Source organism: Pseudoalteromonas sp. Hal040 (assembly GCF_037162425.1).
GTDB lineage: Bacteria > Pseudomonadota > Gammaproteobacteria > Enterobacterales > Alteromonadaceae > Pseudoalteromonas > Pseudoalteromonas gelatinilytica.
The window spans coordinates 3,613,530-3,788,806 of sequence record NZ_JARLUU010000001.1 but is presented as its reverse complement, the minus strand read 5'-3'; the positions used below and the strand labels follow the sequence as shown (position 1 = coordinate 3,788,806).

Here is a 175,277-nt window from a genome sequence, read left to right as displayed (position 1 = left end):
GATCCGAATTGAGATCAACTGTTTTTTTAAGTTTTTATGAAAAAAATGACTGTTCGCACAAAATACGAACGAAACGCGCAAAAACAGCACTAAAAAAGGCCCCAAAGGGCCTTTTAACGTTATTTTACTATAAGCTTCCAACCTACTTTTGCTTGTAGCTTGGACTCTAGTTGTAGTTCACTGGCCATTAATGGGTGATATTTTAACCAATCGCCATCAAATGTCAGTGTGAGGGTGTTTTCATTAACACTAAGATCTATCGCTGGCAGTACATCATCTTGGCGACGCATTGATAAGATCACGGCGATCCGCACAACTCTTGTTAAACATTCTGCGAGTACTTGATGACAACCTAAGTGAGCAAAGCTGTTTTTAACAAGATCAGCACGATGCTCATTAGCAACAGCTGTGATCAGTTTATGCTCAGATTGTGAGAATCCTGGCATATCTGTGTTTTCTATAATGTAAGCTGTGTGCTTATGATAAAGCTTATACTCTATCAGTAAGCCAATCTCGTGCAGTTTTGCAACCGTTCTTAATAATGCGATTGCGTTATCATCTATTGACTGCCATTGCCCCATGACGCTTTTTGCCAATTGCTCTGCTAGTTGCGCAACACGGCACGCTTGTTTTTGATCAACATGATAGCGATTCATTAAGCCATCAACAGTTCGTTTTCGAATGTCGTGGTTATGAAGCTCTGGCACCATGCTGTATAAAACACCTTCGCGTAATGCGCCGCGAGCAAGACCCATTTGTTTTATATCTAACGATTCAAACAATGCGATCAAAATAGCGAGGCCAGAAACAAACACTAGACGGCGCTCTTCGCTCAAGCCTGCAAGCTCAAGATCAGCAATAGTGTCAAATTGTACTGATTGTTCTTTAATGGCGAGGAGTTTATCGAGCGTTAAAAGCTCATCTTGGTTTTGTGCAACCATGATCTCTTGAATAGCTTGCACAGTACCCGATGCACCGCTCGCTATTTGCCAGCCCGTTGCTTGGTATTCATCAACAATTTCAGCAACCACATCACTAGCCGCTTTAATTGCTGCAGCAAAATTTTCGTTACTGAGTTTTTGATCTTTAAAGTAGCGTTCTAGGAAGGTAACACACCCCATATGCAGGCTTTTATAGTGCAGTGCATCAAAACCTTGGCCGATCACGACTTCAGTACTCGCGCCGCCAATATCGATCACCAGTTGTTTGCCGCTACAAGCTGAGGTATGCGCCACACCTTTATAGATTGTCTTTGCTTCTAACTCACCGCTGATGACATTGATTTTATGACCAAGGATCTGTTCAGCTTTTTGCTTGAATACATCAGCGTTAGTAGCAAGACGTAAAGTTGCGGTCGCAACAATTGTGATGTTTTTCTTTGGTATGTCTTGTAGACGTTCAGCGAACAAGGCTAGACATTCCCAGCCTCGTTGCATGGCTTCTGTACTTAGGACGTTGTTTTCATCAAGTCCTGCAGCAAGCCTTACTTTACGTTTGACTCGACCGATCGTTTGCAGACCGCCAGCAATCGATTTAGCGATCAGCATATGAAAGCTATTTGATCCTAAGTCGATTACTGCATACACATTTTTTTGCGGTTGAAGTTGCCCCACCGTTCAAAAACCTCTAGTTACTACTAAGTCTTCAACAACGGTCGCTTATTACGACCGTGATTTCTGGTAACTATTATTTGGTCGACGTCCGTTGTTATTACGACTACGTGGGCCTGTAGAATAGTTCCGCTTTTTCTGAATAGTAGGCTTAGTTAAATCATCAAGCAATGCACTTTTATCATAATGTGATAATGGAATGCTGTGTTCTATATATTGCTCAATTTCGTGGAGATTATAGGCATACTGTTCACAGGCAAAGCTAATAGCGTGTCCTGATGCACCAGCACGTCCTGTACGGCCAATACGGTGTACATAGTCTTCACAATCATCTGGCAAATCAAAATTAAATACATGACTTACTTCTGGAATATGCAAACCACGGGCAGCAACGTCGGTTGCTACTAAAAAGTCTAAATCGCCTTTGGTAAATTGAGCCAAAATTGATTGACGTTTTTTCTGATTTACATCACCGGTTAATAACCCAACTCGATGACCATCCGCTTTCATCCATGCATAGACATTCTCACAACTGTGTTTCGTATTTGCAAACACAATTGCTTTCTCTGGCCATTCTTCTTCAATTAAAGTTAACAGTAACTTAATTTTGTCATCTTGTGATGGATGGAACAGCTCTTCCTGAATACGCTTACCTGTTTTTACATCAGGCTCGACTTGTACATGCTCAGGGTTAGTCATATGTTCAAACGCTAATTCCTGCACGCGATAAGACAAGGTTGCAGAAAACAATAGGTTTAAGCGCTCAGACGTTTCTGGCATGCGTCTAAACATATAACGAATATCTTTTATGAAGCCTAAATCGAACATACGATCTGCTTCATCAAGCACCACAACTTCAATTTCATTCAGGGTGTAACAGCCCTGTTTATAAAGATCGATAAGGCGTCCGGTGGTCCCAATTAAAATATCCACGCCTTTTTCTAGTTGTGCACGTTGTTTTTCGTAATCTTCGCCACCATATACTAAACCTAAGTTAAGATTACAGTGTGGCGCTAAAATTTTTGCATCTTTGTGTATCTGAATCGCCAGCTCCCTTGTTGGGGCCATGATCAGGGCTCTTGGATGTTTACTAGGTGCTTTGCTAGATTGTAATAACCGATGGCACGTGGCAGTTAAAAACGCCAACGTTTTGCCCGTACCCGTTTGTGCTTGGCCCGCAATATCGCGGCCTTCACAAATAAAAGGTAGGCATTTCGCTTGAATGGGTGTGCAATATTCAAACCCATTTTCGGTTAAACCGGCAACCACTTCCGGTGCGATAGCAAAGTCTGAAAACTTTTTATCGGTCAAATGTGTCTTAGTCATAGCGTTTAAGCATAACGTTTAAACTTGCAATAAGAAACAAGAGTGTTTAAATACGCATTAAATATTTCGCCTAACTAATCGGAGATCGCAATGAGCGAGAAAATTATTCAATTAACTGACGATAGCTTTGAAGCTGACGTACTACAATCAGACAAACCTGTACTTGTTGATTTTTGGGCTGAATGGTGCGGACCTTGTAAAATGATCGCCCCTATTCTTGACGAAGTAGCTGGCGAGTTTGATGGCCGTGTTACAGTTGCAAAACTTAACATCGACCAAAACGCGGGCACACCACCTAAGTTTGGTATCCGTGGTATCCCTACATTACTTCTTTTCAAAGATGGCCAAGTTGCAGCAACTAAAGTTGGCGCTCTTTCTAAGACTCAATTAGTAGAGTTTTTAGAAAACAACATCTAATGAAAATATAAAAAAAGGGCTTTTTGCCCTTTTTTTAGCTTTATTTTGTTTAAAGACTGGACGCCTTGCTAGTGACCTGCTAGTTTATAAAGCCAACTAATCCTTAGTTATACCAACAAACCTCACTCATGTATCTAACGATGATTTTGAGTATGACAATTGTAATAAAGAACCCACCAATATGCATTTACGCGAATTAAAAGACAAGTCTATCAAAGAGCTTGTAAACTTAGCTGAGTCCATGGGGCTCGAAAACGTAGCCCGTTTAAGAAAACAAGACATTATTTTCGCCATTTTGAAAGCGCACGCTAAAAGCGGTGAAAACATCTATGGCGGCGGTGTTTTAGAAATCTTACAAGATGGTTTTGGTTTCTTAAGATCATCAGAAGCATCTTACTTAGCCGGTCCAGATGATATTTATGTATCACCGAGTCAAATCCGTCGATTCAGCATGCGTACTGGTGACTCTATTTCAGGTCTTATTCGTCCACCTAAAGACGGTGAACGTTACTTCGCATTATTAAAAGTAAATGAAGTAAACTTCGACAAACCTGAAAACTCTCGCACAAAAATTCTTTTTGAAAACCTTACCCCACTTCACGCAAACGAACGTTTACGTATGGAACGTGGTAACGGTAGTACTGAAGACATCACAGCACGTGTACTTGATTTAGCCTCACCAATTGGTAAAGGCCAACGTGCGCTAATCGTTGCTCCGCCAAAAGCGGGTAAAACGATGCTACTGCAAAACATTGCACAATCAATTAGCTACAACCAGCCTGATTGTGAGCTTATGGTTCTTCTAATCGACGAGCGTCCAGAAGAAGTAACAGAGATGCAGCGTCTTGTTAAAGGTGAAGTAATTGCTTCAACATTTGATGAGCCAGCGAGTCGTCACGTTCAAGTTGCTGAAATGGTAATTGAAAAAGCGAAGCGCCTTGTTGAACACAAAAAAGATGTGGTTATCTTACTTGATTCAATCACGCGTCTTGCTCGTGCTTACAATACCGTTATCCCTTCATCAGGTAAGGTACTAACTGGTGGTGTTGATGCGAACGCTTTACACAAACCAAAACGTTTCTTTGGTGCGGCGCGTAACGTAGAAGAAGGCGGTAGCTTAACAATTATCGCAACAGCCCTAATCGATACGGGTTCGAAAATGGACGAAGTTATCTACGAAGAGTTCAAAGGTACAGGTAACATGGAATTACACTTAAATCGTAAGATTGCTGAAAAGCGTGTATTCCCTGCGATTGACTTTAACCGCTCAGGTACGCGTCGCGAAGAGTTACTCACTAAACCTGATGAACTTCAGAAGATGTGGATCTTACGTAAGATCGTTCATGAGATGTCAGAAATTGACGCGATGGAATTCTTAATTGATAAGCTTTCGATGAGCAAAACCAATGATGAATTCTTTGACTCAATGAAACGACAGTAACGATTACTGAGTTTTTAAAAAATGCCTGTTTAATACAGGCATTTTTTTTGCGTAAAACTAAGGACATAACACCTTAAAAGTTATACTTTTACAGAATAAGTTTATTGGTAATAAATAGAAATTTGTTCTATACATTATAGGATTAAAAGGTAAGGACCCCCTCAATGACTCGCATTAAAGTAGCTGTAGCTCTATTCTTAGTAAGCTTACTTAGTTGTATTGCTAGTTTTACTGTATTTGATACTTCTACTCCTGCTATGGCTGTGCTTACACTTGTTGTAATCATTCCATGGCTAGCTTTGATTGCTTTTGTCTATACAACAGATAAAAAGCAACAAGATCATTTAAGCTACTTTGTTAAGCAGATTACTTCTGAGCAAGGCATCGATTTCACTTTCCGTTTTGACGAAAATGATCGTCAATTACCGCAAGCTTGTCATGCCCTCAATGCAAGCCTGACGATGATTGAGCACATGCTTGGCGAAATATACTCGTCATCTGCCCGCTTGTTACCTATGGCTGATGCACTGCGTGACACTTATGCATCAATGACTCAGAAAGCCACGATACAAGATGCCCACGGTATTGATTTAGCAGATACTATTACCCGCACCATTGAAGTATCTAAAGAGCTAGATAGAAGCCTAGAACAAATTTTTAATTCAGTATCTGATGCCACTAAATCAGTACAACAAACCCGCTTAGACACAGATAAAAGCCAAGCAAGTCTTATCAAGCTTGCCGATAATATTAACCTCACCAGTGAGCAGATTATTTTACTTAAGCAAGACAGTGATGCGATTGGCTCCGTTATTGACGTTATCAATAGTATTGCCGAGCAGACTAACTTACTTGCGCTAAATGCTGCAATTGAAGCAGCTCGAGCGGGTGAACAAGGTCGCGGCTTTGCGGTAGTCGCTGATGAAGTAAGAAATCTGGCTGCCCGCACCAGTAAATCAACACAAGAAGTACGTGAGATGGTAGCTAAAATCCAGCACAGTACTGAACAAGCATATCAATTAATGCAAACGGCACTAAAGGAAACCGAGCGTACGGTTGAGCTGTCTGAGGCTTCAACCAAAGAAACCAATAAAATTGAACAAGCAATGCTTGAAATTAATGCGTTTTCTGAGAGAGTTCATGAGCAGGTGGCGATGCAAAGCCAAATGTCGGATGAAGCCCAAGCAAGTATTGATGCGATGGTGGAGCTCAACTCTGATGCACTTTCAAGTTCACAAATTCAGGCTGTATCGAGTAAAGACTTGGTTCGCCTTGCCCACACCTTAGACGATAAGCTGTCGATGTTTCATATCACGCCACCAGAAACCGATCACGAACAGCGAATTGATCGCTCTCGTTTCGATACAAACCAAGAAATTGAAAAAATTCAAGACGGTGATATTGAACTGTTTTGATCAACCGAAGCATTATGTAGTTGCTCAAGTAGTTGAGCAACTAAACCTGTTAAATCGGTAAGTTTGTCTTGCTTTAACGCCGACTCAAGCGCCATAGCACTCATTGCAACATCATCCAGCTCAAACATTTTAGCTGCACCACCTATACGGTGAGCATCCTGCTGTAAGTTAAACAATTCATGAGCTGCAAAGTGCTGTTGTATCAATGCGCTTTCATGCTCAAAGCTATTGATAAAGCTTGCCACTAAGTCACTCATATCATGCTGGGATTTAGTTGTGGTGCAGTCTTTTTTGCAATGCTTCGCAAGTTGCGTGTAAAACACTTTTTTATCAATTGGTTTGGCAAGGTAACCTGTAAAACCAGCTTCAAGGTAACTGTCGATTTCATGGCTAATTGCATTAGCCGTTAATGCATACACAGGCTGGGTAAAGCCACATTCTTGTAATAGCTTGAGCGCCTGTAAGCCATCCAATACTGGCATTTGAATATCCAGCAGCACCACATCAGGGAATTCCTTGAGGCACTGCTCAACAGCTTGCTCACCATTTTCAACCGCAATCACCTCAAGGCCCATCGACTCTAAATAACGAGAAATTAAACGGCGGTTATCTGGGTGATCTTCAGCAAGTAACACTTTACCTGATAAACCTTTTGTCACTGGCTGCACATACTTTGTAAGCTCAACTGTTTCAGAGCTTGGCGTATGCTCTTTACACGGCAAGTAAAACGAAAATATGCTGCCTTTATTCAGTTCACTTTCAACACTAATATAGCCACCCATCATCATCGCAAGCTGCTGTGATAGGCTTAAGCCAAGCCCGGTCCCACCAAAGCGACGGCTGATGCTATTGTCGCCTTGCCTAAAACATTCAAATATTTGCTTAAGCTGCTCGGCGTTCATACCAATGCCCGTATCAGCGACACGAAACCAGACCCCTTGCTCTACTTGAGAGACTTTTAACTCTACTTCACCTTGATTGGTAAATTTAATTGCATTAGCACACAGGTTGATAAGTATTTGTTTAATACGGGTAAAGTCGAGCTGACTGTAAAACTGCTCACCCAACTCATTGTGAAAAGCAAAGTTCAGCCCTTTATCTTTAGCCTGACCACTGAGCATGGAGTGGACGTCAGTAAGTAATCGAACTAAATCACCTTCTTTTAGGCTTAACTCAAGCTTGTTAGCCTCAATTTTACTTATATCGAGTACATCGTTAATCAGTTCTTTTAAGTGATCACTTTGCTTTTGAATAACCGCAAGCTCATCGTTTAACTGCTCTGGTTTATAAAAACCATTCATTAAATTATCTGTTTGCCCCAAAATTGCAGTTAAAGGTGTACGGATTTCATGGCTGATATTTGCTAAAAACTGACTTTTAATTTCGTTAGCACTACGTAATTGCTCCGCCGTCTCTTCAAGCTCTTTGGTTCGTTTCGCGACCATTAACGAAAGTTGCTCTTTGGCACCTTTTTCTATACTACGACGATAAATAGTAATCCCCGTTACCACTATCATCACAAACAGAATAAACAACATAATGCCCAACTGGCGCTGTTTAGACATTTCGAGCTCTTGCACATGTTGTAGCTGCTTTAGCTCAACAATTTCTTGATTAAGCTGACTTGCTTGGATTTGACTTTGCAGCTCACCCATCGACTTTAATAATTTTAAGCTTTGCTCGCTTTTGAATGAACGTACAAACTGATCAAAACTAGCAACGGCCCCTGCATAATCTCCTTTACCAGATTTAATTAGGGCCATCATCCCTGCGCCGTCTTGTACTCTCAAATCATCTTTATATTGTTTAGCCATAAAGACCGATGTAGTCAGAGTTGCTTCAGCTTCAGCGAGCTTTCCTTGTAATAACTCGATTTTTGCTTGCGATAATAAACCGGCAAGCTCTAACGTTTTATTATCAATTTGTTTTGCAAATTCAACGGCTTTCTCTGCATGGCTTAAGGCAAGTTCTAAATCACCGGTACGCAGATAAACATTGGCTATGTTTGCGTGGCGCGACGAAAGAAAATAAGCGTTATTTGTCTCTTGGTAGTATCGCAAAGCTCGCTGATAGTAATGCAAAGACAGCTGGTATTGACCAAGCTCAGAGTACGCAACGCCAATATTGCCATAGGATTGAGCAACGCCATCTTCATCCCCTAATTTTTGGAAAATCTCTAGCGTTTCTCTATACATATCAAGCGCAATGTCATAGCTCGACAAACGAATATAAATACCCGCTATGTTGTGTAAGATATCTGCTTTATCTTGTTCACTGCCATGCTCTTCGTATATGTCTTTCGCTTCTTTGTAATACTTAAGCGCTTGATCCATATTGAACATATCAAAATAAGCAAGGCCAATATTACTAAGTAAGTTCGCTTCGGCAATTGGCTCTGGTAGCTTTTTCGCAACGCTTAATGCCTTACTGTAAGCAAGCACAGCTTGTTGCATCAAACCTTGATAATAGTAAGTAACCCCTTGCATTTTTAAACTACGAAAATACCGTTTTGGGGTTGCAGCAAAGCTTGTCGATTGCTCTGCCAATTGGTAGTTCTTTACAGCCGCCGAAAAATTGCCTTTATCAAGCGCAAAATCCGCAAGTTGCAGGTATATATCAAGGCTTTTTTCTTGGTTAGTTGTATCTTGCTTAAGCAGTTTTTTGGCAAGCTGTTGCTTTTCTTGCCACTGCTCGGATTCACTAAATTGTTTGAATAATGAAGAAATAGCAAAACTGGGCTGCGAAAAGAGTACACTGCAGCCTATCAGGATGGCTGTAAGCAAGTTAATACGCAGTGATGTGAACATATGACGAAATCCCTTAATATCAACTTAGCCTGAAGATGCTGTTAGTAAGCTTGGCTAAAAGTATTCCCTAGTATCTAAAAAACAATAGCGTAGTTTCAAAAAAGCAGCTGTGATAGCGTATACCACTGTAGATTACACTAAAGATAGGCTGACGAACAATGGTTAACCCACTGATTGATGAGATTTTTTACCTTCTTTTGGAACAACCAACGTGGAAGGTTCATACGCTTGCCAGCGCTCTCAGTGAATCAGGAAAAATTGAACCATTAGACGCTGACCCACAAAAAGATCTGTTTAAACGCAACTTTTTAGTTATGAATGGCCTTTATCAGCTGCAAACACAACTCGCACCAGAGCAACAACTACAAATTGCGTCACTTCACATTGAACTTGTTAGTAAGCAAACAGGTAACGCACTAGAAAGTCATGATCCGCTAAGGGATTACTATTTAGATTGGCAGAACTTTGATACAAGCAGCGAAGAAATTGATGCGTTATTAACTGATTTTTGGCAGCGTTTTTCGTCATTTAGCCCAAAAAAGTCACTCACTCATTATCTCAGCAGCAGCTATTACATTTACAACAGGCGTGGCAGCTACCTAGTGATTTTTCGGAAAAACAGTTACAAAGGCGTTGGCGACAACTGGCGTTAAAACACCACCCAGACCGTCAAGGCTGTGCAATTGAGTTTAAGAAAATACAACTCGAATATGAGCAACTTAAAGCAAGCTGCTCATAACTCAACAATTTACCTGCTCAAACGTCGTGCGCGAATCTTACGCTTTTTAATATTACCTTCAGTTAATTTGCGTAACGCAGGTTTTGCAGCAGCTCGCTCCACAGCAATAAAGGCCACATTATCAAGTACATTAATTTTACCTACCTGATGACCAGCAATTCCCTCTTTGCCTGTTAATGCACCTAAAATATCACCGGCACGAATTTTTTGCTTCTTGCCAGCATCAATCATAATGGTTGCCATGGTTGGTTTATAAGCGGGCTTTTCTAGCAAGCTAAATGGCGGAATTGGTTCAGGGTCAAAGTCACGCTCGTAGTGGTCGCCAATTTGTGCCACTTTAAATTGCTCAGCTTCACCATAAATAGAACATGCAATGCCCTTTTTACCTGCTCGACCAGTACGGCCAACACGGTGTACATGGGTTTGTGGATCATGCGCTAGGTGGTAGTTCACGACCATATCCATATCGTTGATATCTAAGCCACGCGCGGCAACATCCGTTGCAACTAGAATACAGGCGCTTTTATTAGCAAAGCGAATTAAAGTACGCTCACGTTCACGTTGATCTAAATCACCGTGTAAGGCAACCGCACTAAACCCTTCAGCATAAAGGTCATCACAAATCTGCTGTGTTTCAACCTTGGTGTTACAAAAAACCACACAGCTTTCTGGTTGGAACTTCAACAACAACAGCTTCAATGTATTAAAGCGCTGTTTATTATTATCTAGCTTGTAAAAGTATTGCTTGATTGTGCTTTTTGTTTGCTCTTCTTCTACCTTAATCATTTCTGGGTTGCTAAGCACTCGCTCAGCTATCGCAGCAATTGATTTTGGATAAGTCGCACTAAACAATAATGTTTGGCGTTGGTTAGGAATGCACTCAACAATAGCATCAAGGGTATCTTGGAAGCCCATATCTAGCATTTGATCAGCTTCATCTAACACTAGGGTCTCGACATCATCTAAACGCAATGTGCCTTTGCGAATATGGTCATCAACACGACCAGGAGTACCAACGATGATATGCGCACCATGCTCTAATGAGCCAATTTGTGGACCAATAGAGACACCACCACATAAGGTTAAAACTTTAATGTTATGAATACCACGGGCAAGCTTACGAACTTCTTCAGCAACTTGCTCTGCTAACTCTCGGGTTGGACATAAAATGAGAGACTGAATACGAAAGCGTTTCACATTTAACTTAGCCAGCACACCTAAACTAAATGCAGCCGTTTTACCCGACCCCGTTTTGGCTTGGGCAATAATATCTTTGCCTTGCAAGATCACTGGCAAACTTTGCGCTTGCACAGGCGTCATTTGCGTATAACCTAAAGTTGATAAGTTATCGGTTAACTCTTGCGGCAAAGCCAAAGATGAAAAAGCAGTAGCAGTCACAGTAATATTCCAAACTTGATAATTGAGGGACATCCTCGAAGATGTTGTGGATCATAGCAGAGAATGTGCTGTTTCTCTAAACGAAAACACTGTTCGACTCGTTTAATTCATATTTGGTTACAGTTTGACGCTTTCTAACTTTCTGCATTTGTTCTAGTTTATTGGTAGCAATATTCAGGAAGAAACGATGCTTCTATTTAATACCGCACCCGCTGATGTTTTTTATAAAAAACAAAAAACGTGTCCACATTGTCATAGTGAACATTATTCTTTAAGCAATCACAGTAGAGTGTTGCGCTTTAGTATTTTGCCCATCATGCCACTCTCTATTAATTATCAAAGGCAATGCGATGACTGTGGCTATGTTACTCCTGCACCTTGGTATTCCCTGCCAGCTCTAGAATTAGCCTCATTTATAAAATACTTTATTGGTCTATTCATCATCGTTTACCTACTCACAAAGGCATTACTTGGTGCGAATGAACAAACTGAGAACGAGCAAACTTACCTAAGCGAGCCTAAGTTATTTGATACCTATTTTGTGTATTCAGATAAATTCACTGGCAAGCCAAAACGTATTAACAATTTGAAAGTGGCACAACTCGTTGAGTTTGACGATAAGAGCATGACATTTAGAATTGCTAACTACACATACAAATACAACAAAGACATCGAGATTGCGATGCGCACCAGTCTGTTAGTTCAAGATGATTACTTTTCTAGTAAAACTCTAACCTTCAGTAAACAACAAATTAAACAGCTGTATGATGAAGGCAGCATATATAAAATCATGCGACCTGAGCTTTATAGCTTATTCGGTGGTTTTGTGATGCACCCACCAAGACCCAAACCCTTATACGCAGGTGTGAAGCTAGATAAACACAATCAACAAGGCATTACTTACTTCAAAGATGGCTTATACAAAGAAGCACTGAATAGCTTTACGCTGTCAGCTGAAGGTGGCTATTCATGGGGACAATTAAACTTAGGTCAGATGTATCGTGACGGCCAAGGCACAGAAATCAATAACGAAAAAGCAGCTTATTGGCTTAACAAAGCCACCTTACAAGGGAATCCGAAAGCGAAAATTGAACTTGCAGAGCTATGTTTAAGTTACGATTGTAGTAAATTAGACACTCAATAACCAATTATCCATAAACATCACTCAGAAGAAACCAAGCTAATAATATGACTCTCGCTATTTACTTTGTTTTTGTTATGTTATAACATTTTTATGTGACGCAGTATTTATATTATTTTGTTGGTTTTATAAATGCGTGTTAGCAAAAGCAGAGTCACTCTCCCTACTCTGTTTTAAATTACAACTGGGCTGCATTGCTTAATAAACGAATCGTCTTTTGAGTTTGTATAACTTGAAGGAAGACCTTGCACACTAGCACGCTTACGTTCCCGTGCTAAATCCTTGCCGGCGAGGTATCTCGCCGGCATTTTTCATATTTAAAGCTTTAAATGGTCTTCTAAGAAAGCCAGTACTTTTTTATAGTAAAGAGTACGGTGCTCTTCTTTATAAAAACCGTGGCCTTCATCATCTAGAATAGTAATTTCATATGGGTGTTTAGCTTTTTTCAATGCTGCTTCTAGTGATTCTGCTTGCTCAATTGGTGCACGTTCGTCTTCACCACCATGTACAATAAGCACAGGTGCTTTTAGCTTATCTACATTATAAGCAGGCGAGAATGCTTTTAACTCAGCCTCATCAGTCCCAATCACTGTTTTTAGGTAATTAACCCCATAGCTTCGGGCTTGCGTGTCACCTTCTTCATACATAAGAGGTAAGTCGTAAACCCCCATCAAGCCTATTGCACACTTGAACATATCTGGCTCTATAATCGCGCTTTGTAGTGCAGAGTAACCACCGAAGCTGGTTCCCATAATACAAATATTATCTTTATCAACTGTGCCGTCATTAATTAACAGTTTTACACCATCAATAATATCGTGCTGAATATTTTGTCCCCACTGGCGATAGCCTGCCTCTTGGAAATTCATACCAAACCCTTCAGAGCCACGAAAGTTAACCTTAAGTACTGCTATACCTTTATTAGCTAACATTTGTACTTCTGGATCGTAGCCCCAGTTATCACGTGCAATTGGGCCACCATGCGGCATAACAACGAGTGGTAAGTTTTTCTCAGCTTTGCCATTTGGCACAGTTAAATAAGCAAGAATTGTTAATCCATCGCGGCTTTTAAAACGCAGTGGTGTGGTTTGCGCCATATCATCTTGGTTTATCCAACCACGCGCTGAAAATAGCACTCTTAACTTATTCTTCTTTGCGTCATACAGATAATATTGCCCAGGGTTTATATCACTTGATGCAAAAATAATATTTTTTGAATCGTCTTCGGTACTGCTGACTAGCTGTACTTGACTACCAGGCAATGCACCTAGCATATCTTTAAGACGCTGAGACTTTACTGAGCTACTATCTACAAAAGAGTAGCTAGGGTAGTCAGCCTCCGTTTCTATTGCAAATAACTCTTTAGTAACTTCATCAACCCAAATATGTGATGGTGACACATGCTTATCTTGGAATATTTTCGTTACTTCTTTGGTTTTTAGGTTAATTTTAATCAGGCTTTCTGCTTCGCCATCCTTTGATGCGGTGGCATATACAGACTCACCTGATTTATCAAACGCCTTCAATGAAATATCGGTGTAATCAATACCTTCTAAATCAAGCTCTTTCCAAAAACCGCCCTCTGGCTCTCGAACATGAAGTGTCGCATTGAGGTAATCGTCACTTGATACAGCGATACGAACGTTACCATCATGGTCTGTTAAAAAACGTCCCATTGGTGCAGGTGATCGCGTAATTAAAGTGCGAAGGCCGCGATATACATCGACTTCATATACAACGGTAGTTGGTTCATTGGTTGCTGTCCATGGGTAAGTGACAACCAAAACTTTTTTATCATCATGAAGTAAGGGATCTAAAAGATATGAAGTCCCCTCTACAGGTGTTTGTTTTTTTAACCGAGTACCTGTTTGCTGTTCACCATGATAACCAATTACGTATGCGCCACGGCTACCATCAGCGTTCACAGCAAATAACTCCCCATAATAAATAGGGGTATCTTGCCAGCCTTTTAAATACTCTTTTTCAAGAATAACACGTTCGTTGTTAACCCAGTGGTATTCGCCAACCTGTGCATTACCCGGAAAAGCAACCGCATGGGTTACGGCAAACTTGGTTGTATCAACAATAATGAGTGAATTTTTACCTTCGTGCTTTTTAATAGCAGCAACGTAATTGCCATCAGGAGAGATGGTTACACGACTAAAGTCATTGCCTTTACTAAAATCTTCTACCGATAATTTTGCAGATTTAGCGAAACTGGTAAATGACAGCGTAAATAACGCTAGCCCCAGCATAAAAGTGAGGTATCGAGACATGATTAACTCCATTTAACGATTTAATTGTTATTTTTAGCTGAGCAATAATAAAACAAAGACCCTATTTAAGCTACAATAAATTAACAAACCTGAGTTAACAAATGCTATCTATCGACGAATTTTATGCCAAAATTCAACTACTAACACAACGATAATCCCAGCGACAACGCCTAATAAACCATCAAATATAATTGGCGTAGCCAGCTCACCGGTTTTACCAAGTAAACCCGTTACAAACTCGGTGCTTCCCTGCTGGGCGTGATGTAAAACAGAGATACCGTGTACCAATATGCCACCGCCAACTAAGAACATAGCAACCGTTCCTGCAAAGGCTAAAAAGCGCATTAACTTAGGCGCTGCAGCAAGTAAAAACTTACCTACGAGCTCTTTTATTTTACCGCCACTTTGCTGCGCTTTTTGCAGTAAATACAAACCAGCATCATCAAGTTTAACAATCCCAGCAACTAACCCATACACGCCAATGGTCATAATAATTGCGATTACACTAAGCACTAAAGCTTGATTAACCAGCGTTGCACCAGCAACCGTGCCTAGCGTTATCACGATGATTTCTGCTGAGAGGATAAAGTCCGTACGGATTGCCCCTTTTACTTTTTGCTTTTCGTATTCTTGTAAGTCTTGTTGTTCAACCACACTTTCATCTTCTTGTTCAGCATGACCAAACAGTTTTTCGATAATTTTCTCTGCACCTTCAAAGCACAAAAATAGGCCGCCAACCATTAGCAGCGGAGTGATTAACCAAGGCAACCAAACACTAATCAATAATGCTGCGGGCACTAAGATGGCTTTATTTATAAACGAGCCTTTTGCTACAGCCCAAACCACAGGCAACTCTCTATCGGCAGTTACCCCTGTAACTTGCTGAGCATTAAGAGCGAGGTCATCACCTAATACCCCTGCTGTTTTTTTTGTTGCGACTTTACTCATCGTCGCAATGTCGTCTAAAAGTGTCGTAATATCATCAAGTAAGGTTAGTAAATTCGTGCCTGCCATGGTGGTTCCTTGCCCATTAAATACACTATCAACATAACTTATCCTGCCATTTTCACCAACGGTTAATTTTTCTTTGTTAGGCTTATAGCTCATTCAAAAATAGAGGTATTTCTATGATTAAACCACTTCTCTCGGGGCTCGCTTTAGTTACCTTGTGCGCGTGTGCTGAGCAAAGTGCACCGAGCAATTATCTGTGCGATGAGACCTTTAGCGCCAGTATCGTTGAATACAATGACGATGAAGCAAGACTGACATTTAAGGACGCTGAGTTTTTACTCAATCGCCAAGTAAGCGGCTCTGGGGTTAAATACAGTGCCGATAATGTACTGTTTTGGTCAAAAGGCGATGAAGCCATGCTGATTTTAAAGGGTAAAAAGTACCAATGTAGCTTAACTCAGTAACAGCAAAAGCTTTCGTGGCTAAATTAGCTTAATCAGTGGTTTTGAGTATAATAGCGACAGTTTATTCAGCGTTTAAGCGGCTATAATGAAATACAAAGATCTTCGCGAATTTATCGAGTTATTAGAACAAAAAGGTGAATTAAAACGGATCAAACAAGAAATTGATCCTTACCTTGAAATGACCGAAATTGCCGACCGCACGTTACGTGCCGAAGGCCCTGCTCTGTTATTCGAAAACCCTAAAGGCCACACTATTCCGGTTCTTGCCAACCTTTTTGGTACGCCTAAGCGTGTTGCAATGGGCATGGGTCAAGATGATGTTAGTGAACTGCGCGAAGTGGGTAAGTTATTAGCTTTTCTAAAAGAACCTGAGCCACCTAAAGGCATAAAAGAGGCACTAGGGCAAATCCCAGTATTCAAACAAGTATTGAATATGCCTGCTAAAGAAGTAAAAAAAGCGCCTTGCCAACAAGTGATACTTGAAGGCGATGATGTTGATTTAACTAAGCTACCTATCCAACATTGCTGGCCGGGTGATGCTGCGCCCTTGATCACATGGGGTCTAACAGTTACCAAAGGGCCTTATAAAAAGCGCCAAAACTTAGGTATCTACCGTCAGCAGCTACTGGGTAAAAACAAAATTATTATGCGTTGGCTATCGCACCGTGGTGGCGCACTAGATTTTCGAGAATGGTGTAAAGAGCACCCAGGCGAACCCTACCCTGTATCGGTGGCATTAGGTGCCGATCCTGCGACAATCTTAGGCGCTGTAACACCAGTACCAGACACCCTAAGTGAATATGCATTTGCTGGTTTACTACGTGGCAGTAAAACTGAAGTCGTAAAATCGATTTCAAATGACCTACAAGTGCCTGCTACTGCTGAGTTCGTGCTTGAAGGTTATATTATGCCGGGTGAAACTGCACCAGAAGGCCCTTATGGCGATCACACCGGTTACTACAACGAAGTAGACGAGTTTCCGGTGATGACGGTGACTCACATCACACATCGTGAAAATCCAATTTATCACAGCACTTACACTGGCCGTCCACCTGATGAGCCAGCAGTACTCGGGGTTGCTTTAAACGAAGTATTCGTGCCAATTCTGCAAAAGCAATTTCCTGAAATTGTAGATTTTTATCTACCACCTGAAGGCTGTTCATACCGTATGGCTGTAGTCACGATGAAAAAACAATACCCAGGTCATGCCAAACGCGTGATGATGGGGGTGTGGTCTTTCTTGCGTCAATTCATGTATACCAAGTTCGTGATTGTTTGTGATGATGATGTAAACGCACGCGATTGGAACGACGTAATCTGGGCCATTACCACGCGTATGGACCCTGCTCGCGATACGACGATGATCGAAAACACGCCAATTGATTATTTAGATTTTGCATCGCCAGTCTCTGGTCTTGGCTCAAAAATGGGCATGGATGCGACTAATAAGTGGCCTGGTGAAACGGATCGTGAATGGGGTGAACCCATTGTCATGGACCCAAAAATCAAAGAACGTGTTGATGAATTATGGGACAGCTTAGATATTCTCTAGGCTGTGACTATGTTAAACTGCTCAAAATTTAACGGTTATGAGTGCGATTCATAACCGAATTTGCTTCTGTGCTTATAAAGGTAAACTATGCAAACATTACTCGCTGACGTTGTTGCGATCAGCCCGCTTACAGACCACGTACATAAGGTCATTTTGAAACCACAGCAACCTGTGTCATTCGAGGCAGGCCAATATATGCAACTTGTATTAGGCGAAAAAGATAAGCGCGCCTTTTCTATTGCAAGCCGCCCATCACAAACTGAGCAAATTGAACTACACATTGGTGCCGCGGGTGCTGATTCGTATGCAATGCAAGCGCTTGATCATTTACGTCAAGCACATACAGAGCAACAGCACGTTAATGTTGAAGTAGGTTTAGGCGTATCACAGCTGCGAGTTGAGGGTGAGCGCCCAATTATTCTACTCGCTGGCGGTACTGGCTTCTCTTACGCTAAATCAATGGCTGATCACCTTGCTGAAATTGGCTGTGAGCGTCCTGTATTATTTTACTGGGGTGTACGTGAGCAAGCTGCACTTTATGCTCATGATGAAATGCAAGCATGGGCAAACAGCAACCCACATTTCCAATATATTCCTGTGGTTGAAAATGCACCACAAAGCTGGACTGGCAAAACCGGTTACGTCCACAAAGCCGTTATGGAAGATATCGTGTCTTTAGAACCATACGATATTTACATGGCAGGCCGCTTCGACATGATTGGCGTGGTTCGCGATGATTTTATTAATCATGGTGCGGTACGTGAGAACATGTACGCCGATGCATTTGCATTCATTAAATAACTAACTCATACAGGTTATTTTTAAGGCATCCAATTGGATGCCTTTTTTATTTGTTTTACCTATCGCCTTAATCCATCTAAACGATTTCACAAACTGCATTTCCTTGACCATACTCTGATTAGAATAACGATGGGGAGAGACCCAAATGCTAAATACAAAAGTACAAGATTTTATGCAACGTAAGTTGCCACACATTACGCCTGAAACTGAAATGACCACCGCAATTAGCGAGCTACAAAAGTTTAAATTATTGGGCGCACCGGTATTTGATGATAACAAAAGCCTAGTCGGCTTTATTTCTGAACAAGAGCTGCTGCAGCCGCTTATGCAAAACAGTTATTTCTGCGATGGCGTGGTAAAGGTAAAACAACTCATGCGCACCGATGTTGTTACCGTGAGTAGCGATCAAAATATCATTGAGTTGGCTGATGCCATGAAAACGGGTAAGCCAAAGAATTACCCAGTTATCGAGGGTGGTAAGGTTGTTGGCATGATCAGCCGAGGTGACGTGCTCAAGGCATTGTATGAAAACTATGTCTCATGCCAAGAGCACCAAGTGTAAGTTAGCTGCTTAACGATTAGCAGCTAACTGTTTTAAAGCCGCTTTATCTGCATCGCTTAGATATGCAATTTCAAGCGCATTAGCTTGCGCTTTTTCCATATCGGCTTGGCTTAAACCTGCCGCAGGTGCTGCTACTTGATATTCATAACCTATTTCAATACCTTCAACGGCTGGATCATCAGTATTAATTGATGCCAAAATACCATGGTCTAAAAAGGTTTTTAACGGATGTTTTGCAAGCTCAGCAACAGTGCTGGTTTGAATGTTACTGGTTAAGCAAGACTCAATACCAATGCGCTTATCACGTAAGTAATCCATTAGCGCAGCATCTTCAATCGCTTTTACACCATGACCAATACGTGTTGCACCAAGCTCGTTGATTGCTTGCCAAATGCTTTCGCTGCCTCGCGCTTCACCGGCATGAATAGTGGCAGCTAAGTACGCATCGTGAACTTGTTTAAAGTGATCAACAAATAACTCACCCGGGAAACCAACTTCATCGCCAGCTAAATCAACTGCAACTAAATCATTTTTAAAAGCTAGTAGCGCATCAAGCTCTTGCTGACAGATTGTAGTGCCATATGTACGCGACATAATGCCGATTAAGTTAGCTTTGATTGGCGCGTTTTGACACGCACTTTTAACACCATCAACCACCGCTTCGACAACACCTTGCGGATGTAGGCCTTGGCTTTGCGCCATATAATATGGGCTAAAACGAAGCTCAACGTAATCGAGGTTTTGGGCAATCGCATCTTCAACATTTTCGATAGCAATACGACGACAAGCATCGTAATCACCCAGTACTTTTACACCCCAATCTAGCTTTTGTAAAAACGCCACTAAATTTGGCTCAGGGTCGATAACCTGTACGTGCGGAATAAGCGCTTCAATGTTATCAGCAGGTAATTCAAGATTAAACTGACGACCAAGGTCTAAGATCGTTTGTGGGCGAACATTACCATCTAGATGACGGTGAATATCAAGCAAAGGGAGTTTGTTATTGATCATAATTAGCACTCAGGTTCAGTAAATTTGCGCGGATCATACGTACCCACGGCGATATTTCAAGTTTAGATGATTTTATTTACTTTTTTGAGGTCAAATGTCTGCTTTAATGGCTGCTATCATTATGCAAAAAATGCCACAAGGTTTTAAAAAGTTTATCAGCATCAATTGGTTTAGTTAAATAACCATTCATACCACTGGCTAAGCCTTTCTTAAGGTCATCATCATGGGCATTTGCCGATAAGCCAATGATCGGTAAATCGGTTATCAGTAATTCATTGCGAATAACCTTGGTCGCTTGTAAGCCATCCATATTCGGCATTTGAATATCCATGAGCACAAGGTCATAGCTTTTTTCACTGATCATCTTAATAGCCTCATGGCCATCTTTCGCGATATCAGGTTGGCAGCCTTTAGTTTTTAAAATCGAACTCGCCACATGTTGATTCAATGGATTATCTTCAACCAATAGAATTGCATCATCGGCAAATGACACAGCAGTCACATCGATATCTGCTAGCTCATCGTCACTATGAACGACCTCTTCAAGAGGTGATTCAAATGGCAGCGAAATTGTAAATGTTGAGCCTTGCCCTTCAGTGCTACTGAGGCTTATCTCGCCTCCCATCATAACAATGAGTTTTTGACAAATACTCAAGCCTAAACCTGTACCACCAAAGCGACGAGAGGTTGAGCTATCGGCTTGTGAGAATGGTTTAAACAGGCGCTGCTGTGCCTCTTTACTGATGCCGATACCCGTATCAATAACACTAAAGTAAGTAAATTCGCCCTGCTGCCAAATACGTAATGTAATCGTGCCTTCTTGAGTGAACTTCACCGCATTATTTAACAGATTCAACAATATTTGCTTTAAACGAATTGGGTCGGTGTGGAGCAGTAAGTGTTCAGAAGCATCAAACTCAATTCTAAATTCTAACGAGCGAGAGTTAAGCTCAAACTGCAATAAGTTAGTCAGCTCACTAACCAACGCATTCACATCCATGGGTTCTTGATGAAGCTCCAATCGCCCAGCTTCTATTTTAGAAAAATCTAAAACATCATTTATCACCCGTAATAGTACATTCAGTGCACCATCGGCTTGCTCAATATAGCCACGCGCTTTTTGCCAGTCAGGCTCTTGCATTGCTAAATAATGCAAACCCTTAATGCCATTAATAGGTGTGCGTATTTCATGGCTCATATTCGCCAAGAACTCACTTTTAATTTGGCTGGCTTTATCGGCTTTTAATTTTTCTTCGCGAAGGCTTTGCGTTTGCTTTGCCACTTGCTGACGAATTTGAATATTAGTACCAGTTACTGAAATCAAAAAGGTGATCAATAACCAAACAAACAGCATACCGACTATTTGCGCCAACCAATAAGGCAACCATGATGATTGTGCTACTGACTCCCATAATTTCACCTGCCATACACGCTCACCAATAATAAAGTTAAAGCTCGCAATGGCCGTTGTGCCAACACGTTGGGGGTTATAAATTTCGACTGGGTTACTGCCGTCGGTAACATCATAGAAGCTGGCATCAATCTCTGTGTTCTGATTAAAGTTAAGTGTTTGTGCTAACACTTCTAAATTGACCACTGCAACAACATAACCTCTAAACCCAACTTGGTGATTAATGTCTGAATAGACAGGGTTGAAGAATAAAACGCCCTTTTCGTTGCCATCACCTTGCATCAGGGTAATAGGCTCACTGACGGTGACATTTTTAATTAACCGAGAGTCTGTTAATGCTTGTTTGCGTAACTCGTTTGAGGCCAAATCAAAACCCTGCGCGGTTTCGTTCCCTGCTAATGGGTGAATATATTGCACCGGAAAATAAACCGTTCGCTGACTCACTGGCTGCCACTGCCCTGCGGCATTTTTTTCTTTCACGTAATAGTCAGCGCCGAGTTCATCACGCAGTAAGTTTTGATAATTATTTAGTTGTGAGTGAATCACTTTAGGTGCCCACTCAAAGGCAAGAATTTCTTCGCTGTATTGTAGTTGCCTTGCTGTGAAACGTTTAAACTCGTCAAAATCAACCACGTCACTACTAGCAAAAAAAGTGGCTAATAGGGCTAAGTGCGACTTAATTTCATCAACCTGATGCTCAAGATTAGTATGAATCGCACTGACTTTGGCTTGCTGGCGCTGTAAGTCTTTGTCTTTTTTTACACTGGCTGCACCATAAAAGCTGACACAAATAACCACATAAATTAATAGCGACGGCACAATGATTTGCAGCCGTTGGCGAGTATGATGGTAACTAAATGCCGCTAAAATTAATGGAGTGAAAATTAGCACCCCAATGCTGTCGCCAATCCACCATGCAATAAAATTATTAAGCGCTGCATAACTTGGAATAACATTATTAATGACCAGTAGCCCAGTGCCAATTGACGCCGCAATCAAGCTACACAAAGGGCCGCCAATCATTAAACCAAGCATACTTTGCTTTAATGACGATAATTCAATCGGGCGTTTAACTACATGAATAATAATGTAATAGGCAAGCCAAGCTTGGAATGTTGAGGCACTTGTCACGCCAATGGCCTGCAACATCATTTGCCAATGAAAAATATCAATGGCGTTTTCAAGATGAATAAGATTTACGAAGAAAGCCCCTAGCAAAACTCCTGGTAGGGCACGATTTCGAAGTAGCAAGATACTGGCAAGCGCAATACCTGAAGGCGGCCATGCAGCAACCGCATAGCCATCAATCGCCAGCAAAGAATTACTTAAGTACCCTGTAAGAAAGTAAGCAAGTGCAATGCTTATTGTCAGTGTAAATAAGTTCTTCAAGCCATCGCTCCTTTGCTGGCTGGAGTAAAATTATTGATAAAGTACCAATGCTTTATCTGGCTGGGCACTCTTACTATAACTGAGCACAGCTTGCTGCAAATAAGCATGGCGGTTATCTGCATTAAGCGCTTTATCAAACACTCGTGCGGCTAAGTCGTATTCACCATGAGCATTCGCTAAACATGCTAGAGCAAGTAATAAGTCTGTATTTTCGGTGTCTTTTTTCAATACATCTTGTAAGCTTGCTTGCAGCTTGAGTGCATCACCAGCGCTACTAGTACGTAAAATACGCGCTAAGTCTTGATGCTGCAGCGGTTTTTTGATCATTTTAATTAAGCTTAGCTCAATTTTGTTTAACTCACCTGCCTTCGCCATTGCTGCCAAATAGCTTACTTCAGCATGTGGTTTCAAATTTTTGGCTAATTGCTCATAACGCTCAGTTAAATCCGCGTTTGATTGAGCAGCAAAGTAACGGTCAAACAGTTGTTGCCATTCTTGCTCTGAAAGTGCTTTTTTACGTAATAAACGCGGCATAAAGTCATTAAGTGCCGCCCATTTTTGCTCTTGCACTAAAACATGGGCATACATTTTAAGCTCTAAACGAGTGGCTTTTTTGCGTTCAGCTAACGCTTTTAGATCAGCAAAAATAGTGCTGGTTTCGCCACTAGCAATCCATAAATTAGCCACTTTTAGCTGCTTATCTTGGCTTATTTTATCAAGATAGCTAATCGCTTTTTCATTTTCATTATTCGCCAGTGCCGCTTTAGCAAGCAGCGCATAGCGTATATCAGTCCACTTTTCTGCAACACTGTTGTTATCAAGTGCAAGCTCAAGCTCTGCATAATCGTTGTTGATTAAGCTCCATACGCCTTGCTCAATAGCTGCTTGTTTACGCTCTTCACTGCGAGCAAAAAAGCGATGACGAGTGTGGCTATACAAAGACCATAAATAACGACTCAATTTATAAAGCACGTATATTGCAGTTAGTGCTAACAGTAAGAGTGCAGTAACGCCCCAAATAGTGCCTTCAATGGTTGTTTTATTAAAGGCAATTAGCACATAACCCTTTTGATCAATAAAAAAGGGGCAAATCCCAAGCAGACGGCTATCGCAATAATAATTAATAAAAAGCGGATCATTGTGCCCACTCCTTCACCTGCTCAGTACTTTGCAGTGACACTTTTGGGCTAAAATCGAGTTGCTCTTTAGAAAGCTCAGCAAGACTTTTTAAGGCCGCTTTTGTTTGTGCATCATCTTGCTTAAAGTAATCTTTTACCAAGCTATGTGCAGCATCAACAGCACTAAAATACACACTACTTTGTTTACTTAATACAGCATCTTGCGCTTGAGCTAAGTATAAACTTAGGCGTTGCTTTACTAAGTGACGCTCTTGTTCACTTAAAAATGGTGCGATAACCATATCTTCACGTGTGCGCACTTCTACGAAGAAGTCTTTAAACTGCTGCCATGACTTTGCAAGGTTTTGACGCCACTCGCTAACATTTTCACTTAGTTGATTTGGGTCTTCTTTGACGACTTCTTCAGGTAGAGAAATAGCATTAAATACCAATTCATCAACTTTTTGATTAATGCCATGCAGTTTTAAATAAATTGCTTCAACAGCTACAGGTTCTATAGCATGCAAAGTTTGCAAATCTTGGTGAATTGCTTGGCGAATAGCTCCAGTGCCAGGGTGCTCTGCAAGCAAGCTATCTAAGCGAGATAACACAGCAGCAGCACCTTGATAATCGTGCTCAGCCCACAATTTGAATTCAGCCATTCGCTGCAGGCTTGTGACTTCTTGCGGATTAAGCGTGAAAGTTTGCTGCTCGGCACGTTTTAAAGCCGCTTGTAATTGCTGCTGCGTTTGCTCAGCACTTTCATTTAGCGCCTCAGTGACTTTTTGTTCACTGTTATAAAGTGAATGTTGTAATGTTTGCTGTGCGCTTTTTAATGCATCAATTTGCTGCTGTAAACGTTGATTTTCATCTGTCAGCTCAGTCAATGCCACAGCCGATAGCTGTTCGCTATTTAATTTTTGATAGAACTCATAGCCAACAGCAGAAGCCACTAAAAGTGAAATAAGTAACGCTAAGCTACCTGTTTTGCTGATGCCTTTTTTAGCTTGTACGGGCGCTTTCGCCCCAGTGTTTGCCGTTTGCGCTTTTTTCTCTGGCTGTGCAGTCACTGACTTTGCGGGTTGTTTTGATTCTGCTTCACTCATTTTGCTACCTTGCTGATTAATGCAGGTAAACATAGCGCCATCGCTCGCCCCTGCAGCAATATGTATCTGTGTTCTTGCGACATTTTGTTGCTTTAAATAGTCAGCGATACGCTCACTGGCAACGAAAAATTTCCGCTCTTTCAACCATGCACGCTGAGGTTCATTTAAGCCATTAAAAATGGCATCCACCGCTGCATTACTGGTAATGACTATACCTTCTACATCAATTGTTTGCCAGTGGTCCATCCACTTACCCGGTTCGCTCTCAATTGCGCTCCGCTTGTAAACAACCAACTGATTTAACAAAGCACCACGTTGTTTTAAAGTTTTTGCTATGGTCGTGCGCCCGCCTTCACCTTTCACTAAAACAATGTTACTTAGTTCAACATCTTGCAGCGTTTTTAATTCAAGCAAACCTTCTGAATCATGCTGTTTGGGTACTGCAGCACGACGCCCAAAAGCTTCATAAACCGCATCAGCAGTTTGCTGACCGACCGCATAAAGTTGCGCTGCTTTGTTGATTGTTGGTGTGAGTTTTAACAAGGCGTGCACGGCATCTTGCGAGATAAAAATGATTTTATCGGCATTTTCTAGCGGTGCGAGTTCACTACTATTAACAGTGAGATAATCTAAGGTCAGGACTGGGCACAGGGTTGTTTGATAACCCGCCTGCTGAAGCTCAAGAGCAAGCTCAGTGCCTTTTCCTTCTGGACGAGTTATCAAAATATGCATATTAAGCGTCTCTGTATACTTCAGCTAAAATTTTATCAGCACCTTGCGCGAGTAGCTTTTCAGCAAGTGTAATACCTAACTGCTCAGCGTCAGCTACTGGACCTGTCACTTCATCACGTAGCATTTGGCTGCCATCAATAGCGCCCACTAAACCACGTAAATGCACCTGTTCACCCTCAACCAATGCAAATGCACCAATTGGTACTTGGCAACCACCTTCTAAACGGCGGTTCATAGCACGCTCGGCATTAACACGAATACGAGTTTCAGTATGCTCTAGTGGCGCTAATAATGCTTTTGTTACTTCGTCATCAATACGGCACTCAATCCCCACTGCGCCTTGGCCATTTGCAGGTAGAGACACTTCTGGCTCGATAAAGGCAGTGATACGCTCTGGCATTTCTAAACGAATGAGACCCGCTGCAGCTAGGATGATTGCATCATATTGACCATCATCAAGCTTTGCTAAACGCGTATTAACATTACCGCGTAAATCACGAATGTCTAAATCTGGGCGCGCTTCGCGAATTTGGCATTGGCGGCGTAAGCTTGATGTACCAACAATCGCACCTTGTGGCAACTCATCTAAGCTTTTGTAGTTGTTTGATACAAACGCATCGCGTGGGTCTTCACGCTCACAAATTGTATGTAATGCTAAACCTTCAGGAAATTCAACAGGCACATCTTTCATAGAATGCACCGCAATATCTGCACGACCATCAAGCATTGCTTGCTCAAGCTCTTTTACGAATAAGCCTTTACCACCAATCTTGGCCAATGGTGTATCAAGGATAATATCGCCTTGTGTCGACATAGGAACCAACTCTACCGTTACGTCGTCGTGGAAGTGCTCTAATTGAGCTTTTACAAATTCAGCCTGCCATAAAGCAAGTGCACTTTTACGGGTAGCGATACGAACTAGTTTTGTTGTCTGTGTCATGAAAAATCCAATTAATTATCAGGCTGATACTAAATATTATTCAGCTAAAATTCTAAATTCTTTTTGGGCCAGTAAATTGCCATCTGCGTCAATAACTTCAACACGCCAATCACCCAGTTGCTCTGGCATGATGTTTTTCGTTGAATAAGTACGAAAACGTGGACTACTGACGGCCAATTCAATCGAAGCAAGCTGTTGGCCTTGGTAATACCATTGGTGACGAACAGTTTGCCCTTGCAAATTTCTAAGCTCACTAAAAAAGCTCAGGCTATTGCTTATTTGCGCTAATTTTACATCGTTTTTTAAAACGTTTACTGGTTCTCGATCAACAACATCGGTTGTTAATACCGCGCGGCTTACTTTATCCGTGTCTATTTTAGCGCCAATTGCCACACTGGCAATATGTGCTGACTGCGAAAACTGCTGCTGAGCATCAGGAGCTGCAGCAATCTCTACTTGCTGTTCAGTTTGTGGGGCTTCTTCATCATCAAGGATGACAGCTGATGTTTCAGGTTGTTGCTCATCAACAACCTGTTCACTGTCGATCTCAGCCTCTCCTATCATAACCTCAGGTTCTACAATGTTTGAGCTCACAACCTCTGCTTTAGTCGTTTCTGTGTTATCGGCCAGCGGTGTTTGCTCATTCATTGACGGCGCGACGATTTCTTTTGGCTCTTCTTGCACAGCGTCATTCAAAGGCGCTTGTAGCTCAGCATTTACAAACTCTGCTTGCGGTTCATCTTGCGGTGATTGCTCTGCATTTACAGCGCCAATAAAGCTATACACTAATATAGCCAGCGCAATTAAGATAACACTGCTAACCATAAAGATGCGTCGCCAATGCCATTGATAGCTCACTGCCGTCGGCGCTGAATTAACCGGTTCAACGGTATTCATATTTGCTGTAATTACAAGTTTCTTTGTCATGTTGGCCTCTAAAACCAAAAATTAACTCAAGCGAGCAATTAACCACTCTCGAATAGCCATTAACTCTTCACCACAAACTTGGTGCGCCATCGGATAGTCTTGCCAGCTTACTTCCATGTTATTTGCGCTAAGCACGTCAAATGCTTGTCTGCCTGCGCTATGCGGTACCACATCGTCAAATCGACCATGTGCCATAAAAATATTTAACCCTTGCTGCTTGGCTTCATCGGCTAATTTTGCAGGCACACACATGTAGGTTGAAAGTGCCATTACACCCGCTAATTTATAATCTAGACGTGGCGCTAAGTGTAGCGATACCACACCCCCTTGCGAAAAACCGGCAAGAATAATTTTGTTTGACGCGATACCTTTTGCAATTTCTTGGTCAATAATTGCAGCCACTTTTGCAGCAGATTCACGCACTCCATGCTCGTCAGCACGCTTATCTAAATCCATTGATTTAATGTCGTACCAAGAGCGCATTGCCATACCACCATTTAAGGTGACCGGTTGCACTGGCGCATGTGGAAACACAAAACGCACGCCAAGCTCTTGTGGTAAAGCAAGTTGCGGTGCAACGGGCGCAAAGCCATCACCTGAATCACCTAAACCATGTAGCCAGATAACCGTTGCTTTGTGTTCACCTTGTGCTGGATATTCAACAAACTCTAAACTCATAGTTCAGAACGCCATTCAATTGTTTGACCTGCTTGACGGGTTGCCGCATCACACATAAATTGCCAAAACTCTGCACCTGAGCGGTTATCAATCCACTTATCGTCGCGTAGTTCAAAATGGTGACCGTTAAATTTAGTCGCTACCCAAACTTGGTGTAATGGTGCTTGCTTGTTGATCACTATTTTACTGCGATCAGGAAAGATGATTTCTAAAATACCTGACGCTGATTCGTAGTCTAAATCGGCATCACATTCATCGATTTGCTCTTCAATAGTTAGCATTAATGCATCGGCTAGTGTGTGGTATTCATGATCAGTCATTTTAGTGTCCTTTAACTGGCTTTAAGCCTAGATCTGGGGGCAGATTGTGTACATCAAGTGTAACAGGAATAAATTCATCCGCGAATAGCTGCATTTTTTAAATATTCTGTTACTCTGCGATTATAAAGCCAGCAACCGTATTAATCTAATGAAAGAGACTCATAGCCAAAAATTAAAAACCATTTTACCTCTAAGCGCCCTTCTACTAACCCTAGCAGGTTGCGGACAAAGTGGTGCTCTTTATCTGCCAGATGATACTAAGCCGCCTGCAAAGTCTCAGCCGCAAGCTGATCCATCCGAACAACCAGAGCAAAAACAGGACCAATAGATGGACTTTTTTAACTACAATAATAATCAGCTGTTCGCTGAAGACATCGCTGTCAAAGAGCTTGCCGAACAATATGGTACGCCTTGTTATATCTATTCACGCAAAACCTTTGAACGTCATTATCTAGCTTTTGCAGACGCTGCTAAGTCACATAAAAGCTTGGTGTGCTATGCCGTAAAAGCCAACTCAAATATTGCCGTGCTGAATATTTTAGCGCGACTTGGGTCAGGTTTTGATATCGTTTCAAAAGGTGAGCTTGCGCGCGTTATTCAAGCAGGCGGAGACGCAAATAAGGTTGTATTTTCTGGCGTTGCAAAAACCGCTGATGAAATTGCCTATGCACTTGAATTGGGGATCAAGTGTTTTAACGTTGAGTCAGTGGCTGAGCTTGAGCGAATTTCAAAAGTGGCAACGGATCTTAACTTGGTGGCACCGATTTCGATTCGCGTAAACCCAGATATAGATGCAAAAACGCACCCTTATATCTCAACCGGTTTGAAAGAGAATAAATTTGGTATTGATATTCAAACTGCAGTGACGGTGTATCAACATGCCGCATCTCTGCCCGGTTTAAACATTACTGGTGTAGATTGCCACATTGGTTCGCAGCTAACAGAAATTAAACCTTTCTTAGCAGCCCTTGAAAAAGTACTAACTCTTATCGAAGAGTTAAAAGCGGTTGGCATCAAGCTAACTCACCTAGATATCGGTGGTGGTCTTGGCGTGCCTTATAATGGCGAAACGCCTCCTCACCCAAGCGAGTATGTTGATAAAATTACCGCTCGATTAGCAGACTACCAAGATTTAGAACTTATTTTTGAACCTGGTCGTGCGATTGCAGCCAACGCAGGTATTTTAGTTACTAAAGTTGAGTTTATTAAACAAAACCAAGAAAAGTTCTTTGCTATTGTTGATGCGGGTATGAACGATATGTTGCGCCCATCGCTGTATCAAGCTTGGCAAAATATTGTGCCAGTTGAACCTCGCACAGATGATACGCCTACTCACAACTACGATATTGTCGGCCCAGTTTGTGAAACCGGCGACTTTTTAGGTAAAGACCGTGAGCTTGCACTTCAAGCCGGTGACTTATTAGCACAGCGCAGCCGCTGGCGCGTATGGTTTTACCATGAGCTCAAACTACAACTCACGCCCGCGTGTTGCAGAGATCATGGTTGATGGCCAACAAAGCCATTTAATTCGCCTACGCGAAACCTTAGAAAGCCTTTGGCAAGGTGAGAAAATTTTACCATAAACGTTTTTATAACCGCCCTGCTCTGTGGCATGATTAGCTCAGAGCAAACCCGAATTAGAGCGTTATGTTAGTTAATTTTTCAAAAATGCACGGCCTAGGTAATGACTTTGTCGTTATTGATAACATTACTCAAAATGTTTTTTTATCACGTGATCAAATAAAGAAGCTGGCAGATCGCCATTTCGGCATTGGCTTCGATCAACTGCTTATGGTTGAAGCCCCTTACTCTCCTGATCTCGATTTTCATTATCGTATTTTCAATGCCGATGGTAACGAAGTTGAACAATGCGGCAACGGTGCGCGCTGTTTCGCCCGCTTTGTGCGTATGAAAGGCCTGACCAATAAGCACAAAATCTCGGTTTCAACAAAATCTGGTAACCTCACGCTTTATATAGAGAAAGATGGTCAAGTAACGGTAAATATGGGCCACCCCAATTTTGAACCGAACAAAATCCCATTAAAAGCCAGCAAGCGTGAGCTGACCTATATTCTTCGCACGGAAGAACATACGGTATTTAGTGGCGCAGTATCGATGGGTAACCCGCATTGCGTGTTAGAAGTTGATGACATTCATACCGCAGAAGTCGCTACCTTAGGCCCACTGCTTGAAAATCATGAACGCTTTCCACAACGCGCAAATGTTGGTTTTATGCAGGTAATTTCGCAAGATCATATTAAACTAAGAGTGTGGGAACGTGGCGTAAGTGAAACCTTAGCCTGTGGTACAGGTGCCTGTGCTGCGGTCGTGGTTGGTCAAATTCAGAGTAAACTTGCGACTACCGTACAAGTTGACTTGCCCGGCGGCAGTTTACAAGTACGTTGGCAAGGCGAAGGCCACCCTGTACGAATGACAGGCCCTGCTGAGCATGTTTTTGATGGACAAGTGGCACTATGAGCAAACTAACAGAACAACAAATTGCTGAATATTTAAAAGCACACCCTGATTTTTTTATTAAAAACCCTGATGTGCTCGCTGAAGTTGAACTACAACAGCAAACGGCGGGAGCAACGTCTTTGGTGCATATTCAACAGCGCCAATTACGTGAACACAATACGTTATTAAAAAATAAGATTGAGCAGCTCGTTGAACAAGCAAAAGAAAACGAGTTAATTTACCGCTTATTTAGCGACTGTCATCGTCAGTTATGGACTAACTACGACTTTACGACACTGGCTAGCAACTTGCGCAATATTATCTGCACGAACCCATCAATTAACGAATGCCACTTAGTTAAGTACGATAAAAAGTTTGATGAATTAATTGCTCATCGCCTGCAAAACGACGGCATTTACTTGGGTCGAGTAAGCCAACAAGAAAGAGACTTACTGTTTTCAGACACGACTCAATCGACTGCTTTATATCTAATTGGTAACACGAAACACCCTGTGGCAATTTTGGCGTTTGGTAGTGATGACGTAAATCACTTCGAACCGGCAAAAGACAGCTTTTTTGTCCTTGAGTTTGTGCGCTCATTGCAACTGCGCTTGTTGGAACTTGCATGAGCGATGTGACGACGCCAGACATTGATGAATTAAGTGATGCTTGGCGAACACCCATCCAACTATTTGCAGACTACTTACGCTACGAAAAACAATACTCAGCGCACACAGTAAACCAATACACTAGCCAGCTAGGCTTCGCAGCTTTGTACTTTAGTAAACTATGTGAAGACTGGTTTGCTGTTCAAGGTGAGCATATTCGCCGTTACAGCATGCAAATGCGAAGCAAACAATTGAGTGGTCGCACAATCAGTTTAAAACTAAGCTGTATTCGCAGTTTATATAAATTCTTAAAAGCCAAAAATATAGCCAGTCAGGCACATTATCACAATCCGGCAGAGGCCATTAAAGGGCCAAAATTTTCCAAGCCTTTACCCAAAAATTTAGATGTAGATCAAATGGCTAAGCTACTAGAATTGCCAGATGATGAGCCTTTAGCTATTCGTGACAAAGCTATGATGGAATTAATGTACTCATCGGGTCTGCGCATTAGCGAGTTAGTTGGTGCTAACATACAAGATATAAACCCGACTGAAGGCGAAATTTTAGTCCGTGGTAAAGGTAACAAAGAACGTTTATTACCTGTAGGCAGCAAAGCGCTCAGTGCATTAAAAGCATGGCTGAAAATTCGCCCTCAATTTGCACACCCAGATGAAATAGCTGTGTTTGTTAGCAGCCAAAAAAAGCGAATTTCCGTACGCCAAGTTCGCTTACGGATGCAAGAATGGGGCATTAAGCAAGGGATCAGCTCGCAAGTGCATCCGCATAAATTACGCCACTCGTTTGCATCACATATCTTAGAATCATCAGGGGATCTGCGTGCCGTACAAGAACTCTTAGGACACAGTAGTTTGTCTGCAACGCAAGTTTATACGCATTTAGATTTTCAGCATTTAGCTAAAGTGTACGATAACACCCATCCACGCGCTAAAAAGCGCTCAACATCAGAGTAAACCCTTACCATTATGATCCGATTTAACCGTGCCCTATCGCCAGTTTCTGTTTTAAGTTTTGATTTAGACGACACACTTTACAACAACCATCCGATCATAAAGTCAGCCTTGCAAGCACAAGCTGATTACTTAGAAGCATTAGACCAATGGCCAGCCGATAGCATGAGCTACTGGTTAACATGCCGCGATAATGCTTTAAAACATGATGCAACTTTAATTGATGACGTTACACGCTGGCGACAAGCAGCATTACACTATGCCATGACCGATCTGGGTTTTTCAGCAGAGCAAGCTCAGTTGCATGCCGAAAATGCTTATCAGGCATTCGCTGATGCTCGCAGTCAAATAAACGTGACTAATGAAGTACTTGAATTACTTACTAATCTCAGTAAACACTACCGCCTCATCGCCATCACCAATGGTAATGTCGAAGTAGAAAAGTTTAACCTTAATGGTGTATTTGAGTTAGTTTTACAAGCTGGCCCACATGGAAAAGCGAAGCCGCATAGCGCCTTATTTGATAGCGCAGCCAAACACTTGAAGGTGCCTCACAAGGAAATTTTGCACATTGGCGATAGCCTAGATACTGATGTGCAAGGCGCCAATAATGCCGGCTGCCAAAGTGTTTGGCTAAATAACCAAGCAACTCAATATCGTTATCAAGGATTAGCTGATATTGAAATAAACAATATCATGGCGCTCAATCATTTAGTTAAAAAGTAACGACTTTCAAAGATTTATTTTATGCTGAGTAAATAGGCAACGAAGATTTAAAACAGGTGGGCGAAACGGATGAATGCTTTACTTAAATTAATATTACTGTGTTCTCTTTGTTTAAATGGTTACTTTATTTGGCAACTGTTTAACCCCGCGAAGCCAAAACAAATTGAGACTGTAGCAACCACTCCCATAGTCAAGAAAAGCGCGGTTTTACCAGCCCACTTTCAACAAGCTGTTGCGCTATTTAGCAACCAATTATTCGACAAAGCGGTGGCCGAGTACACCCAATTGCTTGTTAATGAACCTCGCTATGCAAGGCAACTTAAACAAATTTGGCAACAACAACTTGAGACATGGCTTTCCCATCAAAAATTCACCTTAAGTGAGCAATTTTTAACGGCCTTTTTAAATAGTCACCCTTACGATGTCACCATGCTTGAACTTGAGGCAAAGCGTTTAATCGCACAAGGTGATACTCAACAGGGAATTATTAATTTACTGGCACTTAGCAACCAGTTAGACAGCAATGATAAGCAACAGCTTAACAAACAAATAGACGAGCTAAGCACATCCTATATTGATGAACTTATTGCGGCGCAACAATGGCAGGCATTGCTTAATAGCAGTCAACAGTGGCTTGATTACGCGCCAGGTTACGCGCATTACTTATATAATCATGCATTAGCTAACTATCATTTAGAAGATTATGTCGCGAGCCAAATAACCCTAGATCAACTGCCTGAAGATCATGAATATAAACAGCAAGCTGAGCTGTTACATCTGTTGATTCAACAAGCCCTCGCAGGAGTTGAAGTTATAAAATTAACCGCTCGAGGTTCACACTATTTAGTGAACAGTATTATCAACGATGATATCGAAACCGAGTTGATGATCGACACGGGCGCGAGCTTTACAGTCATAAATCAAACGCAATTAAACTCGCTGAATAGTCCTGCCAATTACCTTGGCACACTAGAAGTAAACACAGCTAATGGCGTTGTTGAAGCGCGGCGTTATCAACTCGAGTCGTTTCAAGTCGGACAACAACGTATTCGTAATTTTGAAGTGCTGGTAATAGAAAATCATGTTGGCTATGGTTTGCTTGGTATGAACTTTTTAGAGAATTTTAAGTTTAATATCAATCAGCAAGTGAATGAGTTAGAGTTGATAAAGAACAATTTTTAAGGACAAGCAATGACTCTGAACGATTTCCTGGCAACATTAGCAAACTCACCACAACAAATTGAATTTACCGACACCATGGCGGTCATAGACAACAATTATGACTTTATCCCAAGCGCTTTTAATAATCATGGGCTGTTAAGTGCAGCTAATGAAAATAATGGTTCGTGTAAAGTTTTTGCCTTTGCAAAGCTTAATCAACTAAGTAAACAAAACACCCTAGATTGCTTTGGCGCGTTTTATCGAGATGATGTATTGCGCAATCCTGAAGGGCAAGACCACATGAACATCCGCACTTTCATGCTTGCCCCTGAGGCAACGCCTTTCTTAGGTGTTACTTTTACCGAGCAAGACGTGCTTAAAGCGAAGTGAGTAAAAGCTGATAGTTAAATGCTTTTTTCCATAAAATAACGGCAGCCGTCGAGTGGGTAATTACTCATTTCGTATTTAACTTGGTAGCCGTTGTTTTCGTAAAAGGGTTTAGCTTGGAAATCGAGCGTATCAAGTTGTGCGGTGTTTGCACCAAGCGCTTTAGCTTTACTCTCTAATTCAGCGAGTAATCGTGTCGCAAGCCCTTTACCACGCGTCTTATCATCACACCAAAGCCAACTAATAAGCAGCCAATTACCAAATACTTGGCCATGAATACCAGCTACAACACTGTTATGTTTATTAACGAACTTAAAGCCTAAAGGAATACGCTCGGCATTAAAATGCGCGGCGTTGAAAGCAACAATATGTTCTCTGAGCTGGTTGTTTAAATCAGCTGAGTCATCACTTTTTAATTGATACATAGCATACCTATAAAATGTTATGACTCAGTATACGCTTATATCGTTAATCAGTATAAGTGGTTCTTACCATAAGGTACTTCGAGCATATTACTCGCCAGCTTTTCGGGCTGACCGCACATCTCATCATAAGCACTGGTGTGGCGTAAAACCATATCGCCATAACTTAGGTGATCAAGACGTTTTTGAATGTGCAACGGGCTAATATCACGAATAAACTCACCTTGCTCATCAGTGACATAATATTCAACGTTATTGATGACCACAGACACCTGATACAGTGCCATTTCCAACGAGTGAAGTATAACCTTTTGCAGTGGCTGATGATCTGCAAGCTCTGATAACTTGATAGGCATGTGCGTTCCTCTTTGATGGTGGAACTATTTATACGTGATTTTGGTATACTGTGATCAAATTAATTGTACAAAAAGCATCCATGACTGAAAAAGTGCGACTCGCCAAATTTATTGCCCATGCAGGTATCTGCTCTCGAAAGCAAGCATCGCGCTTGATTGACCAAGGTGAGGTAACAGTAAATGGCCGTGCTGCAAATCACATAGATCATGTTGATGTGCACGATGATGTAATTGTACTTGGCGAAAAAATTTCAGCTAAAGCGCCACTCACCTACTTTGCGTATAACAAACCCGTTGGTATAGATTGCAAATTAAATGCTGACGACCCAACCAGTCTTATTCATAGTCTACCTAAAACCACTCGCGTTTACCCAATTGGCCGGCTCGACAAGGACTCCCGAGGTTTATTGATTTTGACCAATGACGGTGAGTTTTGTAATCAACTGATCCACCCTGATTACCACCAACCCAAACGCTATTTAGTTACGGTAGATAAGCCCCTTGATGGCGACTTCTGTGAAAAAATGGCAAACGGTGTGCCTGTCGATAAACAAATAACCCTTCCTTGTGAGGTGACTCAAGTCAACGAAACGCAGTTTTGCATCGTCTTAAAGCAAGGTTTAAACCGGCAAATACGAAAAATGGCTCATTTTTGTGGCTACAAAGTCATCGACCTGTACCGCACAGATATCGCAAAGCTATCACTCACCACGCTGAATTTGCCCGAAGGACAGGTAGTCAGTATCAAAAAAAGTGACATTCTCTAACAAAAAAGTTTGCATTAATTGATTACACGTGTAATCTTAAATTATAGATTACATCTGTAGGCATAAAAATGATTGAACTTTCTAAAGCTGAATTCGAAGTATTAGATGCGGTATGGCTTGGCTACCCAGCCACGGCTAGTGAAGTAATTGCGCGTTTAAGTGACGATAAAGAATGGCACGAAAAAACCATTAAAACGCTACTAAGCCGTTTAGTTAAAAAAGGCGCACTAAGCTTCGAGAAACAAGGTCGCCAATATAACTACACCCCTTGCATTGCTCGTGAAGAATACACATTAAAAGAAAGCCAAAGCTTTATTGAACGCTTTTTTAATGGCCGAATTGCGCCGCTGGTGAGTGGCTTTGCTAAATCAGAGCAACTCTCACAACATGATATTGATGAGCTGAAAAAGGTCATCGATGATTGGGAAAAACAGCAAAAATAAGGCGTTGTTATGTTAGATGCATTTTTTAATTGGTTGTTAGATCAACAACTTTTGATCTCATCTGCAATTATGTTTTTATTGCTGCTAGAGCGAAAGCTGCTAAGCCAGCTGTCGGCACGCTTGGTTTATACACTGTGGGCGCTATTACCGATTAGTTTATTATTAGCGAACCTACCAGAACACTTAAAGCCAATTCAAAACGACTTTATCAGTACGCTGACTATCACGCCAAACACAGCAATAATGCCGCAGTTTACGCTCACTTGGTTTGCTATTTATGGCTTTATTAGTGCTGCACTGCTGATCACTGCCGTATATTTTCATTACCGCTTTTTAGCAAAACTGCAATTAGCGCCAATTACGGTTGATCATCACAACAACCAAAGTATGTGCCTATACCAAAGCAACCAGGTGAGCTCACCTATGGTTGTAGGGGTTATAAACACCAAGCTAGTGCTGCCAACAAACTACCAAAACCACTACGACAGCCATGCTTTAGCGCTTATTTTAGAGCATGAATCAGTGCACATTAAACGCAAAGATAACCTAATTAATGCCATCGCTTTAAGTGCCACTATTTTGCTGTGGTTTAACCCTGTCGCTTGGCTTGGTTATGCAAGTCTGCGCCGTATTCAAGAGCTTTCATGTGATGAGCAAGTACTCAAAAATAAATCAACTGAACAACGAATTTTATACAGTAAGGCATTAGTGCACTGTGCAAGCTTTAGCAGAACAGGCTTAATGGCTTATTCACAATACGGAGATAAAAACACCATGTTACAACGTCTAAATCAAATAAAGCAGATCGACAACAGCTCATTTATTGCAAAAACAGCGTTAGTTATTTTTACAACAGGCATGCTTAGCAGTTTTGCCATTGCAAAACAGCCGATGTCCGTTGAAAAGACAAAAGTCTATCAAGCGGTAATGCGCGTAGAGCCGATATACCCAATTCAAGCTGCGGAGCAAGGTATTAGCGGTTCAGTCGTTTTGAAATACGATATCTTACCAAGTGGCGCCACCAGCAATGTTAGTGTGGTAAGTGCAGAGCCTGAGAATGTTTTCAATCGAGAAGCGAAAAGAGCCTTAAAACAATGGCAATATGCGCCGTCTGAATCTGGCTTTAAAAACGCCTTAGTGCAACTCGATTTTGCCTTAGACGAAAACTATCAAGCAAAGGATTTAATAGAGAAAATTAAAGTTAGCTCTAAGTAAAAGTAACCACTTAAGACCCTAAAGCAAGCGCCTTATTTAAGCCGCTTGCTTTGTGGTTTTTAACTCATTGGCTTGTGACTAGAGGCAAACAGCAATCATCGCCACAGCACAAACATAACCAACAAGCCAGACTAATGAGCGCAGAATATCTTGGTTTATGTAGTAGAAAATACAATACAACACGCGGGCGATAACATGCATAATCGCTAAGGTTTCTGTCACCTGATAGACATTATTGCTACCTATTACAACTGCCAGCGCGACTGCAAAAATAATCAATGATTCAAAGCTATTTTGATGTGCAGCCAATGCACGAGCACCAAAGCCAGTAAGTTTTGCTTGTTGTTCACGCGGGTGCTTATTGTCATAGCCTGATAACTTATTTTGTGCGAAAGCCACGGGAGCTTTAGCTAAATAAGGTATGAGCACTGCGATGAGTGCGCAGATAATCAATGTGGTCATGATATTTCCTTACCTTTTAACTGTAATAACCTACCCTAGCGTAAACAAAAAAAAGCCGCTACTTAAAACAGCAGCGGCCAGCAATAGCATCATTGTCACTATAGCCTAATGACAGCATAAAAGCCCTGCGGCATATTGTCACAGCTGAGTTTTTCTCAAGTTGGTCGATAAGCTAATGCTCTCATACTTTGGTTTTGTTACTCTAATTGCCTCTCCTCATTAATTTATTTTCAATATGACTTGGATTTTCTTAACTATTTTTGCGGCATTTATGCAGTCGTGGCGCAACGCTCTGCAAAGTAAACTCAGTGCAACAGTGAGTGTTGCCGGGGTAACACTTGCTCGCTTTATCGTTGCCAGCCCAATTGCTGCCCTGTATTTATTTGCACTTTATCAGTATCAAGACGCCGCACTTCCTGATTTTAACCTAGCTTTTATTGGCTACATTGTTGGTGCCAGTATCGTCCAAATCGTTGCCACTGGTTTGATGGTAAAACTGTTTAAAATGAATAATTTTGCTGTCGGCGCAGGGCTTGCCAAAAGTGAAGCGCTAATGGCGGCCATTTTAGGTGTTATGTTCTTTGGCTCAGCTCTGTCATTACTAGGTTGGGTTGGCGTATTTATTGGTGCAATTGCGGTATTGCTATTAAGTGGCATCGCGAATGTTAAACACTTTAATTTGGGCACCGCACTGCTTGGGCTTGCCTGTGGTACTTCATTTGCTCTTTCATCGTCATGGATCCGTGAGGCAAGTTTAAATTCAGGACTGACTTTTCCACACTCGGCAGCTTGGGTGTTAGTGCTGATAATTAGCTTACAAACACTGATGCTGTGCGTGTATATTGCATTAAAAGAGCGCGATACATTTAAGAAAATGTGGCATCACAAAGGCACCACGACCGCTGTTAGTGTTTGTAGCTGTTTAGGTTCTATTGGTTGGTTTAGCGCCATGAGCTTGCAGCATGTTGCTTATGTAAAAACATTGGGGCAGATAGAAGTATTCTTTACCATTTTGGTATCAATTCTTTGGTTAAAACAACCGCTAAAACGCCAAGACACGGCGGGGCTTGTGTTAATTGCACTGGCAGCCATTCTGGTAATGCTACCCAATTAGGTGCGTTTCTAGTCATTAAAAAGCGGCTATTGCCGCTTATTAATGACTAATTTTTAGGGTTATCACTCCGCTAATTATCAGCAGTACTCCGGCAATGCGGCCAAATGTGGCGGCATCACCATAAAATAAAATACCGACCAAGAAAGTGCCCGCTGCACCGATTCCTGTCCATACAGCATAGGATGTCCCCATCGGAATATTCTTCTGCGCCAACCACAACATAAAGCCACTAGCGACCATAAAGGCGACGGCTATTGCAATGCCTAACCAGCGGCTGTCTGCCTGTTGAGACATCTTAAGGCCAACAGGCCAGCCAATTTCTAACAGACCTGCGACAATTAAATACAACCACGCCATTAGTGATCTCGCTTTTTCAAGATCACGTCATACAAATCTTCACGGCGGTCTTTTAAGTTTCTTACCGTACCTTCACTGTGAAGAATTTTCAGTTTATCCATATCTAAATCACTGAATAACAGCATTTCGGTATTTGGTGTTGCTTCATTCAAGGTCGCATCATGCGGGAATGAGAAATCAGATGGGGTAAGCACTGCCGATTGTGAGTACTGTACATCTAAACTTTCTACCTCTGGTAGGTTACCAACCGAGCCTGCAATCACAACATAACATTCATTTTCGATTGCACGTGCTTGCGCACAATGACGAACACGTAAGTAACTGTTTTTAGTATCCGTCCAAAATGGCACGAACAAAATATCCAGCCCTTGCTTAGCGAGAATACGCGACAGCTCAGGGAACTCAACATCGTAACAAATTTGAATACCAACACGACCCGCATCCGTTTCAAATACCGCAATTTTGTCACCACCTTGGATCACCCAGTCATTTTGCTCATGGGGCGTAATATGAATTTTGCGCTGCTCATCAATTTTACCGCTACGGTGGCACAAATAGCTGACATTATAAATCTTGTCATCTTCTGCGAGCGGCATTGAACCGGTGATAATATTGGCATTATATTCAACCGCCATGCGCGACATCGCATCACGGAATGTTTCTGTGTATTCGGCCAGATAGCGAATGGCTTCCGTTTGATTACTTTGCTCAGTGAGACCCATTAACGGGGCATTGAAAAACTCCGGAAACAGAATAAAGTCACTTTTATAGTCAGACACCGTATCAACAAAGTATTCCACTTGCTTGAGCAGCTCCTCAACAGACTCAACACAGCGCATTTGCCACTGTACGGCACCGACACGGACAATTGATTTGGTCGACTCAAGTACTGTATCAGTCGGCTCAAACATAATGTTATTCCACTCAAGTAAAGTGGCATAACCAACTGACTCCTGATCTTCAGGAAGATATTTCTTAAGTAAACGTTTAACTTGGAAGTCATTAGATAGCTGAAAGCTTAAAATCGGATCGTACAGTTCTTTGTGGTCAACTTTTTCGATGTACTCCATCGGAGACATCTCTGCACTGTGATTGTAATATCGCGGAATTCGCCCACCCGCTAAAATAGCGCGTAAGTTATACTGACGGCACAGCTCTTTTCGTGCATCGTATAAACGTCTGCCAAGTCGCATCCCTCGATGAGTCGATGAAATAACCACATCCAAACCATAAAGTGCATCACCCTCAGGGTCACTAAATACTCGGTCGTGACCATCAACAATGTCTTCGTAGGTATGAGGGTTAGAAAAGCGCGCGTAATCTACCTGCACACTCAAGGCGATGCCCACCAAGACACCATCATCGACGATGCCTATTTGCCCTTCCGGAAACTGGTCTATCAGCCTAAAAATAGTGTGGCTAGGCCAAGCCCCACCAAGCCCTGGATAGGCTTGATCCATCAGAGTTTTGATTTGTGGATACTGTTCTTTAGTGAGATTACAGATCGCTAAATGCGTTTTTTCCGCCGGCATAGATACTCCTTTTTTAGGCACGAGAGAATAATCACAGCAAACATTGAGTCAGTATGTTTCTTGATTTGCTTTAACTAGAGTGGCATCAATTGCAAACTCTGCCAAGCCCTAAGCTTAGCAAACTCGATGTGAACAAACGCTTAGCCTCATTCATAAACAGAACCTACCTAAGTTTACAAAGCAAAAGCGAGCAATTATAAACCTGCATTGTTCAGCTTTTAATCTATAATTATGCTACTTCCATGTGTATTAGAGGTTGGATTGATCAAACATTTATTAAAACAATCAAAGCAATCTGGCTTAGAAGAAATTGAACACGTTAAATTTCTGATTATTTCCAAAATCGCATACTTTGCGCTAATTGTTCATGCTTTGCTGATCCCCGCATTTGCCCACATAGGGGCGAACATGCTTGCGTTAGTTAATATTTTGAGCGTGTTTGCTTGGGCCAGCGGTATCTTTTTAATTAAGCAAGGGCTGACTTCGCTAGCACTCAGGGTATTTTGTCTAGAAGTAATTATTCATGCAGTGATTGTCTGCGCCACCCTAGGCTTAGGTGCAGGCTTTCAGTTTTACTTGTGGACAGTGTCTTGTATTTTAATGATCGATTATCAATTAACCTTTAAACGCGCTGCTTTTTATAGCCTAATGATGATTGCGACATTCGCCCTGCTGTATGTATTTTTTGCAGATGTTCAGTACAGTTTTGCTTACCCTGAACTCCTCCCACACGTGAATGTGATCAACATCATTATTGCTGGCTTACCTATGGTCTATGGCATGGGTCTAATTAGAGAAATTACCTTGTCACAACGGGTTGAGTTAACCGACATGGCCGCTCGCGACCCACTCACTAAACTCTACAACCGCCGTTTTGCAAAAAAGCTGATTACTGCTGCACATCAAAAAAGCATCGAGCTTGAGAGCAGCCTTTGCATTGTTATGGCTGACATCGATAAGTTTAAAAATATTAATGACAATTACGGCCACGAAAAAGGTGATACGGTGCTCATTAATGTCGCAAGGCTCATTCGCCAATTTATTGATGATGACGATATTGCGGTACGTTGGGGGGTGAAGAGTTTTTAATTTTATTAACCAATACAGATGCAAAACAAGCTTTTGCAAAAATTGAAGCGCTACGTTTAAAAATCGCCGAATTAGAGGCACATCACGAGTTTCCTGATCTCAATGTCACCATGAGTTTTGGGCTTATTGAATGGCAACCTCTCGCTTCAATAGAAAAAATGCTACAGCACGCCGATGAGGCGCTGTATAAAAGTAAGCATGCAGGGCGCAACCAAACAACCGTTGCTAAAGGCCAACACCCTGCTTTTAAAGATGCTGATGCGGTTAATTAACCGCATCGATAGTGATACTGTGGGCAATCTCTTGCGGCAATAATGGTGTTAAACCATTACTGACATAATCATTAAAGCCTGCGCGGTAAAATTCTGACAATGGGTGCCCCGACTGTCCTCCCGGAATTGCCATAATTGCTTTATCTAAGTGCCCTGGTTGAACAATAAAGCGCCGCGAAGCGCCAAAGCTACGTCCTTGCACCGAAGGCATAAAGGTATCACCAAACCCTGGCGCTGTTGGCATATTCAGTAAGCTTTTCAATGCGGGTATTTGCTTGGCAAATGGGTGCTCAATCACTAATTCGTTAACCTTACCCCACTCCCAGCTGTGCGGGTTGTTACCGTATTGCTCGGTTAGTTTAGTGATAACGCGATCAAAAGCTCCTATCATTTGCTGTTGCCAGTTTGCATACTCAGGGTTTAACCATGCTTGAGGCTGCGCTTCGATTAGTTGCCAAACCGCAGGCTCTAAGTCTCGTTTTACTGGTTTTAAGCTACTGTCGATGGCTTTTAGCTTATTCTCTAATGGGCTAAATAAGCCGTTGATCACTTCACTGCGGTAGCGTTTTACTAAGGTGTAGCCAATTGAGTCGCTACAAGCACACGCCTGCCAATTATTTAGCTCTTTTAAATACAGGGCATATTTATCGCCTGCAGTGCGAAGCTGTTTGACCAGCAGTTTATGCCAAGCCGTTAAGAAACGCGCTTCGTTATCATGCTGTAAGTCATAAAAATCGTGTTCGTTAAACTGTTGCTTTTCAAATAAGCGATCGCGAATTTGTGCCGAGCGAGCCCCCATTGCATAACCACCATTACCAAAGCGCTGATCATCCTCTGCTGAAACGACACGTGAGTTGCCTGTCCATAAACGGCCACTTTCTGGGTTTTTGACAAAAGGACGTTGCGTTTCGTTATCATGCCATGCTGCAGGATACGCTTGCTCTGAAACAGCTAATTGATGCGGAACTTTACGGGCAGGCACGGCTCCCATATTCTTCCAAGCTGCGTTACCTTTATCATCAACAACCATCAGATTTTGTACAGGAATACCCACCTCATCCGCAAGCGCTAGTGCATCATCAACCGTGTTTGCCTGCTCAAGCTTAAGTAACTCCATATCAACCGCATACTCATGATGAGCAACCCAACTTAGCGCATAAGGTTTGCCGTTAATTTCTTTAACTGGGCCATACTCACTCATGGTTAAAGCGTAATTTTCGCTGTTGCCGTCATTGAGTAAGATAGGTTCATCTATCTGCCAGGTTTTCTCTTTACTCTCAAGGGCTATCCAATCGGCTGTATCTAAATAACCATTGGTGAATCCCCACGCTATCTTATTATTAGTACCAACAACAATGGCAGGAGCGCCTGGTAAAGACACGCCAGTGATTTGCTGCATTTCTCCATTGAGTGGGTAATTGAGCTGAGCACGGTACCAAATGATAGGCACTGCAAACGATAAGTGCATATCGTCAGACAACATCGCTGCACCAGTTTCAGTTAACTGCCCAGTAACCGCCCAGTTATTACTGCCAAGCTCTTTACGGTCTGCAATTTCAGTCATAGCCCATTGAGGGTCTTTGAGATTAGGAATACCGCCGTCATAAGGCGCTAATTGGCTGTTGTCGAGTGCCGCTTGATAAAGACTAGGCTGAGTAATAAAGTCGACCATCTCCTTGCCATATAAATCTTCGATTTCGATCAGTGTTTTGTCGCGCTCAAAGGTGGCCATTTGTAAATCTAAATACATACTAAAAATGATTAGTAAGCTGTCTTCACTTTGCCAAGGTTTTGCTTCAGCGCCTGTGAGTAAATATTCAAAGCTATCGAAGCCCACTTGTGCATGGCCTTCATTAACCCCATTTGCGTACGCTTTTAGTAGTGCTTTATCTTTTGCTGGTAACTGCGCGACAGCAATCTGACTACGTTTACGTAATTGATGAAAGCGCATTTTTTTATCAAGCCCAACAGCGGCTTTACCAAATAGCTCGCTGAGTTCGCCAGCAGCATTGCGGCGCAGTAAATCCATCTGAAAAAATCGGTCCTGACCATGCGCAAAGCCTAATGCATAGGCCGCATCTAAACGGTTTTCGGCATGAATAACAGCCTGCCCCAACGTGTCTCGCTCGATCTTGACGGACTGCGAAATAGCGCCACTTTTACCACGCCCATCAAGTGCCGGTAAACTTAAGTTTAATACGCCATAAACAAGCCCCGTTGCGAGTAACACCACCACGAACAAACCTATGAGTAACCATTTGATTATCTTAAACATGCCAATTATCCTTGCGCTAAAGTAACACTATATTAACCTGAGTTTTGTGAAAGAATAGTGTTGCGATACAAATAATTAAAATTAATACTCTAGCTAGCTGTTCATTGTTAATTGCCACAGAAATTGTCTATAGTAGGTAGAAAGTATAAAACCCGATATTTCTCATGCCGCTAGCCACCGAAACAGATAATAAAAAGCTGCAAAAACTGAAGCTAGCCTTCTGGGTTTCACTCGCCTGTGTGGTAGTAATTGGCCTTGTCATCGATCAAATTAATTACAGCCGTGAGAAAGATGCTTTTCGGGCGCAGGAGCTTGCAAAAATCAGCGCCTATCGTGCAGAGCTCGAAGCCACCTTAGTATCTAACATTCAACTTGTTAGGGGCCTTGCCGTTGCCGTTGCTGCCGAACCCAATTTAGACCAAGCTCGCTATGAGCAAATAGCCGCGCCCTTATTCGCAACCTCTTCAGAACTTAGAAACATCGGTGCAGCGCCTGATATGATTATCCAGATGACTTATCCTTTCGCTGGCAACGAAAAATCCATCGGGCTAAACTTTTTAGAAAATCCAGCACAGCGTGATGATGCGATTAGAGCTCGAGATGAAAATCGTATTGTTATGGCAGGTCCTTTGGAGCTTGTACAAGGAGGCCAAGCGCTGATAGCAAGAATGCCGGTGTTCATTCCTCCTGAGCACACTTTTTGGGGACTCCTCTCGGTCGTACTCGATGTAAATAAAATCTATAGCAATTCGGGTTTGATTGCGCTTAGCCAGCATTATGATGTTGCACTGCAAGGCCGTGGTGGTCGCGGTTTACAAGGCGATTTTTTCTATGGCTCAGAAGATATACTTAACACAAAACCTCTGAGCTTTACGATAAACCTGCCCGGTGGTGAGTGGCGCATGTATGCCTCGCCAAAATCTGGCTGGCAGCCACCAAGCTCAGCTGTTTGGCCCCTAAGATTCGCCATTATTTTGTTCTGCATTTTGTTTGCTTGTGCTTCACTATTCTTTTTGCGCATGGTTGAAAGGCAGTACAAAAGCGAACGCATGTTAGAAACCATGAGTAGCCTTGCCAAAGTGGGTGCATGGTCATTTAACCTTGAAACAAAAACCGTGTATTGGTCAGATATGACCAAGCAAATATTTAAGTTTCCACTGAATGTTCAACCTGAGTGGCCTGCTAACTTTACCCATTTCAAAGCTGGCGAAAGCCGCGATAAAATTCGCCGTTTGAACGAGCGCGCAATCAAGTATGGTGAGAGTTTTGAAACACAAGTTGAGATCATCACTGCAGAAGGTGATGAAATTTGGGTGCTGCTACATGGTGAAGCCGAACACAAAAATGGTCGTTGTATTAAACTTTTTGGCTCACTGCAAAATATTGATACCCGTAAACGAGTTGAGCTCGAAAATAACAAAATCGCCTTACATAACGAGATTTTAGCGTCTCTCACCGTCAATGATGCGGTACTGACAGGTAATCTTAACCTCTCCAAGCATGTTATTGTGCAAGCCATTTGTCATGCATTTAATATAGATCGCGCCAGTATCTGGCTATTCAGTGACGATCGACAATCGCTCAACACCTTTGCCATTCACGATCAGAGCCAACCCGAATTTAATGAAGCCATATCGTTACAACAAATTGAATTTCAAAACTATTTTGATGCCATTAATAATCACGCAGTAATTAATGCCAGCGATGCCCAGCAACACCCTCTGACAAGTGACCTTCGTAGCAATTACCTAGATTGGTTTAATATACGCTCAATGTTAACGGTGATTATTCCCACAGGGAGTAAAAGCATGGGGGTGGTGTGCGCTGAAAAATGCTTTACACGTAGGCATTGGAGTAAAAATGAAGAAAGCTTTTTAATTGCCGTTGCCGCACTCATTGGTAGTTTGCATGCCAGCCAACGTCGTATAGAGACCGAACAACAACTCGTTCAAGCAAAAGACGCTGCAGAACAAGCCGTAAAAGCCAAAAGTGAATTTTTAGCGAGTATGAGTCATGAGATCCGCACCCCGATGAATGGTGTGATCGGCATGCTCAATATCATTAAACAAAGCAAGCTAGATAGCCAACAAAACCACCATCTTGAACTTGCGCAATCATCAGCAGAGTCTTTACTGCATATCATTAATGATATTTTAGATTTCTCTAAAATTGAGGCTGGTAAACTCGATATTGAAAATGTCAGCTTCAACGTGTCTAAATTACTAGGCGACACAATCGAATCGTTTGCTATTAAGGCTGAACAGAACAATACCAAATTACTGCTTGATACAACGAATCTTCATCACGGGTTTATTATCAGTGACCCTAATCGGATTAGGCAAATCATCAATAACCTAGTGAGCAATGCGGTTAAATTCACAAAAGATGGTGAGATAATTGTTATCGCCAAGCTCGAAACTAGCAATGAAGAATTGTTCTTGAACTGCTCTGTTATTGATTCGGGAGTGGGAATTAAGCCTGAAAAGCAAGCCACTTTATTTGACTCATTCACGCAAGCAGATGCCTCTACCACGCGTCAATACGGCGGTACAGGGCTTGGCCTTGCAATTGTAAAACAGCTTTGTCAGTTGATGGCAGGAGATGTCAGTGTCGTTAGCTCATACGGAGAAGGCAGCACCTTCAATTTCTCAGTAAAGGTTAAACGTGATCACACGAAACATGCGCCAGAGCCAAGTCATATTATTGATAAAAAACATATCTTAATTGCTGATAGCTGTAAGCTCAGTAGCAATATCGCCAAAAAGCAATTGCAGTTGTGGGGAGCTGCGGTAGAAACTTACAGCGATATGCCAAGCTTATTAAATCGCGCAGCCATGCCTGATAATAAGGGTTGCGATGCAATTCTAATAGATTATAAGTTTTATAACAGTGCTACTAAAGAATTGCAGAAAGAGTTCTTAAACTACTTCAATGCCACCAGCTGCAAGCGCATTTTAATGGCGCCTATGAGCCTGACAGAAAAACAAACAAGACAAACCTTAAAAGTTGAGAGTATTATCTTTAAACCATTAACGCAGTCTGATTTATTTAATTCTCTTGCGAACGACAAATACATTGAACAGCAGCAGGTTAATAAAGAAGCCTTAATAACCAAGGTTGTGACCAGTAGCGATAATACTGAGTCGCAAGTATTGCTCGTTGAAGATAACAAAGTAAATCAGATGGTGGCGGGTTCGTTGCTAAAACAAGCCGGCCTTAGTTTTGATATTGCCGAAAATGGCCTTGAAGCGATTGCAAAACTTTCGAGCCGGGAGCAAAGCCCTTATCAATTAGTGTTAATGGATTGCCAAATGCCAGAAATGGATGGCTACCAAGCAACGCGAGCCATTCGGGCAGGTGAAGCAGGCGCAGCTCATCAGGGGGTTAATATCGTTGCTCTAACAGCAAACGCGATGCAGGGTGACAAGGAGCGTTGTTTAAACGCAGGTATGAACGACTATGTCACCAAACCCCTTAAATTTGACTCGCTCAATAAAAAGTTAGCAGTGTGGCTAAGCACTGAAGAATAAAAAGAGAGTAAAACCATGCAATTATCATCAATTCAACAACGTGTTATTGGCTGTTTACTCGAAAAGCAAAGTACAACACCCGAACATTATCCATTATCTTTAAACTCATTGACTAATGCATGTAATCAAAAATCTAACCGTGAGCCAGTATTGTCTCTCACTGAAGCGCAAGTCCAAGATACACTCGATGAGCTTATTGCATCACGCTTAGTGACGGTTGATGAAGGGCTATCTGGGCGTGTAAATAAATACGCTCACCGCTTTTGTAATACCGAATTTGGCAGTTTGCAATTTACTGAGCAGCAACGCGCCATTATTTGTTTGTTACTGTTACGTGGCCCGCAAACACCAGGCGAACTGAGAACTCGCAGCAACCGCCTCGCTGAGTTCAGTAACGTCAATGAAGTCGAAGCCGCATTAAATGCACTTATAGAGCAAGAACATGTTGCGCGCTTAGCACGAGAGCCTGGCAAGCGAGAGAGCCGCTACATGCACTTGTTTGTTGACCCAGACAGCATTACTGAATACATGGCAAGTAACGAGCCGATGCAGGATAACAGTAGTGAAGTGCAACAATTACGAAGCGAAATCGAAGATCTTAAGCAGCAAATTAACGCAATAAAAGCGCATTTAGGTCTTTAATAAAAAACGCGCCCGTAACATAATGTATACCCAAGCCATCTCAAGATGCAGAATTCAGCGTTTCACAGGTGCTTAATATCAAGGCGTTACTTTGCAAGAATGGCAGTCCCTTTTAAGAAGTAACAACGATGAGAGTAAGTACCTGTGAAGCGCCCAAAGGGTTGGTTTAAAAGCGATTTATACTGCGTTATTGATCTTAACAATAGAACCACTATTACTTGCAATCAATGCCTTGCCTAAATCGCTTTTAATTCCAACTGAAACTCACATCTTGAGGTGGTTTGGGTATATACCCCTTTATAAAGGGGTTCCCTCAAAACGCTGACAACCACAACGAAAAATAGGAGCTCTACCATGCGTGCCGACATTCTGGCGGAAATGAAAGTCCAACCAACTATTGATGTAAAAGCGGAAATCACCCGTCGTGTTAACTTTCTTAAAAGCCGACTTATTGCTGCGCACTCTCGCTCACTTGTATTAGGGATCAGTGGCGGTGTTGACTCTTCAACCTGTGGCCGTTTATGCCAATTAGCGGTAGATGAATTAAACCAAGAACATAACACCAACGAATATCAATTTATTGCTGTGCGCTTACCTTACGGCGTACAAGCAGACGAAGACGAAGCACAACTAGCCGTTGATTTTATTCAACCAAGTAAACGTATGACGGTTAACATCAAAGCGGCTGTCGATGGCATGCATGAACAAGCAATGGCCGCGGTTGTTGGTAGTGGTGCCGAATTGCCAGAACAAGCTAAAATCGACTTTATCAAAGGTAATGTAAAAGCACGCCAGCGCATGGTTGCACAGTATGAAATTGCCGGCTTCTGCCAAGGTTTAGTTGTTGGTACTGATCACAGCGCAGAGAACATTACTGGTTTTTACACAAAATTTGGTGACGGAGCGTGTGATTTAGCCCCCTATTTGGTTTATCAAAACGTCAAGTTCGTGCACTTGCTGAGCACTTAGGTGCGCCAGCAGTACTTGTGCATAAAGCCCCGACTGCCGATTTAGAATGTGATCGCCCAGGCCTGACTGACGAAGAAGCGCTTGGTCTCACTTACGATCAAATTGATGATTTCTTAGAAGGTAAAGACGTCAGTAGTGAAGTTGAAGAAAAGCTGACTGGCATTTACTTACGTACTCAGCATAAGCGCCAAGCGATCCCAACTGTTTACGATGCGCTTTAAACAACACTCAGCAATTCATAAATCGTAAACGACACCTCGAGGGCAATGAGTAGCAATAAAAAGCTAATGAGTTGCCCACTTTTCACTTTTGCACACACATAAGCACCAAGCGGTGCGCCAAGCACCACAACAGGAATTGCAGCTAATAAGTAGGCTTGAATTTGTGAGTTAACTGTCTCGAGGTAAAAATAATTCACGATACTTGCGACGACAGAGGTCACGGCCATAATGATCACCGTGGTTGCCGTTGCACGTTGAATATTCGCGTTATATGCAATAACTAACAGCGCAAAAATAGCAATATCGGCGCCCGACCCTACCAACCCTGATGCAACACCACCCAGCATAGCAATCAACGCGACCCGCGTTTTATTCACAGTAATCTTTGTTTGGCTACAAATATGCTGAGCTCGGCGATAAATACGCCACGCTAAGGTCAACGCAAAACATAATAATAGTGCGCTAAAGACCCCTTTCACCGCTAACCTTGGTAAATGATCAGCAATGAACAATAAACTAAATACAGCGCCTAAAATAGCCATTGGCGTCGCGATTAACACCACTTGTTTGTAGTAAGGGATACGGCTAAAAATAATTGTTAAGGCTGCTGCTGTCATACCAAAGCTTTGGATAGCAAGAGAGAACACTTTCGCTGTCGCAGGTTCAATTGCTAATAGTTTGGTCATTACCGGAAACGCTACCGCACCGCCTCCAAGAGCCGTGCCACCAGCGACAAATGAGCCAACGGCCATCGTTGCAGCAATACTCAATTGCGCCACAAAATTACTCACCGCATTAGCAGGCCCTTGCGAAAGCAATAAAGTACTGTAAACAGCGATAATAAATAGCCATGGCACAGTTCGTAGCCAGCTAAATGATTTTATGACAGCAAACATAGTGAAAAAGAAAAGCATCAAGTAAGGCTATTATGCCTGAGACAGAAAACCGAGCAACTGATCTATGTTTGACAGTATCGCGTAGAAAGTTTGGCAACATGATTGCAGTAAAGATGAAATAGTTCTGTAATTTGGTTTATAGTTGTTACAGTTAAATACATTACATTTCAAATCAAAAATCTAAGGTTTTATATTAGTTTATGTCATCGCCCATTTTAATTACTGGCGCAGGCCAACGTATTGGACTCGCTCTGGCCGAGCACTTTTTAGCGCAAGGGCAAGAAATCATAGTCACTTACCGTACCCGCCATGAAGCAATTGATGTGCTTGCAGGTAAAGGCGCTATTTGCATCCATGCTGATTTTAATAGTGACCAAGCTATCGGGCATTTTATCGAAGAATTAAAAACCCATACCAACCAGCTAAAGGCAATTATCCATAATGCGTCTAGCTGGGATTGCGAAGCAAATAACCACGATTACGCAGACCTGTTTGATAACATGATGCGTATTCACGCCAAAGCGCCCTATTTAATTAATTTAGCCGCTTCTGATTTGCTACTGCATTATCAGCAAAACAGTGGCCAAGCCGCAGATATTATTCACCTGACCGATTATGTGGTTGAAAAAGGTAGCCCTAAGCACCTTGCTTATGCGGCAAGTAAAGCGGCGCTTGATAATTTAACCAAGTCGTTTGCCGCTAAATTTGCACCCGCTATTAAAGTGAATGCTATCGCTCCCTCGCTTATTATTTTTAACGAGCACGATAGCGACGAGTACAAAGCAAAAACATTAAAGAAATCGCTAATGGGCATTGAGCCCGGCTGCGCCGAAATTATTAACAGCGTAGAACTATTACTAAGCAGTCACTACATCACAGGTCGCTCTATGCCTGTTGATGGTGGCAGACATTTAAAATAACGAATTACTGAGAAAGCTATGCACGATGATTTAAAAAACAGTTACCAACAAATAATTACCGCGGTAGGTGAAGATCCTGCTCGTGAAGGATTACTCGACACGCCAAAACGCGCAGCAAAAGCGATGGAATATCTAACTAAGGGTTATCGTCAAACGTTAGACGAGATCACCAATAATGCGGTATTCACTTCAGATGCCGATGACATGGTATTGATCCAAGACATTGAGCTTTACTCTATGTGTGAACATCACTTACTGCCGTTCGTTGGCCGCTGCCATATTGCTTATATTCCTGATGGCAAAGTGCTTGGTTTATCAAAGTTTGCGCGAATTGTTGACATGTTCGCACGTCGTTTTCAAATTCAAGAACAATTAACCCATCAAATTGCTAAAGCAGTTGAAGAAGTAACTGGTGCGAAAGGTGTTGGTGTAATCGTTGAAGCAAAACACATGTGTATGATGATGCGCGGCGTTGAAAAGCAAAACTCAAGCATGCGTACATCAGTTATGCTAGGTAACTTCAGAGCCGATCCAAAAACCCGTAACGAGTTTTTACAACTAGTTAGAGGGTAATGATGGCCAACGCAATTATTAATGTCACTAACCTCAGGCTACGAACCTTTATAGGTTTTAACCCTGAGGAACGTGAGAAAAAGCAAGATGTAGTGATTAATTTAGAGATTCATTACCCTGCTGATCAAGCGTGTGAAACTGACGCAGTCGATAAAGCGCTAAACTACAAGACCATTACTAAAGAAGTGATCAGCCTTGTCGAAGAAGGCCACTTTTTGCTGTTAGAAAAATTGGTTGCTGAAATTTTAGCAATTTGCCACCAGCATCAAAGTGTTCACTATGCCAAAGTGCGCGTCGATAAACCTCATGCGGCGCGCTTTGCTGATTCAGTATCACTGACCCTTGATTGGCAAAAAAGCTAGAATAAGGGCGTGTTCACCTTTGTGGATTAAAATTTGTTCACTCTAGGGGCGATTTAATCGCGGCGCGAGATTTGTAACCTAGTGGGCTAAGTAAAAATCGAGCAACAAAGAGTTAATCGCCCCTAGGAAGAACCCGAAGGGCAGCGCGTGTTTGGCATTGATGCTGCGTTATCACCTATTTATGTGGAACAACCACACTACATAGGCTCTGCCTTGCCTAAATACCAAACACACTGCTGCAAAATTAATCATAAAAAGTAAACACGCCCTAGTCCTACCGCAAAGGCAAGCACAGCTAAATAACGTGCGCCTTTGCCTAGGGTCACGAGTAACAAAAAGATTGAAAACTTAACCCTAAAAATTCCGCCAACAACCGTTAAAGGGTCGCCGACAATAGGCAGCCAAGCAAACAACAAACTGTAAATACCGTACTTATTAAATTGCTGTTCGGCTTTGTCTATCGAGTTTTGTGAGACAGGAAACCATTTACGGTCTTTAAATCGCATAACCTGCGTGCCCAGCCAATAATTCACACAACTCCCAAGTACATTGCCCACGGTTGCACTTAGCCATAACAACCAAAGTAGATAGTCACCACTGGCTATCATTGCAGTCATCACTAATTCTGAAGAGCTAGGTAATAAGGTTGCGGAAATAAACGCGCTGAGAAATAACGATAAGTAGGCCATAAACATCACATAAAAAAGCTCAGCAAATGGCTGAGCTTTTAGTATATGGCAATCAGCTTACTTTATAAATTCTATCGCCATTGGATAATTAACCTCTTTACCATCGTTGGCTTTAATCGCCGATACGACCACCATAATCAATGAGAATAGCGCAACCAATAGCAACAGAATGACACCAACGACAACAAACATCAGCATAAAGCAGACAATGTAGGCGATCATCATGGTTAATTGAAAGTTTAATGACTTGCGTCCATGCTCAGCTACAAGTGGCATTTCTTCTTTTTTTACAAGCCAAACAATCAAAGGGCCAATCACCGAACCGAACGGGAAAAGCAAGCCTGCTAAGGCACTTAAGTGACAAAACATTGCCCATGTGCGCTGCTCTTTATCTGCCACAATTATTTCAACTTTTTGATTATCATCCATTTTAAATTCCTTGTTATGGGTCTGTTTGTCTCTCTACTATAAACTGTAATGACCTTTTACCCTAGCTAAATTGGTTAAATTTAACACTCCAAACCAACACTAAAGACTGTAATCAACGCTGTGATAAAAATGTGATAACTTTGTGAGAGTTTCTGGATATTGCTATTCGATACTAGTTTTGAATCATCAAAAACAGGAATCTCATATGAAAGCTTTACCTTTAACTTTGTTCGCTGCATGCGCAGTAACCAGCCTTGCAAGCCAAGCTGCTGAGCTTGATATAAAACTAACTAACCTCACGCAAGGTTTACACTTTACCCCTATCCTCATTACAGCTCATAACAGTGATAGCAAACTTTTCAGCGTTGCTATGCCTGCTTCTACAGCCCTACAAACTATGGCTGAAGGTGGTAATCTCGAGCCATTAATGAGTGAAGCCACAGCCGCAAACAGCGACATGGTTGCCAATCCAGCTGAAGGTTTACTGGCACCAGCAAGCTCAACGATGACGAGCTTATCCACCAAGGATGGCAATAACTACTTATCTCTTACAGCCATGCTACTGCCTACCAATGATGGCTTTGTAGGTTTAGATAGTTGGATGATCCCAACAGAGGCTGGTACCTACACCGTTTATCTCAATGCCTATGATGCGGGCACCGAAGCCAATAATGAGCTTATTGTTGAGGGCTCAGGCATGCCGGGCACACCAGGTATTCCTGCTGCACCGGGCGGTAATGCGGGTATGAATGGCAGCGGCGTCACCAGTAGCGAAACGAATATGATGGTGCATATTCATCCGGGTAACTTAGGCGACGACGATTTAGAAGCGGGTATGAGCGATCTCGATAACACCGTACACAGATGGTTAAACCCAGTTGCGATGCTCACAGTTACGGTTAAATAGGAGGTTATTATGCGCTTTTCAAAAAGCTTAATTATCCTCGCATTGAGCGCCGGCCTTGCGGCCTGTGGGGATTCAGATAATAACGAGGTGGAAGTAACAGATCCTGTAATGCCCGTTATGAACTATGAATTTACTGTAAAAGTTACGAATTTAACCAATGCCCAACCATTGTCACCGATTGCTGCCATTGCTCACTCTGAGGGTATGCTTTGGCAAATAGGTGAACCTGCTTCAGCTGCGCTCGAATTAATGGCTGAAGGAGGAGATAACAGTGAATTATTAGCAACTGATTTTACTATGGCTTCAAGCTCAGCTGAAAGTCCACTCCCTCCAGGTGAGCAAGTCACTTTAATGCTAAGTACTGAGCAGCTTGATTCATTAAAAATCAGCTTAGCGACCATGTTGGTGAATACAAATGACGCGTTTACCGGTCTTAATGCTATAGACGTGTCTTCGTTAGCGGTTAATGAGTCACTGTCTCGCACTAGTTTTGCCTATGATGCAGGCACCGAAGCCAACTCTGAAGCACAAGGCACGATCCCAGGCCCTGCCGACTCAGGCGAAGGCTACAACGAAATGCGTGACGATATTAACCGTGTTGCAATGCACCCAGGTGTGGTTAGTCAAGATGATGGCCTGACAAACTCAGTGCTCACCAGCCAGCATAAGTTTGATAACCCGGTTGCTCGGATCACGATAACGCGGACGCAATAATAATCGCACTCCTTACACAGAAGGTCATAAGGATGTGCCTCTGTGATTTGGAGTGAGCCATGCGCCAAGAAAAATTATTAATCGTCGAAGATGATAGAGCAATCCGCCAACTTATCAGCACACAATTGCACTGCCTAAACTTACATATTGATGAAGCCTCGAGCGCTGAAGCTGCAATAAAGAAGCTTGCCAGCTCAAGTTATGGCTTAGTACTGCTTGATATTAACCTGCCACAAATGGATGGCTTGAGCTTATGCCGCAAAATTAAAGAGCACTACCCAAGTATTGCCGTTATTTTACTAACCGCACTCAGTAGCGATATGGACAGAGTGATTGGTTTGGAAATGGGCGCTGATGATTACATTTGCAAACCTTTCTTCGCTAGAGAATTACAAGCACGAATAAAAACACAATTACGGCATAGGTCACAACTTATAGCAGCTCAATCACACCATGAAGATAGCGCTCAAGCGGCAATTCAACTTGGAGAATTACACATTGAATTTGCCAGCCACCAAGCATTTTTAGCTGACCAAGCAATTAACTTAACCGCCACCGAATTCGATTTACTGGTCTATTTTGCTAAACATCCAAACCATGTTTTTAGCCGCCAGCAGTTACTAGACCAAGTATGGGGCTATCAACACAGCGGCTACGAGCATACGGTTAATTCCCATATAAACCGTTTACGCAGTAAGTTTGAGCAACATCACCCAGCAAACTTTATCGAAACAGTTTGGGGTGTAGGCTATAAACTAAACCCCGGTCAGTTGAGTGCAAGCTAATGAAATCAATGACGCTATATCAAAAACTCGCTTGGTCATTGGTGCTTATTTTTAGCCTGTTGTGCGCACTGGTTTTAAATTGGAGTAAGCAATTAGAACAAAGCTCTGTTCATCATGCTCAGCAAAACTTGCACCTTCAATTAGCCGAGCATTTAGTGCACGACAACCCACTGATCAAACAAGGTGTGTATGACTATAAGGCACTAGAAAACTTATTTCACACGCTGATGATACTTGGTCCGGCTTTTGAGTTTTATTTTGTAGACCCAGAAGGTCATTTACTGACTTATTCAGCTAAACCAGGGCAAGTCGTGAGGCAGCAAATAAACTTAAGCCCAATACAGCAGCTACTCGACAACCCCACTGCCACGCCAATTTATGGTGATGATCCACGTAGTAACGATGGCGTAAAAATATTTTCGACCGCGCCAGTGTATAATCAGCAACAGCTGCAAGGCTATTTATACGTGATTATTGGCGGGCAAGCTTACGATACAACCCTTAACAACATTAAAGCCAATGATAATCTTTGGCTTGCCGCTATGTGGTTTGTAGCCGCCTTAATTGCACTCTTTATTGCGATGCTGCTGTTGTTTCGGTTTTTCACCTTACCGCTCAAAAAACTCAATAAAGAGCTTAATAAAATAGAAGCGGCTAACTACAGCCTAACCAAAATGTCATTGGACTCTAGCTATACAGCTGATGATGAAATTGGCAATTTAAGTAAAGGCGTCAATGCCATGCTGGCGCGTATTGATGAGCAGTTTCAGTCATTACAACAAGCCGATAAGCAACGCCGTGAGTTACTCACTCATTTATCACATGATTTACGTACGCCGCTCTCTTCACTGCACGGCTTTCTGGAGGTGATCAATAAACCGGATAGCCACTTAAACGAGCCCGAGCAACGTCATTATCTCAACCTTGCAATGGATAACTGCCAGCAACTAAAACAGCTGATTGAACAAATTTTTGAGCTGGCTAATTTAGAGTGTGGCCAAGTGAAAATACAATCCGAGACCTTTAATTTGGGCGAGTTGATTTATGATTGTGTGGCAAAGCTTGCTCTAACAGCGCAATCCGCAGGAATTTCACTCAAAGTTATTCCCGAAATTTGCGATTTTACCGTGACAGCAGACATTGCGAAATTAGAGCGGGTGCTTACAAACTTAATCGAAAATGCAATTCGGCACACACCAAATGGCGGTGAAATTGCCGTTAAGGTTAGCCAGCAAAGTGATCAGTTATACGTGGCAGTGTCTGATACCGGGGTTGGTATTCATGAGGATGAACTCAATGCGATTTTCGAACCTCACTATCAGGCGCGTAATAGTATAAAACGAGGCTCAACAGGCTTGGGACTTGCTATTTGCAAGCAACTGCTCACCCTAATGGATAGTGAAATAAACGTAAAAAGTACCTTAGGAAAAGGCAGTGAATTTCGCTTTAATTTAGCGATGCAGGCACCCGCTTAATCACGGATGCCTGCGTTGTTATTATTTTTCGATACCAGCTAAATCGAGCATAAAGGCGTAATATAAAGCGGTATCTTGCAAGCTTTTGAAGCGCCCAGAAGCACCGCCGTGCCCTGCTTCCATGTCGGTTTTGAACAGCAACAGGTTATCATCGGTTTTATATTCACGTAGCTTAGCAACCCATTTTGCAGGCTCAAAATACTGAACTTGAGAGTCGTGTAAACCGGTGGTGACTAACATATTTGGGTAAGCCTGCTTCTTAACTTGGTCATACGGCGAATATGACAGCATGTAATCGTAATAGACTTTATCGTTCGGGTTGCCCCATTCGTCATACTCATTCGTTGTCAGTGGTAAGCTGGCATCTAGCATGGTCGTGACTACATCAACAAAAGGCACTGCTGCAATCACCCCTTTATAAAGTTCGGGCGCTTGATTCACAACAGCCCCCATTAATAAGCCACCTGCACTGCCACCCATTGCAAAAATATTATCCTTATCACCATACTTTTGAGCTGCTAATGATTTAGTCACATCAACAAAGTCATTAAAGGTGTTTTGTTTTTTCAGCAACTTACCGTCTTCGTACCAAGGACGACCCAGCATTTGTGAGCCACGGATATGCGCAATCGCAAACACAAAACCACGATCTAGTAAGCTTAATCGAGAGCTAGAAAAGCTCGGATCCATGGTCGCACCATACGAACCATAACCATATTGCATAAGCGGATTCGAGCCGTCTTTTTTGAACTTGTCTTTACGATAAACAAGGCTCACAGGAACATCAACACCATCTCGGGTGGTCACGAAAACTCGCTCAGAAGCATAGTTGTCAGGATTAAAATCACCTAACACTTTACGTTGCTTAAGCAGTGTTTTTTCACCACTTTCAAGGTTGATATCGTAGCTGCTGCCTGGCGTCGTCATACTTGAATAGTAAACACGAAAGCTAGAGTTATCTAACTCACTATTGCCATAGCTAAAGACCATATAAGTTGGGTCATTAAACGCAACGACTTGCTCTTGTTGGTTACGAAGGTCACGAATAGTGATACGGGTTTGCCCCATTTCTCGCTCTTCATATACCAAATGATTGTTAAATAACTCAATGCCTTCAAGCTTTACGTTATCACGACCAGCAATTAGCGTTTGCCAATTTGCTTTATCATGAGCCTTATCACGGTGCACTTTCATAAGTTGAAAGTTAACTGCATTTAAATTAGTAACGATGTAATACCAATCGCCTAACTTTTTGATGTCATATTCAAGCCCTGCTTCGCGTTCAATAAAACGTTTTGGCATTGCTTTGACATCATTAGCATCAATAACCGAGACGCCCGATGCACTGGTGCTACCATGACTAATATAGATCTCTTGTTGGTCTTTACTCTTGTAAATACCGGTGTAATAACTAGTGTTTTTCTCTTCGTAAACGAGTTCATCGTCAGCTTGCGGGGTGCCTAGCGTATGGCGATATACTTGGTAGCCTAACAGCGTCTGTAAGTCTTTTTTGATGTAGTAAAAGGTTTTGTTGTCATTCGCCCACACGACATCACCTTCAGTGCCTTCAAGGCTCTCTGTGAGCATTTTACCTGTGGTCAAATCTTTTACTTTAACTGTGTAAATACGGCGACTCACGGTATCTTCGCCATAAGCAAGCAAATTGCCATTTGGGCTCACAGCTAAACCGGTTACGGCAAAATAGTCATGATTTTTAGCAAGCTCATTCACATTTAAGATAACCTGCTTATCTTCTCCTAGGCTATCTTTACTGCGCACATAAACCGGGTATTCGTCATCACCGCGCGTTTGTGAGAAGTAGTAATATTCCCCTTTTTTTGTCGGTACGGTATCGTCATCCTTCTCAATACGCCCTTTAAGCTCTTCGAATAGGGTGTTTTGTAGCGTTTGAGTATGTGCCAGTTTACTTTCAACATACGCATTTTCAGCATTCAAATGAGCAATAACAGCGGCATCTTTGCGTTCATCATCACGCATCCAATAGTAGTTATCGATACGTGTGTCACCATGAATGGTCATTTCATGGGGTATTTTTTTGGCGACGGGTGCAGCAATCTGAACTTGCTCTGTAATAACAGCTTGTTCTTTATTATCTGGGACTTTATTACACGCTGATAAAACAGCTAAAGAGAGTGCCGCTAGGCAAAGTGAATGGCCAACTTTCATGGGATTCCTGTGTTCGTTTTTATTATTCCGTCTCCAATATAAGTAAAAAAACTGCAATATATAAGTAGCCTTTGTGAAGCAATGTAAAAAGGGAGCCGAAGCTCCCTTTTATCACTTACTTATCAAGTAATTACTTTTGCTTACGACGACGCATAAATGCGAACGGTGCAGCAAGTAATGTTAACCATGCTAGTGAACCTGAAGAAGATTTCTTCTTCGGCTCTTCAACTACAACTGGTTGCTCAGACGCTTCATCAGCTAGGTTGTTAACTGTAACAGTTACCATCGCAGACTCTGAAACATTACCTGATCTGTCAGTTGCAACAACTTCAAGCTCAATTGATGTTAAACCAGCGTCATAATCAAGTACGTCTTGATTCATAACTACAACATCACCTGAAGACGTTACTGACACAGCCGTTGAAGTTGAGCTAATTACGATAAACTCAGTTACAGGGCTTGCTAAGTCAGCACCGTAAGTTGCTTCTAAGGTACCAATTACCGTACCGTTTTCTGCATTTTCATTTACTGAGAACTCAGCATCAGCAACAACTGGTGGAGTGTTTGAATCAGATTCAGGTGTTGCAGCATATGCTTTAGAACCTGAGTCTGAAAGGATCATGAAATCTTCACCTGCATTGTATAATGTCGCTGAAGCACCTGGTTCAATTGAACTAACCACTTCACCAGCGTCATCAACAATCATTGCATATACATCGCTTGATGCATCAGTGAATGTGTAAGTACCCATTGCAACATCACCTTCACCTGATGCAATTGGCGTCCATGTTTCTTCTTCTGTACGGAAACGAATGCTTGCACTCGCTTTACCCATATCTTCAGCAGTTAGACCAAATGCTTCAATACAGCTTTGCATTGTCAAGTGGTTATTACCGATGATTTGATAAACATTGTCTAAGAAACCAGACGCGCTACCGTAACCGTGTGTAAAGGTAATTGCTGTGCCTGGCTCAACATCGTAGAACCATTCTAACTTACCATTTTGTACCGTTACATCGTATTCGCCATCTTGGTCCATATCGAAGTCAGCCATGAAGCCACCCACATAAGAGTGTGTAATACCTTCATTTAGAACAAGCGTCGTTAATGTCACAAAACCGCTTTCACAGATTTCAGTTGATACAGCAAACGTTTCGATTGACGCACCCACTAAGTCAAAGCGTTGGTCTTCATCAACATCATCAGTCATTACTGTTGGCGCGAACACTGGCTCAAGTGCTACAGCACCTGTGTTTGTCACTTTATGTGCAACACCATTATCTGTTACCACAGGCATGAAGCTCATTGCTGCATTTGCTTTTGGTAATACGTGATAAACAAGGTGGAAAGCTTCATCACTACCTTCAGAGAAGATTAACGCACCATCAAGTTCTAGGTTAGTTAAATCTACTGATGCGTCTTGTGAACCGATGTTTTCATCCGTTAATGTCCACTCTGGTAACGTTGCAGGATCAATTGTCGCAGTTACGTCGAATGACATTGTTTGACCTGCAGGCACTGTGATTGACTCTGGGTAATCAAGAGCGAATGAACCACGCTCAACATCATCTGCATAACGTTGTTCAAGAGAAAGTGTGTACACTTTATCTTCGTTAGAGAAGTTCTTAACTTGAACTGTTTTAGTTAGCTCAACGGTTTCTGATGCATTCACTAAACCAAACGAAAGTGCTGCTTGTTTAGTATCTGCAGCCCACGCTGCAACTGGTAAGTTAGCCGCTTTGTTTACATCAACAAGACCCGCACCGATGTAACTAATTGGTGCAAGCTCAGCATCAGGGTTGATTGCTAATGGCTCCATAGTCACATTTAGGTTTGCAGTGTTCATTAACGTCGCTTTGATTTCAAACGCGTTACGCTCTGGTAGCGCTTCTTTTAATAAGCTCACCGCACCTGCTGTGATAGGACCAGAGAATGATGTACCCGTTGCGCCTGTAAGACCATCACCAAGACCCGGATGAGCAGTCATGATGTTAACACCTGGTGCAGTAATTTCTGGTTTTAACAGACCGCCCATTGAAGGACCACGCGATGTAAAGTCTGCAATCGCACCAGACATAACAAGACGCTCAACCGTTAAATTAAATGTACCGCCCGCTTTAAGCGCTGTACCTGCTGCAAATGTTACGCCTACTGAAGGAATAGTAACAAGTGGCTCAGAACCACCCATTGGTGCTGGCGTACCATCATCAGTGTTGTTTGCGATAATAACAAATACTGCGCCTTTTTCTTGTGCGTAATATACTTTCGCACTGAAGTTACACGCACCACGGTCAAGAATTACGCCTTTACCTGTGAAATCAACATCATCAGCAAACGCTTCACATGCTGTTTGGTTTGCGTCAGGGTAAACTAGCTCAAGGTTGTCACTGGTGTAACTGAATGCGGTTTGTGGACCGAAGCTGGCTGGTTGTACAATCGCTTCTTCACCATTAACTGTACCACTACCAACTGATTCTTCACCTGTAGGGTGAGTCATTGCACCTACTGAAAGAGCGTTTTCAGTTGTACTTGGACCACCAACGATGAACGGGTATGCACCGTCATTACCAGCAGAGATAACAACGTTTGTGCCAAGCTTAACCGCTTGGTTGATGAATAAGCCTACAGCATCGTTGGCAATATCACCGTAATCACCACCTAGTGACATATTTACAACGTCAACACGGTCGCTCATATCACCGTCACCATTCGGATCCATTGCGCTTTCAAGTGCTAATAATTGCGCAAGACCTGGACAGCCACTATTACACACAGAGTAAACGAATAAATCTACGTTTGGCGCGATACCGTTAACAGAGTGAGAAACGTGTGTACCGTGGTTAGTTGTCACATCGATAGGGTCAGCATCATCATTAATAAAGTCGTAGCCGCCTAATACCTTACCTTGTGGCCAATCTACAGAAGCAGGGTCAGCAATCGCTGCAGCATAGGCTTCGTCTGTACCCGCACCGCCAAAAGCAGTGTGAGTGTAGTCAATACCTGTATCAAGTACAGCAACACGAACACCTTCACCTGTTGCTAAACCATTAGAAACTAAAGGCGTTGCTTCAATATAGTCAGCGCTGTCAGCAACATGCAACTCATAATCGTATACTGGGTAAATACCCTCAACTTGAGAATTCGATAGTAACTTAGCAACATCTTGCTTGTTACCATTCACTACGATTGAGCTTACTAATGTTGATGTTTTAGCAACAACTTGTACTGGTAAATCCATGCTATTAATAGCTTGTTCTACGCTTGCTTGCGCTACTTTTGCTTGCGCTTGAATTGATGCTACATCTGCACCCATTGTTTTCGCATTAATTGTTGCTGGAGCATTTAATTTTACTAGCCAGCTTGTCGCTTCACGATGAGCTTTCTGTTCTTTTTTAGTGACGGCGCTCGATTTAATTAATTTTTTACCGGCAAGATTATATTTAGAAAAGTCATTAGCTTGTGCACTAGCGCACATTGCACTGGTTACAGCCAAAGCAACTGCAGTTCTTTTTATTAGATTATTAGACATGGGTTCCCCTGGGATATGTTATGTTATCGTCTAAATAGTGATTGAAACTACGTTTCAGTCCCAATATAAAACGGAAACCCAAACAAGAACAACATTTCCGTTACATTAGCGTTACATTCAGTGCGTAACCGAACAACAAAACAGCTGTAAGCATATGTTTTTTTGAGGTTTAAACATGCAAGCTAGAGTTGTAAACATTTGTAAATGAACATCATGTATTGAGTTTTAATAAATAGAGTACGGTTAAATGAATTCAGAAGTAATCAACATTCTTACTATGGCAAAAGTGATTCAAACTGCTGTTGCACCGGTCTTTTTAATTACCGGTATTGCAGCAACGTTAGGGGTACTTTCAAACCGCTTAGCGCGTATTACCGATCGAGCGAGACAGTTAGAACGTAAGCTTAAAGTCAGTACCGATGAAGACTTCAATAAGTCGCTGACAACAGAGTTAAGAGCACTGTTAAAACGCTCACGCTGCATTCATATTGCATTTAGTCTGAGTGTACTCAGTGCTTTATTGGTGTGCGCCGTGGTCATGTGCTTATTCTTATCACACATTCAATCAATTAATTTAAGCGTGACGATTGCTAGCTGTTTTGTGGCTGCTATGGCACTGTTGATTTGTGGTTTTTTATCTTTATTAGGCGAGGTTTTCTTAGCAACAAGAAGCATGCGCCGCGGTATGATTTTCGCTGACATAGATATTAATGATTAAACTTAAGTTAAGATTAACCGCAATACACTTGAATATTATATTGGGCTAAGATACAACTCAGTTAGTTTACTTTTATGACATCTTAAGGGGCAAAAGGAATGAAATTAAAACAATTAGTGCTAGGTGCAATGCTTTCAACAATGGCACTGGGCGCATCAGCAAATTCTGTATTTGAAGAACCAAGCGATGCAATCGAGTATCGTCAGGCAGCATTTTCAATGATCCGCGTACAAATTGGTGACATGGGCGATATGCTAAAAGGAAAAGTACCTTTTGATGCAGAACGTTTTCAAAAGCGTGCAAACAATGCAGCGGCATTATCAAAAATGCCTTGGGAAGCTTTTGTAGCGGGTTCTGATAAAGGTGATACATCTGCACTTGCAGCTGTTTGGAGCGACAACGAAACCTTCATGAAAAAAGCAGTCGCTTTCCAACAATATGCTGATGAGCTAGCAGTAGCTGCACAAAGTGGCGACCAAAAAGTAATTGGTAAAGCATTTGGCGCATGGGCTAAAGGTTGTAAAGATTGCCATAAGTCTTTCAAAGACTAGCCTCGAAATCATTTAAACTAAAAAGGCGCTTATTAGCGCCTTTTTTCATGTTTTGAAGTTGCTACCCAAGCAAATAGCTGAGCGGCTCTGCGCCCCACGTCGTAAATAACACCACTAAGCATACTGCAAAAATAATAAAAGCGAGTACAGGTGATTTAGTGACAGGCTCAGTGACCGATACCTGATCGCTACTGCCCGTTAGCATTGGTTTCACTAAGTTCTTACCCTTGATACGGTAAATCACAATCGCCAGAATATGTAACACTATGGCATACAACAAAATATCAAAGTTTAGATGGTGCAACCAACCAGCAAGCTCTACGGTGTCTGTTGATACATGCGCCACCAGCGGGCCATCCGTTAAAATATCGTCACTAGTCATTAAGCCCGAGGTTAACTGCACAATAAGCAAAGCAAAGAAAGCGATCACCATATAACTACCCGCCGCACCATGACCCGCCTTATGCTCACTGCTTTTAAACGATTTTATTGCCGCAACAGGCGAATGAATAAGTGCAGAGAGTTTTGCCGTTTTGCTACCAATAAGGCCCCAAACAAGGCGTGTAATAATAAGCGCCAAGGTAAAGTAGCCTGCAGTAAAGTGCAGCTCCAACATACCTTCTTCAGCACTAAAATAGAGTGTTGCGATGGCCGCAACTAATAACCAATGGAAGCTTCTTATAAAGCCATCCCATACTTTAACTTTAGACATTGTAACTTTCCCTTTAAAAGACGCTTATAACTTGCAGATATGAAATTTCAGCAACGGGTTCGGCTATACATTATTGCAAACTTCAGTTATTTTGACACACCTCTATTTCAGCTGTTTTGATCTGAGCCATAACAACAAACATGAGCGATAAGATACATAAATCAACAATAAGAGCCTTGCTAAAAGGATTTTTCGACATGCTTCCCTTATGCCTTGCGGTGTTACCTTGGGGGATTTTATGTGGTTCGTTAGCTGTTCAAAATGGCTTCAGTGCTTTAGAAACACAAGCTATGTCGTTGTTGGTATTTGCAGGCTCAGCACAACTCGTTGCGATTGAATTAATGGCTGGCAATACCCCGCTTTTAACTATCTTATTTACCACTCTCATTATTAGCTCTCGGCACTTTTTATATGGTTTAGCTATTCGCCACAAAGTCATTGATCAACCCTTTCGTTGGCGCCTGCCTGTGAGTTTTGTATTGACGGATGAATTATTTGCTTTTTCGCATCATCGCAAAGCCTATCGCACAAAAGTGCGCCTTATTTATGCACTCAGTGCCGGGTTTAGTTTTTACATTGCGTGGAATATCTGGACCCTGCTTGGTATTGTCGCAGGTAGCTTGCTCCCCGATTTAACACACCTAGGGCTTGATTTCGCCATCGCAGCCACGTTTATTGCTTTAGTTATTCCGGGTGTAAAGAACCTTGCAACACTGGCTACTGTGATCACCGCTGGCGTTGTTGCAACGATATTAAAAAATCAGGGCTTTCAACTTTGGCTTGTCACTGCGGCTCTTATCGCTATGACAGTGGGTTACCTAATTAGTCGCTGGCAGGCAAAAGAGGAGCATACACAATGATGACCACCATTTTATTAATGGCGTGTATCACCTTCTTCACACGTTACTTATTTTTGCACCGTGCATTACCGTTTAAAGTCGGCCCAAAAATGCAGCAATTTTTAAGTTTTAGTGCCCCAGCAGTACTCACCGCAATTTGGGTGCCCATTGTGTTTATTAATGACGAAGGGATAAATCTAGATTGGCAAAATCCCTACCTAAGTGCTGCTATCGTATCTGTTATCGTGGCTTATAAGACGCACAACATATACTACACAACACTGGCAGGGATGGGATTATTTATAATCTTAAGCTAAACGCTCGCTAGTAAAATCGCGCGGCTTTTTTCAAGTGTAACTTGCTCACGCTCACCAAGCGCCGTCATACCATGGCGCTCAAGCTGCGCAACAAGTTTATCTGCAACACTTTCATCTAGCTTATAATCGCTTAAACGAGTTGGCATTTTAACACTATGGAAAAATGCTTCTGTTGCAGCAATGGCGTTATCAATCGCCGCATCTTCATCGCTGATATCAAGGCCTAACACTCGCTCTGCGTATTGTAATAGCTTGCCACGCTTCGTGTCTTTTTGCTCTGCCATCATACGCGGTAAAACAATCGCTAATGTTTGTGCGTGGTCCAAGCCATACACCGCCGTCATTTCGTGGCCAATCATGTGGGTTGCCCAGTCTTGCGGTACACCTGCACCAATCAAACCATTTAATGCCATAGTTGCTGACCACATAATATTCGCACGCACTTGATAGTTATCAGGCTCAGAGAATGCTTTTGGCCCTTCTTCGATAAGGGTCATTAAAATCCCCTCAGCAAAGCGGTCTTGTAATTTGGCACCCACATCATATGTTAAGTATTGCTCCATCGTGTGCACAAACGCATCCACAATACCATTCGTTACCTGACGCTCAGGTAATGAGAATGTCACTGCAGGATCAAGAACTGCAAAACGAGGACGCACAAACTCACTGGCAAACGGCAGTTTGTCTTGAGTTTCTAAGTTTGATACAACACTGAACGTGTTTGATTCTGAGCCAGTTGCAGGTAATGTCAGTACAACGCCAAGTGCTACTGCAGATTTAACTTCAGCGCCTTTTGCTAAAATATCCCATGGTTCGCCAGTAAATTCTGCCGCGACGGCAATAAATTTACTACCATCCACCACTGAACCACCGCCTACAGCTAAGATATAGTCAATTTGCTGCTCTTTAACCAGCTCTACCGCTTTCATACATGTTTGGTAACTTGGGTTTGGCTCAATACCCGCAAATTCAAACCAAGTATGCTCACTTAATGCGGCTTTAACTTGATCATAAACACCATTTTTCTTGATGCTGCCGCCACCATAAGTAACAAGTACCTTGGCATTTTTTGGGATCTCATTTTGAATTTCTTTAATTTTTTGCTCACCAAAATGAATTTTGGTTGGATTCTCAAAGCTAAAATTTAACATGCTTACTCCCTTATATTTGTGAGTATTAATCAGTGACTCGACTATTGTAGTTGTTTTTATATAGGGATAAAGCCAGTAGATAGATAATCACTTTTGCAGACATGCAACAATAAACAGCCTAAACTGCTATTAATTTACTGAGGCATTCTAGGGTACAAGATAATGTGGCAAGGCTTAGAGGAATTTTTATATGTTGTTGAGCACGGCAGCTTTACTCATGCAGCAAAGGCTATGGAAGTATCAACTTCACATATTAGTCGACAAATACAACAACTTGAAAACCGTTTAGGCTCGGTGTTATTTCAACGTACCACTCGCAAAATAAGTCTTACCGATGCAGGCCGTGAATACGCAGTAAAATTAAAAGCAATTCGCCAAGAGTTAATCGATGCAAACAATCAATTACAAGGTGAACAACGTCAACCCAAAGGGCTAATTCGCATCACAGGAGCAGGCGAGTTTGTGGCAAACCAAGTTGCACCGAAAGTGGCTGAGTTCGTAAGGCGTTATCCTGAGGTAGAAGTCGATCTCGACTTTAATAGCCGCAACGTCAATTTAGTTGAAGAAGGCTTTGACTTAGCTATCCGCTTTGGCAGGATGCAAGACTCGAACTTAATTGCCCGCCCGTTATGTAAGCGTGCTATGACACTTGTTGCTAGCCCAGAATATTTAGCCAACCACACTCCCCTCAAAACACCTTACGATCTGGCTGAACATAATTGCTTAATCACCATGCGAAAACGTTGGCGATTTAATATTGACGAAGAAATCAAAGAAGTTCGTATTGATGGTAATTGGCGCAGTAACCACCCTCAGGCAATTTTAAATGCTGCTGTAGCTGGAGTTGGCATCGCCCACTTAGCGTTAGATATTGTGGAGCCTTACTTAAAAAATGGCCAATTGGTTAATATTCTGGATGAGTTTCAGGTTGGTGATAATGCATCTTGGTTAGTCTACCCAAGAAAAGATCTATTACCGTTTCGTGTACGTTTACTAATAGAACACTTAACCAATGCATTTGCTGATTAAAATTTACCCTTTTAGAAAAATGCCAAGCACGTTAGAATCACTGCAACAATAATAAAAAGTTATCACTATGAGCGAATTTCACCAACTCTCTGCTACCAGCCTACAGGGCCAAACCGTTGACTTTTCTGATTTTGAAAACAAGGTCGTACTTGTTGTAAACACTGCAAGTAAATGTGGCTTCACTCCACAATATGAAGGCTTACAAGCACTGCATGAAAAATATCATGAGCAAGGCTTAGTAATAATTGGCTTTCCTTGTAACCAATTTGGTAAACAAGAGCCTGGGGATGCGAAGGAAATTAAAGAAGGCTGCCTTATTAACTATGGCGTTAGCTTTTTAATGATGAGCAAAGTCGATGTGAATGGCGAACATGCTCACCCTGTCTTTAGATACCTAAAATCAGAGTTGCCGGGCTTTATTACCCGCAAAATAAAATGGAACTTCACCAAGTTTTTAATTGGTAAAGACGGCAAAGCCATTAAGCGATATGCGCCACTAACAAAACCTGAGCAGCTCGAGTCAGACATTGTTACTGCACTTAGCAAGTAACAATGTCTTAAAGCAATAAAGAGGCAAATTGCCTCTTTATCTAAATTTATGCTTAGTCGTTCAAGTACTCGTCAAAGTCGTCATCGCCTAAGTTTCTACGCAAGCGTTTTTGTTCAAGATAGTCTTCCAACTTCTTCTTAACGCGTTGCTTTTTCTTGTCGTGTTGATTACGCCCGACCATTTCGTACTCGTCTTCAACAAAATCGTCATCTAGCGCGTCATAACTAAATGTCTTACCCACAACCCACTCCATAAAGTGTTTGAGACCAATTCAGGAGATTAAAATTTGCTCGATGAATTGGCAAAGATTAAAAAGCTCAGTAGTAATTTAGTATCTAAAAAACCACCAAAATAAAGCCATACACCCATGCTAAATAGGCCATATGTCAATATTGTGAATAAATAGCGCTAAATTCGATTTCTGAAAAGTGAGAGTTTTTTATCGTTTCGATAAAACACATTTATGCACGTGTATTTTTTAGTTAATTTGACTAAAAAGTGGTTAAAAATTTATTTTCATCACTTTAGTAAAAACAGCCAAAACAACACAACAATTTGAAATATATGAAATTATTAACTTTGGCATCTTAATTGATTATGTATTTGTGTCATTTCAAACAGGAAAGAAAAAAATGAAAAAGTTATTGTTAGTAAGTTCTTTATTTATCGCTACCAGCGCAATGGCTCATAACGATAATGATACAAATATTTCATTCAGCGGTGAGCAATGTGATGTTGAATTTAAAAATGATGTACGCATCACACCTAGCGAGTTAGAAGTATACACAGCCGATAATCGCACGATGAAAATCATCGATCAGCACACTTTGTATATCGATGGTCAAAGCGTATCGCTTGATGCTTCACAACAGCAAGCAATTGCAGATTACTCAGACAGCTTACGCAGCCAACTTCCTGAAGTAGCAAATATTGCGCTTGATGGCGTAAAAATCGCAGGCGTAGCAATTGAAGAGGTGTCAAAAGCCTTCAATATTGACGGCCTAAACGACATTTCAGAATTAATGGACGATATCAGCGTAGAAGTGCAAAACGCTTTCTATCAGCAAGGTGCGTTCACCATGGGTCAGCAAAATTTCGAAAAATTTGGCCAAAACTTTGAAGACCAATTTGATGAGCAAATCGAATCAGCAGTCGAGTCAGCCATGATGCAATCGATGGGCAGTATTTTAGTGGCGCTAGGTTCTGAGCTTTTAGGCTCAGGTGGCGACATGGATGAATTTGAACAACGTATGGAAAACATGGGCGCACAAATCGAAGCGCGTGTAGAAACACAGGCAGCTCAACTGGAAGAGCGCGCAGATGCATTATGCGGCAGTTTTGCAGATATCGCTCATAAAGAACAAGAGTTAGTAGCGCTAGTACCACAACTAAAAGAGTACCAACTATTTACTTTCAAACAGAACGCAGAGTAATTGACTAATTAACATCCCTGAACCAAAAACTTGGTCCTTTCGCGCAGAGCTTGCTCTGCGCTTTTTTATTTTTTAGCCAGCACAGTCAGTTGCGATAACGTTTTAATCGCCTGTTCTAAGTTCTCAGACCAAGGCAAGCCATAACTTAAACGAAAACAGCTACGGTACTTTTTACCCGCTGAGAATATCAACCCTGGTGTAATGCTGATCCCAGCCTCCAGTGCCAAATGGAATAACTTTACCGCATCATATTGGCTACCAAGGTCAACCCAGATAACACAGCCCCCTTGTGGGTTACTAATACGCGCACAATTTGGCATATATTGCTGCAGGCACCAAATCATGCGCTCTTTGTTGGTACTTAAGCGCTGTCTAAGCAAACGAATGTTACGGTCGTACTCACCGCTGGCTATAAACTCATACAAGGTCCACTGGTTTATAAGTGGCGCAGAGCAACTAAGCGCGCGTTTATGTCGCCTTGCTTGTTCAGCAAACTTACCGGCAATGATCCAACCAATGCGGTAACTAGGTGCGGCTGTTTTTGAAAACGACGCGCAGGTGATCACTAAGCCCTTTTTTGAATAAGCTTGTGCAGGAGTGGCACGCTTAGCTGTAAAATGTAAGTCGCCATAAACATCATCCTCAATAAGCACCACGTCGCGCTGCTCTAAAAGTGCTACTAATTGCTCACGCTTGGCATCAGGCATAAAACTGCCAACTGGGTTATTTAATGAGGTTGAAAACACACAGGCTTTTATATCATGCTCATCGAGTGCTTGAGCCAAATCATCTAGCCATATTCCTTCATCAGGACACAGCGGTATTTCCAATGCCTTTAAACCTAAGCTTTCAATTAACTCGATAATGCCAAAATAACAAGGCGACTCGATAGCAATAACATCACCGGGTTTAGCAACACACTTAAGGGCAATCGCCAGTGCTTCTTGAGCACCATTGGTGATCACTAATTCGTCGCTATCAACCCCAATACCAAAGTCCAGATAGCGATGAATGAGTTGTTTTTTAAGTGGTGCAAAGCCATCCATCGGCCCGTAATTAATGGCCGATGCACCCGCTAATGTCATTACTCGGCGCATTGTTCGTGCCAGCGCTTTATCTGTCGGAGCTGCGGCTACAGGGTTGGCGATACCAAATGGCACCACATTAGCTTTATGGATAGCGCTATAGACTTGCTCAATCAAGCCTTGCTTATTGACTGTGGTCGGCTCTCGACTGAGCCTAACTCGCTTTGGACGAGACTGATTTAGCTGTGAAGACTTTAAAAAGTAACCTGACTTTTCTCTGGCTTCGATCAGCCCTTGCCCTTCAAGTAATTGATACGCTTGCTTTACCGTTGGAATACTAATATTGAGCTTGTCTGCCATTTTTCTGAGCGAAGGTAATTTTTCACCCGGTAATAACGAGCCTTGCATGCAAAGATCTCTAACTAGCTGAATAACTTGTTGATATAAGAACTCACTGTTACTACGACTGATAACTTGTGACATAGCCCACCAAACTGTATAGGTTGCATTTCTAGTTTTCTGTATATGTTAAGTATACAGAAGCGGACTAAAATGAACATACTTTCAATTTTTAGGTACTAACTATGAAAAGCGCCGCTCTTTACCTTGCTACAGTATTGATCTGGGGATCGACTTGGCTAGCTATTGAGTTTCAACTGGGTGATGTCGCTGTTGAGGTCTCTTTATTTTATCGCTTTGCCATCGCAGCCATTTTAATGTGGGCCTTTGTGCTGGTAAAAAAGCTCCCTATGCAATATTCACTGCGTGATCACGGATTTTTTGCATTATTGGCTTTATTTAACTTTGGTTTAAATTATTTAGTGCTGTATTGGGCGCAGAACTATCTCACCTCAGCAATGGCCTCAATTGCCTTTTCGATGTTGCTATTAATGAACATTATTAACACCCGTTTGTTCTTCGCAAAGCCAATTGCGAAACGAATTTACTTTGGCGCACTACTTGGCGTAATGGGTATTGCTAGCTTGTTTTGGCCACAAATTCAGCAATTCGACTTGAGTAATGGTGCGTTGGTCGGGTTACTACTTGCGCTGTCTGGGACCTTTGTGGCTTCATTGGGAAATATGGTCAGTGTTCGAAACTCTCAGCGTAATATTGGCGTACTTCAGGGCAATGCCTGGGGCATGTTATACAGCGCTTTAGGGCTAGCTGCTTATGTTTTAGTAAGCGATGTTGAGCTGACATTGAATGCCCCAACCAGCTATTGGGTATCGCTCTTCTATTTAGCAGTATTTGGTACCGTAATCGCATTTGCTTGTTACTTCGCGCTACTTAAAAATATCGGCCCTGAGCGAGCAAGCTATGTAATCGTATTGTTCCCGCTGGTTGCAGTGGTCTTAAGCACCTTATTTGAAGGATTCGAATGGCAAGCGAATACCTTTATGGGATTTAGCTTGGTGTTATTCGGAAATGCTATCGTGCTAACTCCAACTCGACAAATTAAAGCATTTTTTGCTGCACGTAACCTACAGCAAAAAAGCTCCATCCCCAGTTAGAAGTGACTATGTCGCCTCTAACACCAAGCGCTGGCAAATTTTGCCGGCGCTTTTTTATGGCGCATGAAAACGAAGTGCTTGTTTGTGAATCTTAACTTTAGCCGGAGTAAAACCAACGAGCTCACCATCGGCTTCTATAGCTAGTCCTTTCGTGGTGATCTCGGCAGTCGTTAAACGGGTATATTCCAGCGCGTGCAAACTATGATGCTTTACGAGCAGTAAATACAAAAAGCTGAGCAGGTTTTTCAATAAACCGCCAGCTGGCATGCAGTAGCAATCAAGCAGACCATCATTTAACTTTGCCCGAGGGGCAATCTTTAAGCCACCACCAAAGTAATGATGATTAGCAAAAATCGTCGCTAAATTACTGTAGTTGAGTGCTTTACCATTAAACTCACCCTGAAGTGATCGTGCCCGAAATGAAAATAGCTGTTTGATGCCCTGCCAAGTGTAGCCAAACGAGCTAAAACTTCCGGCTTTATTTAGTTTAGTCACTACTTCAGCGTCAAAACCTATTCCCGCCACATTAATAAAATAGCGTTGATTGATTTGTCCAACATCGATTAATTCTGTACGGCGATTAAAAACAGCGTCATACCAAGCCTGTTGTTTACACGCAAAGCCACGAGCGAAATCATTTCCTGTGCCTGCTGGAATTAACGCGATAGAACAGCGACTCGTCATTAATGCATTAACAGCTAAATGCAGCGTCCCATCACCACCAATCACCACAACTTGAGTCTGGTTTTTAGCCAAAAGTGCAATATCAGCGCAATCATTCTCAAACTTGCCTGTGGTTAAATACAATTCAGGCTCAATCTGTCTTTTTTTACATTCTTTTAGTAGCCAATCAACACTGTTTTTATGATTTTTTTTGTCACTTGGCTTTATTATTATCAACATCAACGGTTACTTCTTTTCTTGCATGGCAAAAACACCACGCTCGTTCAAATTATATTAATCTGAATAATTAATCACTTTCTCACTCTAAAAACGCATAAATAAAAATAGAAAAAGCTAAAAACCTTTATTTACTTACACTTCAACGCAAACACAATTGCATAAGCATGCAGAGCAATGTGTATTTAAAAACTTAACCCCATGTTAATAAAAGGTTTTCGGATTAGAAAAAGTTATCCGACAGACTCAATTTTTATCGTTTTATTTTTGTCCAGTTTGGTTGCAAAATACTCACGTTTTCAACCAAACACAACCCGGAGCAAAGTAATGAACCCAATTAATACATTAAACCAAAACGCTGCAGCTCATGTTGCCGTAAAACCAACAAACCGCAAAGCAAAAATGTTGGCAAAACTAAATCGCTACGGCAAAAAGTTAGCTCTTGGCGGCGCAGTACAACACAAGTAATCCCCAACCATGGTTACTTTACCGGTGCAGTAAACACCCAACCACTAACGAAGATCCTTCTTTAGCTCCTCCGTTTACTGCCCCAACCCCCTTCTTTTAAGTTAAAAACAGCAAATAATTAAACCTTTTCACAAAAAACACCCTCTTTACGCTCAAAAAACAAGCAAACAAACTTTTTCCTATTTACACAGCCGATTCAGCTAAGTATTATTCTCGCATCACGATGTGGAGAGATGGCAGAGTGGTCGAATGCACCGGTCTTGAAAACCGGCAGGGGTTTGTAGCCCCTCTAGGGTTCAAATCCCTATCTCTCCACCACTTATTTTTATTTGTTGATTTATTTCAGCAAATTACAATCAGAATTATGCGCTGGAGAGGTGGCCGAGTGGCCGAAGGCGCTCCCCTGCTAAGGGAGTATAGGGTTTGTAGCTCTATCGAGGGTTCGAATCCCTCCTTCTCCACCATTTTATTATTAAAAACCGCTTTTAAGCGGTTTTTTTATGCCCAAAAACTTGCACACCTCATTATATTTCATGCATGCTAAGTATCTATTTGCTACACAAAGTGATGCTATGTTTCGTTTTGCATTTTTTACTCTTGCCCTATTTGCCAGCGCCAACAGTCAAGCCACTATTTATAAATGCATGATTGACGGGGTTGCCACCTTTACGGAGAAGCCTTGTGGAAAAGATGCAGTAATCGTGAAAATTGCACCGCCACCAGCAAGTAGCCAAACACCAACTACAGAGCAGCCGCAAAAACCACAAAAGCCTGCCGACTTAAGTGTTGAGGATTATTTAAAAATTCAAAAAGCCGATCGTGAAATAGACCGCCTTCAGTTAGAAATCAAAGAACTACAAAAACAACAAAGTGAACGCATCGATAAACTCAATAATATGACGCAAGATGCCGCAAACAGATTAGGTGCGCCTTCTATTGAAGATGCTATCAGAAAACAAAGTGAGCGTATTAACGCTTACTATAAAAGCCAAATTGCCATCCTTGAAAAACAAGGAGCACAGTTAGAAGAAGGCAAGAAACAACTAACTGAGCAAAACAGCCAGTCCAATTAGTCTAGCTTACCAAAACTGGTCAGACATGATATAACAGGTTTGCTGATTAAGTTTAGGGATCAATCGTTTTGCAAATTCACACGCTCGAAGGTTATATCCAAAATATCTATTTGGTTGAGTATCCAGATAAATTGATGCTGCTTGATGGGTGTTGCCGTGCTGATGTGAATACTGTATTTGACTATATTACCGAGCAACTCGAGCGCCCCATCACAGACTTAAAACTGATTGTAGTCACCCATATGCACCCCGATCATGCCGGTGGAGCGCATGCATTAAGAAAGTTAAGCGGTGGCAAAATAGCGACGTCGAACGCCCCTGGGCAATGGTATAGAGGCATTGATGGTTTTTTAATGCATTTAACCGATATCGCTTTAGCTTGGTGGGTCGCAGGTAGGTTAAATAAAAAACGCCACAACCTTTGGTACAGCCGCCATCTAGATGCAGATTATTACCTCGCAACTGATGCAACCCTACCCGGCTTTGACGATTGGCAAGCACTGCATAGCCCAGGTCATACAGACCGAGATATTAGTCTGTATCATATTCCTAGCGAGCGAGTTTACATTGCTGATTTACTAGTAAAAGTAAAAGGGCAGCTTGTGCCACCCTTTCCTGTTTTTTACCCAAAGCTGTATTTAAACTCTTTGTTGATGCTAAAAGCGCTGCAACCAAAACGAATTATGTTTGCCCACAGTAACGAAGTTAGTATTGATGACATCGACTTTGAGCAAATTTTAGCGCTGGTCCCCGAAAAACCAATGACGCACTGGCGTTCTGTCAAAGCAAAGGCTCGACAAGCACTTAACCTAATACCAACTCGCAATAACACTTAATTAAGCGTTTTGTTATAAAGCGCTTTTCACAGTCTTGATAAATTTATCAATATCCTGCTGATCATTATAAATATGAGCTGAAACTCTTAAACCTAAGTGACGTTCATCAACCGCAATATTCGCAGCCTCAAGCGCAGCTTTAACAGCCGCTTGTTGCTCGCCAAAATGCATAATGGCCGTTCCAGAACATTTGTCAGCCTGTATTGGTGAGCGCATATAATCAGCTAATTGATCATGAAACTGAGCGAGCATTGCTAAGTTATGAGCGCGTACTTTCTCAATACCAAGATCAGCAAAGTAATTAATACTATGCGAAGCCAAAATATAAGGTGCAACTGAAGGGGTACCGCCCCAAAAGCGCAATGCGGTTTGATGATAAGCAAAGTGCTTAATATCAAACTCAAACGGATTTTGATGAGAAAACCAACCAACATCTTGTGGCTGACAAAGTGAAAGCTGTTTGCTGTTAACCCATAAATAAGCAGCACCAGGCCCACCACATAACCATTTTACACTCGAGCCCAGCATAAAATCGGCATCAAGCTTAGTTAAGTCGACCTCTAAAATACCCGCAGACTGCGCAACATCAAGTAGGCTCAATGTGTTGTGTTGCTTTGCTATATTGATAATTTCGTGGATAGGCGCTTGCTGACCCGTATTTGAATAAACATGACTTATAAAGACTAAATCAATATCATTATTTGCTAAATATGACAGCCAAACCTGCGCATCGGTTAAGTCTTCATGCTTATCAATAAACACGATTTCAGCACTTTCAGGTAGGGCTTTTTGCATTGCAAAACCCATGCTTGGAAAATCACTTTCTGCCATCAACACTTTGCAATTTTCTTGTTGAAGTCGCGGGTGCGACATCAACAGCTTGGTTAAACCACTCGATAAGTTAACTTGTGGGCAAAATAACTCACTTTGCGAGTTAAATAATTTAGCGAGACTACTCGTAAACGCCTCTACACCTTGCAACCACTGTTGCCATGGTTCTTTATTTTCATTTTGCCAAGCGGCAAAAAACTGCTGATGAAAATGCTGCTCAGCAGATTTTAAGGGGCGCCCAACAGAGTGGTTAAGCAAATAGCTGCCTTGTGGAATTACAAAATCGTCTTTACTCATTACTTAATCCACTGTTTTAACTTAGTTAAATCATCAAACCGAGTTCGAATATCGTCCCTTTTTGCTGCCGCACGGCGATCACGTAATTGCTCTAGTGAGTTAAGTAACACATGCAAAGGCGGCCCACTGGCTGTGACTTTATCCATATGCTGTTGCTGCATTTGCTGTGAAGGCTGCGCTATGTATTTACTGACCAATTGATTATGGTGGCCTATGGCAGTATCACCATGCAGTTTACACACTTGAATGAACAGCTTTAAGTTAGTTTGTAACCATTCGCTATCGCGCTCAGCTTCTGATGCTAAAAAGTCATCCATAATGCTTGTCATACGCATGCTTTCACGCAGGATCTGCTGATCTTCAGGCATCATATACAAGAATTTATCCACCAGCATTTGCGAGTAACTAGGTTCATTAGCAAAACAAAGACCAAGCAATAAATCGATAACATTAATGCCCGCAAAATCACCAGCATTCGCGCCACGATATACCTCTTTACCTACTCGATACGGCTTGTAATACGGGCGTACACAATAGAAAAAGCGGTCTGTATCGAGCTTGTTGTATAACTTATTATTCGACTCAATCACATCAAGCAATGCTTGTTTTGCCACTGCGAGTAAATCTGCTGCGATAGGGTGCGATATCCCTAACGGCTGAATTTTTAGTAAAGCATCCGCCGCACGCTTATACGCTAAAATACCCTTGGTATTGTAATCGACAAAGATTTTCTCATCTTCAAGATCTGTAAAGCGCTTATATAAACCATCAACCGCTTTATTGTGCGTGGTTAAATGCGCTGTTGCAAAACGCGGGGTTACACCAATAGATGCACCAATGTGCATTGCCAACGCAGAAGCTTCAACAAGCGGTGAGCTTGTTTCACGAGAAGGCTCAGTGATCTCATGTCGACGGCATGCCGCCATATACAAGCCAACATTACCTAATAAGTCAAAGGCGTTATCAAAGCCTTCATCGGTATTGCCTTCTGCCAGTAAAGCACGAATATGCTCATTACCCTCTTGCTCTAATTGACGCTTAAGGTGCTCACCGACACCCTCTACATTCGCTTTATCGTCTTGTTGCCAATATAGTTTTTCTAATTCGCTGTTGATCTCAACAAAACGGGTGCGAAGCCAGCTATCAAATGCCTTGGTGTTCTCAGTCACAGGCTCACTCCAAAATAATTATATTGCGGTAATGTTAACAGAGTTCAATGAGTGCTAATCGCCAAAATATAGACTAGAATCCATCTAGATTAGTGAAAATCACTCAAATAAAAATGAAATTAGATAAAAAAGACCAACAATTACTTAATGCTTTACAGGATAATGCGAGAACTTCTGTCTCGGAGCTGGCACACTCGGTTAGCCTGTCCGATACCCCTTGCCTACGCCGCATTAAAAAGCTCGAATCAGCAAATGTGATCAGCGGTTACCATGCTGCCATCAATCCTAAAGCCGTTGATTTAAATGTGTCTGTGTATGCCTTTGTTCGCTTAAACCAAAACTCTGTTGCCGCTGCTGAGCAATTTGAACAGCAGGTTGAGAAGCTTGACCATGTACTTGAGTGCTCTGTTATTTCAGGCAGTTATGATTACCTGCTAAAGATCGTTTCCGCTGATTTAGAAAGCTATGAAAGCTTTGTGAAACATAAATTAGGTAGCATTGATTGTATTGCAAACATCGAATCGACAGTAGTCTTAAAACAAGCGTTCACTAAGCGTCATTTACCGCTCGCTTGACGCAGCTTGCTTGCAAATAAAACATAACTCGATAAGCTAAAAACAGGCTTTAAAAGGATGCTTAAATATGAAATTCATCAACTTAGTTGCTATCTCTTGGGCCATCAGTGGGCTATTTAGCAGCTCATTAATGGCGCAGCAACAAACCTGCCTTACTCAGCTTGAAGACCAAAAACTGATGATGAAAAGCAAGCGCGAAGGACTGTTTAGAGAGCCATTACCACGCACACATAGCACCTTTAGCTATAATATCGAGCAAGCATTTAGTGACTATTTAACCGCAGCTTACCTGCAAATTAGTAGCGAAAATCCGCGTGCTAGTTTGCCATGCCCTGTTTACACCGACACCTATCAGCAGCTTGTTGCACAAGGCGCTCGACCAGCTAACGCGACTGTTGCCGATTTAATAAGCCCATTTGAACTTAAACAGGCCAATAGCCGTAAAGCCGTGCTCTTGATCCACGGTTTAACCGACTCCCCCTTTACCTATCACGACCTTGCACAAGTGTATTATCAACAAGGGTATACGGTACGCACAATTTTACTACCTGGGCATGGTACCGCTCCTGCAGCACTTAGAGACATAGATGCCGATGATTGGCAAAAGGCTAGCGTGTATGCCATTGAGCGCACATTAAAAGACTTTGATCAGGTGATATTAGGGGGCTATTCAACCGGTGCTGCACTGGTTATTGATTACTTAACTCAAGGCCCTGTCGATAGTAAAGTTACTGCTGCTATGTTGTTTTCACCTGCAAGCGAACCACACAATAAAAACGGTTGGCTAGCGAAATGGGTCGATGCGATTCCATTTGTGAATTGGATTGATAAAGACGCGGACCTTGATTTTGCCAAGTATGAGTCGTTTCCATTTAGTGCAGCCTCAGCTAGTCACGAAGCAATGAGCCGTATTAGCCTTGATGAACTACGTCATCGTCAACTCCCTAACGTAGCGATATTTAGCACCTTTAGTGATGTTGACACCACAATAGATAACCAAGCGACCTTTAAGATTTTAACTAAGCTGCACGACCCAAAAGCACGTAAGAATAACCAACTTGATCGGCTTGTATACTATGGTGACGACAAAAACATCCCAGCCAGCTTTCCAGCTGATTATCAAATAATTCGTGATGACTGCGACACCGATGACTGTAAAAAAATCAAAGGAATGTCACATATTGGTATTGTTAATAAACCCAGCAACCCTTACTACGGTCGCACAGCATTGTATCGCAATTGCGGCAGCTACTTAGATGACGACACGCTTTATACAGCCTGCAAATACCAAAAAGACGTTGTGATGGGTGAGCGCACAGCCGAAAATTTACAAACGCACAAACCCTTTGCACGACTCACGTTTAACCCTTATTTCGATAAGCTTGCTATGCATATCAACGGTTTCATCAAAGATATTGAATCGGCTGCACAATGAGTGAGTTTAGCCACCGCTGGTTTAATCAAATAAGCGAGATTGATGCCACTCTTTGGCAGTCATTTTTTGATGATACGCCCTTTACTGATCATGCTTTTTTAGCGGCTTTAGAACAAACTGGCTGTGCGACTGAAGTGTCGGGTTGGCAACCTATGCACCTAGCAATTTACCAGCAAGAACAGGTCATAGCCTTACTACCCGGGTATCTAAAACACCACTCTTATGGTGAATATGTATTTGACTGGGCTTGGGCTGAAGCCTATCAACAACATGGCCTAGAGTATTACCCCAAATGGCTGTGTGGCGTACCATTCACACCTATTGCTGGGCAAAGAATTTGTATAAATCACGATAAGCCCGCTGAAGTCTATGCGTATATTCAGCACGTACTCACAGCAACAGCAGTGCAATTAGACTGGTCAGGTTGGCATATAAATTTTTGCCACCAGCAACAAGCGACTGCATTAACTAGCGACACCGTAATGCAGCGTCATGGCGTGCAGTTTCAGTGGTTTAATGAAGGCTATAAATGCTTCGAGGATTTTTTAGCTTCACTCACCGCAAGAAAGCGCAAGTCACTCAAAAAAGAACGCGCTAAAATAACTGAACAGCAGATAGCCGTAGAATGGATCGAAGGTGCTGACATCAGCAAACAGCACATGCAGCAATTTAGTCATTTTTACCGCCAAACCTATTTGAAGCGCTCAGGCCACAATGGTTATTTGAATACCGCCTTTTTCGAGTTATTACAGCAAAGCATGGCCGACAAACTGGTGCTAATGTTCGCTAAATATCAAGGAGAGGTGATTGCCGCCACACTCAGTTTTAAAGATCAGAACTGTTTATATGGTCGGTACTGGGGAACGAACTATGAGCTCGATAGTTTGCACTTTGAGCTTTGCTATTACCAAGGCATAGAATACTGCATTGCCAACAAACTAAAACAGTTCCATTCTGGCGCGCAAGGTGAGCATAAAATAAGTCGCGGCTTTAAGCCCGTAAATACCTATTCACTGCATCATATTCAGCACACTGATTTTGCAGCTGCCATTAGTGATTTTATTACTAGAGAACGCCAACATATGGCGCTCTATAAAGCCCAATGCGAAAGCTTACTGCCTTTTAAACAGCAATAATTGGTTATTCGCTGGCATTTGCACATCTTCAACAAAGGTTAAGCCAGCTTGTTCTGCAAGTTGGCAAATCGCTTCAAAATCACGGATTGCACTACGTGCATCTTGCTGTTTTAAAAATGCATCGAATTGTGCATTACTGGCACTGGTATACTTACCTTGATACTTAAATGGTCCATAAATACACAATTTACCTTTAGGCGCTAAATGCTTTGCTACACCTTGGAAAAAGCGCTCCACCAGTGGCCAGCTAATAATGTGCATTGTATTCGCAGTGAAAATGGCATTCACAGTTTCAACCGGCCAAGGATCATTAAGGTCGAGCGTGAGTGGCGCATGCAAGTTAGTTAATGCAGCTTCTTGATGCCATTGTAAAATCCCCGGGTGATTAACCTCGCGATCACTACAATGCCACTGCAAATGTGCTAAATGCGTTGCAAAATGCACACTATGTTGCCCAGTACCAGAGCCGACTTCTAATACATCCGTCACATCAGAAAAGAACGCTTCTAATACGTTTAAAATAGGTAATTTGTTGTTTTCACAGGCTTGAGAGAAGGGTTTATCCATACAAATTAGTGCACCATGTTTGGTAATTAGTGCACAACAGTAAAGCAAAAATAAATAATAAAGTCGCGGTGAATTTATTAGTTAAAAATATAAAACTATTATTTTCAACAAGTTAAATTTATTAATCAATATTGGTACAGCTTATGCTATTTCTTAAGTGAATTAATCAATAGGAGCAATATTATGTATATCTCACCCTACACCGCTGTAGATGCAGCAGTTGCAGCCAGCGAACGTGCTGAAAGCGAAAAAGCCGCCTTAACAAGTTGTGACGACAGAGCAACCGTGATCGATCTTCTTTCTCAATGTAATAAAGAAAATGTACAGGCGCCGAAAAAACATGAAACAGACCAGATTTTTATTCTCGGCTACAATTAATCACACACAGTTAATCCATTCAGTCTTAGCTTCATTATATAAGACTTGCACTAAAACCGATTAGCTGTAATGATAACAATTATCATTACAGCTAATCGGTTTTTCTATGCACTCTCACAATGCTATGCTCCATTATCAGCGGCAAATGAAATGTGTTTGCCAAAGACCTGGGTTACATGCCCCTGCGCTTGTTGCTAACTATGTTGAAGCGGGTTTAAACATTGCACGCTATTACGAAAAGCATCACAACTTTATTTTGCAAGAGCTGTATCTAAGACGCACCTTTCATGAACTACTTGAAAAGATGTGTGATTCATTAGTGCATAATGCAATTCGTAAACAATGTTTGGCTCAGCTTTATAAACCGCAACTTGCGCTAAAGCGTTACTACAAAACTCATAACTGTATTGAAAAGTATTTCAGTTTGGAGCGAGAAGCGTGTCTTCTCAGCCAAGAATTTAACCCGATTTAGGAGTGTTTATGAGCCAATTTAGAACCGAATCAGATAGCATGGGTGAACTACAAGTCCCTGCCAATGCGTTGTATCAAGCTCAAACGCAACGCGCTATCAATAACTTCAAAATTAGTGGCTTAGCCATGCCTAAGCAATTTATCACCGCCCTCGCCTACATTAAGCAAGCTGCCGCTCAAAGTAATGCTGCTTTAGGCCATTTGAGCCAAGGTAAAGCCAAAGCCATTGAGCAAGCATGCCAAGAGGTCATCGACGGTAAACATTTTTCAGAGTTTCCGGTTGATGTATTTCAAACAGGCTCTGGCACTAGCTCAAATATGAATGCCAATGAAGTCATTGCAACGCTGGCGAGCCAATTTGCAGGCGAAACCATTCACCCCAACGATGATGTGAACATGGGACAAAGCTCAAATGATGTGATCCCCACTGCGATTGCTGTAAGTAGCGCTATTAACATCATTTATGAACTGTTTCCTAAACTCGATAAACTCAGTCAAAGCCTACAAAATAAACAGGCCGAAGTGGGCCATATTGTTAAAACCGGTCGCACTCATTTAATGGATGCAATGCCTGTTAGCTTTGCACAAACACTGGCCGCATGGCAGTTACAAGTTGATCATGCAATGGCAGGCATTCGCCAAGCTCTTGAACGAGTTTGTGAACTCGCACAAGGTGGCACAGCAGTTGGTACTGGTATTAATGCCGACCCTGCGTTTGCTGGTGAGTTTTGCCAACACTTGAGTGAGAATGTAGGTATTCGCTTTAGCCCGAGTAAAAACTTCTTTTATAACATCGGTTCACAAGATGCCATTGTTGGGCTGTCAGGCCAGCTAAAGGTACTTGCTGTAGCACAAATGAAAATAGCCAATGACTTGCGCTGGATGAACTCTGGCCCACTTGCTGGTCTTGGTGAAATTGAACTTGAAGCTCTACAGCCAGGTTCATCAATTATGCCGGGTAAAGTAAACCCAGTGATCCCTGAAGCGGCCGCTATGGTCAGCGCACAAGTAATTGGCAATGACGCTACCATTACAGTGGCTGGTCAAGCGGGTAACTTTGAGCTCAATGTAATGCTGCCTGTAATTGCCTTAAACATTTTGCAAAGTATCGAACTGCTGGCGAATAGCAGTGAAGCACTAGCAGATAAAGCGATTGCCAGCTTTAAAGTAAACCAAAGCAATGTTGATAAAGCCCTCGCTAAAAACCCAATTCTGGTTACTGCGCTTAATCCGGTGATCGGCTATAGCAAAGCCGCAAAAATTGCCAAATTAGCTTATCAAGAAGGTCGCCCTATTATTGATGTTGCTGCTGAGCATACGGATATTTCGCGCGAAGAACTGAGCGAGTTACTGAACCCTGCCAAACTAACCCAAGGTGGTTTGTAATACCTACTTATTGCAGATAGATTTAAAACTTTTATCTTATTGTAGCTCTGTGAATACAGAGCTACTTACTGAAAGCTAACGTTTTTATTGCTCCACTTTGAGCAATGTGTATGATAGTGAGTACTTATTCAACGATTTTTAGGTATGTTATGCGCTATCCACTATTGGCAATTTTATTTCCTGTGTTATTAACTGCGTGCTCGGACGCTGCAACTAATGAGCAAGCCGAATCAACGGCAACCAGCAATAAACTTGTCGAGGCACCAAAAGTCGTTGAAATAAAAAACGCTGAGGAAGTGACCAAAGCAGCCCCAGATAAAGCCACTATTAGCTCTGCCCATGAGCAACTTAAACAATTAATCGATGATCCAAGCTGTGACAACAGCAGCCAATGTAAAGTATTACCTGTTGGTAGTCGTGCTTGTGGCGGCCCAAGTAGCTTCATTGTTTATTCAACCAAAACAGCCGACACGGCTGAGGTTGAAAAACTTGCAAAAGATATCACCGCCCTTGAAAAGCAATTTAACGCAGCAAACGACATGATGAGTATTTGTCAGCATCTAACCGCACCAGGTGCGCAGTGTTCTGAGAATACTTGTGTTAGAATCGAAGGCTCAGCGGCAAGTGTATACTAAGGAATAAGCAATAATGGTTCGTTCATCGATTTTCAAGAAACTGTTCATCACCACAACTGTATTAGCAAGCATTGCTTTAAACGGTTGCGAAACAACAACGTCGGGTAGTTCTGCGCGCGTTGATTTAGGTGATTTAAATGATCAGCTGAACGATATCGTTAGCAATAATAGCTGTACTGCGAGCTTTCAATGTAAAGTGTTAGAAGTTGGTGAGCGAGCATGTGGTGGCCCAAGTCGCTATGTGGTCTATTCAACGTTAAACAACGCACAAGAACAAGCTGAGCAACTTGCAGAGCGAATTACAGCCGCTGAAAAGTCATCTGAGCAAGCATTAACCGTTAACGATTGTTCGCCTGTCCTGCCGGTACAATCGCTGTGTATTTCGCAGCAGTGCCAAGCAATCGAGATTAAGTAAACAATGCAATAAGGCCGGATACTATCACCACGCTGATGATACAAATCCCGGCCTTATAAATGTACTTTACCTGCATTGTATTATGCACCCAGTAAGCGTAAATGTAGCGAACAAAGTAACTTGCTGCAGTGCCAAATAATGCAAAAATAACTAAATACGCAAGTAAAATAATATCCAAAGTCATGTCACTTCTTTAAAACATCTAGTCTCAGTGTAAGGGCTTAAAGAAGTAAAGGCAAAACCTTAGCTTTTTTTACTGTGCGCAATGAGTAGTTCTGCCACACGCTGTTTCACAGCACGTTTATCATCAGCAGCAACACCAAACCGCTCAGCCAATAAGGCAATTTCTTCATCATTTAAGTTAAACGATAAACGCTGTCTGGTTTTTTTCGACTTAACGTCGAGCTCCAAAATCTTACGGATCATATCTGATGGTGTAAGCTCTTGGTCAATGGCTTGCTTCTTAATTGATTTTTGCACTTCAGAGCTTAAATCAAACGCCATTTGCGTGGCTCTAACGGCTTGTTCCTGACGCTGCCATTTAGCTTTTGCATCACTCACTTGGCATCCCCAGGAAATAAGTCAACAATATCGCTAATTGGCCTGGTTAACGTCAGTGATACCTCTGTTTCACCGCCTTCCCAAATTTCAATATTTAAACTATGCGATTCATCGTCAGAACTTAAACAGATCATTTCACACGGTTCACCGCCTTCATCTTCATATCGAGGTAAAGGCTTATTACGGTAGTCCTTATTATGGAAATAACACACATAAGGTGCTTCTGATTGCTTGTAGCTCGATGCTAAAAAGTGACTAAAACGTTCTGGGCTATTTTGTACATTAATTGCCGTTAATTCGTCTTCATCAAAAATACGAGCGAACTCATCGAGAGTAAAAATTTCATCAACATCATCGCGTTGAATTTTGATCGCAAAGTTTGCCCATTGTTCACCGTCATCTGACTCAACTTGCAAAAACACCACTTGGCCAGATTCGCTTTCGAGTACCATCTCATACTCTGCACTACGCTGATACTGATACGTTTGCACATCAATAACACGCAGTGTCTGTCCTTTTAACCAGCTTGGGTAAGCGAACGAATCAATCACTGTTAGCATATCACCAACAAGTAATTGGCTTGGATCAGTAAGCTGACGCTCTGGGGCTTTTTTAGATTTGAAAAAGTTAAACATTGGCTGACTCCTTGTTGAAGCAAAAAAGGTAACCCAGTGCGTGGGTTACCTTTTGTTTTTCCGCTAACAGATTAGCTATTTTGCTTTGCTTTAATACGCGCCAAAATATCCGCGCTTTTCGGGCTAGTATCACCAATACCCGCTTCAGCCATTTTCGCTTTTAAATCATCGCCGTTAGTGTCAGCTTCTAATTGCTTAGCCGCACCTAACTGGTCTTGGCGGTCTTGCTGGCGTTGTTTAATACGCTCTAGAGACTCACGTGCTGATGTCATTGATGAGCTATTCGTATTTAGCGTGCTGTTTACAGCCATTGTTGCTTGCTGCACACTTTCTGTCGTTTTAACCATTGTTAATTGACGTTGGTTTTCTTTAATCGACTTTTCAGCTTCTTTAACTTGCTGCTTTAGTTGCACAATGTGGTTACTAAAACCAGCTAACACTTCTTCGTTCTCTGCTTTTTCAGCTTCAAAATCACCGATTTTTTCTGCAATTTCTAATGCGAGTGCTTCGTTGCCTTTTTCAAGTGCTTGGCCTGCATATGCTTCATGTTCAGCAATTGATGCATCTAGTGCGCTAATTTTACGCTTCGTTTGCATCTCTTTTGCCATTACTTCAGTCAGGCTTTTCTTAGCACGTTGTAGGGCATTTTGTGCATCAGCAATTTCTTGTTCAAAGATACGGATACCGTTTGCATCAACAATTGCTTGTCCTGCTTCACGAGCGCCACCACGTACAGCTGTAAATAGTTTCTTTAAAATACTCATAATCTTAACTCCAGAAATTGCTAATTAATCGTTTAAATAAATGGTCACGGCTTCAAGTGCATCAATCGCATTGTCTGCCAGTGTTACCAACTCATGGGTAATATCATCAAACGATGAATTAACCGATAACGCGCCAAAAATAGCGTATTTATCATCAATTTTTGCAAATGCACTTAATGGAATTGGCACATTTAAACGTAGTAACGTTTCGTTTAACTCATTACGCATATCTGCTTGTACTTCGTTTTCAGCAAACAGGTAGCTAATACACAGTAGTTGCTCTTCTGTTTGGGTAACAAAGATAGGTAACTCATCATTCCCATCGACGATAACTTGTAACACATCTTGCTCACCTTCGTTGGCAATCAAGAAAGACTCAAAGCTCACACCTTCTGTTTCAAAAGAAGCCAGTTTGATTGATAGTTCATTTAATTCCATGTCTCACCTTTTTACGTTTTGACATATTATGTCTGAGTTAAGATTTGCATAGCCGACATATTATGTCAACTATAAAATATCAATTTTTGTACAATTCGGTTTCAACTTGCCATGCTTGGCGGTAATAATCATATAAGGTTCCTGAACCTAATCTATTGACTTCAATCGTGTTTACTTGTTCAAAAAAATGATTCGGAAATACAAAAGAAGCCAACAAATATTCTTTGCTTACCCAACGAGATGGCACGGGTAATTCGTGAGTTTCGCGAATTCGCTGACTTGCTGATTTGCCAGCGGTGGTCGCGATAGTCCAACCCCATTGACCAAACGAAGGAATATTTTGTTGGTATTGCTCAACATAACCAAAACCAGCAGCTTTCATTGTTTTAGCAATACTCAAAAATGCTTTCTTCGCATGATAAGGAGATGTTGATTGCACGGCCACAGCCCCGTCAGGCGCCAATAACTGACGTACATGATTGTAAAAATAGTCACTGTACATCTTATTGAGATCAGGGTGATTAGGGTCTGGTAGGTCTATCAAAATAGTGTCAAAGCGCTCGCCTTTTGCCAGCATTGCTTCGACCTCTAAAAAGGCATCTGCAATGCGAATATCAGCACGAGGATCGCTCATAGAGTGTTTATTTAGCGCTGTTAAACGTGTTCTGATTTTCTCTGGCGCATCATAGTCGCCGACATCATTACCAAATAAGTTTAACAGCTGACCATCTAAGTCAACCAGAGTGACATGCTCTACTGGCCACTTCAAAACATCACGCAGTGCAAGCCCATCACCACCCCCGATGATCAACACGCGGTCATGACGATTTGAAGCCAACATAGCAGGATAGACAAGCATTGAATGATAAATTTGCTCATCCACACTTGAGAACTGTAAACGACCATTGAGGTAAAGATCAGTAATTGCATTGGGCTGATTGCGACTCAAACGCTCAGTTAACACCAAATGCTGATACTTAGTTGCTTGCGAGTAGATGACTTTATCTTTGTATAAAACATTGCTTAGGTTTTTCATCCAGCTGGTGCCAAGCACGAGCACAAACGCAAAAAACACCAACAACAGTACATGGCAAACTAACAGTAACTTAGCGAAGCGAACGTGTTGATGATAGCGCCATAAAAATACGAGACCGGCAATAATATTAAACAACGCCGTCCAAGCTGCTGCTTGCATAATTGGCATCGCAAGCATAATGCTCACCCAAATCGCAGCACCGACACCGGCACCGATATAATCAGCCCCGTAAATGGTGCCCGCATTGTTCTCTAAAAAGCGCCCATAGACTTGCTGGCGAATACGCGCAATTAGCGGGATCTCCATACCAATTAATAGCCCAAGTAATAGACCAAACACATAAGGTAAAAAACGAGACCATTCTTGCAGCCTTTCAAACACGTAACCATTAAGTACGGTATCTGCAGGCAGGTTAAAAATTTCTGAGAAGATATGCGGCAATGAATAACTGACAGCGATTACACTCGCTATCGCTAAAATACAGCCCATGCCGACCAAAGCAATTATGCTCTCTAGCCACGCGAAAGCAGTAAATGCATCTTTAAACCAACGTGCTAAAAATGCACCGATACCCATAGCGACAATCATGGTGCCGATCATGGCATAAATGGCACTCTCGACCGAGCCTAAGACACGGCCAGCATAATGAGATAGCAGGTACTCATAAATAAGGCCGCACCCAGCGAGTACGGCCATAACAGTTATTAATAGGAAATCATGCCCAAGTAGATGGGCTCTACTTGGGGCGCTTGTTGTAGTAGACACTTAATTAGGCACCTAACAAGGTTGCCATAGTCGAACCAATCGCAAATGAGATTGCTGCAGAGATAGCTGCCACACCCACGTTCTTCTGGCGGTTCACTTCATCTGAAATATCACAACCAGATAGGATGATTTTGATAGTCACTAAGTGTAGTAAAATGAAAGCAACTAAACTCACTGCTGCACTTAATGCCCAGTAACCTAAACTAGCTACAATGTTGTCAGCCGCATATGGAGCAATACCTGATGCAGCCGTTAATGCCAATGCACTACCCACTAAAAAGCCAGCATAACGAATACCTACTGCTAAATTACCGTCAATAACCGCTTGCTGTAAGCAATCGCCACTGCGATTAGTACGTTTGAATAACTGCACGCGATATTGACTGATCAGAAGCATCGCAATGCTGCCAATGGCAAAAGCTGCGATCACAATTGGAATACCATGCCAACCCTCAGTGGCCACCCAGAATAAAGCTGAGCGAATGACAATCGCCACACTCACCACATGGCCAAAATCAATCAGTGCAGCAGTAGCATTGCCTTTTACGATTTCGTCGTGCAGGCTTACTTTACGAAGCGCTACCTTGTCTTGGAAGAAGTGACCTAGCTTGATAAGCACAATCGCCATCACACCATAACCTAGCATTTGTAATGCTTCTTGTTGTAAAGTCGGTGCAAATGCGCCGCTGCTCACGCCACTTAGAACAATAGCCAGTGCCACAAGTCCTGCCGCAAAGCTAATACCAAACGCAAAATTGTCGCGCTCAGTTATTTCATCATTAGCGTGTAAGTTAGATACCCAACCCTTAATAAATTTTAGGCTGACAAATAAAGCGATAATGATTGCAAAGTCGATTGCTAAAGCTTGCAACGACCAAGTTGTTATTCCATTAAATTCATACATGTGTTGTAACTCCGGTGGTTATTCTTTTCACTACTTACCGCGGCTAATGCCACGTGATGTTCTGCTCGAGCTGTTGCGTAATGACCCAGAGCTTTTACTGTAACTACTGCTAGAAGCATAGCTACTGCGTGTGCGTGGCGGCGTATAGCTGCTACGGCTTAATCCAGATGCACCACTGCGCTTAGTGGCATACGGACTAGTGAATTGTTTACCTTGGCGTTGATAAGACTGTCGAGTACGCGTCTCTACCGTTTGTTGTGCTTTAATCTGTTTTGGGCTCGAATAACGATAACGGCCATAGTCATTGTAATAACTATACTTTCTATGACGGCTCCAGCGACCATACTCAACTCGGTCGAATACATCGCCCAACATGCGATACATCCCATACCAAACCCAAAAGCTGGTACCGCTGCTATTCGTTTGCCATTGCCCATAGTTAGGGTTACCAACTAACTGGTTACCAACACTTTCACCTTCAGCAGCTTCACTAATTGCGCCAACACGTGCTAATGACCCCTGCGACATATCAGCAAGCATATTGATAGGATCTGTCAGCGCATCTTGAAATAAAGACGGTTTGGCAGCATCACGAATGAGATCAAGTTGATGAAGGGTATCTTCATAAGGTGGTATCAGATAAGTAGACTTAACCTCAGCTAAGCGCTGTGTAAGACCTGAATAAATAGCCCCTTCACGAGTCGCATCAAGACTAATTACTCGCGCGATCTCAGAAAGTTGCGGTTGCTGCTCAGCAAGCACCTTGCCGTATTGTTTAAGTATCGTCGCATTACGCAAAGAGCCATTATCAAGCGCTGTACCGAGTTGATTTAATTCAACTTCAGCTTTTTCTATGGATTGTTGTATTGTTTGTTTCAGCTGCTCTTCTTTCGACTCACAGCCCATAAGCAAGCTTACCAAACAAAACAGGCTAATAAGTTTCCAAGCTTTTATTTGAGACATTCATGTCACCTGATTGTGGTTTAAAAACGCAAATAGTTTTACATAGCTCAGGTACTAAACCAAGATTAAAATTGCAACAAAGGGTAAATTGGGTCGTGAATTGCTAGTTAGCGAGGGGAAAGTTTAAAGGTCTGGCGTAGGTTGGGTAGAGCAAAGCGAAACCCAACACAGAGCTATCAGCTTTCATCCGTCAGCTATCAGCTTTGCAGTGGGGTTGTTTGGTTCTGCGTCTCCCTCTGGCTCTGGCTCTAGGTAAAGTGTACTTGTAGGTATGGTTTTAGTCGTGAATGTGTTTGTTATGGTCTGAATTCAGCACTGAAGTGCCTCCTACGGGGGTTTGTTGCTGAGGGTGACTCAGTTACCTAGCAACCCGGTAGATCAACTAACATCTATTATCTGACGTCTGATGTCTCTTGTCTATTCGGCACTGAAGTGCCTACTATGAGGTTTGTTGCTGAGGGTGACTCTGTACTAAACAACCCCACTGTTCAACTTTACCCTTGCTAACTAGCAACTCGCTAACTCGTTGGGTTTCGCCGCGCTCTACCCAACCTACCTGGATGAAAGCTGATAGCTTAAACGCAAAAAAGCCCGACTCTTTCGAATCGGGCTTTCTTTAATTTGGAGCCTGGCGATGTCCTACTTTCACATGGCAAATGCCACACTATCATCGGCGCTGTTTCGTTTCACTACTGAGTTCGGCATGGGGTCAGGTGGGTCCAAAACGCTATTGTCACCAAGCAAATTTGGTTTAATTCGCTCTTTTGAGCAAATTAATAAATTCGGAATTCTGATATTAAGTAAATGTCTACTTTAGTGTCTTAACTTCTGTCTGTTACGCTGTCATAAAACGCGTTTGGCGTTGTATGGTTAAGCCTCACGGGTAATTAGTACAGGTTAGCTTAATGGCTCACACCACTTCCACATCCTGCCTATCAACGTTGTAGTCTTCAACGGCCCTTCAGAGACTTTAAAAGTCTAGTGAGAACTCATCTCGAGGCCTGCTTCGCGCTTAGATGCTTTCAGCGCTTATCAGTTCCGAACGTAGCTACCGGGCAATGCCATTGGCATGACAACCCGAACACCAGCGGTTCGTTCACTCCGGTCCTCTCGTACTAGGAGCAACCCCTCTCAATTCTCAAACGCCCACGGCAGATAGGGACCGAACTGTCTCACGACGTTCTAAACCCAGCTCGCGTACCACTTTAAATGGCGAACAGCCATACCCTTGGGACCGACTTCAGCCCCAGGATGTGATGAGCCGACATCGAGGTGCCAAACACCGCCGTCGATATGAACTCTTGGGCGGTATCAGCCTGTTATCCCCGGAGTACCTTTTATCCGTTGAGCGATGGCCCTTCCATTCAGAACCACCGGATCACTATGACCTACTTTCGTACCTGCTCGACGTGTCTGTCTCGCAGTTAAGCTGGCTTCTACCATTACACTAACCGTACGATGTCCGACCGTACTTAGCCAACCTTCGTGCTCCTCCGTTACTCTTTGGGAGGAGACCGCCCCAGTCAAACTACCCACCAGGCACTGTCCGTAACCCCGATAAGGGGCCAACGTTAGAACATCAAAACTACAAGGGTGGTATTTCAAGGACGGCTCCACAAAAACTAGCGTTTCTGCTTCAAAGCCTCCCACCTATCCTACACATGTAGGTTCAATGTTCAGTGCCAAGCTGTAGTAAAGGTTCACGGGGTCTTTCCGTCTAGCCGCGGGTACACAGCATCTTCACTGCGATTTCAATTTCACTGAGTCTCGGGTGGAGACAGCGTGGCCATGGTTACACCATTCGTGCAGGTCGGAACTTACCCGACAAGGAATTTCGCTACCTTAGGACCGTTATAGTTACGGCCGCCGTTTACCGGGGCTTCGATCAAGAGCTTCGTCCGAAAACTAACCCCATCAATTAACCTTCCGGCACCGGGCAGGTGTCACACCGTATACGTCATCTTGCGATTTTGCACAGTGCTGTGTTTTTAATAAACAGTCCCAGCCACCTGGTCACTGCGGCTCCCGTCCGCTTAGAGAGCAAGTCTCATCACAGATAGGAGCGTACCTTCTCCCGAAGTTACGGTACGATTTTGCCTAGTTCCTTCACCCGAGTTCTCTCAAGCGCCTTAGTATTCTCTACCTGACCACCTGTGTCGGTTTGGGGTACGATTCGGTATAATCTGAAGCTTAGAGGCTTTTCCTGGAAGTATGGCATCAACAACTTCACCACCTTAGTGGCTCGTCTCGTGTCTCAGTCTTAAGAGTCCGGATTTTCCTAAACTCTCAACCTACTCACTTTCACATGGACAACCAACGCCATGCTTGTTTAGCCTGCTCCGTCCCCCCATCGCAATTATACCAAGTACGGGAATATTAACCCGTTTCCCATCGACTACGCCTTTCGGCCTCGCCTTAGGGGTCGACTTACCCTACCCTGATTAACATGGGATAGGAACCCTTGGTCTTCCGGCGTGCGGGTTTTTCACCCGCATTATCGTTACTCATGTCAGCATTCGCACTTCTGATACCTCCAGCATACCTCCCGGTACACCTTCAACGGCTTACAGAACGCTCCCCTACCACTCAAAATAAATTTTGAATCCGCAGCTTCGGTGCATAGTTTAGCCCCGTTACATCTTCCGCGCAGACCGACTCGACCAGTGAGCTATTACGCTTTCTTTAAAGGATGGCTGCTTCTAAGCCAACCTCCTGGCTGTCTGGGCCTTTCCACATCGTTTCCCACTTAACTATGACTTTGGGACCTTAGCTGGCGGTCTGGGTTGTTTCCCTCTTCACGACGGACGTTAGCACCCGCCGTGTGTCTCCCGGATAGTACTTTACGGTATTCGGAGTTTGCAAAGGGTTGGTAAGTCGGGATGACCCCCTAGCCTTAACAGTGCTCTACCCCCGTAAGTATTCGTCCGAGGCTCTACCTAAATAGATTTCGGGGAGAACCAGCTATCTCCCGGTTTGATTAGCCTTTCACTCCTAGCCACAGGTCATCCCCTAACTTTTCAACGTTAGTGGGTTCGGTCCTCCAGTTGATGTTACTCAACCTTCAACCTGCCCATGGCTAGATCACCGGGTTTCGGGTCTATACCTTGCAACTCAACGCCCAGTTAAGACTCGGTTTCCCTACGGCTACCCTATTCGGTTAACCTCGCTACAAAATATAAGTCGCTGACCCATTATACAAAAGGTACGCAGTCACCCTCGAAGGGCTCCTACTGCTTGTACGTACACGGTTTCAGGTTCTATTTCACTCCCCTCACAGGGGTTCTTTTCGCCTTTCCCTCACGGTACTGGTTCACTATCGGTCAGTTGGGAGTATTTAGCCTTAGATGATGGTCCACCTATATTCAGTCAAAGTTTCACGTGCTCCGACCTACTCGATTTCACTTAAGATGCATTTTCGTGTACGGGACTATCACCCTGTATCGTCAAACTTTCCAGAATGTTCCACTAACACATAATAAGCTTAAGGGCTGGTCCGGTTTCGCTCGCCGCTACTTCCGGAATCTCGGTTGATTTCTGTTCCTACGGGTACTTAGATGTTTCAGTTCTCCGCGTTCGCCTCGTTAACCTATGTATTCAGTTAACGATACCTGCAAGCAGGTGGGTTTCCCCATTCGGAAATCCTAGTCTCAAGCGCTTTTTACTAGCTTGACTAGGCTTATCGCAAGTTAATACGTCCTTCATCGCCTCCAACTGCCAAGGCATCCACCGTGTACGCTTAGTCACTTAACCATACAACCCAAACGGGTCTTTGTTAGTGACAGCTGTTAACTTCGCCAGAAGTTAATTCATCAAATAATGATGAGAATACTAAAGTAGATACCGATTAATCATTGCTGATTAACTGGCATATTTTTACTTTTGAAAACTCTTTATAAATAACAATGTTATCTATAAGAATTTTAATATCAGCTTTCCAAATTTTTAAAGAGCAAGAGAATAAACTTCTCAAAATTAAACACACTCTATTCTCAAGCAGTTTATTACCTGATTAAGAATGTTTATTTTTAAGGAGTAAAAGTGGTGGAGCTAAGCAGGATCGAACTGCTGACCTCCTGCGTGCAAGGCAGGCGCTCTCCCAGCTGAGCTATAGCCCCACATATGCTGGTACTTACTGTTTAGTTGCCACTTCAAAGAAGTGGTGGGTCTGAGTAGATTTGAACTACCGACCTCACCCTTATCAGGGGTGCGCTCTAACCAACTGAGCTACAGACCCGAACAATAAGTGTTGTTCTCTTTACAATTAACAATCATCTGTGTGGACACTACGAACAAATAAGTTCTAAATCGTATAAGGAGGTGATCCAGCCCCAGGTTCCCCTAGGGCTACCTTGTTACGACTTCACCCCAGTCATGAATCACTCCGTGGTGAACGTCCTCCCGAAGGTTAGACTATCCACTTCTGGAGCAACCCACTCCCATGGTGTGACGGGCGGTGTGTACAAGGCCCGGGAACGTATTCACCGCGTCATTCTGATACGCGATTACTAGCGATTCCGACTTCATGGAGTCGAGTTGCAGACTCCAATCCGGACTACGACGCACTTTAAGTGATTCGCTTACCCTCGCAGGTTCGCAGCACTCTGTATGCGCCATTGTAGCACGTGTGTAGCCCTACACGTAAGGGCCATGATGACTTGACGTCGTCCCCACCTTCCTCCGGTTTATCACCGGCAGTCTCCTTAGAGTTCCCGACCGAATCGCTGGCAACTAAGGATAGGGGTTGCGCTCGTTGCGGGACTTAACCCAACATCTCACAACACGAGCTGACGACAGCCATGCAGCACCTGTATCAGAGTTCCCGAAGGCACCAAACCATCTCTGGTAAGTTCTCTGTATGTCAAGTGTAGGTAAGGTTCTTCGCGTTGCATCGAATTAAACCACATGCTCCACCGCTTGTGCGGGCCCCCGTCAATTCATTTGAGTTTTAACCTTGCGGCCGTACTCCCCAGGCGGTCTACTTAATGCGTTAGCTTTGAAAAACAGTTCCGAGGAACCGAGCTTCTAGTAGACATCGTTTACGGCGTGGACTACCAGGGTATCTAATCCTGTTTGCTCCCCACGCTTTCGTACATGAGCGTCAGTGTTGACCCAGGTGGCTGCCTTCGCCATCGGTATTCCTTCAGATCTCTACGCATTTCACCGCTACACCTGAAATTCTACCACCCTCTATCACACTCTAGTTTGCCAGTTCGAAATGCAGTTCCCAGGTTGAGCCCGGGGCTTTCACATCTCGCTTAACAAACCGCCTGCGTACGCTTTACGCCCAGTAATTCCGATTAACGCTCGCACCCTCCGTATTACCGCGGCTGCTGGCACGGAGTTAGCCGGTGCTTCTTCTGTAAGTAACGTCACAGCTAAGCGCTATTAACACTTAACCTTTCCTCCTTACTGAAAGTGCTTTACAACCCGAAGGCCTTCTTCACACACGCGGCATGGCTGCATCAGGCTTGCGCCCATTGTGCAATATTCCCCACTGCTGCCTCCCGTAGGAGTCTGGGCCGTGTCTCAGTCCCAGTGTGGCTGATCATCCTCTCAAACCAGCTAGGGATCGTCGCCTTGGTGAGCCATTACCTCACCAACTAGCTAATCCCACTTGGGCTAATCTTATGGCGTGAGGCCCGAAGGTCCCCCACTTTGGTCCGTAGACATCATGCGGTATTAGCAGTCGTTTCCAACTGTTGTCCCCCACCATAAGGCATATTCCCAAGCATTACTCACCCGTCCGCCGCTCGTCAGCAAAGTAGCAAGCTACTCTCTGTTACCGCTCGACTTGCATGTGTTAGGCCTGCCGCCAGCGTTCAATCTGAGCCATGATCAAACTCTTCAATTAAAAGTTTTTTGAAACCGAAGTTTCGTGCTCAATGAATTCTGTATAAATTGACTATATAGTCACTCATAAGAAATTGAGACTCTAAATTTGTTTGCGTCACTTAGTAAACTAAGCTTCGCTGTTAGAACTCAACCTGTACGAGTGCCCACACAGATGATTGCTTTATATTGTTAAAGAACATTGCGACGTTGTCGCTAGGGATGCGTATAATACATCCTTAATTTTTCGAGTCAACACTTAATTTCAAACTTTCTTTCGATTATTTGAAACCGAAGTTTCACTTAACTCTCTGCTACGTTGTTCAGCGCCTTTCGTTGCTGCCCGCCGTGTCAGTGGGGTCGCATTATAGGGAGATGGAATTTTTACGCAAGCACTTTTTTCAATAAAATTTAAAAAAACCTACTGTTCGCTCAGCTTTTGAACTAAACACCCTAAAACTGGGTGTTTTGCAGTCAATTTAGGCCTGTTTTGGTGTATTTATTTGCTTCGCTGTTACACTAGACTGAGCGCATTTTAAAATTAAAAGGTGAATTTATGACTATCCGTTCTTATAAAGGGATCACTCCGACATACGATAATAGTGTTTATATTGATGAGTCATCGGTTTTAGTGGGTGATATTACGCTTGGTAAAGATTCAAGTGTATGGCCTCTTGTTGCTGCGCGAGGTGATGTTAACTTTATACGTATTGGTGAACGTACGAACATTCAAGACGGCAGTGTTTTACATTTAACCCGTGCCTCTAAGTCAAACCCAGATGGCTACCCTCTTATTATTGGTGATGATGTCACTGTTGGTCATAAAGTTATGCTACACGGCTGCCAACTTGGTAATCGTATACTTGTTGGTATGGGCGCAATTGTGATGGACAACGCAATTGTTGAAGATGATGTGATCATTGGTGGTGGTTCACTAGTACCACCTAACAAGCGTTTAGAGTCAGGTTACCTCTATATAGGTAGCCCTGTAAAACAGGCTCGCCCTTTAACAGAGCAAGAGCGCGCCTTTTTAAAAATCTCTGCTGATAATTATGTTCAGCTTAAAGATGAATACTTAGCTGAGGACTAAAACACCTCGGTTAATTCGATTTGTCCTGCCGAGTTATATTGCTCATCTTCGATCAGTTGCTCGGCGAGCTCTTCGTAATCGAAACGATAAGATTCAAAGTAATTTACTGCACTGCTTTGATCTGCAAAATCATACTTGCTGGTATTAATAACACACTCCACCATCAAGCCACTTACTTGTGCGAAGAATACCAACTGCATTTCTTCAGCCTTAAATTCGAGTCTGTCTATAAATTGGATAGCTTGATTCACGCAATTTCTCCTGCTTTAAGCGCGGTAACAACGGGAATAATTTCTGGCATTTTATTGCGCCATACAAAATAAGCTTGTGCCGCTTGGCCAACTAGCATGCCACAACCATCGAGTGTTAAACATGTTGGGTTAATCGACTTAACCCAACTGATAAATGCGGTATCGTCATTGGCGTAAAACATATCGTAAGCGCACTGACATTTAACAACGTGGTCTTCTGCTATACCAGGTAAGTCTCCCGTTACGCTACTTGAGGTTGAATTAATCACCACATCATAGCTGTTTTCTGGAATATCATTCAAAGCAAAGCCCTGCACATCTATTTCACCATTAAAATGACTCGCTAGCGCCTTTGCTTTTTCTACAGTACGGTTGGCTATTATTAAGCTTTCGATTTGCTCATTCAATAATGGCTGAATGACGCCTCGCGCCGCACCACCAGCGCCAATAAGAAGTACTCGCTGCCCTTTTAAGGTGACATTATTGGCTAAAAGATCTTTAACAAGCCCTACACCATCGGTGTTATCACCCAGTAGGCTACCATCTTCGAGTTGCTTAATCGTGTTTACTGCTCCGGCAATTTTCGCTTGCTCTGTGAGTTCATCGACCATGGCAAACGCTTGTTCTTTGAATGGCAAAGTGACATTAGCCCCTTTACCACCCGCGACGAAAAACTCAGCGACAGTTTTTTCAAATGCATCTGTTGGTGCTAAAATGGCGCTGTATTGTATTTGCTCGTTTAATGATGCAGCAAATTGTGCGTGTATTGCGGGTGATTTCGAATGTTTTATTGGATTTCCAAAAACCGCGTATTTGTCCATAGTGAAGCAACCTCTTCGCCCTGTAGAGCTTTATTAATATTATGATTAAACGACTTTTTTCTAAATCGAAACCAACGCCTGAAACACCTACCCCAGAAAAAACACCTTACGAAATTATTGGCGGTGAAGCAGGAGCTCGAGCAATTGCAAATCGATTTTACGACATAATGGCCACAGATGAATACGCCAAACCATTATATGATATGCATCCGCAGCCTTTAGACAGAATTCGCCAAGTATTCTTTGAGTTTTTATCTGGCTGGCTGGGTGGGCCTGACCTCTTCGTCGAAAAATATGGTCACCCAATGCTAAGAAAGCGTCACATGCCTTTCCCTATTGATCAAGACTTACGTGACCAATGGATGCATTGTATGAATAAAACGCTTGATATCGAGATTGATAACCCACTACTGCGCGAGGGGTTAAGACAATCGTTATCGCAACTAGCCAGCCATATGATCAATCAAAACTAACGAAGCTTTGCGCTATATCAATGTACGCTTTTTCTAAATAAAGATAATAAATTTTCCTTAATTTAGAAAAAGCGTCGTCGAATGAAGTCTATCCAATTTAAAATTTATGCCTTGTTAGCACTAACAGGGGTATTGGTATTATTTGCCAGTATATTTAGTAGTGCCCAACAACAACATGAATTAGCACGAGATACCGTTGAAAGTAACATAAAACTGCTTGCCGATAATTACTTCGATTCTATTAATACCATGATGCTGACAGGCACCATGGCTAATCGCGAAATTCTAAGTACTAAATTAAGAAGCCATCCTAATATTGAAGATGCCCATATCATTCGTAGTCCAATCGTTAATAAAATTTATGGGCCAGGAAATGCCAACCAAGTTGCGACTAACAATGCTGAGCGAAAAGCACTAACAGGCACTGAAGCACTATTTATTGATAATCAAAATAGTACGATGACTTATCTAAAACCTATGTTTGCTCGCAGTGACTATAAAGGAACAAACTGCTTAGGCTGCCATCAAGCACAAGAAGGCGATGTGTTAGGTGTAGTAAAAATTAATTATTCATTGGCTGATATTGAGCAAGAAGTATCGCAAAACACCTTAATGAACACGCTACTATTAGCGGCTATTTTCATTTCGGCTTTCTCACTACTAGCAGTGATGTTTAGAAAAATTTTCATAAAACGCTTAAAAGTCATTAGCCATACCATGCACTTGGCAACCACCAATAAAGATTTAAGCCTCACGATAGACGACAATAATAATGACGAGCTTAGCTCTCTTGCCACCAGCTTTAACCACATGATAGGCGCGTTTAAAGATAATATTGCCCAAGTCTCCCATTCTTCTAAGGTATTGATCCACTCAGCCGAAAGCATTTATGCCTCAGCGGATGCTACCGAGCAAGCGATCTTAAAGCAAAAGCAAGGGACAGATTCGGTCGCTGCCGCCATCAATGAACTAGAAAGCTCATCAAGCGAAGTAAAGAACACCACCCATTTTGCGTCTGAGAAGTCTGAGCACAGTAATCAACTTGCACAACAAAGCTTACATGTTGCTGAGCACACTGAGCAAAGTATTAATCAACTTGCGGCAGATGTTAGAGCAGCTGCTGAGCAAGTAAGTCAACTGCAAACCCAAACGTTAGACGTTGGTAAAGTACTCGAGGTGATCAGTAGCATTGCCGAGCAAACTAACTTACTTGCACTTAATGCTGCCATTGAGGCGGCTCGTGCTGGTGAAGCTGGCCGAGGCTTTGCTGTGGTAGCCGATGAAGTACGTACTTTAGCGACCCGCACCCATGACTCAACCGACGAAATTCGCCGCACTATCGACAAACTACAAAGTGAAGCGGCACAAACCGTAAATACCATGAATAACTCTTGCGAAGAAGCAGACGAAAGAGCAGTGCAAGTTAAGCAAGTTGCTAAAGCTCTTCGTGATATTTCTTCACAAATGAGCGAAATAAACCAACTTAACGTGCAAATTGCTGATGCCACTGAACAGCAAAACCTTGCGGCAGAAGAAATTAACCAAAGCGTTATAGCAATTAGTGACAATGCCGAGCACTCATTAGTCGATGCCCATGAAAACCAAAAAGTCAGTGAAGAGCTGTTGTCGTTAGCTCGTTCACTGGATGAGCAAGTAAGACGCTTCAAATTAAGCTAAATTGCGCACTTTTCGTGCAACTGCTAGAGTTGTTATATACATTTCATAGTAAATAAGGATGTTTAAATGAAATTTATAACAACTCTTTTAGTCTGCATTGGAATTATTGCGGCGTTACTATTTACCTATCAGCACAGCGTGAATGATACTGCTGATCAACTAAGCACGATTGATCAATATATTTATCAGGATGATATTCAACAGATTGCTCAATCTCTTATCAGTCAAGATAAAACCTCACAGAGCGATAAACATGAACAAAGCATTGTTGATGGTTTTGATAAGCTTATTCAGCACCCTGAATATTTTGAGGTGAAACTTGATTTCTATGCCTGTGATATTAGTCAATGCTTAACACAGGTTAGTGCCCCCATTGATACACCATCTGATAAGTTAGAGATATTAAAAGCAGAAGTGCTATTTAGTGTCTTAGCAGAGCTGCCTAACAGTGACAGTGTCGCCACCCTCGTTGAGGGTGACAACACAATGTTGATTAGAGTGGTTTCAATACTTGATTAAAGCTGCCACTGGCGTGCAACTAACTCTGATTCTTTGCTATTTAACCAATCTTGTGGGCGTAAATAGTACTGATACAGCTTAGCTTCTGGGCTATCTGCAGCAGGTACATAGTTATACTCCCAACGTGCTAATGGTGGCATCGACATCAAAATTGACTCAGTACGTCCGCCGGTTTGTAAGCCAAATAATGTGCCACGGTCCCAAACAAGATTAAACTCAACATAACGACCACGACGATACAGTTGGAAATCGCGTTGCTGTTCAGTTGTTGGCGTGTCTTTACGGCGCTCAATAATAGGAAGGTAAGCATCTAAATAGCCATTTCCTACCGCCTGCATAAAGGCAAAGCTTTGTTCAAAGCCGAGCTCATTTAAATCATCAAAGAATAAGCCACCAACACCTCGTGTTTCGTCGCGGTGTTTTAAATAAAAGTATTCATCACACCAGTTTTTATATTTGTCGTATACCGCTGCACCGAATGGCTGACACAGATCGCTAGCCACCTGATGCCAATGTTGTACGTCTTCAAAAACAGGGTAATAAGGTGTTAAATCAAAACCACCGCCAAACCACCAAATTGGCTCTTCACCTTCTTTTTCGGCAATGAAGAAACGCACATTGGCGTGACTCGTTGGAATATGTGGATTATTCGGATGGATCACTAATGACACACCACATGCATGAAAACTACGACCGGCGAGCTCTGGACGATGCGCTGTTGCAGATGCTGGCATTGAAGCACCAAATACATGCGAGTAGTTTACCCCACCCTGTTCGATGACATTACCACCTTGGATAACACGAGTACGGCCACCGCCGCCTTCTGCACGTTGCCAATTATCTTCAACAAATTTTGCTTTGCCATCGGCACTTTCAAGACCCTTACAAATTGTATCTTGTAAGGCCATTAAATAGGTTTTAACTTGTTCGAGTAACTCGCTTTGCATGTTTATCCTCTAAATACTTTGCCGGTCGCTGCGTCTTTGATCACACTTGGTTGGCTATTACCACCTAACGGCTCATCAACATAAAAATCTACCGTGTCAGCAAATTCGCTTTTCGCTTGTGCAATAGTCATTACCGTTTCTTGACCAGTTAAGTTTGCACTTGTTGAAACCAACGGTTTACCAAATTGCTGACACAGGGCTTTTACTGTTGGATGATCAGTAACACGTACCGCAATAGTATCAAACTGACCCGTTAACCACTTTGGCGTTTCTTTTGCTGCTGGCATCACCCAAGTGATAGCACCTGGCCATTGTGAGAAGATATCAGCACGTTTATCCATGGGGATTTTGGCATCATCTACATACTTTAATAACTGGCCATAATTGTCAGCAATTAAAATTAAGCCTTTTTCTAAAGGACGTTGTTTGATGGCTAAAAGCTTTTCAACCGCAGCTTGATTATCAGGATCGCAACCAAGACCAAAAACAGCTTCGGTTGGGTAAACAATCACACCGCCTTGCTGCAAAGCGTCAATTGCATTGGCTGGTTGTGCAACAGGATCAGACAAAGAAACTCTCCTAAATAAACAAATTAAAAGTGCATTAAGATTCGACTAACTTATGCATACACGACTTCTGCGGGCATTGTAACACAACACCTGAGGCAGTTTTCTTTTCGGTCATAATTGGCCACTGACAGGCAGGACACTCGGTCGCCACAGGTTTATGATTAAGCGTATATTTACAGCGCGGATAGCCATCACAAGAATAAAAGGTTTTGCCAAACTTATTACTACGCGCAACCAGCTGGCCTTTTTTGCATTTCGGGCAAGCAGGTAATTGGGGGGCATCGTCAGGTTCTTCATCATGTGCAATATAGTGGCACTCGGGATAGCCAGTACACCCAATAAACATGCCGTAGCGGCCATTTTTAATTACCAATGGCTTGCCACACTCTGGGCAGGCACTGTCTTCGAGCACCTTTATTTGTTGGCTATCATGATGAGCTAATGGGCGTATGTAATCACACTTAGGGTAACTGGCACAGCCTAAAAACGGCCCTGACTTTGAGTTGCGCATAACCAATTCAGAACCGCATTTAGGGCAAACCTCATACTCTTTTTCGAGTGCATGTTTATCTGCAGAAAAAAGAGAATGGTCGATTTTACTCATAAGATTCCTGTGGGGTTGGCTAATTTTCGCCTAATATACCCAAACTCAACAAAGATACAAGCAAAGTCGAATTAATGTAATACATCGGCTGGCTCGTCAAATATTAAGTCTTCCATTTGTGCATAAGCTTGCTCTGACCCTGGTACATTAAATAACACCATAAGCACCACCCACTTTAGATCTTCCAAAGAAATAAATGGTTTATCAAGAGCGCAAAGTCTATCTATCACCATTTCGCGGGTTACAGTGTTAATCACACCAATTTGCTCGATAAACATTAAAAAGCCGCGACACTCAACACTTAACATTTGGCATTCACTATCAGTGTAAATACGCATGGCATGTTGTGGTTGGGCATTAAGGTACGGGTAGATATCGCTTTGTTGTAAGTCAGCAAGTTGCTCTAGCCAATCAAGGGCTTTGTAGATTTCAGGTTTATTGAAGCCAGCACGAACTAACTCATCGGTAAGTTCGTTCTCTTCAGTAAAGATTTCAGCTTCACTATGGATATAGTTTTCAAAAAGATACATGAGGATGTCAAACATGTTTATGTCCTCCAAGTCTTATATAACCATCTAGTACTCGTTCGATTTTATCTGCGAGCTCTAGGTCGAGTAACCGAGCTTGTACTTCGTCTACAGGTAATTGGCTGCGCTGTGTAATTTGGTCAACACTTGTTACCTCATACCCTATACTTTTGAACACTGGGCAGTCGGGTTCATCTGCTATAGGCTGTTCTATACTATATAGACTGTTTTCACAGAAAAAGCTCACTTCATCAAGAATATCACTAATATTTTCTGTCAATTTAGCGCCTTGCTTAATTAAAAAATGACTTGCCTCTGAAAGTGGGCTTTTTATCGAACCCGGCACAGCAAACACGTCTTTATTTTGCTCAAGTGCATAGCGTACGGTAACCAAAGAACCGCTTTTAATTTGCGCTTCGACAATCAACACACCTAATGACAATCCAGAGATAATACGATTTCGGCGCGGAAAATTAGCAGCATTAGCAGCGGTGCCAGGCAAGAACTCTGAAACCAATAAACCCCGCTCTGCAACCTGTTTAATGAGCAAACTATGGCGTTTGGGATAGGCAATATCGATACCCGTACCTAGTACAGCAATGGTATTGCCTGAACCAGCTAGTGCGCCTTTATGGGCTGCGCCATCTATGCCCATAGCCATACCCGATGTCACTGTCATGCCAACAGCAGATAATTGGTGGGCAAACTCAGCAGCAATTTCAAGCCCTGTCGGTGTGGCATTACGGCTACCAACAATTGCTATTTGCGGTGACCGTAATAGTTCTGTGTTACCTAAACAAAACAATAAAATAGGTGCGCTGGCTATTTGCTTAAGTAAGGGCGGATAGTTGCTATCAAAATAACTTATAACTTTGATTTTGAGCGTTGCTATTAATGCTTGGTAGTGGGCGACTAATTGCCAGTCGGTGTTAACTAAGTTATCGGCTTGGCTTTGTGATAAGCCCAGCTGCTGAAGCTCTATACTAGATAGCTTAAATAGCTTATCCAATGGCTGTTTTTGACTTAATGCAATAAGGCTCTTTATCCCAAGCCCTTTACATAAATAAAAGGCAAGCCAATGGGATAGCTTGCCTGAAACCTGTGTCATGCTCCCTCCTTAGAGCGCCCAAATTGTGAGTTAGTTTATAACTGCATAATCTCCAACTCGGATCGGGTGCTGATTCTTCACAATCAATGCATAGCTAACGTTGTCATATACCTTAAACACCATTAACTCACCGACTTTTTCCTTTGGCATGTGCCATACATTACTGTCTTCATCGCTTTCAATTCCTAACACATCATTTGCATCAGTCATAAACTTCTCAAGACTGTTAGAATCTTCGCGATAACGAGGACCATTGCGGCCGTCATACACTTCAGGTGATTGACGCTGAATATCGAGTACAAAACCCGGTTTCACTTGGTCTGAACCTAAGTTTAGTACAACAATATCCATGGTACTAAATTCACGCATTTCATTAGCTGACGCGATAATAGTGCCATCTAAAGTCGTTTCAGGGCGTTTCATAGTGAAGTAGGCTGGCAACATTTGCCCTTCCATCGCAGGCATTAAAAAGTCATGCGGCTTAATTTCTTGTTTTACCAACTCAACTTTCACTGAAGCAGGCACGCCATTTGCCACATCACCGCTTCTAAATGAACGAACAATCGCCACTAATTCAGCTTTATTCGCCAGTACTTCATTGGTATTTGGATCGACAAGGTCGTTTCCTTTACGGTATACGCCATAAGCCTCGTTAAGTGTTAAATCACCTTTAACATAAAGGGTATGACCCATAGTATTCATTTTGGTATTAACACTGGCACCGAGAATATACGGTTTTTCTGCAATAATATCGGCGCTAATCGCTTGTTCATAACTCAAATATGGACGTAACAATTCTAAAGGCAATGTCGGCACTGCCTGCTTACCTTTTGGTGTAATTCGCCCTTCAGGAGAGAGTTTTTTATAACGCGCATTTTTAACTAAACGAGGATTTCCGTCTTTATCGTAAATTAAAGTGAGCGCATCACCCGGGTATATTAAATGCGGATTCGCAATTTGTGGGTTCATCTGCCACAAATCAGGCCATTGCCAAGGTTCGTCAAGATATACGCCCGAGATATCCCAAAGCGTGTCGCCTTTTTTGACAACGTATTGTTTTGGTGCATCTTTTTTTATTGTTAAAACATCAGCAGCTACCGGAAAAGCACTGCTAATGGCTAACAAAGCCGCAACTAGTGGGTATCTCATTTGGCTTCCTTGAGTTGTTTTTAGATTATTATCGACCAAAACCTGTTAAAGGTGAACACGAATGGCTAAAATAAGAGCATACAATACCCTAAATGAATCACAAGTGTAAAAGGTAACTATGGCTAGGTTAGAAGTTTTAAGATTTCCGGATGAGCGTTTACGTACAATCGCGAAAGAAGTACCAGAAGTAAACGATGACGTTCGTCAAATCGTCAAAGACATGCTTGAAACCATGTATGACGAAAACGGTATCGGCTTAGCAGCGACGCAAGTAGATATCCACCAGCGAATTGTGGTGATCGACGTATCTGAAGAGCGCGACCAACCGTTAGTATTAATCAACCCAGAAATCACCAAAAAAGATGGCTCAACGGTGAGTGAAGAAGGCTGTTTATCTGTTCCTTATTCATATGCAAAAGTTGACCGCGCAGAAACTGTCACGGTTAAAGCGCTTAATGAAAATGGTGAAGAATTCAGCCTAGACGCTGACGAGCTATTAGCGATTTGTATTCAGCATGAGCTTGATCACCTTAAAGGCACCCTATTTATTGATTATCTATCGCCTTTAAAGCGCCAACGTATCCGTAAAAAGCTTGAGAAAGAAGCAAAGCTGGCTGCTAAATAATTAGTTAATCAATAGGAATATCTGTGACACAACCATTACGCATTATTTTTGCTGGTACGCCGGACTTCGCGCGCGCCATTTACAAGCACTGATTGACTCAGAGCACGACGTTGTTGGTGTATATAGCCAACCAGACCGCCCAGCGGGCCGAGGTAAAAAGCTAAAAGCCAGTGAAGTTAAAGAGCTTGCACTTGCTCATGACTTACCTGTTTATCAACCGCAATCACTAAAATCAGATGACGCACTTGCAGAGCTTACCAGCCTGAACGCCGATATTATGATTGTGGTGGCGTACGGCTTACTGTTACCAAAAGCAATTTTAGATGCACCGCGCTTAGGCTGCTTAAACGTGCATGGCTCAATTTTACCGCGCTGGCGTGGTGCTGCACCGATCCAACGTGCTATTTGGGCTGGTGACAATGAGACCGGTGTAACAATAATGCAAATGGATGAAGGTTTAGATACCGGCGATATGCTGCATATCAGCCGTTGCCCGATTGATAGCACAGAAACCAGTAGCTCTTTATACGATAAGCTAGCTGCACTGGGTCCTGATGCACTGATCAATACTATCAATCGTCTTGCTGCAGGTGAAATCACACCAGAAAAGCAAGATGATGCACTGGCAAATTACGCCAAGAAGTTATCAAAAGACGAAGCCAATATTGATTGGTCAATGGATGCTGCGCAAATTGAGCGTAATATCCGTGCCTTTAATCCATGGCCTGTTTGCTTTACTGAAATGGCAGGGCAAACAGTAAAAATTTGGCAAGCAGAGGTTGTATCGCAAACTGCACAAGCCGGTAAAATCATTGCTGCTGATAAGCAAGGTATTACCGTTGGCTGTGGGCAAGATGCACTTAAAATCACCCTTCTTCAACCACAAGGTAAAAAACCAATGGCTGTGAGTGACTTTTTAAATGGTCGCAGTGATTGGGTTGAACCTGGCTCAGTATTAGGTCAAAGCAATGAGTAATGTAAGAGCACTTGCTGCTGAAACCCTTTACAACGTGGTCGATAAAGGCGCGTCGTTGAATCAAGAGCTGCCTTTTGCAAGCCAAGGATTATCGCCGAAAGATAAAGCCTTACTACAACAAATTTGCTACGGTGTGCTGCGTTATTTACCTAGCCTAGAAAATTATTGCCAGCAACTTTTAGATCAACCACTAAAAGGTAAGCGCCGTATTTTCCAGTTTTTGTTGTATGTGGGTATTTACCAACTTCAACATATGCGTGTACCGCCTCATGCAGCAATCAGCGAAACAGTTAATGCGCTTCAGCAAATGCGTGCACTGGGTTTAAAAGGCCTGATTAACGCGATTTTACGTAGTTTCCAACGTGAACAAGCAGAGCTTGAAGAAAAAGCGCAGCAAATTCCTGTTTGCAAATTTAACCACCCTGGTTGGTTTATCAAACAAGTTACCGCTGCTTACCCTGATAACTGGCAAGAAATTCTTGAAGCGAATCAGTTGCAAGCACCTATGTGGTTACGTGTAAACCAATCGCAATACAGCACCCAAGAATACAGCGAAATGCTTAAAGCAAATGATATTGAGCATACCCTTAATGCTGATTTTCCTGATGGTATTAAACTAGCTAAACCGTGTGATGTGTACGCATTACCAGAATTTGATACTGGTGCCTGCTCTGTTCAAGATGCCGCGGCACAATTAGCAGCACGCTTTTTAGATCCACAAAATGATGATGTCATTTTAGATGCGTGTGCAGCGCCAGGTGGTAAAACGTGCCATATCCTAGAGCTTGCCGATGCCGATGTATTAGCACTTGATAGCGACAGCGAACGCCTAGAACGTGTTAAACAAAACTTAGTGCGTATTGGTTTAGCTGCCGATTTACAATGTGCCGATGCTTCACAACCGCATATCTGGTGGGATGAGCAGCAATTCGACCGTATTTTGCTTGATGTGCCTTGTTCAGCAACTGGCGTGATCCGTCGTCACCCTGATATTAAATGGTTACGTCGTGCATCTGATATTGAAGATCTGGCTAATTTACAAGGCGATATCTTAAATAGCATCTGGCCTCTACTTAAGCCTGGTGGTACGTTAGTTTATGCGACCTGCTCTGTATTACCGCAAGAGAACCAACAACAAGTTGCTAAGTTCCTTGCCAATAATCCAAGTGCTGAACACATACCATTGCATGAAAACGACACCCCTACGTTACCTGGCCTGCAATTATTGCCTGGTGAAAGTGACGGTTTCTATTATGCAAAGCTAGTTAAAAAACACTAATAAGAACAAGCTATGAAAATAATCATACTCGGTGCCGGACAAGTTGGTGGCACACTGGCAGAAAACCTCGTTGGTGAGCAAAATGAGATCACCGTTGTCGATATCGACGGTAACCGTTTGCGAGAGCTACAAGATAAGTACGACTTACAAGGTGTTACTGGTCACAGTGCGCACCCAGATGTATTGCGTCGCGCAGGCGCAGAAGACGCCGATATGATTATTGCCGTAACCAGTTCAGATGAAGTGAACATGGTTGCTTGCCAAGTTGCTTATAGTATTTTTAACACGCCAACCAAAATTGCCCGTATTCGCTCAGAGCAATACTTAAAGTACCGTGAAAAGCTATTTCATAACGACGACTTACCTGTTGACCACTACATAGCTCCAGAAGCGCTGGTAACTAAGTATATTCGTCGCTTAATCGACTATCCGGGTGCTTTACAGGTATTACAATTTGCCGATGGCATGTTATCGCTGGTTGCGGTGAAAGCCTATTACGGTGGTTTGCTGGTGGGTTATGCGCTTTCAGCCTTGAAAGAGCACATCCCGAATGTCGAAACCCGGGTAGCGGCTATTTATCGTCAAGGTAAAGCGATTAAACCGCTTGGCACAACCGTTATCGAAGCAGACGATGAAGTGTTCTTTATCGCTGCAACAAAGCATATTCGAGCAGTCATGAATGAGCTGCAAAAGCTCGAACGTTCATACAAAAAGATCATGATTGCGGGTGGTGGTAATATCGGTGCGGGTCTTGCGCGTTCACTTGAGAAAAACCACAGCGTTAAGCTGCTTGAGCGCAATAAAGATCGAGCAGCACAGCTCTCTGAAATGCTTGATAACACGGTTGTGTTTTGTGGCGATGCCTCAGATCAAGAGCTGTTATCTGAAGAACATATTGAACAAGTGGATGTATTCATCGCAGTGACTAACGACGATGAAGCAAACATTATGTCTGCGATGCTGGCAAAGCGTATGGGCGCACAAAAAACCATGGTGCTTATTCAGCGTGGCGCTTATGTTGACCTAGTACAAGGCGGTGAAATTGATATTGCTATTTCACCTCAGCAAGCCACTATCTCGGCGCTGCTAACACACGTACGTCGTGGTGACATTGTTAACGTTTATTCATTACGTAAGGGCGCAGCAGAAGCCATTGAGGCTGTCGCTCACGGTGATGAGCATACTTCTAAAGTTGTTGGCCGGGCTATTGCTGATATTAAGCTACCAGCTGGAACAACCATTGGTGCAATTGTGCGTAACGATGATGTACTGATTGCCCATGACGATACCGTTATTCAGTCGGGTGACCATGTCATCATGTTCTTGATTGATAAAAAGCACATTACGGTTGTTGAAAAGCTGTTCCAAGTAAGTGCTATCTTCTTGTAAAAGAAAGCTTATAAACGAAAAAAGCAGCCATGACAGCTGCTTTACGACTCTTGAAGTGAAAGTACCTAACTTTTCTAAAAGATTCTATTGAATTTGAGCGAATTCTTCTTTTGAAAGTTCGCCATTACCATCGCTATCTAGCTCTGGAAATAACTTTTCAAGCTGCATATTTGCAGACGCTTCTTCTTTACTGATCACACCATCACCGTCGGTATCGAACGTTGCAAAGCTTACGCCTTGTGCAAAGGCTGCTGATGATGTTGCTAGTGCTAAAATTGCGATTGTTGTGCTTAACTGTTTCATAATTACTACCTCAAAATTTGAAAAGAGTGAAATCCGTTTCTGAGATCCCTGTTTAGTGGAAATTGGTATAACTACGTATTAATTCAGTTATTCGGCTTCAGAAAACTCTGCTTCCGTAAGAACGCCGTCACCATTCACGTCTAATGTTTTAAATTGCGACATAATTTTTGCGTCAACGGCAGCTTCACTTTTGCTAACCACGCCGTTACCGTCTACGTCTAAGGTGTCAAAATCAGTTGCTGCAAAAGCTGCTGAAGAAGATGCAAGTGCGATTAAAGCTAATGTTTTATTTACTGTTTTCATAATCATATTCCTTCAATTTTAAGAGTGTTAGCTGATCACACTTCCAGTGTTGTCCTTTATCATGGATTCCCTTATCCATTTAGGCTGTCTTTGGCAGCTCAGAACTAATCAGCTAAATAAACTGGTTTTGCTTAATCACATTAAGCTTTTGAAAATTCTTGTTTCGATAACTCACCGTTACCGTCAGTGTCTAATTCACTGAATTTGCTCATTAGCTCTGCATCTACCGATGCTTCGCTTTGGCTGATAACACCATTGCCATCAACATCTAAGGTATCGAAATCACTCATCGCAAATGCTGCTGATGAAGATACTAGGGCCATAAGTGCTAGTGTTTTATTTACTGTGTTCATAATGTCATTCCTTCAAAGTGTATTGTCTTGAGTTAGAAGTCCTTTTCAGTGTGTCCTTACAATGAAATTAAGCTTTTGAGTACTCTTGTTTAGACAGCTCACCGTTGCCGTCTGTATCAAGCTCTTTAAATTGGCTCATTAACGTTTCGCTTACTGATGCTTCGCTTTTGCTGATAGCGCCATCGCCATTAACATCCAGTGTGTCAAAGTCAGCGGCAAACGCTGCAGATGAAGTTGCAAGAGCTACAAGTGCTAAAGTTTTGTGTAACGTTTTCATAATCACTATTCCTTCAATATTGTCTCAACTGTGATAAAGGATATGTTCCTGAATCAGTTTTCTCTGTGTTCGTTAAGACTATTTCAACTTCGGTGCCAAAGTTAAAAAGAACAACAAAATCATATGGTTGAGTTGAGGAATCGATGTTTTCAGGAAAATAGCGCGATTTATTTGTTGCTGTTTTGCGACAAGCTCAATGGTTTGTTTTACGCTTCTTTTAAAATCAATAACTTATGAAGTATAAAATGGAGACAATAGTGATTAATTCGGATTAAAAAACAGAGAAATAAGGGATTTGAAAATAAACTCTATCTGAACAACAAAACTTAAAGAAAAAAATCGAAATTAATTTAATAAATAAAACATTGATTTAATTATTTATTTTAATTTATTTATAAATTAATTTTGATATTTATAGGGTTAAATCGGGGGAAATAGCCATTTTGTTGCAAAATGGCGAATTGGTATTAGTTATCCAACACAGAAAGGTCAATTAAGTGTTCTTTCATAAACGCTTTCATTTCATCTTCACTGGTATCAAGCTGCACGCCGAGCATAAAACCACCCGCTCTTTTGCGCACGCTACATACTGTGCCATTAAACTCACGTTTACTAAGTGTGATTTGGCAGCTTTGCCCTTTAAAAGCGCTTAAGTCCTCCTTGCTATTAAGATCAAGCTGCACGCCGGTGACTGAAATATCTTTAATAAGCCCTGCCAATTTTTGCTCTGCAATGATTAAGTTTGCAGGGAATAACGTAGGAATACGCGCTTCACTACGTAAGCTATAAAGCTGTACTTGCTGAGGAAAGTCGAGAAAAATTAAACGGTGAGGATGCGATGCCAAGGCGTTTATTTGCTGGCGAAAAGCAATCACTTGCCCACCACCGGTTTCAAGTACAGCGCGTATCACAACCATCACCCCATCTTTGATGAAGTCACTGGCATTGGCTAAACGCTTTGCTGATGGGTAATTGATTATGATGTACTGATCATTCATCAAACCAATAAACTCTGTTTTTACGCGTTTACTGTCGGTTGGCGTGGTAATTTCAACATCCACCAAGCTTCCTGCAGGGATACAGGTGAGCTTTTCAAGATTACGTTGTTTTTGAGTTTTTGGCACAGTAATGCCTCCACTTCTAGATAATCACCTTGCTATGGTTAGCCTCGCCAGAAGGTTGGCGTAAACAACACTAATAAGGTGAATATTTCTAAACGACCAAATACCATCGCAATAGTAAGTAGCCATTTTGCCGTATCAGAAATCGCCCCGTAATGAGCAGCGACTTCACCTAAACCTGGACCTAAATTATTTAAACATGCTGCCGTTGCCGAGAATGCACTTATGTTATCCATACCGGTGCCCATCAGCGCCAACATGATAATGACAAACACCAAAGCATACGCCGAGAAGAAGCCCCAAACGGCTTCTACAACTTTATCTGGGAGTGCTTTTCGGCCTAATTTAATTGAGTAAATAGCCCTCGGGTGCACAAGACGATTAAGCTCACGAATACCTTGCAAGTAAAGTAAGAACACCCGTACAACCTTCATACCACCACCGGTAGAGCCGGCACAGCCGCCAATAAAGCTTGAAAAAATAAGTAAAATAGGTAGGAATAGTGGCCATGCTGAGAAGTTGTCAGTCGCAAAGCCCGCAGTGGTGCTCATTGATACCGCTTGGAACATAGCTTGGTCGAGAGTCTCATCACCATCGGCATAAATATTATTCGAAGACAGTACAGTAAAACAAACAATGACCAATGCTAATTGAATCAATAAAAACACTTTAAATTCAGGGTCTCGTAAATAAACACGAAGACTGCGCGACGATACCGCAGCATAGTGAAGCGAAAAGTTAATAGCAGCAATTAATAAGAACACGACACAGATAAAGTTAATTAATGGGCTATCAAACTGCCCCATTGATGCGTCGTAAGTAGAAAAGCCACCAATCGCAATTGTTGAGAATGAATGACAGATTGCATCAAACCAATCCATCCCTGCAGCCCAGTACGCAAGCGTACAAGCTATCGTCAGTGATACATAGATATACCAAAGGTGCTTTGCGGTATCGGCAATACGCGGCGTCATTTTAGAGTCTTTAACCGGACCAGGCGTTTCTGCACGGTATAGCTGCATACCACCGACCCCTAGCATGGGCAGTACCGCGACCGCGAGTACGATGATCCCCATACCGCCTAACCATTGCAATTGCTGGCGATAAAAAAGCACTGATTTAGGTAGATATTCTATGCCCGTAAGTACGGTAGCCCCTGTCGTTGTCAGCCCTGAAAAGGCCTCAAATACGGAGTCAGCTAAGGAAAGATTAGGCTCTTGTAAGAACACTAAAGGCACCGCGACGAAGGTGCCTAGTACCAGCCAGAACAAGACCACAATCAAGAAGCCTTCTCGGGCTTTAAGGTCACCATGCTCATGGCGGTTTGGATAATAAGCCGCTAAACCAATCACAACACTAAAGATAAAAGCGAGAACGAATGGCACACCACCACCGTCTTTGTAGATCAAAGACACCAGCGCCGGAGGCACCATAGTGATACTAAATAACGCCACCAGCTGGCCGAGAATTTTTATTATGGTACGAAATTGCATCTAGGCGTATCGCTTTCTTATTAATTGTTTAGCTAATACAGTTTATTGTCTTACAGGCTTAATTGTAAGTAAACGGAATGTATTATTTTTACATTTCAAACTTTTCTGACTTTTAGGCTCACTGCACCGTGAGTCAATTCATGAACATCATGAATAGCTTGCTCGGCTTGTCGACTATCGATTTCAATTTTCCAGGTAATATTCTCTGCAAACTGTTTATCGATATTAAGCACTTGATACTGGCTTTTTAATAATTGTTCGATTGCACCCTGTGCGCTGTAATCACTTTGACCTACCAGTTCAACACTCGGTACCTTGGTAATGGTTTTAAGCTCACGCATGGCATTATTTAAACTACCGCCGTAAGCGCGCACAAGCCCACCAGTGCCGAGTTTAATACCGCCAAAATAACGAGTTACCACCGCAGTTATTTCACCAATACCAGAGCCTGTTAATACATTAAGCATGGGTTTACCTGCTGTGCCATTGGGTTCACCATCATCAGAAAAACCATACACATGACTACCACCAGGGTTTCCTGCAACATGAGCCCAGCAATTATGACGAGCATCACTGTATTTTTCTTGGATTTCTTTGATAAAGGCTTTCGCCGAGGGTAGATCTGGCGTGTGGGCAATATGCACAATAAACGTGCTTTTTTTAATTTCTTCTTGGTAAAAAACCGGTTCAGCCGGATATTGGTATTCAGACATAATTGCTTATCTAAAAAAATGGGGCCTATTGGCCCCGATATTCACTAACCTTCACCATTAATCTAAGTGTAGATCACGGGTCATGTTTTCTAGGCTATCTTCATGAACGATGATGTTATCTTCAATACGGATACCGCCGAATGGCTTAAGCGCTTCAACCTTTTCCCAGTTAATGAACTGTTTGTTGTCTGTTTGCGCAAGGTCGCCTAATAACGAGTCGATGAAGTATAAACCAGGTTCAATAGTAAATACTTGGTTCTTTTCGATTAAACGCGTACAGCGAAGGAACGGATGGCCTTCAGGTGGCGCCTGATGAGTACCTTTATCATCAGCCATAAAACCACCCATATCATGAACTTGTAAACCTAAGTGATGGCCAAGACCATGCGGGAAGAAGGTTGAACTAATACCACGTTCAACAATCTCAGCGGCTGGTAATTTCACAATATTAAAGTCGCTAAGCACTTGCGCTACACGTTGGTGGCAATCTAAATGTAATTCACCATATAACAAGCCTGGCTTTAATGCATTTCCTAAGGCAATTTGATGCTCAGTCATTACTTTGATTAGATCGCTAAATTCGCCCGACTTTTTGAAGTCATAAGTACGTGTAATATCAGCAGCATAGCCGTTAAAATTTGCACCAGCATCAATCAAGAAAGAGCGATGTGTTTGCGGCGCTTTTGGCTCAAAATGGGTGTAGTGTAAAATTGCACAGTTTTCATTAAGCGCAACGATATTACCGTAAGGCATCTCGTTTTCACTTTGGCGGGTAGCCATAAGATAAGCTTGTTGAATATCAAACTCTGAACCACCAGCAAAAAATGTGTCACGTGCTGCTTTGTGGCCCTCTACCGCGATACGGTTTGCTTGGCGTAAACATTCAAGCTCATACTGTGTTTTATAAGCACGGTGAAAATGCAAGTAGTTCATGACAGGTTCTGGGTTCATAATGCTAAAGCCCAGCGCTTGCGCTACTTCTAAATACTCACCAATGTAGGCGTAATTTGCTTTGTCATAAGGAAGCAATTTTTCGACCTGATCTGGCTGTACTAATAATTCAATATCAAAATACTCAGCCCAAAAATCACGCGGTTCATCAGGCACTTTATGCCAAAAATCCACTGGACGATAAAAAATAAGCTTAGGTTTAGAAACACCATCAACCACAATCCAACAATGAGGGTTGTCGATCACTGGTAACCACGCTTTAAATTGCGGATTCACTTTAAACGGATAATACATGTCATCTAAAAACTGACGCTTAGCCTGACCTGAGTGAATTACTAACCCTTCTAAACCTTCGCGCTCTGTAATTGTGCGAGTACGTTGTTGCAAGGTTGCAATATGTTCGGCGTATAACACCGCTAATTTATCCATAGTAAACCCATCTTTAGTAAATTTAACTTGTTAGCAGTCTATCATAGTCCTGTACCATCCCCCAACTGAGGGGATAGTACATGCAGTGAAGCTTAACCACCCATCGACATATCTAACACGGGTGCTAATACATTGCCGTCGCGACCGAGTCGAGTATGGTACACCTGTCTGTAAGCAAACACGTTTTTAACGTAGTTACGTGTTTCTGTGAAAGGAATTAATTCGATCCACAGCTCGGCAGGCATTGGCTGTTCAGGTAACCAGCGTTTAATACGATGATAACCTGCATTATATGAGGCTGTAGCCAGGATCTCATTGCCATGATTTTTCTTTTTCAAATACTGTAGATACTCGGTACCAAGTCGAATATTAGTACGTGGCTGATACAGCTGCTTACGTGTTACCGTACTCTTATTCATATATTTGGCTGTGCTTGGTAGTAGCTGCATTAAACCATGCGCATTAGCATGAGAGCGAGCATCAGGTGCAAAAGAACTTTCTCTACGCGAAATAGCGATGCTCCATGCAACATCAATATGGCTGCGACTACTATACGTGGCAAACACATCTTTAAACGCAAATGGGAAGCGTAAGTCGACATAATCCCACTCTTTTATCTGCGCTAAGGTGTAGATAGTGCTGTCGTACCAATCAAGATCAGCCGCTAAAATTGAGGCTGCGAGCTTTTCCTCTTTAGTTGAGGTGTCTGTTAGGTAATTCCATTCACGGCGCGCTGAGGTAAAACGCTCAAGTTCATATAAAGCACGAGCACGTTTAAAGCCTGGAGCATTGGCTACTTCTAACTTTAATTGATTGCTAATGCTGATATCTTTATTGTTTAAACTAACCGGAATACCTAATCGTGCTGAAGCTAAAAAGCCATAATAATCACGCTCTTTTGCCACTGTTTGCCAAATATCACGCGCGCGCTCTATTTCACCGCGCTGGTTTAAGCTATACGCTAACCAATATTGCTGACCAAGGCTGAGGTTTTCTTTACCAGTAAAAAACGCCACAATGCCTGACCAATCTTGTCTTTCAAGCATATTTGCTAACTGCCACTGCATTAGCTTGCTCGTTTGACGGTCTTTAGGCACTTTATTCAGCCAAAAACGCGCTTGTTGATGACCATTAGATGCAAGCGACAACGCAAAACTATAATAAACATCTGCTTTTTGCTCGTCTGTGTAATTAAACATGGTTTCGAGCTTTTCCCATGCACGTAATGCAAGGTCATTATCTCGCCACACTAAACGCTTCACACCGTAAAGGGCAATTTGCCCCTCTTTAGCCGACTTTTTCTTATAACGATAAAGCCCGGCTGCTGCACTTGGGTCTTTGCGAACTGTTAAATATAAGTCAGCTAAATATTGCTCGCTTTGAGGCAATAACGTTTTTAAATAAGGGATTAAGCTCGATGTGCCGCCCTCTGCCGCTAAGCTAATACGTTGCCAAATACGATCTTGCGTTTGGTAACCCTTCTTCTTCCAGAGTGAAAACAACTTATCGCACTCTTTAGGTTGTGATTTTCCTACCACCCACAAATCACTAACTTGGTTCATGATGGCTTTTTCAGGTGCCCCTAAATCTAATTGAAAACTTAAATAAGGACAGGTCAATTCGTTGTTGCTCGTTTCGCGATAGTTACGAATATAAGCCGCTTTCTTATTGTACTTTTTCAAGTATTCAAGCCAGGCTTTACGCACCGGCCACTCAAGCGGTGTATTTTGATAAATATTGAGAAAGTTTTCGATCTCTGTTTGGTGATTTAAGCTGGGATTGCGTTGCCAAAATGCCTTTTCGACATAAGGCTTTAACGGGTGATCGAGCCCGTTAATTGCATTTTTCATGTCTTGATAATCACCGTAACGCGCCTTTTTTTCAGCTTTTAAAAAAGCGTCATGTTTATCGTTGGCTTCAGCTGCAAAAAAAGGAAAAATTAATGCGGCAGCTGTCCAACCAAAGAGTTGTTTTTTCATGATGACCTTTAACAAAAATTAAAGAATTAATAACAAAAAACTTCTCCTACACCTTAGCACCAAACCAGCTATATTTTAACCAATCGCGATAAAGCGCAGTAAATTTTTCGTTGCATTTTCATTTTAAAGCAAGCACACTGATTGAAATGCAAACTCATCGTACCAGTCTTAGTTAATTAACTAGGGAGAATAATAATGTTATATAAAAGCGATTCATTTGAAGTTGCTTTCATCAAGGACAACATCGCCGAGTTTAAGTTCTGTGCCGACGGTTCAGTAAACAAACTTTCGCAGCAAACCTTGCAAGATTGCGCTTTAGCATTAAAAGAATTGGCAACAAACTCAGATATCAAAGGCATGGTGTTCACCAGCGATAAAGATCATTTCATTATCGGCGCCGACATTTTCGAATTTTTACCTACATTCACTAAACCTCAAGAAGAACTTGTTGCATGGATCAAAAATGCAACTGACGTTTTTGACGCTATTGAAGATTTACCTTTCCCAACGTTAAGTGCTGTAAACGGCATGGCGCTTGGCGGTGGATGTGAGTGGGCACTTGCTACCGATTACCGTGTTGGTAGTACTGATGCTAAAATTGGCCTACCTGAAGTTAAATTAGGCATTATGCCTGGTTTTGGTGGCACAGTTCGCCTTCCGCGCCTAATTGGCGCTGATAATGCGATGACGTGGATCACCACAGGCAAAGAAAACCGTGCAGCGGATGCCCTTAAAGTAGGTGCATTTGACGCGGTAGTTAGTGCTGACAAACTTTTAGAGTCAAGTATATTAACACTTGAACAAGCAATTGCTGGCAAGCTAGATTGGCAAGCAAAACGACAAGTAAAATTACAGCCACTGAAAATGAACCGTGTTGAGCAAGGCATGAGCTTTGCGATGGCGGAAGGTATGGTAATGGGTCAGACAAAAGGTCATTACCCAGCACCCGTTATGGCAGTAAGAACAATTAAAGCAGCTGCAAATTGTGAACGCGCTGAAGCAATGGCGATTGAAAACGCTAACTTTGCTAAATTAGCAGCAACAAGCGAAGCAGCAGCACAAACAGGTATTTTCTTAGCTGACCAATACATTAAAGGTAAAGCGAAGAAGCAAGCTAAGCACAGTGAACTTGAAATTAAACAAGCCGCTGTATTAGGTGCAGGTATTATGGGCGGCGGTATTGCATATCAGTCTGCTTATAAAGGCACACCTATTATCATGAAAGACATCAACCAAGATGCACTTGATTTAGGTATGGGCGAAGCATCTAAGCTACTTGGTAAAAAAGTACAACGTGGCCATATGGCGATGGAAAAGATGGTTGCTACATTAGGCAAGATCAAACCGACGCTTAACGATGCAGACTTACAAAGCGCTGATATTGTTGTTGAAGCCGTGGTTGAAAACCCTAAAGTGAAGCAAGCCGTTCTTGCAGGTCTTGAAAAAGACTTACCAGCGGGCACTATCCTAACTTCAAATACCTCAACAATTCGTATTGATGAGTTAGCATCTGCACTTGAAAAACCAGAAAACTTCTGTGGTATGCACTTCTTTAATCCAGTGCCAAAAATGCCATTAGTAGAAATCATTCGCGGTGAAAGAACATCAGAAGCAACAATTAATGCGGTTGTTGATTACGCTTTAAAACTTGGTAAATCACCAATCGTTGTAAACGACTGCCCAGGTTTCTTTGTAAACCGCGTATTATTCCCTTACTTTGCAGGCTTCAGCAAACTTGTTGTTGAAGGTGCTGACTTCGCGAAAGTTGATAAAGTAATGGAAAATGTATTTGGTTGGCCTATGGGCCCTGCCTACCTTCTTGATGTTGTAGGTATCGATACGGCTTACCACTGTACTGGCGTAATGGCAGATGGTTTCCCTGAGCGTATGGCTCGTCAAGATAAAGACCCTGTTACTGTATTTGCAAACGAAAAACGTTTTGGTCAGAAAAATGGTTCTGGTTTCTACCAATATGCACCAGACCGCCGTGGTCGCCTTAAAAAGGCACAAGATGCAACAGCAACTGAGTTACTAAGTGCCATCACTGATGCACCTAAAGATTTTGATAAACAAGAAATCATTGACCGTTGTATGATCCCTATGATCAACGAAGTACTACTTTGTTTACAAGAAGGTATCGTGGCGTCTCCACAAGAAGCTGACATGGCGCTAATTTACGGCATTGGTTTCCCTCCATTTAGAGGCGGTGCATTCCGTTACTTAGATCAAACTGGTTTAGCGAACTTTGTTGCAACAGCAGACAAGTACGCTCACTTAGGTGCGATTTACCAAGTATCTGATGAAACTCGCAAGTGGGCCGAAGAAGGCCGTGTATTCTATAAGGTGGAAGGATAAGAAACATGAATAATCCAGTAATCGTAGATTGTATCCGCACACCAATGGGTCGTTCTAAGAACGGCGTATTCAAAAACAAGCGTGCGGAAGATTTAAGTGCTCACTTAATGAAAGGTTTGTTAGACCGTAACCCAGCCGTTGATCCAGCATCAATTGATGATATTTACTGGGGCTGTGTACAACAGACTTTAGAGCAAGGTTTTAACATTGCTCGTAACGCAGCACTACTAGCCGGTATTCCGCACTCAGTGCCAGCAGTAACGGTTAACCGTTTATGTGGCTCATCAATGCAGGCATTACACGATGCAGCACGTGCTATTATGACTGGTGCTGGTGATACCTATATCATTGGTGGTGTTGAGCACATGGGTCACGTACCTATGACTCACGGTAATGATTTTCACCCTGGTTTATCAACGTCTGTAGCACAAGCTGCCGGCGTAATGGGTTTAACTGCAGAGTACCTTGCAACGCTGCACGGCATTAGCCGCCAGCAACAAGACGAGTTTGCTTATCGTTCACATCAACGTGCACACGCGGCAACTGTTGAAGGTCGTTTCCGTCGTGAAATCCTGCCAATGGAAGGTCATGATGCAGATGGTTCTTTAATCTTAGTTGAAGACGATGAAGTAATCCGTCCAGAAACAACTGTAGAAGGTTTATCGCAACTACGCCCAGTATTCAATCCAGCATCAGGTAGCGTAACGGCAGGTACATCTTCTGCACTTTCTGACGGCGCGTCAGCAATGCTTGTAATGAGCGAAGAGAAAGCTAAAGAACTTGGTTTACCAATTCGTGCTCGGATTAAATCAATGGCTGTTGCAGGTTGCGATCCATCAATCATGGGTTACGGCCCTGTACCAGCATCGCAAAAAGCACTTCAACAAGCAGGTATCACTATCGACGATATCGATGTTGCTGAGCTTAACGAAGCATTCGCAGCACAATCTCTACCAGTGTTAAAAGACCTAGGTCTGATGGATGTGGTAGATGAAAAAGTTAACCTAAATGGTGGTGCAATTGCACTTGGTCACCCACTTGGTTGTTCTGGTTCACGTATTAGCACAACGCTTGTTCACCTAATGGAAGACAAGAACGCAAAATACGGTCTAGCAACTATGTGTATTGGTTTAGGCCAAGGTATTGCAACTGTATTTGAGCGCGTAGAATAACAAGCTCACACCAAACATCTTGGTGATAAAAAGGCGCACTGAATTGCTCAGTGCGCCTTTTTTATTTGCTTTGCTTTCACTTATTGAAACTGGCGGCAATAGAAAGTTAAAATAGCCGCTTAATAATCGTCTCTTTCACCTAAAAGGTCAGCCATGAGTTTTGATAATCCCGATCACCAATTAGATGCACTTGGCCTACGTTGTCCAGAACCTGTCATGATGGTGCGTGGTGCAGTACGTAAAATGAAAGATGGCGAAACCTTACTTATCATCGCCGATGACCCATCAACCACCCGCGATATCCCAAGCTTTTGTACCTTTATGGATCACACTCTCGTAGCCAAAGATGTAGAACAAGCACCGTATCGATACTTGGTGAAGAAAGGGTTATAACGAGCTCGTAGGTTGGGTAGAGCGAAGCGAAACCCAACGTAACTGAAGGATGATAGCAACAAATTAAAGTTCGTGAAGTTCAACTTTTAATCGAAATTAAACTACTCTTATTATTTAACATTCAAGGATGAATGTATGCGATACAGAAGAGTATTAATCCCCGGGGGCACCTATTTCTTTACTCTAGCGATTGCGCAAAGAAACTCAGCACTTTTAACTTCAAACATTACTCTGCTACGTTCAGCTTATAAAAGTGTAGCTAAGTCACACCCTTTTAAAACGCTTGCCATTGTCATTCTTCCAGATCACTTACACGCTATTTGGCAACTACCCGTTGGGGATTGTGATTATGCAAAAAGGTGGCGGTTAATTAAGTCTAATTTTTCTAGACAGCTAAATAATTACGAGCATAAATCGCCTAGTCGTATTCAGAAATGTGAACGAGGTATTTGGCAGAGACGGTATTGGGAGCATTATATAAAGGACGAGCAAGACCTAATGAACCATATTAATTATATTTACTTCAACCCTGTGAAACATAAATATGTGAATCAAATTGAAGACTGGCCATTTTCGTCTTATAGGAAGTTGAGTAAGTCATCTGCTTTTATTTTGTCAGATGATGAGTTAGATATCGCACTTAATCTTTATGAAGATTGATGAGAGGTTGGCGCTTTGTTCTAACGGTAGCCTAATCAGTGTAGGTTGTGTTGAGAGCAACGAAACCCAACGTGATTGCTAGCAAATCCAACACTCCCGATAATTAATCCGTTGCAGAGTTAGATACGCCAGCTAATCTTCAAGGTGAGTGTATGCGTTGGGTTTCGCTCCGCTCTACCCAACCTACCAGCTGAAAGCTTATAGCTTTACTTCCGAGTTACCGTCACTTTTGGTTGATTACTATTGCGGTAATCAAAGCTCACTACATACACGCCTTTTGCAGCGGGTTTAAAGCTGAAATAATTGTAGATGGTATTACAGTCGGCATTGGCGGCTTGGCCTAGAACTAATGATTGCCCTGCTGGGTCCATATCACTGTAACCACAGTTATAGCCTTCGCTAAAATCAGCATCCGCTACTTTGAATTCATAAACCTTACCAGGCGTTGAAAACTTAACCTCGGTTTGGAATATGCCCGGTGCAACTTGCTCTAATTGATACTGAGGTTCAGCATCCCACAAAGTAAAGTCACCACGTAAATACATAGTACGGTCGAGGTCTTTGCTTGGCAGAATATCGTCAATGCTTGGCATTTGCATTTGGCTAGAACAGGCAGTTAATAAGCCTGCTAATGCTAAAGTAATTACACGTTTCATTACTGTTCCTTATGCTACAAAAAAGCCAGCACAGAGCTGGCTTTTATTAATTGGCTACTGCTTACTTCTGAAGTACAGAAATATCAGCAATATCTAAAAACAGACGGCTTAGTTGGCTTAATAATGCTAAACGGTTTTGTTTAACCGCTTCGTCATCTGCCATTACCATGACGTTATCGAAGAAGTTATCAACACTCTCACGGATACCCGCAAGTTGTGATAATGCTTCTTGGTAATCGCCATTTGCATACAGAGGTGCAAGCTCAGTTGCGAACTTAGCAACGTGTGACGCTAATACTTTTTCTGCTTCATCGCTTAATAGGCTCTCATTCACATCACCTTGTGTTGTGATATCATTTTTAGCCAAGATATTGCTTACACGTTTATTTGCTGCTGCAAGCGCTTCTGCTGCGTCTAATGTACGGAAGTGACTTACCGCTTTAACACGACGATCGAAATCAACTGGTTTAGTTGGACGACGTGCTAACACAGCTTGAATGACATCAACTTCGATACCTTCATCTTGGTACCATGCGCGGAAACGACCTAGCATAAACTCAAACACATCTGTTGATACGTTTAAGTTAGTTAGCTTTTCACCGAATAACGTTTGTGACTTAGCAACAAGATCTAAGATATCTAGCGGTAATGATTTTTCAACCATGATGCGTAATGCACCAATTGCTGCACGGCGAAGTGCAAATGGGTCTTTGTCGCCTTTTGGCGCTTGACCAATACCAAAAATACCCACCAGCGTATCAAACTTATCAGCAATTGCTACAGCACAGCTGATCACATTTGTTGGTAAGTTATCACCCGCGAAGCGTGGCATATATTGTTCGTTTTGCGCGAGAGCAACTTCTTCAGCTTCACCGTCGTGACGAGCGTAATGCATACCCATTACACCTTGTACGTCGGTAAACTCCATAACCATTTCGGTCATTAAGTCTGTTTTACTTAATAAGCCAGCACGCTTAGCCAGCTCGGCATCCGCACCTAATTGCTCAGCAATGTAACCCGCAAGTTCACTAATACGCTCAGATTTGTCTTTCAGCGTACCAAGTTGTTTTTGGAATAAAACAGTATCTAAAGATTCTAAACGGCTCTCTAGCGTTTTCTTCTTATCGGTTTCGTAAAAGAACTGCGCATCGGCTAAACGAGGACGAACAACTTTTTCGTTACCGGCAATGACCACGCTTGGATCTTTACTTTCGATATTAGAAACAAATAGGAACTTGTTAAGTAAGTTGCCATCTTGGTCTAATAACGGGAAGTACTTTTGGTCGTCCTTCATGGTATAGATAAGTGCTTCTGAAGGAACAGCTAAGAATGCTTCTTCAAATGTTGCTGTCAGCGTTACTGGCCATTCTACCAACGATGTTACTTCTTCAAGTAAATCTTCATCCATCGCTACTTTTGCATTTACAGCGTTAGCTGCTGCTTCAATCTGTTCGCGAATTTGTGCTTTACGCGCTGCAAAGTCAGCAATAACGTAAGCAGATTTAAGAACATCAAACACATCATCAGCGTGATTGATTGTGACTTTTTCTGGATGATGGAAACGGTGACCTTGTAACTGGTTACCGACTTGCTTACCAAGGATTTCACCTTCAATTAGCGTGCTACCAAACAAAATAGTTGCAGTGTGTACTGGGCGAATAAATTGCGTTTTGCTCGCACCCCAACGCATTGGTTTAGGGATAGGCAGTTTAGCAAGTGCCTTGTTTACTGCATCGCTCATAAGTGCAGTTGTTGATTGACCTTCTACTTGTGCTTTATGTAATAACCAAGCACCTTTATCTGTTTCAATCGTTTCTGCATCGCTCACATCGATACCACAACCACGTGCCCAACCCATTGCTGCTTTAGTTGGATTACCATCGGCATCAAATGCAGCTGCTACTGCAGGACCGCGCTTTTCTACTACTTTGTCACTTTGCTTTGCTTCAAGCGCAGTCACACGTAAACCTAAACGGCGTGGAGACGCGTACCAGTTAACACCTTGATGTGCTAGTTCTAAGCTTGCAAGTTCTGCTGTTAAGTTCTCAGCAAATGACTCAGCAAGTTTACGAAGTGCTTTCGGTGGCAACTCTTCTGTGCCAATTTCTACTAATAAATTTTCTGCTGACATGCTAATTCTTAATCCTTACAAAGCGGGAAACCAAGTGCTTCACGGGCATCATAGTAACTTTGTGCGCACGCTTTAGATAAAGCACGAACACGTAAGATATAACGTTGACGTTCAGTTACTGAGATAGCGTGACGTGCATCTAATAAGTTAAATGCATGTGATGCTTTCATTACTTGCTCATAGGCTGGTAATGGTAAGCCTGCTTCGATTAGTTTTTCGCTTTCTTTTTCACAGTGATCAAACTGTGCAAATAAGAACTCAACATCTGCTTGTTCGAAGTTATAAGCAGACTGCTCAACTTCGTTTTGATGGAATACATCGCCGTATGTTACACGACCCATAGGACCGTCTGCCCATACTAGGTCATAGATGCTATCTACGCCCTGAATGTACATTGCTAAACGCTCAAGACCATATGTGATCTCACCTGTTACTGGTGAGCACTCTAGGCCACCTACTTGTTGGAAGTAAGTGAACTGAGTCACTTCCATGCCGTTTAACCAGATTTCCCAACCTAGACCCCAAGCACCTAATGTTGGCGACTCCCAGTTGTCTTCTACGAAGCGAACTTCATCAGTTAGCGTATCGATACCAACAGCAGCTAAAGAGCCTAAATAGAGCTCCTGGATGTTCTCTGGTGATGGTTTTAATACTACTTGGAATTGGTAGTAATGTTGTAAGCGGTTTGGGTTTTCACCATAACGACCATCAGTTGGACGACGGCATGGTTGAACATACGCGCTCGACATTGGCTCTGGGCCAATCGACTTTAAGAATGTTAACGGATGAAATGTCCCTGCTCCCACTTCCATATCGAGTGGTTGAGCAATCACACAGCCTTGCTGTGCCCAATAGTCCTGTAAAGCCAGGATCAAACCTTGGAAGGTTTTAACGTCATATTTTTGCATATTTGGCTTATAGTATCTGGTGCGTTTAGTCTGAAAATTGCTCTCAGTATACCTTGTGTGCAGTAAGGTTTTAAGCAGTTTGTGCTTTTTCAGTAATAAAAAAAGGAGCCAGTTGGCTCCTTTTTAAATATCAATTTTAACTTTATACGTCTAAGTTAACTACGCGTAGTGCATTCGTTTCAATGAAGTCACGACGAGGTTCAACTTGGTCACCCATTAATGTCGCGAACAATTGGTCAGCTGCAACAGCATCTTCAATGGTTACCTTCAACATACGACGAGCATCTGGGTCCATGGTGGTTTCCCAAAGCTGATCTGGGTTCATCTCACCTAATCCTTTATAGCGTTGGATGTATAGTCCACGCTTAGATTCAGTAATTAACCACTCTAACGCATCCACAAAGTTATCAACAGGCTGAGTTTTCTCACCGCGTTGAATGTATGCACCCGCTTCAATTAGGTTAGCGATGTTCGCACCCGTTGCAGCAATACGTTTATAGTCACGTGATGTGATGAAGTCATGGTTTAATACATGAGCCTTATCAACACCGTGCTGACGGATATTCACAACTGGATAATACAAGTTGCGCTCAGTATCATGCTCTGTGCTTGCGTGGAAGATAGTTGCATCTTCGTCACGTGCAATTAAGTCATCAACTAAGGTGTTAGTCCACTCTTTAACTTTTGCTTCATTTGATAAATCAGCTTCAGTTAATTCGCTTTGATAGATTAAGCGTTCCATTACCGTATTCGGGTATTTACGTTTTAAACGCTCAATTACTTTAACAGTGCTTTGATAATCGTGAACAATCGTTTCTAACGCTTCACCTTCAAGTGCAGATGCACCTTCACTTGTATAAAGTGCAGCATTGTTTAATGCTAATGACGTTAAGTAATCAACTAGCGCTGGGTCATCTTTGATGTAGCGCTCTTGCTTACCTTTTTTCACTTTATATAGTGGTGGCTGTGCAATATAAATAAAGCCTTTTTCTACAATCTCTGGCATTTGACGGTAGAAGAAAGTCAGCAATAAAGTACGAATGTGAGAACCATCCACGTCCGCATCGGTCATGATAATGATGCGATGGTAACGTAGTTTTTCTGGGTCATATTCATCACGACCAATACCACAACCTAGCGCGGTGATAAGAGTTGCTACTTCTTGAGAAGAAAGCATCTTATCAAAACGTGCTTTTTCTACGTTAAGAATCTTACCTTTAAGTGGCAAAATTGCTTGGTTTTTACGGTTACGACCCTGCTTAGCTGAACCACCTGCAGAGTCACCCTCCACTATGTATAGTTCAGAAAGTGCTGGATCTTTTTCTTGGCAGTCAGCCAGTTTACCCGGTAAACCGGCTAAATCCATTGCACCTTTACGGCGAGTCATTTCACGCGCTTTACGTGCAGCTTCACGAGCACGAGCTGCATCAATAATTTTGCCAACAACTGTTTTTGCATCAACCGGGTTCTCTAATAAGAACTCTGTTAGCTTTTCTGCCATTGCTTGTTCTACAGCAGACTTAACTTCACTTGATACAAGTTTATCTTTCGTTTGTGATGAGAACTTAGGATCAGGAACTTTAACACTGACAACAGCCGTTAAGCCTTCACGAGCGTCATCACCCGTTGCATTACTGGTTGTTTTCGCTTTTTTATTAAAGCCTTCTTTTTCCATGTAGTTATTTAGCGTACGCGTTAATGCAGCTCTAAAACCAGCTAAGTGCGTACCACCATCACGTTGTGGAATGTTGTTTGTGAAACAGTAAATGCTTTCTTGGAAACCATCGTTCCACTGCATTGATACTTCAACACTGATACCGTCTTCTTCACGCTCATGGGTAAAGTGGAAAACACTTTTATGTACAGGTGTTTTATTACGGTTTAAGTATTCAACGAACGCCTGAATACCACCTTCATATTTAAAGTGGTCTGTTTTCGTTTCTTCGCGCTCATCTGTAAGAATAATGCTTACACCTGAGTTTAAGAACGAAAGTTCACGTAAACGTTTTGCTAGAATGTCGTAATGAAAGTTTAAGTCAGTGAATGTTTCACCACTTGGCCAAAAACGTAATTCAGTACCTGTATCACTTGCTTCACCAATCACTGCCAATGGCGCATCAGGTACACCCATTGTATATGTTTGCTGATGCAGTTTACCTTCACGACGAATCGTTAACTGTAGTTTTTCAGATAGAGCGTTTACTACTGAAACACCTACACCGTGTAAGCCACCTGATACTTTATATGAGTTATCATCGAACTTACCACCAGCGTGAAGTACCGTCATGATAACTTCAGCCGCTGATACACCTTCTTCTTCATGAATAGATGTAGGGATACCACGACCGTTATCTCTTACAGAGACAGAACCGTCTAAGTGAATCGTTACAAAAATATCATCACAATGACCAGCTAAGGCTTCATCGATAGAGTTATCAACAACCTCAAACACCATGTGGTGTAGGCCTGTACCGTCATCGGTGTCCCCTATATACATTCCTGGACGCTTTCTTACTGCGTCTAATCCTTTAAGTACTTTAATACTCGACGAATCGTAATTCTCAGACATGGTTAATCCCACTTATCTTGTTATTAGGTTGCCATGTTTCACGTGGAACATTTTTAGTTCTCGTTGCATGGGTTCCACCACAGCAGAAATACTTTCAGATAAAATTGATGAGATAAAAAGCTGCGAATCGCAATGAGTCAAAAGCTGACCCACTTTTTCTTTTGTATCTTCACCTAACTCTGAAGGTAAGTCATCTATTAGCAATATAGATTGCTTATCTGTTTCTGACTCAATTAAGCTATTTTGCGTTACTTTTAACGCATAAAGCAAGAGCTTCAATTGACCGCGAGAAAATGTATTTTCTACACTGTTACCAGAAACACTAAAACTAAAATCAGCTTTATGCGGACCTTTACTTGTGAAACCTTGTTTGGCATCACGTTCAAAGCTTTGCTCAAGCGCCTCAGAGAGCGTTTCACTCTCTTTCCAGCCCGCATGAAAGTTAATTTCTAAATCGCTTACAAGCGTTAATTCTGCACACATTTTATCAAAAAACTGCTGCTTAAACCTACTTATATACGCAATTCTTAAATTATTTATTTGCTCAGCTAGTCTAACAAATTCTTTGTCCCAAAACTTGATCTGTTCGAAATAATCTCTTGGTTTACTTCTTAATAAGGCATTACGTTGTTTAAGTACTTTATTAAAAGACTGCCATAAATAAAAAAAGTCATGTTCCACGTGGAACAATCCTAAATCGAGAAATTTTCTACGCTCTTTTGGGCCACCAAAAAACAATGAATAGCTTTCTGGCGTAATCACCTGCACAGGTACTAGCTGGGCTAATTCAGAAATTTTACGGCTCGTTTTTCCCTGAATCTTTAAAGATGTTTCACCCGCTTGGTTCTTACTAATTCCAATCGGAATAGACAAATCGTGTAGTGCTTTACGACCATGGATCACAAACTTGTCTTGTTGATGCTGGATGATATTTTTATGTTTGGCGGTACGAAATGATTTACCGTGAGAAAGGAAATAAATCGCCTCAAGGAGACTAGTTTTACCGCTGCCATTTTCGCCATAGATAATGTTTATGCCATTAACCGGCTCAAGTGTCAGCGCCTCAATATTCCGAAAATTATTGAGGCTTAAATGACTTAAACTCATACAAGCTTATAGGCGCATCGGCATAACAACGTACATAGCTTCTTCGTCACCCGCACCTTCAATTAGCGCACTGCTATTTGAATCAGCAAGCGTGAAAACAACATCTTCTGTTTTTAATGTATTTAGTACATCAAGCACATAAGAAACGTTAAAGCCAATTTCAAGTTCGCCGCCCTGGTACATTACCTCAACAACTTCTTCGGCTTGCTCTTGCTCAGGGTTGTTGGCAGTAATTTTCAATAAACCTTCAGATAGGTTTAATCGTACACCACGGAATTTTTCATTCGATAAAATAGACACACGCTGAAAAGCACTGCGCAACCATTCGCGGTTAGCAGTAATAATTTTATCACCACCACGCGGTAATACACGACGATAGTCAGGGAAACGACCATCCACCAGCTTACTGGTAAAGGTAAATTCAGTATCAATAATACGAATATGGTTAGCACCAAATTGAATGGTAACTAACTCATCATCAGCCACCATAAGGCGCATAATTTCTTGCACACCTTTACGTGGAATAATTAACTGACGTTGTGTATTTAAAGATTGTGGTAATTGCTTTTGTGCAATTGCCAAACGGTGACCATCTGTAGCCACTGTTTTAATGTCTGCGTTATCAACTTCAAATGACATACCGTTTAAGTAATAACGTACGTCTTGATTAGCCATAGAGAAATGTGTGCTTTCTAAAAGCTTACGTAACTCTAGTCGTGTTAGTTGAAACTCTACTTCACCATCCCATTGCTCAAGATTAGGAAAATCTTCAGCCGCAAGTGTCGTTAAAGAGAAACGGCTTTTACCACTGGTGAGTAGTAACTGATGATCTTGGCTACTTAACGTAAGGTCTGAGCCATCAGGTAAACTTTTACAAATATCGAGTAACTTTTTAGCTGGTAAAGTGAGTTTTGTATCTGTGGTATCTTCACCAACAAACACACTCGCTACTAATTCAATTTCAAGATCAGTACCTGTCATCGAAAGTTGCCCGTTTTCAACAACTAACAGTACGTTCGATAAAATCGGTAAGGTGTGCTTACGCTCGATCGCACCAGACACTTGAACTAAAGGTTTTAAAAATTGCTCTCTTGATATTGTTATTTGCATAATAAAGTCGGCCTTAAGATGACAAGGTTCTTATTAAGTTTTGATAATCTTCTTTCACTTCGTGGCTTTCATCACGGAGTGATTTAACTTTACGACAAGCGTGTAATACTGTTGTGTGATCGCGACCGCCAAAGGCGTCGCCAATCTCAGGTAAACTGTGATTTGTTAGTTCTTTTGATAATGCCATGGCCACTTGGCGTGGTCTTGCTACTGAACGACTACGACGTTTAGAAAGTAAATCTGACACACGAATACGGTAATACTCAGCAACAGTGCGTTGAATATTATCTATCGTTACCAGTTTATCTTGCAGTGCAAGTAAATCACGTAGGGCTTCTTTTACAAAGTCGATCGAAATCGGACGACCAGTAAAGTTTGCATTAGCAATAACACGGTTTAACGCCCCTTCTAATTCACGTACATTTGAGCGCAATTTTTTCGCGATAAAAAAGGCCACTTCGTGAGGTAAATTGATTTTACTTTGTTGGGCTTTTTTCATCAAAATGGCAACACGTGTTTCAAGTTCTGGCGGCTCAATAGCAATGGTTAAGCCCCAGCCAAAACGTGATTTAAGGCGATCTTCAACCCCTTCTATCTCTTTTGGATAGCGGTCTGAAGTTAAGATAATCTGTTGATTTCCTTCAAGTAAAGCGTTGAAGGTATGAAAGAACTCTTCTTGTGAGCGCTCTTTATTAGCGAAAAATTGAATGTCATCGATCATCAATGCATCAACACTTCGGTAATAACGTTTAAACTCTTCGATGGCATTATTTTGCAGTGCTTTAACCATGTCTTGCACAAATCGCTCTGAGTGCATGTAGACAATTTTCGCGTCTGGCTTATTAGCCATAATACCGTTACCAACAGCGTGTAATAAGTGAGTTTTACCTAAGCCCGTACCACCATATATAAATACAGGGTTAAATGCCGAACCGGGGTTATCTGCAACTTGAGTCGTCGCGGCTTTTGCTAATTGGTTTGATTTACCTTCAACAAAGCTATCAAAGGTATAATTTTCTTTAATGTTTGATTTATAACCTGATTTTGGAGCAGGCTCTACCGCTGCTTTTTCAGGTTTTGGTTGTTGCTTTTCGGTAGTATGTTGCGCACTCACTGGTGCACTTGCTTCCGATGCAGCCGGAGCTGATGCCGCTTGAGCATTTAAAATGGGTTTACTACCAACATCAAAACGTAATTCAGGTGCTTCATCACCACAAATTTCAACGAGTAGTTCATTAATACGGTTTAAATACTTTTCTCTCACCCAATCTAAAACGAAACGATTAGGTGCATATATAGTCAACGTATCTTCGGTACTTTCTGCTTGAAGTGGTCTTACCCACATACTGAATTGCTGTGAAGGCAATTCATCTTGCAATACATATAAACAACTTTGCCAAACCGACAGATACACAGTTAAACTCCCAGAGATTTAATTTTTATTCCCGTTCATCTTTAATGATGGAAAATCAAACATTTATTGCTAATCTTTGACCAACTTTCTTGGCCCAGACCGACTATTATGAAGGTACTTTATCCACAAGTACAAGATTGATTTTTATGAAAAATATGATCTCGCCAACATAAAACATTAAAATATTGATTTTAAAGAAAATTATTTTTTAAGCTCGAACAGTGATCATAACAAATTTAGACGCAGATCGCGATCAAATTCTACGATCGAATTGGCTTTTCCCAAGCTTTTATTCACTTTTTATACAGAGGCTGTGGAAAACTTCTTATTTATGATGATCCTATATGATCACGCAAAAGGATCCTTTATAATTACTACCTCTGCAGCGTTTTAATGATTGACTTTTGCTGTCTTCATCTATAATATCTCGCGCTCGCAATGGCACCTGTGCCAGGATCGCGACCTGCATAGGATGTTTTAACCTTAACCGATCGGATGGAATTGTTATGAAAAGAACTTTTCAACCTAGCGTTTTAAAACGCAAACGTACACACGGTTTCCGTGCTCGTATGGCAACAGCAAATGGCCGTAAAGTATTAGCTCGTCGTCGTGCTAAAGGCCGTAAAGTTCTTTCTGCTTAATATATAAGTGGAAGACTTTAGCTTCAGCAGGGAGTTACGTCTGTTAACTCCCTCGCATTACTCTCGAATCTTTAATGAACCAGCACGCGTCGCGACTCCTTTTTTACCCTATTAGCTAAACGCAATGACCAAACTAATCCTCGATTAGGTCTTACGGTCGCAAAAAAACGCGTTAAAAAAGCCTGCCAACGTAATCGAATCAAACGACTTGCTCGCGAAAGTTTTCGTTTAAATCAACACAAACTCGATAACATTGATATTGTGCTTATGGTTAAAAGTGGTATTGATGAGCAGTCAAACGACGAGCTAACAAAACAACTTAATAAATTGTGGCGAAAAATTAACGAACGCTGCAAGCCTGGTGCACCAAAACCACCACCTTTCAAAAAACGCCCGAATAAATCAGCTAAATCTAATAAACAAGCCTGATAGCAATAGAATTACAGGCTTAATTAAGGTATCTTTAGCTCACCTTTTAATCATGCATTTAAAATTCTACGATAGGAATTTAAATTCATGGTATCCATTGACTAAATTAACGCAGGGGCTGACACATCATGAGGTTACTTAAACCACTTGTTGCTATTCCAAAGCGCTGTTTAGTCATGCTAATACGCGGCTATCAAAAATGGATAAGCCCACTATTAGGTCCGCATTGTCGTTTTAACCCAACCTGCTCTAGTTATGCTATTCAAGCAATTAATTTGCATGGAAGTGTAAAAGGCAGTTGGTTAGCTGTTAAACGCATATTAAAATGCCACCCTTTACATGCTGGTGGGGATGATCCCGTACCGGCAAAAAATCATATTAACCACCAACACGAGAAATAAGAGCTGTTATGGAATCGCAACGCACGTTTTTATTAATCGGCTTGATGCTTGTGTCGTTTTTATTATTTCAAGAATGGAATAACGACTACAACGCACCAAAAGCTGATCCAAGTGCCACAACACAAACACTAGGCGCAACTACACCAGAACCTGATGACTTTATTCCAGCATCATCTGACGGTGAAGTGCCAGCTGCTACTACAGCAAAGCGCTCAGTTATCGATGTAACAACTGATGTATTCACTGTTAAAATTGACACCCGTGGTGGTGACATTATTGAAGCAGACTTACTTCAGTACGAAGAGACAAAAGGCAGTGATACTCCTTACATGCTACTTGGTGTGTTTGACGGTAAACAATACTTCTCACAAAGCGGCTTAATTGGTTTAAATGGCCCAGATGCGACTGTTGAAGGCCGTCCGGTTTATAAAACCACACAAAAAGCATTCACTTTAAATGGTGATGAGCTGCGTGTTCCACTTGAGTTTACCGACAGCAAAGGTGTGACGTTTACTAAAACCTATATCTTCAGAAAAGGCGACTACGCTGTAGGTTTAGAGTACACAGTAAACAACGTTACAGCTGACCCAATTCAAGTTCAGTTATACACGCAAGTAAAACGCACTGTACAAGACAAAGGTAGCTTAGTAGATCAAAACTACTTAGGTGCAGCATACGGTACTGAAGAAGAGCCATATGAAAAGTACAGCTTCTCAGACATGGCTGATAAAAACCTTAACATCACCACAGCTGGTGGCTACATTGCATTTATCCAGCACTACTTTGTAAGTGCCTGGGTACCTCAGCAAGACCAACAAAATACCCTTTACAGCAAGTTAGTTGCTGGTAATGCGGCAATTATTGGTACTAAAGGTGAAGCAATTAACGTACAAGCTGGTACGCAAGCAACACTTAGCTCAACTTACTACATGGGCCCTAAAGAGTCTGATGTACTAGAAGCAATTCACCCAGACTTAGACCTAACAGTAGACTATGGTTGGTTATGGTTTATCTCACAACCATTATTCGTACTACTTAAGTGGTTACACAGCATCCTAGGTAACTGGGGTCTAGCTATCATTGCAATCACGGTTATCGTTAAAACGGCAATGTACCCGCTTACTAAAGCACAATACACGTCAATGGCGAAGATGCGTGCACTACAGCCTAAAATGGCTGCGCTAAAAGAGAAGTATGGTGATGACCGTCAAAAATTCGGTCAAGCGATGATGGAAATGTACCGCAAAGAAAAAGTAAACCCTATGGGTGGCTGTTTCCCGCTGTTACTACAAATGCCAATCTTCTTAGCATTATTCTACGTATTCTTAGAATCAACAGAGCTACGTCATGCTGAATTCATTTTATGGCTAAATGACTTATCAGCAATGGACCCATACTACGTATTACCTGTTTTATTTGGTTTAAGTATGTTCATCACTCAAAAGCTGCAACCTATGACGGTTACTGACCCTATGCAGCAAAAAATGATGACCTTTATGCCAGTTGTATTCTCTATTTTCTTCTTGTGGTTCCCATCTGGCCTAGTACTTTACTGGTTAGTATCGAACCTTATCTCAATCGCACAGATGCTGATCATCTACCGCGGTATGGAGAAAAAAGGTATTAAGGTAAGAGGCTAAACTCTTAACCCAACAAAAAAGGCGCTAACTGCGCCTTTTTTAATGTCTGAAAATGGCTAACCAAGAATGGGAGAATAAACCCGATTCGGCACACTGCGCTCAGTAAAGCTCAAACTCGTTATTAGTAGCGAAGCTACAACCAAACCGATTGCAATCCCCCCAGATACCCCAAGCCACTTTACAGCCGTTGTTTTACGCTTAACCCTAAGCCAACTCATATAGATGCCAGCAGCGCTTACAAAGCTCATCAATGCACCAAATAACCCCCAAATAAGTTTAGTTCCGACTCCTGCAAAGTTACCAAAGTGCAATGGATCAGCGGTATCTGAGATCCGGGCTACAATCGGTAATTCTTCTCCTTTTTGTATACCTAGTGACTCACCCGAGCTTGGTTTTAAATAAACACGGTTAGCACGTAGGCGCAGTAAAATATCATCGTTATATCCACGCACTTCAATAGGCTGTTCCGCTTTATTAGGATAGCGAATATAGCGAATATCAAGGCTCGGAAACGCCTGCTTAGCCGCCTCATATGCTGCAGTTAAACTAATTGGCGATAGATGCTTTTCAATACGTTGTTTTTTAAAGTCACTTACCGCTTGTGGTAAAGAAACTGTGTGCGGCACTTTAGCGGTTTGCAGCCCATGTTCGACTAAATACCAAATCCCAGTAATGGCCATCACCGCAATAAACCATAAACTCCAAAGCCCAAACAGTTTGTGCCAATCAGCCCAACTACTACGTTTAACGAGGCTTAGCGCAGCAGGCTTTTTCATAAAGCCTTGCCACCAGCGCCGATACACATAAAAACTCGAGACCAATAAAATAACGAGTAACACACTCAAACTAGTGACGATTAATTTACCCGTCCAGCCCATCGACAAGTTCATATGCCAGTTACGTAAAAACCGCGATATCCGCGCCCACTCTCCTTCACCGAGTAAGGTGCCAGTTGCGGCATCTAAATAAACAAAACGAAATGAATCACCGACTTTAAGGGCCGCCTCAGTGGCAAGGTAATCTTGTTTATGGCGTTGTATATAAAGTAACTGAGCTTGCGGGTAATGCTCGTTAAGGGTGTTTTCGATAGCTGAGTAGTTAGTAGAGGTAGAAGAACTTAAAGCACGGTATTTTGCGTCTGATAAGTATTCGAGTTCATGACTTAACGTAGCGAGTGTTCCCGATACGCAGGTAACAAAAAGCAGGACTCCTAAAAAGAGTCCTGCCCAAGAATGTAAGTTAAACCAACTTTTAGCGTTCACACGCCACCATTAAAAGCTGTATTTAGCACTTAAATAGACACGACGTGGTTCACCAGGAAAGTGCCCTGTTCGCTCGATAAAGCCACTGCTTGCGTATTCTTTATCAAACACGTTTTTAACTGATAACTGCCATTGCCAGTTATTAATGGTTGTTTGCCACGCCATGTTGTAAATCGTATAAGGTTTAACGCGTTGACCGCCTAAACTTAGCTGTTCATCAACATAATCTAAACCAGCAGAAATAGATGACGATAAGCGAGGTAACTCATAGCGTGTCCATATGCCTAAAGTATTTTGCGGTGCGTTGGCAAATTTATCACTATCAGGTATTTGATTGGTAATACTGTCGTTTGCTTTAGTAATACGGGTATCATTATAAGCATAACTTGCAGTAACCACCCAACGCTCAGTAATGTCGCCAACCACTTCAAGTTCAAAACCTTTACTTTGCACTTCACCAATAGCAACTAAATCATCAACGCCGTCACCTGCAACATCACCTAGTAAGCTAGGCTGCAGGATGTTTTCGCGAACAATATCATACGCCGCCATATTAACAGCAAGTGTGTCTTCTAATAGCTTGGTTCTTAAACCTAACTCGTTGATACGACTAGTTTCAGGCGAGAATGGGCCGCCCTTTGCTGATTCCTGATTACTGGCACTTTGCGGCACAAAGCCAGTGCCATGTAACGCATAAGGGAAGAACATATTATTAATGTTGTAGCTGGTACCAATACGGTAAGTAAGGTCGCTATCAGAAAACTCGGTTTGATTTAACAGATCTTTATCTTCAAAACGGTCATATCTTAAGCCAGCTGTCACACTCCAATTTGCGGTGATATCTAGCTGATCTTGCAAGTAGGCACCAAAGCGGGTGCTATTTGTTTTCCCTAGCCTTGGTGTAATACTATCAAGGTCATAATCATCAGCAGACGTTAAACCATATTCAGGATTGTTAAGATCAAGTCCTGGTACTGGGCCACCTTTACTTTGTTGCGTAGCTGTACGGTAAACACTTTCAAAATCATGTTCATACCAATCACTACCAAACAGCACTTGATGCTGCATGTTGGCAAATGCAAACTCCGCAATTGCATTAGCTGTTAAGCTAAACCCTTCGTTCTCACGGACTTGATCACGAAACTCGCGATGACTCCAATCAACAATTCCATCACCGTCAGTATCTACCAGACCTCTTGGCTCATGATAGTTTTGCACTTCTTTGTTATCAAAATAACGTGCTGTGACATCTGTGCGCCAAGCATCATTAAATTCATGTTTTAAAGTCGCCTGATAAACATGTGCTTCAACATTTTGAAAGTCTGTCGCCTCGTTATGATTCCAGCTAATATCAGTTAAAAAGTTTCCGTTATCATCAGCCGGGACACCACGTAAACGCGCCCCACCTAATTCTTGTTCTATATAGGTATACTGAGTGGTCAATTCTGTTGCATTGTTTATAAGCCACGTATAACCAAGATCAACAATGGTATTATCGCTGCTAGTATTTTCACGAAATGGTTTTTCAGTATCACGGTAGATGCCAACACGATAAGCATGGTTATCAAGTGATTCACTCAATGTTCCTGTACTTTCTAATGCACCGCTTAAGAAGTCATCATTCCCCACTTCAACTTCAATACTGTGCTCACTGGTGAATTTAGGCTTCTTAGTCACATAGTTAATAATACCGCCCGGATTACCACTACCATATATAGCACCAGCAGGTCCTTTTAACACCGCAACTTGTTCGATATTAAATAATTGTGGCACAGCAAAGCCATTGAAAGGGTCGCCCTTCACGCCATCATATAAAATCTCATCTTGGCGAAAACCTCGGAATGTCACGCCTGAATAACTAAAGGCATTAACACCAGCAATATTGCTATAAAGGTCGGTAATTTGGCGAGCAGCCTGATCGTTAATCAGCTCCTGCGGTAAAATTTGAATTGACTGAGGTATTTTTTCTAACGGTGTATTAGTACGAGTAGCAAAACTTGACTCTGTTGGGCGATATAAAGAAAACGCACGGCCAACAACTTCAATTTTTTCGATCTCTTTAGAATCATTTTGATCAGTAGAAACTTCAGTTTGCGAATGAGCAATACCTGAAAAACCCGCAGCAAGAGCAATAAAAACAGCAGAAAGACGCATAGTAAAAAGGGACAAGGTTAATAATGCGCAACATGTTAATGAATATAATTATCATTTGCAATGGCCGTTTATTATTAATTAAAGCTAAATAAAGTATTACTAATATCAGCTAACTACTACTTCATTCGCTAAACAGCTATTCGCATGAAATTAAGCCATAGGTTACAATAGAGCCAGCATTCATTCTTTTATTGGCATTATTTCATCGCATGATTAATCAAGACACAATTGCAGCACAAGCGACCGCACCAGGACGTGGTGGGGTTGGTATTATTCGCGTCTCTGGCAGCTTAGCTAAAACAGTGGCAGAGCACATTATTGGCCGTTGTCCTAAGACTCGTTACGCAGACTATGTGCCATTTAAAAGCTTGAGCGGTGAACAGCTTGACCAAGGTATTGCTATTTACTTTCAAGGGCCAAATTCATTTACCGGCGAAGACGTACTAGAACTACAAGGTCACGGCGGCCCTGTCGTACTTGATATGCTATTAAAAGAAATTAGCCAAATTGACGGTGTACGTTTAGCAAAACCAGGTGAGTTCTCTGAGCGCGCATTTATGAATGACAAGCTTGATTTAACCCAAGCTGAGGCAATTGCCGATTTAATCAATGCAACCAGTGAACAAGCAGCCAAAAGCGCCCTTCAATCATTGCAAGGTGAATTCTCTAAGCACATCGAAACGCTGGTGGAGAAAGTCATTCATCTACGTATGTATGTTGAAGCCGCGATTGATTTTCCTGATGAAGAAATCGACTTTTTATCAGACGGTAAAGTAGCAGCAGATCTCGATGCCATTATTGATCAACTCGATAATGTCACTCAGCAAGCTAAGCAAGGTAGCATCATGCGTGAAGGTATGCGTGTTGTTATTGCGGGTCGCCCTAACGCTGGTAAATCAAGCCTACTCAATGCATTAGCTGGCCGTGATGCTGCTATCGTTACCGAAATAGCCGGTACAACACGTGACGTATTACGTGAACATATTCACATTGAAGGTATGCCACTGCATATTATCGATACCGCAGGCCTGCGTGAAAGCCCAGATAAAGTAGAACAAATTGGTATTGAGCGTGCATGGGAAGAGATCAACCAAGCCGATCGCGTACTATTTATGTTAGACGGCACAGACACAGCAGCTACCGACCCTCATGATATTTGGCCTGAGTTTATGGCTAAGTTACCAGAGGGTATGGGCGTGACAGTGATCCGTAATAAAGCCGATATTTCCGGTGAAAATGTCGGTATGGATGAGCATGATCAATATCCGGTGATCCGTTTAAGTGCTAAAAATGCAGAAGGTATAGAGTTAGTTCGTACTCACTTAAAGGCATGTATAGGTTTCCAAGGTGCTACTGAAGGTGGCTTTATGGCACGTCGTCGTCACTTAGATGCACTTGATCACGCGGCCTATCATTTAAACACGGGTAAAGAGCAATTAGAGATGCATATTGCTGGCGAGATCCTTGCTGAAGAATTACGCCTAACTCAACAGTTCTTAAATGAGATAACAGGTGAATTTACCTCTGATGACCTACTAGGGAAAATCTTTAGTTCGTTCTGTATCGGTAAATAATTTCCGGACATTAATATTATAAAAAAGAGTCGCAAGACTCTTTTTTATTTTTAATCCAGCAATAAATCATCGGTTCAGGGCCGAAACCAGCCAGTAATTAACCTCATATCAATTAGTCTAGCGATGTCATTAAACGGAGGACATCATGGACAAATATCAACTTTTTCACCAATTACACCACCAGCCAACAGGTTTTGTACTCGCCAATGCGTGGGATCTTAGTTCAGCACAATTCATCCAAACTGCGGGCGCTAAAGCCGTCGCAACAACCAGCTGGGGCATTGCGGCAAGTTTAGGTTTAGCCGATGGTGAGAACATCTCTTTTAAAACTCAAATAGCGCTGGTTAAAAGCTTAACCGAACACTTACATATTCCACTCTCTGTCGATATAGAGTCGGGCTACAGTAACGATCCGCAGCAAATTAGCCAAAACGTTTTAGCATTAGCAAGATTAGGGGTTGTAGGTATCAACATAGAAGACTCAGACAAAGCCACTAACGCACTAAGATCTATCGAACAGCAATGCACTATTATTAGTGAGATAAAGAAAGTACTTAACGAAAATGGCTTTGGTCGTTTATTTATAAACGCCAGAACCGATACCTACTTTGTTAGTGACTCCCCTTTTCAAGCAACATTAGAGCGAGCAAAAGCGTATCAAGATGCAGGTGCAGACGGTCTGTTTGTGCCCGGCTTAACTAACATAGAGCACATAACCAGCTTAGCTAACACAATAGATATGCCATTAAATGTGATGGCAATGAACAATTTTAACTCAGCAAAAGCGGCTTTCGCTGGTGGTGCAAAACGATTTTCATTGGGTAATTCGCTCTATGATCTAGTCGGTAATACGATAAAAAACAGTTTAGCTCAGATCGAAAACTAACTTAGCGAGCTAAAAAATCAGATCAAAACAGCTTTTAAGATCTAATTTAGCTAAAAATGTTATCCACATTTGAGGCTTTTTTAGATCTAAAGGCTGATTTGATCATAAAAAAACGCTGAAATTTGAATTTATTTTCATAAAACTCCCCTTTTTGATAACTAATTTTCTTAAAAACCCCTTTAATTAGCGCTTATTTTAGTTTTTTTCGATCTGTTTTATTGATCGCAAATTGCAAACCGATCGTTATCAACAAGCGATCTATCCACAAAACGATCATAACCCGAACTTTACCTTGATCTAAAAATAAAAGCGCTTACACACAATTAAAGATCAACAACTTAGCAAAGTTATACACTTTCCAATATTTAGCTTGATCAGAACTTTCCCCAAATTTATTAACAGCTTGATCAAAGGGTTTAATTTATTATGATATTTAAAAAACCATTAAAAACAGTACTTTAAAATTATTATTAAATTAAAGCCTGTATTTTGAGCTTAAAAACTTATTCAGATCGTAATTCAACGCTTTACTCACACCTTAACTTCGTTATCATGTGGCCACTTATTTAATTACATGATCAACCACATGCAATCAGTAAATATCATTGTTGGCAGCCAAATGGGATCTGCTGAATACGTAGCAGAGCAACTAGCAGAAGCCCTTGAACAACAAGGAGTACAAGTGCAGCTTCATGAACAGCCTGTGTTTGATGATATTGATCAGCAAGATACTATTTGGTTGATGTGTACGTCGACATATGGTGCGGGAGACTACCCTGAGAACTTACTGCCATTTGTTGAATCTATTAACCAACAAGCTGATCTTAAAGGATTAAACTACAGTGTGATCGGTCTAGGTGACACCAGTTACGACACCTATAACTATGCTGGCCGTAATCTTGATGAGTTATTAGCGAGTAAAGGCGCAAGCCGCGTCGCAGAACGCTTAGAGCTCAATATTCTTGATGAAGCATTACCAGAAGACACAGCTTTAGCCTGGTTACCAAGCTGGATCGAGTCAGTAGGACTCAATTAAGCCGATCAGCATTGATCGTCGTTATAGAAGTTACCCACAATTTACTGATAATTTAGATCGGATTGTGGATAAACACTGATCTAACTGCGATTTTAACCTAGTTTATCCCTTGGATAAGATCCAATCGATATTGTCCTGTGTATAAATAGCCCTTTTGATCAAAGCTTTTACGCGGGAAGATCCGATCATATTAACACCTTTAGATCTGCGTTAAGATCATGTTTTAAATAGTAAAGCGAACATTATCAACAGATCTAGCCGTTACTAGTAATAAGAGTAATAAAAGATCTCTTTAAAAGATCCTTTATATTATTAGAGATCACCCACTTAGATCTTGAGCACTGTTTAATCATTTATCTTCTCTAAATTTCTAGGTAGAATACGCTCCCTTTACAAAGTTTTGCTGGTCGATTAAGTAGGATCCCATAAATGATTTTTCACGAACGTTTTGATGTTATTGTTGTAGGTGGTGGACATGCAGGTACTGAAGCTGCATTAGCATCTGCTCGCATGGGCATGAATACCCTATTGCTGACTCATAATATGGATACCCTTGGTCAAATGTCTTGTAACCCGGCAATTGGCGGTATTGGTAAAGGCCATTTAGTTAAAGAGATCGATGCACTTGGTGGTGCAATGGCTCAGGCTATCGATAAAGGCGGTATTCAATTTCGTACTTTAAACTCATCTAAAGGCCCAGCTGTACGTGCTACACGTGCACAAGCAGACCGTGCTTTGTATAAAGCAGCTATCCAACATACATTACAACATCAAGAAAATTTAAAGATCTTCCAACAATCATGTGATGATCTGATTGTTGAAGGTGATCGTGTAATGGGTGTTGTAACCCAAATGGGTCTTCGTTTTAGCGCGCCTTCAGTTGTACTTACAGTGGGCACTTTCTTAGGTGGCCAGATCCATATTGGTTTAGAGAATTACAAAGGCGGCCGTGCTGGCGATCCACCTTCAATTGCTCTTGCACAGCGTTTACGTGAATTGCCGTTCCGTGTTGATCGCTTAAAAACAGGCACGCCACCTCGTATTGATGCGCGTACTGTTGATTTTAGCAAGATGCAAGAACAGCCAGGTGATACCCCTACGCCTGTATTCTCGTTTATGGGTAAACAATCGGATCACCCACAACAGATCCCGTGTTACATCACTTATACAAATGAAAAAACACATGATGTGATCCGCAATAACCTGCATCGCTCACCTATGTATTCAGGTGTAATTGAAGGTATTGGTCCACGTTACTGTCCTTCAATTGAAGATAAGATTGTACGTTTTGCTGATAAAGACAAACATCAAATCTTTGTTGAGCCAGAAGGCTTAACATCATACGAATTATATCCAAATGGTATCTCAACGAGTTTACCGTTTGATGTGCAACTAGAAATTGTGCAATCAATCACTGGTTTTGAAAATGCACATATTTGTCGCCCTGGTTATGCGATTGAATATGATTTCTTTGATCCTCGCGACTTAAAGCAATCATTAGAAACCAAATTTATTGACGGTTTATTCTTCGCAGGCCAAATCAATGGTACAACCGGTTACGAAGAAGCGGGCGCGCAAGGTCTAATTGCGGGTATGAACGCAGCACTTCAAGTACAAGGTAAAGAATCTTGGACACCACGCCGTGATGAAGCATACACAGGTGTACTCATTGACGACCTAGCAACATTAGGTACTAAAGAACCGTACCGTATGTTTACTAGCCGAGCTGAATACCGTTTATTACTTCGTGAAGATAATGCCGACATCCGTTTAACAGCTAAAGGCCGTGAACTAGGCTTAGTTGATGATGCTCGTTGGGCTGCATTTAACGAAAAAATGGAAATCATCGAAAAAGAAACGCAACGCTTAAAAGAAACGTGGATCCATAAAGATCATGTTGCTGTAGAACAAGTAAATGCGTTACTTAAGACTCCATTAACGCGTGAGGCAAGCCTTGAAGATCTGATCCGTCGTCCTGAAATTCGTTATAACGACTTAATGGCAATTGATGGCTTAGGTTCAGAGTTTGATAATCAAGCTGCACTTGAGCAAGTTGAAATCCACACTAAGTACGCAGGTTATATTGCCCGTCAACAAGACGAGATCAATAAACAACTGCGTCATGAACAAACTGTTTTACCAAAAGACTTTGATTATTCGACTGTTTCTGGTTTATCAAATGAAGTTGTAGCTAAGCTTACGGATAGTCGTCCAGACACAATTGGCCAAGCGTCGCGTATTTCAGGTATCACCCCTGCTGCTATTTCGCTATTATTAGTCTATCTGAAAAAGCAAGGCTTACTACGCAAAACAGCGTAGTTGGTAAGGAATACAGTGTTACAACAACAATTAACGTCACTGTTAGCGCAAACTGATATTGCGCTAACAGAAAAACAGCAACAACAGCTTGTGCAATATGTTGAATTATTAGACAAGTGGAACAAAGCGTACAATTTAACCTCTGTTCGTTTACCTGAAGAAATGATGATTAAGCATATTATGGATAGCTTAGTTGTTGCACCTCACCTTAAAGGCAAACATTACATTGATGTTGGTACAGGTCCTGGTTTACCGGGTATCGTATTAGCCATTGCTTTACCTGACACGCAATTTATTTTGTTAGATAGTTTAGGTAAACGTGTGCGCTTTTTGATGCAAGTAAAACATGCACTTGGCCTTGAAAATGTAACCCCAGTGCAGTCTAGAGTTGAAGAATATCAGCCAAGTGTTAAATTAGATGGTGTATTAAGTCGTGCATTCGCCTCTTTACAAGATATGGTTGACTGGTGTGCGCACTTGATTGATCATTCAGGTAAATTTATCGCTTTAAAAGGCGTATTTCCGAGCGAAGAACTAGACTCATTACCTAAAGGTATTAAGTTTGACGAAAAAATCAGCTTGGAAGTACCTGAGTTAGATGCGCAAAGACATCTAATCATTCTATCTAAAGACTAGGGATCAGAGCACTGTGGCAAAAGTCATCGCATTAGCAAACCAAAAAGGTGGTGTTGGTAAAACAACCACCGCTGTGAATCTCGCGGCATCGATGGCCGCGACGAAGCGTAAAGTGTTATTAATCGATCTTGATCCGCAAGGAAACGCGACCATGGGTAGCGGTGTCGATAAATACGGTGATGTTGCGACTATTTACGATTTATTGATTGAAGAAACCCCTATCGAAGAGGTGATCAATAAAGAGACCTCAGGTGAGTATCACTTAATTGCTGCTAATGGCGATGTGACAGCCGCTGAAGTAAAGCTAATGGAATTGTTTGCTCGCGAAGTGCGTTTACGTAATGCGCTAGAAAAAATTCAAGGCCAATACGACTTCATTTTTATCGACTGCCCGCCTTCACTAAACATGCTGACTGTGAATGCGATGGCTGCAGCTGATTCAATTTTAGTTCCGATGCAATGTGAGTATTATGCCCTTGAAGGTTTAACCGCATTAATGGATACCATTACGCAACTTTCTAAGTTAGTAAATCCAGCGTTAACAATTGAAGGGATTTTGCGCACCATGTATGATCCGCGCAATCGCCTTGCAAATGATGTATCTGAACAACTTAAACAACATTTTGGCGATAAAGTTTATCGTACCGTTATCCCACGTAATGTCCGTTTAGCAGAAGCGCCGAGTTTTGGTGCCCCTGCCATGTATTATGACCGTGCATCAAGTGGTGCTAAAGCATACTTAGCCCTAGCCGGTGAAATGTTACGTAGAAAAGAGAAAACATCTTCAGCAGTAGCCTAACTTCGAGGTAAAAAAATAACATGTCTGCTAAAAAACGCGGTTTAGGCCGAGGACTCGACGCTTTATTAAGTTCATCAAAACCTGCCCCTAGTGCAAATAATCAGCAACAAGCAACCGCAGCAACTGAGCAAGTCTCTGATGTGGTTGCCGAGCAAAGTAAAGGTGAGCTGCAAAAGTTAGCGATTGAGTTTTTACAATCGGGTAAATATCAACCGCGTAAAGACATGTCAGAAGAAGCGCTAGAAGAATTAGCGAGCTCAATTCGTGCCCAAGGTATCATTCAGCCGATTGTTGTGCGCCAAATTGGTGCAGACAAATATGAAATCATCGCGGGTGAACGTCGTTGGCGTGCTGCTCAATTAGCCAAATTAGACACTGTGCCGTGTATCATCAAAGATGTGCCTGATGAAGCGGCAGTTGCTATCGCGCTAATTGAAAATATTCAACGTGAAGACCTAAATGCGATGGAAGAAGCGATTGCACTGAATCGCTTACTCAACGAATTTGAATTAACTCACCAACAAGTTGCCGAGGCCGTAGGTAAATCTCGTACCACTGTGACTAATTTACTACGTCTGAATAATCTTAACGAAGATGTTAAAATTTTGTTAGAGCATGGCGACATTGAAATGGGCCATGCACGCTGTTTATTAGCACTTGAAGGTGAAGCGCAGTCAGACGCTGCACGTTTCGCAGTTGCTAAAGCTTTAACCGTTCGTGAAACCGAAAAGTTAGTGCGTTCTATTTTAGAACCAGCGCCTAAAAAAGAACAGCAAGAAAAAGACCCAGATGTCAAACAGTTAGAGAAAAAGCTCGCTGAAAATTTGGGCGCAAAAGTCGAAATTAACTACAATAAAAAAGGCAAAGGCAAGCTGGTTATTTCGTATACAAGTCTAGATGAGTTAGATGGCATTTTAAGCCGTATAAATTAAGACTATTCCCGTCATTAATTAATAACATGTCCAAAAAGAGACATTTGTGGTGATTTTGCACTACAAAGGCTCAACTCAAGTTGCAAAACTGGTAGGAATCAGTATAATTTCGCCAGTTTTCATACCCTGACAACGATAGTTCTAAAGGTTAACAAAACGTGACTAATAGGTTAGCAAAGCCATATAGGCTTGCCGCATTCAGATTAATTTGTCTTCAGGGTATCGTAGCGCTCATTGCTGCAGTAATTGTTTTTATAGGTTGGGGAGCCAACGCCGGTCAGTCAGCGCTTGCTGGCGGAGTTGTCGCAGTACTCCCTAATCTGGTTTTTACCCTCTATGCATTCCGTTATATGGGTGCAAGTAAGGTAAAACAAGTGTTTGCTTCGTTTAAACGCGGCAAAGGACTAAAATTTTTGCTTACAATCGTTTTGTTTGTACTGGTATTTAAGCTTTTTCCGGTAGTTCATCTACCTTTTTTCAGCTGCTTTATACTTGTGATGTTTTTTGGATTGTTTGCACCGGTTTTTTTAAACATTAACTTTTGGGATATAACATGGCTGCAGGTGAAGAGCTAACTCTTACGGGTTACATCAAGCACCACCTTACCAACGGTCAGGTGCGTCTAACCGACGACCCTAACAATTGGTGGATGGTACTTAATGTCGATACCCTTGCATGGTCAATCGGTTTAGGATTGGTTTTCCTATGGATTTTCAAACGTGCTGCGAATAAAGCAACGATTGGTGTTCCTGGTAAACTTCAATGCTTTGTCGAAATGATCGTTGAATTCGTTGATCAAAACGTGAAAGACACCTTTCACGGTCGAAGCAAACTAATTGCCCCGCTTGCCCTTACGATTTTTGTATGGGTTTTCTTAATGAACTTAATGGATTTAATTCCAGTAGACTTCTTACCAATTGCAGCATCGCTGATCAATGGTGAGTCTTGGGATGTAATCTCTAGCGGTCAATCACACACTTACATGAAAGTAGTACCAACCACTGACCTTAACTTAACAATGGCGTTAGGCTTAGGTGTGTTTGCGTTAATCATCTTCTACTCGATTCGTGTGAAAGGCGTAATGGGTTTTGTAAAAGAACTTACATTACAACCATTTAGCGCTAAGAACCCAGTAGTTCAAGCTTTATTCATTCCAGTGAACTTGTTACTAGAATTAGTAACCTTGTTTGCTAAGCCAATTTCATTGGCACTACGTTTATTTGGTAACTTATACGCAGGTGAGCTTATCTTCATCCTGATCGGCGCAATTGGTTTATTCCAATTACCACTGCACTTCGTATGGGCTGTATTCCACATTCTCGTAATCGTATTGCAAGCATTTATCTTTATGATGCTAACAATTGTATACCTGAGCATGGCATCTACTGATCACTAATCGTAGCGCTTGTTCAATAAAGATTTTTTTACTTTAACTTTAATCATTTAAAATTATATTGGAGACAATAATGGAACTTGTAATCGGCCTTAAATATATCGCTGTTGCTTTACTAATTGGTTTTGGTGCTTTAGGTACTGCGATCGGTTTCGGTAACCTTGGTGGTAAATTCCTAGAGTCAGCGGCTCGTCAACCTGAGCTTGCACCACAACTTCAAGTTAAAATGTTCATCGTAGCGGGTCTTATCGATGCTATCGCGATGATCGGTGTAGGTATCGGTCTATACATGTTGTTCGCACTTTAATATTGAAAATACTTTTACGCGATCAACAATTGACTAAGGAGGAGTGGTTGTGAGTTTAAACCTTACTCTACTCGGCGAATTAATAGCATTTATTGTTTTTGTATGGTTCTGCATGAAGTTCGTGTGGCCACCACTAAACGGTGCTATTGAAGCTCGCCAGAAAAAAATTGAAGATGGTTTAGCTGCATCTGATAAAGCTGAAAAAGATCTTGAGCTTGCTCGTAAAAAAGCAACTGAAGAGCTTAAAGAAGCTAAATCACAAGCGGCTGATATCATCGAGCAAGCTAAAAAGCGTGCCACGCAAATCGTTGATGAAGAGACTACTCGTGGTCACGAAGAGCGTGAAAAAATTATTGCTCAAGGTCATTCTGAAATCGAAGCTGAGCGTAACCGTGTTAAAGAAGAACTGCGTAAGCAAGTTGCTTCATTAGCGGTTATCGGTGCCGAGAAGATCTTAGAGCGCGAAATCAATGAAGCCGCACATAGTGACATCGTTGAAAAACTCGTCGCTGAGCTTTAATAGGAGGGTATGAGCATGTCTGAATTGACTACAATCGCTCGCCCATACGCTAAAGCGGCTTTTGAATTTGCCGTTGATAAAGGTACTGTTGAAAGCTGGAACGAAATGTTGTTTTTTGCTGGTGAAGTAGCAAAGAACGAGCAAATCGCTCAGTTTCTTTCAGGAAGTGCCTCTGCTGAAAAGCAATCAGAAATTATTATTTCTGTTTGTGCAGAGCAACTCAACGAAAATGGTCAGAACTTAGTAAAAGTGATGGCTGAAAATGGACGTTTAACGGCACTACCAGCTGTTGCTGAACTATTCGCTGAATTTAAAGCGGACTACGACAAATTAATCGACGTAGATGTAGTTTCTGCAACAACGCTTACTGCTGAGCAGCAAGCATCTCTGGTAGCGGCATTAGAAAAACGTTTCGCACGCAAAGTTAAGCTGAATTGTAGTGTTGACGAAACTATTGTTGGTGGTCTTGTAATCAAGGCTGGTGACACTGTAATCGACGGCACTGTACGCGGTAAATTAAACCGCCTAGCTACTACACTACAATCGTAATTGGGAAGAAGAGCATGCAACTTAATTCCACTGAAATTTCAGATCTGATCAAACAACGTATTGAGCAGTTCGAAGTTGTAAGTGAAGCTCGTAACGAAGGTACTATCGTATCTGTTACTGACGGTATCATCCGCATCCACGGTCTTGCTGACTGTATGCAAGGTGAGATGATTGAGCTTCCAGGCAACCGTTTCGCTATCGCACTAAACCTTGAGCGTGACTCAGTAGGTGCTGTAGTAATGGGTCCTTACGCAGACCTTAAAGAAGGCGTAAAAGTACAATCAACTGGTCGTATCCTAGAGGTTCCTGTTGGTCGTGGTCTACTTGGTCGTGTTGTTAACACACTAGGTGCTCCTATCGACGGTAAAGGCGCTTTAGCTAACGATGGTTATGAGCCAGTAGAAAAAATCGCACCAGGCGTTATCGAACGTCAATCAGTAGATGAGCCAGTTCAAACTGGTTATAAATCTATCGATGCGATGATCCCAGTAGGTCGTGGTCAGCGTGAGCTTGTTATCGGTGACCGCCAAACTGGTAAAACTGCATTAGCAATCGATGCAATCATCAACCAAAAAGGTACAGGCGTTAAGTGTGTGTACGTTGCAGTTGGTCAAAAAGCATCTACAATCGCTAACGTAGTACGTAAATTAGAAGAGCACGGTGCACTTGAAAACACAATCGTTGTTGTTGCATCTGCTTCTGAATCTGCGGCACTTCAGTACCTAGCACCATTCGCTGGTTGTACTATGGGTGAATACTTCCGTGACCGTGGTGAAGACGCGCTAATCGTATATGATGATTTATCTAAGCAAGCTGTTGCTTACCGTCAAATCTCATTACTACTTAAGCGTCCACCAGGTCGTGAAGCATACCCAGGTGACGTATTCTACCTTCACTCACGTCTTCTAGAGCGTGCATCACGTGTAAACGCTGATTACGTTGAGAAGTTCACTAATGGTGAAGTGAAAGGTAAAACTGGTTCATTGACGGCATTGCCAATCATTGAAACTCAAGGCGGCGACGTTTCTGCGTTCGTACCGACAAACGTTATCTCTATCACCGACGGTCAGATCTTCTTAGAAACTGACTTATTCAACTCAGGTATCCGTCCAGCTGTTAACGCTGGTATCTCGGTATCTCGTGTTGGTGGTGCAGCGCAAACTAAAATCGTTAAGAAACTAGGTGGTGGTATCCGTCTAGCGTTAGCTCAGTACCGTGAATTAGCTGCGTTCTCGCAGTTCGCGTCTGACCTTGACGATGCAACACGTGCTCAATTAGAGCATGGTGAGCGCGTAACAGAGCTAATGAAGCAGAAACAGTACGCACCAATGTCTGTTGCTGAAATGTCTCTGTCGCTATTTGCTGCTGAAAAAGGCTACCTAAAAGACATCGAAATCGCGAAAATCGGTGACTTTGAAGCTGGCTTAATTTCTTATGCAAACAGCACATACGCAGAGCTAATGGCTCAAATCAATGAAACTGGTAACTACAACGCTGAGATTGAAGCTCAACTTAAAGAACTTCTAGAGAAGTTCAAGTCGACGCAAACTTGGTAATTTAGTTATGAATGGTGAGCTTTAGGCAACTAAAGCCCACCTGATTCGGAGAGAGAGTCATGGCCAGCGGAAAAGAGATTAAAAGCAAGATCGGGAGTATCAAGAATACTCAAAAGATCACCAGCGCAATGGAAATGGTTGCTGCGTCTAAAATGAAAAAGGCGCAAGAACGAGTGGCTTCAAGCCGTCCATACGCTGAAAACTTACGCGAAGTAATCGGTCGTGTTGCTCAAGCAAATCTTGATTTTACTCACCCGTTCTTAGTTGAACGTGAAGTAAAACGAGTTGGTTATATCGTTGTCTCTACTGACCGTGGTCTTTGTGGTGGCTTGAACTCTAACGAGTTCAAAAAAGTTGCCCTAGACGTGAAAGCGTGGAAAGAAAAAGGCGTTGAAGCTGAGTTCGCTACTTTAGGTAGCAAAGCAGCTGGCTTTTTCCAACGTTTCGGCGGTAAGTTACTCGCTAAAAAAGCGAGCTTAGGAGATACACCTTCAGTACAAGACGTTATCGGTCCTGTAAAAATTATGCTTGATGCATATTCTGAAGGCAAAATTGACCGCTTATACGTAGTATTTAACAAATTCGTTAATACTATGAAGCAAGAACCAACAATCGATCAGTTACTCCCTTTGCCAAAAGCTGAAGAAGAAGTATCTCAACATTCTTGGGATTACTTATATGAGCCAAACCCAGAAGCGATTTTAGAAGCTCTGTTAGTACGCTTTATTGAGTCTCAAGTATACCAAGGTGTAGTTGAGAACGCTGCCTCTGAACAGGCTGCCCGTATGGTTGCAATGAAAGCTGCAACTGATAACGCAGGCGACCTTATGGATGAGTTACAGCTTGTTTATAACAAGGCTCGTCAAGCTGCAATCACACAAGAAATCAGTGAGATTGTTGGCGGTTCGGCAGCAGTTTAACGCTTCGGCAAAGTTTAATGAGAGGAATAGACATGAGTTTAGGTAAGGTCGTCCAAATTATCGGCGCCGTTGTGGACATCGAGTTTCCACAAGACAACGTGCCAGCCGTATATGACGCACTAAAAGTAACAGATGGCGACTTAGCAGGTTTAACTTTAGAAGTTCAACAACAGCTAGGTGGCGGTGTGGTACGTGGTATCGCACTTGGTACTACTGACGGTTTACGTCGTGGTACAGCAGTAGAAGGTACAGGTCAGCCAATCCACGTTCCAGTAGGTACGAAGACACTAGGTCGTATCATGGACGTATTAGGTAACCCTATTGATGAAGCTGGTCCAATTGGTGAAGAAGAGCGTATGTCTATTCACCGTGAAGCACCTTCTTACGAAGATCAATCAAATTCAGTAGAACTTTTAGAGACTGGTATCAAGGTAATCGACCTTGTATGTCCATTCGCTAAAGGTGGTAAAGTTGGTCTATTCGGTGGTGCCGGTGTAGGTAAAACCGTAAACATGATGGAACTTATCCGTAACATCGCAATCGAGCACAGCGGTTACTCAGTATTCGCAGGTGTTGGTGAGCGTACTCGTGAGGGTAACGATTTCTACCATGAGATGAACGACTCAAACGTACTAGACAAAGTATCTCTAGTATACGGTCAGATGAATGAGCCACCGGGTAACCGTTTACGCGTAGCGTTAACAGGTCTTACTATGGCTGAGAAGTTCCGTGACGAAGGTCGTGACGTTCTTTTCTTCGTTGATAACATCTACCGTTATACTCTAGCGGGTACAGAAGTATCAGCACTTCTAGGTCGTATGCCTTCAGCAGTAGGTTACCAACCAACTCTTGCTGAAGAAATGGGTGTACTTCAAGAGCGTATCGCATCTACTAAGACTGGTTCAATCACTTCAATCCAAGCGGTATACGTACCTGCGGATGACTTAACTGACCCATCTCCAGCAACAACGTTTGCTCACTTAGATGCAACAGTAGTACTTTCACGTGATATCGCTTCTCTTGGTATCTACCCAGCGGTAGACCCACTTGATTCATCTTCACGTCAACTTGATCCATTAGTAATCGGTCAAGAGCACTACGATACAGCGCGTGGCGTTCAAACAGTTCTTCAACGTTATAAAGAACTTAAAGACATCATCGCAATCCTAGGTATGGACGAGCTTTCTGATGAAGATAAGCAAGTTGTATCTCGTGCACGTAAAATCCAGCGTTTCCTATCTCAGCCGTTCTTCGTTGCTGAAGTATTCACAGGTTCACCTGGTAAATACGTGTCACTTAAAGACACAATTGCTGGCTTCAAAGGTATCTTAAACGGTGAGTTTGATGATATGCCAGAGCAAGCGTTCTACATGGTTGGCTCTATTGAAGAAGCTCAAGAAAAAGCCAAAAGCATGTAATTAGGAGGGTAGTATGGCGGCTATGACTGTACATCTTGACGTAGTAAGCGCAGAAGAGAGTTTATTCTCTGGTCTGGTAGAATCTATTCAAGTAAGTGGTACTGAAGGTGACCTAGGTGTTAACTATGGCCACGCTCCATTATTAACTGCCCTAAAACCTGGTATGGTACGTTTAGTTAAGCAATTTGGTCACGAAGACGTGATGTATGTTGCTGGCGGTACGCTAGAAGTTCAACCTAATCGCATTACGATTCTTGCAGACACTGCAGTTCGTGGTGAAGATCTAGATGAACAAGCAGCTGAAAAAGCTAAACGTGATGCTGAAGAGCAAATGTCGAACACGTCAGTTGCTGAGTTAGATTATCAACAAGCTGCTGTACAGCTTGCTGAAGCAATCGCTCAACTTCGCGTAATCCAACAATTACGTAAAAAGTAAGCCTACTCGGTTTTCAAAAAGCCCACTTAACGTGGGCTTTTTTGTGCCCGAAATTCACTGCATAGCACTCTACTTTATATTTATACTTATATCCTTCGTCAAAGCTCGCTACAATAGTGTAAATTAATAGTGAATAGCTGTTTCATCCAAGGTTCAGTCCAACATATTAGGATTGAGTATTTACACATGATGTGACTTACACAACTTTGCATGTTTCTCAGAACTCACACCATATTGCACACCTAAAACAAAGAAAGAAGGATATTGTTTTAATGTCTCTGACTACCGTTATTCTTGCTGCGGGTAAAGGCACCCGTATGCGCTCTGCACTGCCTAAGGTATTACACAAAGTTGCTGGTAAACCTATGGTGCAGCACGTTATTGATAATGCTACAGCTCTTGGCGCTCGTGAAACAAACCTGGTTTATGGCCATGGCCGTGAACAGTTACAAGCTGCCCTATCGCACAACCAAGTAAACTGGGTATTACAAGAAGAACAACTCGGTACCGGTCATGCAGTTGCTGTTGCTAAAGAGCACATTGCCGATGATGACACCGTATTAATCCTCTATGGTGATGTGCCACTAACAAAACGTGCCACTTTAGAAAAGTTACTTGCTGTGACACCTAAAAAAGGCCTAGCAGTATTAACGGTTACCTTAGATGACCCATCAGGTTATGGCCGTATGCTCCGCGAAAATGGCAAGCTTGTCGGTATTATTGAACAAAAAGATGCCTCTGCTGAGCAACTTGCAATTAAAGAAATCAATACTGGCATCATGGCTGCGAATGGTGAATTACTAAAACGTTGGTTAGGTAACTTATCTAACAACAACGCACAAGGCGAATACTACCTAACAGATATCGTTGCAATGGCAAATAGTGAAGGAGTTGAAATTACCTCTGCTCAGCCTGAGCATCCAATGGAAGTTGAAGGTGCTAATAATCGCGTACAACTTTCAGCGCTTGAACGTGCATATCAAGCATGGCAAGCAGAAGAGCTAATGCTAAACGGCGCAACACTTGCTGATCCTGCTCGTATTGATGTACGTGGTGAAGTAACGACTGGCGAAGATGTACTGATCGACGTTAATGTTATCTTCGAAGGCAAAGTAACAATCGGCAATAATGTTCAAATTGGTCCTAACTGCGTACTTAAAGATTGTACTATCGGCGATAACGTTATTATTAAAGCGAACTCATTAGTTGAAGAAGCCAGTGTTGCTGCTAAATGTACTTTAGGCCCATATGCTCGCCTTCGTCCTGGCGCGATAATGGAAGAAGACTCACACATTGGCAACTTCGTCGAAATGAAAAAGACTCGCTTAGGTAAAGGATCTAAAGCGAATCATCTTACTTATTTAGGTGACACTGAAGTTGGCGAAAAAGTTAATATTGGCGCTGGTACTATTACTTGTAACTATGATGGCGTAAATAAATCAAAAACCATTATCGGTGATAATGCCTTTATCGGTTCTAACTCATCACTGGTAGCCCCAGTGAATATTGGTGCAATGGCAACAGTTGGCGCAGGTTCGGTTATTACTAATACAGTTGAAGACGAACAGCTTGCAGTCGCTCGTGGTAAACAGCGTAACCTAACCGGTTGGAAGCGCCCAACTAAAAAGTAGTGAGCTACCCTACTAATTTATAAATAAAAAGCGAGTTTATACTCGCTTTTTTTGTGGCTGCAATTTGTTCTCATAAAAGTGCCATATAGTTGTAATGCCTGCGTGTTGTAATTGCGTTAATACAATACAAAGGAAAAATAATAATGTTAAAAAGTTCAATTATTGCGCTATCACTTTTAACCATTCTTACTGGTTGTTCATTAGACGGTGACGACGGCAAAGACGGCTTACAAGGTGAACAAGGTCCTGCAGGGCTAAACGGGACTAATGGTTCTGATGGAACCAATGGTAGTGACGGAGCAAACGGTACAGATGCAAACGCTGCATTAAGTATTAATCTTATCGGCCGCGCAGTGCTGAACGCAGAAAGCCCTGAAGGTGCTGCAGAGATTGTCGCTTATCAAGCATCTAAAAAAGAATTTTTGCTATCAATAGCTCGGGTGATTCTGCGGTCGTTAATATCATTAAAGCAGATAGTTTTGACCGTACAGCTTTAGTAAAAGATAACGAAGGGGTTATAAACGGCACTAACTTAGTACCAGAGATCACCCTTGCACTGAATGAAAACAGTGCTGGCGACGCAAACAGCATCGCTATTGATGCTAATAATGAGCTTCTTGCGGTAGCAATGGCTGCAGATAATACCGGTGATGCAGGTTTAATCGCTTTTTATGATATTAGTGGCGATGAGCCTCAGTTTATTAAGAATGTATCTGTTGGCGCCCTACCCGACATGGTGACGTTTAGCCATGACGGAAATAAAGTATTGGTTGCAAATGAAGGCGAACCTAATGGTGATTACAGTGTTGACCCTGAAGGTTCAATTAGCATCATTAACATCACAAATGGTGTAATTGCAGATACTGCTATTAGCATAACGTTTACTGCTTATAACGATAAACAAGCAGAACTTGAAGAGTTAGGAATTGTATTTGCGAATCCGACTGGCCGTACAATCAACGGCAAGCTAATAAATACAACCGTTGCTATGGACTTAGAGCCTGAATACATCAGTGTTTCTAAAGACGATAAGTTTGCTTACGTTACACTGCAAGAGAATAACGCCCTTGCTATCGTCAACCTTGAAGATAATAGCCTCGAGCTTAAAGGGTTAGGTTTTAAAGATTGGTCTAATTTATTGATAGACGCATCAGATAAAGACGGTGGCGTTAATTTTAAATCATACCCAGGCCTCTATGGCATGTATCAACCTGATACTATTTCAAGCTTTACCTGGAAAGGTGCAAACTTCATAGTTACTGCCAATGAAGGTGATGCACGAGAGTATTTCTTTAACACAACCGATGAAGCTGATTGTTTAGCAAAAGGTGGTTTAGATTACGATAAAGATGACGGCTGTTTATCATATATAGATGAGACCAGAGCGAAAGACTTAACTCTAGCAAGTAATTTTGATTACCTTAACAATGACAATAATGATATTGGCCGTTTAAAAGTGACCACTGTTAAAGGTGATGAAGATAACAATGGTGAATACGAGTCACTCTATGCATACGGCGCTCGCTCTTTTACTATCTGGGATAGTAACGGCATGGTGGTATTTGATTCAGGCGATCAAATCTCACGTATTACCGCTTCAGTCCACGGAGCAGCATTTAACAATAACGAAGATGAAAATGCCGGTGATAGTCGCTCTGATGACAAAGGTGCAGAGCCAGAAGCATTAGCACTGGGTACAATTGGTGAGCGTACATTTGCATTTATTGGTCTAGAGCGTATGGGCGGCATCATGGTGTTTGATATCACTAATCCATACAACGTGACATTCCAAGACTACTTTTTTAATCGTGGTTTAGAAGCCGATGCAGATATAACCGGTGATCTTGCTCCTGAAGGTATGGCATTTATACCTGCAGAGCAAAGTGCAACGAATGAAGCATTGCTAGTTGTAGGCAATGAAATTTCGGGTTCAATCGCTGTTTGGGAAATTTCTACTAACTAATCCCACCCATAAAGATAAAAAGCGACATAGCTAATTTAAAGCATGTCGCTTTTTATATGCCAGTTTACCCTATCAAAAATGACTGCTTTTTGAGCTAAAACCCCTCTGTAGCCCTTTGTTTGTATGGTTATTGTACTAATTTGAAAATAATTAAAAAAACCTTAAAAAAGTGCTTGCGTTAATTCTTCGCATCCCTATAATGCGCATCCACTGACACGGCGGGCAGCAATGAAAAGCGCTGAACAACGTGACAGAGAGAGTTAAGTAAAACTTCGGTTTAAAACGGTCTAAAAAGAAAGTTTAAAATTAAGTGTTGACTCGAAAAATTAAGGATGTATTATACGCATCCCTAGCGACAACGTCGCAACGTTCTTTAACAATATAAAGCAATCATCTGTGTGGGCACTCGTACAGATTGAGTTCTAACAGCAGAACTACTTCGGTAGGGACGCAAACAAATTTAGAGTCTCAATTGAACTGAGTGACCAACGGGAACAAGTTTACTTGTTTCAGCACAGTCAATTCGATATCGAAAGATATCAAAAATTCAGAATTCATTGAGCACGAAACTTCGGTTTCAAAAAACTTTTAATTGAAGAGTTTGATCATGGCTCAGATTGAACGCTGGCGGCAGGCCTAACACATGCAAGTCGAGCGGTAACAGAGAGTAGCTTGCTACTCTGCTGACGAGCGGCGGACGGGTGAGTAATGCTTGGGAATATGCCTTATGGTGGGGGACAACAGTTGGAAACGACTGCTAATACCGCATGATGTCTACGGACCAAAGTGGGGGACCTTCGGGCCTCACGCCATAAGATTAGCCCAAGTGGGATTAGCTAGTTGGTGAGGTAATGGCTCACCAAGGCGACGATCCCTAGCTGGTTTGAGAGGATGATCAGCCACACTGGGACTGAGACACGGCCCAGACTCCTACGGGAGGCAGCAGTGGGGAATATTGCACAATGGGCGCAAGCCTGATGCAGCCATGCCGCGTGTGTGAAGAAGGCCTTCGGGTTGTAAAGCACTTTCAGTAAGGAGGAAAGGTTAAGTGTTAATAGCGCTTAGCTGTGACGTTACTTACAGAAGAAGCACCGGCTAACTCCGTGCCAGCAGCCGCGGTAATACGGAGGGTGCGAGCGTTAATCGGAATTACTGGGCGTAAAGCGTACGCAGGCGGTTTGTTAAGCGAGATGTGAAAGCCCCGGGCTCAACCTGGGAACTGCATTTCGAACTGGCAAACTAGAGTGTGATAGAGGGTGGTAGAATTTCAGGTGTAGCGGTGAAATGCGTAGAGATCTGAAGGAATACCGATGGCGAAGGCAGCCACCTGGGTCAACACTGACGCTCATGTACGAAAGCGTGGGGAGCAAACAGGATTAGATACCCTGGTAGTCCACGCCGTAAACGATGTCTACTAGAAGCTCGGTCCCTCGGGACTGTTTTTCAAAGCTAACGCATTAAGTAGACCGCCTGGGGAGTACGGCCGCAAGGTTAAAACTCAAATGAATTGACGGGGGCCCGCACAAGCGGTGGAGCATGTGGTTTAATTCGATGCAACGCGAAGAACCTTACCTACACTTGACATACAGAGAACTTACCAGAGATGGTTTGGTGCCTTCGGGAACTCTGATACAGGTGCTGCATGGCTGTCGTCAGCTCGTGTTGTGAGATGTTGGGTTAAGTCCCGCAACGAGCGCAACCCCTATCCTTAGTTGCCAGCGATTCGGTCGGGAACTCTAAGGAGACTGCCGGTGATAAACCGGAGGAAGGTGGGGACGACGTCAAGTCATCATGGCCCTTACGTGTAGGGCTACACACGTGCTACAATGGCGCATACAGAGTGCTGCGAACCTGCGAGGGTAAGCGAATCACTTAAAGTGCGTCGTAGTCCGGATTGGAGTCTGCAACTCGACTCCATGAAGTCGGAATCGCTAGTAATCGCATATCAGAATGATGCGGTGAATACGTTCCCGGGCCTTGTACACACCGCCCGTCACACCATGGGAGTGGGTTGCTCCAGAAGTGGATAGTCTAACCTTAGGGAGGACGTTCACCACGGAGTGATTCATGACTGGGGTGAAGTCGTAACAAGGTAGCCCTAGGGGAACCTGGGGCTGGATCACCTCCTTATACGATTTAGAACTTATTTGTTCGTAGTGTCCACACAGATGATTGTTAGTTAGCTAAACCGCTTGGTTTAACTAATTAATATGCTCTTTAAAAATTTGGAAAGCTGATATTAAAATTCTTATAGATATTCGTATCTATAAAGAGTTTTCAAAAGTAAAAAATATGCCAGTTAATCAGTAATGATTAATCGGTATCTACTTTAGTATTCTCATCATTATTTGATGAATTAACTTCTGGCGAAGTTAACAGCTGTCACTAACAAAGACCCGTTTGGGTTGTATGGTTAAGTGACTAAGCGTACACGGTGGATGCCTTGGCAGTTGGAGGCGATGAAGGACGTATTAACTTGCGATAAGCCTAGTCAAGCTAGTAAAAAGCGCTTGAGACTAGGATTTCCGAATGGGGAAACCCACCTGCTTGCAGGTATCTTACACTGAATACATAGGTGTAAGAGGCGAACGCGGAGAACTGAAACATCTAAGTACCCGTAGGAACAGAAATCAACCGAGATTCCGGAAGTAGCGGCGAGCGAAACCGGACCAGCCCTTAAGCTTATTATGTGTTAGTGGAACATTCTGGAAAGTTTGACGATACAGGGTGATAGTCCCGTACACGAAAATGCATCTTAAGTGAAATCGAGTAGGTCGGAGCACGTGAAACTTTGACTGAATATAGGTGGACCATCATCTAAGGCTAAATACTCCCAACTGACCGATAGTGAACCAGTACCGTGAGGGAAAGGCGAAAAGAACCCCTGTGAGGGGAGTGAAATAGAACCTGAAACCGTGTACGTACAAGCAGTAGGAGCCCTTCGAGGGTGACTGCGTACCTTTTGTATAATGGGTCAGCGACTTATATTTTGTAGCGAGGTTAACCGATTAGGGTAGCCGTAGGGAAACCGAGTCTTAACTGGGCGTTGAGTTGCAAGGTATAGACCCGAAACCCGGTGATCTAGCCATGGGCAGGTTGAAGGTTGAGTAACATCAACTGGAGGACCGAACCCACTAACGTTGAAAAGTTAGGGGATGACCTGTGGCTAGGAGTGAAAGGCTAATCAAACCGGGAGATAGCTGGTTCTCCCCGAAATCTATTTAGGTAGAGCCTCGGACGAATACTTACGGGGGTAGAGCACTGTTAAGGCTAGGGGGTCATCCCGACTTACCAACCCTTTGCAAACTCCGAATACCGTAAAGTACTATCCGGGAGACACACGGCGGGTGCTAACGTCCGTCGTGAAGAGGGAAACAACCCAGACCGCCAGCTAAGGTCCCAAAGTCATAGTTAAGTGGGAAACGATGTGGAAAGGCCCAGACAGCCAGGAGGTTGGCTTAGAAGCAGCCATCCTTTAAAGAAAGCGTAATAGCTCACTGGTCGAGTCGGTCTGCGCGGAAGATGTAACGGGGCTAAACTATGCACCGAAGCTGCGGATTCAAACTTTGTTTGAGTGGTAGGGGAGCGTTCTGTAAGCCGTTGAAGGTGTACCGGGAGGTATGCTGGAGGTATCAGAAGTGCGAATGCTGACATGAGTAACGATAATGCGGGTGAAAAACCCGCACGCCGGAAGACCAAGGGTTCCTATCCCATGTTAATCAGGGTAGGGTAAGTCGACCCCTAAGGCGAGGCCGAAAGGCGTAGTCGATGGGAAACGGGTTAATATTCCCGTACTTGGTATAATTGCGATGGGGGGACGGAGCAGGCTAAACAAGCATGGCGTTGGTTGTCCATGTGAAAGTGAGTAGGTTGAGAGTTTAGGAAAATCCGGACTCTTAAGACTGAGACACGAGACGAGCCACCAAGGTGGTGAAGTTGTTGATGCCATACTTCCAGGAAAAGCCTCTAAGCTTCAGATTATACCGAATCGTACCCCAAACCGACACAGGTGGTCAGGTAGAGAATACTAAGGCGCTTGAGAGAACTCGGGTGAAGGAACTAGGCAAAATCGTACCGTAACTTCGGGAGAAGGTACGCTCCTATCTGTGATGAGACTTGCTCTCTAAGCGGACGGGAGCCGCAGTGACCAGGTGGCTGGGACTGTTTATTAAAAACACAGCACTGTGCAAAATCGCAAGATGACGTATACGGTGTGACACCTGCCCGGTGCCGGAAGGTTAATTGATGGGGTTAGTTTTCGGACGAAGCTCTTGATCGAAGCCCCGGTAAACGGCGGCCGTAACTATAACGGTCCTAAGGTAGCGAAATTCCTTGTCGGGTAAGTTCCGACCTGCACGAATGGTGTAACCATGGCCACGCTGTCTCCACCCGAGACTCAGTGAAATTGAAATCGCAGTGAAGATGCTGTGTACCCGCGGCTAGACGGAAAGACCCCGTGAACCTTTACTACAGCTTGGCACTGAACATTGAACCTACATGTGTAGGATAGGTGGGAGGCTTTGAAGCAGAGACGCTAGTCTTTGTGGAGCCGTCCTTGAAATACCACCCTTGTAGTTTTGATGTTCTAACGTCGGCCCCTTATCGGGGTTACGGACAGTGCCTGGTGGGTAGTTTGACTGGGGCGGTCTCCTCCCAAAGAGTAACGGAGGAGCACGAAGGTTGGCTAAGTACGGTCGGACATCGTACGGTTAGTGTAATGGTAGAAGCCAGCTTAACTGCGAGACAGACACGTCGAGCAGGTACGAAAGTAGGTCATAGTGATCCGGTGGTTCTGAATGGAAGGGCCATCGCTCAACGGATAAAAGGTACTCCGGGGATAACAGGCTGATACCGCCCAAGAGTTCATATCGACGGCGGTGTTTGGCACCTCGATGTCGGCTCATCACATCCTGGGGCTGAAGTCGGTCCCAAGGGTATGGCTGTTCGCCATTTAAAGTGGTACGCGAGCTGGGTTTAGAACGTCGTGAGACAGTTCGGTCCCTATCTGCCGTGGGCGTTTGAGAATTGAGAGGGGTTGCTCCTAGTACGAGAGGACCGGAGTGAACGAACCGCTGGTGTTCGGGTTGTCATGCCAATGGCATTGCCCGGTAGCTACGTTCGGAACTGATAAGCGCTGAAAGCATCTAAGCGCGAAGCAGGCCTCGAGATGAGTTCTCACTAGACTTTTAAAGTCTCTGAAGGGCCGTTGAAGACTACAACGTTGATAGGCAGGATGTGGAAGTGGTGTGAGCCATTAAGCTAACCTGTACTAATTACCCGTGAGGCTTAACCATACAACGCCAAACGCGTTTTATGACAGCGTAACGAACAGAAGTTAAGTTACTAAAGTAGACATTTACTTAATATCAGAATTCCAGATTTATTAATTTGCTCAAAAGAGCGAATTAAAACCAAATTTGCTTGGTGACAATAGCGTTTTGGACCCACCTGACCCCATGCCGAACTCAGTAGTGAAACGAAACAGCGCCGATGATAGTGTGGCATTTGCCATGTGAAAGTAGGTCATCGCCAGGCTCCAAATAAGAGAAAGCCCGATTCGAAAGAATCGGGCTTTTTTGCGTCTGGAGCATCCAACGTGCCCTATTCATTCTTGAGGTAGGTTGGGTAGAGCGAAGCGAAACCCGACATGAGTTAGCGAGTTGCAAGTTAGCAAGAGTAAAGTCTAACTGCGGTGTTGTTTAGTACAGAGTCATTCTAAGCTAACCCTGTTCATTCTCCTGGTAGGTTGGGCAGATTTCCAAACTTTACTCTTGCAACTTTCCCCTCGCTAACTTTACTCTCGCAACTCGCTAACTCACTCACACTGCTGTATTTCTCTCACATCGCCGCGGCCATCGCTTAGATAGCATTGTTCTAGCAACGAGCAGTAGCAGATCTCGGTTTTGATATTAAAGCGTTGGTCATTTACCTTGTCCCACTGAGTTGCATTGAAACCTGTTTTCTTAAAACCAAAAAGATTAAGTTCAGCGCCTGAGGCTAATAATCGGTTATTACTAACGCCGGTATACAACCAACCAAATTTTTCAAAGAAATTGATCTCTGGTGATTCACTTTGCAACTTATTTAATTGCTCTTGGTAAGCATAGATGTCAAAGCAGCAGTCTTTTATTACTTTAAATATCTCGGTATATGGCTTTTCATCATGGAAGAATTTTACGTATTTAATAATGGCTGGGCCTGATCCTGAGTTTTTAATGTAAAAAGTAATTTCTTCAGAATTTTTTCCTCATTAAAATTCCCCGTCATCACTTCGAGCCATGGCCAGGTTGCGGCTTTTACTTGTCGTTCTGCGGCGCTGGCTTGTAAGTAAGTGGCATAAAAGGAGGCTGCGGAGATAATAATGGCACAGAGTGCGAGAAATAGGTTTAGTCGCTCGTTGGTAAACCATGCCTTATGCTGGTTGCTAGCAGGTTGAGTTTTTTGCTGTGTGGTCTTTGTTTGCTCTTCAACGTTAGAGTCTTGCTCTGTTTTAACTGTTGAACAGCTTACGTCCTGTTGCTGATTATCCATAATTATTGATTGTTGTTTTTATAGACTAATAAAGATACAACTTTAATTGGATAGATAAAAGAGACAGGGAGTAAAACTCCCTGATTTGGTATTAACTATTTGAGATAAATACGGTGAGCTTTTCACCTACTCTTAAATTATCCCTTGAAAGGTTATTCCATTGTTTAAGCTTAGTGATACTGACTTTGTATTGCTTTGCAATCTTCCAAAGGCTGTCGCCAGATTTCACCTTATACTCGATTTGCTGATCAGCCAATTGCGGCAATATCAGTTTTTGACCAATACGAATGGTGTTTGTTTTTAGGTTATTGAAGGTTTTCAGTTGGCTAACTGTTACTTTATAGTTCTTTGCAATCACACTTAAGCTATCACCGCGTTTAACTGTGTAATGTTGCCACTGGCTATAATCATTGCTCTTTTGATTAGCTAATAGAATTTGATAACTTGCTTGCTGATCTTTGGGAACCACAATATGTGGCGCATCAATCACCGCTGGGTATCGGATAACACCATGGTTTAGCTCTTCAAGCTCTTGCCATTTCGCTTTGTCTGCCAAGATCACTGCACCAGTCAATGGTAAGGTCGCAATCGCCTGCTCATTCTTAATCGCAGGGAATATCATTTTTTGGTGTTTTAATAATTGTGCTGCGGCCAGTAACTTAGGCACGTATTGTTTGGTTTGCGACGGTAGTTTTAAACTAAAGAAGTCCGTCGACTTTCCTTGTTTTTTATTACGAGCAATTGCCTGTAATACTCGCCCTTCACCAATATTGTAGGCAGCAATAGCGTGATACCAATCGCCATCAAAGCGTTTATAAAGGTATTCCATAAAATCCAAAGCAGCACGGGTGCTGTCGACCACATCTTGGCGACCATCATACCAAGGGGTAATTTTTACTTTGAAGTATTTGGCGATTGAGGGGTGAGTTGCCATAAACCCGATGCATGTTTGTGCGAATAGGCACTGGCATCAAAATCGCTCTCTATAAGCGGCATTAGAGCGAGTTCTATTGGTAAGTCACGGTTTTCTACTTCTGTAACGATATGATACAAATACGGCGCTGCACGGCGGCTTATTTCTTCCATGTAATTTGGATGAGTAAGGTACCAAGCAATGCGCTTTTGCACATCTGGGTGACTTGAATCGCTAAACTGTAGTTGAATGCGAATACGCTGCCATACGTCATCAAGCTCACTTGGTTTGAGCGGTGTCACCGCGTCTACTTGTTTTGTTTTAGCTTCTGCAACCACAGTACCAGGATTGGCTTTGATGGTGGGCTTCTTTTCGGGAAGAGACTCAGGGGCAGTCTGACAGCCTGTTACAATAAGAGAAACAACAACAAGGCCTAAAAATCGATTTAAAAACACGTATTAAAATACTCCGTTAACTTAGGTGCGGGTAAACTAAAGCGCCTAAGCTTAACATAGGGTGAGCTAAAAATGACCATTAGATTAACAGCTCGCTAACTTACTCACCCAATTGAAGTTAAAACGAAATACTTACTTGTAACCCAGCATAACCATGGTTTTGTGCTTCCCAATAGCGGCTGTCTATTTCTCTGGCTCTGGCATAGATCTCTATTCTGAATGGCTTTGAGTCCACGCCCATACCCACACCAACATAGCCATCAATATTATTGTGGTCGTCATCATAGCGGTCGCTGTAGTCGTGGTCATCGCGGTCGTCGTATACAGCAAGCTCAATTAAATCTAAGCCTACTTCGCCATAGACAAAAAAATCACTGAAATAACCAAATTTGATGCCGCTATCTAAGGTGAGAAATGTCTCCCGATCACCTTTTTTAGTAAATACTTCTGCTGAGCCTAGTGCCGTTGTAAATGCTGCGCCGAAATTGCTGTAGTTATTTTTAGCCATAACTTCGATGCCGGCTGAGGTGATTGAATCAGTACTATTATGCTCTGATTTAACAAACAGGTTCATATTAGGGCTGTCATAAATACCAGCAAAGCTTGTAGCAGGAATGAAGGCAAGTGAAGAAAACAGTGCTAAGGCAAGGTTTCGCATATTGGTTAGTCCATTAAACGTTAATGGGTACATGATACCAAACAGCGCCTTAGCAAATTGTAAGTAAGTGTTCTAACTATGTAAGTTAGCCGAACACGCGACGAAAGCAGGCTCCTTGCTGGCGTTTGATATAAACCAGATCGCCGCCATGATTGAGCATGATCTGGCGCGATAAACTTAAGCCTATTCCTGAGCCTTGTTGTTTGGTAGTAAAAAATGGCACAAAAATCATCTCAATCACATGATCGCTGATACCTGTACCATTGTCGCTGACCTCTAAATACAGTTGCTGATTAGCATTTTGTGCAATGCTTACTTCAATGCACTTTGCTGACTCTGGACTATTTAACTGCTTAAGGACATCAAGGGCATTTGTAAGCAGGTTTATTATTACTTGTTCAACTTGGCCTCTATCTATCATTACTAACTGCTGGCTTTGCACCGATAAATTCAACGTAATATTAAGTTGCTTAGCTTGTTGTGAGTGCAGAGCAACAACTTGCTTGGCAAGATCGGCCAGAATATGTGGCTGTAAGTGTGGGGCAGGTAAGCTACTAACCTTTTTAAATTGCGCTATAAACTCCCCTAAATGCTCGGTTCGCGATGCGAGCGTTGTTAGGGCGAGTTGCAAGTCTTGTTTATCTTCCTGATCATCAAAACTAAGCTCATTTGGCAGCAGTGCCGTACAAGTTTGTGCTAATGAAGAGAGTGGCGTAATCGAATTAGCAATTTCATGGGTTAGTACTTTGGTAAGACGCTTATAAGCTTGTTGCTCTTTTAATTGCAGCTGATCATGAATAGATTGCAAACTGATCACTTTACGAACTTTACCTTGGATCTCGGCAATACTGATCTGCACAGATAACGTATCGTGCTGCTCACCATTTTGCCATGGCACGGTATTACGGCTATTTTGTTTAGCGTCTTGGACTAGGTTGGCTATTACACCTAAATCATCGATGTGCTTTACAGCCTGCCCAAGCAAACGACTAACCGCCGGATTGCTTTCAATAATAGTGCCTTGTTCGTCACATACTAATACTGCTAAATCGATATGAATTAATAGCGCTTGTAAGAACTGGGCTTGTTGCTCTGCATTAAAACGTGCAGCCTGAATTTGTTGTTTAACCTGCTCAAATTGCTGCTGCATAGGGTGTTGGTCGCCAAAGCCTAATGTGCTGTCTCCATTTGCTAAAGCGCGAAACACCATATCTGCACGCCTTGTTTGGCGTTTAAATAAATTAAAAATTTGCGCGGCACATACCAAATTTAAAATAACTAAAAGTGCCGAAATTGCAGAAAACCCGCTTTGCTCTACTTGCCAAAACAAAGCTATTGATAAACCAATTAGTGCAGCTAATAGGCAGGCTAAGCTAATGAAATTTCGCATAGATTAAAGTCCATATTTTTCTAAACGACGATACATGGCTCCGCGTGTTAGGCCGAGCGCTTTTGCTGCATGACTCACGTTCCCTTGAAAATGCTTTAAAGCTGCACGAACGGTTCTCTGCTCGATGATTTCAAGATCAAAAGTGTCGTAGTCAGTGGCATTTGAAGAGAGCTCACTTGTGCTAACAGCAGGATTTGGTGAGCTTATCACTGAGCTTATATCGAGCTCTGTACCTTCTGAGAGGATGACTGCTCGCTCAATTGCATGCGCAAGTTCACGGACATTGCCTGGCCAATGATACTGGCTTAAACGTGTCATATCTGATGCCGCAATCGAGAGCTCACGTTTGTATTTATGTGCAAAGTGCTGCAAGTAGTAGTTACACAGTAATGGAATGTCTTCACTGCGCTCACGCAGAGCTGGTAAACGGATCTCTACGGTATTAACACGGTACAGTAAGTCTTGCCTAAATTTACCTTCAGTCACTGCTTGTTCGAGGTTTTCATTGGTTGCACAGATCAAACGAATATCAATATCGATGACTTTTGAGCCACCAACCGGTGTTATTTGCCTGTTTTGTAGTGCCGCAAGTAGCTTAACTTGTTGGTTAAGCGGTAAATTACCTAGCTCGTCTAAAAATAAACTACCACCATGAGCAAGCTCAAATCGGCCAATGCGATCTTCTTTCGCGCCAGTAAACGCCCCTTTTTTATGGCCAAATAGTTCGCTTTCAAACAGGCTTTCGGCCAGTGAGCCCATGTCTAGGCTTATGAAGGGTTGGCTTTGGCGCTGGCTTGCATTGTGGATTGCATGTGCGGTGAGTTCTTTACCTGTGCCACTTTCGCCACTAATCAATATGTTGGCATCTGTGTTGGCTGCTTTGTCGATTACCGAAAAAACCTGCTGCATGGCATCACTTTGGCCTAAAAACTCAAATGGTTGATTGCCGATTGACTGCTGCAAGGCTTGTTTTTGCTTTGTAAGTTTACCAACTTGCTGTTTGTCTTTAGCGTGTGAAAATGCCGCCGCTACAGCACCGAGTAATTGCTCATTTTGCCAAGGCTTGGCAATAAAGTCAGAGGCACCGGCCTTAATTGCTTCGACCGCTAGCTGAATATCGCTGTAGGCCGTCATAAGCAGTACCGCAATGTTTGTGTCTTGGCTCATGATTTTTTTAGCCAGTAGAATCCTTCTTTGCCACTAATTGAGTCTTGCGTGAAGTTCATATCGAGTAACACAACATCTATGGCCTGATCCGCCTCATGCTGTGCGTTAATGATACCTTCGATATCAAAGGGGTTATCTGTGGTTTTTACAACCTGATAATGCTGCTTTAAAAGTAATCGTGCGGCGATAAGTACGTCGGGGTTATCATCGACGATAAGAATTGATCCTGCTTGTTTCATAGCTATTTATTGTTATTCCTTTATGGGAACACTAAGACTAATTGAAAATAGTAAGAGTGTCCATTTATGGACGATATATGGGTTTTGAAGTGTTCTATAAGCGGACACTTGATTATATGCATCTTTATTGGTTTTTATGTAAGTTGTTGTAATTTAATAAAAATAAAAGTTGGCACAAGAGTTGTTTTATCTATAGGTAATTAGCACCTAGATAACTTAAAGTCGTCAACATGGATAAGAAAATTACACGCTCAAATAACAAAGCATTTTTTAAGAAATCACTCATTGCAGCGGCATGCTTAGCTGTTGCGGCTGCAGCTTATGGTTTCACACAAACTGAGCAAACAGGTCGTAGCCAGCAAGTAACCGCAACAAGCTTAACGATTAGCACAGTACAACAAGGTGAATTTGTTGATGCTTTAAGTCTTCGTGGTCAGGTTATGCCTCGCACGACTATTTACCTCGACACCATTGCCGGAGGCCAAGTCGAAGAGCGACTTGTTGAGCAAGGTGAGTTTGTTAAAAAAGGCCAACCCCTTGTGCGTTTAAGTAATACCAATTTGCAGCTTGATGTGATGAGCCGTGAAGCACAGGTGACTGAGCAGCTTAACTTTTTACGTAACACGCAAATGAATATGGAAACCAGTCGTTTAAACTTACGCCGTGATTTGCTTGAAATAGACCTTAAAATTACGCATTTATCGCGTCGCTTAAAACAGACTCAGCCGCTAGTGAAAACGGGTGTGTTAGCACAAGAGCAATTATCTGAAATTCAAGAAGACTTAGCGTATTACAAAGCGCGTAAAGAACTAACCCTTGAGCGTCAAAAGCAAGAAAACAGCATTCGTGAAGTTCAAGTAGCTCAGTTAAAAGATAGCGCCGACATGCTAGAGAAAAACCTACAGTTTGCGCGAAAGAACCTTGAAAACTTACTCGTAACAGCACCAGCAGACGGTTATTTAAGTGAGCTTGATGTTGAAATTGGTGAATCAAAAGGTCGTGGTGCTCGCCTAGGGCAGATTGATATTCCTAATGAATACAAGCTAGTTGTGAGACTAGATGAGTTTTACCTGAGCCAAGTTCAAACAGGTATGCAAGTGCTTATTGAACACGAGCAAGGCGAAATTGCGGCCACGGTTAGCAAAATTGATAGCCGTGTTCAGCAATCACAGTTTCAGGTTGAGGTCGACTTACCAAACGGCACGAGCAACATAAAACGTGGGCAAAGCCTTGATGTGCAGCTGATGCTAGGTGATAGCAAAGGCACTGCTTTATTACTTGAGCGCGGCGCATTTTTTACCAGCTCAGGAGGTAACTGGGTTTATGTCATGGATAAAGATGGCAATCGTGCAGTACGAAAAGACATTCGTCTTGGCAAAAAGAATCAAAACTATTATGAAGTGTTAAGTGGCCTAAGCGCCGGAGATCGCGTGATCACCTCTAGCTATAGCAACTTTGATAAAGCACAACAACTACAATTTTAAGGATAAAAACAATGATTAAATTAACTAACTTATCACGCGTATTCCGTACTCAAGATGTTGAAACAACAGCGCTTAATAACATTAACTTACATGTAAACGAAGGCGAGTTTCTTGCCATTATGGGGCCATCTGGCTGTGGTAAATCAACATTACTTTCTATTTTAGGTATGTTGGATTCGCCATCGGCAGGCAGTTTTGAATTTTTAGGCGAAGACATCGCAGGGTTTGGTGAAAAACAATTAGCGGCACTTAGAAAAGCGTCGATTGGTTTTGTTTTCCAAAGCTTTAACTTAATTGATGAATTAACAGTATTTGAAAACGTTGAGCTGCCACTACAATATCAAAACATCTCAAAAAGTGAACGTAAACAGCGAGTAGACGCAATCTTAAAACGTGTTGCAATCGACCATAGAGCAGATCACTTACCGCAGCAGCTATCGGGTGGTCAGCAGCAACGTGTAGCAGTAGCCCGAGCTCTGGTGATTAATCCAAAACTAATCTTAGCGGATGAGCCTACGGGTAACCTTGATTCAAAAAATGGTGATGAAGTCATGGCGATGCTGCGTGAGCTAAATCGCGAAGGTACCACGGTAATTGTGGTTACTCACTCAGAAAAAGAAGGCAATTATGCTGACCGTTTAGTGCGCTTACTTGATGGCCAAGTGATGGTTGATAAAGCTAACCGTGTTCAACAAACAGCAGAGGTGGCATAACATGATTTTAAGTTATTTGATCACCGCGTCGCGTGCGTTTAAAAACCAAAAGCAGCACTTTATTTTAAATGTTCTGGGTTTAAGTGTGGGCTTAGCTGCGGCAATTCTAGTTGCTTTGTTTGCAAAAAATGAGCTTTCGTACGATAGCCAACAGCCACATGCTGAGCGTGTTTATCGCGTTGGCCAGGACTTCTCAAAACTCGGTTTAGCTGTGGTGCCTATTTTTAATTATGTGCAGTCAAAGCAGGCCGAAGATTACAGCCAAGTTGAAGAAGTATTCGGATTAACTATGGTCGAGTTGACTCGTGAAGCCATGGTTGATGTGAGTTACCGCAACCAAGGCTATAAGTTAAATGCCTTATATGGTGCTACAGCAAATATTGAAAATTTTATTGCTATGGAGACGATTGCGGGTGACTTAACAACAGCAATGAGTACTCCAGACAGCCTCGCTTTAAGTGAGTCAGAAGCACTGCGCATTTTTGGTCGCATCGATGTGATTGGTGAAACACTTACGCATGAACAAGGACAATACACAGTGCGTGCCGTGTTTGCAGATTTAGCAGACAACACTCACTTTGCCTTTAAAAATCTTGTTTATGTTAAGCATGATCCAAGCAAAATAGACATCAACAGTAGTTATGTTTATATACGTGTAGCTGAGGGCACCGATACCGATGCATTAGCTAAAACCTTAACAGAGCGCTTTTTTAGCAATTCGATGCTGGAGCAAGTTAGTTTAGAGCTGCATCCATTACTTGATTTGCACCTAACGGCAAAATCACCGTTTGAGATGAAAGCAGGTGGTGCTAAACAAGTGGTCATGATCTGTGTTGGTTTAAGCGTGTTACTTATTCTTATTGCAGGTTTTAACTTCATCAATATGACCGTCGCTCAATCGACGAAACGTGCAAAAGAAGTGGGTGTGCGTAAAGCGCTTGGCGCAAGTAAAGGCCAATTAGTAACGCAGTTTTTATCTGAATCTGTGTTGGTATCAATGCTTTCAATGGTGATTGCATGTGCTTTAGTGGAGCTATTTTTACCAAGCTTTAATCAACTAGTAGACCGCGAATTGGTCGTGAATTATGCCTCTGAATTTGGCATTGCAATTATTGTAGTCGCAATTGCTGTGGGTATATTAGCTGGGCTTTATCCTGCATTCTTTATTTCGTCATTCAGTGCAAAACGCGTTTTAAGTGGAGACTTACAACGTGGTAATACTGCAATATGGGTTCGTAAGAGCTTACTAACCTTACAGGCTTCATTAGCAATAGGTTTAATTATTGCCTCTGTTACCTTGTTAAAGCAATTAACTTACTTGCAGAGCTTACCTTTAGGCTATGAAACAACACAAAGATTGGTTATTTCAGAGCTACCTGTAGGCGAAGTATTCACGAAAGAAAAAAATGCCTTAGTTAACCGTATTAGCGCAATTCAAGGCGTACAGCAAACAACAGTCATTGATACCCGTTTAACCGTTTCAATCAATAATACACTTATGCCAACGTGGCCAAATGGTGAAGCCTCTGGCAGCTTAACGCCTGTTGTTGGCGCAAGCTACGATGTTGTAAAAACACTAGGATTAAAACTGGTTGCTGGTCGTGACTTTAGTCGTGAGTTTGCTGGTGATTGGGCAAGCCGTGAAAA

The 175,277-nt window shown here is 42.3% G+C and carries 154 protein-coding genes, 4 tRNA genes, 6 rRNA genes and 8 pseudogenes (1 of these 172 only partly in view); 94 read left to right on the top strand and 78 right to left on the bottom strand.

The genetic code is table 11. The features are described 5' to 3' along the window. Positions 1–119: 119 nt before the first annotated feature. Together gppA and rhlB are read right to left on the bottom strand one after the other, a co-directional pair. The gene (gene gppA / locus P4S60_RS17665; protein WP_337116802.1) at positions 120–1,613 is read right to left on the bottom strand and encodes a guanosine-5'-triphosphate,3'-diphosphate diphosphatase; all 1,494 of its coding nucleotides are present in this window, start codon (positions 1,611–1,613) and stop codon (positions 120–122) included. A 48-nt stretch (positions 1,614–1,661) separates the two neighbouring features. Next, positions 1,662–2,936 carry an ATP-dependent RNA helicase RhlB gene (rhlB, locus tag P4S60_RS17660; protein ID WP_063700702.1) on the bottom strand — a complete coding sequence of 425 codons (1,275 nt, stop codon included), beginning with the start codon at positions 2,934–2,936 and terminating at the stop codon, positions 1,662–1,664. A gap of 90 nt (positions 2,937–3,026) precedes the next feature. Here rhlB and trxA point away from each other — a divergent pair, with 90 nt between their 5' ends. The 3 genes from trxA to P4S60_RS17645 all read left to right on the top strand — a co-directional run bounded on the left by trxA (position 3,027) and on the right by P4S60_RS17645 (position 6,209). Next, the gene (trxA, locus tag P4S60_RS17655) at positions 3,027–3,353 is read left to right on the top strand and encodes a thioredoxin TrxA (protein WP_063700701.1); all 327 of its coding nucleotides are present in this window, start codon (positions 3,027–3,029) and stop codon (positions 3,351–3,353) included. Between the two features lie 181 nt (positions 3,354–3,534). Further along, positions 3,535–4,794, top strand: coding sequence for a transcription termination factor Rho (gene rho, locus P4S60_RS17650; RefSeq protein WP_062566226.1), 1,260 nt, complete (start codon positions 3,535–3,537; stop codon positions 4,792–4,794). Between the two features lie 164 nt (positions 4,795–4,958). After that, positions 4,959–6,209, top strand: coding sequence for a methyl-accepting chemotaxis protein (locus P4S60_RS17645; protein WP_337116801.1), 1,251 nt, complete (start codon positions 4,959–4,961; stop codon positions 6,207–6,209). On the opposite strand, the gene P4S60_RS17640 is transcribed toward P4S60_RS17645, so the two are convergent. Further along, positions 6,182–9,016 carry a tetratricopeptide repeat protein gene (locus P4S60_RS17640; RefSeq protein ID WP_337116800.1) on the bottom strand — a complete coding sequence of 945 codons (2,835 nt, stop codon included), beginning with the start codon at positions 9,014–9,016 and terminating at the stop codon, positions 6,182–6,184. The genes P4S60_RS17645 and P4S60_RS17640 overlap by 28 nt on opposite strands. Before the next feature lie 158 nt (positions 9,017–9,174). Between P4S60_RS17640 and P4S60_RS17635 the strand changes: the two genes are divergently transcribed. Both P4S60_RS17635 and P4S60_RS17630 read left to right on the top strand, forming a co-directional pair. Continuing rightward, positions 9,175–9,669, top strand: a complete 495-nt coding sequence (locus P4S60_RS17635) for a DNA-J related domain-containing protein (RefSeq protein WP_337116799.1) — start codon at positions 9,175–9,177, stop codon at positions 9,667–9,669. Beyond that, the gene (locus P4S60_RS17630) at positions 9,660–9,755 is read left to right on the top strand and encodes a hypothetical protein (protein WP_337116878.1); all 96 of its coding nucleotides are present in this window, start codon (positions 9,660–9,662) and stop codon (positions 9,753–9,755) included. The genes P4S60_RS17635 and P4S60_RS17630 overlap by 10 nt, the downstream gene beginning before the upstream one ends. Before the next feature lie 9 nt (positions 9,756–9,764). Here the strand turns inward: P4S60_RS17630 and dbpA are convergent, their stop codons facing one another. Continuing rightward, positions 9,765–11,153 carry an ATP-dependent RNA helicase DbpA gene (gene dbpA, locus P4S60_RS17625; RefSeq protein WP_063700692.1) on the bottom strand — a complete coding sequence of 463 codons (1,389 nt, stop codon included), beginning with the start codon at positions 11,151–11,153 and terminating at the stop codon, positions 9,765–9,767. A 187-nt stretch (positions 11,154–11,340) separates the two neighbouring features. On the opposite strand from dbpA, the gene P4S60_RS17620 reads away from it, so the two are divergent. Next, on the top strand, positions 11,341–12,297 hold the full coding sequence (locus P4S60_RS17620; RefSeq protein WP_337116797.1) for a tetratricopeptide repeat protein: 957 nt from the start codon (positions 11,341–11,343) through the stop codon (positions 12,295–12,297). A 314-nt stretch (positions 12,298–12,611) separates the two neighbouring features. Here the strand turns inward: P4S60_RS17620 and P4S60_RS17615 are convergent, their stop codons facing one another. After that, complete coding sequence (locus P4S60_RS17615; RefSeq protein WP_337116796.1) at positions 12,612–14,570, bottom strand: alpha/beta hydrolase family protein; 1,959 nt, start codon at positions 14,568–14,570, stop codon at positions 12,612–12,614. Positions 14,571–14,678: 108 nt separating this feature from the next. Continuing rightward, a complete protein-coding gene (locus tag P4S60_RS17610) occupies positions 14,679–15,584 on the bottom strand; it encodes a DUF808 domain-containing protein (RefSeq protein ID WP_337116795.1) in 906 nt (301 codons plus the stop codon). Positions 15,585–15,697: 113 nt separating this feature from the next. On the opposite strand from P4S60_RS17610, the gene P4S60_RS17605 reads away from it, so the two are divergent. From P4S60_RS17605 to P4S60_RS17590, 4 genes are all read left to right on the top strand, one after another. Beyond that, entirely contained in the window at positions 15,698–15,985 is a 288-nt protein-coding gene (locus P4S60_RS17605; protein ID WP_337116794.1) for an MliC family protein, read from the top strand. Positions 15,986–16,070: 85 nt separating this feature from the next. Next, a complete protein-coding gene (gene ubiD, locus P4S60_RS17600) occupies positions 16,071–17,537 on the top strand; it encodes a 4-hydroxy-3-polyprenylbenzoate decarboxylase (protein ID WP_217875467.1) in 1,467 nt (488 codons plus the stop codon). A gap of 87 nt (positions 17,538–17,624) precedes the next feature. Continuing rightward, complete coding sequence (gene fre / locus P4S60_RS17595; RefSeq protein ID WP_337116793.1) at positions 17,625–18,338, top strand: NAD(P)H-flavin reductase; 714 nt, start codon at positions 17,625–17,627, stop codon at positions 18,336–18,338. 145 nt (positions 18,339–18,483) lie between these two features. Continuing rightward, on the top strand, positions 18,484–18,900 hold the full coding sequence (locus tag P4S60_RS17590) for a CBS domain-containing protein (RefSeq protein WP_054554669.1): 417 nt from the start codon (positions 18,484–18,486) through the stop codon (positions 18,898–18,900). Positions 18,901–18,909: 9 nt separating this feature from the next. On the opposite strand, the gene add is transcribed toward P4S60_RS17590, so the two are convergent. The 8 genes from add to cyaY form a co-directional block, all read right to left on the bottom strand. Continuing rightward, the gene (gene add / locus P4S60_RS17585) at positions 18,910–19,911 is read right to left on the bottom strand and encodes an adenosine deaminase (RefSeq protein WP_337116792.1); all 1,002 of its coding nucleotides are present in this window, start codon (positions 19,909–19,911) and stop codon (positions 18,910–18,912) included. A 103-nt stretch (positions 19,912–20,014) separates the two neighbouring features. Next, on the bottom strand, positions 20,015–22,711 hold the full coding sequence (locus P4S60_RS17580; protein WP_337116791.1) for a CHASE domain-containing protein: 2,697 nt from the start codon (positions 22,709–22,711) through the stop codon (positions 20,015–20,017). Between the two features lie 30 nt (positions 22,712–22,741). Then, positions 22,742–23,770, bottom strand: coding sequence for a heme biosynthesis HemY N-terminal domain-containing protein (locus tag P4S60_RS17575; RefSeq protein ID WP_337116790.1), 1,029 nt, complete (start codon positions 23,768–23,770; stop codon positions 22,742–22,744). A 76-nt stretch (positions 23,771–23,846) separates the two neighbouring features. Then, entirely contained in the window at positions 23,847–25,667 is a 1,821-nt protein-coding gene (locus tag P4S60_RS17570) for a uroporphyrinogen-III synthase (protein WP_337116789.1), read from the bottom strand. A 1-nt stretch (position 25,668) separates the two neighbouring features. Then, positions 25,669–26,607 carry a hydroxymethylbilane synthase gene (hemC, locus tag P4S60_RS17565; RefSeq protein ID WP_337116787.1) on the bottom strand — a complete coding sequence of 313 codons (939 nt, stop codon included), beginning with the start codon at positions 26,605–26,607 and terminating at the stop codon, positions 25,669–25,671. Positions 26,608–26,643: 36 nt separating this feature from the next. Further along, the gene (locus P4S60_RS17560) at positions 26,644–27,534 is read right to left on the bottom strand and encodes a DUF2914 domain-containing protein (protein WP_337116786.1); all 891 of its coding nucleotides are present in this window, start codon (positions 27,532–27,534) and stop codon (positions 26,644–26,646) included. A gap of 21 nt (positions 27,535–27,555) precedes the next feature. Then, a complete protein-coding gene (locus P4S60_RS17555) occupies positions 27,556–28,212 on the bottom strand; it encodes an alpha/beta hydrolase (protein WP_337116785.1) in 657 nt (218 codons plus the stop codon). Next, the gene (gene cyaY / locus P4S60_RS17550; protein WP_054554661.1) at positions 28,209–28,532 is read right to left on the bottom strand and encodes an iron donor protein CyaY; all 324 of its coding nucleotides are present in this window, start codon (positions 28,530–28,532) and stop codon (positions 28,209–28,211) included. The genes P4S60_RS17555 and cyaY overlap by 4 nt, the downstream gene beginning before the upstream one ends. A 148-nt stretch (positions 28,533–28,680) precedes the next feature. On the opposite strand from cyaY, the gene lptM reads away from it, so the two are divergent. The 8 genes and pseudogenes from lptM to P4S60_RS17510 all read left to right on the top strand — a co-directional run bounded on the left by lptM (position 28,681) and on the right by P4S60_RS17510 (position 34,842). Beyond that, complete coding sequence (lptM, locus tag P4S60_RS17545; RefSeq protein WP_054554660.1) at positions 28,681–28,860, top strand: LPS translocon maturation chaperone LptM; 180 nt, start codon at positions 28,681–28,683, stop codon at positions 28,858–28,860. After that, positions 28,861–30,115 (top strand): annotated as a pseudogene (gene lysA / locus P4S60_RS17540) (diaminopimelate decarboxylase). A gap of 64 nt (positions 30,116–30,179) precedes the next feature. After that, positions 30,180–31,010 carry a diaminopimelate epimerase gene (gene dapF / locus P4S60_RS17535; RefSeq protein WP_337116784.1) on the top strand — a complete coding sequence of 277 codons (831 nt, stop codon included), beginning with the start codon at positions 30,180–30,182 and terminating at the stop codon, positions 31,008–31,010. Then, positions 31,007–31,618, top strand: a complete 612-nt coding sequence (locus P4S60_RS17530; RefSeq protein ID WP_063700662.1) for a DUF484 family protein — start codon at positions 31,007–31,009, stop codon at positions 31,616–31,618. The genes dapF and P4S60_RS17530 overlap by 4 nt, the downstream gene beginning before the upstream one ends. Then, complete coding sequence (locus P4S60_RS17525) at positions 31,615–32,568, top strand: tyrosine recombinase XerC (RefSeq protein WP_062566243.1); 954 nt, start codon at positions 31,615–31,617, stop codon at positions 32,566–32,568. The genes P4S60_RS17530 and P4S60_RS17525 overlap by 4 nt, the downstream gene beginning before the upstream one ends. Before the next feature lie 12 nt (positions 32,569–32,580). Beyond that, on the top strand, positions 32,581–33,291 hold the full coding sequence (locus P4S60_RS17520; RefSeq protein WP_337116783.1) for an HAD-IA family hydrolase: 711 nt from the start codon (positions 32,581–32,583) through the stop codon (positions 33,289–33,291). Between the two features lie 69 nt (positions 33,292–33,360). After that, on the top strand, positions 33,361–34,473 hold the full coding sequence (locus P4S60_RS17515; protein ID WP_337116782.1) for a retropepsin-like aspartic protease: 1,113 nt from the start codon (positions 33,361–33,363) through the stop codon (positions 34,471–34,473). Positions 34,474–34,482: 9 nt separating this feature from the next. Continuing rightward, positions 34,483–34,842 (top strand): HopJ type III effector protein, encoded by a 360-nt coding sequence (locus P4S60_RS17510; RefSeq protein WP_337116780.1) that lies wholly within the window; start codon positions 34,483–34,485, stop codon positions 34,840–34,842. A gap of 14 nt (positions 34,843–34,856) precedes the next feature. Here the strand turns inward: P4S60_RS17510 and P4S60_RS17505 are convergent, their stop codons facing one another. Both P4S60_RS17505 and P4S60_RS17500 read right to left on the bottom strand, forming a co-directional pair. After that, a complete protein-coding gene (locus tag P4S60_RS17505) occupies positions 34,857–35,264 on the bottom strand; it encodes a GNAT family N-acetyltransferase (RefSeq protein WP_337116779.1) in 408 nt (135 codons plus the stop codon). A 47-nt stretch (positions 35,265–35,311) separates the two neighbouring features. Continuing rightward, positions 35,312–35,617: a DUF6482 family protein gene (locus tag P4S60_RS17500; protein WP_062566248.1), complete on the bottom strand. Its 306-nt coding sequence runs from the start codon at positions 35,615–35,617 to the stop codon at positions 35,312–35,314. A gap of 80 nt (positions 35,618–35,697) precedes the next feature. On the opposite strand from P4S60_RS17500, the gene P4S60_RS17495 reads away from it, so the two are divergent. The 3 genes from P4S60_RS17495 to P4S60_RS17485 all read left to right on the top strand — a co-directional run bounded on the left by P4S60_RS17495 (position 35,698) and on the right by P4S60_RS17485 (position 38,042). Next, complete coding sequence (locus P4S60_RS17495) at positions 35,698–36,384, top strand: pseudouridine synthase (RefSeq protein WP_337116877.1); 687 nt, start codon at positions 35,698–35,700, stop codon at positions 36,382–36,384. 68 nt (positions 36,385–36,452) lie between these two features. After that, positions 36,453–36,827 (top strand): BlaI/MecI/CopY family transcriptional regulator, encoded by a 375-nt coding sequence (locus tag P4S60_RS17490; RefSeq protein ID WP_054554650.1) that lies wholly within the window; start codon positions 36,453–36,455, stop codon positions 36,825–36,827. Positions 36,828–36,836: 9 nt separating this feature from the next. Then, entirely contained in the window at positions 36,837–38,042 is a 1,206-nt protein-coding gene (locus tag P4S60_RS17485) for a M56 family metallopeptidase (RefSeq protein WP_337116778.1), read from the top strand. A gap of 78 nt (positions 38,043–38,120) precedes the next feature. Here P4S60_RS17485 and P4S60_RS17480 read toward each other — a convergent pair whose 3' ends face one another. Beyond that, positions 38,121–38,504 (bottom strand): MAPEG family protein, encoded by a 384-nt coding sequence (locus P4S60_RS17480; RefSeq protein ID WP_063700644.1) that lies wholly within the window; start codon positions 38,502–38,504, stop codon positions 38,121–38,123. A 235-nt stretch (positions 38,505–38,739) separates the two neighbouring features. On the opposite strand from P4S60_RS17480, the gene P4S60_RS17475 reads away from it, so the two are divergent. Beyond that, on the top strand, positions 38,740–39,618 hold the full coding sequence (locus P4S60_RS17475; RefSeq protein ID WP_105181990.1) for a DMT family transporter: 879 nt from the start codon (positions 38,740–38,742) through the stop codon (positions 39,616–39,618). A 39-nt stretch (positions 39,619–39,657) separates the two neighbouring features. Here the strand turns inward: P4S60_RS17475 and P4S60_RS17470 are convergent, their stop codons facing one another. Further along, on the bottom strand, positions 39,658–39,975 hold the full coding sequence (locus P4S60_RS17470; RefSeq protein WP_188730553.1) for a DMT family transporter: 318 nt from the start codon (positions 39,973–39,975) through the stop codon (positions 39,658–39,660). Then, the gene (locus P4S60_RS17465; protein ID WP_119854064.1) at positions 39,975–41,507 is read right to left on the bottom strand and encodes a carbon-nitrogen hydrolase family protein; all 1,533 of its coding nucleotides are present in this window, start codon (positions 41,505–41,507) and stop codon (positions 39,975–39,977) included. Before P4S60_RS17465 ends, P4S60_RS17470 begins: the two co-directional genes overlap by 1 nt. A 231-nt stretch (positions 41,508–41,738) precedes the next feature. Between P4S60_RS17465 and P4S60_RS17460 the strand changes: the two are divergent. Next, positions 41,739–42,868, top strand: a pseudogene (locus tag P4S60_RS17460) (GGDEF domain-containing protein). Here P4S60_RS17460 and P4S60_RS17450 read toward each other — a convergent pair. After that, the gene (locus P4S60_RS17450; RefSeq protein WP_337116773.1) at positions 42,861–45,143 is read right to left on the bottom strand and encodes a penicillin acylase family protein; all 2,283 of its coding nucleotides are present in this window, start codon (positions 45,141–45,143) and stop codon (positions 42,861–42,863) included. The pseudogene P4S60_RS17460 and the gene P4S60_RS17450 sit on opposite strands and share 8 nt — an antisense overlap. Positions 45,144–45,307: 164 nt before the next feature. Between P4S60_RS17450 and P4S60_RS17445 the strand changes: the two genes are divergently transcribed. The 3 genes and pseudogenes from P4S60_RS17445 to nadE all read left to right on the top strand — a co-directional run bounded on the left by P4S60_RS17445 (position 45,308) and on the right by nadE (position 50,505). Next, positions 45,308–48,673 carry a response regulator gene (locus P4S60_RS17445; RefSeq protein ID WP_337116771.1) on the top strand — a complete coding sequence of 1,122 codons (3,366 nt, stop codon included), beginning with the start codon at positions 45,308–45,310 and terminating at the stop codon, positions 48,671–48,673. A 15-nt stretch (positions 48,674–48,688) separates the two neighbouring features. Beyond that, positions 48,689–49,315 carry a YceH family protein gene (locus P4S60_RS17440; protein WP_337116770.1) on the top strand — a complete coding sequence of 209 codons (627 nt, stop codon included), beginning with the start codon at positions 48,689–48,691 and terminating at the stop codon, positions 49,313–49,315. A gap of 354 nt (positions 49,316–49,669) precedes the next feature. Beyond that, positions 49,670–50,505: pseudogene (gene nadE / locus P4S60_RS17435) on the top strand (ammonia-dependent NAD(+) synthetase). Here nadE and P4S60_RS17430 read toward each other — a convergent pair. Then, complete coding sequence (locus P4S60_RS17430) at positions 50,502–51,362, bottom strand: sulfite exporter TauE/SafE family protein (protein ID WP_337116769.1); 861 nt, start codon at positions 51,360–51,362, stop codon at positions 50,502–50,504. The pseudogene nadE and the gene P4S60_RS17430 overlap by 4 nt on opposite strands. A 239-nt stretch (positions 51,363–51,601) precedes the next feature. Between P4S60_RS17430 and folM the strand changes: the two genes are divergently transcribed. From folM to folX, 3 genes are read left to right on the top strand one after another with little or no spacing between them, the layout of a single operon-like run. Beyond that, a complete protein-coding gene (folM, locus tag P4S60_RS17425; RefSeq protein ID WP_054563698.1) occupies positions 51,602–52,321 on the top strand; it encodes a dihydromonapterin reductase in 720 nt (239 codons plus the stop codon). Between the two features lie 18 nt (positions 52,322–52,339). Next, entirely contained in the window at positions 52,340–52,894 is a 555-nt protein-coding gene (folE, locus tag P4S60_RS17420) for a GTP cyclohydrolase I FolE (protein WP_055199245.1), read from the top strand. A gap of 2 nt (positions 52,895–52,896) precedes the next feature. Then, a complete protein-coding gene (gene folX, locus P4S60_RS17415) occupies positions 52,897–53,256 on the top strand; it encodes a dihydroneopterin triphosphate 2'-epimerase (protein ID WP_337116876.1) in 360 nt (119 codons plus the stop codon). Positions 53,257–53,504: 248 nt separating this feature from the next. Here the strand turns inward: folX and P4S60_RS17410 are convergent, their stop codons facing one another. Together P4S60_RS17410 and P4S60_RS17405 are read right to left on the bottom strand one after the other, a co-directional pair. Next, a complete protein-coding gene (locus tag P4S60_RS17410) occupies positions 53,505–53,945 on the bottom strand; it encodes a YqaA family protein (RefSeq protein WP_337116768.1) in 441 nt (146 codons plus the stop codon). Between the two features lie 57 nt (positions 53,946–54,002). Next, positions 54,003–54,374 carry a DUF4870 domain-containing protein gene (locus tag P4S60_RS17405; RefSeq protein WP_337116767.1) on the bottom strand — a complete coding sequence of 124 codons (372 nt, stop codon included), beginning with the start codon at positions 54,372–54,374 and terminating at the stop codon, positions 54,003–54,005. A 205-nt stretch (positions 54,375–54,579) separates the two neighbouring features. Here P4S60_RS17405 and P4S60_RS17400 point away from each other — a divergent pair, with 205 nt between their 5' ends. From P4S60_RS17400 to P4S60_RS17385, 4 genes are read left to right on the top strand one after another with little or no spacing between them, the layout of a single operon-like run. Beyond that, positions 54,580–55,281 carry a spondin domain-containing protein gene (locus tag P4S60_RS17400; RefSeq protein WP_337116766.1) on the top strand — a complete coding sequence of 234 codons (702 nt, stop codon included), beginning with the start codon at positions 54,580–54,582 and terminating at the stop codon, positions 55,279–55,281. A gap of 9 nt (positions 55,282–55,290) precedes the next feature. Then, entirely contained in the window at positions 55,291–55,995 is a 705-nt protein-coding gene (locus P4S60_RS17395) for a spondin domain-containing protein (protein WP_337116765.1), read from the top strand. A gap of 59 nt (positions 55,996–56,054) precedes the next feature. Then, complete coding sequence (locus tag P4S60_RS17390) at positions 56,055–56,780, top strand: response regulator transcription factor (protein WP_188730538.1); 726 nt, start codon at positions 56,055–56,057, stop codon at positions 56,778–56,780. After that, entirely contained in the window at positions 56,780–58,255 is a 1,476-nt protein-coding gene (locus P4S60_RS17385) for a sensor histidine kinase (protein ID WP_337116764.1), read from the top strand. The genes P4S60_RS17390 and P4S60_RS17385 overlap by 1 nt, the downstream gene beginning before the upstream one ends. Before the next feature lie 21 nt (positions 58,256–58,276). Here P4S60_RS17385 and P4S60_RS17380 read toward each other — a convergent pair whose 3' ends face one another. Together P4S60_RS17380 and P4S60_RS17375 are read right to left on the bottom strand one after the other, a co-directional pair. Next, positions 58,277–60,442 (bottom strand): S9 family peptidase, encoded by a 2,166-nt coding sequence (locus tag P4S60_RS17380; RefSeq protein ID WP_337116763.1) that lies wholly within the window; start codon positions 60,440–60,442, stop codon positions 58,277–58,279. 130 nt (positions 60,443–60,572) lie between these two features. Next, a complete protein-coding gene (locus tag P4S60_RS17375) occupies positions 60,573–63,971 on the bottom strand; it encodes a S8 family serine peptidase (RefSeq protein WP_337116762.1) in 3,399 nt (1,132 codons plus the stop codon). Positions 63,972–64,218: 247 nt separating this feature from the next. Between P4S60_RS17375 and P4S60_RS17370 the strand changes: the two genes are divergently transcribed. Beyond that, positions 64,219–64,689, top strand: a complete 471-nt coding sequence (locus tag P4S60_RS17370; RefSeq protein WP_063700612.1) for a DUF2721 domain-containing protein — start codon at positions 64,219–64,221, stop codon at positions 64,687–64,689. A 98-nt stretch (positions 64,690–64,787) separates the two neighbouring features. Next, the gene (locus P4S60_RS17365; RefSeq protein ID WP_063700610.1) at positions 64,788–65,240 is read left to right on the top strand and encodes a c-type cytochrome; all 453 of its coding nucleotides are present in this window, start codon (positions 64,788–64,790) and stop codon (positions 65,238–65,240) included. Positions 65,241–65,301: 61 nt separating this feature from the next. Here P4S60_RS17365 and P4S60_RS17360 read toward each other — a convergent pair whose 3' ends face one another. Beyond that, positions 65,302–65,952: a cytochrome b/b6 domain-containing protein gene (locus P4S60_RS17360; RefSeq protein ID WP_337116760.1), complete on the bottom strand. Its 651-nt coding sequence runs from the start codon at positions 65,950–65,952 to the stop codon at positions 65,302–65,304. 140 nt (positions 65,953–66,092) lie between these two features. Here P4S60_RS17360 and P4S60_RS17355 point away from each other — a divergent pair, with 140 nt between their 5' ends. Together P4S60_RS17355 and P4S60_RS17350 are read left to right on the top strand one after the other, a co-directional pair. Next, on the top strand, positions 66,093–66,812 hold the full coding sequence (locus tag P4S60_RS17355; protein ID WP_337116759.1) for an AzlC family ABC transporter permease: 720 nt from the start codon (positions 66,093–66,095) through the stop codon (positions 66,810–66,812). Then, the gene (locus P4S60_RS17350; protein ID WP_063700605.1) at positions 66,809–67,108 is read left to right on the top strand and encodes an AzlD domain-containing protein; all 300 of its coding nucleotides are present in this window, start codon (positions 66,809–66,811) and stop codon (positions 67,106–67,108) included. Before P4S60_RS17355 ends, P4S60_RS17350 begins: the two co-directional genes overlap by 4 nt. On the opposite strand, the gene P4S60_RS17345 is transcribed toward P4S60_RS17350, so the two are convergent. Next, the gene (locus P4S60_RS17345) at positions 67,105–68,259 is read right to left on the bottom strand and encodes an iron-containing alcohol dehydrogenase (RefSeq protein WP_337116757.1); all 1,155 of its coding nucleotides are present in this window, start codon (positions 68,257–68,259) and stop codon (positions 67,105–67,107) included. The two genes, P4S60_RS17350 and P4S60_RS17345, sit on opposite strands and share 4 nt — an antisense overlap. A gap of 162 nt (positions 68,260–68,421) precedes the next feature. Between P4S60_RS17345 and P4S60_RS17340 the strand changes: the two genes are divergently transcribed. Together P4S60_RS17340 and P4S60_RS17335 are read left to right on the top strand one after the other, a co-directional pair. Beyond that, the gene (locus P4S60_RS17340; protein WP_337116756.1) at positions 68,422–69,288 is read left to right on the top strand and encodes a LysR family transcriptional regulator; all 867 of its coding nucleotides are present in this window, start codon (positions 68,422–68,424) and stop codon (positions 69,286–69,288) included. Positions 69,289–69,355: 67 nt separating this feature from the next. Next, positions 69,356–69,838 (top strand): glutathione peroxidase, encoded by a 483-nt coding sequence (locus P4S60_RS17335; protein ID WP_105174404.1) that lies wholly within the window; start codon positions 69,356–69,358, stop codon positions 69,836–69,838. Positions 69,839–69,890: 52 nt separating this feature from the next. On the opposite strand, the gene P4S60_RS17330 is transcribed toward P4S60_RS17335, so the two are convergent. Next, positions 69,891–70,079 (bottom strand): PA3496 family putative envelope integrity protein, encoded by a 189-nt coding sequence (locus tag P4S60_RS17330; RefSeq protein ID WP_082389337.1) that lies wholly within the window; start codon positions 70,077–70,079, stop codon positions 69,891–69,893. Positions 70,080–70,470: 391 nt separating this feature from the next. Between P4S60_RS17330 and P4S60_RS17325 the strand changes: the two genes are divergently transcribed. Then, positions 70,471–71,271, top strand: a complete 801-nt coding sequence (locus tag P4S60_RS17325) for a YggN family protein (RefSeq protein WP_337116754.1) — start codon at positions 70,471–70,473, stop codon at positions 71,269–71,271. A gap of 65 nt (positions 71,272–71,336) precedes the next feature. Here the strand turns inward: P4S60_RS17325 and P4S60_RS17320 are convergent, their stop codons facing one another. Next, on the bottom strand, positions 71,337–72,779 hold the full coding sequence (locus P4S60_RS17320; RefSeq protein WP_337116753.1) for an aminotransferase-like domain-containing protein: 1,443 nt from the start codon (positions 72,777–72,779) through the stop codon (positions 71,337–71,339). A 101-nt stretch (positions 72,780–72,880) separates the two neighbouring features. On the opposite strand from P4S60_RS17320, the gene P4S60_RS17315 reads away from it, so the two are divergent. After that, positions 72,881–73,810, top strand: coding sequence for a DMT family transporter (locus P4S60_RS17315; protein ID WP_063700595.1), 930 nt, complete (start codon positions 72,881–72,883; stop codon positions 73,808–73,810). 54 nt (positions 73,811–73,864) lie between these two features. Here the strand turns inward: P4S60_RS17315 and P4S60_RS17310 are convergent, their stop codons facing one another. After that, positions 73,865–74,713 (bottom strand): diacylglycerol/lipid kinase family protein, encoded by an 849-nt coding sequence (locus P4S60_RS17310; RefSeq protein ID WP_337116752.1) that lies wholly within the window; start codon positions 74,711–74,713, stop codon positions 73,865–73,867. A 324-nt stretch (positions 74,714–75,037) separates the two neighbouring features. On the opposite strand from P4S60_RS17310, the gene P4S60_RS17305 reads away from it, so the two are divergent. The 5 genes from P4S60_RS17305 (at position 75,038) to P4S60_RS17285 (ending at position 77,087) form a co-directional block, all read left to right on the top strand. Further along, a complete protein-coding gene (locus P4S60_RS17305) occupies positions 75,038–75,178 on the top strand; it encodes a hypothetical protein (protein ID WP_167350231.1) in 141 nt (46 codons plus the stop codon). 227 nt (positions 75,179–75,405) lie between these two features. Then, positions 75,406–75,496: transfer RNA gene (locus P4S60_RS17300), tRNA-Ser, on the top strand. A gap of 53 nt (positions 75,497–75,549) precedes the next feature. After that, positions 75,550–75,642 (top strand) — tRNA-Ser (locus P4S60_RS17295). 108 nt (positions 75,643–75,750) lie between these two features. Further along, positions 75,751–76,251 (top strand): DUF4124 domain-containing protein, encoded by a 501-nt coding sequence (locus P4S60_RS17290; protein WP_337116751.1) that lies wholly within the window; start codon positions 75,751–75,753, stop codon positions 76,249–76,251. A gap of 68 nt (positions 76,252–76,319) precedes the next feature. Beyond that, positions 76,320–77,087 (top strand): MBL fold metallo-hydrolase, encoded by a 768-nt coding sequence (locus P4S60_RS17285; protein WP_337116750.1) that lies wholly within the window; start codon positions 76,320–76,322, stop codon positions 77,085–77,087. A 12-nt stretch (positions 77,088–77,099) separates the two neighbouring features. Here the strand turns inward: P4S60_RS17285 and P4S60_RS17280 are convergent, their stop codons facing one another. Next, entirely contained in the window at positions 77,100–78,215 is a 1,116-nt protein-coding gene (locus P4S60_RS17280) for an aminotransferase class V-fold PLP-dependent enzyme (RefSeq protein WP_337116749.1), read from the bottom strand. Further along, positions 78,215–79,384, bottom strand: coding sequence for a PrnB family protein (locus P4S60_RS17275; RefSeq protein ID WP_337116748.1), 1,170 nt, complete (start codon positions 79,382–79,384; stop codon positions 78,215–78,217). The genes P4S60_RS17280 and P4S60_RS17275 overlap by 1 nt, the downstream gene beginning before the upstream one ends. Before the next feature lie 113 nt (positions 79,385–79,497). Between P4S60_RS17275 and P4S60_RS17270 the strand changes: the two genes are divergently transcribed. The 3 genes from P4S60_RS17270 to P4S60_RS17260 all read left to right on the top strand — a co-directional run bounded on the left by P4S60_RS17270 (position 79,498) and on the right by P4S60_RS17260 (position 82,530). Then, the gene (locus P4S60_RS17270) at positions 79,498–79,959 is read left to right on the top strand and encodes an Lrp/AsnC family transcriptional regulator (protein WP_337116747.1); all 462 of its coding nucleotides are present in this window, start codon (positions 79,498–79,500) and stop codon (positions 79,957–79,959) included. Positions 79,960–80,026: 67 nt separating this feature from the next. After that, a complete protein-coding gene (locus P4S60_RS17265; RefSeq protein ID WP_337116745.1) occupies positions 80,027–81,394 on the top strand; it encodes an alpha/beta hydrolase in 1,368 nt (455 codons plus the stop codon). Further along, positions 81,391–82,530 carry a GNAT family N-acetyltransferase gene (locus P4S60_RS17260; RefSeq protein WP_337116744.1) on the top strand — a complete coding sequence of 380 codons (1,140 nt, stop codon included), beginning with the start codon at positions 81,391–81,393 and terminating at the stop codon, positions 82,528–82,530. The genes P4S60_RS17265 and P4S60_RS17260 overlap by 4 nt, the downstream gene beginning before the upstream one ends. Here the strand turns inward: P4S60_RS17260 and P4S60_RS17255 are convergent. Next, the gene (locus P4S60_RS17255; RefSeq protein WP_337116743.1) at positions 82,507–83,097 is read right to left on the bottom strand and encodes a DUF938 domain-containing protein; all 591 of its coding nucleotides are present in this window, start codon (positions 83,095–83,097) and stop codon (positions 82,507–82,509) included. The genes P4S60_RS17260 and P4S60_RS17255 overlap by 24 nt on opposite strands. Positions 83,098–83,280: 183 nt before the next feature. Between P4S60_RS17255 and P4S60_RS17250 the strand changes: the two genes are divergently transcribed. The 5 genes from P4S60_RS17250 (at position 83,281) to P4S60_RS17230 (ending at position 86,382) form a co-directional block, all read left to right on the top strand. Continuing rightward, positions 83,281–83,475 carry a hypothetical protein gene (locus P4S60_RS17250; RefSeq protein ID WP_337116742.1) on the top strand — a complete coding sequence of 65 codons (195 nt, stop codon included), beginning with the start codon at positions 83,281–83,283 and terminating at the stop codon, positions 83,473–83,475. A gap of 145 nt (positions 83,476–83,620) precedes the next feature. After that, positions 83,621–83,947: a hypothetical protein gene (locus P4S60_RS17245; RefSeq protein ID WP_058585360.1), complete on the top strand. Its 327-nt coding sequence runs from the start codon at positions 83,621–83,623 to the stop codon at positions 83,945–83,947. An 8-nt stretch (positions 83,948–83,955) separates the two neighbouring features. After that, on the top strand, positions 83,956–85,332 hold the full coding sequence (locus P4S60_RS17240; protein ID WP_337116741.1) for a class II fumarate hydratase: 1,377 nt from the start codon (positions 83,956–83,958) through the stop codon (positions 85,330–85,332). A gap of 149 nt (positions 85,333–85,481) precedes the next feature. Continuing rightward, a complete protein-coding gene (locus tag P4S60_RS17235; protein ID WP_337116740.1) occupies positions 85,482–85,967 on the top strand; it encodes a hypothetical protein in 486 nt (161 codons plus the stop codon). Positions 85,968–85,980: 13 nt separating this feature from the next. Then, entirely contained in the window at positions 85,981–86,382 is a 402-nt protein-coding gene (locus P4S60_RS17230; RefSeq protein WP_337116739.1) for a hypothetical protein, read from the top strand. On the opposite strand, the gene P4S60_RS17225 is transcribed toward P4S60_RS17230, so the two are convergent. From P4S60_RS17225 to P4S60_RS17165, 13 genes are all read right to left on the bottom strand, one after another. Further along, entirely contained in the window at positions 86,375–86,560 is a 186-nt protein-coding gene (locus tag P4S60_RS17225) for a hypothetical protein (RefSeq protein WP_054554683.1), read from the bottom strand. The two genes, P4S60_RS17230 and P4S60_RS17225, sit on opposite strands and share 8 nt — an antisense overlap. Before the next feature lie 65 nt (positions 86,561–86,625). After that, positions 86,626–86,943, bottom strand: a complete 318-nt coding sequence (locus P4S60_RS17220) for a hypothetical protein (protein WP_063700569.1) — start codon at positions 86,941–86,943, stop codon at positions 86,626–86,628. Beyond that, on the bottom strand, positions 86,940–87,578 hold the full coding sequence (locus P4S60_RS17215) for a hypothetical protein (protein ID WP_337116738.1): 639 nt from the start codon (positions 87,576–87,578) through the stop codon (positions 86,940–86,942). Before P4S60_RS17215 ends, P4S60_RS17220 begins: the two co-directional genes overlap by 4 nt. Before the next feature lie 71 nt (positions 87,579–87,649). Further along, positions 87,650–88,342 (bottom strand): PspA/IM30 family protein, encoded by a 693-nt coding sequence (locus P4S60_RS17210; protein ID WP_063700567.1) that lies wholly within the window; start codon positions 88,340–88,342, stop codon positions 87,650–87,652. A 24-nt stretch (positions 88,343–88,366) separates the two neighbouring features. Beyond that, a complete protein-coding gene (locus P4S60_RS17205; RefSeq protein ID WP_054563728.1) occupies positions 88,367–88,780 on the bottom strand; it encodes a YjfI family protein in 414 nt (137 codons plus the stop codon). Positions 88,781–88,859: 79 nt separating this feature from the next. Beyond that, entirely contained in the window at positions 88,860–90,512 is a 1,653-nt protein-coding gene (locus P4S60_RS17200) for a polyamine aminopropyltransferase (RefSeq protein WP_442961490.1), read from the bottom strand. 73 nt (positions 90,513–90,585) lie between these two features. Beyond that, the gene (locus P4S60_RS17195) at positions 90,586–91,485 is read right to left on the bottom strand and encodes a DUF350 domain-containing protein (protein WP_054563730.1); all 900 of its coding nucleotides are present in this window, start codon (positions 91,483–91,485) and stop codon (positions 90,586–90,588) included. 30 nt (positions 91,486–91,515) lie between these two features. Then, complete coding sequence (locus P4S60_RS17190) at positions 91,516–92,448, bottom strand: CHAD domain-containing protein (RefSeq protein WP_337116736.1); 933 nt, start codon at positions 92,446–92,448, stop codon at positions 91,516–91,518. 626 nt (positions 92,449–93,074) lie between these two features. After that, positions 93,075–93,189 (bottom strand): 5S ribosomal RNA (gene rrf, locus P4S60_RS17185). A 125-nt stretch (positions 93,190–93,314) separates the two neighbouring features. Next, positions 93,315–96,198: ribosomal RNA gene (locus tag P4S60_RS17180) — 23S ribosomal RNA — on the bottom strand. Between the two features lie 289 nt (positions 96,199–96,487). Then, positions 96,488–96,563: transfer RNA gene (locus P4S60_RS17175), tRNA-Ala, on the bottom strand. Positions 96,564–96,605: 42 nt separating this feature from the next. Beyond that, a tRNA-Ile gene (locus P4S60_RS17170) sits at positions 96,606–96,682 on the bottom strand. A gap of 76 nt (positions 96,683–96,758) precedes the next feature. Next, positions 96,759–98,299: ribosomal RNA gene (locus tag P4S60_RS17165) — 16S ribosomal RNA — on the bottom strand. Between the two features lie 534 nt (positions 98,300–98,833). Between P4S60_RS17165 and P4S60_RS17160 the strand changes: the two genes are divergently transcribed. Next, positions 98,834–99,367, top strand: coding sequence for a gamma carbonic anhydrase family protein (locus P4S60_RS17160; protein ID WP_337116735.1), 534 nt, complete (start codon positions 98,834–98,836; stop codon positions 99,365–99,367). Here P4S60_RS17160 and P4S60_RS17155 read toward each other — a convergent pair. Together P4S60_RS17155 and aroE are read right to left on the bottom strand one after the other, a co-directional pair. Further along, positions 99,364–99,618, bottom strand: coding sequence for a DUF1488 domain-containing protein (locus tag P4S60_RS17155; RefSeq protein WP_337116734.1), 255 nt, complete (start codon positions 99,616–99,618; stop codon positions 99,364–99,366). The genes P4S60_RS17160 and P4S60_RS17155 overlap by 4 nt on opposite strands. Next, complete coding sequence (gene aroE, locus P4S60_RS17150) at positions 99,615–100,439, bottom strand: shikimate dehydrogenase (protein WP_337116733.1); 825 nt, start codon at positions 100,437–100,439, stop codon at positions 99,615–99,617. The genes P4S60_RS17155 and aroE overlap by 4 nt, the downstream gene beginning before the upstream one ends. Positions 100,440–100,480: 41 nt before the next feature. On the opposite strand from aroE, the gene P4S60_RS17145 reads away from it, so the two are divergent. The 3 genes from P4S60_RS17145 (at position 100,481) to P4S60_RS17135 (ending at position 103,108) form a co-directional block, all read left to right on the top strand. Continuing rightward, complete coding sequence (locus P4S60_RS17145) at positions 100,481–100,912, top strand: group II truncated hemoglobin (RefSeq protein WP_054554758.1); 432 nt, start codon at positions 100,481–100,483, stop codon at positions 100,910–100,912. 81 nt (positions 100,913–100,993) lie between these two features. Next, positions 100,994–102,589, top strand: a complete 1,596-nt coding sequence (locus P4S60_RS17140) for a methyl-accepting chemotaxis protein (RefSeq protein WP_337116732.1) — start codon at positions 100,994–100,996, stop codon at positions 102,587–102,589. Positions 102,590–102,655: 66 nt separating this feature from the next. Beyond that, positions 102,656–103,108 carry a hypothetical protein gene (locus tag P4S60_RS17135; RefSeq protein ID WP_054554763.1) on the top strand — a complete coding sequence of 151 codons (453 nt, stop codon included), beginning with the start codon at positions 102,656–102,658 and terminating at the stop codon, positions 103,106–103,108. On the opposite strand, the gene hemF is transcribed toward P4S60_RS17135, so the two are convergent. From hemF to P4S60_RS17105, 6 genes are all read right to left on the bottom strand, one after another. Beyond that, on the bottom strand, positions 103,105–104,055 hold the full coding sequence (gene hemF, locus P4S60_RS17130) for an oxygen-dependent coproporphyrinogen oxidase (RefSeq protein WP_337116731.1): 951 nt from the start codon (positions 104,053–104,055) through the stop codon (positions 103,105–103,107). The two genes, P4S60_RS17135 and hemF, sit on opposite strands and share 4 nt — an antisense overlap. A 2-nt stretch (positions 104,056–104,057) precedes the next feature. Continuing rightward, on the bottom strand, positions 104,058–104,624 hold the full coding sequence (locus P4S60_RS17125) for an L-threonylcarbamoyladenylate synthase (protein WP_337116730.1): 567 nt from the start codon (positions 104,622–104,624) through the stop codon (positions 104,058–104,060). A gap of 34 nt (positions 104,625–104,658) precedes the next feature. Beyond that, the gene (locus P4S60_RS17120) at positions 104,659–105,228 is read right to left on the bottom strand and encodes a DNA topoisomerase family protein (protein ID WP_063701474.1); all 570 of its coding nucleotides are present in this window, start codon (positions 105,226–105,228) and stop codon (positions 104,659–104,661) included. Positions 105,229–105,299: 71 nt separating this feature from the next. Further along, positions 105,300–105,773 (bottom strand): DUF494 family protein, encoded by a 474-nt coding sequence (locus P4S60_RS17115; RefSeq protein WP_054563780.1) that lies wholly within the window; start codon positions 105,771–105,773, stop codon positions 105,300–105,302. Beyond that, positions 105,766–106,863, bottom strand: a complete 1,098-nt coding sequence (gene dprA / locus P4S60_RS17110) for a DNA-processing protein DprA (RefSeq protein WP_337116729.1) — start codon at positions 106,861–106,863, stop codon at positions 105,766–105,768. Before dprA ends, P4S60_RS17115 begins: the two co-directional genes overlap by 8 nt. Before the next feature lie 30 nt (positions 106,864–106,893). Continuing rightward, a complete protein-coding gene (locus P4S60_RS17105; protein ID WP_337116728.1) occupies positions 106,894–108,012 on the bottom strand; it encodes a LysM peptidoglycan-binding domain-containing protein in 1,119 nt (372 codons plus the stop codon). A 118-nt stretch (positions 108,013–108,130) separates the two neighbouring features. Here P4S60_RS17105 and def point away from each other — a divergent pair, with 118 nt between their 5' ends. The 4 genes and pseudogenes from def to trkA all read left to right on the top strand — a co-directional run bounded on the left by def (position 108,131) and on the right by trkA (position 112,281). Then, entirely contained in the window at positions 108,131–108,637 is a 507-nt protein-coding gene (gene def / locus P4S60_RS17100) for a peptide deformylase (protein WP_063701470.1), read from the top strand. 23 nt (positions 108,638–108,660) lie between these two features. Continuing rightward, positions 108,661–109,613 (top strand): annotated as a pseudogene (gene fmt, locus P4S60_RS17095) (methionyl-tRNA formyltransferase). Beyond that, a complete protein-coding gene (gene rsmB, locus P4S60_RS17090; RefSeq protein WP_119854107.1) occupies positions 109,606–110,892 on the top strand; it encodes a 16S rRNA (cytosine(967)-C(5))-methyltransferase RsmB in 1,287 nt (428 codons plus the stop codon). Before fmt ends, rsmB begins: the two are co-directional and overlap by 8 nt. A 12-nt stretch (positions 110,893–110,904) precedes the next feature. Continuing rightward, on the top strand, positions 110,905–112,281 hold the full coding sequence (gene trkA / locus P4S60_RS17085) for a Trk system potassium transporter TrkA (RefSeq protein WP_252949311.1): 1,377 nt from the start codon (positions 110,905–110,907) through the stop codon (positions 112,279–112,281). A gap of 84 nt (positions 112,282–112,365) precedes the next feature. Here the strand turns inward: trkA and P4S60_RS17080 are convergent, their stop codons facing one another. From P4S60_RS17080 to P4S60_RS17040, 9 genes are all read right to left on the bottom strand, one after another. Next, on the bottom strand, positions 112,366–112,584 hold the full coding sequence (locus P4S60_RS17080; RefSeq protein WP_054554774.1) for an EF-hand domain-containing protein: 219 nt from the start codon (positions 112,582–112,584) through the stop codon (positions 112,366–112,368). 87 nt (positions 112,585–112,671) lie between these two features. Then, positions 112,672–112,887: a calmodulin gene (locus tag P4S60_RS17075; protein WP_055022185.1), complete on the bottom strand. Its 216-nt coding sequence runs from the start codon at positions 112,885–112,887 to the stop codon at positions 112,672–112,674. A gap of 140 nt (positions 112,888–113,027) precedes the next feature. Further along, positions 113,028–113,240, bottom strand: coding sequence for a calmodulin (locus P4S60_RS17070; protein WP_054554776.1), 213 nt, complete (start codon positions 113,238–113,240; stop codon positions 113,028–113,030). 67 nt (positions 113,241–113,307) lie between these two features. Further along, complete coding sequence (locus tag P4S60_RS17065) at positions 113,308–113,517, bottom strand: calmodulin (protein WP_054563772.1); 210 nt, start codon at positions 113,515–113,517, stop codon at positions 113,308–113,310. 467 nt (positions 113,518–113,984) lie between these two features. Continuing rightward, positions 113,985–114,641 (bottom strand): flagellar brake protein, encoded by a 657-nt coding sequence (locus tag P4S60_RS17060; protein WP_337116727.1) that lies wholly within the window; start codon positions 114,639–114,641, stop codon positions 113,985–113,987. Positions 114,642–114,679: 38 nt separating this feature from the next. Beyond that, entirely contained in the window at positions 114,680–116,131 is a 1,452-nt protein-coding gene (locus P4S60_RS17055; protein ID WP_337116726.1) for a TrkH family potassium uptake protein, read from the bottom strand. A 95-nt stretch (positions 116,132–116,226) separates the two neighbouring features. Beyond that, a complete protein-coding gene (locus P4S60_RS17050) occupies positions 116,227–116,844 on the bottom strand; it encodes a YigZ family protein (protein ID WP_337116725.1) in 618 nt (205 codons plus the stop codon). Positions 116,845–116,901: 57 nt separating this feature from the next. Then, entirely contained in the window at positions 116,902–118,224 is a 1,323-nt protein-coding gene (pepQ, locus tag P4S60_RS17045) for a Xaa-Pro dipeptidase (RefSeq protein ID WP_337116724.1), read from the bottom strand. Between the two features lie 92 nt (positions 118,225–118,316). Next, the gene (locus P4S60_RS17040) at positions 118,317–120,203 is read right to left on the bottom strand and encodes a transglycosylase SLT domain-containing protein (RefSeq protein ID WP_337116723.1); all 1,887 of its coding nucleotides are present in this window, start codon (positions 120,201–120,203) and stop codon (positions 118,317–118,319) included. Between the two features lie 195 nt (positions 120,204–120,398). Here P4S60_RS17040 and fadB point away from each other — a divergent pair, with 195 nt between their 5' ends. The 4 genes from fadB (at position 120,399) to P4S60_RS17020 (ending at position 124,783) form a co-directional block, all read left to right on the top strand. Next, on the top strand, positions 120,399–122,558 hold the full coding sequence (gene fadB / locus P4S60_RS17035; RefSeq protein ID WP_337116722.1) for a fatty acid oxidation complex subunit alpha FadB: 2,160 nt from the start codon (positions 120,399–120,401) through the stop codon (positions 122,556–122,558). A gap of 5 nt (positions 122,559–122,563) precedes the next feature. Next, positions 122,564–123,730: an acetyl-CoA C-acyltransferase FadA gene (gene fadA / locus P4S60_RS17030; RefSeq protein WP_063701448.1), complete on the top strand. Its 1,167-nt coding sequence runs from the start codon at positions 122,564–122,566 to the stop codon at positions 123,728–123,730. Between the two features lie 153 nt (positions 123,731–123,883). Further along, complete coding sequence (gene tusA, locus P4S60_RS17025) at positions 123,884–124,123, top strand: sulfurtransferase TusA (RefSeq protein ID WP_054554785.1); 240 nt, start codon at positions 123,884–123,886, stop codon at positions 124,121–124,123. Between the two features lie 135 nt (positions 124,124–124,258). Further along, complete coding sequence (locus P4S60_RS17020; RefSeq protein WP_337116721.1) at positions 124,259–124,783, top strand: REP-associated tyrosine transposase; 525 nt, start codon at positions 124,259–124,261, stop codon at positions 124,781–124,783. Between the two features lie 206 nt (positions 124,784–124,989). Here the strand turns inward: P4S60_RS17020 and P4S60_RS17015 are convergent, their stop codons facing one another. From P4S60_RS17015 to dnaA, 7 genes are all read right to left on the bottom strand, one after another. Continuing rightward, complete coding sequence (locus P4S60_RS17015) at positions 124,990–125,439, bottom strand: hypothetical protein (RefSeq protein ID WP_105180745.1); 450 nt, start codon at positions 125,437–125,439, stop codon at positions 124,990–124,992. Positions 125,440–125,500: 61 nt separating this feature from the next. Then, the gene (gene glyS / locus P4S60_RS17010; RefSeq protein ID WP_337116720.1) at positions 125,501–127,570 is read right to left on the bottom strand and encodes a glycine--tRNA ligase subunit beta; all 2,070 of its coding nucleotides are present in this window, start codon (positions 127,568–127,570) and stop codon (positions 125,501–125,503) included. A gap of 8 nt (positions 127,571–127,578) precedes the next feature. Next, positions 127,579–128,478, bottom strand: a complete 900-nt coding sequence (glyQ, locus tag P4S60_RS17005) for a glycine--tRNA ligase subunit alpha (RefSeq protein ID WP_054554789.1) — start codon at positions 128,476–128,478, stop codon at positions 127,579–127,581. Between the two features lie 142 nt (positions 128,479–128,620). Next, on the bottom strand, positions 128,621–131,047 hold the full coding sequence (gene gyrB, locus P4S60_RS17000) for a DNA topoisomerase (ATP-hydrolyzing) subunit B (protein ID WP_063701442.1): 2,427 nt from the start codon (positions 131,045–131,047) through the stop codon (positions 128,621–128,623). 12 nt (positions 131,048–131,059) lie between these two features. Then, positions 131,060–132,154 carry a DNA replication/repair protein RecF gene (gene recF / locus P4S60_RS16995; RefSeq protein WP_119854117.1) on the bottom strand — a complete coding sequence of 365 codons (1,095 nt, stop codon included), beginning with the start codon at positions 132,152–132,154 and terminating at the stop codon, positions 131,060–131,062. Positions 132,155–132,160: 6 nt separating this feature from the next. Further along, positions 132,161–133,264, bottom strand: coding sequence for a DNA polymerase III subunit beta (gene dnaN, locus P4S60_RS16990; RefSeq protein ID WP_063701437.1), 1,104 nt, complete (start codon positions 133,262–133,264; stop codon positions 132,161–132,163). A gap of 13 nt (positions 133,265–133,277) precedes the next feature. Further along, entirely contained in the window at positions 133,278–134,678 is a 1,401-nt protein-coding gene (dnaA, locus tag P4S60_RS16985; protein ID WP_337116718.1) for a chromosomal replication initiator protein DnaA, read from the bottom strand. Between the two features lie 506 nt (positions 134,679–135,184). Between dnaA and rpmH the strand changes: the two genes are divergently transcribed. From rpmH to yidC, 4 genes and pseudogenes are all read left to right on the top strand, one after another. After that, on the top strand, positions 135,185–135,319 hold the full coding sequence (rpmH, locus tag P4S60_RS16980) for a 50S ribosomal protein L34 (RefSeq protein ID WP_008488847.1): 135 nt from the start codon (positions 135,185–135,187) through the stop codon (positions 135,317–135,319). A 7-nt stretch (positions 135,320–135,326) separates the two neighbouring features. Beyond that, a pseudogene (gene rnpA / locus P4S60_RS16975) lies at positions 135,327–135,748 on the top strand (ribonuclease P protein component). A 128-nt stretch (positions 135,749–135,876) separates the two neighbouring features. Then, on the top strand, positions 135,877–136,149 hold the full coding sequence (yidD, locus tag P4S60_RS16970; protein WP_054563758.1) for a membrane protein insertion efficiency factor YidD: 273 nt from the start codon (positions 135,877–135,879) through the stop codon (positions 136,147–136,149). A gap of 8 nt (positions 136,150–136,157) precedes the next feature. Continuing rightward, on the top strand, positions 136,158–137,789 hold the full coding sequence (gene yidC, locus P4S60_RS16965) for a membrane protein insertase YidC (protein WP_337116716.1): 1,632 nt from the start codon (positions 136,158–136,160) through the stop codon (positions 137,787–137,789). 56 nt (positions 137,790–137,845) lie between these two features. Here the strand turns inward: yidC and P4S60_RS16960 are convergent, their stop codons facing one another. Continuing rightward, complete coding sequence (locus P4S60_RS16960) at positions 137,846–139,051, bottom strand: PepSY-associated TM helix domain-containing protein (RefSeq protein WP_337116715.1); 1,206 nt, start codon at positions 139,049–139,051, stop codon at positions 137,846–137,848. Positions 139,052–139,060: 9 nt separating this feature from the next. Continuing rightward, positions 139,061–141,205 carry a TonB-dependent siderophore receptor gene (locus P4S60_RS16955; protein ID WP_337116713.1) on the bottom strand — a complete coding sequence of 715 codons (2,145 nt, stop codon included), beginning with the start codon at positions 141,203–141,205 and terminating at the stop codon, positions 139,061–139,063. Positions 141,206–141,414: 209 nt separating this feature from the next. On the opposite strand from P4S60_RS16955, the gene mnmE reads away from it, so the two are divergent. The 21 genes and pseudogenes from mnmE to rrf (P4S60_RS16850) all read left to right on the top strand — a co-directional run bounded on the left by mnmE (position 141,415) and on the right by rrf (P4S60_RS16850) (position 165,615). Then, the gene (gene mnmE, locus P4S60_RS16950) at positions 141,415–142,779 is read left to right on the top strand and encodes a tRNA uridine-5-carboxymethylaminomethyl(34) synthesis GTPase MnmE (protein WP_337116712.1); all 1,365 of its coding nucleotides are present in this window, start codon (positions 141,415–141,417) and stop codon (positions 142,777–142,779) included. A gap of 145 nt (positions 142,780–142,924) precedes the next feature. After that, positions 142,925–143,665: an isocitrate lyase/PEP mutase family protein gene (locus P4S60_RS16945; RefSeq protein ID WP_337116711.1), complete on the top strand. Its 741-nt coding sequence runs from the start codon at positions 142,925–142,927 to the stop codon at positions 143,663–143,665. A gap of 586 nt (positions 143,666–144,251) precedes the next feature. Then, complete coding sequence (mioC, locus tag P4S60_RS16940; protein WP_337116710.1) at positions 144,252–144,701, top strand: FMN-binding protein MioC; 450 nt, start codon at positions 144,252–144,254, stop codon at positions 144,699–144,701. Positions 144,702–145,130: 429 nt separating this feature from the next. After that, on the top strand, positions 145,131–147,020 hold the full coding sequence (mnmG, locus tag P4S60_RS16935) for a tRNA uridine-5-carboxymethylaminomethyl(34) synthesis enzyme MnmG (protein WP_105173826.1): 1,890 nt from the start codon (positions 145,131–145,133) through the stop codon (positions 147,018–147,020). A gap of 15 nt (positions 147,021–147,035) precedes the next feature. Next, positions 147,036–147,656: a 16S rRNA (guanine(527)-N(7))-methyltransferase RsmG gene (rsmG, locus tag P4S60_RS16930; RefSeq protein WP_063701407.1), complete on the top strand. Its 621-nt coding sequence runs from the start codon at positions 147,036–147,038 to the stop codon at positions 147,654–147,656. Between the two features lie 13 nt (positions 147,657–147,669). Then, positions 147,670–148,455 carry a ParA family protein gene (locus tag P4S60_RS16925; protein WP_337116709.1) on the top strand — a complete coding sequence of 262 codons (786 nt, stop codon included), beginning with the start codon at positions 147,670–147,672 and terminating at the stop codon, positions 148,453–148,455. Positions 148,456–148,475: 20 nt separating this feature from the next. Further along, on the top strand, positions 148,476–149,387 hold the full coding sequence (locus P4S60_RS16920) for a ParB/RepB/Spo0J family partition protein (RefSeq protein WP_337116708.1): 912 nt from the start codon (positions 148,476–148,478) through the stop codon (positions 149,385–149,387). Between the two features lie 158 nt (positions 149,388–149,545). Continuing rightward, on the top strand, positions 149,546–149,962 hold the full coding sequence (locus tag P4S60_RS16915) for an ATP synthase subunit I (RefSeq protein WP_337116707.1): 417 nt from the start codon (positions 149,546–149,548) through the stop codon (positions 149,960–149,962). Next, positions 149,941–150,783 (top strand): F0F1 ATP synthase subunit A, encoded by an 843-nt coding sequence (gene atpB, locus P4S60_RS16910; protein WP_063701397.1) that lies wholly within the window; start codon positions 149,941–149,943, stop codon positions 150,781–150,783. The genes P4S60_RS16915 and atpB overlap by 22 nt, the downstream gene beginning before the upstream one ends. Positions 150,784–150,853: 70 nt before the next feature. After that, positions 150,854–151,087, top strand: coding sequence for a F0F1 ATP synthase subunit C (gene atpE / locus P4S60_RS16905; protein WP_063701395.1), 234 nt, complete (start codon positions 150,854–150,856; stop codon positions 151,085–151,087). 49 nt (positions 151,088–151,136) lie between these two features. After that, on the top strand, positions 151,137–151,607 hold the full coding sequence (gene atpF, locus P4S60_RS16900) for a F0F1 ATP synthase subunit B (protein ID WP_063701392.1): 471 nt from the start codon (positions 151,137–151,139) through the stop codon (positions 151,605–151,607). Positions 151,608–151,622: 15 nt separating this feature from the next. Then, a complete protein-coding gene (atpH, locus tag P4S60_RS16895; protein ID WP_063701389.1) occupies positions 151,623–152,156 on the top strand; it encodes a F0F1 ATP synthase subunit delta in 534 nt (177 codons plus the stop codon). Between the two features lie 14 nt (positions 152,157–152,170). After that, complete coding sequence (gene atpA / locus P4S60_RS16890) at positions 152,171–153,712, top strand: F0F1 ATP synthase subunit alpha (RefSeq protein ID WP_063701386.1); 1,542 nt, start codon at positions 152,171–152,173, stop codon at positions 153,710–153,712. A gap of 59 nt (positions 153,713–153,771) precedes the next feature. Continuing rightward, on the top strand, positions 153,772–154,632 hold the full coding sequence (atpG, locus tag P4S60_RS16885) for a F0F1 ATP synthase subunit gamma (protein ID WP_063701383.1): 861 nt from the start codon (positions 153,772–153,774) through the stop codon (positions 154,630–154,632). A gap of 32 nt (positions 154,633–154,664) precedes the next feature. Continuing rightward, positions 154,665–156,050 (top strand): F0F1 ATP synthase subunit beta, encoded by a 1,386-nt coding sequence (atpD, locus tag P4S60_RS16880; protein WP_063701380.1) that lies wholly within the window; start codon positions 154,665–154,667, stop codon positions 156,048–156,050. A 13-nt stretch (positions 156,051–156,063) separates the two neighbouring features. After that, on the top strand, positions 156,064–156,486 hold the full coding sequence (locus P4S60_RS16875) for a F0F1 ATP synthase subunit epsilon (protein ID WP_063701376.1): 423 nt from the start codon (positions 156,064–156,066) through the stop codon (positions 156,484–156,486). 272 nt (positions 156,487–156,758) lie between these two features. Beyond that, a complete protein-coding gene (glmU, locus tag P4S60_RS16870) occupies positions 156,759–158,117 on the top strand; it encodes a bifunctional UDP-N-acetylglucosamine diphosphorylase/glucosamine-1-phosphate N-acetyltransferase GlmU (protein WP_337116706.1) in 1,359 nt (452 codons plus the stop codon). Between the two features lie 143 nt (positions 158,118–158,260). Beyond that, positions 158,261–160,080, top strand: a pseudogene (locus tag P4S60_RS16865) (choice-of-anchor I family protein). A 589-nt stretch (positions 160,081–160,669) separates the two neighbouring features. After that, positions 160,670–162,210: ribosomal RNA gene (locus tag P4S60_RS16860) — 16S ribosomal RNA — on the top strand. Positions 162,211–162,491: 281 nt separating this feature from the next. Beyond that, a 23S ribosomal RNA gene (locus tag P4S60_RS16855) occupies positions 162,492–165,374 on the top strand. 126 nt (positions 165,375–165,500) lie between these two features. Beyond that, positions 165,501–165,615 (top strand): 5S ribosomal RNA (rrf, locus tag P4S60_RS16850). 280 nt (positions 165,616–165,895) lie between these two features. Here the strand turns inward: rrf (P4S60_RS16850) and P4S60_RS16845 are convergent. From P4S60_RS16845 to P4S60_RS16815, 6 genes and pseudogenes are all read right to left on the bottom strand, one after another. Continuing rightward, positions 165,896–166,159 carry a hypothetical protein gene (locus P4S60_RS16845; protein ID WP_337116705.1) on the bottom strand — a complete coding sequence of 88 codons (264 nt, stop codon included), beginning with the start codon at positions 166,157–166,159 and terminating at the stop codon, positions 165,896–165,898. A gap of 95 nt (positions 166,160–166,254) precedes the next feature. Further along, a complete protein-coding gene (locus P4S60_RS16840; protein ID WP_337116704.1) occupies positions 166,255–166,611 on the bottom strand; it encodes a hypothetical protein in 357 nt (118 codons plus the stop codon). A 91-nt stretch (positions 166,612–166,702) separates the two neighbouring features. Further along, positions 166,703–167,607 (bottom strand): annotated as a pseudogene (locus tag P4S60_RS21565) (LysM peptidoglycan-binding domain-containing protein). Positions 167,608–168,097: 490 nt separating this feature from the next. Next, positions 168,098–168,637, bottom strand: a complete 540-nt coding sequence (locus P4S60_RS16825) for a hypothetical protein (RefSeq protein WP_337116703.1) — start codon at positions 168,635–168,637, stop codon at positions 168,098–168,100. An 85-nt stretch (positions 168,638–168,722) separates the two neighbouring features. Continuing rightward, the gene (locus P4S60_RS16820; RefSeq protein ID WP_337116702.1) at positions 168,723–170,027 is read right to left on the bottom strand and encodes a sensor histidine kinase; all 1,305 of its coding nucleotides are present in this window, start codon (positions 170,025–170,027) and stop codon (positions 168,723–168,725) included. 3 nt (positions 170,028–170,030) lie between these two features. After that, a pseudogene (locus tag P4S60_RS16815) lies at positions 170,031–171,433 on the bottom strand (sigma-54-dependent transcriptional regulator). 230 nt (positions 171,434–171,663) lie between these two features. Between P4S60_RS16815 and P4S60_RS16810 the strand changes: the two are divergent. The 3 genes in view from P4S60_RS16810 to P4S60_RS16800 are tightly spaced (at most 11 nt apart) and all read left to right on the top strand, a layout consistent with a single transcriptional unit that may run on beyond the window. Beyond that, complete coding sequence (locus tag P4S60_RS16810; RefSeq protein WP_337116701.1) at positions 171,664–172,917, top strand: efflux RND transporter periplasmic adaptor subunit; 1,254 nt, start codon at positions 171,664–171,666, stop codon at positions 172,915–172,917. An 11-nt stretch (positions 172,918–172,928) separates the two neighbouring features. Beyond that, complete coding sequence (locus tag P4S60_RS16805; protein WP_062566384.1) at positions 172,929–173,630, top strand: ABC transporter ATP-binding protein; 702 nt, start codon at positions 172,929–172,931, stop codon at positions 173,628–173,630. 1 nt (position 173,631) lies between these two features. Continuing rightward, on the top strand, positions 173,632–175,277 hold the 5' portion of the coding sequence (locus P4S60_RS16800) for an ABC transporter permease (protein ID WP_337116700.1). The gene runs 751 nt beyond the window's last position; only the first 1,646 of its 2,397 coding nucleotides appear in the window; its start codon is at positions 173,632–173,634; its stop codon lies beyond the right edge, outside the window.

Excerpts from the sequence above, each read along its gene's own strand:
- P4S60_RS17055 (WP_337116726.1), bottom strand. The coding sequence starts at position 116,131 with ATGCAATTTCGTACCATAATAAAAATTCTCGGCCAGCTGGTGGCGTTA.
- atpA (WP_063701386.1), top strand. The coding sequence starts at position 152,171 with ATGCAACTTAATTCCACTGAAATTTCAGATCTGATCAAACAACGTATT.
- def (WP_063701470.1), top strand. The coding sequence starts at position 108,131 with ATGGCTAGGTTAGAAGTTTTAAGATTTCCGGATGAGCGTTTACGTACA.
- dnaN (WP_063701437.1), bottom strand. The coding sequence starts at position 133,264 with ATGCAAATAACAATATCAAGAGAGCAATTTTTAAAACCTTTAGTTCAA.
- glmU (WP_337116706.1), top strand. The coding sequence starts at position 156,759 with ATGTCTCTGACTACCGTTATTCTTGCTGCGGGTAAAGGCACCCGTATG.
- P4S60_RS17120 (WP_063701474.1), bottom strand. The coding sequence starts at position 105,228 with ATGAGTAAAATCGACCATTCTCTTTTTTCTGCAGATAAACATGCACTC.
- P4S60_RS17505 (WP_337116779.1), bottom strand. The coding sequence starts at position 35,264 with ATGTATCAATTAAAAAGTGATGACTCAGCTGATTTAAACAACCAGCTC.
- P4S60_RS17340 (WP_337116756.1), top strand. The coding sequence starts at position 68,422 with ATGTGGCAAGGCTTAGAGGAATTTTTATATGTTGTTGAGCACGGCAGC.
- P4S60_RS17325 (WP_337116754.1), top strand. The coding sequence starts at position 70,471 with ATGAAAAAGTTATTGTTAGTAAGTTCTTTATTTATCGCTACCAGCGCA.
- atpG (WP_063701383.1), top strand. The coding sequence starts at position 153,772 with ATGGCCAGCGGAAAAGAGATTAAAAGCAAGATCGGGAGTATCAAGAAT.
- P4S60_RS17015 (WP_105180745.1), bottom strand. The coding sequence starts at position 125,439 with ATGAAACGTGTAATTACTTTAGCATTAGCAGGCTTATTAACTGCCTGT.
- P4S60_RS17215 (WP_337116738.1), bottom strand. The coding sequence starts at position 87,578 with ATGTTTAACTTTTTCAAATCTAAAAAAGCCCCAGAGCGTCAGCTTACT.
- P4S60_RS17405 (WP_337116767.1), bottom strand. The coding sequence starts at position 54,374 with ATGGATGATAATCAAAAAGTTGAAATAATTGTGGCAGATAAAGAGCAG.
- P4S60_RS17240 (WP_337116741.1), top strand. The coding sequence starts at position 83,956 with ATGAGCCAATTTAGAACCGAATCAGATAGCATGGGTGAACTACAAGTC.
- P4S60_RS17315 (WP_063700595.1), top strand. The coding sequence starts at position 72,881 with ATGAAAAGCGCCGCTCTTTACCTTGCTACAGTATTGATCTGGGGATCG.
- yidD (WP_054563758.1), top strand. The coding sequence starts at position 135,877 with ATGAGGTTACTTAAACCACTTGTTGCTATTCCAAAGCGCTGTTTAGTC.
- P4S60_RS17190 (WP_337116736.1), bottom strand. The coding sequence starts at position 92,448 with ATGTCTCAAATAAAAGCTTGGAAACTTATTAGCCTGTTTTGTTTGGTA.
- P4S60_RS17495 (WP_337116877.1), top strand. The coding sequence starts at position 35,698 with ATGACTGAAAAAGTGCGACTCGCCAAATTTATTGCCCATGCAGGTATC.
- P4S60_RS17485 (WP_337116778.1), top strand. The coding sequence starts at position 36,837 with ATGTTAGATGCATTTTTTAATTGGTTGTTAGATCAACAACTTTTGATC.
- P4S60_RS16945 (WP_337116711.1), top strand. The coding sequence starts at position 142,925 with ATGGACAAATATCAACTTTTTCACCAATTACACCACCAGCCAACAGGT.
- P4S60_RS17590 (WP_054554669.1), top strand. The coding sequence starts at position 18,484 with ATGCTAAATACAAAAGTACAAGATTTTATGCAACGTAAGTTGCCACAC.
- P4S60_RS17375 (WP_337116762.1), bottom strand. The coding sequence starts at position 63,971 with ATGTCTAATAATCTAATAAAAAGAACTGCAGTTGCTTTGGCTGTAACC.
- P4S60_RS17195 (WP_054563730.1), bottom strand. The coding sequence starts at position 91,485 with ATGTATGAATTTAATGGAATAACAACTTGGTCGTTGCAAGCTTTAGCA.
- P4S60_RS17515 (WP_337116782.1), top strand. The coding sequence starts at position 33,361 with ATGAATGCTTTACTTAAATTAATATTACTGTGTTCTCTTTGTTTAAAT.
- P4S60_RS17310 (WP_337116752.1), bottom strand. The coding sequence starts at position 74,713 with ATGTTGATAATAATAAAGCCAAGTGACAAAAAAAATCATAAAAACAGT.
- P4S60_RS17255 (WP_337116743.1), bottom strand. The coding sequence starts at position 83,097 with ATGGATAAACCCTTCTCTCAAGCCTGTGAAAACAACAAATTACCTATT.
- P4S60_RS17365 (WP_063700610.1), top strand. The coding sequence starts at position 64,788 with ATGAAATTAAAACAATTAGTGCTAGGTGCAATGCTTTCAACAATGGCA.
- P4S60_RS17115 (WP_054563780.1), bottom strand. The coding sequence starts at position 105,773 with ATGTTTGACATCCTCATGTATCTTTTTGAAAACTATATCCATAGTGAA.
- P4S60_RS17610 (WP_337116795.1), bottom strand. The coding sequence starts at position 15,584 with ATGGCAGGCACGAATTTACTAACCTTACTTGATGATATTACGACACTT.
- P4S60_RS16825 (WP_337116703.1), bottom strand. The coding sequence starts at position 168,637 with ATGCGAAACCTTGCCTTAGCACTGTTTTCTTCACTTGCCTTCATTCCT.
- P4S60_RS17305 (WP_167350231.1), top strand. The coding sequence starts at position 75,038 with ATGAACCCAATTAATACATTAAACCAAAACGCTGCAGCTCATGTTGCC.
- ubiD (WP_217875467.1), top strand. The coding sequence starts at position 16,071 with ATGAAATACAAAGATCTTCGCGAATTTATCGAGTTATTAGAACAAAAA.
- P4S60_RS17075 (WP_055022185.1), bottom strand. The coding sequence starts at position 112,887 with ATGAAAACAGTAAATAAAACATTAGCTTTAATCGCACTTGCATCTTCT.
- mnmE (WP_337116712.1), top strand. The coding sequence starts at position 141,415 with ATGATTAATCAAGACACAATTGCAGCACAAGCGACCGCACCAGGACGT.
- P4S60_RS17250 (WP_337116742.1), top strand. The coding sequence starts at position 83,281 with ATGTATATCTCACCCTACACCGCTGTAGATGCAGCAGTTGCAGCCAGC.
- tusA (WP_054554785.1), top strand. The coding sequence starts at position 123,884 with ATGAGTTTTGATAATCCCGATCACCAATTAGATGCACTTGGCCTACGT.
- atpD (WP_063701380.1), top strand. The coding sequence starts at position 154,665 with ATGAGTTTAGGTAAGGTCGTCCAAATTATCGGCGCCGTTGTGGACATC.
- atpH (WP_063701389.1), top strand. The coding sequence starts at position 151,623 with ATGTCTGAATTGACTACAATCGCTCGCCCATACGCTAAAGCGGCTTTT.
- folM (WP_054563698.1), top strand. The coding sequence starts at position 51,602 with ATGTCATCGCCCATTTTAATTACTGGCGCAGGCCAACGTATTGGACTC.
- P4S60_RS17385 (WP_337116764.1), top strand. The coding sequence starts at position 56,780 with ATGAAATCAATGACGCTATATCAAAAACTCGCTTGGTCATTGGTGCTT.
- atpE (WP_063701395.1), top strand. The coding sequence starts at position 150,854 with ATGGAACTTGTAATCGGCCTTAAATATATCGCTGTTGCTTTACTAATT.
- P4S60_RS17445 (WP_337116771.1), top strand. The coding sequence starts at position 45,308 with ATGCCGCTAGCCACCGAAACAGATAATAAAAAGCTGCAAAAACTGAAG.
- P4S60_RS16840 (WP_337116704.1), bottom strand. The coding sequence starts at position 166,611 with ATGGATAATCAGCAACAGGACGTAAGCTGTTCAACAGTTAAAACAGAG.
- P4S60_RS17470 (WP_188730553.1), bottom strand. The coding sequence starts at position 39,975 with ATGGCGTGGTTGTATTTAATTGTCGCAGGTCTGTTAGAAATTGGCTGG.
- P4S60_RS17260 (WP_337116744.1), top strand. The coding sequence starts at position 81,391 with ATGAGTGAGTTTAGCCACCGCTGGTTTAATCAAATAAGCGAGATTGAT.
- P4S60_RS17480 (WP_063700644.1), bottom strand. The coding sequence starts at position 38,504 with ATGACCACATTGATTATCTGCGCACTCATCGCAGTGCTCATACCTTAT.
- hemF (WP_337116731.1), bottom strand. The coding sequence starts at position 104,055 with ATGCAAAGCGAGTTACTCGAACAAGTTAAAACCTATTTAATGGCCTTA.
- P4S60_RS16955 (WP_337116713.1), bottom strand. The coding sequence starts at position 141,205 with ATGCGTCTTTCTGCTGTTTTTATTGCTCTTGCTGCGGGTTTTTCAGGT.
- P4S60_RS17400 (WP_337116766.1), top strand. The coding sequence starts at position 54,580 with ATGAAAGCTTTACCTTTAACTTTGTTCGCTGCATGCGCAGTAACCAGC.
- P4S60_RS17440 (WP_337116770.1), top strand. The coding sequence starts at position 48,689 with ATGCAATTATCATCAATTCAACAACGTGTTATTGGCTGTTTACTCGAA.
- P4S60_RS17080 (WP_054554774.1), bottom strand. The coding sequence starts at position 112,584 with ATGAAACAGTTAAGCACAACAATCGCAATTTTAGCACTAGCAACATCA.
- folX (WP_337116876.1), top strand. The coding sequence starts at position 52,897 with ATGGCCAACGCAATTATTAATGTCACTAACCTCAGGCTACGAACCTTT.
- folE (WP_055199245.1), top strand. The coding sequence starts at position 52,340 with ATGCACGATGATTTAAAAAACAGTTACCAACAAATAATTACCGCGGTA.
- P4S60_RS17040 (WP_337116723.1), bottom strand. The coding sequence starts at position 120,203 with ATGAAAAAACAACTCTTTGGTTGGACAGCTGCCGCATTAATTTTTCCT.
- dprA (WP_337116729.1), bottom strand. The coding sequence starts at position 106,863 with ATGACACAGGTTTCAGGCAAGCTATCCCATTGGCTTGCCTTTTATTTA.
- P4S60_RS16805 (WP_062566384.1), top strand. The coding sequence starts at position 172,929 with ATGATTAAATTAACTAACTTATCACGCGTATTCCGTACTCAAGATGTT.
- P4S60_RS17230 (WP_337116739.1), top strand. The coding sequence starts at position 85,981 with ATGGTTCGTTCATCGATTTTCAAGAAACTGTTCATCACCACAACTGTA.
- P4S60_RS17360 (WP_337116760.1), bottom strand. The coding sequence starts at position 65,952 with ATGTCTAAAGTTAAAGTATGGGATGGCTTTATAAGAAGCTTCCATTGG.
- cyaY (WP_054554661.1), bottom strand. The coding sequence starts at position 28,532 with ATGACTGATCATGAATACCACACACTAGCCGATGCATTAATGCTAACT.
- P4S60_RS17555 (WP_337116785.1), bottom strand. The coding sequence starts at position 28,212 with ATGAGTTTAGAGTTTGTTGAATATCCAGCACAAGGTGAACACAAAGCA.
- P4S60_RS17525 (WP_062566243.1), top strand. The coding sequence starts at position 31,615 with ATGAGCGATGTGACGACGCCAGACATTGATGAATTAAGTGATGCTTGG.
- P4S60_RS17265 (WP_337116745.1), top strand. The coding sequence starts at position 80,027 with ATGAAATTCATCAACTTAGTTGCTATCTCTTGGGCCATCAGTGGGCTA.
- pepQ (WP_337116724.1), bottom strand. The coding sequence starts at position 118,224 with ATGGATAAATTAGCGGTGTTATACGCCGAACATATTGCAACCTTGCAA.
- P4S60_RS17350 (WP_063700605.1), top strand. The coding sequence starts at position 66,809 with ATGATGACCACCATTTTATTAATGGCGTGTATCACCTTCTTCACACGT.
- rpmH (WP_008488847.1), top strand. The coding sequence starts at position 135,185 with ATGAAAAGAACTTTTCAACCTAGCGTTTTAAAACGCAAACGTACACAC.
- P4S60_RS17290 (WP_337116751.1), top strand. The coding sequence starts at position 75,751 with ATGTTTCGTTTTGCATTTTTTACTCTTGCCCTATTTGCCAGCGCCAAC.
- P4S60_RS17635 (WP_337116799.1), top strand. The coding sequence starts at position 9,175 with ATGGTTAACCCACTGATTGATGAGATTTTTTACCTTCTTTTGGAACAA.
- rhlB (WP_063700702.1), bottom strand. The coding sequence starts at position 2,936 with ATGACTAAGACACATTTGACCGATAAAAAGTTTTCAGACTTTGCTATC.
- P4S60_RS17105 (WP_337116728.1), bottom strand. The coding sequence starts at position 108,012 with ATGAGATACCCACTAGTTGCGGCTTTGTTAGCCATTAGCAGTGCTTTT.
- P4S60_RS17395 (WP_337116765.1), top strand. The coding sequence starts at position 55,291 with ATGCGCTTTTCAAAAAGCTTAATTATCCTCGCATTGAGCGCCGGCCTT.
- P4S60_RS17140 (WP_337116732.1), top strand. The coding sequence starts at position 100,994 with ATGAAGTCTATCCAATTTAAAATTTATGCCTTGTTAGCACTAACAGGG.
- P4S60_RS16810 (WP_337116701.1), top strand. The coding sequence starts at position 171,664 with ATGGATAAGAAAATTACACGCTCAAATAACAAAGCATTTTTTAAGAAA.
- P4S60_RS17370 (WP_063700612.1), top strand. The coding sequence starts at position 64,219 with ATGAATTCAGAAGTAATCAACATTCTTACTATGGCAAAAGTGATTCAA.
- P4S60_RS17560 (WP_337116786.1), bottom strand. The coding sequence starts at position 27,534 with ATGACAAAGAAACTTGTAATTACAGCAAATATGAATACCGTTGAACCG.
- P4S60_RS17145 (WP_054554758.1), top strand. The coding sequence starts at position 100,481 with ATGATTAAACGACTTTTTTCTAAATCGAAACCAACGCCTGAAACACCT.
- atpB (WP_063701397.1), top strand. The coding sequence starts at position 149,941 with ATGGCTGCAGGTGAAGAGCTAACTCTTACGGGTTACATCAAGCACCAC.
- mnmG (WP_105173826.1), top strand. The coding sequence starts at position 145,131 with ATGATTTTTCACGAACGTTTTGATGTTATTGTTGTAGGTGGTGGACAT.
- P4S60_RS17135 (WP_054554763.1), top strand. The coding sequence starts at position 102,656 with ATGAAATTTATAACAACTCTTTTAGTCTGCATTGGAATTATTGCGGCG.
- gyrB (WP_063701442.1), bottom strand. The coding sequence starts at position 131,047 with ATGTCTGAGAATTACGATTCGTCGAGTATTAAAGTACTTAAAGGATTA.
- P4S60_RS17520 (WP_337116783.1), top strand. The coding sequence starts at position 32,581 with ATGATCCGATTTAACCGTGCCCTATCGCCAGTTTCTGTTTTAAGTTTT.
- P4S60_RS17160 (WP_337116735.1), top strand. The coding sequence starts at position 98,834 with ATGACTATCCGTTCTTATAAAGGGATCACTCCGACATACGATAATAGT.
- P4S60_RS17570 (WP_337116789.1), bottom strand. The coding sequence starts at position 25,667 with ATGCATATTTTGATAACTCGTCCAGAAGGAAAAGGCACTGAGCTTGCT.
- recF (WP_119854117.1), bottom strand. The coding sequence starts at position 132,154 with ATGAGTTTAAGTCATTTAAGCCTCAATAATTTTCGGAATATTGAGGCG.
- P4S60_RS17235 (WP_337116740.1), top strand. The coding sequence starts at position 85,482 with ATGCGCTATCCACTATTGGCAATTTTATTTCCTGTGTTATTAACTGCG.
- hemC (WP_337116787.1), bottom strand. The coding sequence starts at position 26,607 with ATGACACAGACAACAAAACTAGTTCGTATCGCTACCCGTAAAAGTGCA.
- P4S60_RS17380 (WP_337116763.1), bottom strand. The coding sequence starts at position 60,442 with ATGAAAGTTGGCCATTCACTTTGCCTAGCGGCACTCTCTTTAGCTGTT.
- P4S60_RS16875 (WP_063701376.1), top strand. The coding sequence starts at position 156,064 with ATGGCGGCTATGACTGTACATCTTGACGTAGTAAGCGCAGAAGAGAGT.
- yidC (WP_337116716.1), top strand. The coding sequence starts at position 136,158 with ATGGAATCGCAACGCACGTTTTTATTAATCGGCTTGATGCTTGTGTCG.
- fre (WP_337116793.1), top strand. The coding sequence starts at position 17,625 with ATGCAAACATTACTCGCTGACGTTGTTGCGATCAGCCCGCTTACAGAC.
- P4S60_RS16920 (WP_337116708.1), top strand. The coding sequence starts at position 148,476 with ATGTCTGCTAAAAAACGCGGTTTAGGCCGAGGACTCGACGCTTTATTA.
- P4S60_RS17245 (WP_058585360.1), top strand. The coding sequence starts at position 83,621 with ATGAAATGTGTTTGCCAAAGACCTGGGTTACATGCCCCTGCGCTTGTT.
- P4S60_RS17050 (WP_337116725.1), bottom strand. The coding sequence starts at position 116,844 with ATGTCTGAATACCAATATCCGGCTGAACCGGTTTTTTACCAAGAAGAA.
- P4S60_RS17465 (WP_119854064.1), bottom strand. The coding sequence starts at position 41,507 with ATGCCGGCGGAAAAAACGCATTTAGCGATCTGTAATCTCACTAAAGAA.
- add (WP_337116792.1), bottom strand. The coding sequence starts at position 19,911 with ATGATCAATAACAAACTCCCTTTGCTTGATATTCACCGTCATCTAGAT.
- P4S60_RS17490 (WP_054554650.1), top strand. The coding sequence starts at position 36,453 with ATGATTGAACTTTCTAAAGCTGAATTCGAAGTATTAGATGCGGTATGG.
- trkA (WP_252949311.1), top strand. The coding sequence starts at position 110,905 with ATGAAAATAATCATACTCGGTGCCGGACAAGTTGGTGGCACACTGGCA.
- P4S60_RS17500 (WP_062566248.1), bottom strand. The coding sequence starts at position 35,617 with ATGCCTATCAAGTTATCAGAGCTTGCAGATCATCAGCCACTGCAAAAG.
- P4S60_RS17645 (WP_337116801.1), top strand. The coding sequence starts at position 4,959 with ATGACTCGCATTAAAGTAGCTGTAGCTCTATTCTTAGTAAGCTTACTT.
- P4S60_RS17510 (WP_337116780.1), top strand. The coding sequence starts at position 34,483 with ATGACTCTGAACGATTTCCTGGCAACATTAGCAAACTCACCACAACAA.
- P4S60_RS17450 (WP_337116773.1), bottom strand. The coding sequence starts at position 45,143 with ATGTTTAAGATAATCAAATGGTTACTCATAGGTTTGTTCGTGGTGGTG.
- P4S60_RS17065 (WP_054563772.1), bottom strand. The coding sequence starts at position 113,517 with ATGAAAACGTTACACAAAACTTTAGCACTTGTAGCTCTTGCAACTTCA.
- P4S60_RS17640 (WP_337116800.1), bottom strand. The coding sequence starts at position 9,016 with ATGTTCACATCACTGCGTATTAACTTGCTTACAGCCATCCTGATAGGC.
- P4S60_RS17280 (WP_337116749.1), bottom strand. The coding sequence starts at position 78,215 with ATGAGTAAAGACGATTTTGTAATTCCACAAGGCAGCTATTTGCTTAAC.
- fadB (WP_337116722.1), top strand. The coding sequence starts at position 120,399 with ATGTTATATAAAAGCGATTCATTTGAAGTTGCTTTCATCAAGGACAAC.
- P4S60_RS17530 (WP_063700662.1), top strand. The coding sequence starts at position 31,007 with ATGAGCAAACTAACAGAACAACAAATTGCTGAATATTTAAAAGCACAC.
- fadA (WP_063701448.1), top strand. The coding sequence starts at position 122,564 with ATGAATAATCCAGTAATCGTAGATTGTATCCGCACACCAATGGGTCGT.
- P4S60_RS17320 (WP_337116753.1), bottom strand. The coding sequence starts at position 72,779 with ATGTCACAAGTTATCAGTCGTAGTAACAGTGAGTTCTTATATCAACAA.
- glyS (WP_337116720.1), bottom strand. The coding sequence starts at position 127,570 with ATGTCAGCAGAAAATTTATTAGTAGAAATTGGCACAGAAGAGTTGCCA.
- P4S60_RS17020 (WP_337116721.1), top strand. The coding sequence starts at position 124,259 with ATGCGATACAGAAGAGTATTAATCCCCGGGGGCACCTATTTCTTTACT.
- P4S60_RS17070 (WP_054554776.1), bottom strand. The coding sequence starts at position 113,240 with ATGAACACAGTAAATAAAACACTAGCACTTATGGCCCTAGTATCTTCA.
- P4S60_RS17205 (WP_054563728.1), bottom strand. The coding sequence starts at position 88,780 with ATGGAATTAAATGAACTATCAATCAAACTGGCTTCTTTTGAAACAGAA.
- P4S60_RS17210 (WP_063700567.1), bottom strand. The coding sequence starts at position 88,342 with ATGAGTATTTTAAAGAAACTATTTACAGCTGTACGTGGTGGCGCTCGT.
- aroE (WP_337116733.1), bottom strand. The coding sequence starts at position 100,439 with ATGGACAAATACGCGGTTTTTGGAAATCCAATAAAACATTCGAAATCA.
- lptM (WP_054554660.1), top strand. The coding sequence starts at position 28,681 with ATGAAAGAGACTCATAGCCAAAAATTAAAAACCATTTTACCTCTAAGC.
- P4S60_RS17200 (WP_442961490.1), bottom strand. The coding sequence starts at position 90,512 with ATGGCCGTACTCGCTGGGTGCGGCCTTATTTATGAGTACCTGCTATCT.
- rsmB (WP_119854107.1), top strand. The coding sequence starts at position 109,606 with ATGAGTAATGTAAGAGCACTTGCTGCTGAAACCCTTTACAACGTGGTC.
- P4S60_RS17270 (WP_337116747.1), top strand. The coding sequence starts at position 79,498 with ATGAAATTAGATAAAAAAGACCAACAATTACTTAATGCTTTACAGGAT.
- P4S60_RS17475 (WP_105181990.1), top strand. The coding sequence starts at position 38,740 with ATGACTTGGATTTTCTTAACTATTTTTGCGGCATTTATGCAGTCGTGG.
- glyQ (WP_054554789.1), bottom strand. The coding sequence starts at position 128,478 with ATGCAAAAATATGACGTTAAAACCTTCCAAGGTTTGATCCTGGCTTTA.
- dapF (WP_337116784.1), top strand. The coding sequence starts at position 30,180 with ATGTTAGTTAATTTTTCAAAAATGCACGGCCTAGGTAATGACTTTGTC.
- P4S60_RS17390 (WP_188730538.1), top strand. The coding sequence starts at position 56,055 with ATGCGCCAAGAAAAATTATTAATCGTCGAAGATGATAGAGCAATCCGC.
- mioC (WP_337116710.1), top strand. The coding sequence starts at position 144,252 with ATGCAATCAGTAAATATCATTGTTGGCAGCCAAATGGGATCTGCTGAA.
- P4S60_RS16820 (WP_337116702.1), bottom strand. The coding sequence starts at position 170,027 with ATGCGAAATTTCATTAGCTTAGCCTGCCTATTAGCTGCACTAATTGGT.
- P4S60_RS17410 (WP_337116768.1), bottom strand. The coding sequence starts at position 53,945 with ATGGCCTACTTATCGTTATTTCTCAGCGCGTTTATTTCCGCAACCTTA.
- P4S60_RS17615 (WP_337116796.1), bottom strand. The coding sequence starts at position 14,570 with ATGTCTCGATACCTCACTTTTATGCTGGGGCTAGCGTTATTTACGCTG.
- P4S60_RS17605 (WP_337116794.1), top strand. The coding sequence starts at position 15,698 with ATGATTAAACCACTTCTCTCGGGGCTCGCTTTAGTTACCTTGTGCGCG.
- trxA (WP_063700701.1), top strand. The coding sequence starts at position 3,027 with ATGAGCGAGAAAATTATTCAATTAACTGACGATAGCTTTGAAGCTGAC.
- P4S60_RS17620 (WP_337116797.1), top strand. The coding sequence starts at position 11,341 with ATGCTTCTATTTAATACCGCACCCGCTGATGTTTTTTATAAAAAACAA.
- P4S60_RS17335 (WP_105174404.1), top strand. The coding sequence starts at position 69,356 with ATGAGCGAATTTCACCAACTCTCTGCTACCAGCCTACAGGGCCAAACC.
- rho (WP_062566226.1), top strand. The coding sequence starts at position 3,535 with ATGCATTTACGCGAATTAAAAGACAAGTCTATCAAAGAGCTTGTAAAC.
- P4S60_RS17355 (WP_337116759.1), top strand. The coding sequence starts at position 66,093 with ATGAGCGATAAGATACATAAATCAACAATAAGAGCCTTGCTAAAAGGA.
- P4S60_RS17345 (WP_337116757.1), bottom strand. The coding sequence starts at position 68,259 with ATGTTAAATTTTAGCTTTGAGAATCCAACCAAAATTCATTTTGGTGAG.